General features: G+C 37.4%; 217 protein-coding genes, 8 tRNA genes, 3 rRNA genes, 1 other RNA gene, 6 pseudogenes and 2 other annotated features (1 of these 237 only partly in view). Of the genes and pseudogenes, 94 read left to right on the top strand and 141 right to left on the bottom strand.

What is annotated here, in order from left to right:
• Window positions 1-67: 67 nt before the first annotated feature.
• Window positions 68-631: a TetR/AcrR family transcriptional regulator gene (locus BIV20_RS14740; RefSeq protein ID WP_075717331.1), complete on the bottom strand. Its 564-nt coding sequence runs from the start codon at window positions 629-631 to the stop codon at window positions 68-70.
• Window positions 632-812: 181 nt separating this feature from the next.
• On the opposite strand from BIV20_RS14740, the gene BIV20_RS14745 reads away from it, so the two are divergent.
• Window positions 813-1,319 carry an HXXEE domain-containing protein gene (locus tag BIV20_RS14745; RefSeq protein WP_075717333.1) on the top strand — a complete coding sequence of 169 codons (507 nt, stop codon included), beginning with the start codon at window positions 813-815 and terminating at the stop codon, window positions 1,317-1,319.
• A 57-nt stretch (window positions 1,320-1,376) separates the two neighbouring features.
• A tRNA-Ser gene (locus BIV20_RS14750) sits at window positions 1,377-1,465 on the top strand.
• A gap of 77 nt (window positions 1,466-1,542) precedes the next feature.
• On the opposite strand, the gene BIV20_RS14755 is transcribed toward BIV20_RS14750, so the two are convergent.
• Together BIV20_RS14755 and BIV20_RS14760 are read right to left on the bottom strand one after the other, a co-directional pair.
• Window positions 1,543-2,517 (bottom strand): sugar ABC transporter substrate-binding protein, encoded by a 975-nt coding sequence (locus BIV20_RS14755; protein ID WP_075717335.1) that lies wholly within the window; start codon window positions 2,515-2,517, stop codon window positions 1,543-1,545.
• 2 nt (window positions 2,518-2,519) lie between these two features.
• Window positions 2,520-4,523, bottom strand: a complete 2,004-nt coding sequence (locus BIV20_RS14760) for a methyl-accepting chemotaxis protein (protein ID WP_075717337.1) — start codon at window positions 4,521-4,523, stop codon at window positions 2,520-2,522.
• A gap of 225 nt (window positions 4,524-4,748) precedes the next feature.
• Here BIV20_RS14760 and nagB point away from each other — a divergent pair, with 225 nt between their 5' ends.
• The 3 genes from nagB to BIV20_RS14775 all read left to right on the top strand — a co-directional run bounded on the left by nagB (window position 4,749) and on the right by BIV20_RS14775 (window position 7,037).
• Entirely contained in the window at window positions 4,749-5,480 is a 732-nt protein-coding gene (gene nagB, locus BIV20_RS14765) for a glucosamine-6-phosphate deaminase (protein ID WP_334309565.1), read from the top strand.
• Between the two features lie 22 nt (window positions 5,481-5,502).
• The gene (nagA, locus tag BIV20_RS14770) at window positions 5,503-6,624 is read left to right on the top strand and encodes an N-acetylglucosamine-6-phosphate deacetylase (protein ID WP_075722030.1); all 1,122 of its coding nucleotides are present in this window, start codon (window positions 5,503-5,505) and stop codon (window positions 6,622-6,624) included.
• 272 nt (window positions 6,625-6,896) lie between these two features.
• The gene (locus BIV20_RS14775; protein WP_158024957.1) at window positions 6,897-7,037 is read left to right on the top strand and encodes a hypothetical protein; all 141 of its coding nucleotides are present in this window, start codon (window positions 6,897-6,899) and stop codon (window positions 7,035-7,037) included.
• Here BIV20_RS14775 and BIV20_RS14780 read toward each other — a convergent pair.
• The 3 genes from BIV20_RS14780 to BIV20_RS14790 form a co-directional block, all read right to left on the bottom strand.
• The gene (locus BIV20_RS14780) at window positions 7,021-7,722 is read right to left on the bottom strand and encodes a hypothetical protein (RefSeq protein WP_075722031.1); all 702 of its coding nucleotides are present in this window, start codon (window positions 7,720-7,722) and stop codon (window positions 7,021-7,023) included. The genes BIV20_RS14775 and BIV20_RS14780 overlap by 17 nt on opposite strands.
• Before the next feature lie 147 nt (window positions 7,723-7,869).
• Window positions 7,870-9,477: a transposase gene (locus BIV20_RS14785; RefSeq protein WP_075720716.1), complete on the bottom strand. Its 1,608-nt coding sequence runs from the start codon at window positions 9,475-9,477 to the stop codon at window positions 7,870-7,872.
• Between the two features lie 97 nt (window positions 9,478-9,574).
• Complete coding sequence (locus tag BIV20_RS14790) at window positions 9,575-9,799, bottom strand: helix-turn-helix domain-containing protein (protein ID WP_075717340.1); 225 nt, start codon at window positions 9,797-9,799, stop codon at window positions 9,575-9,577.
• Window positions 9,800-9,994: 195 nt separating this feature from the next.
• Here BIV20_RS14790 and BIV20_RS14795 point away from each other — a divergent pair, with 195 nt between their 5' ends.
• Window positions 9,995-10,657, top strand: a complete 663-nt coding sequence (locus BIV20_RS14795; protein WP_075717342.1) for a DUF5105 domain-containing protein — start codon at window positions 9,995-9,997, stop codon at window positions 10,655-10,657.
• Between the two features lie 49 nt (window positions 10,658-10,706).
• Window positions 10,707-11,585 carry a DUF6128 domain-containing protein gene (locus BIV20_RS14800; RefSeq protein ID WP_075717344.1) on the top strand — a complete coding sequence of 293 codons (879 nt, stop codon included), beginning with the start codon at window positions 10,707-10,709 and terminating at the stop codon, window positions 11,583-11,585.
• Here the strand turns inward: BIV20_RS14800 and BIV20_RS14805 are convergent.
• On the bottom strand, window positions 11,580-12,134 hold the full coding sequence (locus tag BIV20_RS14805; protein ID WP_330554339.1) for a GNAT family N-acetyltransferase: 555 nt from the start codon (window positions 12,132-12,134) through the stop codon (window positions 11,580-11,582). The genes BIV20_RS14800 and BIV20_RS14805 overlap by 6 nt on opposite strands.
• Window positions 12,135-12,830, bottom strand: coding sequence for an anaerobic ribonucleoside-triphosphate reductase activating protein (locus tag BIV20_RS14810; protein WP_330554340.1), 696 nt, complete (start codon window positions 12,828-12,830; stop codon window positions 12,135-12,137). It abuts the gene before it with no gap.
• Between the two features lie 67 nt (window positions 12,831-12,897).
• Between BIV20_RS14810 and tadA the strand changes: the two genes are divergently transcribed.
• The 4 genes from tadA to ffs all read left to right on the top strand — a co-directional run bounded on the left by tadA (window position 12,898) and on the right by ffs (window position 15,998).
• Window positions 12,898-13,395, top strand: coding sequence for a tRNA adenosine(34) deaminase TadA (gene tadA, locus BIV20_RS14815; protein ID WP_075717348.1), 498 nt, complete (start codon window positions 12,898-12,900; stop codon window positions 13,393-13,395).
• Between the two features lie 150 nt (window positions 13,396-13,545).
• Window positions 13,546-14,100, top strand: coding sequence for a DMT family transporter (locus BIV20_RS14820; RefSeq protein ID WP_075717346.1), 555 nt, complete (start codon window positions 13,546-13,548; stop codon window positions 14,098-14,100).
• A 73-nt stretch (window positions 14,101-14,173) separates the two neighbouring features.
• Complete coding sequence (locus BIV20_RS14825; protein ID WP_075719895.1) at window positions 14,174-15,496, top strand: transposase family protein; 1,323 nt, start codon at window positions 14,174-14,176, stop codon at window positions 15,494-15,496.
• A gap of 239 nt (window positions 15,497-15,735) precedes the next feature.
• Window positions 15,736-15,998: signal recognition particle sRNA large type (ffs, locus tag BIV20_RS14830), an RNA gene on the top strand.
• 9 nt (window positions 15,999-16,007) lie between these two features.
• Here the strand turns inward: ffs and BIV20_RS14835 are convergent.
• Genes BIV20_RS14835 through BIV20_RS14855 form a run of 5 tightly spaced genes read right to left on the bottom strand, consistent with a single transcriptional unit; the run spans window position 16,008 to window position 18,643 of the window.
• Window positions 16,008-16,697, bottom strand: coding sequence for a hypothetical protein (locus BIV20_RS14835; RefSeq protein ID WP_083655050.1), 690 nt, complete (start codon window positions 16,695-16,697; stop codon window positions 16,008-16,010).
• Window positions 16,698-16,708: 11 nt separating this feature from the next.
• Window positions 16,709-17,014, bottom strand: a complete 306-nt coding sequence (locus BIV20_RS14840) for a DUF805 domain-containing protein (RefSeq protein ID WP_075717354.1) — start codon at window positions 17,012-17,014, stop codon at window positions 16,709-16,711.
• Between the two features lie 18 nt (window positions 17,015-17,032).
• Window positions 17,033-17,542, bottom strand: a complete 510-nt coding sequence (locus BIV20_RS14845; protein ID WP_075717356.1) for a hypothetical protein — start codon at window positions 17,540-17,542, stop codon at window positions 17,033-17,035.
• 57 nt (window positions 17,543-17,599) lie between these two features.
• On the bottom strand, window positions 17,600-18,223 hold the full coding sequence (locus BIV20_RS14850; RefSeq protein ID WP_075717358.1) for a hypothetical protein: 624 nt from the start codon (window positions 18,221-18,223) through the stop codon (window positions 17,600-17,602).
• Between the two features lie 36 nt (window positions 18,224-18,259).
• The gene (locus BIV20_RS14855) at window positions 18,260-18,643 is read right to left on the bottom strand and encodes a hypothetical protein (RefSeq protein WP_075717360.1); all 384 of its coding nucleotides are present in this window, start codon (window positions 18,641-18,643) and stop codon (window positions 18,260-18,262) included.
• Between the two features lie 172 nt (window positions 18,644-18,815).
• Between BIV20_RS14855 and BIV20_RS14860 the strand changes: the two are divergent.
• Window positions 18,816-20,211, top strand: a pseudogene (locus BIV20_RS14860) (transposase).
• 173 nt (window positions 20,212-20,384) lie between these two features.
• Here the strand turns inward: BIV20_RS14860 and BIV20_RS14865 are convergent.
• Genes BIV20_RS14865 through BIV20_RS14885 form a run of 5 tightly spaced genes read right to left on the bottom strand, consistent with a single transcriptional unit; the run spans window position 20,385 to window position 23,900 of the window.
• Window positions 20,385-22,127 carry a pre-toxin TG domain-containing protein gene (locus tag BIV20_RS14865; RefSeq protein ID WP_075717364.1) on the bottom strand — a complete coding sequence of 581 codons (1,743 nt, stop codon included), beginning with the start codon at window positions 22,125-22,127 and terminating at the stop codon, window positions 20,385-20,387.
• Window positions 22,128-22,130: 3 nt separating this feature from the next.
• A complete protein-coding gene (locus BIV20_RS14870) occupies window positions 22,131-22,484 on the bottom strand; it encodes a hypothetical protein (RefSeq protein WP_075717366.1) in 354 nt (117 codons plus the stop codon).
• A complete protein-coding gene (locus BIV20_RS14875) occupies window positions 22,468-23,118 on the bottom strand; it encodes a DUF5081 family protein (protein ID WP_075717368.1) in 651 nt (216 codons plus the stop codon). The genes BIV20_RS14870 and BIV20_RS14875 overlap by 17 nt, the downstream gene beginning before the upstream one ends.
• On the bottom strand, window positions 23,115-23,438 hold the full coding sequence (locus BIV20_RS14880) for a type VII secretion protein EsxB (RefSeq protein ID WP_075717370.1): 324 nt from the start codon (window positions 23,436-23,438) through the stop codon (window positions 23,115-23,117). The genes BIV20_RS14875 and BIV20_RS14880 overlap by 4 nt, the downstream gene beginning before the upstream one ends.
• Before the next feature lie 12 nt (window positions 23,439-23,450).
• Entirely contained in the window at window positions 23,451-23,900 is a 450-nt protein-coding gene (locus BIV20_RS14885) for a hypothetical protein (RefSeq protein WP_192848855.1), read from the bottom strand.
• A 313-nt stretch (window positions 23,901-24,213) separates the two neighbouring features.
• Between BIV20_RS14885 and BIV20_RS14890 the strand changes: the two genes are divergently transcribed.
• Window positions 24,214-24,594, top strand: coding sequence for a Fur family transcriptional regulator (locus BIV20_RS14890; protein ID WP_075717372.1), 381 nt, complete (start codon window positions 24,214-24,216; stop codon window positions 24,592-24,594).
• Window positions 24,595-24,702: 108 nt separating this feature from the next.
• The gene (locus BIV20_RS14895; protein ID WP_075717374.1) at window positions 24,703-25,245 is read left to right on the top strand and encodes an NADH peroxidase; all 543 of its coding nucleotides are present in this window, start codon (window positions 24,703-24,705) and stop codon (window positions 25,243-25,245) included.
• A 306-nt stretch (window positions 25,246-25,551) separates the two neighbouring features.
• On the opposite strand, the gene BIV20_RS14900 is transcribed toward BIV20_RS14895, so the two are convergent.
• The 13 genes and pseudogenes from BIV20_RS14900 to BIV20_RS14960 all read right to left on the bottom strand — a co-directional run bounded on the left by BIV20_RS14900 (window position 25,552) and on the right by BIV20_RS14960 (window position 38,372).
• Entirely contained in the window at window positions 25,552-26,193 is a 642-nt protein-coding gene (locus BIV20_RS14900) for a DUF5680 domain-containing protein (protein ID WP_330554342.1), read from the bottom strand.
• A 98-nt stretch (window positions 26,194-26,291) separates the two neighbouring features.
• Window positions 26,292-26,945 carry a DUF998 domain-containing protein gene (locus tag BIV20_RS14905; protein ID WP_075717376.1) on the bottom strand — a complete coding sequence of 218 codons (654 nt, stop codon included), beginning with the start codon at window positions 26,943-26,945 and terminating at the stop codon, window positions 26,292-26,294.
• A gap of 33 nt (window positions 26,946-26,978) precedes the next feature.
• Entirely contained in the window at window positions 26,979-27,158 is a 180-nt protein-coding gene (locus BIV20_RS14910) for a DUF3784 domain-containing protein (RefSeq protein WP_075717378.1), read from the bottom strand.
• Between the two features lie 224 nt (window positions 27,159-27,382).
• Window positions 27,383-27,559 (bottom strand): annotated as a pseudogene (locus BIV20_RS14915) (helix-turn-helix domain-containing protein); the annotation flags it as partial.
• A 245-nt stretch (window positions 27,560-27,804) separates the two neighbouring features.
• A complete protein-coding gene (locus tag BIV20_RS14920; RefSeq protein ID WP_075717380.1) occupies window positions 27,805-28,386 on the bottom strand; it encodes a hypothetical protein in 582 nt (193 codons plus the stop codon).
• A gap of 25 nt (window positions 28,387-28,411) precedes the next feature.
• Entirely contained in the window at window positions 28,412-29,980 is a 1,569-nt protein-coding gene (locus BIV20_RS14925; RefSeq protein WP_075717382.1) for a DHH family phosphoesterase, read from the bottom strand.
• A 21-nt stretch (window positions 29,981-30,001) separates the two neighbouring features.
• Window positions 30,002-33,007 carry a toll/interleukin-1 receptor domain-containing protein gene (locus tag BIV20_RS14930; protein ID WP_075717384.1) on the bottom strand — a complete coding sequence of 1,002 codons (3,006 nt, stop codon included), beginning with the start codon at window positions 33,005-33,007 and terminating at the stop codon, window positions 30,002-30,004.
• Between the two features lie 51 nt (window positions 33,008-33,058).
• Complete coding sequence (locus BIV20_RS14935; protein WP_075717386.1) at window positions 33,059-33,541, bottom strand: GNAT family N-acetyltransferase; 483 nt, start codon at window positions 33,539-33,541, stop codon at window positions 33,059-33,061.
• The gene (locus BIV20_RS14940) at window positions 33,534-33,980 is read right to left on the bottom strand and encodes a MarR family winged helix-turn-helix transcriptional regulator (RefSeq protein WP_075717388.1); all 447 of its coding nucleotides are present in this window, start codon (window positions 33,978-33,980) and stop codon (window positions 33,534-33,536) included. Before BIV20_RS14940 ends, BIV20_RS14935 begins: the two co-directional genes overlap by 8 nt.
• A gap of 119 nt (window positions 33,981-34,099) precedes the next feature.
• A pseudogene (locus tag BIV20_RS14945) lies at window positions 34,100-34,345 on the bottom strand (thioredoxin family protein); the annotation flags it as partial.
• Window positions 34,346-34,404: 59 nt separating this feature from the next.
• Window positions 34,405-35,014 (bottom strand): annotated as a pseudogene (locus BIV20_RS14950) (permease); the annotation flags it as partial.
• Between the two features lie 43 nt (window positions 35,015-35,057).
• A complete protein-coding gene (locus BIV20_RS14955; RefSeq protein ID WP_075717390.1) occupies window positions 35,058-37,007 on the bottom strand; it encodes an alpha-amylase family glycosyl hydrolase in 1,950 nt (649 codons plus the stop codon).
• A 351-nt stretch (window positions 37,008-37,358) separates the two neighbouring features.
• Entirely contained in the window at window positions 37,359-38,372 is a 1,014-nt protein-coding gene (locus tag BIV20_RS14960; RefSeq protein ID WP_075717392.1) for a hypothetical protein, read from the bottom strand.
• A gap of 240 nt (window positions 38,373-38,612) precedes the next feature.
• Here BIV20_RS14960 and BIV20_RS14965 point away from each other — a divergent pair, with 240 nt between their 5' ends.
• Window positions 38,613-40,349 (top strand): IS1634 family transposase, encoded by a 1,737-nt coding sequence (locus BIV20_RS14965; protein WP_075717394.1) that lies wholly within the window; start codon window positions 38,613-38,615, stop codon window positions 40,347-40,349.
• A 266-nt stretch (window positions 40,350-40,615) separates the two neighbouring features.
• Entirely contained in the window at window positions 40,616-41,113 is a 498-nt protein-coding gene (locus BIV20_RS14970; RefSeq protein WP_075717396.1) for a chemotaxis protein CheW, read from the top strand.
• A gap of 63 nt (window positions 41,114-41,176) precedes the next feature.
• Here BIV20_RS14970 and BIV20_RS14975 read toward each other — a convergent pair whose 3' ends face one another.
• Window positions 41,177-42,766 carry a DEAD/DEAH box helicase gene (locus tag BIV20_RS14975; protein WP_075717398.1) on the bottom strand — a complete coding sequence of 530 codons (1,590 nt, stop codon included), beginning with the start codon at window positions 42,764-42,766 and terminating at the stop codon, window positions 41,177-41,179.
• Between the two features lie 208 nt (window positions 42,767-42,974).
• Between BIV20_RS14975 and trhA the strand changes: the two genes are divergently transcribed.
• Window positions 42,975-43,640, top strand: coding sequence for a PAQR family membrane homeostasis protein TrhA (gene trhA, locus BIV20_RS14980; protein ID WP_075717400.1), 666 nt, complete (start codon window positions 42,975-42,977; stop codon window positions 43,638-43,640).
• Here trhA and BIV20_RS14985 read toward each other — a convergent pair.
• The 3 genes from BIV20_RS14985 to BIV20_RS14995 all read right to left on the bottom strand — a co-directional run bounded on the left by BIV20_RS14985 (window position 43,635) and on the right by BIV20_RS14995 (window position 46,298).
• A complete protein-coding gene (locus BIV20_RS14985; RefSeq protein ID WP_075717402.1) occupies window positions 43,635-43,907 on the bottom strand; it encodes a GIY-YIG nuclease family protein in 273 nt (90 codons plus the stop codon). The genes trhA and BIV20_RS14985 overlap by 6 nt on opposite strands.
• A 243-nt stretch (window positions 43,908-44,150) precedes the next feature.
• The gene (locus BIV20_RS14990; protein ID WP_075717404.1) at window positions 44,151-44,906 is read right to left on the bottom strand and encodes a M23 family metallopeptidase; all 756 of its coding nucleotides are present in this window, start codon (window positions 44,904-44,906) and stop codon (window positions 44,151-44,153) included.
• A 492-nt stretch (window positions 44,907-45,398) separates the two neighbouring features.
• Window positions 45,399-46,298: a SpoIID/LytB domain-containing protein gene (locus tag BIV20_RS14995; protein WP_075717406.1), complete on the bottom strand. Its 900-nt coding sequence runs from the start codon at window positions 46,296-46,298 to the stop codon at window positions 45,399-45,401.
• A gap of 222 nt (window positions 46,299-46,520) precedes the next feature.
• Between BIV20_RS14995 and BIV20_RS15000 the strand changes: the two genes are divergently transcribed.
• The 3 genes from BIV20_RS15000 to BIV20_RS15010 all read left to right on the top strand — a co-directional run bounded on the left by BIV20_RS15000 (window position 46,521) and on the right by BIV20_RS15010 (window position 49,653).
• Window positions 46,521-47,282, top strand: a complete 762-nt coding sequence (locus tag BIV20_RS15000; protein WP_075717408.1) for an alpha/beta fold hydrolase — start codon at window positions 46,521-46,523, stop codon at window positions 47,280-47,282.
• Window positions 47,283-47,488: 206 nt separating this feature from the next.
• Entirely contained in the window at window positions 47,489-48,841 is a 1,353-nt protein-coding gene (locus BIV20_RS15005) for a putative DNA modification/repair radical SAM protein (protein ID WP_075717410.1), read from the top strand.
• A gap of 11 nt (window positions 48,842-48,852) precedes the next feature.
• Window positions 48,853-49,653, top strand: coding sequence for a TIGR03915 family putative DNA repair protein (locus tag BIV20_RS15010; protein ID WP_075717412.1), 801 nt, complete (start codon window positions 48,853-48,855; stop codon window positions 49,651-49,653).
• Here the strand turns inward: BIV20_RS15010 and BIV20_RS15015 are convergent.
• From BIV20_RS15015 to BIV20_RS15050, 8 genes are all read right to left on the bottom strand, one after another.
• Window positions 49,644-51,731 (bottom strand): methyl-accepting chemotaxis protein, encoded by a 2,088-nt coding sequence (locus BIV20_RS15015; RefSeq protein ID WP_075717414.1) that lies wholly within the window; start codon window positions 51,729-51,731, stop codon window positions 49,644-49,646. The two genes, BIV20_RS15010 and BIV20_RS15015, sit on opposite strands and share 10 nt — an antisense overlap.
• Before the next feature lie 73 nt (window positions 51,732-51,804).
• Entirely contained in the window at window positions 51,805-52,674 is an 870-nt protein-coding gene (gene rsmA / locus BIV20_RS15020) for a 16S rRNA (adenine(1518)-N(6)/adenine(1519)-N(6))-dimethyltransferase RsmA (protein WP_075717416.1), read from the bottom strand.
• 19 nt (window positions 52,675-52,693) lie between these two features.
• Window positions 52,694-53,473, bottom strand: coding sequence for a TatD family hydrolase (locus BIV20_RS15025; RefSeq protein WP_075717418.1), 780 nt, complete (start codon window positions 53,471-53,473; stop codon window positions 52,694-52,696).
• The gene (locus BIV20_RS15030; protein ID WP_075717420.1) at window positions 53,463-55,124 is read right to left on the bottom strand and encodes a diguanylate cyclase; all 1,662 of its coding nucleotides are present in this window, start codon (window positions 55,122-55,124) and stop codon (window positions 53,463-53,465) included. Before BIV20_RS15030 ends, BIV20_RS15025 begins: the two co-directional genes overlap by 11 nt.
• 94 nt (window positions 55,125-55,218) lie before the next feature.
• Window positions 55,219-57,189: a methionine--tRNA ligase gene (gene metG, locus BIV20_RS15035; RefSeq protein WP_075717422.1), complete on the bottom strand. Its 1,971-nt coding sequence runs from the start codon at window positions 57,187-57,189 to the stop codon at window positions 55,219-55,221.
• Between the two features lie 43 nt (window positions 57,190-57,232).
• Window positions 57,233-57,472 (bottom strand) — a binding site (T-box leader).
• A 57-nt stretch (window positions 57,473-57,529) separates the two neighbouring features.
• Complete coding sequence (locus BIV20_RS15040; RefSeq protein WP_075717424.1) at window positions 57,530-57,916, bottom strand: zinc ribbon domain-containing protein; 387 nt, start codon at window positions 57,914-57,916, stop codon at window positions 57,530-57,532.
• A gap of 15 nt (window positions 57,917-57,931) precedes the next feature.
• The gene (locus tag BIV20_RS15045) at window positions 57,932-58,858 is read right to left on the bottom strand and encodes a calcium/sodium antiporter (protein WP_075717426.1); all 927 of its coding nucleotides are present in this window, start codon (window positions 58,856-58,858) and stop codon (window positions 57,932-57,934) included.
• Between the two features lie 41 nt (window positions 58,859-58,899).
• Complete coding sequence (locus tag BIV20_RS15050) at window positions 58,900-59,475, bottom strand: manganese efflux pump MntP (RefSeq protein WP_075717428.1); 576 nt, start codon at window positions 59,473-59,475, stop codon at window positions 58,900-58,902.
• Window positions 59,476-59,637: 162 nt separating this feature from the next.
• On the opposite strand from BIV20_RS15050, the gene BIV20_RS15055 reads away from it, so the two are divergent.
• Window positions 59,638-61,068, top strand: a complete 1,431-nt coding sequence (locus BIV20_RS15055) for a transposase (protein WP_075717430.1) — start codon at window positions 59,638-59,640, stop codon at window positions 61,066-61,068.
• Window positions 61,069-61,428: 360 nt separating this feature from the next.
• Here BIV20_RS15055 and BIV20_RS15060 read toward each other — a convergent pair whose 3' ends face one another.
• The 4 genes from BIV20_RS15060 to BIV20_RS15075 all read right to left on the bottom strand — a co-directional run bounded on the left by BIV20_RS15060 (window position 61,429) and on the right by BIV20_RS15075 (window position 66,513).
• Window positions 61,429-62,745 (bottom strand): sensor histidine kinase, encoded by a 1,317-nt coding sequence (locus BIV20_RS15060; RefSeq protein ID WP_075717432.1) that lies wholly within the window; start codon window positions 62,743-62,745, stop codon window positions 61,429-61,431.
• Window positions 62,746-62,758: 13 nt separating this feature from the next.
• A complete protein-coding gene (locus tag BIV20_RS15065) occupies window positions 62,759-63,436 on the bottom strand; it encodes a response regulator transcription factor (RefSeq protein ID WP_075717434.1) in 678 nt (225 codons plus the stop codon).
• Window positions 63,437-63,462: 26 nt separating this feature from the next.
• Window positions 63,463-65,232, bottom strand: a complete 1,770-nt coding sequence (locus tag BIV20_RS15070; RefSeq protein ID WP_075717436.1) for a Na/Pi cotransporter family protein — start codon at window positions 65,230-65,232, stop codon at window positions 63,463-63,465.
• A 132-nt stretch (window positions 65,233-65,364) separates the two neighbouring features.
• Window positions 65,365-66,513 carry an AI-2E family transporter gene (locus BIV20_RS15075; protein ID WP_075717702.1) on the bottom strand — a complete coding sequence of 383 codons (1,149 nt, stop codon included), beginning with the start codon at window positions 66,511-66,513 and terminating at the stop codon, window positions 65,365-65,367.
• 184 nt (window positions 66,514-66,697) lie between these two features.
• Window positions 66,698-66,945 (top strand) — a binding site (T-box leader).
• Window positions 66,946-67,112: 167 nt separating this feature from the next.
• On the opposite strand from BIV20_RS15075, the gene tyrS reads away from it, so the two are divergent.
• The gene (gene tyrS, locus BIV20_RS15080; RefSeq protein ID WP_075717438.1) at window positions 67,113-68,330 is read left to right on the top strand and encodes a tyrosine--tRNA ligase; all 1,218 of its coding nucleotides are present in this window, start codon (window positions 67,113-67,115) and stop codon (window positions 68,328-68,330) included.
• Between the two features lie 74 nt (window positions 68,331-68,404).
• Here the strand turns inward: tyrS and glgB are convergent, their stop codons facing one another.
• From glgB to BIV20_RS15120, 8 genes are all read right to left on the bottom strand, one after another.
• Window positions 68,405-70,297 (bottom strand): 1,4-alpha-glucan branching protein GlgB, encoded by a 1,893-nt coding sequence (gene glgB, locus BIV20_RS15085; RefSeq protein WP_075717440.1) that lies wholly within the window; start codon window positions 70,295-70,297, stop codon window positions 68,405-68,407.
• Between the two features lie 20 nt (window positions 70,298-70,317).
• A complete protein-coding gene (locus tag BIV20_RS15090; protein ID WP_075717442.1) occupies window positions 70,318-72,585 on the bottom strand; it encodes a tetratricopeptide repeat protein in 2,268 nt (755 codons plus the stop codon).
• A gap of 191 nt (window positions 72,586-72,776) precedes the next feature.
• On the bottom strand, window positions 72,777-74,108 hold the full coding sequence (locus BIV20_RS15095; RefSeq protein ID WP_075717444.1) for an AI-2E family transporter: 1,332 nt from the start codon (window positions 74,106-74,108) through the stop codon (window positions 72,777-72,779).
• A gap of 49 nt (window positions 74,109-74,157) precedes the next feature.
• Window positions 74,158-76,446, bottom strand: a complete 2,289-nt coding sequence (locus BIV20_RS15100) for a hydratase (protein WP_075717446.1) — start codon at window positions 76,444-76,446, stop codon at window positions 74,158-74,160.
• A 133-nt stretch (window positions 76,447-76,579) separates the two neighbouring features.
• Window positions 76,580-77,314 (bottom strand): hypothetical protein, encoded by a 735-nt coding sequence (locus BIV20_RS15105; RefSeq protein WP_075717448.1) that lies wholly within the window; start codon window positions 77,312-77,314, stop codon window positions 76,580-76,582.
• Window positions 77,315-77,393: 79 nt separating this feature from the next.
• The gene (locus tag BIV20_RS15110; protein ID WP_075717450.1) at window positions 77,394-80,087 is read right to left on the bottom strand and encodes a sensor histidine kinase; all 2,694 of its coding nucleotides are present in this window, start codon (window positions 80,085-80,087) and stop codon (window positions 77,394-77,396) included.
• 12 nt (window positions 80,088-80,099) lie between these two features.
• Window positions 80,100-80,795, bottom strand: coding sequence for a response regulator transcription factor (locus BIV20_RS15115; protein WP_075717452.1), 696 nt, complete (start codon window positions 80,793-80,795; stop codon window positions 80,100-80,102).
• Between the two features lie 115 nt (window positions 80,796-80,910).
• On the bottom strand, window positions 80,911-81,771 hold the full coding sequence (locus BIV20_RS15120) for a hypothetical protein (RefSeq protein ID WP_075717454.1): 861 nt from the start codon (window positions 81,769-81,771) through the stop codon (window positions 80,911-80,913).
• Between the two features lie 186 nt (window positions 81,772-81,957).
• On the opposite strand from BIV20_RS15120, the gene BIV20_RS15125 reads away from it, so the two are divergent.
• Window positions 81,958-82,434 carry a PH domain-containing protein gene (locus tag BIV20_RS15125; protein ID WP_075717456.1) on the top strand — a complete coding sequence of 159 codons (477 nt, stop codon included), beginning with the start codon at window positions 81,958-81,960 and terminating at the stop codon, window positions 82,432-82,434.
• Window positions 82,424-83,923, top strand: a complete 1,500-nt coding sequence (locus BIV20_RS15130; RefSeq protein WP_075717458.1) for a PH domain-containing protein — start codon at window positions 82,424-82,426, stop codon at window positions 83,921-83,923. The genes BIV20_RS15125 and BIV20_RS15130 overlap by 11 nt, the downstream gene beginning before the upstream one ends.
• A 3-nt stretch (window positions 83,924-83,926) precedes the next feature.
• On the opposite strand, the gene BIV20_RS15135 is transcribed toward BIV20_RS15130, so the two are convergent.
• From BIV20_RS15135 to BIV20_RS15155, 5 genes are all read right to left on the bottom strand, one after another.
• Window positions 83,927-85,813 (bottom strand): HD-GYP domain-containing protein, encoded by a 1,887-nt coding sequence (locus tag BIV20_RS15135; protein WP_075717460.1) that lies wholly within the window; start codon window positions 85,811-85,813, stop codon window positions 83,927-83,929.
• Between the two features lie 148 nt (window positions 85,814-85,961).
• Window positions 85,962-87,380, bottom strand: coding sequence for a [FeFe] hydrogenase H-cluster radical SAM maturase HydG (hydG, locus tag BIV20_RS15140; RefSeq protein ID WP_075717462.1), 1,419 nt, complete (start codon window positions 87,378-87,380; stop codon window positions 85,962-85,964).
• Window positions 87,381-87,399: 19 nt separating this feature from the next.
• A complete protein-coding gene (gene hydE, locus BIV20_RS15145; RefSeq protein ID WP_075717464.1) occupies window positions 87,400-88,449 on the bottom strand; it encodes a [FeFe] hydrogenase H-cluster radical SAM maturase HydE in 1,050 nt (349 codons plus the stop codon).
• Between the two features lie 270 nt (window positions 88,450-88,719).
• Window positions 88,720-89,838 carry a DUF362 domain-containing protein gene (locus tag BIV20_RS15150; protein WP_075717466.1) on the bottom strand — a complete coding sequence of 373 codons (1,119 nt, stop codon included), beginning with the start codon at window positions 89,836-89,838 and terminating at the stop codon, window positions 88,720-88,722.
• A gap of 368 nt (window positions 89,839-90,206) precedes the next feature.
• On the bottom strand, window positions 90,207-91,376 hold the full coding sequence (locus BIV20_RS15155; RefSeq protein ID WP_075717468.1) for an amidohydrolase: 1,170 nt from the start codon (window positions 91,374-91,376) through the stop codon (window positions 90,207-90,209).
• A gap of 177 nt (window positions 91,377-91,553) precedes the next feature.
• Between BIV20_RS15155 and BIV20_RS15160 the strand changes: the two genes are divergently transcribed.
• Entirely contained in the window at window positions 91,554-92,207 is a 654-nt protein-coding gene (locus BIV20_RS15160; RefSeq protein ID WP_075717470.1) for a VanZ family protein, read from the top strand.
• Window positions 92,208-92,578: 371 nt separating this feature from the next.
• Here the strand turns inward: BIV20_RS15160 and BIV20_RS15165 are convergent, their stop codons facing one another.
• From BIV20_RS15165 to BIV20_RS15280, 24 genes are all read right to left on the bottom strand, one after another.
• Window positions 92,579-93,898 carry a sensor histidine kinase gene (locus BIV20_RS15165; protein ID WP_075717472.1) on the bottom strand — a complete coding sequence of 440 codons (1,320 nt, stop codon included), beginning with the start codon at window positions 93,896-93,898 and terminating at the stop codon, window positions 92,579-92,581.
• 11 nt (window positions 93,899-93,909) lie between these two features.
• Window positions 93,910-94,608, bottom strand: coding sequence for a LytR/AlgR family response regulator transcription factor (locus BIV20_RS15170; protein ID WP_075717475.1), 699 nt, complete (start codon window positions 94,606-94,608; stop codon window positions 93,910-93,912).
• Between the two features lie 195 nt (window positions 94,609-94,803).
• Window positions 94,804-95,211, bottom strand: coding sequence for an ATP synthase F1 subunit epsilon (gene atpC, locus BIV20_RS15175; RefSeq protein ID WP_075717477.1), 408 nt, complete (start codon window positions 95,209-95,211; stop codon window positions 94,804-94,806).
• A gap of 11 nt (window positions 95,212-95,222) precedes the next feature.
• The gene (atpD, locus tag BIV20_RS15180; protein ID WP_075717479.1) at window positions 95,223-96,614 is read right to left on the bottom strand and encodes a F0F1 ATP synthase subunit beta; all 1,392 of its coding nucleotides are present in this window, start codon (window positions 96,612-96,614) and stop codon (window positions 95,223-95,225) included.
• A gap of 17 nt (window positions 96,615-96,631) precedes the next feature.
• Complete coding sequence (atpG, locus tag BIV20_RS15185) at window positions 96,632-97,489, bottom strand: ATP synthase F1 subunit gamma (protein ID WP_075717481.1); 858 nt, start codon at window positions 97,487-97,489, stop codon at window positions 96,632-96,634.
• Window positions 97,490-97,507: 18 nt separating this feature from the next.
• The gene (gene atpA, locus BIV20_RS15190; RefSeq protein ID WP_075717483.1) at window positions 97,508-99,013 is read right to left on the bottom strand and encodes a F0F1 ATP synthase subunit alpha; all 1,506 of its coding nucleotides are present in this window, start codon (window positions 99,011-99,013) and stop codon (window positions 97,508-97,510) included.
• Entirely contained in the window at window positions 99,010-99,576 is a 567-nt protein-coding gene (atpH, locus tag BIV20_RS15195) for an ATP synthase F1 subunit delta (RefSeq protein WP_075717485.1), read from the bottom strand. Before atpH ends, atpA begins: the two co-directional genes overlap by 4 nt.
• A complete protein-coding gene (gene atpF / locus BIV20_RS15200) occupies window positions 99,564-100,082 on the bottom strand; it encodes a F0F1 ATP synthase subunit B (RefSeq protein WP_075717487.1) in 519 nt (172 codons plus the stop codon). The genes atpH and atpF overlap by 13 nt, the downstream gene beginning before the upstream one ends.
• 22 nt (window positions 100,083-100,104) lie before the next feature.
• The gene (gene atpE, locus BIV20_RS15205) at window positions 100,105-100,362 is read right to left on the bottom strand and encodes an ATP synthase F0 subunit C (RefSeq protein WP_075717489.1); all 258 of its coding nucleotides are present in this window, start codon (window positions 100,360-100,362) and stop codon (window positions 100,105-100,107) included.
• A 39-nt stretch (window positions 100,363-100,401) separates the two neighbouring features.
• Complete coding sequence (atpB, locus tag BIV20_RS15210) at window positions 100,402-101,136, bottom strand: F0F1 ATP synthase subunit A (RefSeq protein WP_083655054.1); 735 nt, start codon at window positions 101,134-101,136, stop codon at window positions 100,402-100,404.
• 33 nt (window positions 101,137-101,169) lie between these two features.
• The gene (locus BIV20_RS15215) at window positions 101,170-101,595 is read right to left on the bottom strand and encodes a hypothetical protein (protein WP_075717493.1); all 426 of its coding nucleotides are present in this window, start codon (window positions 101,593-101,595) and stop codon (window positions 101,170-101,172) included.
• Window positions 101,579-101,827, bottom strand: coding sequence for an AtpZ/AtpI family protein (locus BIV20_RS15220; RefSeq protein ID WP_075717495.1), 249 nt, complete (start codon window positions 101,825-101,827; stop codon window positions 101,579-101,581). Before BIV20_RS15220 ends, BIV20_RS15215 begins: the two co-directional genes overlap by 17 nt.
• A gap of 202 nt (window positions 101,828-102,029) precedes the next feature.
• Window positions 102,030-102,515, bottom strand: coding sequence for a deoxycytidylate deaminase (locus tag BIV20_RS15225; RefSeq protein WP_075717497.1), 486 nt, complete (start codon window positions 102,513-102,515; stop codon window positions 102,030-102,032).
• Window positions 102,499-102,981: an arsenate reductase/protein-tyrosine-phosphatase family protein gene (locus tag BIV20_RS15230; protein ID WP_242939762.1), complete on the bottom strand. Its 483-nt coding sequence runs from the start codon at window positions 102,979-102,981 to the stop codon at window positions 102,499-102,501. The genes BIV20_RS15225 and BIV20_RS15230 overlap by 17 nt, the downstream gene beginning before the upstream one ends.
• A 16-nt stretch (window positions 102,982-102,997) precedes the next feature.
• Window positions 102,998-104,053 carry an L-threonylcarbamoyladenylate synthase gene (locus tag BIV20_RS15235; RefSeq protein WP_075717499.1) on the bottom strand — a complete coding sequence of 352 codons (1,056 nt, stop codon included), beginning with the start codon at window positions 104,051-104,053 and terminating at the stop codon, window positions 102,998-103,000.
• A gap of 57 nt (window positions 104,054-104,110) precedes the next feature.
• Window positions 104,111-105,244, bottom strand: a complete 1,134-nt coding sequence (locus BIV20_RS15240; protein ID WP_083655055.1) for a GGDEF domain-containing protein — start codon at window positions 105,242-105,244, stop codon at window positions 104,111-104,113.
• Between the two features lie 54 nt (window positions 105,245-105,298).
• Complete coding sequence (locus BIV20_RS15245; protein WP_075717501.1) at window positions 105,299-105,994, bottom strand: N-acetylmuramoyl-L-alanine amidase; 696 nt, start codon at window positions 105,992-105,994, stop codon at window positions 105,299-105,301.
• 53 nt (window positions 105,995-106,047) lie between these two features.
• Window positions 106,048-106,713, bottom strand: coding sequence for an FMN-binding protein (locus BIV20_RS15250; RefSeq protein WP_083655056.1), 666 nt, complete (start codon window positions 106,711-106,713; stop codon window positions 106,048-106,050).
• Window positions 106,714-106,716: 3 nt separating this feature from the next.
• On the bottom strand, window positions 106,717-107,286 hold the full coding sequence (locus BIV20_RS15255) for a flavodoxin family protein (RefSeq protein ID WP_075717503.1): 570 nt from the start codon (window positions 107,284-107,286) through the stop codon (window positions 106,717-106,719).
• Window positions 107,279-107,923, bottom strand: coding sequence for a TetR/AcrR family transcriptional regulator (locus BIV20_RS15260; RefSeq protein WP_075717505.1), 645 nt, complete (start codon window positions 107,921-107,923; stop codon window positions 107,279-107,281). Before BIV20_RS15260 ends, BIV20_RS15255 begins: the two co-directional genes overlap by 8 nt.
• A 142-nt stretch (window positions 107,924-108,065) precedes the next feature.
• The gene (locus BIV20_RS15265; protein ID WP_242939763.1) at window positions 108,066-109,892 is read right to left on the bottom strand and encodes a glycosyl hydrolase family 18 protein; all 1,827 of its coding nucleotides are present in this window, start codon (window positions 109,890-109,892) and stop codon (window positions 108,066-108,068) included.
• A 74-nt stretch (window positions 109,893-109,966) separates the two neighbouring features.
• Window positions 109,967-110,767 (bottom strand): adaptor protein MecA, encoded by an 801-nt coding sequence (locus BIV20_RS15270; protein WP_075717507.1) that lies wholly within the window; start codon window positions 110,765-110,767, stop codon window positions 109,967-109,969.
• Between the two features lie 797 nt (window positions 110,768-111,564).
• Window positions 111,565-111,765, bottom strand: coding sequence for a DUF1858 domain-containing protein (locus BIV20_RS15275; RefSeq protein WP_075717509.1), 201 nt, complete (start codon window positions 111,763-111,765; stop codon window positions 111,565-111,567).
• Window positions 111,766-111,857: 92 nt separating this feature from the next.
• Window positions 111,858-112,286: an acyl-CoA thioesterase gene (locus tag BIV20_RS15280; RefSeq protein ID WP_242939764.1), complete on the bottom strand. Its 429-nt coding sequence runs from the start codon at window positions 112,284-112,286 to the stop codon at window positions 111,858-111,860.
• Between the two features lie 167 nt (window positions 112,287-112,453).
• Between BIV20_RS15280 and BIV20_RS15285 the strand changes: the two genes are divergently transcribed.
• Window positions 112,454-112,624, top strand: a complete 171-nt coding sequence (locus BIV20_RS15285) for a DUF362 domain-containing protein (RefSeq protein ID WP_075717511.1) — start codon at window positions 112,454-112,456, stop codon at window positions 112,622-112,624.
• 55 nt (window positions 112,625-112,679) lie between these two features.
• On the opposite strand, the gene BIV20_RS15290 is transcribed toward BIV20_RS15285, so the two are convergent.
• The 14 genes from BIV20_RS15290 to BIV20_RS15355 all read right to left on the bottom strand — a co-directional run bounded on the left by BIV20_RS15290 (window position 112,680) and on the right by BIV20_RS15355 (window position 125,334).
• On the bottom strand, window positions 112,680-113,291 hold the full coding sequence (locus tag BIV20_RS15290) for a MerR family transcriptional regulator (RefSeq protein ID WP_075717714.1): 612 nt from the start codon (window positions 113,289-113,291) through the stop codon (window positions 112,680-112,682).
• Window positions 113,292-113,476: 185 nt separating this feature from the next.
• Window positions 113,477-114,808: a replicative DNA helicase gene (gene dnaB / locus BIV20_RS15295; RefSeq protein ID WP_075717513.1), complete on the bottom strand. Its 1,332-nt coding sequence runs from the start codon at window positions 114,806-114,808 to the stop codon at window positions 113,477-113,479.
• 12 nt (window positions 114,809-114,820) lie between these two features.
• The gene (gene rplI, locus BIV20_RS15300) at window positions 114,821-115,270 is read right to left on the bottom strand and encodes a 50S ribosomal protein L9 (RefSeq protein WP_075717515.1); all 450 of its coding nucleotides are present in this window, start codon (window positions 115,268-115,270) and stop codon (window positions 114,821-114,823) included.
• Window positions 115,267-117,318, bottom strand: coding sequence for a DHH family phosphoesterase (locus BIV20_RS15305; RefSeq protein WP_075717517.1), 2,052 nt, complete (start codon window positions 117,316-117,318; stop codon window positions 115,267-115,269). Before BIV20_RS15305 ends, rplI begins: the two co-directional genes overlap by 4 nt.
• Before the next feature lie 191 nt (window positions 117,319-117,509).
• Window positions 117,510-117,773, bottom strand: a complete 264-nt coding sequence (rpsR, locus tag BIV20_RS15310) for a 30S ribosomal protein S18 (RefSeq protein ID WP_075717519.1) — start codon at window positions 117,771-117,773, stop codon at window positions 117,510-117,512.
• A 17-nt stretch (window positions 117,774-117,790) separates the two neighbouring features.
• Window positions 117,791-118,234, bottom strand: coding sequence for a single-stranded DNA-binding protein (locus BIV20_RS15315; protein WP_075717521.1), 444 nt, complete (start codon window positions 118,232-118,234; stop codon window positions 117,791-117,793).
• Between the two features lie 17 nt (window positions 118,235-118,251).
• Window positions 118,252-118,542, bottom strand: coding sequence for a 30S ribosomal protein S6 (gene rpsF, locus BIV20_RS15320; protein WP_075717523.1), 291 nt, complete (start codon window positions 118,540-118,542; stop codon window positions 118,252-118,254).
• Between the two features lie 111 nt (window positions 118,543-118,653).
• Window positions 118,654-118,842 (bottom strand): DUF951 domain-containing protein, encoded by a 189-nt coding sequence (locus BIV20_RS15325; protein WP_075717525.1) that lies wholly within the window; start codon window positions 118,840-118,842, stop codon window positions 118,654-118,656.
• 31 nt (window positions 118,843-118,873) lie between these two features.
• The gene (locus BIV20_RS15330) at window positions 118,874-119,605 is read right to left on the bottom strand and encodes an NAD-dependent protein deacylase (protein ID WP_075717527.1); all 732 of its coding nucleotides are present in this window, start codon (window positions 119,603-119,605) and stop codon (window positions 118,874-118,876) included.
• 17 nt (window positions 119,606-119,622) lie between these two features.
• Window positions 119,623-120,399: a class B sortase gene (gene srtB, locus BIV20_RS15335; protein ID WP_158024892.1), complete on the bottom strand. Its 777-nt coding sequence runs from the start codon at window positions 120,397-120,399 to the stop codon at window positions 119,623-119,625.
• Between the two features lie 111 nt (window positions 120,400-120,510).
• Complete coding sequence (locus BIV20_RS15340) at window positions 120,511-121,491, bottom strand: aminopeptidase (protein ID WP_075717529.1); 981 nt, start codon at window positions 121,489-121,491, stop codon at window positions 120,511-120,513.
• 224 nt (window positions 121,492-121,715) lie between these two features.
• Complete coding sequence (locus BIV20_RS15345; protein WP_075717531.1) at window positions 121,716-122,951, bottom strand: ABC transporter permease; 1,236 nt, start codon at window positions 122,949-122,951, stop codon at window positions 121,716-121,718.
• A 28-nt stretch (window positions 122,952-122,979) separates the two neighbouring features.
• Complete coding sequence (locus BIV20_RS15350) at window positions 122,980-124,632, bottom strand: efflux RND transporter periplasmic adaptor subunit (RefSeq protein WP_075717533.1); 1,653 nt, start codon at window positions 124,630-124,632, stop codon at window positions 122,980-122,982.
• 3 nt (window positions 124,633-124,635) lie between these two features.
• Complete coding sequence (locus BIV20_RS15355) at window positions 124,636-125,334, bottom strand: ABC transporter ATP-binding protein (protein ID WP_075717535.1); 699 nt, start codon at window positions 125,332-125,334, stop codon at window positions 124,636-124,638.
• A 214-nt stretch (window positions 125,335-125,548) separates the two neighbouring features.
• Between BIV20_RS15355 and BIV20_RS15360 the strand changes: the two genes are divergently transcribed.
• Entirely contained in the window at window positions 125,549-126,508 is a 960-nt protein-coding gene (locus tag BIV20_RS15360; protein WP_075717537.1) for a dipeptidase, read from the top strand.
• A gap of 32 nt (window positions 126,509-126,540) precedes the next feature.
• Window positions 126,541-127,377 (top strand): C40 family peptidase, encoded by an 837-nt coding sequence (locus BIV20_RS15365; protein WP_075717539.1) that lies wholly within the window; start codon window positions 126,541-126,543, stop codon window positions 127,375-127,377.
• On the opposite strand, the gene BIV20_RS15370 is transcribed toward BIV20_RS15365, so the two are convergent.
• The gene (locus BIV20_RS15370) at window positions 127,374-127,550 is read right to left on the bottom strand and encodes a YlcI/YnfO family protein (protein WP_192848856.1); all 177 of its coding nucleotides are present in this window, start codon (window positions 127,548-127,550) and stop codon (window positions 127,374-127,376) included. The genes BIV20_RS15365 and BIV20_RS15370 overlap by 4 nt on opposite strands.
• A 289-nt stretch (window positions 127,551-127,839) precedes the next feature.
• Here BIV20_RS15370 and BIV20_RS15375 point away from each other — a divergent pair, with 289 nt between their 5' ends.
• The gene (locus BIV20_RS15375; protein WP_075717541.1) at window positions 127,840-128,160 is read left to right on the top strand and encodes a hypothetical protein; all 321 of its coding nucleotides are present in this window, start codon (window positions 127,840-127,842) and stop codon (window positions 128,158-128,160) included.
• Between the two features lie 232 nt (window positions 128,161-128,392).
• Window positions 128,393-128,800, top strand: a complete 408-nt coding sequence (locus BIV20_RS15380) for a hypothetical protein (RefSeq protein WP_143524480.1) — start codon at window positions 128,393-128,395, stop codon at window positions 128,798-128,800.
• A 68-nt stretch (window positions 128,801-128,868) separates the two neighbouring features.
• Here BIV20_RS15380 and BIV20_RS15385 read toward each other — a convergent pair whose 3' ends face one another.
• The 3 genes from BIV20_RS15385 to BIV20_RS15395 form a co-directional block, all read right to left on the bottom strand.
• Complete coding sequence (locus BIV20_RS15385) at window positions 128,869-129,699, bottom strand: Rpn family recombination-promoting nuclease/putative transposase (protein ID WP_075717545.1); 831 nt, start codon at window positions 129,697-129,699, stop codon at window positions 128,869-128,871.
• A gap of 138 nt (window positions 129,700-129,837) precedes the next feature.
• Window positions 129,838-129,911, bottom strand: a tRNA-Met gene (locus BIV20_RS15390).
• A gap of 116 nt (window positions 129,912-130,027) precedes the next feature.
• Complete coding sequence (locus tag BIV20_RS15395; protein ID WP_075717547.1) at window positions 130,028-131,440, bottom strand: alanine/glycine:cation symporter family protein; 1,413 nt, start codon at window positions 131,438-131,440, stop codon at window positions 130,028-130,030.
• 69 nt (window positions 131,441-131,509) lie between these two features.
• On the opposite strand from BIV20_RS15395, the gene BIV20_RS15400 reads away from it, so the two are divergent.
• Window positions 131,510-133,033, top strand: a complete 1,524-nt coding sequence (locus BIV20_RS15400; protein ID WP_242939765.1) for an aminotransferase class I/II-fold pyridoxal phosphate-dependent enzyme — start codon at window positions 131,510-131,512, stop codon at window positions 133,031-133,033.
• Here BIV20_RS15400 and BIV20_RS15405 read toward each other — a convergent pair.
• The 4 genes from BIV20_RS15405 to BIV20_RS15420 form a co-directional block, all read right to left on the bottom strand.
• Window positions 133,030-133,764 carry an energy-coupling factor ABC transporter ATP-binding protein gene (locus BIV20_RS15405; protein ID WP_075717551.1) on the bottom strand — a complete coding sequence of 245 codons (735 nt, stop codon included), beginning with the start codon at window positions 133,762-133,764 and terminating at the stop codon, window positions 133,030-133,032. The two genes, BIV20_RS15400 and BIV20_RS15405, sit on opposite strands and share 4 nt — an antisense overlap.
• Before the next feature lies 1 nt (window position 133,765).
• Window positions 133,766-134,569, bottom strand: a complete 804-nt coding sequence (cbiQ, locus tag BIV20_RS15410; protein ID WP_075717553.1) for a cobalt ECF transporter T component CbiQ — start codon at window positions 134,567-134,569, stop codon at window positions 133,766-133,768.
• Window positions 134,566-135,555, bottom strand: coding sequence for an energy-coupling factor ABC transporter permease (locus tag BIV20_RS15415; RefSeq protein WP_075717555.1), 990 nt, complete (start codon window positions 135,553-135,555; stop codon window positions 134,566-134,568). The genes cbiQ and BIV20_RS15415 overlap by 4 nt, the downstream gene beginning before the upstream one ends.
• Window positions 135,556-135,699: 144 nt before the next feature.
• On the bottom strand, window positions 135,700-136,416 hold the full coding sequence (locus tag BIV20_RS15420; protein ID WP_075717557.1) for an HAD family hydrolase: 717 nt from the start codon (window positions 136,414-136,416) through the stop codon (window positions 135,700-135,702).
• A gap of 102 nt (window positions 136,417-136,518) precedes the next feature.
• Between BIV20_RS15420 and BIV20_RS15425 the strand changes: the two genes are divergently transcribed.
• From BIV20_RS15425 to BIV20_RS15445, 5 genes are read left to right on the top strand one after another with little or no spacing between them, the layout of a single operon-like run.
• Window positions 136,519-137,133 carry a guanylate kinase gene (locus BIV20_RS15425; protein ID WP_075717559.1) on the top strand — a complete coding sequence of 205 codons (615 nt, stop codon included), beginning with the start codon at window positions 136,519-136,521 and terminating at the stop codon, window positions 137,131-137,133.
• Window positions 137,134-137,157: 24 nt separating this feature from the next.
• Window positions 137,158-137,598, top strand: a complete 441-nt coding sequence (locus tag BIV20_RS15430) for a YaaR family protein (RefSeq protein ID WP_075717561.1) — start codon at window positions 137,158-137,160, stop codon at window positions 137,596-137,598.
• Window positions 137,599-137,620: 22 nt separating this feature from the next.
• On the top strand, window positions 137,621-138,610 hold the full coding sequence (gene holB, locus BIV20_RS15435) for a DNA polymerase III subunit delta' (RefSeq protein WP_075717563.1): 990 nt from the start codon (window positions 137,621-137,623) through the stop codon (window positions 138,608-138,610).
• 3 nt (window positions 138,611-138,613) lie between these two features.
• A complete protein-coding gene (locus tag BIV20_RS15440; RefSeq protein ID WP_075717565.1) occupies window positions 138,614-139,522 on the top strand; it encodes a PSP1 domain-containing protein in 909 nt (302 codons plus the stop codon).
• Window positions 139,523-139,549: 27 nt separating this feature from the next.
• A complete protein-coding gene (locus BIV20_RS15445; protein ID WP_075717567.1) occupies window positions 139,550-140,287 on the top strand; it encodes a tRNA1(Val) (adenine(37)-N6)-methyltransferase in 738 nt (245 codons plus the stop codon).
• Between the two features lie 8 nt (window positions 140,288-140,295).
• Here BIV20_RS15445 and BIV20_RS15450 read toward each other — a convergent pair whose 3' ends face one another.
• Both BIV20_RS15450 and BIV20_RS15455 read right to left on the bottom strand, forming a co-directional pair.
• Window positions 140,296-140,892 (bottom strand): VanZ family protein, encoded by a 597-nt coding sequence (locus tag BIV20_RS15450; protein WP_075717569.1) that lies wholly within the window; start codon window positions 140,890-140,892, stop codon window positions 140,296-140,298.
• 21 nt (window positions 140,893-140,913) lie between these two features.
• Window positions 140,914-141,288, bottom strand: a complete 375-nt coding sequence (locus tag BIV20_RS15455; protein ID WP_075717571.1) for a hypothetical protein — start codon at window positions 141,286-141,288, stop codon at window positions 140,914-140,916.
• Between the two features lie 168 nt (window positions 141,289-141,456).
• Here BIV20_RS15455 and BIV20_RS15460 point away from each other — a divergent pair, with 168 nt between their 5' ends.
• The 4 genes from BIV20_RS15460 to rsmI are packed head-to-tail and all read left to right on the top strand — an operon-like array spanning window position 141,457 to window position 143,663.
• A complete protein-coding gene (locus tag BIV20_RS15460) occupies window positions 141,457-141,834 on the top strand; it encodes a PadR family transcriptional regulator (protein ID WP_075717573.1) in 378 nt (125 codons plus the stop codon).
• Window positions 141,806-142,225: a hypothetical protein gene (locus BIV20_RS15465; protein ID WP_075717575.1), complete on the top strand. Its 420-nt coding sequence runs from the start codon at window positions 141,806-141,808 to the stop codon at window positions 142,223-142,225. Before BIV20_RS15460 ends, BIV20_RS15465 begins: the two co-directional genes overlap by 29 nt.
• Window positions 142,226-142,280: 55 nt before the next feature.
• Window positions 142,281-142,793: a hypothetical protein gene (locus BIV20_RS15470; RefSeq protein ID WP_075717577.1), complete on the top strand. Its 513-nt coding sequence runs from the start codon at window positions 142,281-142,283 to the stop codon at window positions 142,791-142,793.
• A 27-nt stretch (window positions 142,794-142,820) separates the two neighbouring features.
• Window positions 142,821-143,663 carry a 16S rRNA (cytidine(1402)-2'-O)-methyltransferase gene (gene rsmI, locus BIV20_RS15475; protein WP_075717579.1) on the top strand — a complete coding sequence of 281 codons (843 nt, stop codon included), beginning with the start codon at window positions 142,821-142,823 and terminating at the stop codon, window positions 143,661-143,663.
• Between the two features lie 30 nt (window positions 143,664-143,693).
• Here the strand turns inward: rsmI and BIV20_RS15480 are convergent, their stop codons facing one another.
• From BIV20_RS15480 to BIV20_RS15490, 3 genes are all read right to left on the bottom strand, one after another.
• The gene (locus BIV20_RS15480) at window positions 143,694-144,317 is read right to left on the bottom strand and encodes a GTP pyrophosphokinase (protein WP_242939766.1); all 624 of its coding nucleotides are present in this window, start codon (window positions 144,315-144,317) and stop codon (window positions 143,694-143,696) included.
• A gap of 106 nt (window positions 144,318-144,423) precedes the next feature.
• Window positions 144,424-146,244, bottom strand: a complete 1,821-nt coding sequence (locus tag BIV20_RS15485) for a DUF885 domain-containing protein (protein WP_158024893.1) — start codon at window positions 146,242-146,244, stop codon at window positions 144,424-144,426.
• Between the two features lie 77 nt (window positions 146,245-146,321).
• Complete coding sequence (locus tag BIV20_RS15490) at window positions 146,322-146,762, bottom strand: MarR family winged helix-turn-helix transcriptional regulator (RefSeq protein ID WP_075717581.1); 441 nt, start codon at window positions 146,760-146,762, stop codon at window positions 146,322-146,324.
• A gap of 102 nt (window positions 146,763-146,864) precedes the next feature.
• Here BIV20_RS15490 and BIV20_RS15495 point away from each other — a divergent pair, with 102 nt between their 5' ends.
• A complete protein-coding gene (locus BIV20_RS15495) occupies window positions 146,865-147,464 on the top strand; it encodes a nucleoside recognition domain-containing protein (protein ID WP_075717583.1) in 600 nt (199 codons plus the stop codon).
• Window positions 147,461-147,985 (top strand): spore maturation protein, encoded by a 525-nt coding sequence (locus tag BIV20_RS15500; RefSeq protein WP_075717585.1) that lies wholly within the window; start codon window positions 147,461-147,463, stop codon window positions 147,983-147,985. The genes BIV20_RS15495 and BIV20_RS15500 overlap by 4 nt, the downstream gene beginning before the upstream one ends.
• On the opposite strand, the gene BIV20_RS15505 is transcribed toward BIV20_RS15500, so the two are convergent.
• Window positions 147,980-148,741 carry a hypothetical protein gene (locus BIV20_RS15505; RefSeq protein ID WP_075717587.1) on the bottom strand — a complete coding sequence of 254 codons (762 nt, stop codon included), beginning with the start codon at window positions 148,739-148,741 and terminating at the stop codon, window positions 147,980-147,982. The two genes, BIV20_RS15500 and BIV20_RS15505, sit on opposite strands and share 6 nt — an antisense overlap.
• Window positions 148,741-149,364, bottom strand: coding sequence for a type IV toxin-antitoxin system AbiEi family antitoxin domain-containing protein (locus BIV20_RS15510; protein WP_075717722.1), 624 nt, complete (start codon window positions 149,362-149,364; stop codon window positions 148,741-148,743). The genes BIV20_RS15505 and BIV20_RS15510 overlap by 1 nt, the downstream gene beginning before the upstream one ends.
• Window positions 149,365-149,503: 139 nt before the next feature.
• On the opposite strand from BIV20_RS15510, the gene BIV20_RS15515 reads away from it, so the two are divergent.
• Window positions 149,504-150,013: a hypothetical protein gene (locus BIV20_RS15515; RefSeq protein ID WP_075717589.1), complete on the top strand. Its 510-nt coding sequence runs from the start codon at window positions 149,504-149,506 to the stop codon at window positions 150,011-150,013.
• 139 nt (window positions 150,014-150,152) lie between these two features.
• Here the strand turns inward: BIV20_RS15515 and BIV20_RS15520 are convergent, their stop codons facing one another.
• Window positions 150,153-151,505 carry a D-alanyl-D-alanine carboxypeptidase family protein gene (locus BIV20_RS15520; protein WP_075717591.1) on the bottom strand — a complete coding sequence of 451 codons (1,353 nt, stop codon included), beginning with the start codon at window positions 151,503-151,505 and terminating at the stop codon, window positions 150,153-150,155.
• Between the two features lie 140 nt (window positions 151,506-151,645).
• On the opposite strand from BIV20_RS15520, the gene trmB reads away from it, so the two are divergent.
• Together trmB and BIV20_RS15530 are read left to right on the top strand one after the other, a co-directional pair.
• Window positions 151,646-152,284, top strand: coding sequence for a tRNA (guanosine(46)-N7)-methyltransferase TrmB (gene trmB / locus BIV20_RS15525; RefSeq protein WP_075717593.1), 639 nt, complete (start codon window positions 151,646-151,648; stop codon window positions 152,282-152,284).
• Window positions 152,285-152,355: 71 nt separating this feature from the next.
• Window positions 152,356-152,442: pseudogene (locus BIV20_RS15530) on the top strand (heavy metal-binding domain-containing protein); the annotation flags it as partial.
• Window positions 152,443-152,511: 69 nt separating this feature from the next.
• On the opposite strand, the gene pepT reads toward BIV20_RS15530, so the two are convergent.
• The gene (pepT, locus tag BIV20_RS15535; protein WP_075717595.1) at window positions 152,512-153,732 is read right to left on the bottom strand and encodes a peptidase T; all 1,221 of its coding nucleotides are present in this window, start codon (window positions 153,730-153,732) and stop codon (window positions 152,512-152,514) included.
• A gap of 12 nt (window positions 153,733-153,744) precedes the next feature.
• Window positions 153,745-155,382 carry a hypothetical protein gene (locus BIV20_RS15540; RefSeq protein ID WP_075717597.1) on the bottom strand — a complete coding sequence of 546 codons (1,638 nt, stop codon included), beginning with the start codon at window positions 155,380-155,382 and terminating at the stop codon, window positions 153,745-153,747.
• A gap of 175 nt (window positions 155,383-155,557) precedes the next feature.
• Here BIV20_RS15540 and BIV20_RS15545 point away from each other — a divergent pair.
• A tRNA-Lys gene (locus BIV20_RS15545) sits at window positions 155,558-155,630 on the top strand.
• A 61-nt stretch (window positions 155,631-155,691) separates the two neighbouring features.
• Here BIV20_RS15545 and BIV20_RS15550 read toward each other — a convergent pair.
• A complete protein-coding gene (locus tag BIV20_RS15550) occupies window positions 155,692-155,826 on the bottom strand; it encodes a hypothetical protein (protein WP_278335653.1) in 135 nt (44 codons plus the stop codon).
• A 108-nt stretch (window positions 155,827-155,934) separates the two neighbouring features.
• On the bottom strand, window positions 155,935-157,278 hold the full coding sequence (locus tag BIV20_RS15555; protein ID WP_158024894.1) for a hypothetical protein: 1,344 nt from the start codon (window positions 157,276-157,278) through the stop codon (window positions 155,935-155,937).
• A gap of 437 nt (window positions 157,279-157,715) precedes the next feature.
• Here BIV20_RS15555 and BIV20_RS15560 point away from each other — a divergent pair, with 437 nt between their 5' ends.
• On the top strand, window positions 157,716-158,783 hold the full coding sequence (locus BIV20_RS15560; protein WP_075717599.1) for a hypothetical protein: 1,068 nt from the start codon (window positions 157,716-157,718) through the stop codon (window positions 158,781-158,783).
• A gap of 100 nt (window positions 158,784-158,883) precedes the next feature.
• Here BIV20_RS15560 and BIV20_RS15565 read toward each other — a convergent pair whose 3' ends face one another.
• The 3 genes from BIV20_RS15565 to BIV20_RS15575 all read right to left on the bottom strand — a co-directional run bounded on the left by BIV20_RS15565 (window position 158,884) and on the right by BIV20_RS15575 (window position 161,242).
• Complete coding sequence (locus BIV20_RS15565; RefSeq protein ID WP_075717601.1) at window positions 158,884-159,870, bottom strand: GNAT family N-acetyltransferase; 987 nt, start codon at window positions 159,868-159,870, stop codon at window positions 158,884-158,886.
• 71 nt (window positions 159,871-159,941) lie between these two features.
• On the bottom strand, window positions 159,942-160,631 hold the full coding sequence (locus BIV20_RS15570; protein WP_242939767.1) for a 4Fe-4S double cluster binding domain-containing protein: 690 nt from the start codon (window positions 160,629-160,631) through the stop codon (window positions 159,942-159,944).
• Between the two features lie 17 nt (window positions 160,632-160,648).
• Complete coding sequence (locus tag BIV20_RS15575; RefSeq protein WP_242939768.1) at window positions 160,649-161,242, bottom strand: DinB family protein; 594 nt, start codon at window positions 161,240-161,242, stop codon at window positions 160,649-160,651.
• 124 nt (window positions 161,243-161,366) lie between these two features.
• On the opposite strand from BIV20_RS15575, the gene BIV20_RS15580 reads away from it, so the two are divergent.
• Window positions 161,367-162,257 (top strand): LysR family transcriptional regulator, encoded by an 891-nt coding sequence (locus tag BIV20_RS15580; RefSeq protein WP_075717603.1) that lies wholly within the window; start codon window positions 161,367-161,369, stop codon window positions 162,255-162,257.
• A 72-nt stretch (window positions 162,258-162,329) separates the two neighbouring features.
• On the opposite strand, the gene BIV20_RS15585 is transcribed toward BIV20_RS15580, so the two are convergent.
• From BIV20_RS15585 to BIV20_RS15620, 8 genes are all read right to left on the bottom strand, one after another.
• A tRNA-Arg gene (locus tag BIV20_RS15585) sits at window positions 162,330-162,401 on the bottom strand.
• A 65-nt stretch (window positions 162,402-162,466) separates the two neighbouring features.
• Entirely contained in the window at window positions 162,467-163,342 is an 876-nt protein-coding gene (locus tag BIV20_RS15590; protein ID WP_075717605.1) for a DUF3881 family protein, read from the bottom strand.
• Window positions 163,343-163,423: 81 nt separating this feature from the next.
• Window positions 163,424-164,431, bottom strand: coding sequence for an HD-GYP domain-containing protein (locus BIV20_RS15595; protein ID WP_075717607.1), 1,008 nt, complete (start codon window positions 164,429-164,431; stop codon window positions 163,424-163,426).
• A gap of 13 nt (window positions 164,432-164,444) precedes the next feature.
• Complete coding sequence (locus BIV20_RS15600; RefSeq protein WP_075717609.1) at window positions 164,445-164,969, bottom strand: DUF4446 family protein; 525 nt, start codon at window positions 164,967-164,969, stop codon at window positions 164,445-164,447.
• A gap of 39 nt (window positions 164,970-165,008) precedes the next feature.
• Entirely contained in the window at window positions 165,009-165,917 is a 909-nt protein-coding gene (locus BIV20_RS15605; protein ID WP_075717611.1) for a ParB/RepB/Spo0J family partition protein, read from the bottom strand.
• 2 nt (window positions 165,918-165,919) lie between these two features.
• Complete coding sequence (locus tag BIV20_RS15610) at window positions 165,920-166,687, bottom strand: ParA family protein (RefSeq protein ID WP_075717613.1); 768 nt, start codon at window positions 166,685-166,687, stop codon at window positions 165,920-165,922.
• A gap of 149 nt (window positions 166,688-166,836) precedes the next feature.
• On the bottom strand, window positions 166,837-167,481 hold the full coding sequence (locus tag BIV20_RS15615; RefSeq protein WP_075717615.1) for a response regulator: 645 nt from the start codon (window positions 167,479-167,481) through the stop codon (window positions 166,837-166,839).
• A complete protein-coding gene (locus BIV20_RS15620) occupies window positions 167,482-168,507 on the bottom strand; it encodes a sensor histidine kinase (RefSeq protein ID WP_075717617.1) in 1,026 nt (341 codons plus the stop codon).
• Between the two features lie 171 nt (window positions 168,508-168,678).
• Between BIV20_RS15620 and BIV20_RS15625 the strand changes: the two genes are divergently transcribed.
• Window positions 168,679-169,632, top strand: a complete 954-nt coding sequence (locus BIV20_RS15625) for an alpha/beta fold hydrolase (RefSeq protein ID WP_075717619.1) — start codon at window positions 168,679-168,681, stop codon at window positions 169,630-169,632.
• 44 nt (window positions 169,633-169,676) lie between these two features.
• On the opposite strand, the gene rsmG is transcribed toward BIV20_RS15625, so the two are convergent.
• The 8 genes from rsmG to rpmH form a co-directional block, all read right to left on the bottom strand.
• Window positions 169,677-170,399 carry a 16S rRNA (guanine(527)-N(7))-methyltransferase RsmG gene (gene rsmG / locus BIV20_RS15630; RefSeq protein ID WP_075717621.1) on the bottom strand — a complete coding sequence of 241 codons (723 nt, stop codon included), beginning with the start codon at window positions 170,397-170,399 and terminating at the stop codon, window positions 169,677-169,679.
• 10 nt (window positions 170,400-170,409) lie between these two features.
• Complete coding sequence (mnmG, locus tag BIV20_RS15635) at window positions 170,410-172,305, bottom strand: tRNA uridine-5-carboxymethylaminomethyl(34) synthesis enzyme MnmG (RefSeq protein ID WP_075717623.1); 1,896 nt, start codon at window positions 172,303-172,305, stop codon at window positions 170,410-170,412.
• 75 nt (window positions 172,306-172,380) lie between these two features.
• Window positions 172,381-173,772 (bottom strand): tRNA uridine-5-carboxymethylaminomethyl(34) synthesis GTPase MnmE, encoded by a 1,392-nt coding sequence (mnmE, locus tag BIV20_RS15640; protein WP_075717625.1) that lies wholly within the window; start codon window positions 173,770-173,772, stop codon window positions 172,381-172,383.
• Between the two features lie 101 nt (window positions 173,773-173,873).
• A complete protein-coding gene (jag, locus tag BIV20_RS15645) occupies window positions 173,874-174,497 on the bottom strand; it encodes an RNA-binding cell elongation regulator Jag/EloR (RefSeq protein WP_075717627.1) in 624 nt (207 codons plus the stop codon).
• Window positions 174,498-174,508: 11 nt separating this feature from the next.
• Window positions 174,509-175,771, bottom strand: coding sequence for a YidC/Oxa1 family membrane protein insertase (locus tag BIV20_RS15650; protein WP_075717629.1), 1,263 nt, complete (start codon window positions 175,769-175,771; stop codon window positions 174,509-174,511).
• An 18-nt stretch (window positions 175,772-175,789) separates the two neighbouring features.
• Entirely contained in the window at window positions 175,790-175,999 is a 210-nt protein-coding gene (gene yidD, locus BIV20_RS15655; protein WP_075717631.1) for a membrane protein insertion efficiency factor YidD, read from the bottom strand.
• 31 nt (window positions 176,000-176,030) lie between these two features.
• On the bottom strand, window positions 176,031-176,372 hold the full coding sequence (gene rnpA / locus BIV20_RS15660) for a ribonuclease P protein component (RefSeq protein ID WP_075717633.1): 342 nt from the start codon (window positions 176,370-176,372) through the stop codon (window positions 176,031-176,033).
• A gap of 69 nt (window positions 176,373-176,441) precedes the next feature.
• Window positions 176,442-176,576, bottom strand: coding sequence for a 50S ribosomal protein L34 (gene rpmH / locus BIV20_RS15665; protein WP_075717635.1), 135 nt, complete (start codon window positions 176,574-176,576; stop codon window positions 176,442-176,444).
• Window positions 176,577-177,108: 532 nt separating this feature from the next.
• Here rpmH and dnaA point away from each other — a divergent pair.
• The 8 genes from dnaA (at window position 177,109) to tnpC (ending at window position 189,557) form a co-directional block, all read left to right on the top strand.
• Window positions 177,109-178,458, top strand: coding sequence for a chromosomal replication initiator protein DnaA (gene dnaA / locus BIV20_RS15670; protein WP_075717637.1), 1,350 nt, complete (start codon window positions 177,109-177,111; stop codon window positions 178,456-178,458).
• A 298-nt stretch (window positions 178,459-178,756) separates the two neighbouring features.
• The gene (gene dnaN / locus BIV20_RS15675; RefSeq protein WP_075717639.1) at window positions 178,757-179,869 is read left to right on the top strand and encodes a DNA polymerase III subunit beta; all 1,113 of its coding nucleotides are present in this window, start codon (window positions 178,757-178,759) and stop codon (window positions 179,867-179,869) included.
• Between the two features lie 37 nt (window positions 179,870-179,906).
• Window positions 179,907-180,116, top strand: a complete 210-nt coding sequence (locus tag BIV20_RS15680) for an RNA-binding S4 domain-containing protein (protein ID WP_075717641.1) — start codon at window positions 179,907-179,909, stop codon at window positions 180,114-180,116.
• Entirely contained in the window at window positions 180,113-181,204 is a 1,092-nt protein-coding gene (gene recF, locus BIV20_RS15685) for a DNA replication/repair protein RecF (RefSeq protein ID WP_075717643.1), read from the top strand. Before BIV20_RS15680 ends, recF begins: the two co-directional genes overlap by 4 nt.
• Before the next feature lie 14 nt (window positions 181,205-181,218).
• Window positions 181,219-183,153, top strand: a complete 1,935-nt coding sequence (gene gyrB / locus BIV20_RS15690; protein WP_075717645.1) for a DNA topoisomerase (ATP-hydrolyzing) subunit B — start codon at window positions 181,219-181,221, stop codon at window positions 183,151-183,153.
• A gap of 23 nt (window positions 183,154-183,176) precedes the next feature.
• Window positions 183,177-185,795 (top strand): DNA gyrase subunit A, encoded by a 2,619-nt coding sequence (gyrA, locus tag BIV20_RS15695; protein ID WP_075717647.1) that lies wholly within the window; start codon window positions 183,177-183,179, stop codon window positions 185,793-185,795.
• Window positions 185,796-185,963: 168 nt separating this feature from the next.
• The gene (locus tag BIV20_RS15700; protein ID WP_075717649.1) at window positions 185,964-187,763 is read left to right on the top strand and encodes a helix-turn-helix domain-containing protein; all 1,800 of its coding nucleotides are present in this window, start codon (window positions 185,964-185,966) and stop codon (window positions 187,761-187,763) included.
• Between the two features lie 339 nt (window positions 187,764-188,102).
• Window positions 188,103-189,557 (top strand): IS66 family transposase, encoded by a 1,455-nt coding sequence (tnpC, locus tag BIV20_RS15705; protein ID WP_143524481.1) that lies wholly within the window; start codon window positions 188,103-188,105, stop codon window positions 189,555-189,557.
• 41 nt (window positions 189,558-189,598) lie between these two features.
• On the opposite strand, the gene BIV20_RS15710 is transcribed toward tnpC, so the two are convergent.
• Window positions 189,599-189,745, bottom strand: coding sequence for a hypothetical protein (locus tag BIV20_RS15710; RefSeq protein WP_158024895.1), 147 nt, complete (start codon window positions 189,743-189,745; stop codon window positions 189,599-189,601).
• Window positions 189,746-190,522: 777 nt separating this feature from the next.
• Between BIV20_RS15710 and BIV20_RS15715 the strand changes: the two genes are divergently transcribed.
• Window positions 190,523-191,554 (top strand): hypothetical protein, encoded by a 1,032-nt coding sequence (locus BIV20_RS15715; protein WP_075717655.1) that lies wholly within the window; start codon window positions 190,523-190,525, stop codon window positions 191,552-191,554.
• Between the two features lie 177 nt (window positions 191,555-191,731).
• On the opposite strand, the pseudogene BIV20_RS16725 reads toward BIV20_RS15715, so the two are convergent.
• Window positions 191,732-192,921: pseudogene (locus tag BIV20_RS16725) on the bottom strand (IS110 family transposase).
• A gap of 330 nt (window positions 192,922-193,251) precedes the next feature.
• Here BIV20_RS16725 and BIV20_RS15730 point away from each other — a divergent pair.
• The 19 genes from BIV20_RS15730 to BIV20_RS15820 all read left to right on the top strand — a co-directional run bounded on the left by BIV20_RS15730 (window position 193,252) and on the right by BIV20_RS15820 (window position 213,440).
• Window positions 193,252-194,304: a ThiF family adenylyltransferase gene (locus BIV20_RS15730; RefSeq protein ID WP_075717660.1), complete on the top strand. Its 1,053-nt coding sequence runs from the start codon at window positions 193,252-193,254 to the stop codon at window positions 194,302-194,304.
• A gap of 1 nt (window position 194,305) precedes the next feature.
• The gene (locus BIV20_RS15735; protein WP_075717662.1) at window positions 194,306-195,127 is read left to right on the top strand and encodes a hypothetical protein; all 822 of its coding nucleotides are present in this window, start codon (window positions 194,306-194,308) and stop codon (window positions 195,125-195,127) included.
• A gap of 4 nt (window positions 195,128-195,131) precedes the next feature.
• Window positions 195,132-196,952 (top strand): ATP-binding cassette domain-containing protein, encoded by a 1,821-nt coding sequence (locus tag BIV20_RS15740; RefSeq protein WP_075717664.1) that lies wholly within the window; start codon window positions 195,132-195,134, stop codon window positions 196,950-196,952.
• Entirely contained in the window at window positions 196,942-198,768 is a 1,827-nt protein-coding gene (locus BIV20_RS15745) for an ABC transporter ATP-binding protein (RefSeq protein WP_075717666.1), read from the top strand. Before BIV20_RS15740 ends, BIV20_RS15745 begins: the two co-directional genes overlap by 11 nt.
• Window positions 198,769-198,867: 99 nt before the next feature.
• Window positions 198,868-199,215: a transposase gene (locus tag BIV20_RS15750; RefSeq protein WP_075717668.1), complete on the top strand. Its 348-nt coding sequence runs from the start codon at window positions 198,868-198,870 to the stop codon at window positions 199,213-199,215.
• The gene (locus tag BIV20_RS15755; RefSeq protein ID WP_242939769.1) at window positions 199,100-200,038 is read left to right on the top strand and encodes an IS3 family transposase; all 939 of its coding nucleotides are present in this window, start codon (window positions 199,100-199,102) and stop codon (window positions 200,036-200,038) included. Before BIV20_RS15750 ends, BIV20_RS15755 begins: the two co-directional genes overlap by 116 nt.
• 205 nt (window positions 200,039-200,243) lie before the next feature.
• Window positions 200,244-200,573: a hypothetical protein gene (locus BIV20_RS15760; RefSeq protein ID WP_143524482.1), complete on the top strand. Its 330-nt coding sequence runs from the start codon at window positions 200,244-200,246 to the stop codon at window positions 200,571-200,573.
• A 116-nt stretch (window positions 200,574-200,689) separates the two neighbouring features.
• On the top strand, window positions 200,690-203,665 hold the full coding sequence (locus BIV20_RS15765) for an ABC transporter permease (protein WP_075717674.1): 2,976 nt from the start codon (window positions 200,690-200,692) through the stop codon (window positions 203,663-203,665).
• 3 nt (window positions 203,666-203,668) lie between these two features.
• Window positions 203,669-204,352, top strand: a complete 684-nt coding sequence (locus BIV20_RS15770) for an ABC transporter ATP-binding protein (protein ID WP_075717676.1) — start codon at window positions 203,669-203,671, stop codon at window positions 204,350-204,352.
• An 82-nt stretch (window positions 204,353-204,434) separates the two neighbouring features.
• Complete coding sequence (locus BIV20_RS15775; RefSeq protein WP_075717678.1) at window positions 204,435-205,307, top strand: putative ABC transporter permease; 873 nt, start codon at window positions 204,435-204,437, stop codon at window positions 205,305-205,307.
• A 60-nt stretch (window positions 205,308-205,367) separates the two neighbouring features.
• Window positions 205,368-206,321 (top strand): carbohydrate kinase family protein, encoded by a 954-nt coding sequence (locus BIV20_RS15780; protein WP_075717680.1) that lies wholly within the window; start codon window positions 205,368-205,370, stop codon window positions 206,319-206,321.
• Between the two features lie 262 nt (window positions 206,322-206,583).
• Window positions 206,584-207,954, top strand: a complete 1,371-nt coding sequence (locus BIV20_RS15785; RefSeq protein WP_075717728.1) for an MATE family efflux transporter — start codon at window positions 206,584-206,586, stop codon at window positions 207,952-207,954.
• A gap of 2 nt (window positions 207,955-207,956) precedes the next feature.
• On the top strand, window positions 207,957-208,547 hold the full coding sequence (locus BIV20_RS15790) for a cytidylate kinase-like family protein (RefSeq protein WP_075717682.1): 591 nt from the start codon (window positions 207,957-207,959) through the stop codon (window positions 208,545-208,547).
• A gap of 160 nt (window positions 208,548-208,707) precedes the next feature.
• Window positions 208,708-209,763, top strand: a complete 1,056-nt coding sequence (locus tag BIV20_RS15795; RefSeq protein ID WP_075717684.1) for an ABC transporter substrate-binding protein — start codon at window positions 208,708-208,710, stop codon at window positions 209,761-209,763.
• Window positions 209,764-209,771: 8 nt separating this feature from the next.
• Window positions 209,772-210,512: an ABC transporter permease gene (locus BIV20_RS15800; RefSeq protein ID WP_075717686.1), complete on the top strand. Its 741-nt coding sequence runs from the start codon at window positions 209,772-209,774 to the stop codon at window positions 210,510-210,512.
• Window positions 210,513-210,520: 8 nt separating this feature from the next.
• The gene (locus BIV20_RS15805) at window positions 210,521-211,096 is read left to right on the top strand and encodes an ATP-binding cassette domain-containing protein (RefSeq protein ID WP_075717688.1); all 576 of its coding nucleotides are present in this window, start codon (window positions 210,521-210,523) and stop codon (window positions 211,094-211,096) included.
• A 117-nt stretch (window positions 211,097-211,213) separates the two neighbouring features.
• Window positions 211,214-211,693, top strand: a complete 480-nt coding sequence (locus BIV20_RS15810; RefSeq protein ID WP_075717690.1) for a DUF2975 domain-containing protein — start codon at window positions 211,214-211,216, stop codon at window positions 211,691-211,693.
• Between the two features lie 21 nt (window positions 211,694-211,714).
• Window positions 211,715-211,945, top strand: a complete 231-nt coding sequence (locus BIV20_RS15815; RefSeq protein ID WP_075717692.1) for a helix-turn-helix domain-containing protein — start codon at window positions 211,715-211,717, stop codon at window positions 211,943-211,945.
• Window positions 211,920-213,440 carry a DUF4153 domain-containing protein gene (locus BIV20_RS15820; protein ID WP_075717694.1) on the top strand — a complete coding sequence of 507 codons (1,521 nt, stop codon included), beginning with the start codon at window positions 211,920-211,922 and terminating at the stop codon, window positions 213,438-213,440. The genes BIV20_RS15815 and BIV20_RS15820 overlap by 26 nt, the downstream gene beginning before the upstream one ends.
• A gap of 21 nt (window positions 213,441-213,461) precedes the next feature.
• On the opposite strand, the gene BIV20_RS15825 is transcribed toward BIV20_RS15820, so the two are convergent.
• Both BIV20_RS15825 and BIV20_RS15830 read right to left on the bottom strand, forming a co-directional pair.
• Window positions 213,462-214,229 (bottom strand): MerR family transcriptional regulator, encoded by a 768-nt coding sequence (locus tag BIV20_RS15825; protein ID WP_075717730.1) that lies wholly within the window; start codon window positions 214,227-214,229, stop codon window positions 213,462-213,464.
• Complete coding sequence (locus tag BIV20_RS15830; RefSeq protein ID WP_075717696.1) at window positions 214,204-215,142, bottom strand: DUF2268 domain-containing protein; 939 nt, start codon at window positions 215,140-215,142, stop codon at window positions 214,204-214,206. Before BIV20_RS15830 ends, BIV20_RS15825 begins: the two co-directional genes overlap by 26 nt.
• 153 nt (window positions 215,143-215,295) lie before the next feature.
• Here BIV20_RS15830 and BIV20_RS15835 point away from each other — a divergent pair, with 153 nt between their 5' ends.
• The 17 genes from BIV20_RS15835 to BIV20_RS15915 form a co-directional block, all read left to right on the top strand.
• A complete protein-coding gene (locus BIV20_RS15835; RefSeq protein WP_075717698.1) occupies window positions 215,296-216,141 on the top strand; it encodes a fumarate hydratase in 846 nt (281 codons plus the stop codon).
• Window positions 216,142-216,151: 10 nt separating this feature from the next.
• The gene (locus tag BIV20_RS15840) at window positions 216,152-216,703 is read left to right on the top strand and encodes a Fe-S-containing hydro-lyase (protein WP_075722047.1); all 552 of its coding nucleotides are present in this window, start codon (window positions 216,152-216,154) and stop codon (window positions 216,701-216,703) included.
• A gap of 175 nt (window positions 216,704-216,878) precedes the next feature.
• Window positions 216,879-216,966 (top strand) — tRNA-Ser (locus BIV20_RS15845).
• Between the two features lie 402 nt (window positions 216,967-217,368).
• A 16S ribosomal RNA gene (locus BIV20_RS15850) occupies window positions 217,369-218,901 on the top strand.
• 187 nt (window positions 218,902-219,088) lie between these two features.
• A 5S ribosomal RNA gene (gene rrf, locus BIV20_RS15855) occupies window positions 219,089-219,206 on the top strand.
• 298 nt (window positions 219,207-219,504) lie between these two features.
• Window positions 219,505-222,394 (top strand): 23S ribosomal RNA (locus BIV20_RS15860).
• The 16S, 23S and 5S rRNA genes sit together here with 4 tRNA genes alongside, the layout of an rRNA operon.
• A 49-nt stretch (window positions 222,395-222,443) precedes the next feature.
• Window positions 222,444-222,516, top strand: a tRNA-Asn gene (locus BIV20_RS15865).
• 119 nt (window positions 222,517-222,635) lie between these two features.
• Window positions 222,636-222,707, top strand: a tRNA-Glu gene (locus tag BIV20_RS15870).
• Between the two features lie 56 nt (window positions 222,708-222,763).
• Window positions 222,764-222,834: transfer RNA gene (locus tag BIV20_RS15875), tRNA-Cys, on the top strand.
• 128 nt (window positions 222,835-222,962) lie between these two features.
• Window positions 222,963-223,712 (top strand): SDR family NAD(P)-dependent oxidoreductase, encoded by a 750-nt coding sequence (locus tag BIV20_RS15880; RefSeq protein WP_330554353.1) that lies wholly within the window; start codon window positions 222,963-222,965, stop codon window positions 223,710-223,712.
• Between the two features lie 69 nt (window positions 223,713-223,781).
• A complete protein-coding gene (locus BIV20_RS15885; RefSeq protein WP_075721887.1) occupies window positions 223,782-224,144 on the top strand; it encodes a CidA/LrgA family protein in 363 nt (120 codons plus the stop codon).
• Window positions 224,137-224,829, top strand: a complete 693-nt coding sequence (locus BIV20_RS15890) for an LrgB family protein (RefSeq protein ID WP_075721886.1) — start codon at window positions 224,137-224,139, stop codon at window positions 224,827-224,829. Before BIV20_RS15885 ends, BIV20_RS15890 begins: the two co-directional genes overlap by 8 nt.
• Before the next feature lie 67 nt (window positions 224,830-224,896).
• On the top strand, window positions 224,897-225,478 hold the full coding sequence (locus BIV20_RS15895) for a cytidylate kinase-like family protein (RefSeq protein ID WP_075721885.1): 582 nt from the start codon (window positions 224,897-224,899) through the stop codon (window positions 225,476-225,478).
• A gap of 290 nt (window positions 225,479-225,768) precedes the next feature.
• Complete coding sequence (locus tag BIV20_RS15900; protein WP_330554354.1) at window positions 225,769-227,511, top strand: glycoside hydrolase family 13 protein; 1,743 nt, start codon at window positions 225,769-225,771, stop codon at window positions 227,509-227,511.
• A gap of 195 nt (window positions 227,512-227,706) precedes the next feature.
• Window positions 227,707-228,969: an extracellular solute-binding protein gene (locus BIV20_RS15905; RefSeq protein ID WP_075721868.1), complete on the top strand. Its 1,263-nt coding sequence runs from the start codon at window positions 227,707-227,709 to the stop codon at window positions 228,967-228,969.
• Between the two features lie 118 nt (window positions 228,970-229,087).
• The gene (locus tag BIV20_RS15910; protein ID WP_075721867.1) at window positions 229,088-230,464 is read left to right on the top strand and encodes a carbohydrate ABC transporter permease; all 1,377 of its coding nucleotides are present in this window, start codon (window positions 229,088-229,090) and stop codon (window positions 230,462-230,464) included.
• On the top strand, window positions 230,464-230,686 hold the start of the coding sequence (locus tag BIV20_RS15915) for a sugar ABC transporter permease (protein WP_075721866.1). 650 nt of this gene lie beyond the right edge of the window; 223 of the gene's 873 nt are visible here — the first part of the coding sequence; the start codon lies at window positions 230,464-230,466; its stop codon lies off the right edge, out of view. Before BIV20_RS15910 ends, BIV20_RS15915 begins: the two co-directional genes overlap by 1 nt.

Genomic DNA, 230,686 nt, shown 5'->3' on the forward strand with positions numbered 1-230,686 from the left:
TTATTTTGTATATCTCAAGAATATATTACAGTAATATTTCTTGATGTTTCCTGATAAAATACAATTTTCACACCAAAAACGTTTGAAACGCACTCAACAATTTTGGACTGAAAAAGGAAATCATCTCCTGCATACTTTCCACCCCATGCGTTATACACCACTTTATAGATGTCATGATAATTGCAGAATAAATTTCAGCAACATATTCTGCCTTTTCCACATTCTCTTCCTGTACATACGCTTTCAAGAACTGTTCACTCAGATACACCGACATATCTTCATATAAGTGAATCTCTTCTGTTTGAATTCTCCAAAGTCTGGAATACACCTCGCGTTTCTCATATACATCCTGATATACATTTTCAATACTTTTCACAATCTGTGTTGGTTCTTCTAATGAAAATCTTTTCTGTACCATCTGTTCAAACTCTTGTTGCATCGCCTGACACATACACCTTGCCAAATCATATTTGTCTGTATAATGTGCATAAAATGTAGAACGATTAATCAGCGCCTCCTCTAATATTTCCTGCACTGTAATGGAAGAAAAGTCCTTTTTCCCAAGTAAGTTCAAAAAACTATTTTGAATATTTCTTTTTGTTTTAATAACACGTAAATCTTGTTGATTCATTTTTATCTCCTGGTCTACATCTTTACGTAAATCATTATAGAACTTTTTATATAAATAAGCAACTATTTGTATGTTATCTGTTGCTTATGCATAATATTATCCATTTTCTAATGGTTGATACTTGCTGTTTCTTTTTCTAATATCTACTTGTAATTATCAATATTAAGGAGGATATACTTACATGAATGAACTGATTTGGTTAGCACCGTTATTATTTATTGTACATGATATGGAAGAAATTATATGGGGACTTAGCTGGAAAAACAAGAATAGCTGTCGCAAAAAATATATTAACATTCCATTTACCCCTTTTGGAACCCTATCGGATACATCGGTCTTCGCACTTGCCGTTGGAGAAGAATTGCTCTTATTTCTCTTAGCTTCCAGCATTGGATATTTCTTTCATCGCTATGAACTATGGCTTGGGATTTTATTCGCCAATACTTTCCACTTGGTAGTGATTCATATCATTGGCACACTTCTCATTTACAGAAGCTACGTTCCCGGACTTATCACTTCCATATTAACTTTAATTCCAAATTGTCTTATAATAAAAAAAGCTATAGAAATGCTTGATTATTCCACCGTTCATCTTATTTTATGGCTTGTACTTGGAACCATTATTACTTTCGCAAATCTAAAAGCTGTACATAAATGCGATGGACTGTTTCGCAAATTAATTCCTTAAAAATAGTCATTGCAATCTTAAAAATAATTCGTTATACTATCGTATGTGATATGAAAAGGAGGAGTACCCAAGTGGCTGAAGGGTCTGGCTTCGAACACCAGTAGGTCGGTAGCACCGGCGCGGGGGTTCAAATCCCCCCTCCTCCGTTCCATACAAAAATCCGTATTCATAGATAATATTTTATCTAAAAATACGGATTTTTTAATTTTGATTAATATTTTATCTATTTATACTCAGCTACATTGCTACTATCCACTCTTTCAAATGGTACCCATACATATTTTCCATCCTCAGTAGCTCCCTCTATGCCATCTATAGACTCGCCCTTTGCAAACTTTATAGCCGCTTCTATTGCAGCTTGCCCCTGCCCAACAGCGGACTGATAAACGGTAAATGCCATTTCGCCTTTTTCAATTGCAGCACATCCATCGGCAGTTGCATCCACTCCCAGAATTGGTAATTCGCTTAAATCGATTTTTGCTTCTTTACATGCCTCCACTACTCCAAGTGCCATTCCATCATTATTACAGATAACACAATCCACAGGTACACCTGTTTTTAAAAATATTTCAAACATTTCTTTCGCCTGCTCTGTATCCCAGTTGGCATAATCCTCAAAAACATAATTGATTTTCTTTCCACTTGCTTCTAAAGTCTGTTTTGCGCCGCTAGTTCTTCCATTCGTTGCAGAGTGATTCTTTGGCCCCTTAAGAAGAACCACATTAATCTCATCCTTATCCGCAAATTTATCCAGCACATATTCTGCCTGATACTGACCCGCTACTCCTTCATCCGAACCTACATAAATATATTTTCCTTCTTCCAACCGTCTATCATCCGGACAACTATTAATGAATATAATTGGAGTATCACCTGCATTTGCCTTCAATTCTACTGCTGTATCCGCAGATACCGGTCCACAGATAATAACATCGTATCCTTCCTTCACTGCTGTTTTGATATGGTCTACTTGATTTTCTATGGATTCCTCTGAATCCATCACATCAAACTGACCCCCTTCAGCTGATGCTTTTTCCTGTGCCGCATCTACCAACATCTGTCGAAACGTATCCATTGAATTTAATGTGAGAAGTACCTTTATATTCTTACTACCTGCCGTTCCCTTGCCACCACAGGCGGAGAGGGTCAACATTCCAATCATTGCAACACACAATAATATACCTAGCTTCTTTTTCATTTTTAGCACTCTCCCTTCTCTATCTTAAATATCTCAACCTGATTTGCCAGCTCTTCTGCTGATGCGGTCAGTTCTTTTGCATCACTTGCCACCGCCTGGCTGTTTCCTGTAATGTTGTTTGCCTGTTCTACCATAGTATCTGATGTAGCAAGAATCTCTTCTGAACTTGCTGCCTGTTCTTCTGAAATTGCAGCTACATTACTTGCGACCTCATCTACTTTTTCTACTTTTTCAATCATCCTCTGTACCAAACTACTTACTACATCAATGTTGTCAAAGATGACATCAAATGTTTTTAATGCCTCTCCCACCAATTCGCTACTACTATTGATATTATCTACGCTGTCATCTGCCTGCGTAACTGCATCCTTAACCAGCGCATTAATTTCAAAAATGAGACTCTCGATATTGCGTACAGAATTCGCGCTGTTCTGTGCCAATTGTCCAATCTCTGTAGCAACGACAGCAAAACCTTTTCCTGTTTCTCCAGCTCTTGCTGCTTCTATCGATGCATTTAAGGATAACAGGTTTGTTTCCTCTGCAATACCACTAATAACACTGGTTATATTCGTAATCTCTTCCGATGCTTTTCCTACCTTGTCAATTGCCTGTTGCAATTTCACCACGGATTCATTGATACTCTGCATTGCAACCCCAACATTTTGCATATCTGTTTTTCCTTGACGAGAAACCTCTACCGTTTCCTTCATCTTACCATCAACCTGTTCGCCATCTTCTCTGGTATCTGCTACTACCATTGCTAATGTTGTTGCGTTTTCTGCAATTTCATTAACCGAAAGAGATAACTGTTCTACTGTATTGTTCAATTCCTGCATGGACTGACTCTGCGTTCTGGAGGCATCATACATCTGGTCAGAAACATTATTACTGTTATCTGCCTGTATATGTAGCTTACTAGATACTCCGTGAATCGAAGAAATCATGTCACGCATTGACTCAATGAATTTCTCTACACATTGACTCATAACACCGATTTCATCACCACTTCGAGTTTTTACACTTACTGTAAAGTCACCATCCGTCATAGCTGTAATTACTTTCGTCAGTTCTTTTACCGGTTTGATTGTAATATGTACCACACGACCAATCAAAATAGCCAGCATCAATAACGACACGTTTGCTATTACAACCATAACCAGTCTAACCCTATTAATATCAGAATAAACAACTGATGTCGGAATATAAGACACCAATATCCAGTCTGTTCCCGGTACTTCTTTAAAAGCAGTCATATTACCATCCATCTCTGTCATCTGATAATCACGTTGCTCACGTTTTTCTTCTATATCCCTCATAAAGCTATCCTTGGATTCACTCAGCTTCGTAGAAATGAGACTGTTATCACGATGCGCAAGAATTGTACCATCTGTGGAATTTACAAGGAATGCCTGTGCATCATCCATCTCTACAAAACTGTTTACGATAATACTAATACGCTGAAGAGACAAATCCGCTGATATCACCTTCATCGTTCCAGAATTATCATTTAAAATACCAGATGCACTAAGCACCGCTTCACCATCTGCATTCGTATATGCATCAGTGAATCCCATATTTACTCTTGTCAAACCATCTTTATACCATACCGCTTCCGTCGGATCACTTTCTGTCTTTCCGGAACCTGTTGCCGTTATCAGTTTTCCCTTTTCATCCGCTATATACAGTCCCTCCGGATAGTTATCACTATACCCATAATATTGGTCTAATATAAGTTGAAGTCCTTTTTCATCCGGTTCCGTTCCTTCTATGGTCTGTTTCACACTCTGAAATGCTGCCAGGTTCTCATTTAACCATGCTTCAATCTGATTTGCCTGATTTTCAATAGATGAATTCAAAAGGCTTTCAGAATATCCGGTTATGATATTTTTGGAAATATAATAAGATACTCCTACCAACAGCAATACAATAATGATTACTACCGGAAGTATTGTTCCCAAAAGCTTTGTCTTGATAGAAACCATTTTCTTTTGTTTTTTCTGCTTCATTTTCCTCTACCTCCCTGATTCATATTATATACTTCCATTATAATACCTTTGTGTATTTTGCACAAGACGCTATGGATTTTCTTTCTGCTTTTTTCTGATTTGCACATTCTTTCCCTTTTTTTATCTTATATTTCTTTCTTACTTTAAACTCATTGCGATTTTTGCTTTTTCCTGTTAGCATTATCTTGAAGATTGTCTATCTATGATATGGGGGTGTTTCTTATGATTAAAATTATCAAAGCCAAAGATTACACTGAAATGAGCCGTAAGGCTGCTAATATTATCTCCGCACAAGTTATCATGAAACCCAACTGTGTCCTGGGGCTCGCAACCGGTTCTTCCCCTCTGGGCATCTATACACAGTTAATTGATTGGTATAAAAAAGGAGACCTGGACTTCTCTCATACAAAAAGCGTCAATCTAGATGAATACCGCGGACTGTCTCACGACAACGAACAAAGCTACTATTACTTCATGAACGAAAACTTTTTCAAGCACATCAATATTGCTCCCGCAAACACCTATATTCCGGATGGTATGGAACCGGATGCTGCCAAGGCGTGTGCCGACCATGAAGCTATTATTCAAGAATTGGGAGGTATTGATCTGCAACTTTTGGGACTAGGTAATAATGGCCACATCGGATTCAATGAACCCGGCGTTGCTTTCGAAAAAGAAACCCACTGCGTAAACCTGACAGAAAGTACGATTCAGGCAAATTCCAGATTTTTCAAAAAAATTGAAGATGTTCCAACTCAGGCTTATACCATGGGAATCAAGACTATCATGATGGCAAAAAAAATCTTAATCATTGTAAGTGGTGAAGGCAAAGCCAATATTGTAAACAAAGCCTTCTTTGGTCCTGTTGTACCACAGGTCCCCGCTTCCATCCTTCAAATGCATCCGGACGTTACTCTCGTAGCCGATGCTGCTGCTTTAAGTAAATGTCCACTTTAATAATAGTAGAAGGGAGTTTTCTATGAAAATTATAAATGGTCTTGTTTTCCATGAAAATGAAGGATTTATAAAAGAAACACTATATACAGAAAATGGTCTTTTTTCAGACCACACCACAGATAACGTAGAGGTTGATGCCAATGGATGTTATGTCATTCCCGGATTAATTGATATTCATTTTCATGGTTGTGCAAACCATGACTTCTGCGATGCATCTTTGGCAGGACTTCATGCCATAGCAGAATATGAACTTAGCCAGGGTATTACTTCTATTTGCCCGGCCTCCATGACACTATCAAAAGAAATGCTTATAGATATCTGCCAAAACGCACAGGTATTTGCTGCTGAACCAAACAATACTTCTGAATCACGTTTGATTGGAATTAATTTGGAGGGCCCTTTTATTGCTTATGAAAAACGGGGTGCTCAAAACCCGAATTACATCACGTCTGCCAGCTACGAGGCATTAAAAGACTGGCAGAAAGCTTCCGGCGGACTGATAAAACTTCTGACCCTTGCTCCCGAAACAGATGGTGCCATGGAGTTTATCCCAAAATTGAAATCCTCTCCATTTAAGGATATCTCCATTTCAATCGGACACACCTCCAGTGATTATGCCACTGCTATAGCCGCCTTTCAAGCCGGAGCAAACCATGTGACTCATCTTTTTAATGCCATGTCCGGATTTACCCATCGAGCTCCCGGTGTTATCGGTGCAGCTTTTGATACTCCAAACTGTTTCGTCGAAATAATTTGTGATGGTGTACACATTCATCCATCTGCTATCCGCACTGCTTTTTCTATGTTTACAGACAATCGCATTGTTTTCATCAGCGATAGCATGATGGCAACCGGAATGCCTGATGGTATGTATTCGCTAGGCAATCAAAACGTAATCGTTAACGGTAACCGCGCCACTCTGGCAGATGGCACACTCGCGGGCTCTGTTACCAATCTTGCCGACTGTATGCGCACCGCCGTGACCATGGGAATTCCGTTGGCTAGTGCTGTAAAATGCGCCACTATCAATCCCGCTCGTTCCATTGGCGTAGATGACAAATACGGAAGCCTTACATTCGGAAAAATTGCAGACTTTGTTCTATTAAATCGTGACCTTTCCTTACGCGAAGTACACAAAGCATAATCCCCTGTAGATTTAAGAAGACCCTGCTGATTTTGCAGAGTCTTCTGACACTTTTGCTAGAGCTGATATTCTCTTTTCGGAAATGATTCCGCCCCCCGAGATATTCATACTCTGTGTTTCATTGTAACATACCGCTTTTTATTTACCATGAACTTTGAGGAAAGTTTTCTTTTTTCCAAATTTTCCTCAAAGTTCATGGTCTTTTTTCTACACATGAGTTATTCTTGTCCTGTAATTATTAAATACATAACAGTTATAGGAGGATTTTTACAATGAAAAAATTTTTTAGCGTTTTATGTGCAGCTTTATTACTTTCTTCCGCTTTGATGATGTCATTCGGAAACCCGGTAAATCATTCTGGCGATAGCGGAGCGGCTACTTTAGGATTCCACCTCGCTATAGAAGATCAGTAAAATTCCATTTTTCTTTGAGATAATGAACTAGTCGCTGACATTCTTTTTCATTATCCATAGCTTCCCACATATGATAACCTTTTTGCAGCTGCTTTTGCGCCTGCTCTTCCTCACCCTTTCCCAGCAAGGCAAATCCCTTGTTCACAAGAAAGTACGGAAACAGGCGCAGGCGGTTGTTTTCTTTACTAATTTCTATTCCCAAATCACACAAATCTATGGCTTCATCATATCTTTTTTCATCCACTAAAATATCAGAAAGATTATGAATAATAATTTGATACTTCTTTACTCTCTCATTCCCATCCAGCACATGGTTATCCATATAGTCTTTCAGTGCAAAAAGAATCTTCATTGCCTTATCATTATCGTTTTTCGCATAATTATTTGCTATATTGGTTAAAATCGTTATCTCATTATAAGTCAATAACCCTTTGACCTTAAATCCTTCCTTCATGTATCCGGGCTTTGTCATCTGCAATGCCTCTTCCAATTCTCTAATAACCGTTTCTGCCTGCGCCCCTTTCGCCTGACTTATCATCGCCTTAGTAAAACGGCAATATTGAGAATTCAACACATCTCCTTCCGAAATAGACGCTTCGAATTCTTCTACCAACTCTTCTAAACCATCGAAATCTCTTTCCGCCAACTTTCCTACAATCTTTTCACAAATTTCCACCTGATACATTTCTTCTCTACTGGGATTAGGGTGTCAAAAGACACATTAATTAATATCTGATTTTGTTTGTACCTTGAAAATTTAACACGAATTGAGTTGTAGCTTTGCTTTAGACCTGTTTGCCAGCGATTGTACAGATGACTTTCTTTGTTGTTTTTATGCTGTTTTAGTTTTTGGAGCACAATTATCTAAGTTATTGATATAATCCAATAACTTTTGAAAATTTAATGCTGCTATTTTAAATCCAAAATGAAATCTGGTTCGATTCTTGCCGCGCGTTGGAATCTTATCTACGTTATATCTTCTTCGTAGAAGGGATGGAACTGCCTCCACTCCATTTCGAAAGCGAGAGTACCGGCTGAATTCTTCGGTCTTCATGTATTGCAGCTGTTTTGCTCTTCCTACTGCTTTCCATGAAACTTCCTTACGGACTTTTGTTTTCAGAAAGCGTGGTTGACAACGGTCTTTATACGGGCATGAACTGCATTCCTCTGTTTTGAAGTGGGCAACTGAGCGTTCATTTCCAGAGTCATAGGTACATTCCTCTGGTGTACATCCATTGATACATTCAAGTAAAAAATGTCCATCATCGGAAAATTTAAAGTCAGCATATATTTCATCTGGCTTACGACCGGTAAAATTTGTTGTTACCAGCTTGAGATTATGTGATGCAGCTATCCGCGAATTCGTTTCGCCGCTATAAGCACCATCCGCTACCATGAAGGCTCCTTCATCAAAAGTATCCTGTTGTTCCAGATAATCTTTCATAAACTGATTGTCAGCATATATATTTTTCTCGTACGCGTAGTCAGTTATAAGGCTTCCTTTTTCACCAACGGATTCAACAACATTTCCAACGTAGCCTAAGTTCTTTCCACCGGCTTTGTATCGAAAAGTAGCCTCTGGATCAGATGGGTTTAATAAAACTTCAGATGGATTTTCAACTTCTTCCTTTTTCCGAAGACGTCTGGTTCCGTCATCATCAATGATTGTTCTTTCTTTTAAGAGGCGAATGAGAAGCTGGTATTCACTGGTATCATCAAGATTACCTGTTTTATCGCAAAGCTCAATAAGTTTTTCGGCGTCATGCATCACAACAATTGTTCGCTCTGTAGCATCAAGATTTCTTTGGTGATATATGCAGCGATTATAATCATCTTTTTCGATGTAGTGGTATTGTTCCTCCGGAAGAGTGATTTCACGTTGATTCATTATTTTCGCAAGGTTGGCAACACATGTATAAAACAGTTCTAACAAAGAAAGATTTTTTATATTAGCTGCAATCATTAAGCTGTCCATTCGTTGCATGTTTGGAGATATATTCATAAATTCAGCTATCTCTTTTGCCATCTTCACAATGCATTCATGAATCAGATCAACATCATGCTCTGTCTCATATGCTAATACTCTTGCCCTAAATCTGCTTAATGTACGATCACTGAGAGGCTGTTCTTCAAAGCTTGTTGTATGAAGAGCATACTGATAACGAACATCAAACATAAGTGCTTCCACTAATTCATCATCAGTATCACCAAGAGCTTCTTTCAGAATCAGTGCCCCAACAATTACATTTACAGGTGTATTGGGACGAGAAGCTTTATCGCTATATAGAACAGAAAAAATACTTTCATCAATAGCTGGAAAAACTTTTTCTGCAAAAGTATTTGCCCATGATTTTTCCAAAACCCTTTTTTCTCTTTGCGTGAGATTAAAAGTGCTATCTGTCAGAGTTAGTTGTTGATTATCATTAGTAACAAAAGCCATTTGAATCACCTCGATATTTGATATTTATATTTTATCAGATATCGTTATGATTTGATATATCGTGTTAAGTTTTCAAGGTACAAATATATATCAAAGGTCAGTAACCTTTTGACACCCTAATCCTACTGGAAAATTGCAAAAACACGTCCTCACAGCCAAGTCGTTGCATCAATGCTTCTATGGTCTTTCGATTGGGCATTCGTATTCCATTTTCTATCTTAGACAAATTCCCCGTAGAACATATTCCATAACACAATTCTTCTTGAGAATACCCCCGTTCTACTCTTAAGTCATGTATAAAACTTCCAATTTCGTACACCATATAATCCAGTCCCCTTTTTATGATAATTTCCTAATTATATCTTTCTTCCTTTTGTTTGTCCATGTGTTTCCGTGAAAAAATATCCATTTCTCTCCTTTTCTTCCTTTTTCTTTCCTTGCCTTTTACTTCTTTTGCCTTTATAATATAAACTAATTAATTCACATTTCATTCTATTTTATTTAAGGAGCGTTTCTGATGAAAAAATTTTGTACTGTCATGTTTTGTATCCTTGTATGTTCTGCTTTGCTTACCGCCTGCGGAGAACCGGAAAACAACGCTGCTTCTTCCGTAAAGGCAATTTATGATTTATATATTCTTGGAGATACGGAAGGAATCTCCTCTCTCGGCATGTCAGATGAGGAAATCAAATCAGCGCAAACTACATATGATGATTCTGTGAAAGAAACGATTCGTTCCAACTTTTCTGCCAGCGGACAGGAAATCGATGACAATACTTTAGATGAACTTTGTGCTGCAAGAAAAGAGGCTCTTTCCAAGTTAGAGGCAAGTGCAGAAATCACATCCGAATCCGAGGGAAAAGCCACTGTAGTCCTTCATACTACCTACTTTGACGAATCCCAGTTAGATAAAAATGCCTTTTATAGCGCCAGAGAGGCAGCCAACCAATCCGGCCTTACTTCATTAGAAGAACAGCAGGTATTCCTCATGGAAAAGTACACCCAGAACTTAATTGCTGCCTATAAGGACGTAACGCCATCAGAAGATACTACCGACATTACTGTGGAATGTGTTATTCAGGATAACTCCTGGGTACCCGCTAATATGTCTTCCTTTGGTTCGGACCTCGCTCTTGCTATTACCGGACAGAATCAGGATTCTGACACCTCCGAGGAATAATTTATATGCTTATGGAATAAGATGTAGAAAGCTTGTTGGAGTATATGAAATGTCTGAATTCCATCGTATAGTTACTTACCTTTATTTATATGAAGGTAATCACAAAACCCGTAACGTGGGTTATGCTAAAATCGAAAAGAGAGATGCGCAATGCCGCGTAGAAATACATATGAAGAACACCGGATTAATCAACCATGATATTCCGGTGTATTTCTATACCCAAACGAATGCTGGTTTTCCAGGTGTTTTACTTGGCTCTGTAAACTTTGTGCGAGGCACCGGAGAGTTTAAAGATTTATTCGATTCTACCAGCCTTTCCGGCACCGGCTATTCTATTTCCTGTATCAAAGGAATCTTTCTTCCTATCTCAGAACGGGAAATGATTTTAAGCCAATGGGATGATGATTCCTTTGACCGAACTTCCTTTTTCCCTGCCCAAACTTCTAATCAAGAGAATGTTTCTGTTCCGGAAGAAGCAATCACTCCTGAAAAAAATGTGTCTCCTGACCTAGAAGCAGCAGAGGTAGCCCCCGACCTTTCCTTCGAAACGCCTGAACCGGAATCTCATTCTCTGCGCCGTGATTTTATCATGGAGAACTTCCCTCCCGTATTTCCCTTTTCCCGCGAGGACTCTTTCCAGTGGGTGCAATTGGAGTTAAAAAATCTACATTTACTTCCAAAATCCTACTGGCACCTGGGAAATAACAGTTTTCTGCTTCACGGGTTCTTTAATTATCATCACCTGATTTTGGGCAGAAAAAAAGACGCACAATCCTGTCAATGGTTTTTGGGCGTCCCCGGTGTATTCCAGAATCCAGAACGGGTTATGGCCACTCTTTTTGGATTTCCGGAATTTCATTCTACTTCTGAATCCAATATTAAAACCGGTCAATTCGGCTATTGGATTCGTCCGTTAAAAGAATCATAGCATTTTTTCATTCAACAGACTGTAAACTTCATGGTCACACCATACACCGTGAAGTTTTACATTCTGCCGTTTCACACCTTCCAATTTAAATCCAAGCGCCTTGAGCAGATGTTTCGACGGTTCATTTTCCGGCATTACCAATGCTTCCATTCGATGCATCTCCAGCTCTCCAAACATAATTTCTATTCCTCGTTGAATGCTTTCTCTGGCATATCCCTTCCTCCACACATCCTGATGAAACTTATATCCAAGTTCACAATCCATATATGCCGACTGGCGAATGTTGTGAAAAGAAAAGGTCCCGATAATCCGCTTTGGATTTTCTTTTTCAAATACCCAAAACCTTACCAATTGCAACCGTAGTATAAGGTTATACTCACACCGCAACAATGCTGCCTGATGTGCCTTGGTATAGAAATTTCTTTCCCGATCCAGCTCATACCGTTCAAAAATCTCTTTATTTTCTTCGTAAAAATCTAATACTTTTTCCGCTGCATCTTCTCGCAATATCTTAAGCACCAGTCTCGGTGTCTCATATACCATTTCCATTTATTCCACTCCTCTCACCTGTGCCACAGGTATTTTCTTCTGAACAATTTCGCAGATTTGCTTCAATTGCTCCGGCTCATATCCATGAAAACCTCTTTGCATTACCTGTTCTGAATCCCGATAATTCTGTAAATAGTACGCCCTGGCACCACTAATCCATTGACTAATTTTCTGTAAATCCTCCGGCGTGTGCAGTTCCTTCACTACCGTAGTTCGAAATTCGTAAGGAACCTCTCCACTCATAAGAAAATAGACGGATGCCTGTATCTTATTAAAATCCCACGGTTTTACACCGGTAATCTTCTCATATTGCTCCGGTGTTCCCTTAATATCCATTGCCACATAATCAACCAGATTCTTTTTACACAAATTCATCAATACATCCGGGCAATAGCCATTGGTGTCCAATTTTACCTTAAGTCCCAATTCTTTTACTTTCCGAATAAAATCTTCCAAATCCGGCTGTAACGTTGGCTCTCCGCCTGTAATACAAACACCATCTAAAATCCCCTTCCGCCTCTTCAGATGCGCAAATACCTCTTCTTCCGAAATAAGGGGCATTTCTCCCGAATGCAATACCAAATCTTTATTGTGACAATAAAGACAGCGAAAATTGCACCCACCGCAAAACACTGTAGATGCTACATACCCAGGGAAATCCAATAAAGTCGTCTTTTGAAATCCATGTATCTGCATAACGCTCTCCCCTTTTTGTGAATTATATGATAGTATATATATTATCATATAATTATCAGGAGTGTATATGAATCAGGAAGAAAAATTTATGAAAGCCGCCATTCGGGAAGCGCGAAAAGCAGAAAAATTAGAAGAAGTACCTATTGGCTGCGTTATTGTATATGAAGGAAAAATCATTGCGAGAGGATACAACCGCCGCAATACAGATAAAAACACCTTAGCTCATGCAGAGCTTCTTGCTATAAAAAAAGCCAGCAAAAAGTTAGGCGACTGGAGACTGGAAGGCTGTACCATGTACGTTACTCTGGAGCCTTGCCAGATGTGTGCCGGCGCCATCGTGCAAGCTCGTATGGATAAGGTGGTCATCGGAAGTATGAATCCTAAGGCCGGCTGTGCAGGATCTGTTCTAAACCTGCTGCAAATCAGTGCTTTTAATCATCAGGTAGAACTGGAAAAAGGTGTGTTGGGAGAAGAGTGCTCCACCATGCTTAGCGATTTTTTCCGCACTCTTAGAGCCCAAAAAAGAAAGAATTCAGGAGGACAACACAATGTCGCAAAAGAATAATCAAAAATTGGGATTACCGCCTTTCGCCTGATTGTGTCCGGCATTTTTATTCTGATTTTTTCATTTATAAAAAAAGACCACACTCTTTTCGATGTCTGGAAAAACAAAAAGGATATTCTCTCTCTTTTTATCTTTTCTATCTTTGGAGTTATGGCTTTACAATATGCTTATTTTGTTGCTATTTTATTTGCCTGCCTTGGAATTTTTCTAATTGCTACCCATGGCAATTTACACTCATTGAGCCTCTCAACGGCCGCTTTATTCTGGGGACTGGCTGCTGCCGTCAGCTTTGTATTTTATACCGTTTACCCGCAAAAAACGCTTTTTGAGCGACTTGGCATGGTTCCTATTATGGGATGGTCCTTTCTTATAGGCGGAATAACATTATCTCTCATTACCAGAAGTTATTCCTTTTCGGTCAAATGGTCCGTTACCTCTGTTAATTTGATTCTGACCATTACTTTTTTTGGGACACTAATACCTTTTTTAGCATACGGAATAGGTGTCCGAATATTGGGAAATTTAAGAGCAAGCCTTTTTGTTACTGTCGAACCTATCATTAGTGCTCTTTTAACGGTTCTCCTCACGAAGCAACGTTTTTCCATTGCTGATATTATAGGTTTTCTCTGTATTATTGGTGCGATTGAGCTAATTGCTGTCCGAACATTAAAGGCAGCATTGAAAGGTAAAAATAATTCGCACTAAATCATATGAAATTACTGTGGTTTTCTCTGTAATAAGGTAAAATAGAAGAAAAACTTTATCGCAGAGGTGCAAAATGAGCCGAGAGCAGGAAAGAATCAGAAAGAAACTTGAAAACAATCCCATTGCTGAATGTAATAAGATTCAGAACAGATTTTGTCCGGAACTATTTTCGATGTTCGGCAGAGTAAAAGATCCCCGTAATCAGAGTTACATTGATTATTCTTCAAGAGTCATGCTTGGAACTATGTACTATAAAAGTATTGCAGGGATTTCGAGCATGCAGGAAATGACAAGAACCTTTAATGATGAGAAAATCTGCAGAAATTTATACAGATTCATGGGAGAAGAAGTAAAAGATTATATGCCCCATGGTGTGACAGAAAATGAATTTCTGGAAAGATTAGATCCAAGGGAGTTAGAGAATGTTCAGCAGAATATCGTATATTCCATGATTCGTCGAAAGACCTTTGATAATGCCAAGGTGTTAAAGAAATGGCAGATTATTGTAGATGCAACCGAATTGGACGAAGGATACCAAAAGAAGAATGAGCATTATCTGAGCCGGTGTTACAACAGAGGCTCAGATAAAGAGTACATTAAGTATCACAGAAGCATACTTGAGGCAAAAATATACTTTGGAGAAAATCTTGTATGCAGTATTGCATCAGAAACAATAGAAAATTCGGAGAAATATATAAATCAAAGTGATGAAGCAGTAAAACAGGATTGCGAAAGTAAAGCTTTTGTAAGACTTGCTGCCAAAATCAAACAGAAATTCCCGAGGCTGCCAATTATCATTACGGCAGATGGACTGTATGTTACAAAAACAGTTTTACAGATATGTAAAGATTATCATTGGGATTACATTATCCGATATAAAGAAGGCTGCGCTTCATCAATAGCTAAAGAATACCGTGCACTTCCGGAAAAAGAAACAATTGGAACTGATATAGAGTATCAGAATAAAATCATGTTCAATGACTTTGACGTGAATCTAATCTATTATCGGGAAAGGTGGATTGTAAAAGGTGAAGAGAAAGAAAGAGAGTTTGCCTGGATTACAAGCATCGAGATTACGAAAAGTAATGCAAAAAAAATCGTACGTGCCGGACGTAACAGATGGAAAATAGAAAATCAGGGATTTAACCGCCAGAAGCATTGGCAGGGAGATATAGAGCACGCATGTAGTTGGAATGAGCGGGCACAGAAGAATCACTATCTGATGGAACAGATAGCGGATTTTGTGAAGCAGCTATATGAGTATTTCTATCTTGAAAAAAATGGAATAAAAAAGCTGCAAAAAAATATATCTCCTGAATTGTTAGCCAGCTTTGGACGGCAACTAACAGAAACAGAAGATATACCAGTTCAACTGAATAACTCAGTTCAAAACTGAATTAATTGTAGCAAAGAAGGTGATGCCTGCCAAGAGGAAAATGCAAAATTTATTCACAATTTTTTTTGACAGGAATTTGTGTAAGTATGCAATGTGGATAACTTAAGACATTTTCACACGAAATGTCGAAGATAAGCATTTTACGGAAATGGTAGGCTATAAAACAAATTTACCTTTCAATGCTGCATTAAAGGCAAAATAGGTTGACTTTTATTAGAAAAAACGGTATACTTAAATCTCCGAGCAGCTGGGGTGGTAGCGGTGCCCTGTACCAACAATCCGCTATAGTTGGAGTGATGCTCTGCCCCGGATTTTTCGTCTGTGGGGCTGCCTTTTATAAGTGGTGATGACGTTTGGGTCTTACGCAATGGAAATCTACGAACCGTGTCAGGTTGGGAACAAAGCAGCACTAAGTAGAACCTTTCATGTGCCGTAAGGTCGCCTGGGCCGAGCTAACTGTAGAAGTAACGCTCATGGACCTGATTCAAAGCAGAGCGCTCGGTTTTTAAATTTATTTAAATTCTATCCAATAATTTCTATGTGGTTCAATAATTACTGTCCCGAAAAATTGCTTTATGTTCATAAGCGAAACCTCTGTAATCTCACGTTTTGCACCATTATATTTTTCTGCACTTTCCCTTGTCAGAAAACATTTCACAGACTCATATTCTTCCCCTTTTTCTGTTTTTCGTTTTATCGTTTCAAATCCAAAAGTATCCTCTTGTTTCATCCCTGCAGTAGGCATTGTTCCGATAATATAAATTCTTTTTGTTTTCATCAATTCAAAAGCTTTTTCATTGGTAATCCTGTTTCTTACCGCTGCATACATAATGCAGAAACTATCAATTAAATCTTTGATTGGCATCAAATCTTCTTTCGTAATAATAAACGGAAAAGGCGCCAATCCATAGATAATTAACGCCTCGTATGGTTGCTGCTGAATTACATTATCCACTGCCACCCCCAACAGCAGTTGTATTCCTTGAAATTCTTTGTGTTTTTCTTGTTTTAACTTCTGCAACGTCTGTTCTAATGCCTCTTGCGTAATACACATATGTATTGCTCGATCTATTGCAATATTTTGACCATCGCTTATCACAACAACCGGCCGGTCCAATTGCTCCATAAATCCAAGTTGTTGCACTCCTATATTAGAAATATACTCCTTTTTCTTCTTTCCTACTTTGTCAAATAATCCCATTTTTTTACCTCTTATTCCATTACTCCTTGTTCCGTTTTATTTTCATCATAATAAGAGTCCTCTTCACTCGGCCAACTTCCTATCACAAACATAAAAACAGGAATAATCGTGCACACAAACACCATTGCCATACTTTTTCCAGCATCCTTAAGTCTTAACATTATAGCTCCTATGTACACTGCCAGTAAAGCCAATAGAAAAACAATTCCCATACCTGACATCTCACCGTGTTCATTACGTCCTGTCAAAAAAATTACTACCTCTAAAATCCATACACAAATTATAACACACCAAAAAGGTCCTCTTCTTAACTTCATTTTTCTCCTCCATATTTCTTATTCCATTATATTCTCTGTTTGTTCTTTCCCTTGTACTTTATTGTCATCATTTCCACCATTTATTATCAGCCGCTCAGTATACGTCCCTCGCATCCCCTGAAATATCGCCCAGCCTATGTAACCACTAACAAATAATCCAATCACACTCTCCCATCCACCGTTTATCAAGATTGGTAAACTCGCAAAAAACACAATAATCTGTCCCAAAAAAGAAAATCCCATTAAAATTTTGTATGCCAATCTTCTTCCCGGTGTGTTCTTATAGATAATTCTTGCGATCAACGAAAAAACGAAAATGAGTGCTGCCAGAACTGCTGGAATTATAATCACAAATATCCAAATAAGTCCCCAAAAAACAAAGCCCAATCCGAACAGCATATAGAGAACTGTGTCGTCTCCATCCCAATCGAAATACTTTAACAGTTCTACTCCCCCAAAAACTACCAACAGCAACATCACCACTAATGTTAATGATAATATAAAATTTTTGTTTACTTGTTTTTTCATAACTCGTCCTCTTGCGTTTCTCTGCTATTCCGCATTTCCTTCTAAATACATTTTATATCATAGTGCTTTTATCGTATCTAAAAATTCTTGTGCATCCCATCCTTCTGTAGATGTCACAATAAACGATATCATACATCCATCCACCTCATGAATATAGTATTCTTGAGTCATACCCTCCATCATAATAGAAACAATTGTAAAATCTGCTCCTCCAAGTGTCTTCTCTATAATTTTTTCTTCATTTACCTGAATTCCAGCCTGCGAATATCCAGCCTTCAAATTTCTTAATAACATTTTTGCATATGCTTCTGCATCCATTTTTATTATATTAGTAACGTCTGTATCCTCCAGAAATATCTGAATAGTTGTTGACTGGTCGGGCATTGCTGCCTCCACATCATAAATATATCCCGAAGAACTATTACCGTCTTCCCCCAACTCCTGTGCGAGTTCTTCATCTGAATACATAGTACATCCTTCCGGAAACATCACTTGAATTCCCATGTTCTCATTAGTGTAAACATTTCCATCCAACTTTCCACGTTCTAATACCACTTCTTCATTCTTCTGCTGTTCTATCTTGAATGATTCATTTTTACCAGTGTTATTTTCAACTCCACATGCATTCAACGAAAACGCTAATATCAATGTTACTAACACCGTAATAATTTTTTTCTTCATTTCCTTTTCCCCTTTTATAACAGTTAGGTTTGTAGATTATAACTTCAATTCTTTTTTCTCCTCGATAAGTTCCACTTTCTCTTTCGGAATTTTCCCCTCATAATAATATTTATCACATCGTGATAATCCTAATACCTCTGCAACCTTACAATCTGCTGTACCTACAAAATAGAACTCTTGATTTTCTTTTTCTACGTTAACTCTGCAATTATCTATTATTCCATATGTTTCGTATGTATAAAATTCCTCAAGTTCTTCTTTCTCAACTCTTTTACTATAAACCCCACTTCCATATTTATCTATAAATGTTGAATCAATTATCTTATCATCCTTTGTGAGAATAATCGTGTTTCCTTCATTATCTCTATTTATTTTAAATTCATTACCATGATACTTGCAAAATCTTCCATTTTTTATCATTTACACTATTCTCCTTTTACTTTTACAAAATGTTAGGCGTTTGCGAAACGCCAAAAGCCGCATAAATACAGCATTTTTTTGTTGCCAAAATAAAATATCTCCTCAAGGTTTATGGTAAAATAGAATTGTCGAGAAACTAATCAACCATCCACCTGAAAGGAGATATACTCATATGATAACACATAAGCAGCTCACTTTGGCAGAAGTTTTTGAAGATTGTCAAAATAAATTTGACAATGACAAATATCAGTTTCTAATACTTCTTGATGAAGCCATTAACCTTGATGAAATTGTTCCTGTTTCTTTTGTGTCTCATTTTCACGCTCGTACCGGAAGACCTCGCAAACATCAGCTTTATCCTATGCTCAAAGCTCTTCTGATCCAGCGTATCTTCTCAATCCCGACTGATATGCTTCTGATTGTCTTTCTCAAATACTCTCAGGAATTGCGTGATTTCTGTGGATTTGATGTTGTTCCCGATGCCTCAAAATTCACTCGTTTTAAACAGGATTTCTTACTGGACTTACAATCTATGTTCGACCACTTGGTTGATCTGACCGAACCGATCTGCCAAAAGATTGATTCTGCTCTTGCATCCATGACCATCTTCGATACCTCCGGTATAGAAGCCTGGGTCGCTGAAAATAATCCCAAATATGCTAACCGTATTATCAAACAGCTGAAAGCCTTTAAAAAATCCCATAACCTTGATGATTCTTACGACCCTTATAAGGCTGCCTATGGTTCCATGCCTTCCCATGCTGCTTCTAATCAGGCTATCCAACAAATGTACATTAATGGACATTTCTGTTACGCTTACAAGTTTGGCATTATTACAAATGGGCTTGGCATTGTTCGTGATATCACTTTCTATAACAAAGACTTTCTGAATGCTCATCCTGATATCGTTGTGGAGAAAAAATCGGATTCTCCGGACGAAGATAAGTCACTCGCCGACTCAAAAGCATTACTTCCTGTTTTGATTGATTTCTTCCAGAAACATCCGCTTATTGAGCCAAAGACTTTTCTGGGCGATGCAGCCTTTGATACGATTGAAATCTACAAATCTCTTTTTGAAGAAATCGGATTTCAAAAAGCTTTCATTCCCCTTAGAGTAAAACTCTCCATGGAAGAAAACGGCTGCACATTCAACGAGAACGGCATTCCCTGTTGCCCTCACGATCCTTCACTCCCAATGAAAAGAGAAGGAAGTAAATCTCATTTAAAAAGCAAGATTCCAACCATGAAGTTTGTATGCCCCAAAATGAAATGGGAATACAATCCGGCAGATAAATCCAAACGTCGCGTCTGCCACTGCGATAACCCCTGTACAACTTCTTCCTGCGGACGAATGATCTACATCTATCCGGAGAAAAACCTCCGCGCGTATCCGGGTGTCGAACGCGGTTCCGCCGAATGGGATGAAACTTACAAAATCCGAGTCAATGTAGAGAAATCTATCAATCACTTTAAAGATAGTTTCTGTATTGCCGGACGTAAAACTCAAAATGAGAAAACGCTCCATGCAGATCTTCTTCTCGCCGGTATTACCCAGCTTGTTACTGTGATGGTTGCTGATAAAATACATAAACACCAGTATCTTAGAAGTTTGAAACCTCTCATCGCATAGGGCTTACCAATTCCATAAATCCATGGGATTTATTTCGTGTGCCAAAAAATACCTGGTATCCACTTTTCATACCAAGAATCCTGCATTGCAGGATTCTATCCTTGTATTCAATCAGGATTGCGAACTTGTTTCGCAATTACCTATTACAAAATGTTCACCATCAAATATTGCAACAATAACATCTTGGCCATTAACTACCTTATGCAATTCAGCTCCTTCATTTGGTGTAATTCGTGTATCTAATGTCCATTCTGGTACAACCTCACCATTTCTAGCTGCTGTAAAACCATTCAGTGTGCAAGGCGGACCATCTGTATTCATTCCCCCAAACTTTTCGCCATAAGGAATTGATATCTTATCCGTTTGTTCTGTTGTAAATTTAATATATCCATAGGTATCTCCCCCCTCTGGATATGGTCTTACTCCATCGCCAGTCACATAATCAAGTCGTGATGATTCAACGACATCGTCATATCCTTTTATATGCGATACATCATCATATCTCGCCACATAACCACCAATAGCAGACCATCCATCGTCTCCCAAATATTTCTCAATATCTGATGCCGGTATTGTCTTTTGGATATATGTATTTGCGTCTATTTTAGGAACTGCTTCACGTATTGCCTTTAATTGCGCAATTTGTTCATTAGTCAAATCATTTACATTTGTTAATCTTAATTTATTAAATTCATCCAACGTCAATCCTTGTTCTTTTAACGCAGTAGCAAGCTCCTTGCTTGCAAAACTAGAATCACCGTCTCCAATGGTTTCTCCAACAATCTTCAAAGCGTCATCATCCAGTACCTTGCTACCAATCTCTATCCCATCGGCATTCTTAAACAACAGCCTATTTCCGGAAATACTTACTGTGATTCCCGCTGCCAAACTCAGCATTATAGTTACCGGCACCGGCCAATCAAAGGCTTCTCCTAAGGCACTTACTCCGCACGCTGCCGTATTTCCTGCAAATTCTATCGCTACGGTCTTACCAAAAAATTTTAATCCTTCTTTAAGGCCCAACTCCGAAAACTTAGTGGCTGCTATTGCTCCTCCCAGCGTTACTAGGTCTACTACTGCAAATACTACTTTAAGTCCACGTTCTAAGTCTGTCAAGTCTTCGCCGGTTATTAGATCTTCCCCGGTACATGCCTCAATAATCGGCTTAATGATCGTGATATCCAATACAGAGGATACGAAGTTCAAAAAAGGATTGCTGGAATCATGGGTAAATTCTCCCTGCTTATAGAACTGTTCCAGGAATTCCTGCTGGGTCATTTCATTATCTTCTCCCAACATTCCTGACGCTAACATTGCTTCATACTGTCCGGCAAATATATTTGCAAAATCTTCCACACATCCGTTTGTACTTGTTAAGCATATTCCATCAATTCCCGGTTTTCCGGCAGAAGTTCCCATAAAATCTGCAAAGCTCAATTTATCTTTTTCTCGTTCTCCGCTTGTTCCCGGACTAAGATCATTCCCCGGTATGGTGTAAGTTTCTGTCAATCCAAGTGTATTATCTACCTCAAAATCTTCCAGATGAATCCGGCTAATCGTCTCTGTGGCATTCTTCTTGAAATCTTTACACAGTGGCTGGTCTAATTTCTCATCTACATAATAGTTCAAAGCATCTATGTAAGTACGCAGGGTCCCATGTCCCTCCAACAGTCTTTCTATATCATCCTTTCTGGAAGTATAGCTGATTCCAAGCTCCACTTCACCTAATAATTCATCACACTTTTTCAACGCTTGATCTACTGTTAACATCATATCATAAGTATACATAACATTCAGATAGGATGCTCCCTTTTCACTCCAGTTAAGATATACTTTCTTTGTTTCCGTCTGCATTTTCTATTCCTCCCCCATCTGACTAATCACCCAAGCTACCAGTTGCTGTTCATTATAATACATGGTATTGTAGGCATTATAAATATATGACGCTGCCGCTTGGTACAGAAACACCATCTTCTGCAAATTGCTGGCAAGCGATTGAAAAAAAGCCTCCATCTCTTCCAATGCTTCTCCCTGATAGGTATCCGGATTTTCTATATTTTGTACACACACTTCTGCATAAGTATATGCTTCCTGAATCTTCGCCTGAATCTTTCCCAATTCTGTTATGTAGTCCAGTACCCCTGCACCAATCTTTATTTCTTCCGATGCTCCTCCACCGTCTGAACACACCGTACTAACATGAATAGCCATAATTCTCCACCTCCTCGGTAATTCTGAGCAGTTTTAACAGTTCTCTCCTTACCTGTACTGCATTGACCCCTTTTCTTATTTCTCGATTCAAATCATACTGGTACATCTTTTCTTCCTTCCAGTAATACACCAGCTCTCTTTCTACGACTCCATTCTGGAACTCTCCTATCATAATGTTCCCCTCATATTCCTTTAATTCCTGTAAAAAAGTATCCATATCCATCATTTCCGTCTTAATATCTACTGTTTTCGCTCCTGTCCGTAACACCGGATACTTATCCAATAATAAATGTACTAATGCAACTCTCGGAAGTCTTAACATTTCATACTCCCGATTCTTCAATGGAATAATGACGATTGCCTCCTTTTTTTCAAGTAAGGCTATGTGCAGATAATTTATAATAATATGTACTTTACTTTCCTTATAACATTCTAATGCCCTTGCCGGCAATACTCCCTGCCTGGACAATTCTGTTTCTGACTTCAGAACCCCTTTTTCCATCAGGCCTTTGACGGTTCTCTTTACTTCCTCTTCATGGTTCCCCTCTGGTCGAAACTTAAGCGGAATACCAAATACTTCATTTCCTTTTGTAATGCTATTAAAAAACACCATTTCGTGCTCTGTGAATCTCATTCCATCCCCTCCATATCCTTATATTCCTGAAATCCTGTATAAAAATCATCTACTCGTTCCCCATGTGCCTCCAGTGCATCAATTGCCTGCTGTACCGGATTTTCTCCATTATTGTTTGAAAAACTCTCATGATACTGTTGCATCAACCTCATATACGCCATAAAAGTTGTTTCTTCCTTTCCCTTCCATAGCTTATCGTCTTCGATTCTTGACAAAAGCTGTGATAACAAATCATAAGAATCATCTATATCCTCTTGAATTGATTTCAACTTCGTTAACAAATCATTCATGTTGGTGCCTGACATCTTAAAATCCTGCATTTTCTCTCCTCCTTACGCTCCCTGCTGCTCGGCCGCTTCGCGCCGTATCCGTTCCTCTTCTTCATAATATTGCTGCTGATATATCTTCATTTCCCTATCCTCTCGCTCGGCCTCATCACACCAATATTGATACTCGCCTTTGACATACTCAAATTTTTTCTTTACCTCAGAAATAGTCGTTGTGAAATCTGCTCCTAATGCCTCTATTGCCTGACGATTCTCTCCTTCTTTTGTTACAAATGTTGTACTTAACTTACCCTCTGCCGAATCAGGATTCACTTCCATTGTGTCATAATCTGTCTTCAACTCCTGTAACACAGCCTCCAGATACTCTGTTCTTCCCAGTTGTTCCTCTAATCCCTTAACTACCTTCTTATACTTATCTCTTTGTAGCTCCGCATAAGTCTTTTTTCCGAAAATATCATCAATGATATATTTCAACCTTTCCAATAGACTCGACATACTTTCCCTCCTTGAATATTCATAAAATTTATATAACATCAAAAAGCATAGAAAAACTATACTCTATTTACCACTTGTCATTATGCAATTGTTTTTCTTTGGATTATTTACTGAATTAGCAGTTTATCGAACGATAAACCCTGAATAACTACCCCTAGCCATTCCTTATCTAACTCTTCCCTCAAATCCTCTTTTTTATTGTAAATATTTTTCCTTAAATTGTCAATTTGTTTCTTGACTTTTTCCTTATAGGATTCTATAATTTAATTATAACAGTAATAATTATCGTTATTATAATAGGAGGTGAACTTTTTTGATAAAATACAGTCGACAACGGGAATGTATCAAACAGTTTTTATCTACTCGTTATGACCATCCTACCGCAGAAACTGTTTACCTTAATGTAAAAAAAGAATTTCCTAATATCAGTCTGGGAACTGTATACCGCAATCTTTCCCTTCTAGCTGAATTAGGCGAAATACAAAAAATTTCTACCGGCGTGGGCCCCGACCGATTTGACGGAAATCCCGCCCCCCATTATCACTTTTTCTGTAGCAAATGTGGAAGTGTTATTGATTTGGAAATGGAAGGTATTGACCACATCAACATCCTTGCCAGTAGCCAGTTCGATGGGGAAATTGATGGGCACATTACCTATTTCTACGGGAAGTGCAGTAATTGCCTAAAAAAATAATTTTCCTTATTGACAAATGATTATCACCATGTTATTATCAACTTGTAAATCAGTAATGATTACTATTTTTAAATTTTAAATATTAAAAAAAGAAAGGAAAAGGGTACTATGAAAAAATTTGTATGTAATGTATGCGGTTATGTTTACGAAGGAGAAACAGCTCCAGAAAAATGTCCACAGTGTAATGCTCCAGCTTCTAAATTTACAGAGCAGTCCGGAGAAAAAACTTGGGCATCCGAACATGTTGTAGGAGTAGCACAGGGTGTTCCGGAAGATATTATTGAAGACTTGAGAGCAAACTTCAACGGAGAATGTTCCGAAGTTGGTATGTATCTTGCAATGGCTAGAGTTGCTCACAGAGAAGGATATCCTGAAATCGGTTTATATTGGGAAAAAGCAGCTTACGAAGAAGCTGAGCACGCTGCAAAATTTGCAGAGTTATTAGGGGAAGTTGTTACTGACAGCACTAAGAAAAATCTGGAAATGCGTGTTGAAGCTGAAAACGGTGCTACTGCCGGAAAAACTGACCTGGCAAAACGTGCTAAGGCTCTGAACCTGGATGCAATCCATGATACAGTACATGAAATGGCTAGAGATGAGGCAAGACACGGCAAAGCATTTGAAGGTCTGTTAAAGAGATACTTTGGTTAATTAAAAATCCAGTAAAATCAATGGTTTTAGAGGTTTGAAGAAATTTTCTTCAAACCTCTTTTTTGACTGTTTCAATGAGAATTGAATAGACACTTTTATAGGCTCATGCTAAAATAATCAATGTATAACTACATAGAAAGAGCGGATGCGTTTCCGATGTCGATGCCCTCTAGTCTTACATAAGGAGAGGGTGATGCCCTATGAACACAATGGAAGTTTTAACTTTGTTGCTAGTAATATTTGCGGCTCTATCATTTATTGACAACCAATGTTACTTATTTCATTACACCACCATGAAAATAGCATTCATACACTTTTTTCATTATTACAATATATCTCTTCATATCCTTGGAACCATGTAAAATCACCTGCGACATTACATTTATACAAATACTCTCCAGCCTGATAGTATTCCGGTCCGCGATAAGGCATATCCTTGTCTGCTTTTCTAAGTGCTTCTTTTAAAAAATCTCCGCTAAACTGTTGCCCTAATACACGCCCCATATAATTCATGGCATACTGTGATTTTCCCTCATACCATATTGCTTCTTCACCAGCAAACTGTTCTCCTCCTACATATGTGTCGTGGTACAAATACGGACCACTACTATAAGTGAAATCATGAGAATCAAGTCTGGTTGACTCCGTTTCGTTCATATATGCTGCATATGTATTTACGTTTGCCTCAAGCCGGAATTCAATCAATTTCTCGATATCTGTATTTTCCCTGTTTGCGCATTTCATCATACATTCCTGATCACGCACCAGATAATCCACCGTAACATGAAACAGATTACTAATCTCAATCAAATTTGAAATATCAGGATATACCTGACCCGATTCCCATTTTGCTACCGCTTGTCTTGTTACAGATAATTTTTCTGCAAGTTCCTCTTGTGTTAATCCTTCGTTTTTACGAATAAATCGTAGTTTTTCTGCAAATATCATTACTATCACCTCAAAAATATCATATGATAATTTTGTCCTGAATCCCATAAAATGTAAGTTGCTAATATGCTACTTTTCTTATACAAAACAAAGACATCTTAGGATTTTCTGATTCCAAATATGTTTCTCACCGAAATCACCCCTATCGGCAAATACATAAATAATATATTAAGTCTTTGCCATAGACCTTCTTTTGCTATTATTGTATTACTAAATTCTGGTTTATCTGACATAACAAACAGTGCAAAGAATACAAAAGCAATGATAAATGAGACAACAGCTATTACTCCATTTACCTTATTATCGTTCTTAAATTCAAGAATAGATAATAGCAATGGTACAAACAGAAACACCATAAATCCTACAACCGAGCCAATTCCATGTATTTGGGAAGCCGTTGTGACCACATCTTTGGTTTCGTTAACACTAAAGAAACAAGTAAATATACATGCTCCAACAGCAAATATTGTAATGAAAACAACAACGGTGTTAATAAGTGGTTTTGAGACGCTGTTATAATAATTATATATTGCCGGAATAGCGAATAAAAATAGCAATCCCTCCAATAACATCCACAGGTTAAATACCACTCTAACCGGACTTTGTGGATTTCCTAATGCTGAAATTGTCATCGACATATGACTGTACCCCTGATAAAACGGTGCAAGTATAAATGGAATAAGTATATCTCCCAAAATTGCAATTAACAAAGCATGCCATCCATATTTAACTAAAATATTCTTTGTACTCATCATTTTCCTCCTAAATAATTGCCACTCCAATTCCTACTGTTCTACATAGCTTCTTCTCATTATATTTTGATTTTTTTCTTTCGAGGCTGTATTATACCCCGCTATCAATCCACTTCCTTGCCCTGAAATCAAAACAATAGCAAGTAATAATAACACACCAAAAGCTCCCCACATAATCCATTCAGGTCCAATTATCAAATCTGCTAATTTCATACCATCATACCTCCTCTACCTTTCCCTCGATAATATTCTTTTTTTCAAGTTCTTTATTTTGATAAGACAACCGCTCGTGTACAATACTCCTACTGTCATTATTCCGTAAGAAAGTCCCAGCATAATAGCTGACAATTTACCATTCGTAATGGTATCCGAAATACCCGTATATTTCAAAATGAGATAAATTGTAAATGCAATTACCCCTACAATAAATATTATATTTATTTTTTTGTGAGCCTATTCTTCTCTTCATTGTTATACTCAGCAACTTTCATTACCGTTTCTTCTAATTCTTTATTCATTTTCTCGCTTTTCCTTTCTCCATCAAGCAACTCTCGCAGGTCAACATCATAATAATCAGCCATTTCAATAAGAATATCCAAATCCGGAAGATTACTTCCTGTCTCCCATCTTGAAACTGTTCTTCGAGAGACATTAAACTGTTCTGCAAGTTGTTCCTACGTAAAACCTTTCTCTTTACGAAGTTCCTTAATAAATCCACCCAATTTAACTTGATTCAAACTTTTTAAACCTCCTTACAAGATTAGAATACCTCTTAATATCTCTAATTTATAGGACACAAAGCGAGCAATATCCTATTTTCGATTTGAGACACATCTTGTCTACCGCATTAAATTCCGTTTTATACAATCACAAATCTTATAACACAAGGATTTTCTCCATTACTGTCCAACGGTGAAGAAATGATTTCCAGTGTCTTCAATTTCACCCCTAACATGATTTCATAATGATGCTTGAAATGTCCTGCACAACAGAAGCAGTAATTTTTTGATACACTATAGTCATATTTAAGTCCATTAAAATTAGAGCATGCACATAAATACCTTTCTCCATTCGAATAACTTACCGCATTTACCGTTATGGTTCCGTCTTCATTCCTCAATGGTTCTCCCATATTCGGAATTCCTTTTATTTTCTCCAGTTTTTCATCCACAGAAAGATGTGTATTTTCCTTTGCAAAAGCTTTTGATGCTTTTTCTCTTGCCCCACCTTTACAGCAAGCATTCCACTCAAAAATATCTTGGAGTTTCTGCGCATCCACTTGCTCATTCATAATGTCTATTGCCCGCTTAAAATAAGCGGCCTTTGTTTTCTTAGGTGTTTTATCAACAATATCTTCATATCCTTCATTGATTTGTGATATAACATCCTCACCTATACCAAACTTCTCCAAAGATTTCTTAAATTTTTCCGGACTTGGCATACTTTACACCTCCAAAATTTCAAGTTTATTTATCCACCAGTTCATACGTCCGCTCAAAGATACTACGCTCAATAATGTAAATGTCGTGCATATCATCTTTACGCACTGCCAGATAATCCCCTTCTTTTCCCAACATATACTTGTCTTCGTCCCAAGCGGTAAATACTTTTACACGGTGGTCCAGTTTCTTTACATATATGTACACTTCTCCTGTAGATACGCAGGATTGGGCATAAGGAACCAGCGATACATTTTCTCCCTCTACCACATGTTTTATGACCGGTTCATATTCCCCTTCAAAAACATACGGTGTCTCAACTCTCTTATAACTGCGTTCAAACTTCTCTTTTTTGTTTGGATAAGCCTCTCCTTGGATTCCTATCATAATGTAGATATCTTCCTGAATTTCTACATCTAAGTCTCCTTCCAGGGTTCGAATTGTTATTTCTGTTCCTATCGGGAATACATTACAAGCTTCCACAAATCCCAACGTAAGCTTTTTCTTCTTATACATTTTCATGTCTGTAATATCAATCTCATAGTCTTGGGCATAAATAACCTCTATGTCATCAAAATAGTCATCCATGCGCCACTTTAGAAAACCATTGATTCCTTCTGTATCCGGATGAATTCCATGATTTTTTTCCTGAAATTCCCGTTGCACTGCAACCGACATTTTTTTACAAAACACTTCGTATGCCCGGTCTAACAATTCCATTTGGATAAATCCACCTGCTTTTTCTAAATGTCCTCCGCCGGAACCAATTCCTTCTGTGATAAACTCTGCCAGTTCACTTGCCTTTACTTCCTTCACGCAACTTCGCACAGAGATTTTTACCCCAAATGGCATTACACTGTAGACGAGACAGGTATCTACCGCATCCACCTCCAACATTAAATCACTAATCATACCAAGAATGTTAGGGTCACAGGGTTTTGCTTCTACTACAGCATATCGATATGTTTCATTATAATCATAACCAATGAGTGCCATTCCGGCTATCTCCAGCTCTTTTAAGGACAAATTGGAATTACGAAAACGTACAATCGCGCTACGTTCAAAAGCTGCATCATCGCGCAAATCCTTATCTAAGGGATGAGAAATTTCCGTAAAATTATTGGTATCCGTTAGCAATCCATAATAAAGTGCTGTCGCCAGCTTCTTATCCTCGTTAATATCTATGCCCTCTGCCTGCATCATCTCGCGAACCACTGTTGCACATGCTCCCAGATTACTTCTCACTTCACTTAATTCGGGCAATTCTCTGCATACCTGATGATGGTCAATTACGGCAACCTGTTTGGCTTGGAATGATGTTACATTTCCTTCTCCATACTGACAATCCACCGTAACCAATAGCTCCGGTTGTTCCAAAGTCTCTACATGTTCGATTGGAATGTCCAATTCCGATACCATCAAACGCAAATTACTTTTCTGAATCCTATAGCGCCCTCCGTATACCAGTTTTACTTTTTTTCCCTGATTTTTTAAATAAGTATATACCCCAAATCCACTTGCAATTGCATCTGCATCCGGGTTATCGTGACATTGTACTACAATATCATCATACGCTAACAACTGACTTAATCTCATATTTCTTCCTCTCATCAATTCTTAATCCACGTTAAATTGTGTTCGCTCCAACTCTGTTAATGCTGTATCTCCAAACTGATTTTCCGCCTCTTCTAATAGCATATCCAACGTCATATACGGAAATCGATAAATGGTATCACTAAACCTGCAAAAAACGGCTGACTGTTCCGGCAGATATGCCAATCCATCCTCTATCTCTGCTATCCACTCATAATCCTCTTTATTTAGAATAACAATTCCCAACATTGTTACCAGCGTGACTGTTTCTGATTCTTCATTCACAATGGCCTGTTCTATCTTATAATACTGGTCAACGGATATATGTGTAAATGCCTGCTCTTTTATATTGTACACACGGAAATAATGATCGTCTCCTTGGAGCATTATTTCTGTACCATCCTGGGAAAATTGGACGAATCTACGGCTCACACTGGCAAATGGAATTTCTGCCACAGTTTCCATTTTTTCTGTATTTAAAACCCGAAGCATACCATCTGTACAGGTAACTGCCAACAGTTTTCCATCTGCACTTACTGCAAATGCCTTTTGGTCCTCTGTTCCCTTCGCTACTTTGTAACCATCTACTTCAATTGGTGCAATATCTCCTGTTTCTACCTCTACCTTGCATATCCCTTTTTCCTGAATATTACAATATATCTTTTTTCCATCCTCAGAAATAATCGCTCCATAAATATAGCCCTCGATATCCTGAGAAGATAATATGTCCTGCTGCACCAAATCTACTACTGCAAAAGTGCTTCCACCATAAACAAGCGCCAGCATTCCCTCTTCATTCATATCACAACCTACTGTCACAAACTCTTCGAAAACCTCTATCTTCTCTTCTTTTCCACCTGCTACATCGTAGAAAATAACATTTCCATTGGAGTCAACATACACAAAGTTTGCATCATCCACAAAGCCGGCAGCCTCCCGGTAACTATCTGTTTCTAATGACAGTACATTAACTAGCGAATCATCTGATGTCTTATAAAAATATATTTTCTCATTTGTTGCAATATCTGAAAGTTCCACTGCATAATAGGTCTCATCCTTAGAATAATACATATTATCAACGGATTCTTCATATGTTTCCAATTCACTCTTTCCTGCACCTTCATGATATTTCATGACGGTAAGTGCAGGTGATGCATAAGACTGCATCACAAGAACACTATTTTTTATACTAATATTCGTTAAATATTTTCCCGTTTCAATCGCAGAAGAGGTATAATTCATTCCCGTATTCATATCTACAATATTGATGGTTCCATTACTTTCTGCCAGATAACCCCAACTATTTTCTACCGCTACCAGAAAGGTTCTGATTCCCCCAGTAACTCTTACCTCTGCCACAAGTTCTCCCGTACCGGAATTCCAATTGTAAGCAGCATTATCTATAGACATCAGTACCTGGTCGTATTCTTTTCCTGTTTCATCCTCTGTGTATTTTCTACACTTTATCTGTGCACTTGCTGAATCGACGCCCACCTTCTGATAGACGAACTCATTTTTCCAAAGTGTCGTCTGTTGCCCACAATCAATTTTTTCAATGAAACCGACTCCATTATCGTTCTCGACCTCATAATCCGGTCTCGGACAACTGGCAACGACCAAACTATCATCTGCCGAAAAGGCAATATCCATAGCATAAGCCTCTGACACTGCAAAATCCGTCATAGTTTTAGTTGTAAAATCATATACAGAAACGCAGCCTGCTGTTCCCTCATCTACCAAATGTGCAACTGCAAACTTTTGTTTATCTATACTAAAAGCCATTGGAGAGGTAAAGGCTGCTTCCATCCCATTCTCCATTCTTCCTACTTCATGCCCATCTGTGATATCGTAAAAAATGACATCATCACTAGATACACAAGCCGCTATTCCTGTTTCGCAATCAATGTCACACTGCGTGAAATACCCGTTTTCTTCTGTCCGCCATTCTTCCACACCCGTAAAATCTACGGAACGTAATCCATTTTTATCGCAAATCAGAATATGTTCTCCATTCACAGCCCCTCCAATCGGCGAAATCACATATCCGCTTTCATCCAATTCGGGGGAAATTTTGGCCAACATTTCACCATTATCTACATTCCATACATAGGTATAATCTCCCTGATCTATGGAAAGGATCATCGTTCCTTCTTCATTGAGTAAGAATTCACTTACCGGCAAATCATGCTTTAAGGCCCGATCCATACCAATCACATTTCCCGTATCGTAACAATTTAAGGACTTACTCAATGCATACTGTGCATTTGCCACATATGGACGGTCATTTTCTTCCGTTGGCAATGCTTCCAATGCTACTAACGCAGCGGTCTGGCGGTCTCCCTCTTTCAAAAGTGTCAGTGCTGTATCTGCCAAATATTTTGACTGATTGATTTGTTTTCCTTCATAATTCTTCTGAATCATGGCTGTGTTATAAGCACTATATGCACCAAATGCTACTCCCAGCACTGCTACTGCAGACACCGCTCCTATCATTTTCTTCATGCGACGCTCTCTATGGCGCTGTCTTAAATCATCATAGCTACAATGAAGTAACGGAGCTGCAAGACGCATAATCTCCGTTTTCATTTTCTTATTGATTTCACTTTTGGTAGCACCTCTGACATCTGCCGCCAGCGGTTCTACCGGATTCCCCTCTTCATCCTCTAAAAGCTGCTTTGGAAAAGACTGGTCCGGCTCGCCTTCAATTAAAACTGCCAGAACATTCTCTCTTCCATGCATCTCAATAAATGTATCAATTTCCTCCTGAACCCAGTAAGACTCCGGTGTTCTTGGAGAACATATTACAAGTAAAAATTCAGATTCTGCCAATGCACTTTCAATATTCTCTCCCAAATCACTTCCTATTGGAAGCTCCTCCTGATCTCGGAAAACTCGCTTAATATTCTTTTTTCCTGACTTTTCTGCCACTGCCCGCGGTACTTTGAACGTCTCTAATCCCTTATGAACTTTTTTGGCTATATACATATCCAAATCGGAATGTCGATAGCTGATAAATGCATCGTATTTCATTTTTTTCCTCTTAAGTGTAGTTTTTCTTTCATTATACACTATTTGCAGAGGCTATTTTATATGATTTCTTCTTTCCATCAGTGTGGTATTCTGCCACACTCCAAATCGGTCTTTCGCTATTTTCTCACGATACCCAATTTCTCTGAAACCACATTTTTTATGTAACGCAATGCTGGCTTTGTTGATAGAAAAAATAGCAGAATACAAACTCCAATAACCAGCTTTCTCCGTTTCTTCACACAATTTTTGCAAAAGCTCTGTTCCTATGCCTTTTCCTTGATATGCTTCATCAATGTATATACTTACTTCTACACTTCCTCTATAAACACATCTTCCGGATGTGGGGCTTATTGCTATCCAGCCAACCACCTTTTCATCCGATACATAAACATATCTACACTCTTTTATATGCCCATTATCCCACTCTTCATAAGTAGGACATTCTGTATTAAACGTAGATATCCCGCGTTCCATCCCCTGTTCATAAATTTCTGCGACTCTCTTCCAATCATTTGGCATCATTTCTCTAATCATTTTCTTCTCTCTCCTTTACTTTTGTACATGCAGCAACATATAATTCTAATGCTTCAATAACCTGTTCTTGCTTTTCGTCCGGTATTTCATTTAATATTTCTTGGAATTTCCCATTCATGTCACACTCTATTTTTTCAAAATGTGCTTGCCCTTTGGGTAGTAAATAAAGCATAACCCACCTGCGGTCTTGCTCTGAACTTTTTCGCTCAACATATTCTTTCTGAACTAATTCTTCAATGGCACGACTCACACTACTTTTATCCATATGCAAAATAGACGCAAGCTCTTTTGCCGAAATCCCCGGTTTACGGCCAATTTCAACAATCATAAAACATTGCGCACTACTAATGCCAGCGCAACAACAGTCTCCTTTTCTCATATTTGCGAGATGAAACTCTAATTGTCGTGTATATTCACGAAACGCATATACTTTGTTCATAAAAACTTTCTATCTCCTAACATTATTTGTTCATATATAAAATAAAACAGATAGTTGCGCTTGTCAACTATCTGTTTTGTCAACTATCTGTTTTGTCAACTATTTGTTTTCCAATTTTTTTAGACCTCACCCTTATAAAGTAATTTTTCTATATCTGTCGGTTTTAAAACTTTTCCTACAGATACCACCTTTTCATTTATCACAAGTCCCGGCATACTCATGATTCCGTAAGTCATTACCTTTTCCATATCTGTTACATATTCTACTTCTATATTAATCCCTGCATTTTCAAGTGCCTTTTTTGTATTCTCATACATCTGGTGGCAAGACTTACAGCCTGCACTAAGTACTTTAATACTTTGAATAGATAATCCCATTTTCTTGTCCTCCTAAAATTTTTTTAATTTGACATAAACCAAATGCTCTATATCAATAGATACTGAATAGCATTAAAGAAATATCCCACCATAATAATTCCTATCGTACAAATTGCAACAAAAATTCCCAACAGTTTAGGCTTTACTGCTTTTTTTAGCATAATAATTGACGGTAATGAAAGGGTTGTAACCCCCATCATAAAGGACAGCACAACACCTAAGCTTGCTCCTTTCACAAGCAGTGCTTCTGCAATCGAAATACAGCCAAAAATATCTGCATACATTGGAATACCACAAATTGTTGCCAGTATTACTCCCACCGGATTACCCGTACCTAATACTTTTACAATCCATTTCTCCGGTATCCAATTATGAATAACTGCCCCTATAGCGACACCTATCACTACATACGGTGCTACTTTTTTGGCCGTTGATACAACTTGCTCCCATGAATATTTTAGTCTGTCTCTCTTTGTCAATTTTTCCTGCGGAACATCCATGACTTTACTATTTCGAATAAATTCCTGTACCTGATTTTCCAAGTGCATTTTTTCGATTAAAGTTCCCCCAACAACTGCGATAATCAATCCCACAACAACATAGACGGCAGCTACCTTCCAACCAAAAAATACTCATCAGCAGAATATGCCATCCCAAAGAAAACCCACAAGTACTAACTCGCGGGTTTTCTTTTATCTCTTTACTGTACATCCGACCAACTTTCAATTACATCTTCCTGTACAAAACCATCTTCTTCAAAACTATACTCACGATTCTCTTTCTGAAGAGGTCCTACCAAATCTTGGTGATCTGCGTTCTGCTCTCTGGCATCCCAATTTCCACGATTATACTTGTACTCAATATCAGAATATGCTTCTCCTGTAAGAGTATATTCATAAGTATAATCCCCTACCTTTGTCATAATGTATGGCTCATCCGCCACCTTCCAGTTATCGAAGGTTCCGATAATATAAATCGGTTCATCCGGTGTATTCTCCGGAACGGTAACTCGTATTGTTACAGTATATTCCTGCTGTTCCTCTGCCTGGAAATCATCCTCGTTAATTGGGCATGTATCAGAATCATACTTTAAAATCAAAGAATTATACCCCTCTAAGGTATATTCTCCGGCAGAGACTTCCTCCTCATGATACAAGTCTGTTCCATCTACATTTAAAGTAATGGTCTTAGCATCTTCCCTCTGATTATGAATTACCAGATATTTACTGTTATCTTCGGTAATAGAATATGCATATAATCCACCACCCATTCCCAAGGTCTCATAAGTTCCATTGTAGAATACAGGATTATCATTACGAATCTGAATCAGTTTCTTATAGTGATTCAATACACTATCCTTATCATCATTCTCCTCTTCTACCGAAATTCCATCATTCGGCACTACGTAAGTAAGCGTTGGATTGAAAAATGCATCGGTCATTTTGGTCATGTAATCGCCATCAGCATTTGCATACCAGTCAAATGGTTCACGACGGTTATCATCCGGCTTCTGTCCCAACTGTCCAATTTCTTCTCCGTAATAAATGAATGGTGTCCCCGGTAATGTAAACTGAATTGTTGCTGCAAGCTTTGCCTTTTCCTCAGAATTTACTCTTGTGGCGACACGATCCATATCGTGATTTCCAATCATTACAGAATCTATCATCAATGCGCTGACACCTTTTTCAGATGATGATTTCTCCTCAAAGGATTTATGCATTGTATTCAAATCAGCTACAATATCTGCGTTACGTCCCTTCGCCATTTCAAGTATTTCATCTGTTGCGATAAAGTTAAAGGAAGACGGCATTGACTGATAGAAATTTGCAATCTCTGCATAATTCGTATACCAGTTCTCTCCTACAATAAAAGCATCTTCCTTTTTGCTCATAACTTCCCTGGCAAATTCGTTCCACCAATCCAGCGTTACACTAATGTCATCGTCTATATTATTAGAACCATCTAAGCGAAATCCATCGACATCATGCTCAAGCCAGAAGTCAGCCACTGACTTGATTTCATCCCGAACAGCCTGACTATTATAGTTAAGATCCGGCATAATCTTGTCATAATGCCCATAGTAATACAATCCAGTTTCTTCATCCTGATACCATTCCGCCTCTCCCGGATCTGTATCTTGAATAAAATAAAACTCTCTATATTTACTATTTTCATCAGCTAATGCTTCTCGGAACCATTCATTCTGATAAGAGGTATGATTTACTACAAAATCAATAATAACCTTGATATCATTGTCATGACAGATTTTTACCAGTTCATCAAAGTCCTCCATCGTTCCGTAATCGGATTCTACTGCATAGTAATCTGCCACATCATATCCATGGTAGGTAGTGGATTCCATCATCGGCATGAGCCAAATTGCCCCAACTCCTAACTCCTTGAGATAATCCACATTTTCTGTGATTCCCTTAAAATCACCAATACCATCCCCATTACTGTCTGCAAAACTTCTTACGAAAATCTCATAAAATGTGGTGGTCTCTGCCCATTCCGGATTTAATTTCTCTACCTTCGCCCCAGTATCATTACTTTTTTCCGTATTGCTGTTTTTTCCGGAAGAACATCCTACACACACACAACCTATGAGCATCGCTGCTACTAAAATTGCGCTTAGTATTCTTTTCTTCATATCCTTATCCCTCTCCTTTCATCTCCCATGGTACTATGGTACTATTTTCACGGTATTTTGTCAATCATTTTGCACAACGCTCTACTATTATCCGTTTTTAAAATATGCATTTTGCACAACATTTGGTGTGTGATAAAAAAGGACTTCACATAATCTCCTGATTTTTTCTTGCATACCCTTACCATTATGTGCCAGTATGAAAAATGAAAAAGATTTTATTGACACTGTGCGAATACATCGATTAGGAATATGGCAAAAATAATACCCGTATATCTTAGCGTTACCGCCCAAAATATACGGGTGTTTTGTGATGGGTATATGATGAAACTGTTAACGACACATGAATCTAACTTAACCCACCGGCTCTGTATCTGAATACATGGACTCCTCTTCTTCCGGAGTCATGGCTGATTGTACGATGTAGAAGGTTATATCCGCATTTACGGTAGTGTAAGTCTCGAAACGGTCTGCACCTATCATCTGCGTACCTGCTTCATCTGTTGTAACGATTTCGTCATCATTTACACAGAAATACACTTCTGTTCCCGCAGGCATTTTAATCTGTGTTTGTGCTCCAGACACTTTCTCTACTACCGTTACTGTAATTTCACCATTTTCAAATTCTTCAATAGGTGCTATAGAAATATCTCCACCGGTTGTTAATTCACGAGTACTGTCTACATATCGCGCTGCATTTTGCGGATATGCAAGGGATTCCATCTTTTCTACTACCTTATCCTTATTTGCGTAATAAGTAATTACATTTCCTGTACCGTCACCAAAATCATACGCTTCATAGATTTCATAGCCATCTGCAGTTTCCTTGTAACCGTATTCCATTGCATACTCCACTCCCGTGTAGATACCGTTGACGAAATCCACATCCCAATTTTCAATAAATGAATTAGATGTATAAGTTACCATATAACTATTTCCCTGTGAAGCTTCGTTTTCATCCATCATCTCATATTTGCTATAGGAAACGCTCTGTCCATTTTGATAAGAACGATATCCATCCGAAATGTTCTGGTACTCTATTCCATTCTCACCCATACGATATTGGTCTGTGCTTTTCCCACCATTTGATTTCTTTCCTTTCTCATCCATAAAAATATATTTGCTATCAATCTGAACCGTTCCGTATTTCTCACAAAGGTTCGTTAGGGTATTTGCCTCTTTAAATTCCTCCAATAATGCTTCATCCATTTCTTCACATTCCGGTATATGAATTGCGGTGTTCTGAGTCTGTGCCTCTGTTTTACTCTTATTGTCCTTCTTCTCTGATTCATTTCCTCCGCATCCGATTATCATTGTTCCCACCAATACAGCTGTCATAAGTACTAATAATATTTTTTTGTTACTCATGTTTTTACCCTCCTTATTCTGTTGGCTTATTATAACATGTTCTTTTTCTTCTTCTCAATATTTTTCTCACTAATTAAAATTATCCGGGTCTTTGACACTTGATTTTTTTACATTTTAATACAAATCCTTTATTTAAGCCATTCTGGGCTTATTTTTTTGTCAAATTTTATGATTTTATACGTGCTCTTTTGTACTCTTTGTGGTATAATATAAGAAAAGACATATCGGAGGATAATTCTTATGTATATATGTATTACTGGCAGCAAAAATAACAAAGATGTTTATATCAAACAATCTTACCGCAAAGATAATGGAAAGACTTCTTCCCGCATCTATAAGAAACTCGGAAAATACAACGATCTTTTAGAACAGTTTTCTGGAGACGAAAAAGAAATGATGGCATGGGCTAAAAAGGAAGCCGAAAAAGAAACAAATCTTTTTAATCAGAGAAAAGAGAAAGTGTCCGTTTCTTTTTCACCTCTTTCACGCATTCCATTGGAGGAAGATAGATTTTTTAATGTCGGATATCTGTTTTTACAGCAGCTCTGTAGCGAATTAAGACTGGATAACATCTGCAGAAACATTCGTACCCGCCATAAATTCAACTATGATTTTCATGCCATCCTTACAGATTTGATTTATGCCAGAATTCTTTCCCCATCCAGTAAACTGAGCAGCTATTCTTACTGCCAATCTCTCCTGGAACCACCAAAATATTCTCTTCAAAATCTGTATCGCGCACTCTCTGTTATTGCACAGGAATCCGATTTCATACAAGAAGAGCTCTACAAGAACTCTAACTTCATACATCCAAGAAATCAACGTATCCTCTATTATGACTGCACGAATTACTACTTTGAAATTGAAGAAGAAGACAGCATCAAAAAGTATGGAAAAAGCAAAGAAAACCGTCCAAACCCGATTGTTACTATGGGCTTGTTTATGGATGCAGATGGCATTCCTTTAGCCTTTGACATTTTTCCTGGAAATCAGAATGAGCAGACAACATTAAAACCATTAGAGAAAAAGATTCTTCAGGATTTTAACTGCAGCGATTTTATCTTTTGTTCCGATGCGGGTCTCGGCAGTGCAGACAACCGACGTTTTAACAGCATTGGAAATCGTTCATACATCATCACACACTCTTTGAAAAAAATGAAAAAAGAGGATCGTGATATTGCCATGAATCCAACACAGTTCCGAAAAACAGGAACAACTTCATTTGTTGATCTTCGCACTTTGGATGAAACAGACGAAGAGGTCTTCAACTCTATCTATTACAAGGAAGTTCCCGTTGTTACAGGAGACATGGATGAGACCCTCATTGTCACCTACTCTCCTAAATATAAGGCATATCAGAGAAAAGTACGTGCCCGTCAGATTGAACGTGCCGAAAAGCTTATTGCCTCTCCGGGTTCAAAGCGAAAAGGAAAAAATCAAAACGACCCTATGCGCTTTGTCAAAAAGACATTAGTCACTACTGATGGCGAGATTGCTGAAAATCAGGTCTATGGGCTTGATGAAGATTTGATTCGAAAAGAAGAGCTATATGATGGCTTCTATGCTGTTATCACAAATCTTGAAGGAGATATCAATGAGATTATAAAGATCAACAAACAACGCTGGGAGATTGAAGAAAACTTCCGTATTATGAAGACGGAATTCGAAGCACGGCCTGTGTACGTTAGAAGAGATGACCGTATCAAGGCTCATTTTATGACATGTTATATCAGCCTGCTTCTCTATCGTCTGCTTGAGAAAAAACTTGAATCAGACTTCACCTGCAGCCAGATATTGGAAACCTTAAGAAATATGAATGTGACACTGTTGTCAAAAGACGGTGGATATATACCATCGTATAAACGCACAAAACTTACCGATGCTTTACACAATGCATTCGGATTTAGGACAGACTTTGAATTCCTCTCAAAAGCTTTCATGCGAACCATCATAAAACAAACAAAACAGATTAAATAGCATAATCAAAAAATAGCACATATCGCTACGAACAAAAAAACAGCCGCAACCCTTGAAAATAGTAGGGTTGTGACTGTCTTATTCTTTTCCAAGTGTCAAAGATGGGATTATAACATGTTCTTTTTCTTCTTCTCAATATTTTTCTCACTAATTAAAATTATCCTAAGAATTTCCTTGTGATTTCTTAATGTTTTCTTGTAAATTTTTTCCTTTGTGTGTACAATTATACTATTATAAATAAAACTTTACCATTAAAGGAGCTTATTATGGATGACAAAGAATTAACAATCAATGGTATGTTCAAATATCTTACTTTTTGGGCAAATGGAAATATTTATGCTGTTTCCAGCATCGATGTACTGCAGCTGATTGAAATGCCCTTTATCACTCCAATTCCAGAAATGCCAGACTATGTCAAAGGAATTCTGCATTTACGCGGCGAAAATATTCCTGTTATTGACCTAGGTCTGCGTCTTCAGGAAGCTGCTGTAGAAAAAAGCAATACCGCAAGAATCGTTGTACTTTCTACTAAAGATGGAGATTTGGGATTAATTGTAGAATCTATTGGAGAGATTATCGACTTGGCTTCTAACGATATTTCCACAATTCCCAAAATTGCAGACCCCACCGGAAAACATATTATTTCCAGTGTCGCACTACATAATGGAAGATTGATTCCAGTTTTAGATATTGTGACAATTCTGTCTGACGATGCACTGAAAAACATCGATTTGCAACAGAAAAGCGATATAAAAAATCAGTAATTTTCCCACAAAAAAAAGCTTATCAGAAATTTGCATTCTGATAAGCTTTTTTTCATAGGTTTATTATTTCTGGTTTGCTGGCTCGATGCTGATACTCTTACCTTTTATCTTAGCTCCTGCTAATGCCAAAAGCACTTCTCTTCCATATTCTCTCGGCACTTCTACAAAAGTATATTTATCAAACATATCAATGGCTCCTACCAGTTTTCCCGGCATTCCGGATTCTCCAGCGATGGCTCCTAAAATATCTCCAGGCTTCACTTTCTGTTTCTTTCCTATATTAATGAAAAGACGAACCATTCCTTCTTCTGCTCCGGTATCTCCGAAGTCAAAATTATCCTTTTCCGAACCCTGCTCATCATTTCCACCCATAGCCATTTTCAAAAAGGCTGCTGCAATATCCATAGCGGTATAATCTGACTCATTTACCTGGCTTTCAATCATATCAAGCATTGGTGTCAAATCCTCTTCTTCAACTATGGCAGATACCTTATCCATGATTTTTTCCAGTTTGACTTGAGCTACATCCTCCATGGTTGGAATCTTCTGAGCAAGAATCTTGGTCTTGCAGTACCGCTGAATGTCCTTCAGTTTATATACTTCTTTTCCTTTTACAAAGGTAAAGGAACGCCCTGTTCTTCCTGCACGTCCGGTTCTTCCGATACGGTGTACATAATATTCGTCATCCTGCGGAACGTCAAAATTAAAAACTGCCTCTACATCATCCACATCGATTCCACGAGCTGCTACGTCTGTTGCCACCAAAATCTCTGTCTTTCCATCACGGAAATTCTTCATAACACGATCACGTTGCTGTTGCTTCATATCGCCATGAAGCCCTTCCGCAAAATAGCCTCTTCCCTGCAATGCTGTTACCAATTCCTCTACCATACGCTTGGTATTACAGAATACCAGAGAAAGCTTTGGATTGTATACATCCAAAAGTCGGCTTAGCACCTCTACTTTATCTTTTCGCTTTACATCATAGTAATACTGTTCAATATTCGGAACAGTCAGTTCCTTCTTTACCACTTTAATCGTAGTAGCATTCTTCTGATATTTTCTGGTAATATCCATAATTGCCTTTGGCATAGTTGCCGAGAAAAGTACTACCTGACGGTCTTCCTTCAGATATCCTAACACTGTTTCAATATCTTCACGGAATCCCATGTTGAGCATTTCATCTGCTTCATCCAAAACAATCGTATTAATATAGTCACATTTAATTGTCTTTCTTCTTAAGTGATCCATAACACGACCCGGAGTTCCCACAATAATCTGTGCTCCTCCCTTTAAGGAACGTATTTGCTTGCTGATTTCCTGACCTCCATATACCGGAAGCACTTTTACTCCATGCATATATTTCGCTAACTTGCGAATCTCATCTGCCACTTGAACTGCCAGTTCTCTAGTAGGACACAGAACAATAGACTGTGTCTTCTTATTTTGTGGGTCTGCTTTCATTAATAAAGGGATTCCGAATGCAGCTGTCTTTCCGGTTCCTGTCTGAGCCTGACCGATTACATCGCCTCCTGCAAGCACTACAGGAATCGCCTGACTCTGAATCGGACTAGCCGCTTCAAATCCCATTTCCTGAATTCCTCTCAATATCTGAGGGGATAAATTTAATTCATCAAATCTTACTGTTTCCATATATTTCCTTTCATCGACTGCTTTTAAAGTCTGTTGCTTATCATAACAGAGATTATCGTTATTGTCAAACCACTGATTTTTTTCACAACCTTCTATTGACTTTCACCCTTACAAGTAGTAGTATTTATTTATCGCAGATATAGTTTTAAATACTACTTGTTATATTTTTCAAAACTTTACATATAATATTTCCAAAGGAGATGGTCATATGAAATTCAAATTAAAAGAACCCGGAAGTTCCATTACCCATTTTATCGGTATGCTAATGGCACTATTCGCCGCAACTCCATTGCTAATACGAGCTTCCACCAATCCGGACAAAGTTCATGTTATATCACTTGCTATTTTTATTATCAGCATGGTCCTACTATATGCAGCAAGCGCCACTTATCATGCATTGGATTTATCTGAACACACAAATCGTATTTTACGCAAACTGGATCACATGATGATTTTTGTTTTAATTGCAGGTAGCTATACTCCGGTATGTGTTATCGTACTCGGCGGTAAATTAGGTTATACGCTTCTTGCTTTAGTATGGGGAATTGCCCTTGTAGGAATTCTGATAAAAGGCTTTTGGATTACTTGTCCGAAATGGTTCTCTTCGGTTCTGTATATTGCAATGGGCTGGGTATGTGTACTTGCTTTTACCCAAATTATTAACTCCCTTTCCGCTCAAGCCTTTGGTTGGCTTTTAGCAGGTGGAATTATTTACACGATTGGCGGTGTTATCTACGCATTGAAACTCCCCATTTTCAATGCCAAACATAAAAATTTCGGTTCTCATGAAATCTTTCACTTGTTTGTTATGGGCGGAAGCATTTGCCACTTCATTGTAATGTATTGTTTTGTAGCAAAAATGCCGCTGTTATAAGTTCTCTTTTAACATTGCGGCATATTGCTGTATCAGTTCTTCTTTTTGTATTCTAGGAAGCCTTTTTATAAAGGCTTCCCTTTTCATAGCTTCTTGTTTCGTATTATGAACTTCTAAATATACCAATTTTACCGGTCGTCTGCCTCTGGTGTATTTAGCTCCTTGTCCGCTATTATGCGCTTCTAAACGTTTCTCTATATCATTTGTCCATCCTGTATACAATGTATGATCGCTACATTCCAAAATATACGTTACATTCTGTTTCATGTTCTTTCCTTCTATGTAAAGAGACTGCCTGGCAGTCTCCTATATGCAAAGCAGCCGTCTTCGCGTACTTCACCCAAATTAATACTGACTGTAAATAAATATACGACTGCGGATTTTCCGGTCATATTCTATTCTATGAAGTTTTTCAGGCTTCTGTGCCTGTATTGCCTTCTCTAACACTTTTCTTATTATAATTGGTTTCCACAAAAGTGTAAAGAAATGCTCCACAGCTTTATTGTATATTTATTCCAGATACTCCATTGGGTTTACCGGTGCTCCATCCTTCAATAATTCAAAGTACAAGTTCGCACCTTCGACGGAATAATATTTTGTTGGCTCGCTTACATAACCAATGACTTCACCTGCTGCCACACTGTCTCCTGTATTCCATGCAATCTCTTTGAGCTGTCCGTATACCGCACTGTAACCATCTCCCATATCTACTGTTACAGTTGTTCCTGTTTCCGCATTATTCTCTATAGATATTACTTTTCCAGCTGATACTGCCTCTACCGGAGCATTTATCTCTGCCTGAATGACAATTGCCGGATTATATTTATACTGATCCAATGTTGCAAAATATATGGTCTGATCCATGCTGTAATTCATAATTACATTTCCCTGCAATGGCCAACTCATATTTTCCGTATCAAAGTGAAACTCTACTTCTTGTGCAACGGATTCTTTTTCTATCGTCGCTTCCGGTGCATCCAGAAAATCAGTACTCTGTGGAGGAATAATCCCTGACACTGCTTCTGTCTCCTGCTGTTTTTCTTCCTCTTTTTTTGCCTGCTGCTCCTTTTTCAAAGCTTCTTCTTTCTCTTTCGCTGCTTCCTGTTTTTCCATTTCTTCCTGCTCTTTTGCCAGCTTTGCTTCCTGCTTCTTATTCTGCTGAGAATAGTAGATACCAGTCATACCGAATACCGCTGCCAACATAATTACCGCTGCAATAACATACGATTTTTGCCTCAGTCCTGTCGTTGTTTTTCCATTTCTCATCCTATCACCTTCCTGTTTTTATTTTCCCTGTTAGTTTTGCCGGAAAATACAGGTTTATACAATAGTATGAAAAATTACAAATAAAATCTTTGCGAGACAAGATTGTAGTTGGGCGAAATATATTTCTCCAAGTTCGTTATCTGAGTTTTTTTGTCTTCTGCAAAGAAACTGATACAAAAAAATCCGATTTTCATATGAATCCACACTTCTAGTTCTTCTAGACAGCAGTAACAAGAATGTTCGATAAGGGTATGCCAAAAGAACTCGGACAGATACACATTTAAAACAATGTTTCTCTGTCCTCAAACATCTTTCTGGCATACCCATTCATTCTTTTATACTGTTGTAAGAAGAACACAAAGTGTTCCACATATGAAAATCGAATTTTTGTATTCAGTTTCTGTTGCATGAAGGAAAAAACCGAGTTTCGAATTGGAGAAATTAATATTATGCGCCCAACTACAATATAGAGAACTGCACAATTTGTAATTTTTAATACGTTTTCAGTTCTAATCCTTTATAGTAATAATTCAAAATTTCCTTATAATCTTTTCCCTTTTTTGCCATTTCGTTTGCCCCATATTGGCTAAGTCCCAATCCATGTCCAAGTCCTTTGGTAAGAATACGCACCTGGCCTTCCACCTCTTTTATGTAAAAACATGCAGAGTTCAAGTCCAGATATTGCCGAAACTGCTCTCCCGACAAGGTTACTGTCCCAATCTGTACCTGTGTCACATATCCACTATCATCTCTCGCTATAATCTGGATATTTCCCGGTATTTCGTCCGGATTCAACACCAAAGAATTATCCGCTTTCTGCAGTTTTTCTGCCAACTCTGTTTTTTCCATAAAAATAACCTTCAAATAATTAGGAGAAGAAATATCATATTCACTGTCTACGGCCCCTAAATAAGGAACATCTTCCCTTCCCAAAGTCACCTGGCCATTCCTTGTTACTCCCGCAGAGACTGCATGATATGCCGCTTCAGCAGGTTTTCCCTGCCAAGTCAGAATCTCTCCTTTTGTCGCTGCTACCGCTTCCTCCAACACATTATACTTTTCTTCAAATCCTTTCTGTCCCCATAATTCCAATAGTTTTTGAGTATCCATAGATTCGGGTAGCTCTTTTCCCTCCTCCTGAGCCTTTACAATCATTGTCCTTGCAATAACCGTTTGCGCCTTCAGCGTTTCCGTTTCACTTTCCAGAGAAATCTGTTTTGCCACTACTCCTTTGACATATTCTTCAACATCTATTTCACTTTCCTGTGTCTGTGCCAACGTGCTGTTTTCTGTAATGCTTGTCTCATCGCCCTGAAACAACAACGTAACAATATAAGGAATCGCAATTACTAATACACAAACGGAAAAAAACGTCTTTATTTTTTCTTTCATAGAAATCCCCTTTCTGTGTAGTCTATGTGGGGTGAAAGAAAAAAATACGTAAATTGACATAAGCTTCATTCTATCGTAAAATTTAGATTGTATATATTTCTGATTTTATTCAGAAGGAGGTATCTTTATGGGAATTTGGATGTAACGGCAAGGCCGTTATAAAAATGTATCGGTCTTGCCTGTGTATATAGTAAACAAAATTGTATAAACAGGAGGACTATTATGGCTTATTTTAAATATCACTCACACAACATTTATTTTGAAGAAATTGGCATGGGTACACCCCTTCTTTTCCTACACGGAAATACGGCATCATCCGTAATGTTTTCTGAAATCAAAGAAACGTATGCAAAGGATTACAGAGTAATTCTAATAGATTTCCTTGGTTGCGGAAAATCAGAGCGTATTCAGACATGGGCTGAAGATTTATGGTATGACGAAGCAATGCAGGCGATATGCCTTTTGGACGAAAAGGGATACCAAAATGTAAATATTATCGGCACAAGCGGAGGCGCTCTTGCAGGTATTAATATTGCATTGGAACGTCCAGATCTTGTAAATAAAATAATTGCTGACAGTTTTGAAGGCGAGAAGGCAAATCCTCTCATTACCGAAAACTTACGCATAGGAAGAGAGGCATCCAAAAATGATGTTGGCTCAAAAATGTTTTATGAGATGATGAATGGTTCAGATTGGGAATCTGTGATTGATGCTGATACAAAATCTGTAATTGCACATGCAGAACATATCATTAACTTTTTTCATAAACCAATTAATACTCTAAAGGCAAAAATACTCTTTACCGGAAGCAAAGAAGATCCTTTCTTCCCTGAAGGTTTTTACGAAAATCTGTTTCATGACATGATCGGCAAAGTTGAGCATGGAAAGCAGTTTTTATTTGAACATGGCGGTCATCCCGCAATGATATCAAACCAAGAAGAATTTATATTAATAAGCAAGGCATTTTTTTCAAACCAAGATTAAAACTCAACTTATTTCAATTCAATTTTTTGGATTTATAAAGCAGTCATGCACTATTATAGTGTGCGACTGCTTTTCTGTTTTTCCGACGCTGTAATAAATAATTCATTGTGTTAAATCCACACTATTCCAAACAAATGTTCTTGCTTTTTCCATCCACATATGCTATCCTTATATCAGAACATACGTTTGCTTCAGGAGGGATACACATGAATTTGCAGATGAATATGGATTTGATGGAAAAACTGACGATTTTATCTGATGCCGCTAAATATGACGTTGCCTGTACTTCCAGCGGGGTAGACCGCAAGGGAACCGGGAAGGGAATGGGGAATTCCATTGCCCCGGGAATCTGCCATACTTTTTCTGCTGATGGACGCTGTGTTTCTCTTTTGAAAATCCTCTTTACCAATGAATGTATTTTTAACTGTGCCTATTGTCTAAATAATTGCAACAGTGACGTAAAGCGTGCTGCTTTTACACCGGAAGAAGTCTGCACCATTACTATGGAATTTTACCGCCGTAACTATATTGAAGGATTATTTTTAAGCTCCGGCATTATGATAAGTCCTAACTATACCATGGACCTAATTTATCAAACTGTTTATCAATTAAGAACCATTCACCACTTCAATGGTTATATTCATGTAAAGGCAATTCCGGGAGCAGACCCGGTACTTGTGGAAAAGACCGGCTTCCTTGCAGATCGTATGAGCATAAATTTAGAGCTTCCTACTTCCGATGGTCTGAAACAGCTTGCCCCTTATAAATCACGGAAAACTATTTTAAAGCCAATGCGTCAGATTCAAAATGGCATTGCAGAAAATAAACACGAACTTATGGTATACCATAAAGCTCCCACCTTTGTCCCCGCCGGTCAATCTACACAAATGATTATTGGCGCCACCCCGGAAAATGACTTCCAGATTATGAGCGTAGCAGAAGGGCTTTATAAAAAGTTTTCTTTAAAACGTGTCTTTTATTCTGCTTTTGTAAACGTAAATAATAATTCCAATCTTCCGACCACTGCCGGAGGACCACCACTATTACGGGAACACCGCCTTTATCAGGCAGACTGGTTACTGCGGTACTACAACTTTGAAGTATCGGAATTATTGTCAGAAGACCGACCTGACTTTAATATATTTCTTGACCCTAAATGTGACTGGGCACTACGACATCTGGAATACTTCCCTGTAGAAATTAATCGTGCCAGTTACCAAACTCTGCTACGCGTTCCGGGCATCGGCTACAAATCTGCAGAACGCATTGTAAAGGCGCGCAAAATGAACAAACTTACCTTTGATGATCTTAAAAAAATCGGAGTCGTATTGAAGCGGGCACTTTACTTTATTACCTGTTCCGGCAAGATGATGTATAACACCAAACTAGAAGAAAACTATATCTGTGAGAATCTTTTGCGGGATAAAACACAAATTCCCAGAGAAATCCGCGAAGGTGGCTACCAACAGTTGAGTTTCTTTGACCAGGATATGCGTGCAGACTTTCACCTCACCGATGCACAGATTATTCCACCGGGACAACAAATTACCGCCATATAAGGAGGCTATTTATGTATATTTTTCTTTGCGAGGACAGTGTCGATGGCATCTTCACCGGAGTATATGATGCTTGGGCAAGTCATTATGGCCATCGTAATATATCTCTTACCACACGCACACCGGACAATTACACTTTATTTGACGAATACATTTCCGTCACTCCCGATGCAGAAAAGAGCCACAAAGTTGGAAATACATTACTGCAACGTCTAGGCGCAAATGTTTATTCACAAATTTGCGAGGCTGCATCCGCTCTGGAAGAACCTTCTCGCAAGTCCAACCAACTCTCTAAGGCGGATGCTATCTATCGGACCATTGTACTGGGACTTTCGCTCAAAGATGGTCGCCACGTCTTGGAATACTTGGGAGAACCTTATGTAAACCGAGTATTTCAACTTTCACGTGCTACCAGTAATGAAGCCCACCATCTTCTTGGATTTTTACGATTTCAGGAATTGGAGAATGGAGTTCTTTTTGCCCGTATCCACCCCAAGAACGATGTGCTTCCTTTATTGGGCGACCATTTCTCCGACCGCTTACCGGAAGAAAACTTCATGATTTATGATGAGACACGAAAAAAGGCCGCTCTGCACCGGAAAGGTTCTTACTTTTTCCTTACCGGCACCGAGGGCCTGAATGAAGAAATGTTACATCGTTTTTCTTCGGAAGAACTGGAATATCAACGGCTGTGGTGTGGCTTTTTTGAAAGCATTGCCATTGAAGCCAGACGCAATCCCAAACTACAAAACCAAAATATTCCGAAACGTTTCCAGAAAGACGCAGTGGAATTTTCTTCTAATTCTTATAACTGAAACATATTTACGATATTCTGTAGTCTTGCAATATTCTCTTCGCTGCTATCTACCAAATCATTATTTACCTGTACCACTTGGAACATTTCCTGAGTTCTCTGGGCAATATCTGTAATTCCGGTAGCCGACTCACTTACGGTCTTACTTACATTGTCCACTGCCTCGGCAATTTCCATAATTGCCTTCTGCAGGGCATCAATCTGACCTCCGATTTCACTCATATTGCCTTCAAAGCTCGTGGCATCTTCTGTATATTGTTCTGCGACAGTATTGAAATTACCATAATCGGTTAATACATTTTGCTCCAAGAAATCCGAGCTTTCCTTCAGGCAAAGCGCCATATTTTCCACTGCTGTATTAACCTCTTCAATAATCTCATTGATATCTGTTACCGTATTGGAGGTTTGCTCTGCAAGAGAACCAATTTCTCCTGCAACTACTGCAAATCCTTTTCCGGCTTCTCCTGCTCTTGCCGCTTCTATGGATGCATTCAACGCCAATAAATTGGTCTGACTGGAAATATCCAGAATAGCTTTTGTCAGTTCATTAATTCTTTCCACAGCCTTTGCCTGTTCAATTGCTTGATTTGACCTACGACGTACATTCTCGTACATCTGTGTTGTCTTTTCACTTGCTGTCTGAGTAGCTCCCTTTAACTGACTAGCACGCTCTTTTACCTCTGTAGAAGATTTCTTTCCTTCTTCGGAACGATTCTGAATTACTCCTGCACGCTGACGAATATCCATAATGGTATTATTTACGGTTTCCATGGTAGCTGCTGTCTCTTCCATAGCTGCTGCAAGCTCCTGTGTAACTGCAACATTGCTCTCACCCATTTCACTAACCTGGTCCGTTGTCTTTGTCATTTGCTCTATGGTATTGGTCATATCTTCGTCTGCTACTCGCACATCTTCTACCATCTTACGAAGATTCTTACGCATCTCATGCATGGATTTCGCCATAGTAGCCGTTTCATCTTTTTTCTTATAAAGAATATCGTTTGCCGGATTATGAATAAAGTTAAACTTTGCCGTAGACTCTACAATACCATTAATCTGAGTGATTGGTTTCGTAAGACCTCTACTAAGAATAAGTCCAATCACTCCTGAAATAACTAATGCCAAAATTGCTCCGCAAAGAATTAACTTCGCCACATGCACTGCCTCTTCCTGAAGTTCTGATATCGGAACCGTCATCACAAGAACCATACCATTATTTAAATTGGTATAATACATATTCTTCTTGGCGCCCTTATAGGTATATTCTATAAACTGCTCCGCCTGATTCGAATCTGCTACTGCCTTCTCTACTACGGATAAACTGCTATCTGTTTCAGAAAGCCTTGTTCCGGTCTCTATCCCTTTGTGATACATGACCTTTCCCTCTGTATTTGTCAAGAAACTGTATCCCATACCTTCAGATGATGCATCCTCTAACGTATCCTCAAACTCTGAAAAGTCAATATCCATTCCTATAATACCAATGGATTCCCCATCTACATAAATCGGAACCACATAAGAAATCATATAAACATTGATATTAGAATTTAGGTATGGCTCCATCCAGGTTGCCTGCTTATTTTGCACTGGAATATAATACCATCCCACATGTTCCAAATCACTTTCATCATACATGGAAAAATCTGTAGGTGTAACACTTTCAAATGCTGCATCATCAGAATCTCTGGTAAGAAACAAGCCACTGGTAGGCTCTGTAAATTCAGGATTATAACGAATATAAGCTGTCAGGGCCCCTTCTGTATTCGTAGCAGCTTCTATCAGAACATTCTCCATCTGCTCTGTATAGGCTTCCACATATTCCTCACTCGACTTAAATTCATCCACATCTGTTAGATTTGCTACTGCAATACTGTACACCGTATCAACCGATTGTGAAACACGCTGTAGCATTCCATTGATTTTTTCGCTCTGCTCACGACCGTTAAGAGCCATTATTTTCTTAGAATCTTCATAGGATGTCCTATATGCATTCTGTATACTTAGTACCCCACAGACAAGAACAGAAATTGCAGCACATAAAAGCACCGATAACGTAATTTTGGTTTTTATTGACCTCATAGTAGTCCCCCTTTATCCTTTGTGTTTTATTTCTTTTTCACAAATACTACTATAATTTTACCATATTTTCCGTCTATTTCAACATATTTTCAATGATGTTACTAAGTTTTGCAAACTGTTCCAATGTCAATGCCTCTCCACGAATACTTGGATTCACACCTAGTTGTGCTATCGCCTCTCCTATCTTCTCTTTGGATAACGGAATATCCGGAGCATTATTCAGACCATTTGCCAGTGTTTTTCGACGCTGATTAAAAGATGCACGAATAATACGAAACATTAACTTTTCATCCTCCACCTGTACCGGAACCTCTGTATGACGTGTAAGACGTATTACAGCACTCCCTACATTCGGTCTTGGCATAAAACAATTAGGTGGCACGTTAGCTACAATTTCCGGTTTGGCATAATACTGCACTGCCAGAGAAAGTGCGCCATAATCCTTTGTTCCAGGTCCCACCTGCATTCGGTCTGCTACTTCCTTCTGTACCATAATCGTAATACTATCAATAGGAACATGACTTTCAAACAATCCCATAATAATAGGCGTCGTAATATAATACGGAAGATTAGCCACTACTTTAATGGGCTTTCCTCCATTTCGCTCTTCTGCCAACCGGTTAATATCTACTTTTAAAATATCGTCATTGATTACTTCTACATTATCATAATCACTTAAAGTATCTTCTAATATTGGAATCAAATTCTTATCTATCTCTACTGCCGCTACCGCTCTTGCATTTTCGCAAAGATACTGTGTCATTGTTCCGATTCCCGGTCCAATTTCCAATACAAAGTCCTCTTTCGTCACACCGGCTGCTGCAATAATACGTTCCAACACTCTTGTATCAATCAAAAAATTTTGCCCAAACTTTTTCTGAAAATTAAAATTATATTTTTGTAATACCGCTATGGTATTCTGTGGATTTCCTAATGTTGCCATAATCGCTCCTGTTCTATTCCTATTTTACACTTCCAAAAAAGAGACGCTCCGCATTCCTTTTCGTAACTTCTATCACTTCCTCCGGTGTAATCTCCCGAATTCGTGCAATTTCTGCTGCTACATAAGGTAAATTCAAAGAAGAATTACGACTTCCACGATGCGGTTCCGGTGCAAGATATGGGCAATCAGTTTCTAACAGTATTCGTTCCAATGGTACGTTTGCAGCTACCTCTTTCAATTTCTTTGCATTTTTAAAGGTTACTACTCCACCAATTCCAATATAGTACCCCATTTTCACATATTCTTCCGCCATTTCTCTGGAATAAGAAAAACAGTGTATCACACCCGGAATCTGTTCTGCATGAATCTCTTTCATTAACTTTAATGTATCTTCTGCCGCATCTCTGGAATGAATAATCACCGGAAGGTTCGCTTTCTCCGCCAGCTTCATCTGCCACTCGAACCAATACCGCTGTGCCTTTTGAACTTCTTCCTCTTTATCCCAGTAATAATCCAGTCCAATTTCTCCGATTGCTACCACCTTTTCCAGTGCTGCATTTTCCTCCAGCCACTGGCATGTCTCCTGATTCAAATCACTAATGTCGCTTGGATGAATCCCGATAGCTCCATAAATAAAATCATACTTTTTCGCAAGTTCTACCGTATCCTTCGAACCACGAAAATCAGAACCTACATTTATAATTGTTTCAATTCCATTTTCCTTCATGGATGACAACAGCTGCTCTCTGTCACTATCAAACTGCTTGTCATCATAATGTGCATGACTTTCAAATATCATTTTTTCTCCTACTTGCCAGAACAACCGTATCTATTAAGTCATTTTCCTTCTCATACCTCATACAGACGCTGTTCTTTCTATATTTTTTTGCCTGATATAGCGCTTTGTCTGCAGAATGAAGATACTCCCACACCCCCTTTTGCTCTCTTGGCACGGTATTGTGAATTCCCTGAGATATAGTAACAACCTTTCTCTCCGGAGAGTAATCATGTAAAATTTGCTTCTCTAAAATGCGTTTTCTCAAAAGCACTGCCTGATGCAAAATTTCTTCATCCGATTTTCCATAATAAATAATTACAAACTCATCTCCACCATATCGTGTACAGAAAACATCATTATCATTCTCCATCATCTGACGCAAGGCTTCTCCAATAACCTTTAGACATTCATCCCCCTTTTGATGTCCATATCCATCATTATACTGTTTAAAATAATCCACGTCCAGAATTTCTATTCCAAAAGTATTCTGAGCCTGATAAGCCTTTTCAAAAAGTTCTTCTGCAAACACTTTTAAGCGATACCGATTCGGAAGCTTGGTAAGAGCATCTCGCTCTGCCTTCTCCTGCAGTCTGCTCGTCTCCTTACGAAGCAATTTTTCCTTTCCTATAGCCTCTTCCAGACTAAATCGCAACTCTGCTGAACGACGAAGCATAGCAAGGTTTTCTTTATCCTGTACTTCTCTATACTCATAAAGCTTTGCACATGACTCCAAATATTCCTTTCTGTTTCTCTGCTCCTTAAAATAACGGATTTTTAAACATAAAAACTTTATCTTTAAATTTGTAATCTGGGTCTGTTCCACCATCTCTTCCATTTTCTGAAAAAACTGTTCCAATTCCGTATACTTTTTCAGCCTGAACAAGAATTCTCCAAAGCAAAGAATATCCTCCCACGCCTCTAAAAACGTCTGAACATCTCCCATACTTTTCATAATCATTGCAACATACTGCTCGCATTCCTCGTTTCTTCCCTGCGCATGGCGAAGTTGGGCTTGAAAACTACGAATCAACAGCATATCTACACTTTCCAGCTGTTCTCCCTGCATACGCTTTATCATCTTTTGCTCTGCTTCTTCTGCTTCCGAAATCTTTCCCAATTCCAGATAACAATGCCCTAATATTGTATACAACATAATAAGGTTTTCCCTAGCGTGTGAATTTGTCTGAAATTTCTGAAGCAACTGTTCCGATTCCAAAAGGTAATGTATCGCACGTTCAAATTCTTCCAAGTATACATAAAGTTGTCCCAGATTATTATAAATTATCGCTGTCTCATATTCACAATTATGCCTTTTCGCAACCCTTAATCCTAAGAGATACTGATCCAAAGCAACTGTTACATTCCCTTGATTCGCAGCGCTAACCCCCATAAAATTATAAGACTTTACCAAAATTGACCACTGTGATGCTTCCTTCTGATATTCAATTCCTAACTGCAAACATTCTATAAAATTTTTATCATCATTCAGAGTAAAATAAACATTGGATAGATGGTAATATCCAAACCCTAAGAGATTAATATCATTTTCCTTCTTGCCTTTTTGTATTAATCTTTGACATAGTTCCAGACAAACCTGTGGTTCTGTTACTCCCTGTGTCAATATTTTATCCGTTATCTTTCTAACTTCGCTTGGATAATTGGAAAAATCCATGGGCTACATTCCTTTCTATACAGAAAAACGTATTTAAGAAGGACATACTTCTTTTCCTCTCTTAAATACGTTTTATGTTTTCAATTATCCCTTACTAGCAAATTTCCGCTCCGGAAGGCATATTCTTCTCCGGCACTACCAGAGCAAGCTGTCCATTTTCGTCTTCTGCACAGAGCAACATTCCTTCGGATAAAACTCCCGCTAGCTTTGCCGGTTTCAGATTCACCAGAACCATTACTTTCTTTCCTACCATTTCTTCCGGTGTATAGAACTTACGAATTCCCGATACAATCTGTTTCACCTGACTGCCAATCCGCACCTGAGAGCAAAGCAACTTCTTTGACTTTTCAACCGCTTCACAAGCAATAACTTCTCCTACCTGAAACTGCATTCTCATGAAATCATCATACTCTATTTCAGGCTTAGATTCAATATCTATTCCAATTTCTTCCTGTTTTTCTTTTAATACATCTTCTTTCTGCGGATGTAACTGTGCCACCTTTTCCATCACTTCTTCTACTTTCATACGTTCAAAAAGAATTTCCGGTTCTTCTGTAACCTTTGTTCCACTAACATAATGACCAAAGGTATCTAAGCTTTCGTATGGTACTTCTTTTGCATTTAACTGAGCCAGAATCTTTTCTGCGGTCTGAGGCATAAAGCTCTTTAACAGTGTAGCACCGATAGAAATACTTTCTACCAGATTATACAAAACAGTTGCAAGACGTGGCTTATCTGCTTCTTCTTTTGCCAGAATCCATGGTGTTGTTTCATCAATATATTTATTACAGCGTTTGAAGAGATTAAATATCTCTGTAATAGCATCTGCTACACGAAGTTCTTCCATCTTGGCAGCAACTTTTTCAACAGTTCCGGTTACCACGTTCTTCAAGTCTTCATCAACTGCATCGGTTACACCTGCATCCGTTACTACTCCATCAAAGTACTTGTTACTCATGGAAACAGTTCTGTTTACCAAATTCCCCAGCGTATTCGCTAAATCAGAATTTCTTCGCTCTGTTACTAACTCCCAGGAAATAACGCCATCATTGTCAAATGGCATCTCATGAAGCAGGAAATAACGGATGGCATCTACACCAAACATATCTACCAGTTCATCTGCATACAACACATTTCCCTTGGATTTACTCATTTTACCATCGCCCTGTAACAGCCACGGATGTCCGAATACCTGTTTTGGAAGTGGTAAATCCAATGCCATCAGGAAAATCGGCCAGTAAATCGTATGAAAACGAATAATATCCTTACCTATTAAGTGAAGGTCTGCCGGCCAATTCTTATTGAACAGCTCTGAAGAATTGCCATCTACATCATATCCTATCTTAGTAATATAGTTGGTCAACGCATCCAACCATACATAAACCACATGCTTTGGATCGAAATCTACCGGAATTCCCCAGCTGAATGATGTTCTGGATACACACAAGTCCTGAAGTCCCGGCAATAAGAAGTTATTCATCATCTCATTCTTACGGGACACCGGTTGAATGAAATCCGGATGTGTATTGATATGTTCAATCAAACGATCTGCATATTTACTCATTTTAAAGAAATACGCCTCTTCCTTGGCAGGCTGCACGTCTCTTCCACAGTCCGGACACTTTCCATCCACTAACTGAGACTCTGTCCAGAAGGATTCGCAAGGAGTACAATACAAGCCTTCATAAGAACCTTTGTAAATGTCCCCCTGATCATATAACTTTTTAAAAATTTTAGCTACTTGAGTTTCATGATCTTTATCTGTAGTACGAATGAAATTGTCATAAGACGCTCCCATCAAATCCCAAACTTCTTTTACCTGACCTGCTATATTATCGACATATTCCTTTGGCGTAATTCCTGCTGCCTCTGCCTTTTCCTGAATCTTCTGTCCATGTTCATCTGTTCCTGTCTGGAAATAAACATCATAACCTTCCTGACGCTTATATCTTGCAATCGCATCTGCCAATACGATTTCATAGGTATTACCAATATGCGGTTTGCCTGACGTATAAGCAATTGCTGTTGTCATATAATATTTTCCTTTGTTACATTTTGTACACATAAATTTTTCCTCCTAAAAAACCCGTCCTCTATGATAAACAATCATAGAAGACGGGCTATTATTGTCCGTGATACCACTTCTCTTTATCTGTATCTCACGACACAGACCTCTACAAGTACCTTCATACTCTTCGCTATAACAGGCGATCCCGTCATTATCTAGCCTTCCGGTTCGACAATGCCACTCCAAAGCCATCTTCCACATGCTCTCCTGTATCCCTTTTCAGCTACCGGAACTCTCTTTGCCATTCCTTCATGTGTACTCTCTTCTTCTCAGTGTTTACTTCATTTCTAAAATGTAGCACAGAAATTCTTTTAAGTCAAGTTATACTTTGACTTCTCTACTCTACTTCGCCTTCGTATACCTCTGTTTCCGGCTCCTCATATTTTGCGCCGCATTTCTTACAAAATACATCGTCTATATTCAATGGTGTCCCACAGGACTGACATCTCTTCATCCCTTTCAGCTCTGCAATTTCACCTTTGATGGCCTCCATTTCTTCCATCGCTTCTTTTATCAAAGCAATTTCCCCAAATGCTGACTCTGTATCTTCTTTATGCTGTTCATAATATTGTTTTCCAATTTCCTGGTACTGTCTCAGTATATATTCTTCTTTGGCTCTTAAATCCATATTCAGCTTTGCAAGTCCTGTCAAATCCCTTGCTTTTTTGGAAACATCCTTTCCTGTTGCTGAAATGGTATCTCCTAATTTAGAAAAAAAGTCCATACCGCTTCCTCCTTTTTAACGCATGCATATATATACTACATATGCCGCATATATCAAAATCATTATAATACCGTGTATCCGATTTAGCTTTTTCTTACTCCATGCAAAAATCCATACCAGAATACTTACTACTATTAGAATTATAGCATCTATCAAATTTTCATTCAAGAATACCATCGGACTAACTGCTCCTGCAATTCCAAGTACCAACAAAATATTGAAAATATTAGAACCTATTACATTTCCAAGCGCCATATCCGTCTCACCCTTTTTGGCAGCCACAAGAGAAGTTACCAATTCCGGCAGAGAGGTTCCGAATGCTACAACGGTAAGACCAATTAATGTCTGACTCAATCCAAATGCTTTTGCAATGTTAGAAGCAGAATCTACAACTAAATCACCACCAATTACGATGGCAATAATTCCTCCAATGATATAAATCAAGCACTTCCATCCCGGAAGGGTTTCAATCTCTTCTACTTCTGTATTGTTTCTTGCCTTCATTGCAGCAAGCACCATCCATAACAGAAACGCTGCAAAAACAACCAGTAAGATGACACCTTCTACCCGATTCAGACTCATTCCCAAATATCCCATACCAACCAAAAGAATTGCTGCTAAAATAGATAGTGGAAATTCCTGTTTCAACGTAGACACTTTTACTGCCAAAGGAGCAAATAATGCACATGCTCCACATACAATCATCAAATTAAAAATATTAGAACCTATTACATTACTGATTGCCATGGTATTGCTTCCCTTTACAGATGCAGCAATGCTGACGGCACATTCCGGTGCACTGGTTCCCATAGCCACGATTGTCATTCCGATAATCATCGTAGGCACACGCAATTTTTTTGCAACACTGGCACTTCCGTCTACAAAAAAATCCGCACCCTTAATCAACAATACAAATCCTACTACTAATAAAATGTAATCCATCTCTTTTCCTCTTTTCTTTCGTTATTTTGTATTATTCCCAGTTAAAAGTTCAATATGCCTAAATGTTCCAGCAAAATCTTAAGCCCAATCAATATCAATATGATTCCTCCGGCAAGTTCTGCCTTACTCTTGTACTTGCTTCCAAAAATATTTCCAACAAATACTCCAACAGCAGAAATAGCAAACGTAGTAACTCCTATTATTGCAATGGCCGGAATAATATTAACCTTTAAAAATGCAAAGGTAATTCCCACTGCCAAAGCATCAATACTGGTTGCAATCGCAAGAAGAAAAAGTTCTTTTATGTTGAGCTTACTCTCGCATTGACAGACCTCCTCTTCTTCTTTTTCTCTGGACTCCTTCACCATATTTCCACCAATCAGTGCCAGAAGAATAAACGCAATCCAATGGTCTACTGAGGTGATATACGTTTCAAACTGTTTTCCCAGTACCCATCCAATCAGAGGCATCAATGCCTGAAATCCTCCAAAAAACAGAGCAATAATAACGCAATGGAACTTATTTACCTTTTTCATATTCAGTCCTTTACAGATAGATACCGCAAATGCATCCATGGATAAGCCAACGCCTATCAGAAGCAGTTCAACAATTCCCATATTTTTTCTCCTTTGCAATAAATAAATTTTAGGCGTTTGATAAACGCCGTAACCCATTGATTTTACTGGGTTTTATTGCTAATTTTATATAAATTTTCTCTCCTCAAGTGATAAAATATAAGTAACAACACAAACACTTTTTCACAAGAGAGGAGAAAATTTATGGCTATTAAGTATCATCAAATTTCTTTAAGTGAAACTTTTTCAGACTGTCAAAACCAGTTCATGGATGACTCTCCATCATTCTTTAATATTCTCGCAGAATACTTTGATCTTGATGACTTCATCCCTCCAGAATTCACATCCGCTTTTTATCTTACCATCGGCAGGAATCGTCTTTATTCTCTTCATGGTTTTCTTACCGCCTATATCCTCCAGAAAATATTTTCTATTCCTACCGATTCCCTGCTTCTTTTATTCTTAAATCTCTGCAAGGAATTACGTGATTTCTGCGGTTTTTCTAAAGTTCCTGACGCTTCCTTAATGTCCAGGTTCAAAAACGAATTCGAGCCTTACATTGAACTCATGTTTCAACGAATGGTTGATTACACAGAGCCCATCTGCCAACTAATTGACTCATCTCTCGCACAGATGCTTACCTTTGATACCTCCGGAATTGAACTTTATGTTACTGAAAACAATCCAAAAACTTTAAATGCTTTAATCAAAAAACTCAAAGCTTTTTACAAAGATAAACCTGATGTCGACCCTTACAAGATGGCTTATGGCCTCATGCCTTCACAGGCTGTTTCCTGTCCTGACGCAAAGCATATGTACATCAATGGTCATTTTTGCTATGCAGACAAATTTGCTATTCTTACCAATGGTTTAGGTATCGTAAGACATATCGCTTTTATCAATGATGACGATTTCAAATCTGCGCATCCAGAACTTCCTGTTGAAAAGAAAACTGCTTCTCCCGATGAAGATAAATCCTTAGGTGACGCTGCAGCACTTGTTCCAGTTCTTAGTGATTTCTTTTCCCTTCATCCAGACTTTCATCCAAATACTTTTCTTGGAGATGCTGCTTTCGACTCTGCTGAATTGTATGGAAAGTTATTCAATGATTTCCATTTTTCCAAAGCTCTAATCCCCTATAATCCAAGAAATGAAAGCCCTCTTAAAAAGGTTGGTTATAATGCTTATGGCTATCCTACTTGCCCTAATGACTCCTCTCTTTCCATGAAATACTGTGGAGTAACAAAGGAAAAAGGTCGTTCAAATCGTATCAAATGGATCTGCCCTAAGATGTCTTATAGCCATGGTTGGCATTGCAACTGTGAAACCCCTTGCAGCACAGCTGCTAAAGGGCGAACAACATATACTTATGAGAACATGGATTTACGTATGTTTCCTGGCATCCAACGTGATTCTGACGAGTGGAATGACACTTATAAAATAAGAGCCATTGTCGAGCGTGTAATCAATCATTTTAAAATCAACATGTGTATTGCTGGAAGGAAAACAAGAAATCACTCCACCACCAAAGCTGATGTCTTTCTTGCCGGTATTGCAAGCCAGTTGACGGTAATCGTTGCATATGCGATGAATTGTCCACAATACATTCGAAGTCTAAAACCTTTAGTTGCCTGAAAAAATATTCAATTGTCATAATACTTATTTGAGCTTATTAAAGTACGCCCCAAATTTGATGCTCTATGTCAATTCAGAAACAATTCTGAATACTGACCGATTTTTTCTCCTTATATAGAGGAGAGTTATCCACAAGAACTGATAAAATCATTTATCAATTACCTAAATAAATAAATTTTCCAGAATAACAAAAAACCCATGTATGCCCCAAAAGGCATACATGAGTCTCATTCTTTAAGATTTGCCAGGTCTTTACGGCTATCGCCTAACCAGGATGTTGACAAATCACGTATTCACGCGAATTACTCCCTCACGAAGTATGTCCATACTATAACAGTTTTTGATAATATTTGTCAACTACTAAAATAAAATTTTTATTTCAGTTCCTTTTCCCTGCTCACTTTCCAATGTAATCTCTGCATTATGCTGAGCTACAATATGCTTTACTATCGCAAGTCCTAGTCCGGTTCCACCACTCTGCTTCGACCGACTCTTATCCACCCGGTAAAATCGTTCAAAAACTCTCTCCTGATGCTCTTTGGGAATCCCGATTCCGGTATCTTTTACAGATAACATAACTTTTCCATTTATCGGCTTCACCGTAACCGTCACACTCCCGCCACGATTATTATAGCGCACTGCATTACTACACAAATTGTATAACAATTCGTCCATTAGATTGCGGTTTGCTACCACAGTACAATGTTCTCCCTTCAGGCTCAGAGTAACGTCCTGCTTACTTGCCTGTACATCCATCATATCCAAACAACTTTGGGCTGCTACATAAAGATCTACCTGTTCAAAATCAAACTCCAAATCCTCGCAATCCAGCTCTGATAGTTTTATAATATCGTTAATAAGAGTCAGCAAGCGGTCTGAACCATGATGTATCTCTTCCGCAAAGCGCTTGGTATCTTTTTCATCTGCCATTCCGCTTCCAATTAGCTCTGCATAGCCGGAAATGGCTGTTAACGGTGTTTTCAATTCATGGGAAACATTAGCAGTAAATTCCTGACGCATTTTTGCACTATTTAAGATATTAATATGCTGCTCCTTAATCGTCTGAATAAAAGGTTTTATTTCATCATAAATGTTATCCTGGTTTACTCCATCCAAATTAGACGCCAGTTTTTCAATGGGCAGCAGTAACCGTTTCGTTAAAACATGCGACAGTAATACACACAGCACCACAATTAACACAGAGAGCACTAATGCGATGGACACTGTATTTATCATAATCCGAAAGATGTTTTCTGAATCCTTTCCCACTCGCAGTATCTGTCCATTTTCTAGTTTTTCTGCATAATATAGCGTATGTAAAGAACTGGTGGAAGACCAACGTACTGAAGTCCCCTCTCCTTCCTCCATTGCCTCTTGAATCTCAGGACGGTTTTTATGATTCTCCATCGTCTCCACATCAACCGCCGTATCATAGACAACTTTTCCATTTTCCGCTATCAACGTAATACGCAGCCCATCCTCTTCCAATCGCTCCCGATTCTCCGGCAAATCCCAGAAACTCTGTTTTAACGGCTGAATTACATGGTCATAGGCCCTAATATCATCAAACACCTGATTTTGAAATATATTATAAAACAATATCATAGAAGTAATGGCGGTGATAATCACCGCCAGTGCTGATACTGCCATAAACTGGATGTTTATTTTCTTCTTCATCTGCCCACTCTTTCTATAGTGAATCTATCATATATCCGACATTTCGAACTGTTTTAATGGCTCCTCCTGCCGTTCCAAGTTTCTGACGCAATGTTTTTATATGCATATCAACCGTGCGGCTCTCACCTTCATATTCAAAGCCCCATACCTGATCCATAATCTTATCTCTGGTCAATACAATACCACGGTTCAGCAAAAGCATCTTTAATAACTCAAATTCTTTATAAGTCAATTCACAGTTCTGTCCATTTACCGTAACACTTCGTTTATCTGTATCAATTACAATTTCTCCATTGGTAAGTATCGGTACTTCTGCCACATCCTCTGTTCTTCTTAGAAGTGCCTTTACCCTGGAAATCAATTCCATAATACCAAAAGGCTTTGTCATGTAATCATCGGCTCCCAAATCCAGCCCCTTTACCTTATCCAATTCCGTAGTTTTTGCGGTTACCATGATAATTGGTACTTTCTTGGTTGTCTTCTTACTTCTCAACTCTGTCAAAATATCAAGTCCATCTTCATTTGGTAGCATAATATCCAGTAAAATAAGACTCGGCACATGCTTTTCTATTGCTTTATACAACTCTTTTCCACACTCGAATTCCTGCACTTCGAATCCACTGTTTTTCAACGCATAACGCTCAATTTCCCGGATGTTTACATCATCCTCCACAATGTATATTAATGGCACGGATATTCCTCCTCCCGCTTCTCACACTAGGAAAGCTGATATTTTTCCCGGTATGTCTCCTGCATTTGTTCAAATTGTTCTCTAATTTCTTCTGTAAGTGTATTAACATATTCATGCGCTTCAATGGAACTATCCTCCATCTGAATCATGTATACCGCAAGATTGGAACAATGATCTGCCACTCTTTCATAATTAGCAGCAACATCTGCCAGTACCAATCCCAAATCGATGGTACATTTACCCTTTCTAAGACGCTTGATATGACGTTTCTTCACTTCTTTGTTCAAATCATCAATTACTTCTTCCAACGGTTCTACCGTCAGAGCAAGTTCCATATCGCTTTCTACAAAAGCACGTACGGAACGGTCTAAAATATCCTCTACCGCATTTCCGAAAATTTCCATCTCTCTCTGTGCCTTCGCAGAAAATTCTATCTCCTTCTTGTTCATCTTCCGGATAATCTCCATAAGATTTACTGCATGGTCTGCAATACGCTCAAAATCATTGATGCTGTGCATCAGTGTAGACACCATCTGACTGTCACGATAAGACAGATTCTGACTATTCAACTGTGTCAGGTATGCACTCAGTTTATCATCATATTTATCAATCAGGTTTTCCTGCTTCTCCACCTTCTCTGCTGCTTCTTCTGAATACTCCGTAAAAAGATTCTTCGCAGTGACTAAAGTGTCCCTGGTAAGCTCTGCCATCTGCTTTGTCACAGTCACACACTGCTCAATAGCAAAATTCGGTGTTGCCAAAAAACGACTGTCCAATATTTTGAATTCCTCTTCCTCTCCTTTTCGGGATAGTTCTGACTCGTCCACAGGAATGGTAAGGTAAGCCAACTTTTCCAATCCTTTAGTAAATGGCAACAACAGCAACGTTGCAAATACATTAAAAATACTGTGAATCGCTGCAATTCCTGCAACGCCCACCGTTTCGTCTGCAAAACTAAAATGAAACACTGCATTCAGCACCATATATAACGCTAAAAACAAAACGGAACCAATGATATTAAAATACAAATGTACACAAGCTGTTCGCTTCGCACCTTTGTTCGCACCAACTGCTGATAATATAGCAGTGACACAAGTTCCAATATTCTGTCCCATAATAATTGGTATAACAGAACCATAAGTAAATGCCCCTGTCACTGACAGTGCCTGTAAAATACCTACAGAAGCTGACGAGCTCTGAATCACTGCTGTTAATACAGCACCGGCCAAAACGCCTAATAACGGATTACTGAACTTTGTAAGGATTCCTGTAAATTCCGGTACATCCGCAAGGGGTTTTACCGCACTGCTCATAGTCTCCATACCAAACATCAGCACAGCAAATCCTATCAGAATCTCACCAACATCTTTTCTCCGGTCACTCTTTTTGCTCATAATCATAATAACTCCGATTACTGCAAGAATCGGTGAAAACGATGTAGGCTTTAACATACTGATAAAAAAGTTGTCGCTTTCGATTCCGGTAAGACTTAATAACCATGAAGTAGCTGTGGTACCAATGTTAGCACCCATAATAATACCAATTGCCTGTGACAACTTCATAATTCCCGAATTCACGAATCCTACCAGCATAACTGTCGTAGCTGATGATGACTGTATCACTGCAGTCACTCCGGCTCCCAATAATACTGCTTTTAATGGATTTGAAGTAAGCCTCTCAAGAATACGCTCCAGTTTTCCACCGGACACCTTTTCCAAGCCGCCGCCCATTACGTTCATTCCGTACAAAAACAAGGCCAACCCGCCAAGTAATGACAGAAATCCAAAAATATTCATTTTTCATCCTCCTAAGTGATTCCTTTATCTTTTATCCCAACTGCTACGGGCAGAATCTTCCCTTTAGCCTATTTATTGTATACTTTTTCTGTAAACCCAATACATAATCTATGTAAAGTCTGTGTAAAATCTTTACGCTTTCTTTACAAATATTCTGTAATTAATCCACTCTCGTAATAAAGCATATAAAACAGAAAACAGCGGAATAAATACAAGCATTCCCATAACGCCCATGAGCTTACCGCCTACTGTTACTGCAAACAATACCCAAATAGATGGTAAACCAACCGAATTACCTACTACATGAGGGTAAACCAAATTCCCCTCTACCTGCTGTAAAATCAAGAACAATATAACAAAAAATACTGCCTGCATAGGATTTACCATTAATATCAAAAGTGCTCCCACAAAGCATCCGATAAACGCTCCCACAATAGGTATTAGTGCCGTAAATGCAATCAATACCCCCACCAAAAGGGCATAAGGCAAACGAAAAATGCTCATAGTTACAAAAAACATAGCTCCCAGAATCATTGCCTCTAAACACTGTCCCGTAATAAACCTTGAAAAAGTTTTATAGGAAAGACTACATACAGAAAGTATCTTTTCCACAATTTTTTGTGAAAAAACAGCTGTTATCAATTTTCTACTTTGTCTTCCCAAATTTTCCTTCTGACTTAAAATATACAATGCAAAAATAAATGCTATAAAAAATGACATTACACCATTTACTACCATCATAGTCGCTGACATAGTATAAGAAAGCACACTTCCGGCACCATTCCATGCAAAATCTTTTATGGTATTTAACCAGTTCTTCCAGTCAAAATCAAGATTTTTAATATATTTCACAATTTCTTCCTGATCCTGAAAAGTCTGCTCCAGCCATATCTGAATCTTCGGAAGTGATTTTGTCATGCTCTCTCCAATACTATTAATAGTCTGCCCCAGCTGTGGAACCACTACTCCAATGACAATTCCAATAATAAGAAATACCAATAAAATTGCCAATACCATACTCACAGGTCGCACAACGCGATTCCGAATTTTTTCTCCACGTTTTGTTTTTATCTGTATCTTCTGAAATTGCTTTTCAATGGCAGACATAGGAATATTCAAAATGAATGCTATGGCCCCGCCAACCACAAACGGAAGTACAATCCCCCATAAAAACATCAAATAATTTCCCACTGCACTAAAATTCAACAACACTGCCATGAGAATCAATGTAAACGTGATAATTCCCAATATTTTTTTCACATTATTCTTGTTTAAGTCCATCTCTTTTTCCTTTCTTTTAAAATTTTCTGAAATCATAATATTATTATTTTAACATAAATGATATTCCTATACTAGTCTGAAGAAACCGGCTTAAAACAATAAAAAGGATTTAAAGCAAGTATTATACTGTTTCTCTCTTGACAATCTTTCTGTCTTTTGTTTATAATGGGCATAGTTTCAATAAGCAAAAGCATTGATTGGAAGAAGTAACAATTGGGAAATCCAACAGAAAGCAGCCGGCAGATGAGAGGCGCAGGAAGAACTTTTTGTGAATACATCCAGGAGCTTCACACCGAACAGAATCTAAGTAGGCTGTGACGGAATTGCAACCGTTAATATGCAGGAGTGCTGACAGGCACTTACCAAGACAGGCAATGTGAGTTGTCTGTGAATAAAGGTGGTAACACGTAAGTTTTGGCTTTCGTCCTTTAATAGGACGGGAGCCTTTTGCGCGTTAAGGCAGAGGAAGGTAATAGGAAAGATGCTGGTTGCTCGCTACCATGGAACTTTCCTATTATCTGACGAGCTACGCGAACCTGGATTGCGAAGCAATTCAGGTCTGCCTTAATGCACCCAAACAAATATCAGGAGGAAACACAATGACAGTATATGATGAATTAGTTGCCAGAGGTCTAATTGCCCAGGTAACAGATGAAGAAGAAATTAAGGAACTTGTAAATAATGGAAAGGCTGTATTTTACATTGGTTTTGACCCAACCGCAGATAGCCTTCATGTAGGTCACTTTATGGCTTTATGCTTAATGAAACGTTTACAGATAGCCGGAAATAAACCGATTGCTTTAATTGGTGGCGGTACTGCCATGATTGGTGACCCAACCGGAAGAACCGATATGCGCCAGATGCTGACACCGGAAACCATTCAGCACAATGTTGAATGCATTAAAAAACAAATGAGCCGATTTATTGATTTTTCGGATGACAAAGCATTACTGGTAAATAACGCTGACTGGCTGATGGATTTGAACTATGTGGAAGTATTGCGCGAAGTTGGACCACACTTTTCCGTAAACAGAATGCTGACACATGAATGTTACAAGCAGAGAATGGAACGAGGCCTTACTTTCCTGGAATTCAACTACATGATTATGCAAAGCTATGACTTCTATGAATTATTCCAGAAATACGGATGTAATATGCAGTTTGGTGGTGACGACCAGTGGGCAAACATGTTGGGCGGTACAGAACTGATTCGTCGTAAGCTTGGAAAAGATGCCTATGCAATGACCATTACTCTGCTTTTAAATTCCGAAGGAAAGAAAATGGGAAAAACCCAGTCCGGTGCCGTATGGCTTGACCCAAATAAGACTTCACCATTCGATTTCTACCAGTACTGGAGAAATGTTGCAGACAGCGACGTCCTAAAATGCATCCGCATGTTGACGTTCCTTCCATTAGAGGAAATTGACAAAATGAACGATTGGGAGGGTGCACAGTTAAATACAGCCAAGGAAATCCTTGCCTTTGAATTAACCAAATTAGTTCACGGGGAAGAAGAAGCTAAGAAAGCACAGGAGGGTGCAAGAGCTCTGTTTTCCAGCGGAAATGCAGCTAACATGCCAACTGCCACTCTTGCAGAGACCGATTTCAAAGATGGTTCTATTGATATATTAGGACTTCTTGTTGCCTCTGGTCTTGCTGCTTCCCGTTCCGAAGCTCGCCGCGCCGTTGAGCAGGGTGGAGTTTCTGTAGACGGTGAAAAAATAACCGATACGTTTGCTTCCTTTACACCGGATGATTTCAAAGAAGCAAAGGTTGTGAAAAAAGGAAAGAAGAACTTTAGAAAAGTAGAAATGTAAAAATTTTTCTCATAGAAAAGTCCATGACAACAATCATATATCTGTTGTCATGGACTTTTTACTTCACTAATTTACTAATACTCAAATACCGCTACTCCAAATCCCTGCAACGGATATGCAAAGGAATATGGCTGATTATCACATTCCTTCTTTACTGCTCGATAGGTAAGAGGATGTTTCTCTCCTGTTCCGCCGTACTTTTTCTCATCACTGCTAAAAATCAGCTTATACTGCTTCCTCTTCGGCACTCCCACCCGGTAATCTTCACGCGCCACCGGAGTAAAGTTACATACAAACAGCAAATTTTTCTTACCATTCTTACTCTTTCTTACAAAGCTGAAAATACTGCGATATGCGTCATCCGCATTTATCCACTCAAAATTTTCTCCATCCGCATCAGCTTCGTACATTGCCGGATATTTTGTGTAAATATGTAACAAATCCTTTACAAATGTCTGAAGTTGCTTGTGACTATCCTCTTCTAACAAGAACCAATCCAGTTCTCGTTCTTCACTCCATTCACGAAGCTGACCAAATTCCTGCCCCATAAACAACAATTTTTTACCTGGATGTCCCATCATAAATGCATATCCAGCCTTCAAATTAGAAAACTTATCTTCTCCCTCTCCAGGCATTTTGTTAATCATGGAGCATTTTAAATGTACCACTTCATCATGAGATAATACCAGAATATAATTCTCACTTCCGTTATAACTCATAGCAAAGGTCATCTTATTATGATTGTATTGCCTAAAATACGGATCCAACTTCATATAATCCAGAAAATCATGCATCCATCCCATGTTCCACTTGAAGCTAAAGTTCAGTCCATCTTCCTCTGCGGAACCAGTCACCTTCGGCCACGCGGTAGATTCTTCCGCAATCATGACAGTTCCGGGATTTCTTCCAAGAATCAGCGTATTAATATGCTTAAAGAACTCAATAGCTTCCAGATTCTTATTTCCACCATATTTATTCGCAACCCACTGGCCGTCCTGTTTTCCGTAATCAAGATACAACATAGATGCTACTGCATCCACTCGCAACCCATCTATATGATAATGCTCAATCCACATGAGTGCACTACCAATTAGGAAGTTTTTTACCTCATTTCTTCCATAGTCAAAAATCTTGGTTCCCCAATCCGGATGCTCTCCCTTCTTCGGATCTGCGTACTCATACAAACATGTACCGTCAAATTCAGCAAGTCCATGGGCATCTTTTGGAAAATGGGCCGGTACCCAGTCCAAAATGACACCAATATTATTCTTATGAAGATAATCTACTAAGTAAGCGAAATCCTCCGGTGTCCCATATCGTGAAGTAGGTGCATAATATCCGGTCACCTGATATCCCCAAGAACCATCATAAGGATATTCTGATATTCCCATCAATTCTACATGAGTATATCCCATTTCTTTTACATAGTCCGTTAACTGTTTTGCCAGTTCCCGATATGTATAAAATCCATCATCCTCTTTGTCCGGGTGACGCATCCATGAACCAGGATGCACCTCATAGATTGCCATTGGCTGACTATGCACATTCTCCATTTTTCTGCGTTTTTCCATCCATTTCGTATCTGTCCATTTGAAATGATCAATATCTGCTACGATAGACGCAGTACCCGGGCGAAGCTCCGCGTAATTAGCATATGGATCTGCCTTATAGAGTCTTCTTCCATCACGCGTCTCTATGTAGAACTTATACATATCTCCCACTGACGCCTCTGGTATAAAAGTCTCATAAACTCCCATGGGCTCCTGACGCTCCATCTCATTGACATCTTCCTGCCAATTATTAAAACTTCCAATGACACTTACCTTCGCTGCATTCGGTGCCCATACTGCAAAATATACTCCCTTTTTTCCCTTCTCTTCTGTAGGATGTGCCCCTAACTTGTGGTAAATCTCATAATGTGTTGCCTGCCCAAAATAATACATATCAAGTTCTGAAAATCTGCCCATAGTACCCACTCCTGTCCTTCTTAATTTTGAAAATCCTTCTCACGCAAATACAAATAACCCTCTGGGCTGTATTTCTTACCACCAAACAGTTTTTTCAATCCTCCGCGTTCTGCATGGTCTATTGCTATATCTACGATTTCTTTCACCTCTGTCAAAGTAGTTGCTTCATCTAGCTTCTGAATATTACTGATGCAGTTATACAGTGCCAGAATTCCCATATCATCAATCTCACATTCCTGTTCCATTGCATATGACTTAGCAAACTGTACTAATTCATCGCTGGTAAATACCGGTATCTTTATCCGCTCTGTAAACTTCCGCGTAAAGTTTGCATCCCTTGCCAACACCTTATCAATACCCACTCTGGTGTCTTCCATAATAATCATAAGTCCCTGCGTATCCTGTTCCATTAACAACGATAATTTTGTCACAGTCTCCTGAGACAGGTCCCCTGCCTTTTCAATAATCAGATAACCCCCTGCAACCTTTTTCAACAATTTAGATAAATCCTTCTGATTCAATGACGATGCGGCAATTTTCCCAATCTTTCCACCGGCATGTTTTCCACTCTTTTGAATTGCCTTAATAATATCTGTAGCCAATACGGTCTTTCCGCTTCCTCGGCCACCCATAATAACAATATTTCCGGCAACAGACGTATTGTCATTTTCTCTCCTATGAAGGGTTCCTTCCAATACCTGACACAACTGTTGCTCCATTCCGGTAACCGGAACAAAATAGGAAAAGATTTCTTTCTGCTCTTCATTCAATTTTGTAATTGGTTCTTCTTCCATTTTCGCAAGTTCAATCTCTTCTTTTGGAAGCTCTACTTCATTCTTCAACAAACTTTCTAAATATTCTTCAGAAGAGGATTCTTCTTTTTCCTCTTTCTCTACTTCCTGCAAAGTCTCCTGCTCTAATGCCTGCTGCACTTCACCCAAGTTAATGGTAGGTTCCGGCACTTCTTCCTGCTCAATCGGAAGTTCTTCCTCTACATTTTCTTTCTGCAATAAATCCTCTGGCAATTCTATTTTTGGCAATTCTCCGGTACCTTGCAAATACTTCTCCGCCATGAGTTCTTGCGGTGAGACTCCTGCATCCAATTTAGGCATAACATCTGTTAAACGTTCCATAATGCCTTCTGCTTTCTGAAGAGCCTTAGCCTTGGCAGACTCCAGTTTTCGCTTCCTTGCTGTTTCCATAGCCGCCTCGGCTGCCCGCTTGGTTCTCTCCCATTCTGACAGTACATCTTCAATGCTCATCTGTCCTGTTACCTGTGGTTCCCTGTTTCCACCGTCCGGTACAAACAGGCTAATCTGCCCATCTCTATCCTCTGCCAAAATTTCTTTAAAGTTTATCTTTAAGGAACCATCTATTTCTTCATCACTTTCAATGTGTCCGTATTTCTCTTCCTCGTCCTCTTCCTTTTCTGTAGGCATCTGCAAATACGGAATCTCTTCTACCATTTTCTTAATATTATCCATGGTATCTGTTACTGTTTCCTGGGAACTTGCATCCATAATCTGTTGCATACTCTTTGCCAGTTCTGCCTGCAGATTCACTGTATTGAACTTTCCTGTATTAGCTGTTACCTTCGGAATCTGAACCGGCTCACGAACAATCTCTCCCGATTCAAGCATATCCGTAGGACGAACTTCTACAATGCCTTCCTTTCGTAGCTTAAACTGTCGATACTTATCCTCTTGAAGCTTATTCAGTGGCTGATACAGCATCTTTAATTCCAATGCCTTTTCTACATATTTTCCATCTCCGAACCACAAAATCAGTTCATCACAAACTGCTACACATCGCTCGCTGTTTCCCGCCCGATGATATAAATATGCCAGTTCAAACGCCCATTCCTCTGTATATTCCCGTTCCTTAAACTCCTCCAGAATATCAATTAATTCTCCAATAGAAGCCCCGCCTACCTTAGCAATCTCGTAACGCAGTACATATCGTAAATTATCGTAAGGCGCAATCTCCAGAAATTCATCATAGTATTCTTTTGCCTCTTCCACATTTCCCATTTTCAATGCCACCAGAGCTAAACGGTAAATAATATTTCTTCCTACGGAAGAACGGTCATATGCCATCAAAAGAATCTCTCTGCTATCCTCATAGCGTTTATTCCGATCATATATTTCACCTACCATACAAAGGGTAGATGCACTCTTTACTTTACGCCAATTAATGGTATCTGCTATTTCTACTGCTGTTTTGTAATCCTTCTCAGCTACAAGATTTTTTAATTGTTCTAGTTTTAATTTGTATTCGTATTTGTCCACCTTAATGTCACCTCAAACTCTATGAAAGGTCTAGATCTCCTAATTATCATTCTATTAGATTTAGTGTAACATATGAACCATGCATATGTCAAAATTTATCCAAAAAAATAGTATCCTGCAAACTACCATATCTTTGTATGGTTTGATTTGCAAGATACTATATTTTGTTAAATTGCGGTTATCAACTTCTACTATTTTCCAGACTCTTCGCTATCTTCCTCCGGCTTTGATTCCACTTTTGCCTTTGTCATCTTTTCCCAGTGCTCCAACTCATGTTTTTCTATATTCAGTCGCCGCACATCGATATAGTCCTTTGTCTCCTTTGGAAGCTTTTTCCGCTCCAACACATGATTTATCATGTTTCGAATAATATAATAAATCACCGCAAAGACAGGAACTCCCATAATCATTCCCGGAACGCCGAACAATCCGCCGCCTGCCAGAATCGCAAATACTACCCAGAAGGACGTCAATCCCGTAGAGTCTCCCAGAATCTTCGGTCCAATAATATTTCCATCTATCTGTTGCAACACCAGAATGAAAATAACAAAGTATAATCCGTATAACGGACTAGATAAGGCAATCAGAATCGCACTTGGCACTGCCCCCAGATACGGTCCGAAAAACGGAATAATATTTGTCACGCCTACGATAACGCTAACCAACAATGTATATGGCATTTTTAAAATAGAAAGTCCTATAAAGCAAATTATCCCAATAATCAAAGAATCCAGAATCTTTCCAGAAATAAATCCACCAAAAATTTTATTACTCTTGTGAACGGTATGGACAATTACATTTGCCTGTTTTGCAGGGAACAATGCATATACCAGCTTCTTCGCCTGCCCAACAAAAGTCTCTTTACTCATTAACACATATACCGAAATAATGATTCCAATCACCACATTGAACAAAACCTTTACCACACTGATGACTCCCGTGGTAAGGGATGTAATTATGTTCTTGGTCTGAGGAAGAAACTCTGTCTTTGCCCAGTCTTCGAAGAATGTGATTCCCTGTTGGAGCCCCTGCTCTAAATACTTTGCCAGTTTACTATCTTCATCAATGTAACTTTCTGCCCAGTCCATAAAACTGTTTACCTGCTTTGGCAAATCCACAATCATTTTTTCTATACTGCGATATAACTCCGGAATTACCATCTGCAGTAAAACACCAATAATCAGTCCTACAAACACCAATGCTCCCAGAATACTTGCACCGCGGCTTAGTTTTTCAGCTCTTTTTGGATTCTTGATTTTCTTTTTCAACAAAGGAAGCAGATACTTCTCTTCGAACTTTACAATCGGATTCACCAAATATGCTATAATCAATCCTATCGTTATCGGCTGCAAGATACCTAGCAACTTATTCCATAACTCTGTCAGTCCGGTATAGCGATATATCAGAAAAAACACGGATATACACGCCACAATTACTATAAAGGCGGTAAGCCCCATTGCTAAATAGGGCTTAATATTCCAATTTGCCTTTTGATTCTCTGATTTTTTATTGTTTTCTTCCAAAATGATTCCTCTTTTCTTTTCATTTTGAAATGCTCTAATCTAAGAATGTCTATCCTCTGTAGTAATTAATCAGGCATCCCTTCAAAATAATGGTACGTTCATCTTCTGTCAGTTCTCCCATTTTCAGAGTGAACTCCTTGAGACTATTATCCTTTACTACATATGCTGTAAATTCTGTCTTACGTTCTTCTACTGCCTTACGCACTTCCGGAATAAAAATATAATCTCCATTTGCGAATGGAAGTTCTCCCTCCGGAATCAGGAATGGAAGCATTCCCCAGTTAATAAGGTTAGAACGATAACGCTTGGTTGCATATTCGTTGGCAATGTTTGCCCATCCACCTAATACTTTCTGACAAGAAGCTGCCTGCTCTCTTGCAGAACCATCACCTGGTTTTACTGCAAAGATAGTACTTCCGAATCCAATATTTCCTTTTCCTGCCTCTGGGAACTTCTCATTTACCGTTGCCATAACATCCTTTAATTCCGGTACTGCATCGATTGGACACTCTCCAGCTTCTACTGCCTTCTGTGCCTTCTGAATCTCCTTTGCACGTCCTACATATGCAGGATCTTTTCTGGACAGAGTAAATTCTGCCAGTCCCAACGGGTTAGAACGATAAGAAGATGTTTCTCCGGAAGGAATCAATTCATCGGTTGTGGTAACAGGGTCATGAATCTCAGAAACAACTTTTAATACCATGTTCTGTGGCAATGCACTCATTGCCGGCCAGTCTTTGATATTTGGACCAAATTTAATTTCCTGTTCCGGATCTGCAACACCTTTGCTGTCAAATACACGATTTGCGTAAATATTGCTGTCAAAATGATATTTTGGCTTACCATAGTTTACATCCATATCTGTTGCAGGTGTTAAGTAACCCTTATTTGCTGCAGTTGCTGCAATAGAACGAGCATCCATTAATGCTACAGATGCAATCTGTCCACTCTGAAGCTTGGAACCTTCACGGTTCGGGAAGTTTCTAGTGGAGTGACGAATAGAGAATCCGTTGTTGCTTGGAGTATCTCCGGCACCAAAACATGGTCCACAGAATGCAGTCTTTAAAATAGCTCCTGTTTCCATCAAAGTTGCTGCTGCTCCGTTCTTTACCAGTTCCATATAAACAGGCATACTTGCCGGATATACACTTAAGGTAAATTCATCAGAACCGATGCTTGCACCCTTTAAGATGTCTGCTGCATCACAGATATTTTCGAATCCACCACCAGCACATCCTGCTATGATTCCCTGGTCAACATAGAGTTTTCCGTTTCTTACTTTATCTTTCAGTGTAAAATCTACTGCACCATCTAAGCTTACTAATGCCTTCTTCTCACAATCATCCAAAATATCCATAAGGTTTGCATTTAATTCTTCAATGGTATAGGTATTGCTTGGATGGAATGGCATTGCAATCATTGGTTTTACTTTACTTAAATCTACTTCAATCATTCCGTCGTAGTAGGTTACCTGTCCCGGATTTAATTCTTTATAATCTTCTGTTCTGCCATGAATGTCATAGAATTCACGAATCGTATCATCTGTTCTCCAAATAGAAGACAGACAAGTTGTTTCTGTTGTCATAACGTCCACACCGATACGGAAATCTGCACTTAAGTTAGATACACCAGGTCCTACGAATTCCATTACTTTATTATTTACGTAGCCATTTGCAAATACTGCTCCGATAATAGCAAGTGCCACGTCCTGAGGTCCTACGCCCTTCTCCGGCTTTCCTGTCATGTATACACCTACTACCTTTGGCATATTGATATCATAAGTCTTATTTAATAACTGTTTTACCAGCTCCGGTCCACCTTCACCCATTGCCATGGTTCCTAATGCACCATAACGTGTATGAGAGTCAGATCCTAAAATCATCTTTCCACCACCTGCAAGCATTTCTCTTGCATACTGATGAATAACTGCCTGATGAGGTGGTACATACACTCCACCGTACTTCTTAGCACAAGTTAGACCAAACATGTGGTCATCTTCATTGATGGTTCCACCTACAGCACAAAGAGAATTATGACAGTTTGTCAATACATATGGCACTGGGAATTTTTCTAATCCTGATGCTCTTGCTGTCTGAATAATTCCAACAAATGTAATATCATGAGATGTCAATTTATCGAACTTAATTTTCAGTTTGTCCATGTTTCCAGACGTATTGTGGTCTGCAAGGATACCATATGCAATGGTGTTTTTCGCTGCTTCTTCCTTTGTGATATTCTTCCCAACAGCTGCATTAATCGCCGCTGCTGCCTGTGCATTATCTTCCACCAGAGTGGTTCCATTTACCAGATATGCACCGCCATCATGCAATTTTATCATAATATGTCCTCCTGTTTGGTATGATTACTTTAAGTGTCAAAAAGCCGATGGGAATCCCCATCGGCTTTGCTTTTCCCTATTAACGTATTATACTGGTCTCCCGCAAGAATTGCAAGGTAAAATACGCTTTTTACTAAATTGCTGTTATAGAATCAAAGAACTGCTGTATGGACTCTGGTTCTGTTTCTGTATATGTTGCTGCAAATGATACCATATAACCATCTATCTCAGTAATATAATATTCCTGTGTCACTCCGGCAAAAGTAACATAAACTCGCTGACAATCCAGCCCATTCTTATTTTCTTCTGTAATACTGGAAGCTTCTACTTCAATACCATTTGCTTCATACGTTGTTTTTAGATTTTTTTCTAAAATTTTGGCATATTGTTCCACACTTACTTTCATGCCAGCTGATACTTCCGTGTTCTCGATAACAATTTGAACGTTAGATCCATCCGCAGCTGATGCCATTACTTCATAAAGTGTTCCGCCTTCCTCCAATGCATCTACATCATAGTCCGCAGCTTCCATCATTTCTGTTCCGACTCCCAACACTTCCTGAATCTGTTCATCGGTATACAGAACAAATCCTTCCGGAATCGTCGCCTGAATCCCCAAACTTTCATTGGTATAAACATTTCCATCAACAGTTCCTTGTTCTACAGTTACTGTTTCTTCTTCGGAATCCTCATCTAATTCTTCCTCGTCAAAATCTTCATCGACTACTTCTTCGTCGTCTTTCTCTTCTTGCTGCTCCGTCTTAGAAGTCTCTTTTGTGTCATTGTCATTGTTGTTCTCATTTCCGCATGCCGTCAATGCAAATACCATTGTCAACGCCAACATACATGTAATTACTTTTTTCTTCATTTTTTTCTTCCCCTTTTGCTATTTTTTTGTTCCTTTTTTAGGTGGAACCGTTATATTGTATCCTTCTTCACTCTCCATGTCAATCTTCAGACATATTTTCCCGTGCCGGCTCTCGTTTAAATCCAATGGTAACCTTAAACAAGTCACCATCCAAATAAATTTCAAATTCTCCCCCCATAAGTTTAGTAAGATTCTTTGCAATAGATAGACCAAGGCCGCTTCCTTCGGTACTTCTTGACACATCTCCTCGAATGAAACGCTCCGTCAGTTCATCCGCCTGGATATTCAACGCATTCTGCGAAATATTCTTAATGGAAAGACTCACCCATTCCTCATCTACTTCCATATCCACATATACGCGAGTATTTGCCATAGCATATTTTGCCACGTTATTGTAAAGATTTTCTACAACACGCCAGATTCTTCTGCCATCTGCCATAATAACTACCGGTTCTCTCGGAAGCTTGGTAACCGCAGTCAATCCCTTCGCTTCAAACTTTTCATTAAATTCTCCACCGGTCTGATATACCAGTTCTACGAAATTGATACGTTCCATTTGAAGAGTGATATTTCCGGAACTTATCTTAGATGCTTCTAGCAAGTCTTCTGTCAACTGCTTCAACCTCTGAGACTTCTGTTCTAATACTGCAATATAATTCTGTGCCCGTTCATTTGGAATATCCTCTCTTTTCAACAAATCCACATAGTTAACAATGGAAGTAAGAGGGGTCTTAATGTCATGTGAAACATTGGTAATTAAATCTGCCTTTAGACGCTCATTTTTCATGCTGTCATCTACTGCATGAAACAATCCATCACCAATCTTATTTACTGCCTCTGCAAACTTCTTATTATCTCCCTTTAACTCCTGTGTATCTATCTTAAACTCTAGGTCTCCTTCGGAAATATTTTTGATTCCTTCTAACACCTTATTGCGTTGAATACCCTCTCTTACAATAAATACACCTTCCGCCAGGCTCATAACAATAAAGCAACATAGCCCAAACATCTGATACGGACTGTTCCACTCCATTATTAGCGGAATCACAATAAAACATCCCAAAAAATGTATTCCAAAGCAAATCAGCAACTTGGTCACCGGTCTACGCGCCTGAAATATACTTCCAATTGCTCGCACAATCCAATGCGTGATACTTTGATTCCATAATACTCCTGCACGAATTCTCCTTACGAAACTTAAGTAAAACAACATAAATAACGCCGAACTAACGAAAGCAAGTACACCGGACATAATCAAAAGACCGGCCAGTTCAGATGCGGTAAATCGATAAAACACCTCACCATACGTAAAAATCGTTACTATAACAGAAACAAATGATGCAATAAATACCAACTCTGTAGGAATCTTATCAAACCAACACAACTGATTCTCCTCACCATTTTCTCCGCCCTTTCCGGCAACCGTACTTAAATAAATAAAACAAATGAGATAACCTAGTGCGCTGATTACTATGGCGCTGGTTCCAATATAAATCCATGGATACATGCGATTATATTCCTGTTTTGCCTCATAAAAACTATCTTCCTGCGGAAAAGACGTGTTTACACAAACAAAAAGAACATTCCCTTTTCCACCATATATCTGCTCAATTCCATTGTAGAAAACATCTTCCATGCCCTTTACATCTGTCTCCAAACGCATATCAGACTCTCTATAGAAGAAGTATTTCCCCATCTGCTTTCCATAGGCTATCAAATCATCCACATCTTTGTCTTCCAGATTTGTGTATACCCTGTCTTCATTACCTCTTTTTATCCAATAACCAACATTGCTTCCTTCTTTTCCCAGATTGTAGCGGTTTAAACATTTCTTGTAAGTATTTACTTCTTGTCCTATATTTTCCAGCGTATATTCCAATGCCTCATACGCCTTTTGCATCTGAACCTCGGTACATTTTCCCTGAATATAATCATTCCAGATACCTTTTCCTTCTACAGAAAAATATGACTCATCCACAAAATTATAATCAGAAACATGGCTCCCCTGTTCCATGCCCATATCCTGCAAAAGCATACTCAACTCATTGCTGTCCAATTCATACAATCCACCATTAATTACCTTTTGTACAATATCTGGGAGATAGTTTTCATCCGTATTTTCTGCGGTATCTTCTATTGATGTTATGGAAGATGACGCACTACTGCCTTCCTCCATCCCAGTCACTTTATAAGAACCGCCATAGTAATGCTCTACATTAGAAACAATGAGCTCCTGAAGTTCTACACTCATATCTCCCAAGGTTGCAATTACCTTTTCCTGATTATAAATCGGCGCTCCCTCTCTGGTCACGATTTGCTTCTGATGTATCCCATCACCGATATAGTAACTGGAATTAAATTCATACTCTGACATAGTATAGCTTCTTGCCCATTCTACCAGTTCTCCCAAATAATAGTATCTGGCTTGTCCATCGCCTTCCGCAAACTTATCGTCCGAAATATCCCCGGCTCTTCCCTGACTACTATAATATTTTTGGATATCAATCCTTTTCTCCGTATCATAATTTCCTTCGGTCTCAAACTTCTTCCGAAGCTCTACAAAATTAAAAATATCTTCCGCCGATTCCTGAAATAGCGCCGAAAAGTATGCCGAAGTTGGGAATGACTTATTTCTGATTTCACTAAAATCCAAAATATTTTTCTGGAAAAGAGTTGTTACCAACAGTATCGATATAATCAATACAACAAACAGAATCTGTTGAATAACCACCATGGTTGCTTTTAATCCGGTAGAATATCGAAGCTTTTTCATTGCGCCACTCCTTTATTTTGATTTTTCTATTTTATATCCTACTCCCCATACCACTTTCAGATATCTTGGTTCCTTTGGATTGATTTCTATCTTCTCTCGAATATGGCGAATATGCACTGCTACCGTATTATCTGCTCCGATTGCATCTTCGTTCCATATACTTTCATATATCTGATTAATGGAAAATACTTTTCCCTGATTCTTCACCAATAACAACAAAATATTATATTCAATCGGAGTCAGTTTCACCAGTTCATCATCTACCGTCACTTCTTTTAGGTCATCATTAATAATCAGACCACCCACCTGATAAATTCTCTGGCTGCTTTCTGCCGCATTGCCAAGCTGTGTATATCGCCGCAACTGAGATTTTACTCGTGCAACTAACTCCAATGGATTAAATGGCTTTGTCACATAATCATCTGCCCCAATATTAAGCCCTAATATCTTATCTGCATCCTCAGATTTTGCAGATAAAATAATAATCGGGATACTACTTTCTTCTCGAATCTTCAACGTGGCACGAATTCCATCCAACTTCGGCATCATCACATCAATAATCAAAAGATGAACCTCTTGCTCTCTCAACACTTCCAATGCCTGTTCACCATCATATGCCTTTAGGATATGATATCCCTCCTGCTGCAAATATATCTCTATTGCATCTACAATTTCTTTGTCATCATCACATACTAAAATATTTTTCATATTCCTTCACCTCATAAGTTAGGGACATCCGCCATATCTTCTGACGTATGCCCCTATTCTATCAATTGTTTTTTAAATTACTGACAGGAAATTTATTAAGATTTCCGAAAGGTCGCTATTTTTTGCTAAAGGGGAAGCGCCTGTCTTTGCCCTCTGTCTGTTTTTTCTTAAAATATGCAGCATCCAGATTCACCTTTACCTCGGGAACTGCATGCGCTACCGGCTGTTCTTCTTGTTCCTCTTGGAAACCACTCATTGCAGCTCTTCTCCGCAGACTTTCTGCAAATTCCTTTCCCGTTACTTTGGAAAGACTTTCCGTTACCTCATCCGGATCGTCCAAGCTACCATTTTCATTATAATGCTTTCCAACCTGGTCAAAGTACGCCTTGTTTATTTTTATTTCCGGCTGAATCGCTGAATAGGATTTTCCTTCATTCGGAATCCGTTTTCCCTTAGACTTTTCTATCTTCTCCCGCAGTTCCTTCTCTCTCTGCTGATTATTTTCATCAATTACTTTGAGATATTTCTGCGTATCGGCAAAGTCCTGTAATTGTTCCTTTAATTCAAACTGATTCTGTCGGACTTTCTCCTTCTCATTATTCAGTTCTGTATTCATCTTACGAAAAATCCGTTGCACTGACTTATTGGCATCCTCCATAATATACTGAATTCTACTCAATGCATCATCCGTATAAATAATAGACGCCGCATAAATATCATCTGCATGCCGATTTGCTTTTCCTATAATCTCCTCTCCCCGTTTCTGGCTACGTCGCTCAGACAGCTCATGCTTCTGTCTGGTAACCTCATATTCATCCATTACCTCATAAACTGCCATATTCAGTTGCTCTAACAAGTCAAACACCTTCTGCTTCTCTACCACAATCATAGCATCATTTTGCTCATAGGTCTGACTCTGTGAAAACAATACATGTATCTCTTTTAAAATACGTTCTATCTTATCTTGTACACTCATATTCCGGTTCCCCTATCCGTTTCTTATTCTCATTTATTATAGGGGATTTATTTTTATGTTGCAACAGGTTTTCATTCTCGACTAAATTAATGTTACGTTAAGAAAAACAGATATAATTTTTAAGAATGTTATGTTATTTTATTACTTATAATAATTATTTTAATCTGTTCAGGGAGGCGTATTTTCATGGAATTTAAACAATTACACAAAAAAGCTTTGTACTGCATGTATGTTTCAACCTTTATTACCACGCTTATTACACTTGCTGTTTTAACTGCAATACTACACTTCACATCCTTATTTTCCAAACCCTTTGTTCCGATTGCTTTTGTAATCATTTTAGCACTGTCCACCATAAATTGTCTTATTAGCCCATTTTTCCGCTACCGCCGTTACCGCTATGCCATTGACGAGGAGTGCATCTACATTAGGGAAGGCTTTTTATGGATTACAGAGACTATTGTTCCGTTGGAAAGACTTCATAAAATTGCCATGTCTCAAGGCCCCATCGACCGTTTCTTCGGCCTTACTAAAGTCGTTGTTACCACAGCCGGAGGAGATGCTGACATAAGTTTTCTGGGATACGAAACCGGCCAGTCCATTACGGATTCCCTAAAGAAAAAGATAAACACAATTGCCTTGGAGGAAAATTATGGAGAATAACAAAATGCGCTGTCATTTCAGCATTATATTTGAAAAGGCCGGAAGCTTTCTTGTCTTCTGGCTCATTCTTGTGGCAAATAAAATAGATGATATCATTGAGGTTATTACCGCACCGGATTTCAGCATAAAATCCATACCTTACATTCTGCCAGTCTGTTTGGGACTTACACTCTTACTTTTGATTATCCTTGGATATCAGTTTCTGGTATGGCGAAAGACTTTTATCTATCTGGACGGAGACACATTTGTAGTAGAGCGAAATACCTTAAATCGCCAAAAAAGTACTTTTGCCATTTCCAGCCTTGCAAATATCAATCTGGAGCAAAACCTCCTGGAACGCCTAATAGGAACTTATCGTTTGAAGCTGGATACCGATAGTTTTTCCACCGCAGATTCTACTGATGTCTCTATCGTGCTTTCTGCTTCAAATGCAACTGCCCTAAAAGAGGAGTTATTGACACTCATGAAAAAGGAACCTCTATCCGAAACTGTCACAGTTTCCGGGGAAACGGAAAACGCTTCTCCAGAAACTATAACCTATGCCTCTACCAAAGAAGTGCTTTCCCATTGTTTTTTCAGTATCCCCACCAGGCTCCTCTTTCTTACTTTTGCTGTTATCATTGGAGTTCCGCTTTACTTATATTTAAATAATATTTCTATACGACATTTTATAATAGATGATATTGCTGGTTCTTCCGGAAATCTTCTTGCTGTTTTTTTGTTGGTAATTACTTATGGATATTCTTTTGCCAAACAACTATTATCATTCTATCATTTCCGCTGCTTTCGCCAGGGAAATGACATTCGAATTCAGTATGGTTTCCTAAAAAATCAGGACTTTACCATTCCCTTGAAGCGTATCAATGCAATTCAGATATCTCAACCGCCACTCTCCCGCCTTACCGGACGGATGCAGGCACAGCTTATTTGTATTGGTGTAGGCGACTCCGAGACTGAAAAGCCACAGCTTACTCTTTGCATGAAAAAAGAAAAATTTTATACACATATGCAAGAATTATTGCCGGAGTTTTCCACAGAAGCGATTCAAGAAATCCACAAATTGCCGAAGGGTTCCGCAACTTCCTACTTCATTTCCTGCCTATCTTTGCTCTTACTATTTAGCGTAGGATATTGGGGGGGAACCGCTTTATTTGGAACCAAAGTTCCTGGCAAAATGCCTCTTTGCATTTGTTACGGAATTACTGTTTTCCTCATTATCCTATATCAATTCCTTCACTATTTTAGTCTTGGAACAGAAATAGAGGAAAAACAACTTGTCATTCACAGTGGTTCCTTTCGGAAGGAAATCTGGCTGATTCCCTACCATAAAATTCAGTATGTAGACCTTCAGCAGAATCCGGTATCACGCTTATTTCAGATTGCAAAGGGAAAAGTACACATTCTGGCATCATTAGGCAATAGCACAGTATCACTTCCCTTTACTTCTCTATCTAAAATTAATGAATTAAAAGAAGAGCTGTTGAATTAAACTTTAATTCAACAACTCTTCCTTTCCTTGATTTTTCTCACTGGCAAATCGATGATACAATTGATAATATGCTTCTTCCCTTTCTTCTGTCACAATATATTCCAGACTTTCTATCAGATTCTCATCTGCCCAGATAAAATCTACAATTTCAGGGGAATATCTTACTCCCTTTTCCTCATTCATCTCCTCCAAAACCATACGAACTGTTTTATCACTCATATAATTTCTTCCAAGGCTGTCTGTAGCCGCATCAATACAGTCACATATCGTTATCAAGTCTATTGCAAACTTGTCCTTACATTTCCGATTATCAAACTCTACAGGATATCCTCCCTCTCCATTATAATACTTATGGTGCCCCAGAATAATATTATAGTACTGTTTCAGACTTTCATAGGAATCTCCACCATTCAAACCATATTGTGGATGTTTCTTTATAGTTTCAAATTCCTGGTCTGTCAGCTTTCGAAGTTGCATATTAATCGTAGTACTAATCAGTAATTTTCCTCTATCATGATGCAATGCTCCGAGTCGAAAGAAGGAAAGAATCTCTCTTTTTCGTCTTTTTACCTCTTCCGGGGTCTTACATCCTAATACCCCTACCACATATTCCGGCTTTCTATCAATAATCTTTCCTGCAACCTCTACCGCCAGCTTCGCCACTCCCCGCACATGAATTTCTGTACTTCCTTGTCTTATCAACAATACTCTTTCATACAATTCCATAGCTTCCTTCTGCTCATAATGCGGTAGCAACTCCATGATTTCGTATACAATAAGCCTATCTACATATGCTTTGTTTCCATCAATCGGGAAACTGGTATAGTACCAAGTTACATCATCTTTCAACTTCTCGTTCCAAGGGAACTGATACTTTTCTCCCCCTTCAAATAACTCCGGCAAAAACAACGGCATCATCCGCACCATATTATTATCGTTATACTGATACCCCTCTCCTCGTTTTATCTCTTGCCACGGCTCTTCTCTATAATATTCATATAGCTTCTCATAGTATTCTTTTTCTGTTATTTTCCCCTGTTTTCTTTCATGTTTCCAGTAATTATAGTACTCACTGGCCCCAAGCCGTTCCTTCTTCTCCCGCAGTTTTTGATAATATTTCTCCTCTATGTCGCGTACTTTTCCAACAACATTTTCACTTCCGGGTTTCAAAAGTTCTGTACATATTTCATCTACTAAAATTGCCTGCATAGATGCAATATCAAAATTCTGATTAAACCGCCCTTTATTTTTTTCCGCTTCATAAAACTCATACGCTTCCATTAAATGAGACATATGAATGGCATTATAATCCTTGTCATCCTCAGTATCCCAATTTGTCCGGTTAAACAGGGAAGCCAAGATTGCTCTTCTCACTACAGGGTCTTTTATCTCTCCATACTGATTCCGATAAGATACCACCTTCTGATAGCATTGATATACTTCCTGACGTATCTGGGGATCATTGATAAATCCTCCAAAATATCCCAGACAAAAATAGCTTAAAATCTGCTTTTCTATATTACTCTTCTGTGTATAATATGGAATAAGCTTTTTTAACACCTCTACCGTAAGGAGACTGTCAAAGGTGACCTCATATGCCATCTTCATAATTTCATCCAAAAAAGTATCTGCTATTTCATCTGTAAATTCCCTGTGTCCTTCTCCCTCTTGCACAAAAGGCAAAATCACTTCCCGGATACATACATTATTTTTCTGAAAAGCTTCTCGCTGAAAGGCTGATTTTTCCTTTAAAAGACAAAACCATTTTTCCTTTTGTTCCGGCTTCATATACAGAAAATACAGGATACTTTCATAATGATCCTGTCTGCGCAAACTTTCTTTATACATTTTGTAAAACTGACGTATCTTTTCTGCTCCGATTTCCTGCATAATAAAGAAGCCCCTTTTCTCAATTACTACATTTCATATATTATAACAGTATTTCCCTTTTGTAAATTATTATTCCGCAAAAAGAAGACAGCTATTCACTGTCTCCTTTGCTCCATTCATACTACCATGAAATCCCACTCATTTTCAATTAGAATCTGAAATCTCTTTCTCCGTTATGAATATTTGCCAGATATTCTATTACCTTTTCCTTTACCTTTGGATTGGTAATGACATCTAATTCCTTTTCAATCAACTTATCCCCTACTGCCTTTGTTTCCGGTGATGCATAGTCTTCCAGATATTCTTTTAAGGTCATCAACGCATTCGGATGACAGCAGTTTACAATCTGACCACTCTTTAGCAATGTCATAAAACGGTCTCCCGTTCTGCCTTCCCGGTAACATGCCGTACAGAAACTCGGAACATAATCCATCTCCATTAACCATTTTACCACTTCGTCTAAAGTACGATTGTCGCTGACATCAAACTGTGCGGAATTCTCTTCCTCCGGTTCCGGTTCTGCATATCCTCCAACACTTGTCTTAGAACCTCCACTAATCTGGGACACGCCAAGATGAAGCACTTTTTCACGACAGGCCTGAGACTCCCGCGTAGAAATAATCATTCCGGTATACGGTACTGCAATTCGAATACATGCTACAATCTTCTGGAAAGTTTCGTCTGAAATACCATTATCAAATACATCCGGATCGATATCGTCTGCGCGACGTACTCTTGGAACACTGATGGTATGCGGCCCTACGCCCTTGTATACTTCTAAGTGCTCTGCATGCATAAGAATTCCCACAAAATCATAACGATAGTTATTTAACCCAAACAAAACTCCCAATCCTACATCATCTATACCACCTTCCATGGCACGGTCCATAGCTTCCGTATGATATGCATAATCATGCTTTGGTCCGGTTGGATGAAGTTTTTCATAAGACTCTTTATTGTAGGTCTCTTGGAATAAAATATAAGTTCCAATTCCTGCTTCCTTCAGTTTCCGATAATTCTCTACTGTAGTTGCTGCAATATTTACGTTTACACGACGGATTGCTCCGTTCTTGTGCTTAATACCATAAATGGTATGGATACACTCTAATATGTACTCAATCGGATTATTTACCGGATCTTCTCCGGCTTCCAATGCCAGACGTTTATGTCCCATATCCTGTAGTGCAGTAACTTCTTTTACAATTTCCTCCTGAGTCAATTTCTTACGAGCAATGTGTTTGTTTTTCGCATGATATGGACAGTACTCACAACCATTGATACAGTAATTAGATAAATACAATGGCGCAAACATAACAATACGGTTACCGTAAAAGTCTTTTTTAATCTGTTCTGCCAGCGCATAGATTTCTTGATTCTTGTCCTCTAATTCACAATCCAGAAGCACCATTGCTTCCTTATGGGACAGTCCTTTTCTTTTTTTGGCCTTTTCTAAAATCTGGTCAATCAATTCCCTATTGTTCTTATTTTTCTCGGCATACTCCAGGGAATCCAAAATTTCCTGATTGTCAATAAATTCTTCTGCCTTTGGTGACATTACATTGTACATAACTTTTCCTCCACTTTTTCTAACTATCTTCATCCGGGTAATCGCCCCGGTCTGTTACCAACTCATATCCTATACTTTCCATCCGTCGATTGAGGCACATACGACATTCTGCCGCTTCATCTCCGGTACAGATTTTATTATCATAAAGTTCATATTTTTTCCGTACCGACGTAGGTGACAAATTCGGCATTACGACATTCGCTCCTGCCTGAATTCCTTTTTCTCTTCCCAATGGATCAATGGTTCCAAGTGCTGTCGTGGACGGCAATAACAATTTCGGCTGCATTAATCGCAACAAACCAATCATAAATAACGTTAATTCTACCGTTCCACCTACCTCTTCTGCAAAAGGTGTTTCATGGTGCGGCACAAATGGTCCAATCCCCACCATATGAGGCTGTAATTCATGAATAAACATCATATCTTCTGCCAGCTGCTCTGGTGTCTGTCCGGGGCTTCCTACCATGAATCCCGTTCCGGTCTGATAACCAATTTCCTTTAAGTTTCTAAGGCACTGTTTTCGATTTTCCGATGATAATTCCGGCGGATGCAATTTTCGATAATGGACATCCTCCGCTGTTTCATGGCGCAATAGGTATCGGTCTGCTCCCGCCTCAAAAAGACGCTGATAACTCTCAAAACTACGTTCTCCCACAGACAATGTCAATGCGCAATCCGGGAAACTTTCTTTTATCGTTCTTACAATATCCTCCAGCTTCTCTTGGGTAAACCATCCATCCTCACCACCCTGAAGCACAAAGGTTCGAAAACCAAGCTCATATCCGGTGGCACAGCATTCCAAAATTTGTTCCTTCGTCAGTCGATAACGTTCTGCTTTTCCATTACTTCTACGGATACCACAATAATAACAGTCGTTTTTGCAGTAATTCGTAAACTCAATCAATCCTCTGGTGTAAACCTTGTTGCCAAAATACTTATGCTGCCAATAACGTGCCTTTTCAAAAAGATATGCAGCCGCTTCTTCATTTCGTCCGGCAATCAACATAGTCCACTCTTCTTTGGCAAGACAATGCTGCTGCTCCAACTTATCAATTAATTCTAATATCATAAAAGCCCTGTACCGAAAGGGTACAGGGCTTACATACACACTACACCGCCAGAACTTCTGCCGGTTTTCCTTTTATGTCTGCACCTTTCCCCTCAGGTATTCCTTTCTGGTCTGGTCTGCTTCTTATTTTATAAGTACATTTCTTTTGAAATAGTGGTTTGTGGTAAGAGTCATTCTATCCACGCACCTTGGTTATCGTAACATGGTTTTCCACAAAATACAACCATTGCACGGAAACAAGTGCACAATTTTGCTTAATTGCAAGTTATTCTAAATCTCAATCAGTTCATATTCCCTGCTGCCAAGGCCAATTTTTTCTGCATGCTCCACGCAGGACTTCCAGTTGGTATCCGGATGGGTCACATGAAAATGATCATGATGTTCATCATGGGTCTTCTCTTTATTGTCACTCAAAACACTTCCTGCAATCACAGGCTGACGGTTGCAAGCATCTGCACACGCCATATCCAACGCTACCGGATCAAAGGATGCAAACATTCCTACATCCGGAATAATCGGAATATCATTTTCTGCATGACAATCGCAGTTTGGTGACACATCGCATATAATCGAAATATGAAAATGCGGTCTTCCATCACATACTGCCTTGCTGTACTCTGCAATCTTGTAATTCAGCACATCATTAGAACTGCTGGAGCCCGGCTGTACCGCATCCTTCGGACAGACTCCGATACATCTTCCACATCCTACACATTTACTATGGTCAATGGATGCTTTCTTATTTGTAACAGTAACCCCTGTGTGGGCACAAACCTTCGTACAAGCTCCACATCCTACACATTTGTCCTGGTTTACATAAGGCTTTCCATCACTGTGCATTTCCATTTTTCCAGCTCTGGAACCACATCCCATACCGATATTTTTCAGCGCACCACCAAATCCTGTCGCTTCATGTCCCTTGAAATGAGTAAGGGAGATAAAAATATCTGCATCCATAACAGCCTGTCCTATTTTTGCTTCTTTTATGTATTCTCCGCCTTCCACCGGTACCAGTGCTTCATCGGTTCCTTTTAATCCGTCTGCTATGATAACATGACATCCCGTAGAAAAAGGCGAGAATCCATTTTCATACGCAGTATCCAGATGATCCAGCGCATTTTTTCTACTTCCTACATACAGCGTATTACAATCTGTCAAAAATGCTTTTCCGCCCAGTTCCTTTACAATATCCACTACTACTTTCGCATAGTTCGGTCGCAGGAACGCAAGATTTCCCAATTCTCCGAAATGTATTTTGATTGCTGCATAGTGGTCTTTAAAATCAATATCTTTGATTCCTGCTGTCAAGATTAGCCTTCTTAGCTTATCCGGAATATTTTCCGTATATGATGTCTTAAAATTTGTAAAATATACTTTTGATTTTTCCACGTAAAAAACTCCTTTCCATTTAAAAACAAGCTTCTGATATCCCTAGTATATCATTTTTCTCACAATTTCTTTACTATTTCTTCATAATTTCTTTTGACTTTTTTATTTTTCTTTTAGAAATTGTCCACACTTTGCACACATTTCTTTTTTATACTAAATACATCAAATGAAGTTGATGACAAAACAGCGCGCACCGTTGTCGACTTCGACAAAAAATAATTGTAACTGTTTTATTGCAACAGTTGCAAATTATCCTATAGATAGTTGGTGCCACCGCCCAAGATGTGGCACCCCATGAAACATTTCATAAATTTACTCCCCCCAAAGCGTTGTCACAAGACAACGCTTTCCTTCCTTTTAAGGGCCTTTTATTCTCCTGTATATCTTATGACTCCGTCAATAACAACAAATTTAAGTTTTGTATCAGAAACCATGGGATTTCCTTTTGCAATTACAAAGTCTGCATCCTTTCCAATCTCAATGGAACCGACTCGGTCTGATACCCCGATATGCTTTGCCGCATTAATCGTGATTGCCTTTAATGCATCGAATTCACTCATACCATCTTTTACCGCAAGCCCTGCGCACAATGGCAAGTATTGTTGTGGAATCACCGGCGAATCCGTAATGATTGATACCTGACATCCTGCTTTTGCTAAAATCCCCGGTGTGGTAAAGCTCTTATTTTTCAATTCAAACTTGGTCGCATGTCCCAAGGACGGTCCTACCGCTACCGGAAATCCTTCTTTTGCCAAATCATCTGCTATCAATGCTCCATCCGTACAGTGATCTATCGTAAGCCCTAAGTGATATTCCTTCGCAATACGAATAGCAGTATAAATATCATTTGCCTGATGTGCGTGTGCCTTTAATGGCATTTTTCCCTCTATAACCGGAATCAATGCCTCCAACTTAGCATCATAGGCAGGCTGTTTTAACACATCGTCTCCTGCTGCTTCTTTTTTCTTCTTATACTCAATGGTTTTATCCAACATAATCCGCAACTTAGAAGCCGTACTCATTCTGGAATAATTATCTTTGTCCTTATAGCATCTTTTGGGGTTCTCCCCAAATGCACACTTCATTGCCACCTTTTCTCGAATTACCATATCATCGATTCGTTTCCCTGTGGTCTTATATGCCGTAAAGGTTCCACCCAACACATTGGAACTTCCCGGTCCTGCCGCCACGCAGGTCACACCACCTTCCATCGCCAGATGTATACTTTCATCCTGTGGATTAAGTCCATCTATTGCAGATAACTGCGGTGTAAGAGAATCGGTCATTTCGTTGTAATCCGCTCCTTCAAATCCGATTGCATATCCGTCTAGTCCCAAATGGCAGTGCGCCTCTACAAATCCCGGATATACATTCAATTCCGATGCATCCAATATCTGGGCTTCATTTATAATTTTTCCTTCTAACACCGGTGCAATCTGTATGATTTTTCCTTTTTCTACTAAAATATCCGCCACATACGGTTCTTCATGTACTGCATCATAAATGGTGCCCTGCTTTATTAATAACATTTCACTCATTTTGCAAGTCTCCTTCATCTGCTTCTTTTTCATATAGTATACCACAAATTCGAATATAACTTACAGATTTGTAAGTTTTAAAACGGATTTGTAAGGCGAATCGATGGTTGCCTCTCCTTGTTCTTGCTATACTTGTCTTATCAAGAAACGAAACAACAACCAAATGGAGGTAGTCTTATGGAACAATATATATTAGCTATAAAAATGGGAGTGGCACATTTTCCGGTTATCGCCACATTTCTCATCATTCCAATCCTGCTTTTTCAGGTGATTTCAACCAAAAAATTAAATCTTGTCCGCGTTGGAATGTGTTTTCTATTTCTATTTTATATGATGTGCACCTATGCATTGATTATTTTTCCATTGCCGGATGCAGCAACCGCAGAAACGCTTTCTTCTCACAATATACAACTTATTCCGTTTCACTTCATTGCTGACATCGTGAGAGAAACTCCTTTTGAAATTAGTAATATTCACACCTATTTACCGGCACTTTTTCATAGAACAATATTACAGGTAGTCCTCAACGTTGTAATGGTAATTCCTTTCGGTATGTTTTTAGCTTATTATTTTAACTTCAATACCAGAAAAGTTGCTCTTTCCTCCTTCTTGTTAAGTTGCTTTTTTGAACTGAGCCAGCTCACCGGTTTGTTCTTTATGTTCTCCGGTTCATATCGCCTGTGTGATGTAGATGACTTAATGGCAAATACTTTAGGCGGAATCATCGGATGCCTGCTGGTACAGCTTTGCAGCAAATGGCTGCCAAATCTGAGACGCTTTGATATTGATATACTAAAACCTTTACGTAGCTTAAAGCACCGCCCGGTATAGTTTCTATATTATAAAAAATGTGTCCTGCTATAAAATTCTCACTTTATAACAAGACACATTCTTCTTACCCTATATCCTTTATTCTAAAGTCTCCCGCTACCTTCCCATACCTCATGCTTCTCCTGCACATATTTTAAAATATCCCCTCTGCATGCAATTATTTCCTTTACTGCTTATTACAAAATAGCACAATACATGAGGCTCTTCAAGGATAACCCCGTAAACGTCGACTTAACCCCGTGAACGTTGACAATCTTTGTCAATTACCACCAAATAATCTTTTTATGAAATCAATCCACCAACTAGTTCCAGTTAACAACATGATATCATCCTCCTTTTTATCTATAAGATACTACAAAAATAACTTATTTTCAACAATTACACTTTAAAGGTAATGTTACCACTGTCCTAAAGCAGGAATCTTCCACTCCCCATTGAAAAGTCCCATGATTTTTTTCCACCGTTTCCTTTACGTTTCTTAATCCAATTCCATGATTCTTTTTGTCCTTCTTGGTGGTTTTTGGCAAGTCTCCTTTTATTTCTTCCGTCTGCTTTGAAATACTATTGGAAATCTCCATCTGGAACGCCTGCTGACCGGAGTTTACCTTTATCTTCAGATACTTTCCGCTCTCACTCGGTTTCTTTAATTCCTCTACACTATTCTTAATCAGATTGGAAAAAATGGTACACAACTCTACATCACTGATAGAAAGCTCCTTGGTCAAACAACCTGTAACCTTTACTTCCACCTCTTCATCCAACATTTGTACATAATAATTTAAAAAAGAATCTATGATGGTATTTCCAACACTGTAACATTTCTGCTGAATTTTTACAATATTTCCCTGCATCTCCTCCACATAATCTGCAACCGGCTCCACTTGCCCCTTCTTCGTCAACTCTCCCAGTGCAATTAAATGATTCATTACATCATGACGAAATCTTCTGGTATCTTCCTCCTTTGCCAACATCGCCTCATAATAATTTTTCTGTGTATCTTTTAATGTCTTTTCCATTTCCAGATACTTTTTCATCTTTTTATTCATATCATTGACATAAATAATAAACACGGCAAGCGCTATCATACTAAAAAGAAAAATAACAGTTAATATCTGCACCTTCTTGGTAAGTATAGGGTCATTTATTCCCTCCGCAAAATAGGCCAGTCCACTTACCGTCGCTGGTAAAGCTATCATCATAACCGCAATACAAAGATATAACATTGCCTTTGTTATCAACTGAAATATTCTATTATCTTTCATCCATCTTTTTTTCTTTACCCCACAAATCGCTAATAATATAGAAATAGATATCAGATTATTGATAATCCAATTTATTTCTTGAGGCACTTTTTCAAGAAACATCCTGTCCTCTAATATTTCTAACACCATTCCAATAGCAGAATCCGCAGTAATTAGTATGACCCATATTGCCAGTATATGTAAGATTCTTCTTTTTATCGGCTCATTCGCAACAACCACCAATGTAATAATGATACCAGGTATCAAGTTATAAGATAACGCAATTAAATCTTCCGTCTGTTGAATCCCTGTCATTAACACAATCAACCACAAACCAAATGCAACTCCCACAAACCATTTTCTGCGTAATTTTGTTTCAAACAAAACATATAATAGTAACGAATATTTTACCAGTTCCAATACGAAATCAAATGCTAAGACCAGCTTCATCATATGTCTCCTTATCTATAGTTTACATCAAACATAATGTAAGCTTTTTCAAATTCCTTTTTCTTTCTTACGGAAACCCTTATTTCTACTGCTCCAATCTGAATGACTCCGTTTTTATATGTATCAATATATCTCATATTTACAATACACTGCTTATTTACCCGAAAAAACAGCCTGTCATCCAATGCTGTTTCCAATTCCTTCAGCGAGGTTTCCTTGCGAAATACACCTTCCTTCAAGATAAATTCAACAGAACTGTCCATAGCCTCCACATACAGAATCTCGTTCTGACAAAAAGTATATGCCACCCGTTCCCGATATACTTCTATCTTTTCCATTCCAACCCGTGTCTGGAGCGCATCCTCTAACGCCTCTCGAACTTCATTCTTTTGAAAGGGCTTGGTCACAAAGCGAAATGCATTTATCTTAAATGCTTCTTTAAAGCGGTCCTGTCTGCTTGTCGCCATAATAATCTTGCAGTCTAAATTCTGCTTTTGAATTCTGTTTCCAATTTCAATTCCATCCAACCCCGGCATCTCGATATCAAGAAATAGGACATCCAAACTCTCTACTTCTTCCAATAGCTTTTCACCGCAATCAAAGGTTGCAATCTGTCCCTCTTCTTCTAATTCGTCCAGACATTGTTCTACTAATGTTCCCAATACGCTTAATACAATCTTTTCATCATCACAAATCCCAATTTTTATCATATGCGATATTCTCTCCGATTTCTTCCCCTCGAAGCACAATAATTTTAATTATATATTATATTGCAAAAACTGGGTTTTGTACATGGTATTGGGTGAAAATTTTTTATAAGGTTAGAACAAAGAGTGCTTTGCACTCTTTGCGCGCTTAAATTAAAAAGAAGCTTCTTCCCATCTGGGATAGAAGCTTCTTCTCTTTTATCTCTTAATATCAATTCGAACCAATGCCTTCTTCAATGCAATCTCTGCACGGGCAACATCAATTTCTGCCGCATGATTATGAAGTCTCTCTTCCGCACGGGAGCGAGATGCTTCTGCACGCGCAACATCGATTTCTTCGGGCCATTCTGCAATTTCTGCCAAAAAGGTTACCTTGTCCGGTAAAATTTCCACAAATCCTGCATGAATTGCCGCTTCTTTCTTTCCTTCTGCCTCTGTAATGGTTACGATTCCCGGAGCCAGTACAGCGGTCAGAGGGATGTGGTGCTTATAGACACCCATTTCCCCCTCGGTAGATGTGAACTCTACCATGGAGGCTTCTCCTTCGTAAAACTTACGGTCAGGAGTTATAATTTCCAACCGGAAAAATTTGTTTTCCTCTGCCATTTGTCCACCCCCTATTTCATACGGGCACGGACTTCATCGATAGAACCTGCATTTAAGAAATAGCTTTCCGGTACGTCATCATGCTTTCCTTCCAGAATTTCCTTGAATCCACGGATGGTTTCTGTAATAGGTACATACTTTCCATCCAGTCCGGTAAACTGGGTTGCTACGAAGAATGGCTGAGATAAGAATCTCTGCACCTTTCTTGCACGGTTTACAACCAGCTTATCATCTTCTGAAAGTTCATCCATACCAAGGATTGCAATGATATCCTGTAATTCTTTATACTTCTGCAAAATTTCCTGTACACCACGAGCCACTTCAAAGTGTTCCTGACCTACGATACGAGGGTCCAGAATACGAGAAGTAGAACCAAGTGGGTCTACTGCCGGATAAATACCAAGTTCTACGATAGAACGGTCTAATACGGTAGTTGCATCCAGATGGGCAAATGTAGTTGCAGGAGCCGGGTCTGTTAAGTCATCCGCCGGTACATATACTGCCTGTACGGAAGTAATAGAACCATTCTTTGTGGATGTGATACGTTCCTGCAAAGCACCCATTTCTGTCTGTAAGGTTGGCTGATAACCTACCGCAGATGGCATACGTCCTAATAACGCAGACACCTCGGAACCAGCCTGTGTGAAACGGAAGATATTGTCAATGAATAACAATACGTCCTTTCCACCTTTATCACGGAAATACTCTGCCATGGTAAGTCCTGTTAAACCTACACGCATACGCGCTCCAGGTGGCTCGTTCATCTGTCCGAACACCATACAGGTCTTATCAATAACTCCGGATTCTTTCATTTCATAGTAAAGGTCATTTCCTTCACGAGTTCTTTCACCTACACCGGTAAATACAGAATATCCACCATGCTCTGTTGCGATGTTGTGAATTAATTCCTGAATCAATACGGTCTTACCTACACCGGCACCACCGAACAGACCGATTTTTCCACCCTTCTGATATGGGCAAAGTAAGTCAACGACCTTAATACCGGTTTCCAACATTTCTGTAGAAGTTGCCTGCTCTTCAAAAGCCGGAGCTTTTCTATGAATTGGCATATATTCTACATCTGTTGGAGCTTCTACTTCGTCAATGGGCTCTCCCAAAACATTGAACATACGTCCCAATGTCTTTTCACCTACCGGAATAGAAATTGGCGCGCCGGTTGCTTCTGCATCCATTCCGCGGACAAGACCATCCGTAGGACCCATGGCAATACATCTTACCGTATCATCACCCAGATGCTGGGAAACTTCAACTACTAATCTCTTTCCGTCTTTTAAGGAAACATTGATTGCTTCGTTGATTTCCGGCAGCTTTCCTTCGGAGAACTTCACGTCAAGAACGGCTCCGACAATCTGAGTGATTTTACCTATATTCTTTTCTGCCATATTTTCACTCCTTATGTTTAACTTATCGCTTCTGCGCCTGCTATAATTTCTGTCAGCTCCTGTGTAATGGAGCCCTGACGGGCGCGATTATATTTCAGTGTCAAATCACTAATCATTTCATCTGCATTGCTTGTTGCGGAATCCATTGCCTGCATTCTGGCACCATTTTCACTGGCAACTGATTCTACCAGCGCTCCATAGAACAGGCTTGTCATATACTTTGGTATAATCAAATTCAATGCCTCTTCTTCATTGGGTTCATAATTCATCAGCACATTCTGGTCTACCTCTGCCATCTGGGTTTCATCAAATTCCACCGGAAGAAGTTTTATCAGAGTAGGTTCATGGCTTACCGTATTTTTGAAATGAGTATATGCCAGATAAATCTCTCCAATTTCTCCCTCTGTAAATGCTCTTAAGACTTCCTTACAAATTGCTGCTGCATCTTCATAAGTTGGCCCTTCTATTACATCGGAATAATCTTCCTTGATACTGTAGCCCTTTCGCACAAAGGTCTCTTTTGCCTTACGTCCGATCATGTAAATCTCTACATCTTCTTTTTTCATATCGCTTTCTGTTACCAGCTTTACGATATTAGAGTTATATCCTCCGGCAAGTCCACGGTTAGAAGCAATGGCAATCACTGCCTTTTTATCGGAATCTCCTGCCTTCAAATACGGATGATTGATGTTACCGGAACGTGCCAGCATAGAAGTCACCGTATTGTACATGTGATTAAAATATGGATTCGACTGCTCTGCATGATTTCTCGCTTTCTGCAGTTTTACAGTAGAAACAAGCTTCATGGCTTTTGTGATTTGCTGCGTACTTTGTATGCTGCCTTTTCTTCTTTTAATATCTCTCATGGAAGCCATATCTTTTCACCACCTGTTCTACTTAAATTGTGCTTTGCACTCCTCGATTGCTTTAATCAATTTGCTTTCCGTTTCTTCTTTCATCTCTTTATCGTTACGGATTGCTTCCGGAATCTCCGGATACTTGGTATCGATAAATTCAAAAAGTTCGGATTCAAATCTTAAAATATCTTCTACTGCAATATCTAACAGATACTTCTGGGTTGCAGCATAGATAATGATTACCTGATATTCTACCGGCATCGGCTTATACTGTGGCTGTTTCAGCATCTCTTTAATTCTTTCACCCTGAGCCAGCTTTTCTGCTGTATCAGCATCCAGTTCGGAACCAAACTGTGCAAATGCTGCCAATTCACGGTACTGTGCCAATTCCACACGAATTGGTGCTGCAATCTTTTTCATCGCCTTAATCTGAGCAGAACCACCTACACGGGATACGGATAAACCTGCATTTACCGCTGGGCGGAAACCTGCGTTGAACATTTCTGTTTCCAGATAAATCTGACCGTCTGTAATAGAGATTACGTTGGTCGGAATGTATGCAGAAACATCACCAGCCTGAGTTTCGATAATTGGCAATGCAGTTAAGGAACCACCGCCTAATTTGTCAGATAATCTCGCTGCACGCTCTAACAGTCTGGAATGTAAGTAGAATACATCACCAGGGTATGCTTCACGTCCTGGTGGACGACGGAGCAGTAAGGAAAGGGTACGGTAAGCGGTAGCATGCTTGCTTAAGTCATCATATACTACCAATACGTCTTCACCGTTCTCCATCCATTCTTCACCAATAGCACATCCTGCGTATGGTGCAATATACTGTAATGGTGCCAATTCACTTGCAGTAGATGCAACTACTGTGGTGTAATCCATAGCACCGAATTCTTCCAATGTCTTCACAATGGTCGCAACCGTAGATGCTTTCTGGCCAATTGCAACGTAAATACATTTTACGCCCTGACCCTTCTGGTTGATAATAGTATCTACAGCAATCGCTGTTTTACCTGTCTGACGGTCACCAATGATTAACTCACGCTGACCACGTCCGATTGGTACCATGGAGTCAATCGCTTTGATACCTGTCTGTAATGGTGTATCTACAGATTTTCTAGAGATAACACCGGATGCTACTCTTTCTATTTGACGGAACTTTGTAGTTTCGATAGGACCTTTTCCATCAATCGGCTGTCCTAATGCATTTACAACACGTCCCAGCATAGCATCACCAACCGGAACTTCAACTACTCTTCCCGTAGTCTTAACAGTATCCCCTTCATTGATATTCTTTTGATCACCTAATAATACGGCACCAACGTTATCTTCTTCAAGGTTCAACACCATTCCATAGACTTCTCCGGGAAATTCCAATAATTCGCCCTGCATGGCATTTTCAAGCCCGTGAATACGCGCAATACCGTCTGCTACCTGGATAACTGTACCTACGTCAGACACTTCCAGTTCTGCGGCATACCGTTTCACCTGCTCTTTAATGACTGAACTTATTTCCTCTGGTCTTAAATTCATGGAGCGCATTCACCTACTTTCAACTGTATTTTTGATAATTCTCTGGTAAGCTGTGACAACTTATTCTTTACACTGCTGTCTACCACGCGGTCACCAATGCGGATTACCATACCGCCTATTAAACTCTTATCCACTTCATAATGCATTTCAAACTCCACATAATGAGTGGTCTGCAATAATTTTGCTACTAATTTTTCTTGTTGAACTGCATTAAGCTCCATGGGAGTCTTAACATAAGCAGTACCAATATTCTTGTATTCCTTTATCTGGTCAATGAAATATGTGAACACAGATTCCATTTCTTTATAGTGACCTTTGGAAACAAGCATACACATAATTCCTGTCAATTCATCCCGTACTTTGCCCTTAAATACATTTTCCAGGATCTGAATCTTCTCTTCTTTTACGATTTTTGGGTGATTCATCAGTTTGGAAAGCTCGTTGTTTTCATGAAGAATGTTGAGGATTCCTCTTGCTTCTTCCAACATCCCATCCATCTGACCAGATTCCACAGCAAGCTCAAACAATGCATCCCCATATGTTTTGGATACTAGCTTTGCCATGTACTCTCACCTATTTCCTTTAATGTCTCTTCTACCAAAGCATCCTGTACCGATGTGTCAATGGAAGCTGATACAACTTTTCCTGCCATCATGGATGCAATAGAAATCATTTCCTGCTTTGCCTCATCCATAACACGCTTCTTCTCCAACACTGCTTCTTCGTTGGCGCGCTTTATGATACGGGCTGCCTCTTCCTTCGCTTCGTCTATAATTCTTGCTTCGTTTTTCAAAGCCTTCTGACGAGCCTCACTTAAAATTTCCTCGGCCTCTTTTTCCACACCTTTGAGCTTTGCATCATATTCTTCCTTTAATGCAGTTGCATCTTTTCTGTCCTTATTGGCCATGTCAATATCGTTCTTAATACGTTCCTGTCTGTCTTTTAACATCTTACGTGCCGGATTAAACAGCAGATAAGACATCATGGTAAACAGAAACAGAACTGCCAATGCCAAAAGTATGGTGTCATGTAAAAGCTGAGGATCTAAGCCAAATATTCTTGGTTCCAAGGCTTGTCCTCCTTTCCGTTGCTTATACTAATGGTTTTACGAACAGTAACAGGATGGCTACCAACAAACCGTACAGACCTGTGGTTTCTGCTACCGCCTGTCCTAAAAGCATGGTTGAGGTAATCTCAGACTTTGCACCCGGGTTACGTCCTACAGCAGATGCTGCATGTCCTGCTGCAATACCCTGTCCAATACCAGGTCCGATACCTGCGATAACTGCTAAACCTGCTCCGATTGCAGAGCATGCTAAAATTAAATCTGTTCCTGTAATGTTTTCCATAAAAATTTCCTCCTTGGGTTCTTATTTTGTTTTTAATTTTTACTCTTCTTCTCCCATCTGATTGCTGATATAAGTCATAGTCAGCATACAGAATACGTAGGTTTGGATACAGCCGGAAAAAACATCAAAATATGCATGCAGTACTCCCGGCCAGAAGTACGCAAACTTAGCTAACAACGCATAGACCAATGCCATGATAATGGTCCCGGACAAAACGTTTGCAAACAAACGCAATGATAATGAAATCGGCACTGCAACCTCACTAATCAAATTGATTGGAAACCATATCGGCAGCCAGGGCGGCAATGGAGAACACATATCCTTCCATATCTCCTTCGGCTTGTTATACTTAAACTGCACGAAGTGGATAATACAGAAGGTCATCAATGCCAGCGGCAATGTTACGCCATAATCTGCTGTTGGCGGTCTTAGACCAAACAGACCTGAAATATTGCTGAGCAGAATAAATATAAAAACGGTTCCCACGTAATTGACAAAATTGTTGCCTTTTTTGCCCATAACACCTCGAACCATACCGTCCAGTTTTTCCACAACAAGTTCTACTACATTCTGAAATCCCGTCGGTACTTCAGATGCATGCTTCATTGCTCTGTTCGCTGCAAAAGCAAATCCCAGCATAATTAGCATAACAATCAGAACACATACATGAGTTGTCGTAATCCAAAAGGTATGTCCGAATAATTTGTAGGAAAATAAACCTTCAATATAAATATCTACATCCGCACCAGCTGCCAGCAAAATTGAACTATTCACGCTCTCACCTCCTTTAATTCGCTTGATTAATCACTACCCGATTTTGTCCGCAGACAATTCTCCTTTTCTCCTCGCGTATTTTGTGATGAATTTATGTGTAAAAGGCTGTAGATAGGCTGCTACCTTCAGTCCCATTACTCCGATGAACATGGTAATCAGATTACCTAAATCAAAAATACCTGTAACTGCAAATGCAACTACGACACCAATATATCGTATCGCTGAAAACAGGGCACTCTTTCTGGATGCCCCCTTTTCCGATGCCAATTCTACAGTATCTAAAATCACAACCGCCATATTGACAGCCATAAGACCTGCTACTACTATTCCAAACCACAAACCTGTGCTATAACGCAATCTGTCTTCCACAAACCACACACCCGTAAACTGTATTACCAATCCATACAGAACCAGCTCCAGTATCAGTTCCGGCAATACCGGATTAATCCTTTTTAACATGATTCTGCTTCCTTTCCTCTTTTTGCTGATATATCTTTTTGGCCATTTTGTGTACATTCTGGAATCCTGCCAATGCACCCATGAAAAATAATGGTATTACAATCCAATCCATGTCAAAACGCTTCCCGATATATACACCGGCCAACGAACACATAAAAATAGGCACCAACATGTTAATTCCAAATTGCGTAATTAGAACCAGAGACTGATATACGCTTCTTTTGTATTTCACATGCGGCACCTCCTATTACTTTTATATTATTTATTATATCTACTTTTCGACAAAATGTCCATTCCTTCCGGCAACTTTCCGAAAAATGTTTTTAGTCAATTTTTTCCATTTGCAACCAAAGTGCACAACTACTGCTGTTTCCGCAAAAAAGAGTAACCAAATATTTTTCTCTTCTGGTTACTCTTTCCATTCCACACTATTATTATACTGTTATTTTAATTTCTTTTCCAGTCCGCTCATATCGATAAAACTTCACTCCAGCAGCCTTAAACATTCGCTTGGACGCAATCACGGATGGCGCATCTTTATACTTATCATCATCATATATAACGGTTTTTATTCCCGCCTGAATAATTGCCTTGGCACACTCATTACACGGAAACAAGGACACATACATTTTGGCACCTTCCAGACTTCCGCCCCGATAGTTCAATATCGCATTCAACTCACTGTGGGTCGTATAAAAATATTTATTCTGCAAAGGTTCTCCTTCTCTCGCCCATGGAAATTCATCATCGGAACACCCTATTGGAAACCCATTATATCCCATAGATAAAATCTTATTATCGGGACTTACAATACATGCTCCCACTTGGGTATTGGGGTCTTTAGAACGCATTCCCGACAAAAGGGCAACCCCCATAAAATATTCATCCCAGGAAATATAATCCTCACGCTTCTGACTCATTCTCTTCCTCGTTTCCTTCATTAATCAAACTTACCAATTTCTTAATCGTCTTATTGAGTGTTTCATAGCATAGTCCATAAGACTGCAACGGCCCTCCATACGGATTGATAATTTCTAATTCATCTCCGGTAAGCTCTGTCAAAACCTCAAGTTCCATTCCTTCCGGCAATTCATAAGATTCTATAATCTTTTGCTTTTGTGCCTCTCCCATGGCTATAATCAGATTCTCCGGCTCCAAATCTTCTTGTTCCAGTTGTCGCGACATCTGATTCTCCCCATTAATTCCATTACTAATCAATACAGCCTCCGCTTTTTGATTTAAAGGCTCCGGAAAAAGAACTACCAGTCCTCTGCTTTCAATCTCCAGCGGGTATTTTATCATATACTCTTTCATAATTGCTTCTGCCATAGGTGCTCGTGCAGTTCCGCTGTCACATACAAAAATAATTTTCTTGTATTTTTTCATTCTGCTTCCTTCCATTCTACACTTCAATTACCTGATGTCCTGCTGCTTTTAACATGCGGTTCATGATAGCTTGTCCTATTCTGGGTGTGGAAAAGCTTTCCGAATAAATCATGTCCACATTCAAATCATCAAATTCCCGTAAAATCCCATATAAATGACGGGCAATGGCGTCTTCATCTTCTCTGCTGCCAATGCTCTTTACAACTCCAGCCTGATACAGACCACATGTCTCATCCGTTCCGATAACCCCTGTTTTCTTCCCGGATTTTTCCGCTTCGCAGACCAGGTCATTGATTTTTTCTACTACCTTCTCCTGCACTCCATCCACCAGAATTAAATCTGCCTTAGGAGCATAATGCTTGTACTTCATCCCCGGTGCTTTGGGATGAACTGTGGGATCATCTAGCACAAGTCCCGGATCCATCCGGACTTCTCCGATTATCTCACGAATCATCTCCGGCGTAATATACCCCGGTCGTAAAATCATTGGGATGGTTGTGGAAAAATCTACAATCGTTGATTCTATACCAATCCCTACCGCACCTCCATCTAGGATCATAGGAATTCTTCCATCCATATCCAACGCAACATGCTCTGCCTTCGTTGGACTTGGCTTTCCTGACGTATTGGCACTCGGTGCTGCAATATATCCGCCCCCAGCATCAATCAGCGCCAACGCAATGGGATGGTTCGGCATACGAACCGCAACAGTATTAAGCCCACCGGTTGTTTCCAATGGAACCTGTTCACTCTTTGGAAAAATCATAGTCAGCGGTCCCGGCCAGAAATGCTTTGCCAGTTTTCTAGCCTTTTCCGGTATATCTGATGTGATTTTCTCCAACGCTCCCATATTAGAAATATGCACAATTAGCGGATTATCTGACGGGCGCCCCTTAGCCGCATAAATCTTTTTAGACGCTTCCGGATTCAGCGCATCTGCCCCTAATCCATATACCGTTTCTGTAGGAAATGCCACCAGACCGCCATCCTTTAAAATCCGCCCTGCTTCTTCTATTTTTTTCCTATCTTCCTCTGTTAAAAGGTTTGTTATTTTCTCTACTTCCGTCTTCATGTTTCACTATCCCATTTTACATACTATTTACTAAGTATATCACTTTCTGGGATTTTATCAACTTTTTCCTTCTTTTTGCTGTTTTTTCTGTTCATGTTTTTTCAAATACATTTTCTGATCCGCTTCTTTTATAATAGCATCTATATCTCCCCCATTTCCCGAAGCGCAACCGATAGCAATCGAAAGTTCCATATTAATAGACGAAGATTTCTGTTTTATCTTTCTCTCCCATTTAAAAAGTAATTCCTCTACTTCTCCTTCACTCGGATTTTCAACTATCATAACGAATTCATCGCCGCCTGTACGGTATGCCTTCCTATCCGTATCCGTTAATGCCATAATTACTTGTGCTACTTCACAAATGACAAAATCTCCCTTGTCGTGTCCCAGATTATCATTCACATCTTTCAGATTATTTACATCCCAGAATATTGCACTAACCCGTTCTACCTTTGGATATTCTTCCTTTACCATTCGCAAAAACTTGTTCCTATTATATAGTCCGGTCATTTCATCTCTTTCACTGCGACGTTTCATACGCCCTGCATAAGCTGCATATTCTAAAATATTCTCTGAAATATTTTGAACAACAGGCAGCATCAAAAGAAGGATTACGCATCGCGGTACTACATAATATACAATCAGTGTATACCACGGATTGGAATTACTGATTTGAATACGAAGTTCTCCTGTAGCATGGTTCCTATAATAAGCGGTCGGCTCTGTTGTCAGCGTCAACATATTTGCATCACACAGTCCAAAAAAATAGCCGCCCGTAACAATTACAAATACACTTACAATAGAAAGTATATATGTATAGATTATCATTTTCTTGTTACTATATTGTGCTGCTATCAGCAACGGAAACACACTAATCAGAACAGTATGATAGGTCAAAGTAACTCCAAGTATTGTAATCGCCACTATTGTATTAAAAACAAGGATATACTTCACCCATGGCTTATGTAAATCTACACATTTGCCAAACAGAAACGTAATAAGAACAATAACACACCCACAAAAGATTCCTTCTGATAACAGTTCCATATTTACAATGAAAATCTGGGCTACATTTGCCAACCATATAGCAATCATTCCTATAAAGGTAACCACAAGACACTTGAGGGTGTATTTGTTTACTCTATAATCAATTTTTGATTGTTCATATTCACTATAAGTATTCTTCGTCATTGCACACCTCCTTTTCCTAAGGCATTTTTTCTTAAGTATATCATTTTCTTAGATTTATTCAACACTTTCTTTCCCTAAATATTCTATGATTCCGCTATGTACTGCATCTGCTACTTTTTTCTGATACTCTTTTGTTACCAGAAGAGATGCTTCTTCTGAATTACTTAAAAATCCACATTCTACAATTACGGTTGGACTAGATGTTTTTTTCAGTAAATAATAGCTTTCATTTGCCTTTGCCTGCCGGTGATTTGCAGGGTCTAACTGCTCAATCAAAACTTTTTGCAAAATTTCCGCCAGTTTCTTTCCCTCTGCCGATTCCCCATAATAAAACACCTGGGCTCCTTTTACATATTCCTCCGGGTAGCTGTTCTGATGAATACTTACCGTAAACATTGGTTTTGCCTCATCAATAATTTCGCAACGTTTACGCATATCTTCTACTTTTTTGTTGGTGGAGTTTTCTCTATACAATCCGTTTTCATCGGTACGGGTCATAACTACTTCAATATCATCTGCCTCCAATAACTTTTTTAAGTATTTCGCAATTTTTAAGTTGATGTCTTTTTCTTCTGCTTTATTGATTCCCACTTTACCCGGATCCGCTCCTCCATGTCCTGCGTCTACTACAATACAGATTTTTCCTTCTTCTGCTTTTCGACTTTCTACGATATGTGCACCTTCTTTAGCTAAAAAATAGGCTCCCACCAATACGATGACAGCCATAATAAGTTCCAATCTTTTCTTCATATCCTCACCTGAAAATCCTGTTATTAAAGAATATGAAAGTTTCGAAAAAATATTCAGTTTTGCAGTGCCTCTTCCACCGCCTTTTTAATAACATTGCTGGAATTTGTTGCTCCCGATACCGCGTCAACATCCGTGTTTTGTTCCTTTATTATTTTATCCACTATCTTTTCAGCCGGTTCTCCTTTCTCATTTTTATGCTCTATCAGCTCAATATCTACAATCTTTCCACTCTTTACCGTTACTTCTACTTTCGCATAAATATATCCCACATCATAGCTTCCGACATATGTTCCATCTGCTAATTCATGCGCGTCAATTCCAGATATTTGAATTGCACTCATTTGATCTTGATATTTCACAAAACCGATACTACATATCACTATATGCAAAATAATCACAACCAGCAGTCCCGCTGACAGTATTCGATGCCAACGCAATCTCACAGTTTTTTCTTTTATAACATAACAAAACAGAATTATCCCTGCAATAATGACAACAGCTACGATTCCTGTCACTAAGACATAGACACTACGTCCCCATAGCACCGGAAAGACAAATATCATATGAAGAACACAACATATTACTGCTATAACGCAGACCTTTTTGTGCATTTTCATTAAAATCTTATCTGCTCTTTTTAAGTGCAATTTTCGCGTCAATACTTTTGCAAACAATATGCAAAAACAAACCAGCAATATATATCCTAAAACAATTCCCATATTTTACCCAAATCTCCTTTGTATTTTTTTCTTCAATACACTTGACAGTTCTTTGCTTTTCCCTGTGTTTGCACATACAACTGTTCCACCATATTTCATTCCTGCTGTCTTAAAAAATTCCTTTACAACTCGAATAGCTCCCCTGCTCTGTCCAAAAATCCAGGAAAAAGGAGATGCTGTATTGCAAGCAGTAAGGAAGAAATATTTTTTCCCCGGGAGCCTTCCTTTCGGAAATGTTTTGGTCTCTTCCATTGCCACCCCCAACAGTCGGTCAAACATATTTTTCACAACAGCAGGTACATTTGCCCAGTAAACCGGCGCTGCCAGTACCACCGCATCACATTTTCGCAATAGTTCTGCTATCTGCTGAATGTCATCCTTCCTCACACATTCCCGTGTGTCAAGACACACGCGACAGCCCCCACAAAAAGCAATCTTCTTCTCATAAAGGTCTATCTTATCCACTTCCCAACCAGCCGCTTCTGCTGCATCTATGGCACAGTCCAGCATTTTAGCTACTACGCCTTTTTTATTGGGACTTCCCAAAATGGCAAGCATTCTTTTATTACTCATACCTTCCCTCCTTAGCAATTACACAATACAAATGATCAAATCCATTTTTTAAAAATTCTTGTTTAGACAGTTTCATTTCCCGCACAATATACTCTTCTTTGTTGACTGCCAGCTGTATCAAACCGGATAACATTCCCCAAAAGGAAAATATAGTGGATATACTGTCTATTTCCTTCCGAAATTCTCCTGCTACAATTCCTTCTTCTATAAATTGTTTTAAAGCCAGATTGATTTTTTCTCCTATACGAAAGGTCTCTTTTTCCTCGGGCAAGCACTTAGAATGCTCGAAATCAATATTGATACCCTCTAAAACCGTTTTAAAATAAAATGGATATTCCTCTTGATATCGCATCAGTGCCTTGCAAATAAGATAATACCGTTCCTTTACACTTTCCTTTTCTTCTATTGCAGTTACAATATAGTCATACAACTTTTTCATACTTTCCAAAACGAGTACGCCAACAATTTCCTCTTTGTTCCGAAAATACACATACAATGTGGCTTTGCTATAACCTGCTTTTTTTGCAATATCATCCATAGAGGTGGACTCTATTCCCTTTTCCTCAAACAGCTCCTGTGCCGCTGAAGCGATGTTGTGCCTGTGTACCTCTTTTGGTTCTTTTTTCCGACGTGCCATCTATGTCATCTCCTTTAATTAAACCGACAGTTTAATTATAAACACGATATTGGTTTTTGTCAATTTCTTTTCAAATTAAAATACGTCTATCTCCCTCTACCATTAGGGAAATAGACGTATTTCATATACTCTATTAAAATTCTTAATTATTCACATACTTAATTATCGTATCCCATGCTGAGTTACGCTCAAAACCTATCTTCCAGTACGCGGCTCCTGCCAAGGAATTTTCTTTCATAACTTTTAATTTTTCTTCCAGAGATGCCTCATTTTCTATCCAGATTTTATAGGTTTTTCCACCATTTTCGTATTCCACATAATACTGACCTGCAGATTCATCCCAAGTTGCTTGTGCTCCATTTACAGTATAGCGATTCTCTACGGTCTGCATACCTTCTTCGCTGCAAGTAAAGGTGTATGGCAAATAATCTTCTGATGCAGATTCTACATCTTCTCCAGCATCTTCCTTCGGTGTCAGCTCCCACACTCTGGTATAAAATGGCATTCCAAGAATGGTCTGCTCTGCCGGAACTTCTTTTAATGTATTTTCTACGCCTTCTTTTACAAATCCTATCGACGCAACCGGTCCTATATCCTCCGATACTCTGGTATGTTCATCATATGCCATAATAATCACATAATCAGCAAACAATGCTTGTTCACTTCGATTATAAAATGCAGTATAGGCAGATGGAACATAATTGTCTACTGATAATACAATATTATTGTTCTCACATTTAATGGACAGTTCTCTGATAAACTGAATATATGCATCCCCCACTTCTGACTCCAATGCTTCAAAGTCCAGGTTAATACCATCCAGATTATATTCGATCGCTGCTGCAATAATCTGATTTACCAGATAATCTCTGGTAGAAGTATGTGTCAGTACATAGGTCGTATCTACATCCGGATTCTCCAGATTACTAATCAATGCCCACACTTCTACTCCCTGCTGGTGACAATAATCCACATAACTGCGATTTGCCAGAGAATAAATATTTCCGTTATTGTCATTCAGATAGAACCACGTTGGCGAAAGTACATTAATTCCTTTTGTGGACTGCAGTACATTTGCCACTCGATTATTCCCCTCCTGATTTGTCACCTGATGCCATCCCAGACTGATTGTTTTATTCTTCAGCAAATGGTTAAACACAGGCTTTTCTCCCTTAGCCTCAACTTTCTTTTCTTGTGTTTCACCCATCTTGCTGTTTTTCATATAGCCAATCATTCCATCCCGAGTGCAAACTTTACTCCAATTATCTCCGCTTTCCAGAATCGTTACTTCACTACCCTTTTCCACATCAGCTACAATCGGGCTCTTAATCCCACCTTTTTGGCGTATTTCCGTATCACGTTTTGCCTCTGCAACCTCTACTTTTCCGCCCTTGTTTTCAATTTTGACACGATTTGGTTTCTCATATACCATATAGCTAATCGCCGGATATTCTGTACATTTCTGTACGAAATCCAACGCAATATACATCTGTTCTCCATCTACTTTTACAATGGTATAATCTGTATTTTCGCTGGTCTTTGTTACGGTATAACTCTGTTCTCCAACGTTTGCTGAAATTACATCTGTCGGTGTGACATATCTTAAAATATTTTCATTCGCATCCCAGTAAAAACGCTGGTTCAAATAATCATGCACCGTCTGATATTCCAAATACACATGACCTTCCCAATACTTTGCTACGTCTTCTAACCGCTCATTATTTACAATGATTGCCATATCGTCTTCATTTTGTATATTATAGTAAGCATTTACATCTACTCGTTCCTTGCTTGGACTATATTTCTTAACAAGCATGCTAATCCCTGCAATCAATATAACTACTACAATAAAAACTGCTGCAACAATTACAGAATTGTTATTTTTCTGCTGCTTTTTGCTCCTTATCGGTCTTCTGTTTGGAACTCTGCCCGGATTCTGTCCAGGTCTTCGTCTGTCCATTTCTGTCATGATGTCCTCCTATGTACTCCCTTTTTCAACTGCAAACCCCCTCATGCATGAGCACAAGGGGGCTGCTTTCCATACTATATCTCGCTCAATATCTGCAATGCATTTTCCTTCAATATGATATCATAATGCTCTTCAAAATATGCTCTGATTGCATTGGAATATTTTTCCTGATGTGCATATTCCGACAAAATATTGCATACCTTGTTAAATTCTTCCGGGCTGTGCTGACTTTTACTGATTACCAAATAGTACTTCCTGTTTAGTTTGTTCTTATACAATACGTTACAGCCGTTATAAAATCCTTTCAGCACATGGGCCAAACGATTCACTTCATCAAATCCGTCAAACACAAACAGTTTCGTAATATCTACTACTACCGTCTCCTGCGGTTGCTGTTGTGCCGGCTTCTCTCCGTTAATTGCCTTTTCCAATGGAACAAACTGACTCTCTTTCCGCAAACTTTCTGCCTTATTGTGTTCTGCCTGAATCTTACGGAACAAGTCTAATATATCATCCGCTCCGGCTGCCTCATAAATCTTCTCGCCCTCTTCATTTTCAAAGGCTTCTTCTGCCTCTTCCAACGAATCTCCCGGTGCAAACTGAGAAAATCTGGTGTCCAGCTCTTCCGGATATTCTACCTTAGTAATAATCAAAATTATTGTATCTGCTGACAACGGAATTGCTTCAATCATCAGTGGTATATCTTCTGCTTCAAATCCACATTCATATGCTGCCTGCTGCATCATGTCCCGAAATAGTGCCTTCGCCTTCTCCGTTCCATATGCCAATTCACTTAACTTAATCTGGCGATCTGCCAAATCTTCCTTCGTAAGGGTGCATCGAATCTGATTCTCACTTACTTTTTCAATTTTCATATAATCACTTCCTTCTTTTATGTTGCCACATCAGGAATTAATATACTTTTGAGTATACAAAGTATATTACATATTGTAACCTTTCGTCAAGTTGAACTCCCCCCGATTTTATTAAAAAACTATTAAATTTCTAAAAATTCTGCAAAAAATATTGTTTTTTTTGACATTTTTGTGTATAAAGAGACAAGAGATGTTTTTCTGACTCAGACAGAAAGGAGTCAAACACACAATATAACGTCAGACCATTGGTCTTTTCTTTCTCATCCCTTCGGATGAGTCTTATGGTTTTTCCAGAGAATCATATTTTCCCCTATTTTATATTATGCATACGAATGCAAAAATTATTTTATACAGTCTGTGTCAGATATTTCTATTTTCATCTCTGTCTGGTTTTCTTTTCCGGTATTTCTTTCGCAGCATTGGAAATGTTGCCTTTACGTCCATTATTATTAAAAATTGAATAAGTAAAAAAACACTCTTTTCATACCGGATGTTCATTCCATAATTACTTTTCAAAAATAAAATTATTGCTGTGCTGGCAATACGGGAATCATTTTGGAATGTCTGAAAACCAAAGCATTTTATCGCAAGATAATCTGGATATCTTACGACAATCTAATATATCACGAAATCCAACAAGGAAGGAGGACCGTTCGGAACTTTAAACAATTTGAGATGGGAAAATCTTATTCACGAAACAGATTTCTTATCAAGATACAAAAACAGATAAAAAGATAATAAATGGCTGCCACTTCTGTACAGACAGGAGTGACAGCCATTCTCGCATCATATGTCTATTATTTTGCTAAAAAGTCATTAATTTTATTTACTAATGCATCTGGTTCAATACCATGTACCATTGCTGCTTCTGCAATTGTTTCCATCTGAGAAGATGGGCATCCAAGGCAGTGCATTCCAATCTCTAACAGAATTGGTGCAACATTTTCATCAATCTGAAGCAATTCGCCAATCATTGTGTCTTTGGTTACCTGTGCCATTTCGTTACCTCCTTAACTTTTAACATGTTCCTTATTATAATACCATTCTGTCCATTATGCAATCTTTTATTAAAAAATTGATATTGCCGCTCTCAATTCAGACAAGCGGAAAATTTCTCATAGATATCCGGTGCCACTTTTTTCAATCGAATAGGCCGAAACTGTGCATCTAAAAAGCAGTGTTCCGTAGTCCCCTCTGCATGAAGAACGGTACGGCTCTCATCATAGACCTTATAGGCAACCGAAAACTTCAATCCGTTAAAACTGGTAATCTCCGTATCAATCCATACACTTTCTCCAAACTTTACAGCTTGACGATATTGACAGGATGCTCCCAATACCGGAATCATAATCTGTCGTCTTTCAATCTCATCATACGGAAGACCAATCTGCTCCAAATAATCCAATCTCGCTTCTTCAAACCACCGGATATAATTGGAATGATGCACTATTGCCATTGCATCAGTTTCATAATATTGTACTTTGTGTTTATAAGATTTTAATTTTTCCATGTAAACCATTTTAACACTTCTCCTCCCGAAATTCAATTTTTCTCACACTCTGTACACAAAAAAATACCAAAACCCCCATCAATTCCCCTTGTAATCACTACCTATTTGTATTAAAATAGAAGAAAGCTACCATTTGTAGCTCAAATGAATATTCATTTTTAAAGGAGGAAAATAGTATGGCATACGTAATTACTGACGCTTGTGTAAGCTGTGGTACATGTGAAGGAGAATGTCCAGTAGGCGCTATCTCCGCTGGTGATGGCAAATTCGAAATCAACGCTGATTCTTGCGTAGATTGTGGTACATGCGCTGGTGCTTGTCCTACAGGAGCTATTGAGCAGGGCTAATTTCACAATAAGAGAAGTAATAGGAGCTGTAAAATCAGCTCCTATTTTTATGTCCTTATGTTGTTAAATTTGGATTCAATTTTTTCTTTACAAACAATTTTTTCTCCGTTTTTTCTTTTCGGAACCGTTTTCCCTTCTGATGATTCCGAATCGCTTCATCCAGTTTTCGAAACCGTTCTTCCTCTGCCTCATCCTGCTCTCTCATAAGATAATTCATTTCTTTTAAGACCCTGTCTCCTACCTGGATTCCAACCTCCTTTCCCAACGCCTGATTGTTGGCTTCAACTGCCTGCTTCACAATCCCTATCATCATATTTTGAAATTGTTCCAGCTTGACAGTGTTTAAAGCGGAATTATTATGATGTTTATTAGAAACTATCGGCTGCTGCATACTGGAAATCACCTGATTTTCTTCAAAATCTTGCGCTTTTTCCATTGTTGTTTCTCCATTATGTATCATCATTCGGATTGCCTTTAGCTGATATCCTTTTTCCTTCCACTCTTTTATCTTTTGAAACTGCGCTATATTCTCTTCTGTATAATAGCGGTGCCCCATCTCATTTCTGGGAATTTGAAGTTCTAGTTCTTCTTCCCAATATCGTAAGACGTGAGACTCTACATTCACTATATTTGCCGCGTCTGAAATCATATAGCGTAATTTTTCCACAATTCTACCTCCTTTAGGAATATGCATGTCCATTTCCTTTACTTACTATTCTAACGATTTCACAGACAGGTTACAATCATTTTTCATCGTGAAATAATGACACAAAAAAACAGATACTTTTCTTTTTAGAAAAATATCTGTTTCCTTTTACAACAAATACACATTTTTGCATATTAAATCTAAAATTAATTTTTCTCCATATTCGCAAACTTGGTGTACTGCGGAAGCCAAACCAGATTAACTGTACCAATAGGACCGTTTCTTTGTTTTGCTATAATGATTTCTGCAATGTTCTTATCCGGTGTATCCTTATTATAATAATCATCACGATAGATGAACATTACCACGTCGGCGTCCTGCTCGATAGCTCCGGACTCACGAAGGTCCGAAAGCATTGGGCGATGGTCCGGTCGCTGCTCCACCTGACGACTTAACTGGGACAATGCAATTACCGGTACATTGAGCTCTCTGGCAAGACTTTTCAGCGAACGGGAAATATCAGAGATTTCCTGCTGTCTGGAATCACTCTTTCCATTCCCGGACATCAACTGCAAATAGTCGATAATAATCAGTTTCAAATCATGTTCTAACTTATACTTACGACACTTAGAACGCAACTCAGAAATCGAAATACCCGGCGTATCATCAATAATCAATTTGGAACGTCCAATGGTACCCGCTCCCTCTATCAGCTTTTCCCAATCAGAGTCCGCAAGATTACCGGAACGAAGTAACTGCGCATCCACTCTGGATTCAAGGGAGAACAGACGGTTTACCAACTGCTCCTTTGACATTTCCAGACTGAAGATAGCCGTACATAAATCACTGTGGAACGCCACATACTGCGCTATATTTAAGACGAACGCCGTTTTTCCCATAGAAGGACGTGCTGCAACAAGAATCAGGTCAGATGGTTGAAGCCCGGACATCCGGTAATCCAAATCCACAAATCCGGTTGCAATTCCCGTAACGCTTCCTTTCGTCTTAGATGCCTGTTCAATTTTCTCCAGTGCATTAATTACTACCGTCTTAATCGGTACATAATCCCCGCCACTTTTATTTTGCAAAAGATTAAATATCTTCTTTTCTGTATCCGCCATAATGTCATCTACACTCTCGTTCTGAAGATAACATTCATTTGCAATCTCTTCATTTACCTTGATAAGCTTACGCAGGGTTGCTTTTTCCTTGACAATATTGGCATAATATTTAATATTTGCAGAAGTTGGCACAGCCGTTACCAGCTCTCCCACAAATTCCATACTACTCAGTTCCGCCGGAACATCCTTTTCACGCAAACGATTCTGTAAAGTAACCACATCCACCGGCTGTTCTTCATTGTACAACTCAATCATGGCTTCAAACAAAATTCCATACTGCTGATGATAAAAATCTTCCTTTATCAAAGTTTCAGAGGCAATAACAATTGCCTCCTTGTCCATAATCATGGAACCGATAACCGACTGCTCTGCTTCGAGACTATTTGGCATAATCCGTTTGATAAGAGCTTCCTCCATAACCGGGTCCTCCTATTCCTCTGTTACTTTCACCTTCAAGGTTGCCGTTACCTTTGGATGAAGTTTAATGGTTACTTCATGTACACCCAAAGTTTTTAATCCCCCATCCTCTAACTGCATTTTCTTTTTATCCAATTCCAGATTCAACTGCTGCTTTGCTGCGGCTGAAATTTCTTTACTAGAAACAGAACCGAAAGTCTTTCCGCCTTCTCCTGTCTTAATCTTAACCGTTACCTGCTTTGTAGCAATTTCTTCTGCCAGTGCCTTTGCAGCCTCCAGATTCTCTTTTGCCACCTTGTCTGCATGCTGGTTTTGGAGTTTTAAATCATTCATATTCTTACTGGTTGCTTCTACTCCAAGTTTTTTCGGTAAAATCATATTTCTTGCATAACCGTCACTGACGTTTACAATGTCACCTTTTTTTCCCAACGACTTCACATCTTCTAATAATATTACTTTCATATTTCTATATCTCCTTCTTCAATCATTTCATCCAACGTTTCCATCAACTGTTCTTCTGCCTCATCCAGTGTGCAGTTTATCAGCTGCGCTCCTGCCATATTTAAATGGCCGCCTCCGCCCATTCTTTCCATAATAATCTGTACATTGATTTCGTCGATAGAACGAGAGCTGATATATATTTTATCATTATATTCTGTCAGCACGAAGGAGGCTTTGATTCCTACAATATTTAACAACTCATTTGCCGCCTGTGCTCCCACAATGGTTGGACTCTCAATATTCTCACCCGGACAAACAGAAATGGCAAAAGAGCCGCGGTATACCTTGGCATGGCGCACTGCTTCTGCCCGCGCTTTATAAGCTGTCATGTCATCACGCAATAATTTCCGCACACGCGTCACCTCTGCTCCACAGCGGCGTAGATATGCAGCTGCTTCAAAAGTACGCACGCCTGTCTTGGTCATGAAATTATTGGTATCAATCAGAATACCTGCATAAATACAATCTGCTTCTGCTGGTTTCAGATGAATATTTTCATTAAAATACTGTAACACTTCTGCTACCATTTCACAAGTAGAGGACGCATAAGTCTCGATATAAGATAGCACCGCATTATCAATCACTTCACTACTCTGTCTGTGATGGTCAAATACCACTATCGTTCTGGTTCGATTTAACAAATCCGGACATTCCACTAAATTTGGGCGGTTGGTATCTACTACTACAACTGCAGTATTATAATCCACCAGTTCCATCGCCTTTTCACTTCTTACAAACATATCCACCGGATAACCTTTTTCCTCGGAAAAACATTCCTTTACCGGACGTAATGACGAAGTCACTTCATCAATGACAATATGTGCCTTTTTCCCCAACACCTGTGCTGCACAGTAAACTCCCACTGCTGCTCCAAATGAATCCATATCGCTGATTCTATGTCCCATAATCAGAACCTGATCCTTGGTCTCCATAATTTCCCGAAGAGCATGCGCCTTGACACGGGCCTTGACACGGGTCATTTTTTCCACCTGTCTAGACTTTCCACCAAAATAGGAAATCTTCTCGCCATCTTTCACTACGACCTGATCTCCACCACGACCTAATGCAAGGTCAATCGCCATACGGGAATACTCGTACTTCTGATTGTAATTGGAAGCATTCACACCCACACCTATACTCAGCGTTACTGCCATTTCATTTCCCACTTTAATGGTCTTTACTTCTTCCAGAATACTAAACTTATCTTGAATCAGTTCCTCCAGATATTTATGTTTGAACACTACAAAATATTTGTCTTTTTCAATCTTTTTTATAATACTGTCTCGCTCTGAAAAGTATTTGCTTACTTTTCTGTCTACCAATGCCACCAGCAAAGAACGTTTTACTTCTTCAATACTTTCCAACGCCTCTTCGTAATTATCGATATACACTAGTGCTGATACCAACTGCTGTTCTTGATTTTCCTGAATATAATGGTGAAGTTCTGTCTCATCAAACAAGTACATTGCTGTCAAATACTGTTCATTATTTTCCAGTTCTATAACGCCACTGTCTTCTGTTACTTCATCAAAATAAATCCGGCTCATACTTGCACGGTAAATCTTTTCTTCATAGGTTATCTGCACATTACTTCCATCACCTTCTTTTTCCAATAATTCTCTGGTGATAGTCGGAAAAATAGTCGTAACGGACTTATGATATTTCTTGTCTTTTCCAGTAATTTTCATAAATGCTTCATTCATCCACAAAATCTTACTGTTATAATCCAATAGTGCATAAGGTATCTCGAATTCATTCAACAAATGCTTCTGTACCGTAGCGTATTGGGTTGCAAAATTGATAACCTCATTGAGCATTGCCGGCTTATTAAAAAAATACGCCACCAATACAACAATAAAATATAATACGGTAAAAATAGAAACACAGATACCTGCATTCGTATTCATATAATATACCGGTATATTCATCAATACTACCAATATAGTAAGCATCAATGGCCAGTACATATAACTTTTTAGGTGTCCTTTCAGACGAATCTTTCTTTTCATTTACTCTCTCCTGCATATACATGCTTAACATTTCCGCAGTGCTCATTGCCTAATACGCACATTATACCATTTTCGGACGGCAAGTTAAAGGGGTTTTTTCTTTGCTTGTATCGCGAACGGTTTCAAAATAGTATATGCAAAAAACGCCACCTCCGACTGAAACTCAGCCAGAAGCAGCGCTTCTAAATTACTTAGTCTGTTACATATGGCATTAAAGCAATATGTCTTGCTCTCTTGATTGCTACAGTGAGAGCTCTCTGATGTTTTGCACAGTTTCCTGTGATTCTTCTAGGAAGAATTTTTCCTCTTTCAGAGATGTATCTTTTTAATTTGTTTGTATCTTTGTAATCGATCACATTATCTTTTCCACAGAATACGCAAACTTTTTTTCTTCTACGCATTCCGCCTCTTCTCTTCATTGGAGAATCGCTTTTTTCGGTTTTATTGTAAGCCATTGCCTTTACCTCCTGTTCTAATTAAAGGGTAATTCTTCATCAATTCCATCTGGAATGTTCATGAAACCATCTCCAGCGGCTGCACTAGGTTCCGGTCTGCCAGCTGGCTGAAAACCGCCACCCTGACCTTCACTTGCTGCCTTGCTCTCTGCAAATTCCTGATCTTCTACGACAACGTCAGTTGTGTAAACCTTCTGTCCCTCCTGGTTTGTATAGCTTCCAGTCTGGATTCTTCCGGTTACAACAACCTTCATTCCTTTATGGAAATATTTTTCTGCAAATTCACCGCTTCTTCCGAATGCAACACAGTTGATAAAATCTGCTGTCTGCTGGTCTCCGTCACGTCTGAATCTTCTATCTACTGCCAGAGTATATCTTGCAATTGCCATAGCCTGCTCGCCTTGTGAATAGCGAACCTCAGGATCTCTGGTTAATCTACCCATCAGTATAACCTTATTCATGTTATCTCCTCTTTCTATTACGCCTCGTCCTGTCTAACGCATAAGAAACGAAGTACATTGTCCATAATACGTACACGAGATTCTACTTCTGCCGGACAATCTGCTTCCGCATCGAACTGAATAAAGTAGTAGTAACCTTCTCTCATCTTCTGGATTTCGTAAGCTAATCTCTTCTTACCCCAGTCATCTACGTTGGTTACTGTTCCACCGAAACGAGTAATAATCTCTTTTGCCTTTTCTACGGTTTCGGTTCTTACATCATCCTCGACTTTTGCATTAACAACGAGTGCTAATTCATATTTGTTCATGCTTGTCTTACCTCCTTTTGGTCTTTTGGCCCCCTGCATCTGCAAGGAGCAAGGATAAATTAATAACTAATATATCACGGACTAATATATTACCATACCTATCCAGATTTTTCAAGTATTTTTCCGAATTCCCTTTGTATTTTTTTCTACCAGCTTTCTGGCTATCATAATCTGATGTCCGCACCCTAAACACTTCAAGCGAAAATCTGCTCCTACGCGAAGCACTTCCCACTCCTGACTTCCACAAGGATGCTGTTTTTTTAGTTTTACAATATCTCCTACTTCATATTGTATCGGCATGTTATGTCCTCCTTTTGAATTCTCAATTGCATTAGACACGAATCTTTGCAAACAGCTCTCCAATTGCCACCGGAAGCACTAAATTCGCACTATTATCTTTAGATGTTTCCGATTTATTAATCAACACCAATTTATTTCCCTGATAATAATCCACAAGTCCCGCTGCCGGATATACCGCAAGAGAAGTTCCTCCAATAATCAACATGTCCGCCTGACTGATATAATAGATAGCCTCCTGAATAGTTTGATTATCCAGTCCTTCCTCGTACAGCACCACATCCGGCTTAATATCGCCACCACACACTTCACACTTTGGTACACCTTCGCTATGCAAAATATACTCTGCATCGTAAAATGCATGACAAGATTCACAGTAATTTCGATGTACACTTCCATGAAGCTCCAAAACTTTTTTGCTACCTGCTTTCTGGTGAAGCCCATCAATATTCTGAGTAATGACAGCTCTTACCTTTCCTGCCCGTTCTAATTCTGCAATTTTTTTATGAGCCATGTTGGGTTCCGCATCCAAACAAAGCATTTTATTCCGATAAAAACGATAAAATTCCTCTGGTTTTTGCCTATAAAAACTATGACTCAATATCATTTCCGGCGGATAATCGTATTCTTGATGATACAAACCATCTACACTTCGAAAATCCGGTATTCCACTTTCTGTAGAAACTCCTGCTCCACCAAAAAACACAATATTATCACTTTCTTCTACCATTTTCAAAAACTGCTGCACTTTTGCTGATTCTTCCATATTTCTCCCTGCCTTTCTTATTCCGTCTTTCGCTCTATCACTTCCACCAATGTCCCATGCACCAAAAAACGATAGTTCTCTCCATCCGGTGTACACGTCATCAATGTTACCGTCTTTTGTTCCTGTGTCGGTGTAATTCCCGTATCATAATTACTTTTTTCCTTTACGTTTTGGAGCCACTCTCCATATGATTCTTCACTTCCAAATTGATATGTAAAAGAATCCCAGCTCACATCTGCTACATAACAGGAAAAAATATTATATCGATAAACGGCATCTTCTGTATAAATCAAAAACTCTGGATTTTCTCGATAAATCTGCTCATCTTTAAACTGATTAAGTTTGGCAAACATGGACTTATCCTTCATATTATGTCCATATATAAAGGTATTATCATCGCTAAAATCCGCCGCATTTTCCGCCTCCACAAAAATGCTTCCGCACTTTATTTCCTGTTTATCAAAAGTATGTGTCAGATAATACTCGTTGTCAGTTCCATGTACAACCGGATAACTAATATCCATATTTTCAAAGCGAATCCATCCCACAATATCCGGATTTATCTTTTTTAATGCTTCAAAATCTACCGAAAAATCTTCCGGTACTACATCGGAGCTATCTTCAGCTTCTACGGTATTGGTAAACTCTTCTAATCTATCGTAACTCTTCTGCCCCTTTGTATACTCCCAGAAAATCAAACAAAGACGAACCAACGCATAAATAAAAACAAAAAGTGCAATGACCAAAACTATGGTACTTTTTATATCCTTTTTTCCTTTTTGCATTTTTTCCATAAAAAAAGCCTCCCAGTCATACATCTAGCTATTTACTAGTATAATGTATTTCCGGGAAACTTTCAATTTATTATTAATTTCGCTGCTTTCGTTGCTTTTGCCATAGAAATTTTATTCTACAATTCCTGTTGCAACAAAATCATAATGAATAGGACACACATTTTTGCCACCAAAAAGATGGTTCATGCCGATTGCAATATGGAACGTTCCAATCACGTTTTCATCCAAAACAGAATCTCCTAATACTCCTGTTACGTTCGGATTCATTCCAATTCCAAGTTCTGCAACAACACCCCCATTTTCCGGAAGTTCTTTTAAAAATGCATTAAATTCTTCATTGGTTGAAGAAATCAAATGTCCGTTTTCAATGGTAACTGTAACATCATGGAATACTCCCACCTCTTCTACTGATAATGTCTCAAAATAAACTTTTCCATTACTCTTTTCTTCCACAGGTGCAATGTAAACTTCCCCACATGGAAGTGCTCCATCTCCGGCATCTGCAATCCATTCGCGCCCGGTTGTATCTAAGGTCAGTACACAATCTTTTCCGGTTCGAATCGTTCGTACATTTCCGGTAAAACTGTCGATTTTTGCCTGGCAATCAGTCTTCATCTTTGCATAATCAATATCAAGAGCCTTCATGATTCTTTCCTTATATGCTTCCGGTTCCATTCCTACACATTTTGCATTTGTATCAGAAGGCATTGTAACCTGAATCATTTTTTTCTTCTTGCTGAATGCCCCAAACAATTTTTGCAAATATGTACCAAATACCGGATATTTCTCTTTAGATAAGTCTGCTGGCGGAAGCCCTGCCGGCTTTTCTATAATATCAATTACCGTATCTACGATAGCAAACTGCTCCATCCATTTTTCCGGAACTTCTCCATTCATATTTTCTACCAATTCCCGTTCATACTGATTGGTATGAAGAAGTGTCATCGGCATTGCCCCTTCTGCTGCTACTGCTCCCACAAAATCATACAGATCCTGTATCTCAGTATCCTCCCCCCAAAAGTTTAACAATACGACTTCCCCTTTTTGTAACTCCATTGCCTTCACTAATTTACATACTAAATTTTTTTCCATTACTTGTATCCTCCTTTTACATTGATACTCATCTAATCAAATTCCTTAATCATTTATAACATGTCTTTGTTTTGTTGTCAATATTTATTTTTATATCTATCTAATTGCTTTTCATTCATTTTAATTGATCCCCACCTTGCATTCTCCTACAGAGAAATCAAAAGCCGCCCCGTCATGCCAATAGCTTCAACTATTAGCATGACTGAGCGGCTTTCAATTTAGCATTAATTTCTTCGCAATGCTTCAATCGGACTTAACTTCGCTGCTTTTTTTGCCGGGTAAATACCAAAGAAGATTCCAATCGCACAAGAAAACAATGTTGCACCTATAATAGTACTTGCCTTGATTCCCGGGCTGATTGCACTTGCCATGACACTACTCATAATTCCACAAATTCCTAATGCTCCAAGAAATCCTAACAATATACCCAAAATTCCTCCTACAATTGTGAGGATTGCAGCCTCTGCCAAAAACTGCATTAGTATAGATGATGTTTTCGCTCCTAAGGACTTACGAATTCCTATTTCTCTTGTTCGTTCTGTTACAGATACTAACATAATATTCATAACACCAATTCCACCTACAAACAGAGATATCGCTGCTACACATGAAATAAATGTTGTTACAATAGCTAACATGCCATTCATTTGTGAAATCGTATCTTGAAAGCTCTGTATCTGATAGTAATCCTCACCTGAACTTTGATGTCTGGAATCCAACAAATGAATCAAATCTTTCGTCACTTGTTTTGCATCTGCCCCATCTGCGGTGAACACATAGAAAGAATAGAATCCATCACTTTCCCATCCAAACGATTCAAAAGATGTATATGGTACATTTAATGTTACCGGCATTCCTTCATAAGTATAGCTAACAAAGCTTCCATTTTCCTTTTGCTGCGTAACTCCTATAATACGATAACTTTGGCTAATACCATTTACATTTACGTCAATATCCATTCCCACTACATCATCCGAACCAAACAGTCTCTTAGCATCTTCATTTGTAAGTACGCAAACCCTGTTTCCTTCCTGTACATCTACCTCTGTATAATAATTGCCACGCTTCATATTGTAATTCAAAGATTTCCAGGAGTCCTCTGTTCCACCGCTAAGTGTTAAGGAAAACTCTCCTTTTCCTGTGATTGTTGTCCCGCTGGCGCCATCATTCGGGCTGACCCCTTCTACACCATCTACTTTATTTTTAACAGCTGCCATATCCTCCGATGTAATCCACTCTTCCGCATTCACGGCATCATCGCTACAGCGTACATAAATCTGTCCGGTACCAAGGTCTTCTACTTCCGCATTCATAGCATTTGCTGTTCCATCTCCAACTGCCATAACCATAATAACCGAAGCAATTCCGATGATAATACCTAACATGGTCAGAAAAGAACGTCCTTTATTAGCAGTAATGTTCTTTAACGCCATTTTTATATATTCTAATATCTTTCCCATTTAAGTACCTCTTTTCCGCTCTGCTCCACTATTCTGCTTCTGCACCGGAGGTCCCAACTGTAATCTGGTCACCCTCTTCATAATTTCCCGGATCCGGAATTACCTCTTCTCCAACTTCCAATCCTGTGGTAATTTCGATACAATCATCCGATGTTGTACCGGTTTCTATGATACGTTTTGTCAATATACCATCTTCGCATACCCAGCAGAAGCTACCATCTTTTCCAATATTTACAGCCTCTGTCGGTAAAATTACCACATCCTTTGCCTCTGCTGCCTGAATGGATACCTTTGCTTCTACGCCAAGAAAAATCTTGTCATCCGGATTATCAATATGAACAGTTGCTGTAATTGCAGTAGAAGTTGCTGCCTGATTACTTCCACTCATACCACTGGTTGCAATACGACTGATTCTGGTAACCGTTCCTCCATAGGTCTGACCTGCAAAAGTAATCGTCGCCTTCTGTCCCTCCTGTACCTTTTCATATACGTTTTTCGACAATGTAACATCAACATTTACATCATCTATACTCTGAAGCGTAAACATCTGCATTCCCTGCGCTACAGTTGCACCTTCCACTACCTGTCTATCCGAAATAACTCCGTTAAATTCTGCGCTGATTCCTTTTTTACCTTCTTCAATCAGCTCTGCTAAGGACTTCTGCTCTAACTCTGCCAGATTATTATTGGTCTGCATCTGTGCCTTTGCTTCTTTACTAAGAGCTGCTGTATCTCCTTCTGCAATTGCTTTCTGTGTCTCTAGCTGAGCCTGCAAATCTGCCAGTTCAGACTGTGCTGTCGTAAGTTTCTTCTGCAATTCTGCATTTCCGCTTTCTCCAGTTCCGATAGACATAGATGCCTGCAATGTTGTAATCTGAGTATTAACATTATCTAACTGGGATTTCTTGGTATCATAATCATTCTTTGCTGTACTTAATGCTGCATTTGCTGCTTTTAAAGCTTCAGAAGCTGTTGCTATGTCTGTTGCATTTCCTGTTGCCGTTGCTGCATCAAAATTGACCTGTGCATTCTGCTGTACATTCTGAGCTGCATTATAGGCTGCCTGTGCCTGTTCTACCGTTACTGCCAACTCTCCCTGCTGTTGCTGTAAGGTTGCTATTTGAGCGTTAATACTGTCATTTGCCTGCTGCTGCGCTGCCGCCTGTGCCTGAGCATCTCCTGCAACAGCCGCCGTAAGATTTGCCACTTCCTGCTTCTTAGCATCTACCTGCTGTTGTAATGTTGCTGCTTTATTCTTCGCTTCCGCCTGCTTTTGCGCCGCTTCTGCTGACTTATTTATCGTATCCTGATATCCAAGACTATTGGCTTTTACTGTAAGTTCTGCCTTCTGGTTCTGAGCTTCTAAATCATCCAAATTGAACTCTACCAACTTATCCCCTGCCTTTACCAAATCTCCCACTTGGAAATCTGCCGTTTTTACAGTTGCATTTACCGGTGAAAAGAAAACTTTCTGCTGACCGCTTACCACAGTTCCGCTGGTCTCTACCGTTTCCTTTACATCTCCCTTTTCCACCTTTATCGTTTCTACTGCCATTGATTGTGCCATGGCTTCTCCTGCACTTGCAATGTTCTTCGCAACGACAGCCCCTAAAACAACCACTACCCCCACAATCGGAATTACAATTTTCAACACTTTTTTACTGGTTTTATTCTTTTTCATCTTCTATTCTTTCTCCTGTTCGTTATAATAATCTTCTACTATTTTTCCATCTAAAATTCGAACAACTCGCTTTGCCTGGTCCGCAATATCATTGTCATGGGTAATCAAAATCACACTTCTTCCGGTATTATGCAATTCTTTTAAGATTCCCATAATCTCTTTGGTAGATGCAGAGTCCAAGTTTCCCGTTGGCTCATCTGCCAAAATCACCGGTGGCTTTGCCGCTATTGCCCTTGCAATGGCAACTCTTTGCTGTTGTCCTCCTGACATTTCCGACGGTTTGTGATGAATACGTTTTTCCAGGCCCACCATTTTCAATGCTTCTAATGCCAGTTTGTGACGTTCACTGCGCCCAATTCCACGATATATCAGCGGCAATTCTACGTTTTCTATAGCCGTCAGATTTGCAATCAGATTAAATCCCTGAAAAATAAATCCTATCTCTTCATTTCGAATTTCTGAAAGCTGATTATCCCTCATTTGAGACACATCTTTCCCATTCAGATAATATTCTCCCGAGGTTGGCACATCCAAACAACCTAACATGTTCATCAAAGTAGACTTTCCTGAGCCGGAATGACCGATGATTGCTACAAACTCACCCTTTTGAATCTCCAGGCTCACATGATCCAACGCCCGTACTTCATTTTCACCGGGATTATAAATCTTACACATATCCCTTACTCTTATCAGTGCTTCCAACGTTTTCCCTTCCTTCCCTTTACTTTTTCCATTTTCTGTTTATTATGATAGTATAAGTTTCTTAAGAAAAATGTTGCTTTTTCTTAACTTAACCTAAAAATCATTTTGTTACTCTAGTTATATAACGAAATAAAATCCATTATGTCTTCAGGAATTTTTTCCCTGTAAAGTACATAACATGGATAGAAACGCTTTTACAAAGGAAGGAAATACGATGAAAATTGTTGATATGCACTGTGACACCATTTCCAGAATATATAAACATCCCGGCTCTGCCCTTTTAAAAAATAATTTCCAATTGGACCTTCAGAAAATGAAATCTGCCGGATACCTCTTACAGAACTTTGCCATGTTTATAAATTTGGATGAGACTGATTCCCCGTATGACACCTGTAAGAAACAGATTGCTATTTTTCAAAGGGAAATGGAAGAAAACCGGGACTTGATTCGCCCTGTTACTACCTATGAGGAAATTGTAGAAAACGAAAAACAAGGAAAAATGTCTGCCTTAATGACCATCGAAGAAGGTCAGGTATGTAAAGGAGATTTAAAAATACTAAAGGAGTTCTACGATGCCGGTGCTCGTATGATGACCTTTACCTGGAATCATAAAAATACATTAGGTTTTCCGGCTGAACCTGCTCACGGCACTGAAAAAGGCGGGCTTACCCACCTTGGAATTGCATTTTTAGATGCCATGGAACAACTGGGCATTATCCCGGATGTTTCCCATTTATCAGACCGGGGAATTATGGATGTGTGTCAGCTTGCCAAAAAGCCTTTTGTAGCAAGTCATTCTAACGCACGGACACTTTGCGGCAGAGGTCGAAATCTCCCGGATGAATTGATACAAAAAATTTCCCAAAAAGGCGGCGTAATTGGTGCCAATTTTTACGGTCCATTTCTTACCCCTGTCCCAGATGACACCGGTTGCTATTATAGCTATGTAAAGGATATTGCAAAACATATTCGCCATATGGTAAATGTGGGTGGCATCTCCTGTGTCGGACTTGGCTCTGATTTTGATGGTATTGATAATAATATAGAAATGAAAAATTGCAGTCATATAGAAATGCTGGAAGCAGAACTTCGAAAAAACGGATTCCACGAAAGTGAAATAGAACGTATTTTTTATAAAAATGTACTTGATTTATATAAAGAATTACTGGTTTAATTCAATTATTCTATATATGGAGAGGATTTTATATGTATACAGGAATTGTAATTGTTCCCAAAGCAACACTTTATGAAAATCCTACCAAAGAAACAGTCTCTGACGAATTGCTGTCCGGCTGGCTCGTTACTGTCGTGCAGGAACTGGGCAGATTCTTAAAAATCGTTACTGACTATGGCTATTCAGGTTGGCTGGAAAGACCTACAATATGCAAAATATCTCCGAAATCATTGAAACGCTGGCGGGAAGCTCCTACTGCAGCGCTTTTATGTAGAAAAGCAACCGACCTACTAAAAACGCCAAAGGTTCAGGCTCCTATTTTATCTACTCTTTTTATGGGTAGTCGGGTGATGCTATGCGGCAATGCATTAGATGGTTGGCAAAAAATACGAACGGCTGACGGATGCTGTGGCTATGTTCCAGCCATCTCGCTTTTATCCTCTACTTGTCAGGAACCTGGTTCCTTTGACTCCCAGCATAATGATGAATGGAATATCCGCTCCTGTATTCTAAACTATGCCATGTCATTTTTAGGCACGCAGTATCGCTGGGGCGGAAAAACTGCCATGGGGCTCGACTGTTCCGGCCTTACTTTTATGAGTTACTATATGTGCGGCATTGTGATTTATCGGGATGCGATAATAAAGGAAGGTTTTCCGGTACATGAAATTCCATTTTCCTCTATAAAACCTGCTGACCTGTTATATTTTCCCGGTCATGTGGCTCTTTATCTTGGAAATGGAAAGTATATTCACTGTACCGGAAACCTCAGTAGCTTTGGCTGTGTCATTAACAGCCTGCGCCCGGAAGATAATGATTACCGGGCTGATTTGGCAGAGAGTTTAGTGGCTGTGGGGAGTGTGTTTTAGTTTTCCGTTGTTTCTAAATTCTCCAACGCATACTCACACGCCTGAATTACAAATCCCGAAAAGGTTACATCATTTTCTTGTATCACATCATTGATTCTCTCTACCAATGGCAGAGGGAATCTTATTGTTTTATTCTCTGTTTCTTTTTTATCTGATTTGATTTGAAACGCCATTTCCTGCACCTCCTTCTACCTTACAATACTAATTCTCATTTTCTTTGTTTTATGCATTGCATATTGCATTGCATTTGTATTGCTTTCGTGGTAAAATGCAGTTTAAAAAGACACGGAGGATAATTCAATGTAAAAAACTTTACAAAATGGATTAAAAATAATTTGCAACATATTAGACAACGAACAAAAAGAAATTTTCCAATTATTAAATGCACGTCTTTCCCCTAATCAAAAATCAACTCTTAAATGCAATACTTTACAACTAAGACAGGGTTGCAAGAATGCCTATGTGGATTACTCGGCTTATTTCTGGATAACTATTGCAGGTGCTCATTCCACCTATCGGATTACACTGTTTTATACTGATGCAAATACAGAAAACGGTAACTTCCGTACACAGCTTGGAAAAATCCAATTTTGGAAAGATATCCACTATACCGACGAAGATTCTATCGGTTCCCCAAATTACAAATCCCCTGATGGTCATTGGTCACTTTATTCCGAAAACAGCCATGACCCTCATTTAAAAATTGATGAAAATGGCTATTCTGCACAGGCAGTAATAGATAAATTTATGGCTTTCCTTAAGGAAAACAACGAAACCATATAGAAACTCTACACTTTTTAATACAAAAGGCGATAAAAAAGGAGCACACAAATTATGAAGGAAAAATTTAGGAACTTAAACAAGAAGCAACAAGTCTCAAATTGAAGCTATTGTATTATCAGAAGAGATAAAAGAAAACAAAGACGAATTAAGCAAATTAAAAGAACAGTTAAATACTATTTTAACTAGTTTAAATGAAAATAAAGATAATATCGAGGAAGAACATTACACTGAATTGACTGAAATGGTAAATAATAAAATTACTGAAATTGATACTTTAATTGCTGCTATCGAGCAAAAAGAAACGGAGGAATTAGCAAACGATGACTTTGAAGTTCCAACTCTTCCTACACCTACAGAACCTTGGCCGGCATATTTGGAAGTAAGGTTCGGAGCTGATCCAGGAAAAGTAAATGGTATTGGCTGGTATCATGGCTCTTTACATTATATTTGGACATGTACGGATACTATGACAGGTGAATATAGATGGTTCAATGATTCAATGCAGCCACCTGCTTTCTTATCTCAGAGTGAAATAAATACAATAAGAGATATTGTTTATAGTTATCCTGGACCAAGTGGTGAAGGAACTCCTGGAGAAGAAAGAACTATTGATTATTGGGTTTGGGGCGCAAATTATTAATATTTTAAAGAGGTCTTTGCGACCTCTTTTTTCTCTAAAATTGCATTCCAAAATGACCTATTTTCCCATTACTTCCAGTATTTCTTCACATAATCCTCAGCTTCCTCTTCACCTAGAGAAAACTTTTCTTTTATCTTTTGCAACGTATCCTCTTGTGAAATCTGTAGCTCACAAAATGATTCTACTAATGCCTGTATTCCTTGTTCTTTCCCCTTTTCAATACCTATTTCAAGAATGTTCATCTGTATCGCCTCCCATTCTTCGGATTCCTTTACTTCCGACACAATATTGTCAAGTTCTAAAATGCGCTTATCCTTTACTAGTATATTCGGATTCTCTAACGTTGTTTCTTTCATATATTGTAACAAACTTACCAATTCTTTGGAACCCTTTTTACTGGACATATTCAAGAAAATCTTGGTAGTTCCATCTTCCAAGTGCAATCCTTCCACTTCTTCACACTGCTCTGTAAATGTATATTTTGCCAAATCCTTCTTAAAAATATCCTCTTGGGTAATAAAAATAATTACAGTAGACGGTAACTCTTTGTATTTTGTTTCTTTCCCCGATTTTAATATCGGCGTATCCAACATCCCCTGATAATAGCGAGAACGTTTAGGAATATTATCACTGCTGCTATCATTTTGCATTTCCATATTAAATTGCCGATTATTTTTGTCCTTTGCCCAGGCATCCAGGCGAATAGCTCGTTTCCCTGAACGATTCAGTATCACCTGCTCCACCTTTACTTCTTCCAGTTCCAGATTTTCTTCCTCCAGAATAATACTGAGTGTACATTCATACGCACGCTTGTTCTTCATGACAGATAGAAACAAAGCAAAATCACTCAGATTAAACTGATACTCTGTTGGAAATACATTTTTTGTGTCTTTCTCCATAGATTGTCCTCCTGATATAAAATTTGAATTGTGATAAATATGAAATTTGCGGGATATTACCGCTTTGACAAGCCATTGCTTGCTAGAAATGAATTTCTTATGTAAAAAGCATTACCAATAACGGTAATGCTTTTCGAGTTGCGGGGACAGGATTTGAACCTGTGACCTTCGGGTTATGAGCCCGACGAGCTTCCAGACTGCTCCACCCCGCGTCAACGTTACATATTATAGTCCTTTTTTCTTCTTTTGTCAAATTTTGGTTTTTTCTTTTCAATTTTCCTTTCTTCTTTACTAAGTATATGCCATTTTAGCCGGATTATTCATAATATTATAAATGTTTTTTCTTCTCAAAGAATTCTTTCGTTTCCTTCACTACCACTCCACTCAATGCAAAAATAGCAATCATATTAGGTAACGCCATCATTCCGTTAAAAATATCCGCTAACGTCCACACTGCTTTTATAGTCATATAAGGTCCAATAAATACTGCCAGAATATATAACCACCTGAATACTCCTACAACCTTTTTCCTTCCTCCTGACAGATACTCCAGACACCGTTCGGAATAATAATCCCATCCTAAAATAGTAGTAAATGCAAAAAAGACAAGACATAGCATCAATAGGAAAGACGCAACTTCTGCCGGTATAGGCAATCCCTTTCCAAATGCATATGCAGTTACTTCCACTCCTTCTAACCCATCTACTTTCCAAGCTCCGGTAAGTACAATAGCAAGTCCGGTCATAGTACAGATTAATATGGTATCAATAAAAGTTCCTGTCATAGATACCAAGCCCTGACGCACCGGTTCTTTCGTCTGTGCTGCTGCAGCTGCAATCGGTGCTGAACCAAGCCCTGCTTCGTTAGAAAAGATTCCTCTGGCAACTCCCTTTTGCATTGCAACAAATATACTTCCCACAATACCGCCCGTCACTGCTGATGGTTGAAATGCTCCCTTTACAACAGTCACGATTGCCTGTGGTATTTCCCTAATATTACAAATAATCAATGTTACACAAAATAGAATATAAATCACTGCCATAAATGGAACAACAACCTGTGACACACTGGCAATACGCTTAATTCCCCCAATTAATATCAAAGCTACGAAAATACTTAATACCAGTGAAGCAATTACTACGGTCCAGGAATATGTTCCAATCCCCGGAATCGTAACTGTCCACAACTGATTCGGATCAAAAACATTATTAACTGCCGAAGAAATACCATTAACCTGCGAAAAAGTTCCAATTCCTAATAATCCTACGCAAACGCCAAAAAAAGCAAATATCTTTGCCAACCACTTCCATTTTACTCCCATTCCACGTTCTATATAATAGAAAGGACCTCCCAAAACATGATTTTCTTCATCTACCACACGATATTTTACAGCCAACAAACCTTCTGCATATTTTGTGGCCATTCCAAAAAGCGCCGCTACTTCCATCCAAAAAAGAGCTCCCGGACCGCCTGCGGCAATAGCCGTTGCCACACCCACGATATTTCCGGTTCCGATTGTAGCTGACAACGCTGTACACAAAGCACCAAAAGAGCTGACTTCCCCGTCACCTTCTTCTTCATTTTTTATCATCCATTTCAGCGCCAACGGAAGTCGTCGTATCTGCAATACTCCCAAACGCACCGTAAGCATAATGCCTCCAACTAGTATTAATACCATAAGGGGCACGCCCCAAACAAAATTATCTACTATTCCTAATATCTCATTGATTGTATTCCACATATCCGCCGCCCCGTTTCCTTCGTAAATATGGGATAAAATACCATATTTTATGGTAAAAGTCAATTTTGTATGACATTGTTTCTAACTCGTGATATAATGAGCGCAAGCAATGACCGAACATTGAAAGGAACCATCATGAATCATAACTTTGAACAAGACATTTACTTAGATAAAAAATTAGCAACCCTTGAGAACTCAGATTACTACCCGTTTCATATGCCGGGACACAAACGGCAAAGCATTGATTTTCCCAATCCCTACAAAATTGACATTACGGAAATTGACAGTTTTGACAATCTCCATCACGCAGAAGGAATCTTACAGGAGGCCCAGAAACGTGCTTCTGACCTCTATCATACAAAGGAAACCTTTTACCTGATTAACGGAAGTACCTGCGGTATTCTAAGTGCTATCAGCGCTGCCTTACCAAGAGGTGGTACTCTTCTTATGGGAAGAAACTGCCACAAGGCAGCATATCACGCCGCTTTTCTGCGTCAGCTAAAAACCATTTACCTAATGCCTGCCATGACGGATTTTGGTATTATGGGCTCTATTCGCCCTCAGGACATTGCTGATGCATTAGAAAAAAATCCGGATATTCATGGAGTATTTCTTACCTCACCTACCTATGATGGTGTGGTATCCGATATCCGTACCATTGCAGAAATTGTGCATGCACATAACCTCCCTCTGATTGTAGACGAGGCACACGGTGCTCACTTTAGATTCGCTGAGGAATTTCCTATCTCTGCACTAGAATGTGGTGCAGACATTGTTATCCACAGTGTACACAAAACGTTACCTTGTTTTACACAAACAGCACTGCTGCATGTGAATTCCGACCGTGTTCCCTTAAACTCTATCAAAAGTTTTCTAGGAATCTATGAAACAAGTTCTCCGTCTTATTTACTAATGGCTTCGATAGAACAGGGACTTCGCACTATGGCAGAACAGGGCGCCGAACTTATGGGAAACTTTACCCGATTACTGACAGACTTTTATACTCAGGGAAAAAAACTAAAGCACCTTTCTGTCTTTACCAGTGACTTTTGTAATCAGAATACTTGCTTTGACTGGGATTTTTCTAAAATTTTGATTTCTACTGAAAACACCAACTTAAATGGGCAGAAACTTTATGACATATTAAGAGAAAAATATCATATACAGTTGGAAATGGCTTCCGGTCATTATGTGACCGCTCTTACCAGCGTTATGGATACTGCCGAGGGATTTGAACGATTGATTGAGGCTTTGTTGGAAATTGACCGTGATATTGACTGTAACAGTAACGGAAAAACTTCATCAGAGAACGCTGTCCTGACTTGTCAAGAACTCTATCGTATTCCTCTGCAAAAGCTTACTCTAAATGATGCTATAGAAAAAGCCTACGACACCATTTTGCTAAAAGATGCCGCAGGCTGTATCAGCCGGGAATATATTTATCTGTATCCTCCGGGAATTCCACTCATCACTCCCGGTGAGATTATTACTACAGAACTTATTGAAAATATAGCGTTATGCAAAATGCAAGGATTGTCTGTAGAAGGACTAGCCGATATGCAAGGTGAAAAAATTCAGGTGGTAAGAGATTAGCGCCGCTGCATCCCCAGCGGCAGCTCCAACCCATTTTCTTCCAACAATTTTTGATTTGACAATATCTCTTCTGTCTTTCCATCTGCTACAATTTTTCCATCTGCCAACAGGATGGTCCTCTCACAGGTATCCAATATCATATCCAAATCATGACTTGTAATGATTTTCAAATGAGAAAATTCATTCAAAATCCGAATTAGATTTCGTCTATTTCTTGGGTCTAATGCAATAGACGGTTCATCCATCAAAATAATATCCGGGGTCATGGAAAGAACCGTTGCAATGGACACCAGCTTTTTCTCTCCTCCGGACAACTTATAAATCTGCCGTTCCTTCAAATGTTCAATATGAATCCGGGAAAGTGCATGCTCCACTCTTCGCTGAACTTCCTCTTCCGGCAACCCATAGTTACGAGGCGCAAAGGCAATATCTTCATAAGCCGTTGACATAAATAACTGGCTATCCGAATCTTGAAATACATACCCGATTTTTTCCCGCACCTTTGCCAATGTTTCCTTCTGAACCGGAATCTCTTCTACCCGAATACTTCCATCATATCCTGTATTTAATCCTACCAGCAATTTTAATAAGGTAGATTTTCCAGCACCATTGGCACCAATGAGTCCGATAGATTCCTGCTCCGTTGCTGTAAATGTGATATTTTCTAATATGTTTTTCCCTTTTTCATATCCAAAGGAAACACCTTCTAATTCTACTTTAATATGACTCATCTTAGCCAGTCACCATCCTTCCTACTACTGTCATCACCGGTACTACCCGAAGAAAACTTAAAATTATCAACCATATAATCAGATACAAGTAGTCTTTTCCACATGCCTTCCTTCTACCCGGATAATAAAATTCTCCTTGATACCCTCGCAAACACATACTCTCATATATCTCTCCGGCGCGGTCCATGCTGCGTAGCAGAAGCTGTCCTGCCAAGGAGCCCCATACCTTATAGTGAACTCCCTTCTGATTCGGTGCCCGTAAGGAATATGCCTGAGTCATGCGATTTACTTCACCCAGTAAAACCGTGATATAGCGGTAGGTCAAAAGTATCTGCGTTACCAGAATTGCAGGAATATGTAATAGCCGCATGGCATAACAAATTTTCTCAATGTTGGTAGTAGCTATGAGAATATAAGAGGCCAATACACTGAAAATCCCCTTCATCATCAGGGTAATCATAGATATCATTCCTGTGGTGACGGTAAAAGCCCCTACCTCAAAGAGTGGTGTCTTATCAAAAAACGGATTAAAAATTCCCACAAAGCACACTAACGGCAGAATAATTCTAAGCCGTTTGAGACTATCCCGAAAAGATAGTTCCGTTATGTTAAATAAAACAATTGGATAAATCACCATTCCCGCAAGCCCGATGATGTTATATTTATCAAAGGATACTACCAGCACGATATAATAAATCGTAAGAACGAATTTAACCAGTGGATGAACTCGGTTCACCCACTGGTCTCTTTCCGCTAGTTGATCCATCGTATGAATTTCATAAATTGCACTGTCTATTTTACTCATGATACCTTTCTCTTTCGGAAAAATCGAAATGCATAACATGCACCTACACAAACCGCGATTACTACTACTCCTCCCACAATACCGGAAAATGTGGTTCCAAGTGTACTGTCTGAATTCTTGAATGCATAGTCCGGTAAAAGTGCTGTTTTCTCTTGAATATCTGCCGCACTATCATAGACATCGCTATCCGCTTCTAACTCTGTAGAACCGGTTATCTTTTCAATGGACCACTCCAATCCATCCGGATGAGAAGAAGCAAACAAAGATACGCCTCCTCCGATAACAACTGCTGCTACAAATAATGCTACAATCGTTCCCTTTAAAGACATGCGACTTTTCTTTTCCTGCGAACTCTGTAAAAGTTCCGGTCTTGCCTCATATACAAAGAGAAGTACCGCTGCTGTAATCAATCCCTCTACCAATCCGATTGCCAGATGAATTGGCTGCATCGTTGCCACAAATGTAGTAAATGGAAGTTCTGTAATACCGGAAACCAACGTTTCTAATGTCACACTGAATGCACCAAACTGCAAACTCAACATACATCCAATGACGGATGCCACTATGATTTTTGCTCTGGACATTCCCTTCTTCATCATCGGACGCCAAATGAGAAACGCTCCCAGAAAGCACCCGTAAAATGCCATATTCCAGATATTGCATCCAAGTGCCAGCAATCCTCCGTCTGCAAATAAGAGACATTGTATCAACAACACTCCTATCATCGTAAGGAAAGCCGCATACGGTCCTAATAATGCAGTGAGCAACATACCGCCACACAAATGTCCGCTAGAACCGGTCCCCGGTATGGTAAAGTTAATCATTTGAGTTGCAAACACAAACGCCCCCATCACACCCATTACCGGAATCTTCTTTGGGTCATCGTCTTCTCTTACTTTCTTAATAGAATAAGCTGCTGCCGCTGCCGAACAGGCATACATGGTTCCTGCTACTGCCGGAGCAACTAAAGCATCTGCCATATGCATACTCATAACCTCCTCTTTTGTTCCATTTTTCTCCCAAAAAACAAATAGCGTCATCTTGATTTTTCTAAGATAACGCTACTATAGCACATGAATTTTTACAATTTAAGCCCCTTGGGGGGTTATTTTTTTATTTCTTATAAATATTTATAACATCTCCATGAGCTTTTTCATATCCATCTCTTCCAAGAAATAGGTACTATCCGGCTCTCCCTTCAATTCCGGTGACAAATTAGAATGAATATAAAGAGAATCCATTCCTAATTCTTTTGCTCCTGCAATGTCGGTCGTATTATCATTTCCAATCATCAGACATTCCTCGATATTAAGCTGATGTTTATCTATCAGCATCTGATAAAACTTTGTATCCGGCTTCTTACACTGACAACTGGAAGAAATAAAAATATCATCAAAGTATGGTGTCAATCCAAGATACCGCAGTTCATAAGAAGTAAATATGTCCTGTGCATTAGACAACAGATATACTTTTTTTCCTTTTTTATGTAACAGTTCTAACATTTCCTTGGTACCATCATATACCTTTACATACTCCATAGAAAGGATTCGGAAAAACTGTCCCGCATGTACCGCCAGCTCCATATCTGCCTTTACGCCCTTTTTCTCAAATAGTTTCTGGAATACATATTCCAACTCAATCTCCGGATATGCCTCTTGTGCATAATTATTTTCCTCTTGTGCTACCATTGCAGAATAGCTCTCTTTCAATTCCTCCGGTTCATACATTGCACCGTAGAATCCATAAAAAAATGATAATTTTTCCCACAATTCTGCTGTCCACTCGTCCGTATGAATATCTACCAGGGTTCCATACAAATCAAAAATGTAATTTTTATAGTCTTTCATACTTCTCGCTCCTTGTAAAATTGTAATTCTTATATTATACTAGTAAAGTGTATTATACCACAATTACGAAATATGTATATACTAATTATTTAAGGAACAAATATGGGAAAAATATTTTGTTTAATCGGAAAAAGTTCCTGCGGGAAAGACACTTTATATAAACGTATTTTATCAGAAGGAAACCTCCCCTTAAAAACTTTGGTTTCCTACACTACACGCCCCATCCGAAGCGGTGAAACAAATGGTGTGGAATATTACTTTTTATCAGAAGATGAATTAGCGATTCTGGAGCAAGAGGATAAAATCATTGAGCTGCGTGCTTACCACACAATACACGGCATCTGGAAATATTTCACAGTAAATGACCACCAGATTGACCTGGCAAAAAATGATTATCTGGTCATCGGTACACTGGAATCCTTTCAAAAACTTCAGGAATACTTTGGCAGCGACCATCTGGTCCCGCTCTACATCGAGGTAGATTCCGGCGAACGCCTACAACGTGCATTGACCCGGGAACGCCTTCAACAGGAACCGAAATACGCTGAACTATGTCGCCGTTTTCTGGCAGATGAGTCTGACTTTTCTCCGGAAAAACTTGCACAGGCAGGAATCACAGATATTTTTCACAATGATGATTTAGATGAATGTCTGTCAGAACTGATTTCCTATATTCGAAAAAGACTTTGTTTTTCAGATAAAAAAGCCGATATATAAATCATAAGAAAGGCAGGTGACTCCATGGATATCAAAGTAAATCAGGTAAATACCACCACTCAGGTAGATACTTCTCAGACCGTAGAAAAAAGCGACGGTACCTTTAAGTTTACACTTGCAAGTCACATTGAAGAAGCTGAGTTACAGGAAAAACTCAACGGATTGATGGAAGACATCACCACGCAGGGAGAAAAACTAGCGGAACATATGGATATCCGCGATATGAAGAAATACCGCGAACTGGTAAAAGACTTTTTAAATGAAGTAGTAAACCGTTCACATAAGTTTTCCAGAGAGAACTTTTTGGACCGCCGTGGACGCCATCGTGTCTATGGCATCGTAAAACTGGTAGATAAGAATCTGGATGACCTGGCCAGCGAGCTGGTAAAGGACGAAAAGGATCATCTTACCATTTTAAGCAAAGTCGGAGAGATTCGTGGACTTCTTCTGGATGTTTCCACCTAACCCAATAGAGAGAGGGATTAATATGGCAGGATTTTCAAGCATTATCGGACACCAACAGATAATTGAACATTTACAGAATGCTATTTCCATGGATAAGGTAAGCCATGCATATATTTTTAACGGACCGGAAAAGTCCGGCAAAATGATGCTGGCAAAGAGTTTTGCCATGGCACTTCAATGTGAAAAACACGGCACTGACGGATGTATGGAATGTCATTCCTGCAAGCAGGCACTTTCCAACAATCACCCGGATATCATTTATCTTCATCATGAAAAGCCTAACACCATTTCTGTAGATGACATTCGTACACAGATTAATAATGATGTAGATATAAAGCCTTATGCTTCTCCGTATAAGGTCTATATTATTGATGAAGCAGAAAAAATGAACCCACAGGCACAAAATGCTCTTTTAAAAACCATTGAAGAGCCGCCTGCATACGTTATTATCCTGCTTCTTACCACCAATGCAGATTCTTTTCTGCCAACCATTCTTTCCAGATGCATCACGCTGAACCTGAAGGTGGTTCCGGATGATGTAATCCGAGAATTTTTAATGAAAGACTGTCAGGTCCCGGACTACAAAGCTGATATTTGTACTGCTTTTGCCCAAGGTAATGTTGGAAAAGCAATTCAGCTGGCAAATTCTGAGGATTTTAATGAGATAAAAGCTTCTGCGATTCAGTTATTGAAGCGAATTAAGGACATTGAACTTTATGAAATGATGGAAGCTGTAAAACAAATCGGTGAATACAAGCTTTCTATCAATGATTATTTTGACATCATGACCATCTGGTTTCGTGATGTGTTGCTATACAAAGCAACTTCAGATGTAAACTCCCTTATTTTTAAGGATGAGGTTTATGATATAAAATTGCAAGCAAGTAAAAGTTCCTACGGAGGAATCGAGACCATTATCGAGACTCTGGATAAGGCAAAGCGCCGACTCAATGCCAACGTTAATTTTGACCTGGTAATGGAATTATTACTGCTGACTATAAAGGAGAATTAAAACATGATAAAAGTAGTTGGAGTCAGATTCCGTACTGCCGGAAAAATCTATTATTTTGACCCACAGAAATTTGACCTGACCACCGGAAGCCACGTTATTGTGGAAACCGCCCGCGGGGTGGAGTTCGGAACAGTCATTATTGCTCCAAGAGATGTAGATGAAGAACATGTCATCCAGCCTTTGAAGCCGGTCATCCGTATTGCAACACTGGAAGATGAAAAAATAGAAGCAAAAAATCGCGAAAAAGAAAAGGATGCTTTTAAAATCTGTCTGGAAAAAATCCAGAAGCACCAGTTGGAGATGAAACTGGTAGATGCAGAATATACCTTTGATAACAACAAATTATTATTTTACTTTACCGCAGATGGACGTATTGACTTTCGTGAACTGGTAAAAGATTTGGCTGCGGTATTCCGCACTCGTATTGAATTACGCCAGATTGGTGTCAGAGATGAAACTAAGATTTTAGGTGGCATCGGCATCTGCGGACGCCCATTATGCTGCAATACCTTTTTATCTGAATTTGCACCGGTTTCCATTAAAATGGCGAAGGAACAGAACCTTTCCCTGAATCCCGCCAAAATTTCCGGTGTATGTGGCAGACTGATGTGCTGTCTTAAAAATGAAGAAGAGACTTATGAATACTTAAATAGTCGCCTTCCAAGTGTAGGAGACTATGTTACCACCGATGACCATCTGAAAGGCGAAGTGCAGAGTGTTAGTGTTTTACGCCAGACAGTTAAGGTTATTGTAGAATTAGATGATGAAAAAGAAATCCGTGAATATAAGGTAGATCAGCTTCGTTTCAAACCAAAGCGTAAACGTGACAATGTAAAGCTGTCACAGGAAGAATTGAAAGAGTTGGCAGCTTTAGAAGATAAAGGCGGTTCTAAACTTGACGATACCAAGTAAAGTACTTCACATAAATAAGGAGTTATTATGTCAGTCACCTTATTAGAACAGGAACGGTTGGACGAGCTTCACCGTAATGGCTACCGTATTATTCAGAATCCTGCTAAGTTCTGTTTTGGCATGGATGCAGTTTTACTTTCCGGATTTGCCAATGTAAAACCGGGAGAAACTGCCATTGACCTTGGAACCGGAACCGGAATTATTCCTATTTTATTGGAAGCAAAGACCAAGGGAGAACACTTTACCGGATTGGAGATTCAACCGGAAAGCGCAGATATGGCAAGACGCAGTGTAGCCTACAACCATCTGGAAGATAAGATTAACATTGAAATTGGAAATATCAAAGATGCTTCAGCACAGTTTGGAGCATCTTCTTTTCATGTGGTAACCACCAATCCCCCCTATATGACCGGACAGCATGGACTTACCAATCCCAATGAAGCCAAAGCCATTGCCCGTCATGAGATTCTTTGTAATCTGGAGGATGTGATTCGTGAAAGCGCAAGACTTCTGAAGCCCAACGGACGTTTTTACATGGTACACCGCCCGTTTCGTCTGGCAGAAATTATGAGTCTGATGCACCAGTATGGACTGGAGCCAAAACGTATGCGGTTGGTCTATCCTTTTGTGGATAAAGAGCCGAATATGGTACTGATTGAGGGACTCCGTGGTGGGAAACCACGAATTACGGTGGAAAAACCCCTTATTGTGTATAAAGAACCAGGGGTATATACAGATGAGATTTTTGAGATTTATGGGTATTAGCATACTACTTACACACTTTTTGACGCCCCAAATATTCCACGTAACTTTTCAGGAAATATGGTAAATTTCTTTTCTATTATTCTACAAACTACAAGACATAATATGCCCCCTACTACATTAAAGATAATATCATTAATATCTGCTACATGCGATGGGCATAATGTAATACGATTTATGATATACTGCGTTACCTCTATTCCTATACTAATAAAAAAAATTCCCAGAATAATTTTTTTATTTGAGTACCTCTTTTTTGAAAACCACACCAACATAACAACTATCGGTGTAAGTAGGATAATATTTCCCACCAACTGAACAATTCCCCAAAAAGAATAAAAGTACTGCTCGATTCTTGAAAATGGAATATACTGTATTACTAACGCCGTTTTGGAAAACTCCTCTTTTAATTGCTCCGAGGTACTATTATTCCATATACAAATTGGTAAAATTGTGACTTTTATCAACAATAAATAATAAAGTTCTGATAACATCCAATAGAAAAAAGTATGAAATTTTTGTCTTTTTCTATAAATAATATAAGAAATTATTAGAACTATAGCATACAATACTATAAATGTTGGTAAATGCAAGTCAATTATTTTCATCACTATACTCCTCTTCCATAATTAATCCCAAGTAAATGATACATTTCCTTTCCACCTTGTCCCAGCAAAATTTCTTAACCATACTTTTCGTTTTTCTGAACTATTAAAAGATACCTCACTTTCTTTTACAGAAGACGTCGATTCCATTGGTCCATCCCATCCATACCAATACTTTTTTGCCCATATAACACCCATACTACAATCTGGTGTCCCTTGTGTTGGGGTAATGTGAACGGTAACTATAGATTTTGGTTGTATATACCTTGAGAAGACCCCTCCTGTCATATCATATGTAGATGAATAACTACCTGATGCCGCAAAAACCGACATTGGAATTACAAAAATACAAAATCCTCCTATAATTGTCGTTACAATACGTTTTTTAATTCTTTTCATTACTCATTTCCTCCTACTCTTTTTTGTGCTAAAACTTCATCCCTTAATAATTACGTAATCTATTTGCATTATCACATACTTATATATCTTTGTCAATAATATATTTTTATTCTAGGTATTGATTTATAAATACTTTCAGCGCATAATATCACCGTATGAGGTGCTATTATGAAAACATCAAATTTGATATCAAATTACAAAAAAGCAACAATTGAAATGATGCTGTTAAAGCTTTTATCTGAACAAGACATGTATGGCTATCAGCTTTCACAAGAATTAAAAAAACGCAGTAATCAGAATTACACCATATTGGAGGGCTCCATGTATCCCATTTTGTATCGTCTAACAGATGAACAATATATTTCTTTTTATGAGAAAAAAGTCGGTGTTCGGCAGACGCGTGTTTATTATCATTTAGAGGATAGCGGACGTACTTACTATGACGGACTACTTCAATCTTACCGTGATTTTTCTGAACTGATTCAATTTTTACTAGATTCTACCGAGGGGGATATTTATGAAAAAGAAATTAACATCAAAGCTTAAACGATACTATAAACAAATTAACTCTTATATTCCCAAAAACTATCCTCATAGACAGGAAATTATTTCTTCCATTCATCAGGATATTACTTCTTATGTATCAGAACATCCTGATATTTCCTATGAGGGCATTATTGAACATTTTGGAACAGCGGAGGAAATGACTCTTTCTTTTGCAGAATCACTTTCTCTGGAAGATATTGTTTTAACTTCACGCAAGCAACACAGAATTCATGTTATTTTTCTTTCTATAGCACTTGTTTTTTTATGTGTCTTTACTGCTCTAATTACCTATTACTATTTAGCAATAAAAACTGATCCTGTCAGCATAGATGAAACAATTATCATTTATGAAGAAACAGAAGTAGATGAAGAAGATTCTGTTCTTAAGTAATTCACAATTGTTGAATTTTATACTCAAAACTAATATTTATATGAAGGAGGTTTCTATGAAACGTACATTCACATTACTTTTCTCGTTTTGTTTACTTTTTAATACCTATCTTCCATTGGAAGCAAAAACCCCTGACACTTCTACTGTCACTTCTACATATACTGAATATATCAATGATGACCTATATGCAGAAGTAGAACTATGCATTACTTCTGAAAATGATAATACATTTTCTACCTATGGTTATTCAAGAACAACTGCTTCAGTATACGCTTCTACCAAACAGCGGACTGCTTCCAAAACATACAATATAAAAAACAGTTCCGGTACAACAATTGGTTCTTATACATTAACCGGAACCTTCCAATACAATGGTTCTTCCTCAGCCTGCACAAAAGCTTCTTGTTCTACTTCAGTTTCTAACTCTAATTACTATTTCAGCAGTAAATCTGCTAGTAAATCAGGAAATACTGCAACAGGTTCCTTTACTTTTGTCAACCCCCTTACTGGAACAAAAACTATAAAAACACTGACGCTAAAGTGCAACGCTGACGGAACTATTCAATAATAGTGAAACGCAAGGAGAACACACACCATGCAGGGAAAATTATACTTATGCGCAACACCTATCGGAAACTTAGAAGACATTACCTTAAGGGTGCTACGAACCTTAGAAGAAGTTGATTTGATTGCGGCAGAGGACACCAGAAATTCCATTAAGCTGTTAAATCATTTTGAAATAAAGACACCCATGACCAGCTATCATGAGTTCAATAAAATAGAAAAAGCCTACCAATTGGTAGACAAAATGAAGTCCGGGCTTAACGTGGCACTCATTACGGATGCCGGAACTCCGGGAATTTCGGACCCTGGTGAAGACTTGGTGCGTATCTGCTATGAATCCGGCATTGAAGTTACTTCTCTTCCGGGAGCGGCTGCATGTATTACAGCACTGACACTTTCCGGTCTTCCTACCAGACGTTTTGCCTTTGAGGCATTTCTGCCAAGGGAGAAAAAGGAACGTCAGACCATTCTGGCTTCTCTGGAAAAAGAAACACGCACCATTATCCTCTATGAAGCGCCTCATCATCTGAAGAAAACACTGGAGGAACTTCATGAAGTTCTGGGAGACCGCCCACTTACGCTTTGTCGTGAACTGACAAAACGCTATGAAACCGCTTTTCAGACTACCCTTTCCGGTGCCATTTCCTATTATCAGGAAAATGAACCGAAGGGAGAATTCGTTCTTGTCATTCAGGGAAAACTTCAGGAAGAGCTTATACAGGAAGAACGGGAAGCTTGGGAAGAACTTTCCCTAGAAGAACACATGGCTCACTATGAGAAGCAGGGGATTTCCAGAAAAGAAGCTATGAAGCTGGTGGCAAAGGACAGGGGAATTTCTAAGAGAGAGGTATATGCGGCATTGCTGTCTGAATAAGAGTTATTTAAATAGAGGCTACCTGAAAACTCAGATAGCCTCTATTCTTTTCCTTAATTCCAACACTTTCCTATCAATTTCCTCAATAGCATTGGCGTATTCTTTTAATTCTTCCCCGATGCGTCGTGCCTCTTTATTTTCCTTTTTATACTGAAGCTGGTAATCCAGTCCCGCCCAGTAATCCATTGCCGCAGTACGCAACTGCAACTCCATTTTCACCCATTGGGTTTCTCCCTGAAGAGAGATGGGGATTTCCAGAATCAGATGCAGACTTCGGTACCCCGACTTTTTCGGATTCTTGATATAATCCTTTTCCTTAATTACTTTTACATCTTCCTGGGCATACAACATTTTTACGATCTCGTACAAATCGTCTGTATAAGTACACACAGCTCTTACCCCTACTAAATCATTTATCTTTTCCTGTACGGTTGCTATATCTTCCGACAATTCCTTCCGTTTTAATTTTGCCTTAATACTGTCATAAGACTTGATTCTGTTGGTCTTACTGTGAATCACCTTACGATGATACCGCATTCCCAAGTCTGCATCTATGATTTTCAATTTCGTATTTAATAAACTAATGGCGCATTCGCTTTTTACGATAAAATCTTCATTTTGCAGATACTCCTGCAATGACATCTTTTCTTTCAAATTTTAATCCCTTCCCAACCATTTATTTTCCTCTTTCACTTTATCCTTTCCCTTTGTATTTTACTATCACAATTTGTAAACTAGCGGTAAATATCCCGTAAAACAGTTAGTTCTCCCAATATTTTGACAAGTATTCCCTTAAAATAGGAAACGGTGCATTTCCCATTTTCATCAATGCCTGATGAAACTTATAGTTGCTGTAATTTTCCCCGTAGGTTTCCATAGCATATTCTTTTAAATTTAAAAACTCCAGATATCCAATATAATATTTCAAATAGTGTGCCGGCTCTTCTACTATCAACTGATATATCTTTGTGATGGCTTCTTTATCTGTAATCTTATAGGTTCCGAAAAAATCAATAGTATCCGCCAGACTCCATCCCTCATAATGAATTCCCATGTCTGTGGTAGCATACAGGCTTAACAGCGCAGATTGATTTTTTTGCAAAAACGCTGCCAAATCCTTATCAATGTCGGCATAATAATAAGACATCATCTCCACATAAGTTGCCCATCCTTCCGCATAACCGTTACTTCCAAACAGACTCCGTATAGGTTCCAGACCACAGCTTCTTTCCATTACATTTTGGTAAAGATGTCCGGGAAATCCTTCATGAGCAAGCGTTGTATATAACTGCATTTTCTCATAATGATTAGAGCCATTGATGTAAATAGAGTTTTGTGAAATATCATCAATGGGCGGTGTCAGATAAAATGCCGGTGCTGTATATTTCTCCAGTGACGGATGAACGAACTTTATGGTAAAGGAAGTGTCTGGTGTTGCCGGAAAGTCCTGTTGCATTTTTCCTTGAATATCCTCAAGAATTTTGGTAGGATCTTCTGTGGGAATACTATAATCAGCAGATTTTTTTGCAATACCCGGATTTTTCTTTAATAGCTCTGCCAATTCTGACATATCCTTTGAACGCTGTTTTTCTGTCTGCTTCTGCATCTCTTCTACGGACATGTCAGAACCCGTGGTACAGGCTACCAGATATGTATAATAATCCTTTCCATTTTCCAGATAACAAAGTCCCTGACTGTTTTTTCCGGTATCTTTTAGTGCTTCTATTTCATCCGCCAGCTTATTATATGCAGGTATTATCTGTTGGGTTACCAGTTCTCGATTCTGAATCTTATATTCTTCTGCCATTTCCGGACTAATTTCCTCCATAGCATCCACTCTGTCATCAAAGGTAGAAAGCATATAATTATCTTCCGGATTTTCCGTAAAATTCCGACACTGAGTAATTACATCTTCTGCTGCAAACTCTGACATGAATAATCCTTTCTGTGCCTTCTTTTTTTCAAAATTCACAATACCGGAAAAATAATCCGGGGTACAACCAAGAAGTTCTAAATAATCCTTTACATCTTGTTCATCATAAAAAGTATACTCTGCCAACAATACCGGAAGCTGCGATTGAATTCCTGTGGTAGGCTTCAATGGTTCTTGATAATAATTGTACTTTTCCGCAGATACTTCCTCCTCAATAAAGTCCATCATGATATCATATGTCATCTGCTGAGGTATGGTTAATTCTTCTTTTTCGAAGTTCTTCAGATTATATTTCCAATTTTCCAGAATAGCAGATGCCTCCACGGTCTGTTCTGAAGTGGCTTGACCATAGGTAATTTGATATTCTGTAATACCATAATTCTCCGGATGTGCCAAAGTATAATGCATATTTAAGGTACTAGAAACAATTTCTGCCTGAAATACCTGTTCCAGATAATCCGAAAAAGCTTGCTGTACTGCTGTCTTGGATTCCTCTTTTTCCTGCTGCGGCTGATTTCCATTGCTTTGACTCTTCTGTATTTGGTCACTTTCTAAAAAATCACATGCTGCTGTTAACGAAAAAGAGACTGCCAGTAAAAATACCAGCAGTCTTTTTATTGTTTCTGTTAATTTATTTCTTTTCTTCATAATAATATCCATTTCAGCTCTTTCTACCTATTTTATGCATGGTTTTTTATACCTATGCCTAGAACTGAAATGCATTTTTATTTCCCATATTCCTTAAAAAACTTACTTAAGTTCTGCAATGCTCTTACCAGCACCTGCGTCTCTTCCCCATTTAAGTCCTGTAAGGTTGCCTCTACCATTTCCTCATGAAATCTTTTGTGATGGTCAAATGCCTTCTCTCCTTTTTCTGATAAGGAAATCAATACCACTCGACGGTCCTCTTCGCTGCGAACACGATTCACATATCCTTTTTTTACCAGGTTATTGATAGCTATCGTCAAGGTTCCTACGGTTACAGACAATCTTTTTGCAATGGCAGACATATTCTTCGGCTCTTCTTTCCCAATTGCCTCAATAATATGCATATCATTATTGGAAATATCCTTAAACTCTTCCGTAATAATTGCCTTTTCTTCAATATCCATAATTTCATTAAATAACTTTACTAGTACTTCATATATGGTATTATAACTATCCACAAGAATACCTCCTGCCAGCTAAATTATCTTTATTATACAATACTTATTCACATTTTGCAAAAACTGCATATAATAAAATAACTACATATTGCGGAGTACACAATGCTTAATTACTTATGGGGCTTTATGATTTTAATTGGTATTATATATGCTGCTCTTACCGGAAACCTGACTTCTGTTACAGATGCAGCTCTGGATTCTGCCAGAGAAGCTGTTACTTTATGTATTACTATGGTAGGAGTCATGTCCTTCTGGGTAGGACTCATGCGGATTGCAGAAAATTCCGGTATTATTTCCGGGGCTGCAAAAAAACTAGATCCTTTTTTGCGCTTTCTTTTTCCCGGAATTCCAAAAGGACATAAAGCAAATGAATATATCTCTACCAACATGATTGCAAATATCTTCGGTTTGGGATGGGCTGCCACCCCGGCAGGTCTAAAGGCAATGGAGGAACTTGGCAAATTAAATCACCACAGAAAAACAGCCAGCAAGGATATGTGTACCTTTCTTATTATAAACATTTCTTCTCTACAGCTGATTCCGGTAAACATGATTGCCTACCGAAGTCAATATGGTTCAGCGAATCCTACCCGTATTGTAGGACCTGCCATTATTGCTACTTTACTCTCTACCTTTGCCGGTATTTTATTTGCAAAACTCATGCTTACTTTACCAGAAAAAAAAGGAGGTTCCCTCAAATGAACTTTCTCCTTTTTCTCTCTGATGCTATTATTCCGCTGTTAATTTTTTGTATTGTAGGATACGGTCTTTTCAATAAACACAACATCTATGATGACTTTATCAAAGGTGCCAAGGACGGCTTCGAAACAGTCATTGGCATTATGCCAACCTTAATCGGACTTATGATTGGCGTAGGCATTCTACGAGCCTCCGGTTTTTTGGACTTTCTCGCCTCACTCCTTGGACACATTACGGAACCTTTGCGTTTTCCGGCTGCACTGGTTCCCGTTTCCATTGTAAAAATGTTTTCTTCTTCTGCTGCCACCGGACTGGTGTTGGATATTTTCAAAGAATACGGTCCCGATTCCTACTACGGTACCATTACCTCTATTATGATGAGCTGCACCGAAACCATTTTTTATACTATGAGCGTTTATTTTATGAGTGCAAAAGTACAAAAAACTCGTTACACGCTGGTCGGTGCTCTTTTTACCACTTTGATAGGAACCATTGCAAGTGTCATTCTTGCCGGATTTCTATAAATATCTGCCCAACTGAGGCATCCAATCTTCAAAGAAGATTTCATCCCGAATGATTGCATCGAATATGGGAGAGAAAAAAGTAACAAGAAGAGAAACTACCTCATTCCATTCCGGAAATTCCCCGCTTTGACGTTTCTTTTCATTCTTCCATTTCTTTTTCATATAACCATAATTCTCGTAACTCTTTATGGTATCTAACCGTTTTTCCAGGGATGGAATCTTCTTAGATTCTAACAGTTTTCCAAAACAATCCCGTACCCTTCTTCCATCTACCGCCTCCACTAAAATAATGTCATATATCTCTTTATACCAAGACAAATTATTTAACAGTTCAAGTTTATTCAAAATCTCATAAAATCCTTGAGCTATATACTCTTCCGTCGGAAACCGAAAATATTTCAGCTTTTCAAATTCTTCCTCAGCCGGATACATATCCACTTTTTTATACGGCTGCACTTCTATAAAAAAGGGAATTCGATATTTCTCTTTTTCAAATTCCAATGGAATCCGGTTCTTGATTTCTACGGAAATAGGAAGCTGCTTTGTTTCCATTACTTCTTTTTGAAAAAGATTTCGTAGATTTTCTAACATTTCCTGTTGATTATCTTTCGCAGGATAAAAGATAAAATGCGACTCTATCTTATCTTTCTCTATTTTTTTCTTCATCCAAAGCTTTTCCTGATAACCAGCTTTCAGTATTCGTTCCAATACCAAGTGACGCACCTGTCCTGTCAGAACTTCTATCTGTTCTTTCATTACAGCCACACCCCAATTCTATTCTGCACCTTCTGGGTAACCTTCCGTTCTCTTGCATATTCCATTAACCGTTGAATATCTTTTTCCGGTTCCCTAAGATACATCAAAATTGCCTGCTGCATGACACTGCGCTCCAGCTTTTCTTCAAACTTCAAGCAATCACAAATCATTCTTTCTTTATTATATATCCACATTTCTTTGCTTCCGACAGATACTTTTTCCACACCCAGTTTAAGCACCTCCGGTTCTGCATAATAGGGCTGTACCAATGGATACTCCATTTTAAACCGAGACTTGGATGTATTTTTATCCACAGCAATATGCCAATAAGCAGGGCGCACTGTAATGTAGCCCTGATAATAAAGTGCGCTTTCCATACACAGTACACCATCCGAAAATAATTCTGCTACCATATCCTCTTCCGGCTGATTGGAAAATCCCATTCCATAACAACCGTTTTTTACACGTTCTAAAATTCCTTCTTCTACAAACTTTTGTATTTTGCGGTAGTCCATATCCAATTCATAAAGTTGGGATGTTCGTAACAATCCCCCATTACGTTCCATTTCCGCCTGAATTTTTTCAATCAAAGCGTTCCTTTTTTCTTGTTGTCCTTCTCCCATATTTTTTCCGCTCCATTCCTCTTTATGTGGTAATTTTATTATATTATTCCATTTCTTTCCTGTCAATTCTCTTTTCCTTGAAAACTTCCCATCCTTGTTTTATAATCAAAATCAGAAACCACAGAAAAGAGAAAATTCTATGAGTGAAAAAAACAAATCAAGTAAAAATCCTTCTAGAGAAACTTGTGAAAATATCATTCGTCGTATTCTAATGACGGAGGTTTTGGAAAAAGGAACGAATGCCCATTTTCGTCAGGCATCAGACTTCATAAGCTATTTTGAATCTCTTTACCCAGCCTCTGACGCCCTTACCAAGCAGGTACAACGCGCTATAAAATCTATGGATATGCCCAAGGATGAACAGGGTTTTTTTATTATAAATAAAACACGGGAACAACTGGCACAGGAAGCTGAACTAAAACATCTTATCAAACAGAATAACTTCCATTTGAATTCCATGGAACAATGCGAAACTGTTTTTATAGAAGCTCCTGTGGAATGTCTCGATTATCTGATTCACCAATTATGCAACTGGGAATTACTGAAAAACAAATACATTACTATGACAAAAACCTGTAACGGTATTATCATTTATACAGAAGACAAATCAAGACTTCTCTCTATTATTAACAGTATTATAGATAATTAATTTGAATTTTTCTGATATTTTACAATATATTTTTCGATGTCCTATAAAATCCAAAAAGACAATACATTTTTCATGTATTGTCTTTTTTAATTATATTATTCTTTTTTATATGTCTTTTTTATCTTTTCAGACATTAAAATCATCTTTTTTTTCGTCTTCGCTTTCTTTGCTTTATTTCCTTAAACCCTTTTTGCCGTTTTGACATCAATTTGTACCGAATGAGATAAAAGTTGTCTGCAAAATGGTAAATTCCAAATCCAATTCCTACCAGCAATATTACAACTAAAATTCCAATTAAAATATATTTCGTATTAATGTGCACAACTTTTTTCTCGTTATCAGAAGCATCTTCCTTTTCAAACGGGAACTGTGATACCTTAGCTCCGTTGATTTTAATATCTGCACCACCAACATTTCGATCTGCATAAGTATACTGAATGGTTCCCACTTTATCCTCAGCCTTGGTATCCTCTTTTATTTCCGGAACTGCATCTGTAAAGCCTGCCGCCTTTGGAAGTACAACAAATCCTTGTGGATCTATAGAAAGAAAGGATTCTTCATTGGCAAAAATCTTATTTTCTGTTTTGTCCGATGTATAATTATTTTCATTCTCTGCCACATTCCAAAGTTGAAAGTTTTCAAAGCAGTAATTCAAAAGATTCGTAGTATCCACATAATGATTTGGTGACTCTTCATTCATTACCACACAAATTAATGTCATTCCGTCTCTTTCTGCAAAAGTAACTAAAGTACTGTTTGCGGCAGTAGTATAACCCGTTTTTCCTCCAATACATCCCTCATAAAGATAACTCGAATCACCTTTCCAGTTATTTAACATTTTATGATGATTACTTAAGTATGTCTCTTCTGCATGCTTATTTGTTGCAGGAATGGTATATCTCTTTGTACTGGTAATCAGGCGAAACGTCTCATTCTGCAATGCAGCTCTTGAAATCAATGCCATATCATAAGCACTGGTATGATGGCTTTCATCCGGTAACCCATGTGGATTATTAAAATGTGTATTCTGACATCCTAATTCAGTTGCTTTATCATTCATCATCTGAACAAACGTATCATAGTTACCACCCACGTGCTCTGCAATTGCATATGCACATTCATTTGCTGATTCCAACATTAATGCATACAAGCATTCCTTCATGGTCATGACTTCGTCTACATCACGCCAAATACCGGAACCTTCTGTCTTATAAACTGCATTTGCAGAAAAAGTAACCTGCTCATCTAAACTACTATTTTCAACTGCCAAAAGAGCTGTCATAATCTTCGTAATACTTGCCGGATATAGTTCCTGATGTGAATTTTTCTCATATAATACGGTTCCTGTAGAAGCCTCCATAACAATAGCAGAATCTCCTGCAATTGTTGGTCCTTCCGGCCAGTAGGCTTCTGCCTGTACCGGCAATATATTTATCTGAAAAAGACTTACTGCACCAAGCAGCAAACCAATCCATTTCTTGCTTTTTTTCATTGATTCCCAATCCTTCCTAATTTCTACAATACTTATAGTATAATATTAGAAATCTTTTTTATCAATATTTTTTTATACAGGGTTTTTTTCACCTGGTTTTTATAGTAAAATAAGTGGTATCGAATATATTGGAGGTACTTATGAGATTAAGAAATATACCAGGTTCTCGAGAAGTCATTGCAGAAAATAAATGGTGTATCCAAGAACCGGAACAACAAAAGGGACATTGGCATGAAGCTTTTGGGAATGACCATCCTATCTATATCGAAATCGGTATGGGAAAAGGACAATTTTTGACAACTCTTGCCAAACAAAATCCTAACATTAATTATGTAGGTATTGAAAAATACTCTAGCGTACTTTTACGTGGACTTCAGAAAATGGAAGAAGAACCATTGGAAAATGTTCGTTTTATCCGCATGGATGCAGAAACTATTTGTGACGTTTTTGATAAAGATGAAGTATCTAAAATTTACCTGAACTTTTCCGATCCTTGGCCAAAAGACCGTCATGCAAAGCGTCGTCTGACTTCCCGTCAGTTCTTCGCCCGCTATGATAAGATTTTGAAAAAAGATGGTGTAGTAGAATTTAAAACAGATAATGTAGATTTGTTTGATTTTTCTTTAGAAGAAATAAAAGAGGCCAACTGGAATCTTGATGCTTTTACTCGCGATCTTCATCATGATTCTGCTATGAACGAAGGTAATGTTATGACAGAATATGAAGAAAGATTTTCTTCTATGGGAAATCCAATTCACAAACTGATAGCATCCCGATAATCAGAACTATTTCAACTTACTTAACCTTTTATTATTCTTATCATAAAATATTGAACTCCCCTTGCATAAATATTGTAAATGTTCGCTATGCTTCTTCTCCAATTATGCAGGGAGCTGCTGAAGTTATTGCATATGGCACAGCTGTAAAATTTCAATAATTTTTAACGAAAAAGAGTATTTCACCATTCCTGAAATACTCTTTTTTCCACTTATTTTTTCATATTTTATTACTTATCCACAGGATTCTTAATAATTTCCTTGATAATCTTAACAACTGTTTCCATTCCTTCTACTGTCACATGCTCTTTTGGTCCATGGAATGCATATCCACCTGTTCCAAGATTCGGACAAGGCAACCCCATGAAGCTTAATCTTGCTCCATCTGTTCCTCCTCTTACCGGAAGTGAAATTGGTTCCAATCCGACTGCCTGTATTGCTTTCTTTGCATTTTCCACTACAAAAAAGTTCTTCTCAATTACTTCTAACATATTACGATAGCTTTCTGTTAACTTCAGCGTTACCGTACCTGCACCATATTTTTGATTCATTTTTCCCTCGATTTTTCGAAGAACCTGCTGACGTTTTTCAAACATTTCACTGTCATGGTCTCTTACAATATAGTCAAGATGCGCTTCATTTACATCTCCATGCATTTCATCCAAATGATAGAATCCTTCCCGTCCTTCTGTATGCTCCGGTGTTTCCTGTTCCGGAAGCAGACTCTGTATCTCACAAGCAATGGATGCCGCATTTACCATAATATCTTTCGCAGATCCCGGATGCACATTGACTCCCCGAATGGTAAAATGTGCAGAAGCTGCATTAAAGTTCTCGTAAGCAACTTCTCCCTCATAATCACCATCCACAGTATATGCATATTCTGCTTTAAAATAATCCAAATCAAATAAATCCGCTCCGGCACCTACTTCTTCATCCGGTGTAAATCCAATCCAGATATCTCCATGTGGAACCTTTTCTGCAATCACTTCTTCTACCGCTGTTAAAATATCCGCAATTCCTGCCTTATCGTCTGCACCCAGAAGTGTTGTTCCATCCGTAGTAATCAGTGTTCTTCCCTTTAAAGAAGTAAGATGCGGAAAATCAGATACCTTTATCACATCACCGTTTCCGGGTAATACCACATCCTTACCATCATAGTTTTCTATTATCTGTGGCTTAATATCCTTCCCGGAAAAAGAAGGTGCGGTATCCATATGTGCAATAAATCCCATTGCCTTTTTGTTTTCATATCCCTTGGTAGCCGGAAGTAATCCATAAACATAGCAATGCTCATCACGTTTCACCTGTTCCAGCCCCAGTTCCTTTAATTCTTCTGCCAGCACATCTGCCAACACAAACTGTCTGTCTGTACTTGGAATTACATCCTTATTATCTTCTGATGTAGTCCAATATGATACATATTTTAAAAGTCTTTCTTGTACTTTCATATGATGCCTCCATTATTTTATCTCTGTTACTTTTGCCGGAGTTTCCCCTTCCATATAAGAAAATTTTATGTTATCTCCGACTTTATATTTTATTATATCAAGTAATTCAGAATTAGAAAGGTCTATATCAAAAACCTCTTCTTTTCCCTCAATCGCCATATAAATATGTGAATTTCCTTCCAACGTCACTGACAGTAAATTCTTAATTATTCCGGATACCTGTTTACTGTCTTCACTTATGGCAGCGGAAATACCGTTATTTTTCAACAACTGTTTATAAGACTTCTCACATTCTTTAATAGAATCTCCGGTAGCTACCCACTGGTATTTTTGAATATTTACCATGGCATACATTTTTACTAATCCTGCGTCATCTTTTAATGCCATGAAATAGGTTGGTTCTCCCGATATATTTAATAATAATGGGAACGTTGCTGTATAACCCAAGTTCTGTACCTGTCCTTCTGCTGAAGACATGGCTGAACTTTCTGTTGCTCCCTCTACCTTGTAAAAACGGGTTTCCATGGTTCGCTGATTCATTAAAACAAATCCTACATTTGACTGGTCTCCGCTGACACTGGTAACACCAGAATATACCCACACATCATCATCCAACGCAATGTAATTATATCCGTCCGTAGTCTGAAGACAATCCTTCTGTCCTAAAATACTGTTAAAATATCCATGCTTTAAGGTTCCGCTATAATCGTATAAATCCATCAACATTTCTGCCTGATATACCTTATCAATCCATTGTGGTACATCTTCAATATCATAGCTGGTGCAGTCTCCGGTCTGTGCATTACATACCACTACTTTTCCTATGGTTTCGCCTCCAAATAAACCAATATTAAATTTCTTTACCGGGCAAATCCAATACGGTGTTCCTTCGTCATCAATTTCAAAGAAAATTTGTTCACTAAAGATATACGTCGGATATTTAAATCTCAAATGACGATAAATATTTCGATTAAAATGCTCTGATTTAGAATATTTAATTGGTTTATCCAATTTTACACATTCCGTATCCTGTGTTGCCATATCAATCTTGATATAAGCCGGAATACCGTCACTCTGATTGGTAAGCCATTTAATTGGACTTGCATATACCAGAGGGGTAACTCGTACCGGACGATTATTTACATTAATCTGAGTATAATCATCAGATACTTCAAACTGAGATACCATATCTACCATACTTCCCATTTTTCTATCTCCCAAAAGTGCTGCAGAATCCTTATCTAAAATAGGAATGGTGCTATAGTCCACTTGAGAAATATCTCCTGTAAAATTCCCCTCTTCTACCACCATTAATTCCTGATATTTTTTTGCATTTACAATTGGAGAAGATAGTATACTTCCAATTACAAGAATAATCAATAAAACTCCTACAATTCCAAAACCAATTTTTGCAATACCACTTGCCTTAATGTCAATATTTATACTTCCTTTTTTTCCTTCTATTCTCCAATGATCTTTGATTGCCTTTCTTATCATTGCAAAAATACTTAATAATACAATCCCACCAATTACAAACATCCATGTTCCAATGGAATGTATGTTAATTGCCGGAAGAGTAATATAATAATAAATAAATGCCGCTAGTAATACTATTATTGTTATTAAAATATTTCTTGCTATTTTCTTCATTGATTCTCTCCTTTTGTATTATTTAGATAGTACAATTCTACTCTCTTCCATATCATGTGTCAAGGTTGCAAACATTATATAAACTTTTCTTAATTTTTTTTAAAAAAGTTCTTGCATTTCTTACTAGTTTATTATATAATAATCCTTGCGTTGATGAGTACGCAATAAAAAATAAGCGCTTCTAGCTCAGTTGGTAGAGCACCTGACTCTTAATCAGGGTGTCCAGGGTTCGAACCCCTGGAGGCGCATTACAAAAGCACTGTTTTCGATGACGAAATGAGCTCGGGGGCGGTGTTTTTTTTCGTTCTTTTATTGTTTTTTCCCATTTAATACATTATCCACTTCCTTGATACATTTTTGAAGATGTATCATTTTTTTCTGTAAAGATTGCTTTTCGTAAGCTACTTCTGTTATTTTTTGTTTTACACTTTTTTTTCGTTTCATAACAAAATACCCGCATACAGTTTCTTTATTATATGCAAACAGACTATTTTATATGACAAAAAAATCCTTATGAGAAATCTTAAACTGATAACTCATAAGGACTACATATTACATATTTGCAATTAAAGCTGCGATATCTTCCGGACTCATCTTCTTATTCGGATCTGATAAATCCGGCATAGATGGTTCCACTGATGCTTCTTCTTTTGGCTCTTCTACTTCCGCTTCTTCCATTGTTTCCGGAAGTGCTTCTTCCTCTCCACCAGCAATCAATGCAGCAATCTCTTCCGGTGTCATTATCTTATTTGTATCCATTACAGGAGTCGGCGCTTCTGATATTGGTTCCGGTTCTATTTCTGTCTCTAGTTCTTCATTCATTGGCTCCGGTTCTATTTCTGTCTCTAGTTCTTCCAATATTGGCTCTGGTTCTATTTCTATCTCTGATTCTTCTAATATTGGATCAATCTCAGTTTCTTCCTCTACTAGTTCTTCCAGTATTGGTTCTTCTTCTAATATTGGTTCCTCTTCTAGTATTGGAGTCTCTTCTATTTCTGTCTCTAGTTCTTCCAATATTGGCTCAATCTCAGTTTCTTCCTCTACCAGTTCTTCCAGTATTGGTTCTTCTTCCAGTATTGGTTCCTCTTCTAGTATTGGTTCTTCTTTCAATATTAGTTCTTCTTCCAGCATTGGTTCTGGTTCTATTTCATCCACTTTCGATTCTTCCGCTACCTGTCTGGATGCTTCTATCCTGATTTCAGACTTTAATTCTTCCATCATTTCTCTTTCCATATTTGGCATTTCCTGAACCTTATCTGCCAACACATCCATCTGGCTCTTTAAAGAATCTTCCAACTGTTGCATCTTTGCTAACAGCTCCTGCTGTCCTTCTTCTATTTTAACAAATTGCTCTGCATGATTCTCTTCTGTTCCATTTCCATTCTGTTCCATTATCTGATTAACAGTTTCCTGAACTTTAATCATCTCTTCCAATACCTTATCATTGGAATTCATCATAGCATTAGCATTTTCCTTACTTCTACTTAAAGTAAGCTTTGCTACTTTCTTCTGATCCTCCATAAGAGCACTTAAAAGTTCGCCAATTTTCTTATAATTTGCATCATTACTAACTGTGAGAGGGGCAATCTTTTCATCCAACGCATTTATTTTTCCACTTGTCTCACGAAAATTTTTACGCGCTTGTAAATAGCATGCCTTTTGAGAAGTCATAAGATTATGATATTGCTCTTCTGCCTTCTGACTACTCAAATCTCGTAATTGCAGTTTTCCACTTATAACCAAATATACTGCTACCAGAAGAATCAAACTTACGATTGCCAGTAATACATAGTTATTTGGTGCATTCACAATAACATAAATGTTCACCATTGCTGCTACCACTGCTACTAATGAAGCAATTAAAACCTTAATCCTTTGTAAATTCCCATTTCCCATACTTTTTTCCTCCACCTTTGTGAATTTTTAGGAAACGTTCCCGAGGTAATTCGCCCCCGACCTACCGCTTAAAAGCTTTAGTCAGCGATGTCCCCCTGTCAAAGAACGTTCATCTAATTCAAGGAAAGTCTTGATTTTTTCTAACTTTCCTGTTATTTACTATCAAAATAATGCAAATTTTTCTGAGTAAAACACACTCTGTTAGCAAATTGTTAGAATTACAAACAAACCCTATTAGATTACCTATATTATAACGTGTATGAAGTCGGATGTCGATGTTTTTTTGACTATCATTGATTTATTTTTTAGATATTTTCTTATATTGTAAAAGCTAGGAAAAAAAATTTGATCTTTCTCATTTTTTCTGTTACTATCAAAAAGCATGTCACATCATTTCAAATTTTTTAACAAAAGATTATGTGGAGGTTATAAGTAATATGAGGAAAAACAAATTATTAAGAACTGTAACTACCGGAATGATAGCCGGTGTATTGTTATGTGGTTGTGCCAACACAACTAATAACACCCCAGATGCAACTGTATCAGATACCAAAGAACAGAAAATTTCAGAAACTACAAATAATGAAGAAGGAACTTGGGATAAGACTGTAATCCTAAATGGCGAAAAATACCAGATAGGTGATCCTGTTAGTACATTAAGCTGGGCTGCCGAAAGTGGTCTTAACAGTTGGCCATCCGATGTCCCTTACCTACCTGTCGATTTGGGAGAAGACGGTAATACATACATTGAACTAAATTGTGGTCTTACTACATTTGTAACTAATATTCAAGAAAAAGCATGCCGACCTGATGAATGTGCAATTTCAATGTTATCTTTAATGGGAGATTCAGCGAAAGACGCTTTTCCTGATTTTACAGATATGAATAAGGCTGATGAATTCTTTGGTGGTAAATATCGTACTGAATATGAAGTTGAGAATGGTGAATATGATTTAAAATATGAATATGCGGATTTCTATATTTATGTACACGGTACGGATGAAGACGGGTTAGATGACTTTAGTATGTCATATGGTACGGTTGAAGATTCTTCAGTTGCCCCATTACACCCATCTGATTTAAAAGAACATAACTCATTTAATGAATTTGAAATGGGATTAAGTAATTTCAAATTCAATAGTTTAGATAAAGTATCTAATCTTACAGGCGAATTTATCAAAAACAGCGACTATGCAACAGACATCTCTTTCGACTATAACTTTAATGGAAAAGATTATTCCATAGAAATGTATGAAATATCAAGTACAGGATTTCATCTTTCAGGTCTTGATCTCCGTGGCAAAAACAACAGATCTATTACAGTCGCAGAAAATACATATGAGATTTCTGATGGTGATTGTGAATATGATACCATGTACTGCAGATATAAAGGGAATGTTGATATAAGAATTAATGGCCCTGACCTTACAGAGGCAGACCTCTCCGCATTATTAGAAGACTTTGAAAATTTCATTACAGTATCTGACCGGGAAGATTTGCAGTAACAATATTTTTTATCTGCAATATGTACAAGGAGCTACGCATTAATTAGTGCGTAGCTCCTGTTCAAGTCCATGTAGAAAACACAAATTATTATCTGTAAATCTAAGTCAAGGAATACCTTTCTAAGATTCTTTCATCTAATCTTCGTATGTACGAATATGTATATGGTGCAAAATATTTCGTCCAAAAACGCAATGCAGTTGGATTAATTGTTTCATAATCAGTCCCCAAATAGGTATATCCCTGCTTTGCAACATGCTCAACCACTTCATCCAACAATGCTTTTGCAATTCCCATATGTCGAAATTCTGGTTTTACATAACAACCACAAATACTTCTCACATTATCATACTCGGACAAATAAGTTTCTCCACCATGAGTCAATGTCATATATCCTACAATGTCATTTTCAATATATGCAGCAATAACCTCTTTTTCATTGTCACTTACTAAATTTTCCAAATCGGTATCTTTTGAAATGAAACAGCAGGGACTTGCTAATAAATGTTTCGTTAATGCTTGATCCAACTCTTGAATTTCCAATCGTCTTTTCCCATTAAGAATCTCAAAACGAATCACCTTGTTACCTTTATTATCAGATTCATATTTGTAATTCTCCACCAACATTATCGCATCTGAACATCGCATTCCAAAACTACTTAAATTCAAAATTCTTCCTACTTCATCATCATTGGCATATCTTGATAATGCCATATGTGTTATACCATTTTTATAAAGTTCTTCTATACAATATTCTATTAGAATAGATGCAATTTTTTCACGATTCGATGAACCGAATGCACTATATCCGAGTGGTGAAAATGCACCTTTACAATTTCCAAAAAAATTATCTTTTGGTCCGAAAAATGCGAGAAAGCCAGCTAATTTACCATTTAATAATATTGCTTTCCCAATTGTATTATTTATTACATTATCCAGAATTATTGAAAACTGTCTTTCTTCCTGTTTAATGTTTCTAGATAAAATATATTGAGAATTTTTTATCTCATTTTCCAGTTCAAGAATCATTATTTTAAGTGCATCTTCACGATTTATATTCTCTAATTCAATTATTTCTATTTTATCCATATATCTCACCATTCTCTTCATGTAACTTTTGTCCAACCATCTTATCATACCGATAAACCGGAAGTTTCACATTAGATAAACTTATTCTCTGTACCTAAATTATAGGGACAAATGTCTCGGCACTTATGGCACGAAATAACCCATGTCTTAGTTGCTTCATCATCGCCAAAAGCATTATCCCAACACACTGACTGATTTATCTCTTCATTTTCCAGTGCATTAGCAGGACATACTTGTACACATCTGTTGCAATGGATATATATATCCTCTATCATCTCATCTGGTTCGATTTCTGCCTCACACAAAACACTTCCTAACCATACCATGCTACCAAATTGTTTGGTAATTAGTAATGAATGTCTTCCTATTCTTCCTATTCCAGCCGCTTGTGCTACGTGCTTCTGTGAAATAATTGAACGCCATCTATTTGTCTTCTCATCCCACAAACTTTCATTTGTTGGAATAGGCACTGACACTATTCCTCTTTTCTCAAGTTCAATGCATAAATTCAATGCTATTGCATCCATTTTAGGTGTGAGTGAATTTCGTATACGAGTATATGGAACTGGTGTCTCACATTTAAGTGCTCCTACAGGAAAATGAACAGCAAACGATATTACAGATTTACAACTTGGCAATACATCTAATGGATGAAATCCCTTTGGTGCATTGTTAAATCTCTCTATGCAGGCAACACCACACAAATCAGCACCTAAAGAATATACAATTTCTTTTATTTCATAATTACCGATATTTATCATCTGTTCCTTTCTCTGCACTAACTTCCGATTTGTACTTTCTCTAATATCTTATCACATAATTTTCGTATAGTATAGATATCATTTTTTTTAGGTTTGTAATTTCTATATCGATATCGACCAAAGAATTTGCCATCGTCAACGTATTGATTTGTTTCAGATATCCACATAGGAAATTCACCAGTTACAATGGCAGTCTGTCCATTCAGCATTCCTGTATGGAATGACAAATGTCTAAATTGACGAAGTACAAGTTCCATACGTGTATATGGGCAGTTATCTGGTTTTTCGTATAGCATATCATCTGTGAGTGTATCCAGATAATTAAGTGTTCTGTTTTCTATTTTTTCAAGGTATTCTAGCAATTGCTCATCTGAAAGTACAACAGAACTAGGATTATCAGGATTATCCATACCATCTTCATGAAACTCAGGTTCATTGTAGTCAAAAGGATTTATGAACCATTTATCAGCTGAATGAAGTGCGTGATAAGCCCATCTCCAACAAGGACGACCACAACAAAGATCATCACGGTTATATGTTTGAATAGATGTTCTAATATTAATAAAATTAGGCTTTACAGCATCTTTAATTATCATACATAGTTCATTCATAAATTTTTCCCTTCATTAGTAATTGAATTTAATAGTCTCTACGTGTATAATATCATTGAATAAACCATTAGTAAAATTGATAAATTTGAATTAATAATTCAATTTAGTTGAAAAGGTGGTTTCTATGACAATAATTCAATTAAAAACATTTCTTGAAATAGCTAGTTTGGGAAATTTTACCTTAGCGGCAGAATCTCTCGGATATGCACAATCAACAGTCACTATGCAGATAAAGCAATTGGAAGAGGAACTAGGTGTTGAGCTATTCGACAGATTGGGGAAGTCTGTAGTATTAACAGTTTCAGGAACGAGACTGATAGAATATGCAGAAAAAATAAAACAGTTGGAGCGTGAAATTCTACTAGATGTCCCTATAAGTGATGAACCTAATGGAACTTTGAAAATAGGAGTATCAGAAACACTTTGTTATAACTTGTTTCCACAGTATTTACTAGCATATAAAAAGAAATATCCTAAGGTTGAAATTCAGCTTATGTTTGTCACACATGATACTTTTCCAGAAATGTTAAAAAAAGGGACTTTAGATATTGTATATACTTTAAATCCACTTATTGTAAGGGATGATTTATTATTGCTTTATAACAAACCCGAGAATCTAAGTTTTTTTGCAAGTCCGAAAAATATTCTTGCTTCTAAAAATGAAATTGCGGAGAAGGATTTAGACAGCATTCCATTATTATTAACTCCGAATAATTGCAATTTTCATAACATGCTAATTACAGATTTGAAGAAACATGATATTACTCCCAAAATTGAATTGGAGACAAGCAGTAAGGAAATATTAAAACAATTTGCGATAAATGATTTAGGGGTTACATTTATTCCGGATATGTCAGCAATAGATGAGATGAAAAGCGGAAAACTGGTAAAACTAAATTGGTCAGGTTGCTCGTTCCCAATTTATTCGCAGATACTAATACATAAGGATAAAAATGTGAATAATGCTATGAAAGAATTTGTGAATATTATTGATAGTAGTGTATATAGAGAATAAGATATATTCTTGAAATAGCACTTGCGTGAAAAAAGCAGCAATGATTTCATCGTCATTACTGCTTAAAAAGAATGTTCCCAGCGGGAATCGAACCCACAACTAGCGCTTAGGAGGCGCTTGTTATATCCATTTAACTATGAGAACGAATGCCGTATTTTCATACTTTTTAAGCTGTTTGGCAACGGCAGCCATATCTATGAATCATAAAATTATATATGGTAATTAATCCGGCCTTGCATCCAAATAGTTCCCTTGAATCTGCGTCCAATTGCAGGTTCTCCTAACAAATCTTCCTGATTGATGCACACATCAAAAACCAGATTATTACTTTCTATTGTCATAACATAACTTTTCTCTGAAGTCATGTTATTCTCGACCGTATAGAAATTCAAAATTTCTCCCATAATACTATACTGGTCGCTTTCAATTCCATAAGGCATAAAGTAGGTATCTACAATAGACAGAATATCCTCTTTCATAACTCTTCTGGAAATCATAGAATAGGTATCAATGTCTTCTAATGTCAGACTTTCTATTGCTTCCTCATCTCCATCTCTTGCAGCTGCAATCAGATGACTTCTCTTCTGATTATAATTTTGGCCACTTTTTATCTGAGACTCATTCTTATAGATAGGAAAAACAATCTTTCCACTAGTAGACAATGCAGACAAAGTTGTATTCACCGGAATCTTTCTTGCAATACTTCCGGTTTCCTGTAAATATTCAATTACATTCTGCAAATAAAAAATCAAAGTAACCCCTATTCGCAATTCATCACAAATTCCGGCATAGGCTTCTCTGTCAGAACGTCTTTCTATCTCTACCTTTTCCTCGGTAGTAATTCCGCTTCCTATAAAATAGGGATAGTAGTAATCCATTTGAAATTCATCTTCGATATATTCACCACGGACTGCAATTCCAATAAATTCACCATATTCCTTACTTAATTCTGCAAAAACATTTCCTTTTGCATCTTCAGTAATCAATTTGTTATCCGGGTTTTTAATAATATCATCTATTAAAATATCCAGTTCTTTTTTCTTTGCTAAATTCTTAAATCCAATACTTCTCAAATAATTGTGCATACTATCACTCCCTTCATGGGAAACTTCTCTTTTTATTATATAATACAAAATATTCTTTTTCCACACTATTTTAAATATTTTTTAAAATATGTGGATTACATTTTCTGTCAATAATTTAGGGTGGATATCCTTTTCCTCTAATTCTATTATTTCCGGTTGAAAAGGATTTTCCGTCTGTGAAACAACTATTGCTTTTTTCCCGCTTTCTAACTGTAATTGTGTCCCCACCGGATATCTGGCAATTTTGGCTTTTAAAATTCCTACTATTTCCTCATCATATTTCTGGCTATCGCTTATTTCTTCCAACGCTTTTTCCACAGAAACTTTTTGCCGTTCCATACCACACAAACTACCATCCATGGCATCGCATATTTGTATGATTTTACATTCCAGTTCCTGATTTTTCTGTTTTAAGGGATAACCACTTCCATCGATTTTTTCGTGATGTGATAAAATCATCTTTTTGGAAATTTCCGGAATCCATGTCTCTTGCTCTAGGGCGGTATATGCCAAAATGGTATGTTTCTTTAACTCAAAAATTTCCAAAGGTGTCATTTCTTCCATATGACAATCCCGATAGTTTACATTTATATAACATAATCCCAAATCATGTAAAAGTCCACCTAAAGCAAGATGTGCTGACTGTTCTTTCGCAAATCCATATTCCTTTGCGAGAATAAGACTCCACATAGTTGTAAATATAATATGTTCATAAAGATTTCCACTATGTTCTACCACATCAATTAGTTTTTTATTTTCTACCTGGAAGATCTCTTCTGCTATCTCTTCTGCAAGAGTTTTTAATCTTTTTAATTTTTTATTTTCTTTATACACGTGATGAGATAATATCTCTTCTAATTGTTTCTGAAAATTTATTATTTTTTCCCGTTCCAGATAAAAATTCGGTCTTTCATATTTTTCATATGGACCCTGAACAAAAACATCCTGTATATTCAGTGCAATCAAAGATTCTTTATAGGATTCATCTAAACTGATTCCTTTTTCTAATAAAAGCTGACCATTTTCCAAATACACAGATTTGGCGAGTATCTCATTTCCAGCCAATTCTGATACACGGTATTTTTTCATCTTATACTCCCAATTATTCCGGCTTCTTTTCACTTACTCCCATTGCGATATTCAATGCTTCTTTTTCTTCTTCTGCTAAAACAATAACAGAATTTCCATCAATAATTTCTTTGATATAAGTATAACAGCCTTCTCTACTATGCATTGCATTGATAATGAATCCATCATTTTTCTGATCTAATAACGCCAAAGAAAAACTAAGTTTTCCCCCCATTTCATTAAAAGCATCATATTTTACCATTCCAACCTTCTGGAAGGTAAACTTCAAATTATTAAATATTTTTTCAATATTTTCTTCGTTTCTTTTTTCAGATACTAACAAATCTTCTACCTGGTGAATTCTTTTTATAAGATTTTCTTCTAATGATTTTGCATCTTTTCCTACCATAAAAGATTCATACTTTTTCTTTATCTTACTTGTCTTTACCATGTTGACAATTACTAAAATAAGTAATATCAACATGACACCCGCCATAATCGCAAAAGTAAGTAAAAAATCATCTGCTGTAAATTCTAAATGTAAAAATTCTGATATCATAAGTACCTCCATCGTATAGAACATATGTTTGTTTTCTTTTTATTCATGTATTGACTGAAATAATTCCATAATTCTTTCTAATTCATCTGTAGAATAATAATCTATTTCTATCTTTCCCTTTTGATTATTCTTCTGGTGAATTGCAACTTTCGTTCCCATAATAGCCTTTAATTTCTGTTCCATATCTTCATAGAATACTGCCATACTATTATCCACTGCCGGCTTTGGTGCTTCCGTTTTTTGTTTTTGCAATTTTTTCACCAATTTTTCTGTTTCACGAACACTAAGTTTTTCATCAAAAATCTGTTGTGCAAGTGCATACTGCTGCTCACCATCAGCAATTCCTAACAATGCTCTTGCATGGCCTGTAGAAATCAAATCATCAATCACCATTTGTTGAACACGCTCATCTAATTTTAATAAACGCATAGAGTTGGTAACTGCTGTTCTAGATTTCGAAACTCTTTCTGCCACTTCATCCTGTTTCAAATTAAATTCATTTAATAATCTTTTATATGCCAACGCTTCTTCAATTGGATTCAAGTTTTCTCTTTGTATATTTTCAATTAAAGAAATCTCTACAATTTCCTGTTCTGTAAGATTCTTAATAATTACAGGAACTTCTTTTAAACCAGCAAGCTTGGCTGCACGCCATCTTCTCTCTCCTGCAATAATTTCATAATAATCTTTTTTATCCTGTACCAATAATGGTTGTAATACTCCATACTGTTTTACTGATTCCGATAATTCCAACAAAGCATCTTCATCAAAATTCTTTCTTGGCTGTTCTCTATTTGGTTCTACCTTTCCAATTTTCACAAAAGTAACATCTTTATCCGGCTCTGCCTTTTTCGTGTTTGTAGTTTCTACTGTTGTATTTCCACTTCCAACTTTATCAGTAATAAGACTATCTAGTCCTTTTCCTAATCCACCTCTTTTTGCTGCCATCTTTATACATCCTTTCTTTCTATTACTTCTTTTGCCAACAAACGATAACTTTCTGCTCCAGCAGATTTCGAATCATATAAATTAATGGGAAGACCATGACTAGGGGCTTCTGCTAAACGAATATTTCTTGGAATAATTGTTTTATATATCGTAGTATTTAAATTATTTTTTACATTTTCTACAACCTGCAAAGATAAATTTGTTCTTGCATCATACATAGTAAATACCACTCCTTCCATATGAAGGCTCGGATTTAATCTTTGTTGTACAAGATTAATCGTATGTATCAGCTGACTTAATCCTTCCAATGCATAGTACTCACATTGTATTGGAACTAATACTGTGTTTGCAGTAGTCATAGCATTTATCGTAAGCATATTTAAAGAAGGAGGACAATCAATAATAATAAAATCAAAATCATCCTGTATATAATCTACTTCATTTTTTAAAATGTATTCCTTTTCATTAATACCAAGTAATTCTATTTCAGCACCAGCAAGATTTACATTTGACGGAATTAATTGCAATCCTTCAATTTCTGTTTTTATCATACTTTCTCTAACCGTACATTCACCAAGCATCAGTTCATATACTGTATTTTCTAATTCTTCTTTTTCGATACCTAGTCCGCTGGTAGTATTTCCTTGAGGATCCAAATCAATAGTTAATACTTTTTTTCCAGTTTCGGCAAGACATGCTGATAAATTAATTGCAGTAGTAGTCTTACCAACTCCACCTTTTTGGTTTGCAATAGCAATAATTCTTCCCATGACGTTTTCCTTTCTTTCTATACTTTCCCTATTATATCACTTTTCGACATGTAATTCTAGATTTATTTCAATGTTTCACGTGAAACATTGTGTTTTTTATCATATTATTTCAAAGGAGATGTTTCACGTGAAACATCTCCTTCTACTTATCAAAATATATTAATCAAATTATTTTTAATTGCAAATATTGCAGCTTGTGTTCTATCCGAAACTTCTATTTTCTTAAAGATGCTAGAAATATGATTTTTAACAGTACGCTCACTTATATTAAGTTTTTCCCCGATTTCTTTATTATATGAGCCAACTGCCATAAGTTTTAATACATCAACTTCTCTTTTTGTTAAAAGATTTAATTTTTCTTTTTCAACATCTCTTTCTATCATCTTAGAATTCAAAATTGGAATTAAACTTGGCTGTATATAACTTTCTCCCTGAATCACACTCAAAATTGCTTTTTTTAATTCATTTGAATCAGAATCTTTCAACATATAACCATCAATTCCTATTTCTACTGCTTTTAATAAATATTCCACCTCATTATGGACTGTAAGTATAATTACCTTTGTGTCTATTTTCTTTTCTTTTATTCTTTCTAGTACTTCCAATCCATTCATATTTGGCATGTTAATGTCTAATAAAAGAACTTGTGGAAGACTCTCTTCCAGTAATTTCAAACATTCTACTCCATCACTCGCTTCGCCGGTTATTAGAATATCCCCATCTAATTCTAATAACTGTTTTAACCCCTCCCGTACCATGGAATGATCATCTGCTATCATTACCTCTATTGCCATTTAATTTTCCTCCTTATCAATAGGAAATTCCACAGAAATTTTAGTACCTTCTCCTATGATTGATTCTATATTTATTTTCCCAGATAATAAATATACTCTTTCCTTCATTATTGATATTCCAAACCCTGAACCATCATCCCTCTGCAAATGTTCTATACTTTCTACTTCAAACCCACAACCATCATCTGCAATCTCAACTTTTACTTTTTCTTTTTCATAAGAAAGTATTATTTTAATATTTTTTGCTCCGGAATGTTTTATAGTATTATTACATGCTTCTTGCACAATCCTTAAAACAGTAAGAGATGTAAGAGGTGGTAATTTTTTTATTATTCCCTCTGTTTGATAGTCCACTAAAACTTTTCCGGTATTTCTCCACTTAGCTGCTTCACGTTCTAATGTGACATCCAAACCAATATCATCTAGAGACATTGGACGCAAATCATATATTACTTGCCTCATATCCTCAATAATTCTTTTTACCATCTTTGACATTGTCTGAAGTTCTAACTTACATCTTACGGTATCCATATCCATTAATTTTGTACAAAATTCTATCTTATGTACTATACTGGTAAGATTCTGCACAATGGAATCATGTAATTCACGAGCAATTCTTTGACGTTCCATTTCCTGTGTTTCCAGTATTTTTTTTCGAAAAAACTCATCATCTTCTAATAAGACTTCTTTTTCTTCTATTGCCTTTGTATTTTCGCGAACAACTTTTAATACATGTTCCAGTTCTGCCAAATGATCATTTAAATCAGAAATCTTTATTCTTAATATTTCTTCCTGTTTCTCAATTTGGGATTTTTCTTCTTTCAAATTTTCTATTTTCTCATAGCTTTCATGGTTAATATCTCTTGGAGAAAAAGATTCATAATTCCTGTCTAAAGAATTTTCCAATGTATATATAAATTGAATATTTTCTTTTAATAAAAGTTCATTCTTTTTATAATCACGTTCAAGAGAAACTTTCTGTTCATACATTTCCGCATATATTTTTTCCAAGTATTCTATTATCATATTTCTCCTTCAGAACATATGTTCTTATTTATAATTTCAAACTATAACACTTTAATTTTATATCATTTTAAATTATATTTAAAGATTAATTTTGATTTTTTATTTGTATATCTGTATCAATTCGTCTATAATAATAGAAAGAGAAAAAATGTTGAGGGAGGATGGCTCTAGATGAAAAAACAAATTCGTAATTTTTTACTTCTTACAACGATGACCACCATAAGCATTTATGGTATTAATAAAGCTATTAGTGTTTCTTCTGTCATGAAGAACTTATTAAAAACCGACAATGGAAAATTTTTTACCTGGAGATATGGCGAAATTTTTTATACTAAACAAGGAAAAGGAAGTCCTGTACTTTTAGTTCATGATTTGAATCCGGCTTCTTCTTCTTATGAATGGGAAAAATGCGTAAAACGATTGGCAAAAAATCACACTGTTTATACTATTGATCTTTTGGGCTGTGGCCGTAGTGATAAACCAAATATGACCTACAGTAATTATCTCTTTGTTCAGCTCATTACTGATTTTATTAAAAATGTAATTGGAGAAAAAACAGATGTAGTAGTAACCGGAGAATCTTCTTCTTTTACTTTGATGGCATGCAATATGAATCCGGAACAATTCAATAAAATTATTGTAATTAATCCTACCAATCTGGTAGAACTGTGTGCTACACCAAATAAAGAAAAGAATGCTTTAAAGTTCCTTATTGATATGCCAATTATAGGTACTCTAATTTATAACATTGTGTTCCATAGCAAAAATATTTCAAAACTTTTCGAAGAAAAATATTACTATAAAGGACATATGGTACCTACAAAAGTCCTGGACACTTATTACGAATCAGCTCACTTACAAAATGGAAAAGGGAAATATTTGTTGTCCAGTATTAAGGCAAGTTACACTAACATCAATATCGTTCATGCTCTCAAGAAAATAAATAACAGCATTTATTTAATTGGAAGTCGAGAACAGAATGGCATTACAGAAGTTATGAATTCCTATGTGGCTTACAATTCTTCCATCGAAGCCTCCTATGTGGATAATTCTAAATATCTTCCTCAATTGGAAGTTCCGGAAAAATTGATGGACGTATTAAACCTTTATCTGGAATCAAACTAAGCATACTAAAAAAGATAGGAATAATCTTCCTATCTTTTTCATTTCTATTGAATTGGGTTTTTAGAAGGAGTTCCCGCTTTTCTGGGATAAGTTTTTGGTGTTTTCTTTACCTTTTGTATCTGGATAAAGGAACGTTCCGCGTCCGTTTCTACTAAGCGGAATTTTTTTACATCTTTTATTTTTCCACCTAAAAGAAAAACTGCCTTCTTAGACTGCTCTACTTCCGCTTCGACTTCTCCTGACTTGTAAGAAATAAAATTTCCTCCTACTATTACAAAAGGTAAACAATATTCATTTAAGGATGCAAGATTAGCAACTGCCCTAGAAACACATAAATCAAACTGTTCTCTATACTCTGGCTTTCTTGCCATCTCTTCTGCTCTTCCATGGACTGCTGTAATATGTTCCAACTTCAATGCATCAATCACTTCATTTAAAAAATTAATTCTCTTATTCAAAGAATCCATCAATACAATTTCTAATTCCGGAAATGCAATTTTTAATGGAATTCCCGGAAATCCCGCACCGGTTCCTAAATCCAATACCTTAAGATTCTGATGCAACTCTATCTGCTGAATCAAACTTAATGAATCTAAAAAATGCTTTTCCACCACATCTTCAAATTCTGTAATAGCAGTAAGATTCATGACTTTATTTTTTTCCACCAACATCTCATAATAAGTAAGAAATTGTTGTATTTGCTGCTCTGAAAGTTCAATTTTTAATTTGTTTAATCCTGATTTAAATTTTTCTAAATTATATTCCATAATCACTCCACTAGTTTTCTTTCTTCTGATTATGATACATTTGCTCCAAATATACCAGCAATACAGAAATATCTGCCGGAGAAACTCCTGAGATTCTGGAAGCCTGTCCCACACTCACTGGTTGATACAGATTTAGTTTCTGTTTTGCTTCAATACGCAAACTCTTTACCTGCTCATAATCAAAATGCTCCGGCAACTTCTTATTTTCCAGCTTCTTAAATTCCTTTACCTGTTTCATCTGGCGCTTGATATATCCATCATATTTAATACTGATATTCACCTGTTCTATTACATCATATTTCAATTCTGGACGTTCCGGATCAATTTCTGCCAAATCTTCATAAGATAATTCCGGTCTACGAATCAACTCTGCTAATGTTGTTCCATTTTTTAATGGCGTACTATTATGTTCTTCCAGTACTTTTTGTGTCTTTGCATTAGCACCAATATTTACATGTTCTACTCTTTCTACTTCTTCCTGAATGAGTCTTTCTTTTTCTATCACCCAGTCATAACGTTCTTTACTTATCAATCCTACCCGATATCCTTTTTTAGAAAGGCGTAAATCCGCATTATCCTGACGCAAAAGTAAGCGATATTCCGCTCTTGAAGTCATCATGCGGTAAGGTTCTTTATTATCTTTTGTTACCAAATCATCAATTAAAACACCAATATATGACTCAGAACGATCTAATACTAAAGGTTCTTTTCCTAATACAGACATAGCAGCATTGATTCCTGCTACTAATCCTTGTCCGGCTGCCTCTTCATATCCGGAACTTCCATTGAACTGACCTCCGGAAAATAATCCTTTAATCTTTTTAAATTCCAAAGTAGGATTTAACTGTCTCGGATTGATGCAATCATATTCAATAGCATATGCATTTTTTACAATCTTAGCATTTTCCAATCCCGGAACAGTATGATACATTTCATATTGTACATCTTCCGGAAGAGAACTGGACATTCCTCCAATATACATTTCGTTGGTATATTTTCCTTCCGGTTCAATAAAGACCTGATGTCTTTCTTTATCTGCGAACCTTACTACTTTATCCTCAATGGATGGACAGTATCTTGGTCCGGTTCCTTCAATAACACCGGCATAAATTGGAGAACGGTCTAGATTATTTTTAATAATCTCATGTGTCTTTAAATTTGTATAAGTAAGCCAACAAGATTCCTGTTCAATCTGAACATCTTCCGGATTCGTAGTAAAGGAAAATGGAACTACTCTCTCATCACCCTTTTGTTCCTGCATTTTCGAAAAATCAACAGAACGTTTATCTATTCTTGCCGGAGTTCCAGTCTTAAAGCGGAACATTTCTACACCATTTGCTTTCAACGAATCTGTAAGATGGTTTGCCGGCTGTAATCCATTTGGTCCTGTATAATTGATAACTTCACCATAAAGACATCTTGCCTTCAAATATGTACCGGTACAAAGTACAACGGCTTTACTATGATAAGTTGCACCTGAAAAAGTTTTTACACCTTTTACTACACCATCTTCTACTATTAACTCTGACACTTCAGACTGCCGAATGGTAAGATGATCTGTATTTTCCATAGTCATTCGCATCGTTCGACTATATTCTGCCTTATCTGCCTGGGCACGAAGAGAATGAACTGCCGGCCCCTTGGAAACATTCAACATTTTCGACTGAATAAATGTTTTATCTATATTTTTTCCCATTTCTCCGCCAAGGGCATCAATCTCTCTTACCAAATGTCCCTTAGAACTTCCACCAATATTCGGATTACATGGCATCAATGCAATACTTTCTACGCTTACCGTAAACACTATGGTTTCCAACCCCAGTCTTGCACAGGCAAGTGCTGCTTCACATCCTGCATGACCAGCTCCTACTACTACCACATCATAATTTTCTTCTACATAAGGCATTTTTTATCCTTCTTTCTATCTCAAGTTTCTTTATTTACATTAAATTACCGCTTTGAAATTCATTGATAGGTAAAATTATTTACCCATACAGAACTTGCTGAAGATTTCATTGACCAAGTCTTCACCTACTGCTTCTCCAATAATACTTCCCAAATCTTCGTAAGCACTCATCAAATCAATGGAATAAAAATCTTCTGGCATTCCATCTTCAATACTTTTTTTCACCAGTTGAAAACTACTAAGTGCAGACTGTAATGCAGTTCTCTGACGCACATTCGTAATATATATTTCATCATTAAAAGAAAGTTCTCCCTGAAAAAACATTTCCTTTATGATATTCTCTAACTTATCTATTCCGGTTTGCTCTTTTGCAGAAATAGAAATTACCGGCTTTTCTATATTCTTTTCTTTTAATACTTTCTGCAATACATCTTGAGAAGTAACCTGTGACAAATCTGATTTATTCAAAAGAATGATTGCTTTTTTATCAGAAAGCATAGAAATGATTTCTTCATCATTCTCATCCAATCCTGTTGATGAATCCACCACATATATTATTAAATTAGCATTTAATAAATATTCTTTTGCTTTATCAACACCAATTTTTTCTACAATATCTTCGGTATCCCGAATTCCTGCTGTATCTACAATATTCAATGTAATACCATTTAAGTTAATCTGTTCTTCCAATGCATCCCTGGTAGTTCCGGCAATATCCGTTACAATTGCCCTCTCTCTTCCAAGTAACACATTCATCAAAGAAGATTTTCCTGCGTTTGGTTTTCCTATAATTGCCGTATTGATTCCTTCTTTTAATAATTCACCATTTTCAGAAGATGCTAACAAACTCTTTACTTCATCAGAAACTTCATTCATAATACCCATCAATTTTTCCCCATACCCGTCTATAGAAAAATGCTCCGGGTCATCCAGGGCTGATTCAATAAAAGCAATTTCATGAATAACCTTTCCTCGAATCTCTTTTATTTTATCTTTTATTCTACCTTGAAGTTGATTAATAGAAGATTCTAATGCAAAATCATTCTTTGCATTAATGACATCAATTACTGACTCTGCCTGAGATAAATCTATCCTTCCATTTAAAAATGCTCTCTTTGTAAATTCACCAGGTTCTGCCGGTCTTGCCCCATATTTAATGACCGTTTCCAGAATTCGTTTCATTACAAGAGTTCCACCATGGCAATCTATCTCAACGGTATCTTCTGTTGTATAACTATTGGGAGCTTTCATAATCAATACCATAACTTCATCAATTACTTTTTCACCATCACAAATATAGCCATAATGAACGGTATGACTTTTTTCCTGAGATAACTTTTTTTCTCCTTTTTTAGAACGATATATCTTATCTATTACTGAAAAGGCTTCCTCTCCACTAATTCTTACAATACCAATTCCAGAGTTTGTCATGGCTGTTGCAATTGCTGCAATCGTATCTGTTTTCATAAAAACTCCTTTCTAAATTGCTACTTTCTCAAAAATTTCAAAAGGCTTTCTCATTATAACATACTGTCATAGTTTGAGAAAGCCTTTCGTAAATAAACAAATTATCTTTTCAACGTAACTACCACATGTCTATAAGGTTCTTCTCCCTCGCTGTGTGTACTTACATAACGATCATTCTGCAATGCAGAGTGAATTATTCTTCTTTCAAATGGATTCATTGGTTCTAAGGAAACAGGACGTTTTGTTCTTTTTACCTTATAAGCAATATTTCTCGCAAGATTTTCCAGAGTTTCTTTTCTTCTCTTTCTATAATCTTCCGTATCTAATTTTACTTTAACATATTCATTTACCTGTTTTCCAACTGCAAGATTTGTTAAATACTGAAGAGAATCTAAGGTTTGTCCACGTTTTCCAATCAAAACTCCCATTTCATTTCCTTTTAATTCTACATCAATATTTTTACCATCTTCGCTCTTTTCAATCGTAATCTCTACTTCCATATCCATTGCACGGAATACATCTTTCAAAAAATCACGAATAAAATCTTCTACATCAGATTTCTTACGAACTCTGATTTTTGCCATTTTACTTCCAATTCCAAGGAAACCATTGCTTCCTTTTTCAATTACTTCATATTCAATTTTATCACTAGTAGTTCCAAGCTTTACCAAACTTTCAGTAATAGCATCGTCTACTGTCTTTGCTGTTACTTCTATAAATTCCATGACCATTCCCCCTACTTGTTGTTACGTTCATTGAATTCTTTTACCATATTTGCCTTTTCTAAAAGGCTTCCTTTTTTCGCTGTTTTTGCATATTCTGCAGTCTGCTGAATCTTTGCATCCTTTTCTTTTGCACTCATTGGTTCCTGGATATTTCTAGTATTCATTTTTGCTGCATTTGCAATCTGGTTCTGATAAATTCCTCTTTTTTCTTTCTTTTTCTTAGCCTTTTCTTTATTCTGTTCAATAATAACGTCCAGGTCAAGATTTTCCATACGTTTATTAATAATCAACTGCTGGATACAACGAATCATAGAACCTGCAATCCAGTAAAGACCAAGACCTACAGGAACACTGAAACACATAAATAATGAGAATAAAGGCATCATTGTGTTCATAGTCTTCATCTGTCTTGCCATTGCATCATTATCACCTGCTCCGGAAGAAGTAGGCATTAATTTAATGTTAATTACCTGTGTCAAATAGGAAACCAACGGTACAGCTAATGCTGCAATGATTAAAATAAAATCTTTTTCACTCCAGCCATTTTTCACCATGGAAAATGGTGTGTTTGCAATATTAATTCCTAAAAAATTATTTAAATGAGCTACCTGATCTGCTGTACTGCTAATAATATCTGATAATCCGGTAAAACTATCCTTTAATAATTCCCAACCATGACTTGGAAGCGCATACAATACATCAATAATAGAATTAGATGTAGATGTTGCTGTTTCAAAATTCAAGCCATACATTGGTCTAACTTTAGCAGTTTCAACGAACTTTTCTATAATATCCTGAAAACCTGATACATTCGTTATCTTATCTACCAATGGAGTATATACTTCCTTTACACTACTTACATAAGCAGGTACATTATATACTACACGGTACATTGCAAAAAGTATTGGCATCTGGATTAACATCTGAACACAGCTCCCCGTTGGAGATACGCCATATTTTTCATAAACGGCCTGTGTTTCCTCATTCATCTTCATCATAGAAGCCTGATCTTTTTTGCCTTGATATTTTTTCTGAATCTCTTTTATCTCCGGTTGCATCTTCTGAGATAATTTTGAAAATTTCTGCTGCTTATAAGTCAATGGAATCATTAACATATAAATAATAAATGTAAATAATATAATACAGATACCTATGTTTTGGATTCCAAATACATTATCCAAAAACATATACAGATAATTCATGATATAACCGATTAATCGTGCAATAGGTCCGATAATTTTACCGGAATACTGGGTCAAAATAATCTGTGTCACTGTAAAAAACCTCCTATATTATGGAACTGGATCATATCCGCCTTTTGAAAAGGGATTACATCTTAATATTCTCCACCCAGCTAACATAGAACCTTTTACAGCCCCATATTTTTCAATTGCCTGTAACCCATAAGTCGAACAGGTTGGATAATAAGGGCATTTGGTAGTTTTTAAAGGTGATAAATATTTTCTATAAAACTTTATTATCGCAATTAATATTCTTTTCAAAATATTCCATCTTCTTTTCTAAATAAATTTACTATTGTTTTCTTAAGATGTGATGAAGATTTCCAAGGTGTAGCAAAGCACTCTCTGTTTCATGATAAGTCACATTCTTTGCTGAAACCCTTGCGATGACTACAATGTCCAAACCACTATTGAACATCTCTTCCTGTAGTCTGTATGCTTCTCTTACCAATCTTGTAATATGATGTCTTATAACACTATTTCCTACTTTTTTACTAACTGATATTCCTAGTCTATTTCTATCCAAATTATTTTCCATAACATACATAACAAAAAAACGGTTCGCATAAGACTTACCATTTCGATAGACTTTCTGGAAGTAACTGTTTTTCTTCAATGATTCTGAGAATTTCATACAAATATTCCTCATTCTTACTAAATATAAAATTTATACTAGTAAGAAGAAAGACCACAATGTTGTGGCCTAAGCTGATAATTTTTTTCTTCCTTTTAATCTTCTTGCAGCCAATACTTTTCTTCCGCCTGCTGTACTCATTCTAGCTCTAAATCCGTGAACCTTGGATCTTGATCTCTTTTTTGGTTGAAATGTCATTTTCATGGATATCCACCTCCTCTACGTTAAAAAACATCACTTTTGATTATAACAAAAAATCCCCTTAAGTCAAGCCATTTCGCAACTTTTTTATTTTCGAAAAAAATCCACCACTATATATATTAATAAGAAATCTTTTTTATCAACATCTAGTTTTTCATAGATTTCTCTCTCAAAATACTTTTCCACAAAATTAACATGCTCTATTATTAATAAGGAAGAAACTAATTCCATCCACAAATTATACACATTTTTAGCGTTTACATAAAGTTATCCATAATTTGTGGATAACTTGTGGAAAACTTTTTGATATCATGTTTATATAAAACTCTTCTGTTCATTAATCACCGAAAAAATCAGCGCTTTTTCCTCTGTAGATATGTTTATAATACATTTTTGGATAAAATAAGCGTATTTTCATTAATTTAACTATCCCCTATACCTTTCAAATTTTTTAATTGATTATTTAAGCCATTTGCGGTATTATAGACTGTGGAAGACTATGAATATATAAATAGAAAGAAGCTTGGAGAACTATATGGAACTTATTTTAGAAAAATGGGAACAGATTTTACGCACTGTCAAGGAAGAATATGAAATTTCCGACATTGCTTTCGATACTTTCTTAAAACCATTAAGTATTTACAGTATTGAAGATATGAAACTCTACATACTGGTACCTTCTGAACAAATTGGTGTAAACTATATTTCCAAAAGATATACCCTACCAATTAAGGTTGCAGTTGCAGAGATTACCGGAATTGAATATGAGATTGAATTTATTCTTCCTGAACAGACAAAATCTATAAAGTCTTTTCGGAGTAAGAGTCCTGAATTCATTCCAGATTCAGATAGAACCAACCTGAACCCTAACTATACGTTTGACACTTTTGTGGTTGGTGAAAATAACAAATTTGCCCACGCGGCATCTCTTGCCGTAGCCGAATGTCCGGGTCAGGTATACAATCCTCTCTATATATATGGGGGACCGGGACTGGGTAAAACTCACTTAATGCAGTCCATCGGACATTTCATTTTAAAACAGCAACCGGATAAAAAGATTCTTTATGTTACTTCAGAAGAATTTACAAATGAAGTAATTGATTCTATCCGTAATGGTAATGCATCTGCTATGACAAAACTTCGTGACAAGTATCGTACTGTAGATGTATTAATGATTGACGACGTTCAGTTTATTATAGGAAAGGAAAGTACACAGGAAGAATTCTTCCATACCTTTAATGTACTTCATTCTGCCGGAAAGCAGATTATTCTTTCTTCCGATAAACCTCCTAAAGAAATGGAAACTTTGGAAGAACGTATCCGTTCCCGTTTCGAATGGGGACTTCTTGCAGATGTCGGTTATCCTGACTATGAAACACGTATGGCAATTCTTCGAAGAAAAGAAGAAGTCGATGGTTTCCAGTTAGATGATCAGATTCTGGATTATATTGCAACCAATATTAAATCCAACATTCGTGAGTTGGAAGGTGCTTTAAATAAACTTCTTGCTTTTTCCAATTTGGAACACACCGATATCACAATGGAAATTGCAGTTCGTGAATTACAAAATATCATTTCTCCGGACAAGCCAAGAGAGATTACTCCACAGCTTGTTATTGAAATTGTTTCCGAACACTTCAATATTTCTACGGACCAAATGATATCTAAAAATCGTAGTAATGAAATTGCCCGACCACGTCAGATTGCCATGTATCTGTGTAAAAATATGACAGATACTCCGCTTGAAACGATTGGCGCATTATTAGGAGGCCGAGATCATTCTACTATTATTCATGGTATTAAGAAGATAACACAGGAATATGAAACAAATGAGAACTCTCATAATCTAATTGAAACGATTAAGAAGAAGATTAACCCGAATTAATTCTTCCTTCAACAATTGTGGACAACTTATTCACACCCTATGTTGAAATGCCTTGATAAGCTCATATTTATGCCCTATTTTCGATTTTTGAGATTTTTTTGAAAATAAAGTGCTAAATCTTATTCACAGCTTATCCAAGCGATTTCAAGGTGTAATTCACAAAGTTATACCTTAAGTTCAAGTCCCTAAAATAAAGGGATTGAACCACTTATACACTTATTCACATACCCTAAGATGAAGAATACGAATCTTTAATTATAAATATATCTTAAAGCCCAGGAAGGAGTTATACACAAACATGAAAATCATATGTTCCAAATCTAATTTATTACACGGAGTAAATATTGTCTCCAAAGCAGTACCTTCTAGAACCACCATGGCTATTTTAGAATGTATTTTAATTGACGCTTCTACAAATGAAATTAAATTGACCGCTAATGATATGGAATTAGGAATCGAAACAAAGATTGAAGGAGAAATTACTGAACGTGGAGTAATCGCATTAGATGCAAAGATTTTTTCTGAAATTGTAAGAAAGCTTCCTGATAGCGAAGTCACTATAGAAACAGATGCATCTTTTAAAACTACTATTACTTGTGAAAAAGCGAAATTCAATATTATTGGAAAATCAGGAGAAGATTTTTCTTATCTTCCATTCATTGAAAGAAATCAGTCTATCGTTCTTTCTCAGTTTACACTGAAAGAAGTGATTAGACAGACAATTTTTTCCATTGCTGACAGTGATAATAACAAATTAATGACAGGTGAATTATTTGAAATCAAAGAAAATCAGTTAAAAGTTGTATCTTTGGATGGACATCGTATTTCTATACGAAATATTGAACTGAAAGAAAATTATGAGAATCATAAAGTTGTTGTTCCTGGAAAAACATTACAGGAAGTAAGTAAGATTTTACCGGGAGATGTAAACGAAGATGTAAATATGTTCTTCACTGATAATCATATTGTTTTTGAATTTGATAATACGACTGTTGTTTCACGTTTGATTGAAGGAGAATACTTTAAAATTGAACAGATGCTTTCTTCTGACTATGAAACAAAGATTAAAATTAATAAACGTGAACTGTTAAGCTGTATTGATCGTGCGACACTTTTGGTAAAAGAAGGCGATAAGAAGCCAATTATTATGAATGTAACCGATGGAAACATGGAATTAAAAATTAATTCCTTTATTGGTTCTATGAATGAAGATATCGACATCCAGAAAGAAGGAAAAGATATTTTGATTGGATTCAATCCGAAATTCTTTATTGATGCTCTTCGTGTTATTGATGAAGAAGAAGTTACCCTTTATATGGTTAATCCAAAAGCACCATGTTTCATTAAGGATGATGATGAAAAGTTTATTTACCTGATTCTTCCTGTAAACTTTAATGCAGCTACCAACTAATTTAGCATGATGTAATGATTCAGAAATCGAGGAAAATATGGAAGAAATAAAATTAAGAGAGGATTATATCAAATTAGGTCAGGCATTGAAAGCAGCAAATTTGGTGGATTCCGGAGTAATGGCGAAGCTGGTAATTCAGGATGGACAGGTAACTGTCAATGGTGAAGTAGAGTATCAGAGAGGTAAAAAATTAGTAGACGGAGATATTGTTTCTTTTGACGGAGAAACAATTAAAATTATAAAATGATTTTAAAATCCGTTGCGTTAAGCCATTTTCGCAATTATGACGATTTGTATATAGAATTTGATAGAGGCACCAATATTTTATATGGTGATAATGCTCAGGGAAAGACAAATGTTTTGGAATCCATTTATGTGAGTGGAACAACCAAGTCGCATAAGGGTAGTAAAGATCGAGAATTAATTCAGTTTGGACAGGACGAAGCACATATTCGTACTGTTGTAGAAAAGAGCGGTCTGGATTATCAGATTGACATGCATTTAAAGAAAAATAAGTCAAAAGGCATTGCAATTAATAGAATGCCCATAAAAAAAGCGTCTGAATTGTTTGGAATTCTGAATATTGTATTTTTTTCACCGGAGGATTTGAATATTATTAAAAATGGTCCTTCAGAGCGAAGAAGATTCTTGGATGTAGAGCTTTGTCAGTTAGATAAAATTTATCTATATAATCTTACAAAATACAATAAAGTTTTAAATCAGAGAAACCGGTTGTTAAAGGATATTCATTTCAGACCGGAACTGATGGATACATTGGCTGTGTGGGATATGCAGCTTATTGAATACGGCAAGAAGATTATCAATACCAGAAAAAAATTTGTAGAAGAATTAAACGGAATTGTCTATGAGATACATAAGAATATTTCCGGAAACAAAGAGGAATTGGTATTAAAATATGAGCCGGATGTATTAGAAGAAAACATGGAAGTGGAATTGGAAAGATGTAAGGAAAAGGATTTGAAGTTTGGGCAAACTTCAGTGGGACCGCATCGAGATGATCTTTGTTTTATGATAAAGGATATCGACGTAAGGAAATTTGGTTCCCAGGGACAGCAGCGGAGCTGTGCACTGTCCTTAAAACTTTCAGAGATAGAACTGGTAAAAAAATCTATCAAGGAAACGCCAATTCTGATTCTGGATGATGTATTATCAGAACTGGACAGTAATCGTCAAAACTTTTTATTAAACAGTATTCATGATATTCAGACAGTGATTACCTGTACAGGATTGGATGAATTTGTAAGAAACAGATTTGAAATAAATAAAATTTTTAAAGTAGTGAATGGAACGGTAGAGGCGCAAAATAGTCTCTAAGAATTGGAGGAAATATGAGTACAGATACAAACACGAATGTAGAGTACGGAGCGGACCAGATACAGATTCTGGAAGGACTGGAAGCAGTGCGCAAAAGACCTGGTATGTATATTGGAAGTACATCTGTGCGAGGATTACATCATTTGGTGTATGAAATCGTAGATAATGCAGTGGATGAATCACTGGCAGGTTATTGTGATACCATAGAAGTTCGAATTCATGAAGATAATTCCATTACTGTTACTGATAATGGACGAGGTATTCCGGTAGGAATTAACCATAAAGCAGGACTTCCGGCAGTAGAAGTCGTATTTACTGTATTACACGCCGGAGGAAAATTTGGAGGCGGAGGATATAAGGTATCAGGTGGGCTTCACGGTGTAGGTGCATCCGTTGTAAATGCATTGTCTAACTGGCTGGAAGTTCAGATTTTCCATGATGGAAAAATATATCAGCAGCGTTATGAAAAGGGACATACCATGTATCCGTTAAAGGTAGTAGGAGAATGTGAACCGGAAAAAACCGGAACTCGGGTAACTTTTTCTCCGGATGGAAGTATTTTTGAAGAAACCGTATACGATTACGATACCTTAAAACAACGTTTAAGAGAGATGGCATTCCTTACCAAAGGGCTTAAGATTCGTTTGATTGATGAAAGAAGCGGACAGGAGCAGGAAAAGGAATTCCATTATGAAGGTGGTATCAAGGAATTTGTTACTTACTTAAACCGCAGTAAAGAAGCACTTTATCCTGATGTAATCTATTGCGAAGGAGAAAAGAACGGTGTTTATGTAGAAGTAGCAATGCAGCACAATGATTCCTATAATGATGCTACTTACAGTTTTGTAAATAACATTACTACTCCGGAAGGTGGTACTCATCTGGCAGGATTCCGTAATGCATTGACAAAAACTTTTAATGAATATGCAAAATCAAATAAGATTTTAAAGGAAAATGAGGCAGCACTTTCCGGTGACGATATACGAGAAGGTCTGACTGCTATTATTAGTGTAAAGATTTCAGAACCGCAGTTCGAAGGACAGACCAAACAGAAACTTGGAAATAGTGAAGCGCGTGGAGCTGTGGATGGAATTGTAAGTGAACAATTAACCTATTTTTTAGAACAGAATCCTACTGTTGCAAAGTCTATCTGTGAAAAATCTTTGTTAGCACAGCGTGCAAGAGAAGCAGCACGAAAAGCAAGAGATTTGACCAGAAGAAAAACTGCCTTAGAGGGAATGTCTCTTCCGGGGAAACTGGCAGACTGCTCCGATAAAGATCCAAAGAATTGTGAAATTTTTATCGTAGAGGGAGATTCCGCGGGTGGTTCTGCAAAAACAGCAAGAAGCCGTGCAACTCAGGCAATTCTTCCACTGCGTGGTAAGATTTTGAATGTAGAAAAAGCAAGATTGGATAAAATCTATGGAAATGCCGAAATTAAAGCAATGATTACAGCTTTTGGTACAGGTATCCATGATGATTTTGATATTTCAAAATTAAGATATCATAAGATTATTATTATGACCGATGCCGATGTAGACGGTGCTCATATTAGTACGCTGATGCTTACTTTCCTGTATCGCTTTATGCCGGAATTAATCAGACAGGGGCATGTATATCTGGCAAAGCCACCACTTTTTAAGATTGAAAAAAATAAAAAAGTTTGGTACGCCTATGATGAAGTTGAGTTGAATCAGATTTTAACAGAAATCGGTCGTGATGGAAATAACAAGATTCAGCGTTACAAAGGTCTTGGAGAGATGGATCCGGAGCAGCTTTGGGAGACTACCATGGATCCGGAGACCAGAGTATTAGAGAGAGTTACCATTGATGAGGAAAGCTCTTCAGAAGTTGATTTAACTTTTACTACTCTGATGGGAGACAAGGTAGAACCGAGACGTGAATTTATCGAAGCAAATGCAAAATATGTGCAGAACCTCGATATTTAGGGGATTCAAGGAGGAAATATTAAATGGATGACAAAATATTCGATAAGATTGATGACGTTGATTTGAAAAAAACAATGGAAAAATCTTATATAGATTATGCCATGAGTGTTATTGCATCCCGTGCATTGCCGGATGTAAGAGATGGTTTAAAGCCGGTACAGCGTAGAATTCTTTATGCTATGATTGAATTGAACAACGGACCGGACAAGCCTCACCGTAAATGTGCCCGTATCGTTGGTGATACCATGGGTAAATATCACCCTCATGGTGACAGTTCTATTTATGGTGCTTTGGTAAATATGGCACAGGAGTGGTCTACCCGCTATATGCTGGTAGATGGTCATGGAAACTTTGGTTCCGTCGATGGTGACGGTGCTGCGGCAATGCGTTATACCGAAGCACGTTTAAGTAAGATTTCTATGGAAATGTTAGCGGATATCAATAAAGATACCGTTGATTTTGGACCGAACTTTGATGAAACGGAAAAAGAGCCTTTGGTATTACCTTCCCGTTATCCAAATCTTTTGGTAAATGGAACCACCGGTATTGCTGTTGGTATGGCAACTAATATTCCACCTCATAACTTAAGAGAGGTAATTGGTGCTGTTGTAAAAATCATTGATAATCAGGTCGAGGAAGATAGAGAAACAGAAATTGAAGAAATTTTAAAAATCATAAAAGGACCGGATTTTCCAACAGGAGGAATGATTCTCGGAACGGCAGGAATTGATCAGGCATATCGTACCGGAAGAGGAAAAGTAAAGGTTCGTGCTATTACCGATATTGAACCAATGCAGAATGGAAAGAACCGTATTGTCGTTACAGAACTTCCATACATGGTCAATAAAGCAAGATTAATTGAAAAAATTGCTGAAATGGTAAGAGATAAAAAGATTGATGGTATCACAGATTTGCGTGATGAATCTAGCCGTGAAGGTATGCGTATCTGTATTGAATTGCGCCGTGATGTGAATCCAAATGTTATCTTAAACCAGCTTTATAAACATACTCAGTTACAGGATACTTTTGGTGTTATCATGTTGGCATTGGTAAACAATGAACCAAAGGTCATGAACCTAAATGAGATGTTGGGATATTACTTGAAACATCAGGAAGAAGTAGTAACCAGAAGAACAAAGTATGAGTTAAATAAGGCAGAAGAGCGTGCTCATATTTTACAGGGATTATTGATTGCTTTAGATAATATTGATGAAGTAATTAGCATTATTCGTGGTAGTGAAAATGTTCAGCTGGCAAAAACACGTTTAATGGAGCGCTTTGCATTATCTGATGCGCAGGCACAGGCAATTGTAGATATGCGTCTTAGAACTCTGACCGGTTTGGAAAGAGGAAAACTGGAAGCTGAATATAAGGAATTAATGGCAAGAATCGAAGAATTAAGAGCTATTCTTGCAGATAGAAAGAAACTTCTCGGAGTTATCAAAGAAGAAATCATGGTAATTGCTGAGAAATACGGAGATGATAGAAGAACTTCTATTGGATTTGACGAGTACGATATTTCTATGGAAGATCTGATTCCAAGAAGCAATACAGTAATTGCTATGACAAAATTAGGATATATCAAACGTATGAGTGTCGATAATTTCCGCAGTCAGAACCGTGGTGGTAAGGGAATCAAGGGTATGGAAACCATTGATGATGATTACATCGAAGAACTGCTGATGACTACCACACATCATTATCTCATGTTCTTTACTAATACCGGAAAAGTATATCGTATGAAAGCATATGAAATACCGGAAGCAAGTAGAACAGCAAGAGGTACTGCAATTATTAATTTGTTGCAACTTCAACCGGGCGAAAAGATTACAGCAGTAATTCCGTTAAAGGAATATAAGGATGATCATTATCTGTTCATGGCAACAAAGAACGGTATTGTAAAGAAGACTCCGGTAACGGATTATGCAAATGTAAGAAAGAAAGGTCTTGCAGCAATCAACCTTCGTGAAGACGATGAATTGATTGAAGTTAAGTTTACCGATAATACAAAAGATATTGTATTAGTTACTAAGTATGGTCAATGTATCCGATTCCATGAGACAGATGTAAGAAGTACCGGAAGAACCTCTATGGGTGTAATAGGTATGAATCTGTCTGATGAGGATGAAGTAGTAGGAATGCAGTTGAATACCCAGGGTGAATACCTGCTGATTGCTTCTGAAAAAGGTCTTGGAAAACTGACAAAGATGGAAGAATTCAGCCCACAGAACCGTGGTGGTAAGGGTGTGAAGTGTTATAAGATTACTGAAAAGACCGGAAATATCATTGGTGTCAAAGCAGTAAATATGGATAATGAAATTATGATGATTACAACAGAAGGAATCATTATCCGTATGAAGGTAGAAGGTATTTCCGTACTTGGACGTGTCACCTCCGGAGTAAAACTGATGAATCTGTCTGATGATGTTACTGTTGCAAGTGTTGCAAAGGTAAGAGAAGACAAATCCTTAATGGAAAATACAGATGAATCCGAGTTAGTATCTGAAGAGGAAGAAAAGGAAAGCGCAGCGGCAGCAGCCGAAGCAGCAAAAAGAGCTTCCGGACAGGTAACAGAAACAGATGATGAACTGATGCAGGAATTGTTAGAAAGAGCAGAAGCTGATTCTGAGGAAGAAGAATAAAGTAAATAGTAAAAAGTGGAAAAACGGACCGCATTGTGGATAAACTACAGTGCGGTTTGTTTTTTTTGTGAAAAATTATATGATAAAAATTTTCCACAAATATCATGTTAATAGAGGAAAAAGTATGATATATTAAAAAGTAAAATATTATGAAAGAGCTGGTTCTATATGACAAAAGAGGAAGTTGGAAAACTGGTAAGTTATTTGCGAAAAAAGAGAAATATTGAGCTGGAAAAATTATGTCTTGGAGTTTGTTCAAATATTAGTATAACAAGATTTGAAAGAGGAGATAGGTTTCCAAATTATTTTATAATTGAAAGAATTTTAGAGAGATTAGGAAAATCTGTAAATAAACTAGAGTTTTTGCCGGATGAACAGTCTTATGAAATTTATTATCTTAGAGAAGTAATAGAAAAATATTTAGAAGAGGGAGAGTATGAAAAAGCCGAGAGAGGAATTATATATTATGAAAAAATAAAAGTAGCAGATCAGCCATTACATAAACAGTACATTTATAAAATAAAATCTGTATTAGAGGAAGAATGTTATCATAATACTTTAAAAAGTATTGGTTATTTAGAAAATGCAATTAACTTTACTGTTCCAGAGTTTAAGATAGAAAACCTAGATGAATTTTTATTAGGTGAAGAAGAAATGATATTACTTCTAATGTGGATGAATGAAAAAAATAAGCAGGGAAAGATAGAAATTCTGAATTACCGGGAAAAAATATTGAATTATATTCGATATAATTTTAGTGATGAGGAAGTACTTGCAAATATATATGGAAAAGCTGCGTGGATGTTTATGAAGGAATTTATGAAAAGAGGAAGAAAGATAGAAGCAGCAAGTATAGGAATTCATACGATAGATATTCTTACAGAAAATGGTTTATTGCTAAATTTACCACAATTTTTGGAATTATTACTGTTATGTTATAAAGATATAAACGAAGAAAAATATCAGGAATGGAAAAAACAAAGGGATGCTTTGAAATGGGTATATGAAAAATATGGAAAGAAATATGAGGAAAAAAAAGTAAATATCTGGAAAAACTATCATCAGAATGAGATATATCTGATGGCAGAGGTGATAAGTCAAGAACGTAAGTTATTGAAAAAGTCTCAAGAAAAAGTTGCAGATGAACTAAATATGGATCAAAAAACAATATCCAGAATTGAAACAGGAAAGTATAGCCCAAAGAAAGGAACATTTCAGAAGCTAAAAGAATATTTGAATATCAACAGAGATATATGTAGTACTAAATTAGTAGTGGAAGATTTTGAATTATTGGAATTGGAAAGAGATGTATCAAGAGAAATATCTTTTAAGAGGTACGAAAAGGCAGAACAATTATATAAAATATTAAAAGAAAAATTATCTATAAAATATAATGAAAATAAACAGTATATAATGTATAGAGATACTATTTTGGATAAAAGAAAAGGTAAAATTACAGAAAAAGAAACAATTAGAAGATGTTGGGAAGCTTTTAGAATAACTAGAAAAAACTGTAAGATAGAGGATTTGTCAAAGATTGTGTTAACAAAATATGAAACAATGATTATTAATTATATTGCAAGAATGTATAGTGAATTGAACAAAAAGAAAAAATCAATATATATATTAGAGCAAGTATTAAAAGGATTTGAAGAGAGTAGGATAGATCTAAAATATCATTTTGCAAGTGTGAGTATTATATATGAGTCTTTGTCAGGATATTATGAAGAAGATAATCAATTTGAAAAAGCATTGAAATTTTGTGAAAAGGGGATATTGTTTGAACTAAGATGTGAAAGAGGAAATTCAATAGGAAATTATATTATGCAGCAAGCATATACAGAAGAAAGAAAAACAAAAAATAAAGAAGCCTATCAATATTATTATCAACAGGCTTATCAATTATTAAAGTTAATGAAAGTAAAATCCAGTATGAAAGCATTGGAGAATTATTATAAAAATAACTAGTAACTGTTCAGAACCTCGATAAGTTCGTGTGATTTTATTTTGTATAAAACAGAGAATTTTAATTTTTTCTGTTTTGATAAAAATCGCTTTATTGTGGATAAGAGAATTTCTACTTAGAAGTTTTCTTATCTCATGTGGATAGATATATTTTTTCGCTTATATTTTATTTCAAATCCATCGATTTTCGATGATTTTGAATAGATTTAATACCATTTGTGCTCAAAAATTTAATACTTATCCACCGTCATTTTTACCATAAGCGGTTTTCTTAAGATTCGCTTATTTCCTTGAATTTCGTTATAATTATACTATAGAAATCAAGGAAAGAAGGTGGTCTGTTTGCCTATTAATATCACAATGGAATTCGTTCAACAGTTAATGGATCAGAATACTGCTTTGACAAAGCAGGTATCTGAAATGAACGAAACAATTAAAGAGCTTAATCAGACCATCAAAGAACTTAAGGAGCAGCTCAACAAAAACTCCAAGAATAGTTCAAAACCACCTTCAAGCGATGGACTTAAGAAACCACCGGTAAATAAGAATCGTAGTCTGCGTCAAAAGTCTGGTAAGAAGCAGGGAGCTCAGAATGGCCACGATGGAACATGTCTTTCTGTTATCGCTGAACCTGACATTATAGAACCACATATGCATTCTGATTGTGATAATTGCCCTTATCATGATAGCTGTCTTGATAAAGCTTGCATCAAGGAGACTCGTCACGAAATTGATGCTGAAGTAAATGTAAATGTCACAGCACATCAGCTTATTGTAGTAAGAAACTGTCCTCTTCATAACTGCCAGAAGGCAGGTTCTTTTCCTGCTGGCATCAAAGCAACTGTGCAGTATGGTAAAAACTTACAAGCAATGGTAGTCGCTTTTAATACTGTTGGAGCAGTAAGTATTAATCGCACTCATGAAATACTCAGTAGTGTATTCAACATCCCACTATCAACTGGAACCATCAAAAACATGGTGACTCGATGTGCCGATGTTTTAAAGCCAACCTATGAAAAGATTTATTGTATTATGACGAAGCTTGGGCTTATTCATTGCGATGAAACAGGAACTCGTGTTGATGGCAAGACCTGGTGGGTTCATAACGTTTCAGATATGGATTATACCTATCTGAGCATCCAACAGAAACGAGGGCATCTTGGAATGGATGCAATTGGAATCCTTCCATCTTTTCAGGGTATTGCTGTCCATGATTGTTGGGCTTCATACTGGAAGTATCCAGATGTGAAACATGCGGTATGCTGCGCACATCTATTGCGTGAGCTTAACGGGATAATCGAAAACTATCCCGAGCAAAAATGGGCTCTACAATTCAAAGAACTTCTTCTTGATATGAAAAAGGTAAGAGACAAAGCTCTTTTAGGCGAAAAAGATGAAATCAGCTATTATCATCGACATAAGTTTGATAAGAAATATGATGAAATCATCAAAACCGCATATGAAGAAAATCCTCTTCCTGAAGAAACCATAAAAAAGCGTGGTCGCAAGAAAAAGAGCAAGGTATTAAATTTGATTTGCAGACTACAGAATTACAAGGCATCAGTCTGCCTATTTATAAATAACCTCTGTGTACCTTTCGATAACAACCAGGCTGAACGAGATTTAAGAATGATAAAAGTCAAAACTAAAGTATCAGGCTGTTTTCGAAGTGAAGAAGGTGCACAGGAATATTTAACAATTATGAGTTATATCGGAACCGCTCATAAGCATGGAATCAATGCATTCACAGCGATAAAAGAATCATTAAATGGGAATGCAGATATCATCTTTGCTTAAGACGTTCTGAACAGTTACAATAACTATAATAAAAAAAATATTTAAAATTTTTCAATATTATCATCAATTGTTTGAAAATGATTTTTTAAATCAGAAGAAGATATTGTTGAGATGCAATCGGTATAGTTAATAGCTGTGATGATAAATAGTAAAAGCAGAAAAGAAGTAATTTTTTTAATATTTTTCATAATAGAAGTCCTCCTTAGTGAATTATGTAAAAATAATAGCAGAGTTAAAATTAAAAGTTTATACCAAAACTGGAAAATAAAAAAATCCGGTTTTGGTATAATTTTTTTATAATAAATATAGTAATCTAAAAGTATAAAAGTTGTGGTTACAATAATAATCCAAAATTAGTAATAGGTAATTGTAAAAATAGTTAAAAGTCATTAAGTATGTTTAAAATTTTAAATTAAATATAGAAAAAAATTTATTCTTGACACGGATTTTAAAATGAGAGGTTTCAAACTACGAAGGTATCCATGATGATTGATCTTATTTGCAAAGATAGTTAAAAAATGAGATGGGTAATTCCTTACTAGATGTAAGGGATATTAACCATAAATGTAATAGGAAGGAGGAAAAGTTATGTCAAATGAAATTGATATGAAACTTGAAGTTGAAGAAGTAGAATTAAGCGAAGAAGTTGATTTATTACTTTGTTGTTGTGGATGCTCTGATGAACTAGTTGGAGAAACTCATTAGAGCAAATTTGTATATCAAAATCTACTTCGTAAATGGCGTATTTTGTTAATAAGATACGCCATTTATATAATTTACGCGAGTAGGAATAAAAATGGCATGCTTGCATGCAGATTTGGCGAGCACCGCGATAACTCTAGAAATTCGCAGAGCGTGTTTCTAGTAGTTGTAATAATAATGATTAGTAATATATTTTATAAAAAAATGATATATGCGGGAATAAAAAAAATACAAATTATTTTCATGGTTATTGAGGTACGATTATGCAAAAGAGTAATTTATATTTAGGAAAAGGAAAAATGTTAAAATCATATTATACGGTATATGATAAGTGTATTATTGATTGTGAAAAAATGAAAATTTGTGAAAGCGATAATAAAATTCAAGATATATATAATTTTTTTGAAGATTTTCCATATGAACAATTGTACTATAACATGTTTAAAAATTTTTTTGAAAAAAGTGATAAATTATTAGAAGATTGTTTTGAGTGGTTAGAATTACAAGTGGAAGTTTTGAAAAATAAAAATAAGGTGTTTAGAAATAATATTTATATTGGGGGAAATGTTAAAATAGGAGAAAAAAAGAAATCGTCATTTCCGGTAGGAATAATAAAAAATAATGGTAATGAATTATTAGAAAATCTTGTAGAAAAAGCATATTTAATAAAAAAATGGAGTAACAAAGTAGAAAAAATTTATGGAAAAAAATTTTATATAGATCCATATTCAACAAGTATATTATTTCATGAATTAATAGGACATTATTCAGAAGAAAAAAATGATTTAAAATATACAATATTAAATAAATTATATAATATTGAAGTGTATGATGAACCAAAAATGATTGTAGATTATACTATTGATGATTTGGGAAAATACGGAAAAACTGTAGATATAAAAAGAGGATACTTAAATTCTGAATCAGGAAATGTATTTATAGGCAAAGACAATAATAAAATCGTTCGTAAACAAATAAGGCAGAGAAATTTGAATATAGTTAATATAAAGGATGAATGTAACATAAATGGAGATATTCCAAAATTGTTTATTTGCAAAGCAGGGGTAAATATTGAAAAGAAAATAATTGCAATGATTGTAAAAGATGATAAGGATGTAAAACAAATTATAATACCAATTGAAGACATTGAGGCTATTATAGGAAAAAGCGGAGAAATGTTTCAATATACAAATGTTTGTATAAAACAACAAATTCCACATTATATAGGATATAACTCTATATGGTCAATGTTATATTTAAAAAAAGATATAAATTCTTATATGCAATATAAATAATAATAAAAAAGACTAACTATTAAAAATAAAGCCTTAAAATGATATTTTTTGAATAAAATACAGAAATGTATTTTAGATATATTTGAAACTCGGTTGGAGTTCTTTGAACCTTGAAAACTGCATGACAAAAAGAGCATCGTGATAGGTGCTCAAAAAGGAGTATTGAATTAGAAATGATTAAGCTGCTTTGATATATTGCTGGTTTGATTTTTCTAAATGAAAAATGACTCGAACCAGTTTTTTTACAGCATGTGATATCGCAACGTTATAGTGTTTGCCTTGAGCTCGTTTCTTGGTAAGATATTCAGCAAATGTCGGATCCCAGTGACAAACGTACTTGGTTGTATTATATAAAGCATATCGAAGATAACGGGAACCGCGTTTTTCCATATGTGCATATGCACCATCCAGTTGTCCGGATTGATATGTAGATGGTGAGAAACCGGCATAAGCTAAGATTTTATCAGGCGAATCAAAACGATTGAAATCACCAATCTCAGCAATAATCATAGCACCCATACGATAGTTGATTCCTGGGATGCTAAGAATTGGAGAATTGATTTCATCCATGATGATTTTGATTTCATTTTCGATTTCATCAATCTCGGAATTAAGCTCCTGAATTAACTTGATGGTGTGTTTTAGCTCAAGTGATTTGGCTGGCATATTTGATCCGATAGAAGCTTTTGCAGCGTCTCAGAATGTGATGGCTGTTTATTTACCATATCGACCTTTTGATGATTTGATAAGAAGATTTGTAAGTCTGGTAAGATGAGAAGCGGCTACATGTTTAGCCCCAGAAAATTCAGAAAGCATAGCATAAACAGATGCCATATGAAGTGTTGGTACTAACTTTTCTAATTCAGGGAATAAGATACAGACCAGTTTTGAAACGGAAGTTTTTAGTTTGCACGTTCTTTTACTTTATCAAAATGATAACGAGTTAATGACTTTAGATCTTCGTTGTGATAAGATGTGTCTGAGTAGGACTTTAAGTTCACATTAGACATTAGCATAGAAGCAATCGTGCGGGCATCTACTTTATCCGTTTTCGTCTGTCTAAGGCTTAGACTTTTTCTGTACAGATTTGTATGTAACGGATTGATAACATAGGCGGGCAAACCTTTATCAATGAGATATCCTAAAAGATTGTAACTATAATGTCTAGTGGCTTCTAGCCCTACTTTTACTTTTGTTGTGTCTTCCATAACAGATTCAATTTTTTGATAAACTGAGCCACTATAAAGCTCAATGAAACCATCCAGGTTGTTAGCGATGGTAAATGCTTTAAATAGCACTTCTCCATCAGAGTTGGTGATAAAGCAATCATGCTTATCTTTAGCAACATCAATTCCTATGTAAATCATAATAAATCTCCTTTGAAATGTATTTGATACTGTTTTAGAACCACAGGGACTCCTTGTGATTGTAACCTCGTTCAAATAAACCGTCATGCGGTATCTAACTGATTAACAAATGAACAAAGAGACTGTGGTCGGAGCCTTTCTGTAACCATCAAGTGGTAGGAGAAATAAATCAATCCACAGCATCTTATATATCATAGTCGAACCTACAGAAGGGGTAAAGAAAAGACTATGAATTAATAGTTACAAAGACCTTGGAGAGGGTCTCTAAAAACTACTACTATATAATACGAGGAGAAATATGATATTATTTGTATCATTTAGTTAAAAGTTATGATTTTAAAATATGATGTATACATTAAAATTGAAAAAAATATTACAATAATACAATTGATTCCAGATAGAAAAGAATGGACAATAAAAATACCTAAAAATGAAGAAAAAAATATAAAAGAGTATATTCATGCCTTAGAAATTGGACAATTGAATAGTGAATATAATTTAAGGTTAGAAAAAGAATCTCTTTTCATAAAAAAATTAGATAAATTTTTTAGAGAAAAAGGATTAATTTCAGAATATGAAAGTGATAACAATAGTAATTTGTATTCTCATAGACAATTAGAAGTATTTGATTCGTGGAATAGAACTTTAGATAGTCCAAGTGAATTCCAAAAAAGAATAGAAAATAGTAATATTTTAGTTATAGGGGCTGGAGGGGTTGGTACTGCTATTACAAATATATTAATAAGCTGTGGAATAGGAAAAACGTATGTAGCAGATTTTGATGAAATTTCGGTAAGTAATCTTGCAAGGCAGTTTTTATATTGTAAAAAAGATGTTGGAGATTTAAAAGTAAATGTATTGTCAAAAAGATTAAATATGAGAGGTCTTGGAAAAGTTTATGGAATTAATAAATGTATTACTATAAATAATATTGAAAATGTAATTAAATCAATTCCAGACAAAGTTGATATTATTACAGGATTACCATCTCCTAGTAGTAAAGAAATTATAAAATTATATAAAAAAATAATTAGTTTAAATATACCAATAATTTGTGTGGGAGAACACGATGTTGGTCCAATGTTTGTGAATGAAAAAGAAATAGATATATACATGGAAAATGTTAATAAAAAATTTATATTGCAAAAGGAATACAATTTAAAGAGGAATAATCAATTTGTTATAGATAGACATCCAAGCTATTTACCAGAAATAGAAATTATGGCATCCATATGTGCAGATGAAATAATAAGATATATTTCTAAATATGCTAAGGTAAGAACATTGGAGGGATATTATGGATTAAATCCAATAACTTATGAAGTTAAATATAATAGAATAGAGGAAAATAATAGTGAGGATAATAAAATGGAAAGCGAGTAAAATGGAAATAATAGAGAAAAATGAAATATTTTTTTTTAAGGGAATTATTGTTGCATGTTGTGATAATGAAATAGAATATAAAATACCCTATGGAGCATGTGATAGAGAAAAGAAAAAAGCTTATGAAAAAGCAGTATCAGAAATGTGTGAAAGAAGTGTTTGGTTTACAGTATATTCAATGTATCCAAAATTGTTTCCAAATACAAAAGGATTTTCAGCACATATAGATCAAAAGATGGGATGTTTAAATTCTATTAGAGAATATATTGAGAGAAAGTTGTTTGAAAAAATTAAGTTATGTTTAAAAGAAAATAGAATAGAAGATTTGTATAAAATGTTTTCAATAAAAAGAAGAGACAATCAGATTATTTTTTTTTATTATAGTAAAATTTATAATACATATTTTGTCTTTATTTTTATTAAACGCACATATATAAAAGAAAAAATGGAACAAATAGGGTTTGTGGTTGGAATGGGAAAAAGTAGAAAAATTTTTTCAGCATATGAAGGTAGCTTAAATGAAGCTAAACTGGTTGAAAATGTACTTCAAAAAGTAATTGAAAAGGGAAAGGTTTATTCTATAAATAGTGTTCTTAGAAAAGAAGTAAATGAATATCTTGATATTTTTTATAATAAGAAGTTATTTGAAATATTGGATAATAAACATGATGAAATAAAAATAAATGATATTATGGTTTTAAATGATTCTTATAATACTATAGATTTATCAAAATATATGCCGGCATTTTTGAAAAAATTTAATAGAACAGTATATTATACTTCTGAATATGAAATTATAAATGAAATAAAAGAGGTGATATAATATTATGAATAAAATAAAACAAAACTACAATGAATTAAAGTATAATGTAAAACACATGCATTATTATTGGAAAAAATACATAGAAAGTAATAAAATAACTGTAAATATAAATATATATGCTTATATAATACTTTTGGTGATAAATCAAATTCTAAATGTTGCATTGCCAAGCAATATTGTAATGGTATTAACGAATGGTTATGATACAAATAAAATGTTTATAATTTTATGTATTTATTTAATAATTTTATGTGTATTACAATTCATTGTAGGAAGATTGTCTTATGAGTCAGAAAAAAATGCTTTTATCTATAGGTATAATATGATTCCAAAGGTTGGAGAAAAAGTCTTAAAAATGGATTATGAGACACTTGAATCTGAAAGTGGACAACTAAAAATTGATCAAGCATATGAATGTATATATAGTGGAAATGTAGCAGGAGTAGAATTTTTTATAAATCAATATGTTCAATTTATAATTAGTCTTTTAGGATTAGTTACGTTTTTTATTATTTCATGTAAAACTGGGATTGCGGTTAGCGTGCTTATTTTAGTGAGTAATTGTGTTGTTTTATTAATCAGAAATAGTGATGCAGTTTGGATGAAAGAAAATAAAATTAATAAGGACAAGATTGATATAAAGCAAAATTATCTATTAAGACAACTTCAAAAACAAAGTAATGGAAATGAATTTGCTTTATATGATATAAGAATATGGTTTAAAAAAATGTTAGAAAATAACATGGGCAGTTTATTATTATGGAAAAAAAGAAGAGAAACTGCAATTTTTAAATCAGATGTTAAAATTGTTTTCATTAATTTTATTAAGGATATTATACTTTTTGGATATATTGCATACTGTATTTTTATAACAAAAATAAGTGTAGCGGAAATGGTTCTTTATCTAGGAGTCATCAATGGATTAAGTGGTTGGCTGGAAAATATTCAGGAAGCTTACCAGCAAATCAGCAAAAATAATATTTATATGGATAATTTAGAAGAATTCAAAAAGATTCAGGATGAAATTATAGATAATAATAATGTAAATATTGCATTAGATTCCTTAGAATTTAGGAATGTCTCTTATAAACCGGGAAATGCTGAAAAAAATATAGTAGAAAATATTTCATTTAAAGTAAATAGAGGAGATAAGATAGCATTAGTAGGAGAAAATGGTGCGGGAAAATCTACGATTATAAAATTAATATGTGGATTATATACTCCTACAAGTGGGGAGATAATAATTAATAAAAAAAATGCAAAGGATTTTTCAAAAGAAGAACGATACAGTATGTTTTCAACCGTATTTCAGGATAATAGTTTATTCTCTTTTTCTATCGCAGAAAATGTGTCGTGCGTAACAAAGAATGAAATGGATAGAAAAAAAGTGAATACTTGCTTAAGAGAAGTAGAATTGGATGAATTAGTTGATAAATATAAAGATTCCATTGATACTTATATTGGAAATGAATTGGAAAGTGGAATAGATATGTCAGGTGGTGAAAGACAAAGGCTATTTCTTGCCAGAATTTTGTACAATATGAAAGATGGTATTATTTTAGATGAACCGACAGCAGCCATGGATCCTATTAATGAGACAAAGTTATATAGATTATATGAAAAAATTTCAGATGATAGAATAAGTTTTTTTGTTTCTCATCGAATGGGATCTACAACGTTTTGTAACAATATTATGTATGTAGAGAATGGAAAGATATTGGAAAATGGAACACATGACCAATTAATGAAAATGAAATCTAAATATTATAATATGTATAATTGTCAAAAGAAATATTATGTTGAGGAGAATAAGAGTGAAAAATAAATTAAGTGAAATAGGCAAGGCCATATTGTTTATAAATAAAATGGATAAAATGGTTTTAATGATTATACTTATTCAAGCAATTTTAAATTCATTTCAGCCATACATATTTTTAGTAGGAATTGCGGCTGTGATTGATTCTGTAACAATGAATAAATTAGATAACATATCATATGTTATTATAGGTATAATAGTTTTGCAGATGCTTGTGAACTTATTGAGATTTGTCATAAATAGAATTTATCAATATAAGTGTGAAAAAGTGGATGAAAAAATCAAATTGAATTTGCACAAGAATATATTAGATATTCCCTTTGATATATTTAATAAGAAAGAAACACAAGAAAGTATAAAAAAAGCAGAAAATTCTTTTATGTATACGGGAGGATATACACCTCTGTTAAATTATCTGCTTTCTATAATACAGTCAATTATCTCACTAATAGTAGGATTTGGTATTATGCTAAGTCTATGTGAAAAAATAAGAAAATGTATGGAAAATACTAGAGGGGGGAGAGATATAAGCATAGTAATAATAACATTTGTATTTGTATTATTACTTGGATATTACATAATATATAAGATGAATAAAATGCTTTCAGAGAAAAGTGAACAACAGTTATCCATGATAATGGAAGATGAAGGAAAACTGTCTTATTACCTATTTAAAGTCTTTAATGATTATGAAAAAGGAAAGAGTATAAGATTACATTTCATGCAAAAGCTTATAATGAATAAATATTATGAAGTATTTAATAGCTCTATGGCCAAGAATAAAGAATTATTGAAAGTAAATGGAAAAATGAATTATTTGACTTCCTTCATAACAATGATAATGAATTGTATGTTATATGCATTTATTATTTACTTTTCTTTGATTGGGTGTATTTCAATTGGACAGATTACGGTTTTTATTGGTGGAATGAATGAAATTAATATTGCAATTACCCATATTATTCAAGTAAACAGGATGATGCAAAGACAGATTAATCAGTTAAATAAGTATATGTCGATAGAAAAGTTGATAAAAAAAGAGGATGCAGAAATTTGTTGCAATTGGTTACAAAATAATCATACCATACAATTTTTAGATGTGGGATATAAATATGAAAATAGTGAATATTGGGCACTTAGACATTTCAATTATACCTTTACATTTGATAGAACATTGTCAATTGTAGGAGAAAATGGAGCGGGTAAAACAACACTAATTAAGTTATTATTAGGACTTTATAAACCAACAGAAGGAAAAATCTTGCTGGATAATTGTGAATTAAAGAAGGTGAATGAAAAAAGTTATAGAAATCTGTTTAATGTTATTTTTCAAGATTTTAATTTATATGCGTTTTCTATTAAGGATAATATTGTTGCCGGAAAAGAAAAAAATGATGATATGATAAGGGAAGTACTAAAAAAGGTAAATTTGTATGAAAGAGTACAGAAGTTGCCGGAAAAAGAAGGTACACCGTTATTTTCATATGATGAAAATGGTATTAACATGAGTGGAGGAGAACTCCAAAGATTGGCGATTGCAAGAGGTTTGTATAAGAATGCACCAATGTGGATAATGGACGAGCCGACATGTGCATTAGATCCAATTAGCGAAGCAGAGATTTTTGATAATTTAAAAAATATATTAGGCAATAAGCCATGTATTTTTATTTCACATCGATTAAGCAGTTGCCAGATGAGCGATAATATACTGGTTCTTTCAAATGGGAAGATAGAAGAACAGGGAACTCATAAAGAATTATTAAAAAAATCAGGTTTATATGCAACTATGTGGGAAAAGCAGGCAAAATATTTTAAGGAAGGATAACATTAGAGGTATAATGGTATCATAATTTAAGACACTTCCTGAGACAAATCTTAATGAATTTGATATACTTTTATTATCAATCAGAAAGAAGGAAAAATTATGTCTCGTACAAGAAGAAATTTTACAGCTCAGTTCAAAGCAAAACTCGTATTGGAAGTGCTTAAAGGTGAAAAAGATATAAATACAATAGCTACTGAAAACAATATTCAGCCAAACTTACTCCGTAACTGGAAGAAAGAATTCCTAGACAATGCCTCTGTTGTCTTTGATGACAAAAGAGAAGAAAATATCAAGGAAAAGCTTGCATCGGAACGCAAGGAAAAAGCTGAATATGCGAAAAAGGTTGGTCAACTCACCATGCAGGTGGATTGGCTCAAAAAAAAATCTGAAGAATTGCTTGGACCTGACTACGAGAGTAAATTTAGTAAAAAACCATTCGAAGAATAAGGAAAGCAATCTTCCGGTTTCTGTTGTTGCGAAGCTTGCTAGCATTAACAGAACAAGTATTTATTACAAAGGAACACCTATTTCTGATGAAGAACTTGAATGTAAACGAATCATAGATCGGCTTCACACGGATAATCCGACATGGGGTGCCAGACAGATGTCTTCCCAGCTTAAGCAACGTGGATATAAAGTCGGTAGACGCAAAGCACGCAGATACATGGATGAAATGGGTATTAACCCAGTATATCCGAAGCCAAATCTTTCAAAACGTTTGAAACAGGCACAGGTTGTTCCATATTTACTTAGAAATGCCGTCATAGATCGTCCTAATCAGGCATGGTCAATCGACATTACATATATTCCAATGAAGCATGGTTTCTTGTATTTAACAGCCATTATAGACTGGCATAGCCGTTGTATCGTAGGCTGGGAACTGGATGATACTTTGGATACACGTGCCTGCATAGAGGCCTGTGAAAAAGCATTCAAAGTTGCAAAACCAGAAATTCTCAACTCAGATCAAGGCTGCCAATTTACCAGTCAGAAATACAAGGATTTTCTCAAGGCAAACAAAATCAAGCAAAGCATGGATGGAAAAAGCCGTTGGGCTGACAACATCATGATTGAACGCTGGTTCCGTACATTCAAGTACGAAGAAGCATATCTTACCGAATGGAAAAATATCAAAGAGGCACGCCAGGCTATCGCTGCTTATATTCATAAGTACAACTTTGATCGTTGCCATTCTGCAATCGGTAATGTTCCTCCAGCATCCGTATACTATCCAGCTATGCTATATGAAGCCGCTAAGGAGGCTGCTTAATTGTAGAATGTCACTGGGGAGAATCTATCTTCCTCTAACCATGGATATCAGTTCATTATAAAAGTCTTAGATTTTTGTCTTGACAACTGAACCATTATAAGAAGATATATGGTTTGGTGAAGGAATTGCATGTTATGGAGCACTTCAGGTAGAAGAATATTGTGGTGTAGACATTAAAAGTTATAAGGATGTGGATTATTTTTTTGTGTTAGCAAAAATGTTAGAAAGTGCAGATACAGAAGAAACTAAAAAAATTCTGGAATTATATAAAAATGCAGGTGGCTCCATGGAAGAAAAAGAATTTAATCATACCTTGTTTAATGATATTTATGTTCATGAAAATATAGAAAAATATGGATTAGAAATAGCCATTCAAAATTATGATTATCCTTATTATGAATCATTTATCAATTATCTGATAGAAAACTATTCTTTAGAGGATGTGATTGAGGTAGTGACAAAACATCAGACAGTGGAAGAAACTTTCGGTAAAAATTTTGAAGAATTACAGCAGGAGTGGATGAATAGAAAATAGATTTGATTTTGTAAAAGAATTATGAAGAAAAAATTAATCATTATTTTGTGTAATTGAATAATTTAAAAAAGAAATTATAATCGAAATTAAAATACACAACGTAAGGAAGTGACAGAATGAAACTACATATCAAGCAGGGAATAAAAAGTATTTTTAGAACACCAAAAATAGGTGTTTTATTTTGCGTATTTTTTATATTTATGGATATTATTCTGGGAACCAGTTTAGTTTTTATTCATATGATTCAGGAATTTAAAAATCAGTGCAAAGATGAGTATAGCACAATTGGTGTATTTGAGTACGAAAATGAAATAGATAGTAGCTTTGAAGATTACAAAAAGGTTCGTGAAACACTTCAAAGCTTTTTTGATGCAAATCATGAGTATGTAAGAGATTGGGATATAAATTCTCAGAAGCTAGGATATACACCGGAGTTAAATCGAAGAAAAGAAGGAACATATTATGATGGGTATGGAGTAATAGTTATTAAGATAGAGACTTTTTATGATAGTTCTCAGATGGTACAGAATGCAACTGTATTAGATGCTTTATATGATAAAGGAGATCATGAAGGAAAGCGAATTTATTTAGGTGTTCCGGGTGAAAGACTGGAAGAAGGGCACATTTATATTATCAACGGTATATTTTATAAAGGAAAGAGTGGAGTAGATTATTTTGACATAAAAGAATTTTCAAATAAAACGGCAGAAGATGAAGGATTTGATGGTTCTGTAGAGAAAATGTATCTGGATATTACCACAGGGGATGGATATGAGATACCGGAAAGTGCGGATTATTTTCAGAAAATAGCAGATACCTATGAAGTAATTAACAATAGTGTAATAATACAGGAAACGGATAATCTTGAAAACTTATATTCTTTTCATGAAAAACTCAAGGTAATAAATGAAGGAAAATCTTTTGAAGTTGAGGAAAATGAAGAAGATTTGGAATGTGTGATTTCTGATACATTATCAGAACGCTTAAGTAAAAAAGTGGGAGATACCATAGAGCTTTCTATTAGTGAGCCGGAAAATAGTGAGCCAGTAGCAGCTTATTGGAGCGAAAAAGGTTTTCAGAGTCAGGAAACATATAAAATAGTTGGTATTTACCAGGGAGAAGAAGGCGGAGATTATTGTGTTTATGTACCGAAAAAATCAGATTTTTCAGCAGGGGATTCTGTAGGTGATGCTACTTTAGGACAAGTCTGGATTGAAAATGGAAGTGAAGAGGTTTTTCGAAAAGAAATAAAAAGCATATTGCCGGATAATGTTAGTTTAAAGATTTATGATCAGGGATATCATGCGGTAATAGGTCCAATGGATGAAATATTATATATGGCAAAGATATTGTGTATTCTTACTGTAGTTACCGGAATTGCATTAATTTTACTATTTGGATATATCTATGTGTATCGTCAGCAGAGAACCGGAAGAATCATATGGAGTCTTGGAGCCGGAAAATCAGCAGTATACACTTACTTTTTATCAGGAGCAGGTGCTTTAGTAGCGATATCTGTAATGATAGGAAGTATTCTTACCGCTATATTGAATCAGAAAACCGGTTCATTTATTTCTGATGCCGCACAAGCAGCGGGCGGAATCGATTATCGATACAGTAACGGAAATCTTTCTGTAAAAAACAATGTAGCATTTGCAGGAAAAGAAAGTGTATTACCAATATTGTTAGCAGCTCTTGGAATTATTCTGGCAGTGGTTTTTTGCATTTGCTTTTTTGTAAGATTGAGTATGAAGAAAAGAAAGCATAGAAGTCTGTTTGTGAGAAAAGACAGGGGAAGAGTTTCAAAATCATTGGCAGGAGGAGCAAAAAAATATGCCATGATATCTCTGGTACGTAGAAAAGGAAGAAATGTATTATTATTTTTTACAGTGGCATTATCTTCATTTTTCATGTTCCAGTTGTCAGAGAGTCAGGCTTCTTACGGAAAACAGTTACAGGAATTTCAAAAAGATTCCATCATTACCGGAAAGTTCATGGATTATAGAGGAAAGTATGACAGTGGACTTATTATTTATGGAAAAGAAATCAATGATATGATGCGTTCTGGTGATATAGATAAAATGAAGGTTTCAAAAAATATGAAATATGAATTTTTGAAAATAAGCGATAATGAAGATGAATTAGAAGCATGTATGCCAAGAACTACATACGAAAAGGAAAGCGCATGTAATCGACTGATGATAGGTTCCGATTTTCTTGCAACAAATGATATTTCGAATACCGTAGGTGTAAGCGAACAAATTTGGAAGAATATTCAATATGCAGATGGATATGATGAAACCATGTTTGAGAATATGCCGGAAGATAAGTGGCCTTGTATTATTCCAGAAAGTCTCTTAAAGGAAAATGGAATTCAATTTGGAGATAAGATAGGAATTATGGTTTTATATGATGATGGCAGTCTGGCAGGTGTTATTGTGGATGTGGTAGGTACCTATCCGGATAGTGGAATGTCTAACCCGGCAATTTATACTCCTTTGGAATGTTATCTTTCTCCCGAAGTGTTATTTGAGACGGAAGAAGAACCGGCGGAAATATTAAATTATCTTTATTTTGGAAGCGTAGCTTTTGAATTAAAAGATAGTCATAAGCTTGCAGATTTTAAGGATTATTTGAGTGAAAGCGGCTATTCCGGTGTGAATGAAATGAGAGAAAAACGTGAATTTGTGGTACTGAATGATATTGAATATCTGGAAACACAGCAGAATATGACGCAGAAAATGAAATACATGAATGTGTTTTTACCAATCATAGAAGTTCTATTGGAAATTATTGCTTTGGTAATTTCATGTATAATGATAAGAAATAGAAAGAATGAAATTTTGCTGATGCGTAAGCTCGGAACATCCAAGGGCCGAATTTTTTCGAGTATATTGATAGAACAAGTTCTGATAGGATTTGCAGGATGCGTATCAGGCATTCTCGTATGGAGTATCATATTTAGAAGAATAGATTTGACAGGACTTCTTTTGTCATTACTGTTATTGGTGTTATGGTCAGTGGGAAGTATTTTTTCGATAGGAAAGATACTAAGGAAGAGGTTATCGAAAGCGATGCAGGAAGGAGAATAGGTTATGGCAATTTTAGAGTTAAAGGATATATGTTTTTCTTATGAAGATACCAAGGAAAAAAAGCAGGTACTTTATAATATAAATTGTAGTTTTGAACAGGGAAAGGTGTATGCTATTATCGGAAAATCAGGAAGTGGTAAGAGTACAATGGTTTCATTGATGGCGGGATTGTCTCTTCCAACTGAGGGGGATGTCTTTTTTGAAGGAAAATCCACAAAAGATATTAATCCGGAAGAATATAGAAGAACTTGTGCGTCTATGATTTTTCAGGACTTTATGTTATTTCCACTTTTGACAGTTCAGGAAAATATTATGTATCCTATGGAACTGTGTAAAGTGGGAAAAGAAGAGGCTTTTGAAACATCAAAAGTTTTAGCCAAAAAAGCATTTGTACCGGAAGAATTATTACATAAATTTCCGGATCGAATCAGCGGAGGAGAGAGACAGCGTGTAGCAATAGCAAGATCCTTAGCAATGGACAGAAAACTGATTCTTGCTGACGAACCCACCGGAAATCTGGATGAGGAAAATACCCGAGGTGTAGTTGAATTACTAAAAAATCTTGCACATGAAGAAAATCGATGTGTAATTATTGTTACTCATGATTTGGAAGTCATGGAGGAAGCGGATGAAGTATATCATATGTCAAAAGGGCATTTGAGAAAATCAGAGCGATTTTCAAAATAAACTAAAATCATGTACTGGAAAATGCAGGTTACTCTTGTTATAATGAAGAAAATAAAAACTAACGATAGAAAAGAGGAAAAATATGCCGGTATCATTTTATGAAGTAGCTTGGATATTTGTAATTTACGCATTTTTAGGATGGTGTACAGAAGTGGCTTATGCAGCCTTAGACACTGGAAAATTTGTGAATCGTGGATTTCTAAATGGACCGGTGTGTCCGGTTTATGGCTGTGGCGTATTAGTGGTAATTGTGGTGTTAACTCCGTTAAAGGAAAATTTTCTTATCCTGTTTGCGGGATCTTTTCTATTAACCAGTATAATTGAATTTATTACAGGATTTTTGTTAGAAAAACTGTTCCACAACCAATGGTGGGATTATTCCAATGAACATTTCAACATTTGTGGATATGTGTGTTTGAAATTCTCCATTCTGTGGGGAATTGCATGTACCTTAATTATGGATGTGATACATCCTAGCATTTACAAAGTGATAAAAATAGTTCCAAAACTTCCGGGAACGATAATTTTAGTGATATTATGTATTGCCTTTGCAGTAGACTTGATAATTACTGTAAGTACGATACTTAAGTTCAATGCACATCTTAAGATGTTAGATGAGCTTGCTGTAAAACTTAAGGTGGTTTCAGATGAAATCGGGGAAAATATCTATGAAGGTGTTACCACTGTCATAGAAAAAAGCGAGGAATGGAGCGAAAACATTGAACATGTAAGGGCAACGCATGAAGAAAAGAGGGCAGAACGGAAGCAAGAGCGAAGAGAAGAATTTCTTCAGCTTCAGGCAAAATATAAGGAAGCCTTGGAAAAACGTAATATTGGTGAACGTCGTTTGATAAAGGCATTCCCAGCAATGAAAGCCAAAGGACACGAGGAATCCTTTGGCAAGTTAAAAAAATATTTTGAAGAGAAGCGAATAGATAGAAATATTGATAAATGATGGACAGCAGGTTGCGACGACTGCAATCAGTACACAGCGGGAGGAAGATGAAAGAAAAAGATGGACGTTGTAGCTTTAGGTGAATTATTAGTTGATTTTACTGAAAATGGAAGCAGTAATCAGGGAAATAAGATGTTTGAGGCAAATCCAGGAGGAGCACCATGCAATGTACTTGCAATGCTTCAAAAGCTTGGAAAAAAGACAGCATTTATTGGAAAAGTTGGAGATGATTCTTTTGGTCATACATTAGTGTCCGCAGTGAAAGAACAGGGAATTGATGTTCAGGGGCTTTGTTATGATAAACAGATACCGACTACACTGGCATTTGTCCAGACAGCCATAGATGGAGACAGAAGTTTTTCTTTTTATCGAAATCCTGGAGCTGATATGATGCTGAAAAAAGAAGAGGTAGATGAAAAGATTTTGAAAGAAACCCGGATTTTCCATTTTGGAAGTCTTTCTATGACAGATGAACTATGTGAAGCTGCTACAAAATATGCGATTGAAACAGCAAAACAAAATGGGGCGCTCATTTCGTTTGACCCTAATTTGCGGAAACCATTGTGGAGCGATATGAAAAAAGCAAAAGAAAAGATATTATATGGAATCAGCATGTGTGATGTGTTGAAAATTTCAGATGATGAAATTCTATTTTTGACGGATGAAAAAGATATTGATAAAGGTGTGAAAAAGCTAATAGATAAATATCAGATACCATTTGTTTGTGCAACAATGGGCCGAAAAGGAAGTAAAGCTTTTTATGATGGAAAGGTAACAGAGGCAGAACCATTTCTAAGAGATGATACTATTGAAACTACTGGTGCAGGCGATACATTCTGTGCATGTTTATTAAATGATGTCTTAGAAAATGGAATCAAAAGCAGAACGGAAAAAAGTGTTTATGAAATGTTGCGGTTTGCAAATGCAGCTGCATCAATCATCACAACCAGAAAGGGTGCACTCAGAGTGATGCCAGAGAAGGATGAAATTTTGCAACTAATAAAAAAATCTTGACTTTTTCAAAAATAATTTGATAAAATAATGGCGTCGAGTGGCGAAGAGCGTAAATCCAGATATGGATTTGCGCTTTTTTTGCGCGAATAAGCAGAGTCAGATGGAAAAAAGTGACTGGCTACTTGTAGACAAGACACTTTTTGAACATATGACGAGCAACGCGAACCACAGATTGCGTAAGCAATCTGTGGTCTGCTTATGAGCTAGCTGTTCATGAGTTAAACAAAGAGGAGGTCAATAAAAAGTGAAAAAAGAAGACTCAATGAGTAGAATGGGAACAGTCCCGGTAAACAAACTGATGTTATCCATGGGAATTCCTATGATTTTATCTATGGTACTACAGGCAGTTTATAATATTGTAGACAGTGCCTTTGTATCTAACATGCAGACGAATGGAGAGGCAGCACTGAATGCATTGACACTGGCATTTCCGGTGCAGATGCTGATGGTTGCTATTGGAATCGGAACTGGAGTAGGAACTAATGCACTTTTAGCAAAAAGTCTTGGACAAGGTAATAAGGAAAAAGCAAGTAAAGTGGCCGGAAATGCAATCTTTTTAGCATTTATTATCTATATTGTATTCTTGCTATTCGGAGTATTTGGAGTAAAGGCATATATCAATACCCAGACCAAGAATCCATTAATTAAAGATATGGCTGTAGAATATTTGTCTATTTGTTGTATTATTTCTTTTGGTATTGTATTTTTCTCTATATTTGAGAAATTATTACAGGCAACAGGACGTTCTTATCTTTCTACTACCGCACAGATTGGTGGAGCAGTGGCAAATATGATTTTAGATCCAATTTTTATTTATGGATATTTTGGAGTACCGGAATTTGGTGTAAAAGGTGCAGCATATGCTACCGTAATCGGACAGATTATTTCCATGTTACTGGGATTGATTTTCCATTTGAAATATAACAAAGAAATAACCAATGGTATAAAATATATGAAGCCAGATAGAAAAGTTATTAAGGGAATTTATTCCATTGGACTTCCTGCTATTATTGCACAGGCGTTGATGTCTGTTATGACATACGGACTTAATATTATACTGGGTGGTATCTCAGAAGCAGCAGTAACTGCTTATGGATTATATTATAAGATTCAGCAGTTTATTCTGTTTGCGGCATTTGGTTTGAGAGATGCCATTACACCCATTGTTTCATTCAATCATGGAATGCAGAGCAAGTCTCGTGTTTCAGCTGGAATTAAGTATGGTATGATGTATACTCTTGTGATTATGTGTATTGGACTGGCAATCATTGAAATATTTGCAAATCCATTTGCAGCAGTGTTTGGATTATCCGGAGAGACACAAGAACTTTGTATCAGCGCAATGCATGTAATTTCCATCAGTTTCATATTTGCCGGAGCCAATATTGCATATCAGGGAATTTTCCAGGCGCTGGATAGTGGAATAGAATCACTGGTTCTCTCTGTATGTCGACAGTTTTTATTTGTTATCCCAGTAGCATGGGGATTTGCGCAAATTGTAAAACAGAATTCCATGGACATGATTTGGATTGTATGGAGTACATTCCCAATTGCAGAAATTGTAACAGTTATTATTGCATATTTCTTTATGAGAAGAATTCGCAAAAATAAAATTGAAGTATTGGAGGGATAAATATGAGTAAAAGAATTATTACAATTAGTAGAGAGTTTGGTAGCGGCGGAAGATATTTAGGCGAAAAAATCGCAGAACGTCTGGGTATGGATTATTACGACAAAGAAATTCTGGTAAAGGTGGCAGAGAAAACAGGACTTTCTCAGAAATATATTGAAAAGGTAGGAGAAGGCGCACCTATTAAAAATCATTTTGCTTATAGCTTTGTTGGAAGAAACAGTGCCGGGGCGTCTTTGGAAGATTATATGGATTCCATGCAGCGGGAAGTAATTTTAGAATCTGTAGAAAAGGGACCATGTGTCATTGTAGGAAGATGTGCAGATTTTATCTTAAGAGATAGAACAGATGTCCTGAATATTTTTGTTTGCGGAAATGATAAAGAAAAAACAGCCAGAATTATGGAACTGCATAATCTTTCCGAAGCAGAAGCACACAAATTAATGAAAGAAACCAACAAAAAACGTCGGGTGCATTATGAATATTATACCGAACAGCGATGGGGTGAAGCTGGTAATTATAGTATCTGCCTTAATAGCAGTGATATTGGTTATGAGAAATGCATAGAGATTATTTGCGATTTAGCAAGTAGATGAGAAAATTGGGCTGTTGTAATAGACAGCCCAATTTTTTGAAATTTTATTTGTAGACGGTAGACATTTATTTTTATATAATAAAGTCGAACAAGAAAAAAGCTTCTTGGAAAAGAAGTAATTGAAAAAGATAAAAATATTTAATAAAGAAAGGAAATGTAGTATGAAAAAATTTTTATCGATTATATTGACGTTATCAATGGTATCTGCACTTCTTATCGGCTGTACAGGAAATACATCAAAAGAAGACACTTCCAAGAAAGAAGATACAAAAGAGAGTACTTCGCAAGAGGAGAAAACCACTACAGCAAATCCGGTAGATGTAAATATTGCAGCATTAAATGGACCGACAGGTATGGGCATGGTCTACTTTATGTCCCAGGCAGAGTCAGACAAAATAACAGATAATAATTATAATTTTACAATTGCAGCATCTGCTGATGAGATTACACCTTTAATTGTACAGGGGAAGATAGATATTGCAGCTGTTCCGGCAAATCTTGCATCTGTCCTTTATAATAATACGGAAGGTGAGGTTTGTGTACTTGCAATAAATACGCTTGGTGTTTTGTATATTGTTGAAAATGGAGAAACTATCAATTCAGTGGAAGATTTAAGAGGAAAGACCATATACGCAAGCGGTAAGGGATCTACTCCGGAATATGCATTAAATTATATTTTGACCCAAAATGGAATTGACCCAAATACAGATGTTACGATAGAATATAAAAGTGAGCATGCAGAATGCCTTTCTGCTCTGATGGCAGATGAAAATGGAATTGCTATGCTTCCGCAGCCTTTTGTAACAACAGCTATGACAAAAAGTGATACCATAAGAGTAGCGCTTGACCTGACCAGCGAGTGGGAAAAACTTTCCGCAGATGACGAAGAAGGTTCTGCACTTATAACAGGTGTTGTTGTTGCGCGCAAGGCATTTATTGAAGAAAATCCGGATGCCGTAAGTACATTTCTTAAGCACTACGAGGAATCCGTAGAATATGTTAATACAAACATAGATGAAGCTGCTGAGCTTATCGGCAGTTATGGTATTGTAACTACTGAGGTAGCGCAAAAAGCCATTCCTGCCTGCAATATAACCTTTATTGCTGGTGAAGAAATGAAAGAAAAGCTTTCCGGATACTTAAATGTTCTTTTTGAACAGAACAGTGCTTCCGTAGGCGGGCAGCTTCCTGATGATGAATTTTATTTTAGTAATTAGGTAGATGTATGAAATCAGTAAAACCCTGGGCTATTATATTTTGGCTTATAATATGGCAGTTAGCGAGTCTTGCTGTGGGATATGATATATTACTCGTTTCACCAATTCGTGTATTTCTAAGACTGTGCGAGCTTGTTCCTACTGCAGATTTTTGGACTTCCATAGCATTTTCCACCACTCGGATATGCTCTGGATTTCTACTCGGCACTCTTGTGGGCGGGGTGCTTGCCGTTCTTTCAGCAAGATTTAAACATATTTGTGAGCTGATAACACCACTTATGTTGACCATAAAAACGATACCGGTTGCTTCCTTTATTATTCTTGCTTTGATATGGTTCTCATCCAAGAATCTTTCCGTTTTGATATCCTTTTTAATGGTTTTGCCGGTAATGTATACGAATACTTTTAAAGGAATTAATTGTATCACTGTAGAAAGCAGAGAATTTGCAAAGGTCTTTGAACTTCCCATTTCCAGAAAAATGCGATACCTGTATATTCCACAGATTTTTCCATTTTTTACAGCCGGATGTGAGATTGCATTAGGTCTTTGCTGGAAGTCTGGTATTGCTGCCGAGGTCATTGGAATGCCAAATGGTTCTGTTGGAGAAAAGCTTCAGCAGGCAAAAGTATATCTGGCAACTCCGGATCTTTTGTCATGGACATTAGTGATTATTATTGTCAGCACGGTATTTGAAAAAGTATTTTTGCTTTTGTTGAAAAAGATACAGATAAAACTTGAAAAGATGTAGGAAATTTTATGAATGATATTGTCGTTAGAAATTTAACAAAAGAATATGATGGAAACTTGATACTAAATCATTTCAATGCTATTTTTCCACAGGGAAGAATGACCATTATTATGGCGCCTTCTGGAAGGGGGAAGACAACACTCCTTCGAATTCTTATGGGATTGGAAAACTATGACAGTGGAGAGATTATTGGTATCTCTGGTCAGAGAAAAAGTGCAGTTTTCCAAGAAGATCGTCTTTGTGAAAATTTAAATGCCATATCAAATATAAAATTATGTAATCCAAATTTAGATAAAGAAATCATACAAAAGGCGCTTTCTGCTATAGGAATAAATGCACCGCAAGACCAGAGAGTCAGCGAATTTTCTGGTGGAATGAAGCGACGTGTGGCTATCTGCAGGGCACTTCTTGCAGAACACGATATTTTGTTTTTGGATGAGCCATTTAAAGGTCTTGATGAAGAACAAAAGCAGATAACAATGGAATTTATGAAAAATCATATTTTTAATACAACTACCATTTATATTACCCACGACAGTTCAGAAGTAGATTTCTTTCAACCGTGTCAAATAATTGAATTATAAAATCAATATAGAATGTAAGTCAACATATATTTATTGTAAAACAATAAATATATGTTGACTTTTTGTATTTTCAGTAGTATGCTATGGATAAATAAGGAAAAACAAGGGAGGCATTTTATGAGCCAGAAAAGTTTAAGTAAATGGTTAAAAGCAATTATTGGAGGAATGGCAATTTGCGGAGCGCTTATCTATTTATATATCATTCCTATATTGGGAAGAGATTTAGCAGATGCTAGGCCGGAATATACATTATGGTATTTCCCCTGGCTAGCTGTTGTTTTGGTTTCAGCAATCCCGTGCTACTGGGGACTATATTTTGGATGGAAGATTTCCACTGAGATTGGAAAAGATAATTCTTTTTCCATGGAAAATGCAGAGTACCTGAAAAATATTTCTATATTGGCAGCATTGGACAGTTTATATTTTTTTGCAGCTAATGTTGTATTTATGGTAATTAATATGAATCATCCGGGAGTTTTTCTGATATCTCTGATTGTAGTTTTTATCGGAGTTGCAGTAACGGTAGCGGCAGCAGCACTTTCTCATTTAGTGCGAAAAGCGGCAGAGATTCAGCAGGAAAATGAGCTTACCATATAGAAGTAAAAAGAGGTGAAGAGAATGGCAATTATCGTAAATATTGATGTCATGTTGGCAAAGCGTAAAATGAGTGTGACGGAATTATCAGAGAGAGTAGGAATTACCATGGCAAATATTTCTATCCTAAAAAATGGAAAGGCAAAGGCCATTAAAGTAGATACTCTGAATAAAATATGCAAAGCATTGGAATGCCAGCCGGGAGATATTCTGGAATGGAGGGATGACGATGGAGACAATGGAGCAGAAAAATAATCAAATGAAACCACTGTTTGAGACAATGGAACAGAGGTATAGACCGGAAAATGCAGTACTGGAACATAATACAGGATTTTTTCTGATAGCTGCACTAATTTATAGTGTTGGTTTTACAGTGGCATTTTATAAAAATTATGCAAGTCTGACTTTTCCACTTATCACAGTTGGGACATTGATTATTTGTGGATTATTCTTAAAAAAATCAGGGATTCTATGGAAAACAGAAAATTTATATTATATAGTACCAATTGTTTTGCTTGGAATCAGTACTATGCTCACCACAAACTTGTTTACCATATTTTTTAATACGGTGGGAATCCTACTGTTAATCACTGTTTTCATGGTGCAGCAAGTTTATTCGAAAAACGAGTGGAATATGGGAAGGTATATCGGCAACGTACTATTTCTATATTTTTCCATGATACCGGAGATAGCGGCGCCATTTTCCAATCTGGGAAAATATATCCGAAGAAAGCGGGTAACAGAGCAAAAAAATACAAATACGAAATATATTGTTACAGGCGTTTTGATTGGATTTCCTATGTTAATTTTTGTCGTTGTACTATTGAATAGTGCCGATGCTATTTTTTCCGATTATATAGGAAGTGCTTTTCAAGTTCTGTGGGAAAATATAGTGATTTCGCCAAATATAGTTTTGGTTGTAGTATTAATGTTGCTTGGATTCTTTGGAATCTATACCTTCCTATCTGCACTGACCTTGAATAATATGCCGGATTACCAGAAAGAAAGGGAGAAGAAAAATCCTATCATAGCAATTACGTTTACCGTAATGATAACAATAATATATTTGATATTCAGTATCATCCAGGTTGTATTTCTTTTTAGTGGCGGAATGATGCTGCCAGAGGGCTATACTTATGCAGAGTATGCACATCAGGGATTTTTTCAGTTGTTGTTTTTATGCATTTTTAATCTAATATTGGTGCTTTGCTGTATGTCTCTGTTTGAAATGAATCGTTGGTTAAAAACGATACTAATGGTATTTTCAGGTTGCACTTATGTTATGATAGCTTCTAGTGTTTATCGGATGATTCTATATATTTCCTGTTATCATCTGACTTTTTTAAGAATGCTGGTACTTTGGTTTTTGGCACTTTTAGTAGTCTTGTTGGCAGGCGTTATGTGGAGTATCTGGAAGAAAAATTTTCCTATGTTTCGATTTGGGATGGCAGTGGTGACAGTATTCTATTTGGTGCTTTCCTTCAGTCACTTTGATTACTGGATTGCCAGATATAATATTTCCCAGATGGGAGACCAGTTAGAATACGAAGATGTTTCTTATCTATGCAATCTGTCTTTGGATGCAGCTCCGGCACTTGCAGAAGTTGATTTTGAGTCTGACTACAATAATGGGCGGTATGTTGAAGGATATCTGAAGGAAATAGAAGAAAATACGGATTTGAATATTAGAACCTTTAACTTCTCAGAATATCAGGCAGTAAAAGTAGCAGAGGAATACCTTGGCAAATAGCCGGGGTATTCCTCTTTCGTATCACTCACAATAAATGTGAATGGCATCTCGGAAAAATTTCGTACATCCCGGTGCGATTTTATCATAATAAGCAGTAAATCTCTCATCTGCAGCATATCCTTCTGCAAGAGCCTTGTGTGCTTCCTTGGAATATGTTCCTTCTTTCCAGAACATACAGAGCCATTGCCGATGCAAGTCACAAGCTTTTTGTGCTAACTCACTGGCAGGGTCTCCCTGTTCAAAAGCTTCTTTTAATGTTTCATTAATCAGTTCACTCAATTCCTGTGTAGTTTGCCACTGTTGCTGATCCATATTCTTTAATTTAGCGTTAGAAGCATCAATAAGCGTATCACCATATTTTTTACGGATTTCTTTTCCGTAAGTTTTTTCATTATCATCAATCAGTTTCTGTTTAAAACCTTCAAATTTTTCTATATCGCTCATAACAGTTTCACCTTTTAGGGTACGGATAGTTTTTCTTACATTGTTAATCAAAAGCTCTATCTGCTCTTTCTGCTGTAATAGTTTTTCTAACTGAGTCTCAAGTTCCTTCTCTTTATCATAGTCAGGTGTGCTCATGATAGCTTTAATTTTCTTAAGAGGCACTTTCAATTCGCGATAAAAAAGTATTTGTTGAAGTTGATCCACTTCTTTTGAACCATATATTCGATATCCGTTTTCTGCAATACGCATTGGATGCAGCAATCCGATTTGGTCATAGTAGTGGAGGGTTCGTACACTTACTCCTGAAATTACTGCAAGTTCATTCACTGTATATTGTTTCTTCATTCCAAAATTCCTCTGTTTCATTTAAAATCTCTTGTGATGAAGTAAGGGTTGCCTCGACAATAGATTTTCCGGTTTTTTTCAAATAGTACTTAATTAAGTAATAGCCGCAAGCATATCCTGCGCAATAAGGAAGACCTACCGGAAAGAAATTTTGCATTTTAGCCAGTTCGTCTCCATACATATAAGCGGAGATATTTTCAAAACCCTGAGCGTTCAGTGCATCTTTCATAAGTGGTTTTATGTATTCATTCAAGGTCTGTTCATCTGTTTTTGCGACCCATGGTCCTAACATTTCTTCTCCGTAAATAGAGGTTGCAAAATTTTCGGCTAATCCTTCTGATATCATATAAGCACCAAGTGTAATATCATTTGTCCATTTTTCAAATTGAAAACGGACATTATGATTGGTTTCATGAGCTAATGCAGCAGGTAAACGGTACATGGTATATTCAGAAGGAACAAGAGAACCAAAAATATACCCCGGGATTCCGCCGTCACCACTGTAATTATTACTCATAATGGAATAAGGGCTTTTAGGGTCAGCTAGTACAATTGTAAATAAATATTCCTTTATAGGCAAATCAAAACCTGCTTCTAAAAAGCAATCGAAAGACTTTTCAATAGAATTTTGACAGCGATTCCAAAAGTCATCATTGCCAAGAAGTGTTATGGATTCTTTAGAAGAAGCATCTATTTTTTGAGGTGGCAGATAACCCAACATTCCGCTTGCCATAACCACATCATATCCATTTGGCTGTTTTGCTTTCAATGGGCAGTGATACACAGCCCATTTCTTCTCAAAAGGTTGCATTAATTCATAGCGGTAGATATCATCCTTTTTTTCGATTGGCGCCTCCATAATTTTTTTATAAATTTTGTCAGAGCGAATAGCTTTTACAACAATTGAATTCATTTTAGTGTACTCCTTTTCTTTTGATAATTGGATTATACACTATGACGTTGCGTCATACTCAATAGTAAAATATATTTTATACCGATTGACCGTTTTTGAAAAGAACTTTATAATAAAGAAAGACATTTGTTTTAACAGAGAAGGAGAAAAATCATGATTCGTACAGTTTCCACTTCAGATATTACAAAGAACATAAAAGAAATGTGTATCGAAGCAAATCATTATCTTTCCAAAGATATGGACGAGGCATTAAAAAAAGCAGTCGATACAGAAAAAGCATCGTTAGGAAAAAAGATTTTAAATCAGCTTCAGGAAAATCTTGAAATTGCAGATAAGGAAATGATTCCAATTTGTCAGGATACCGGAATGGCAGTCATTTTTATAGAAATCGGACAGGACGTTCACTTTGAAGGAGCAGTGTTAGAAGATGCCATTAACGAAGGGGTTCGTCAGGGGTATACAGAAGGATATCTTCGTAAATCCGTAGTGGGAGATCCTATTATTCGGGAAAATACTAAGGACAATACGCCCGCAGTTATTCATTATGAAATGGTGCCGGGGGATAAAGTGAAAATTACGTTGGCTCCAAAAGGATTTGGAAGTGAGAACATGAGCCGCGTTTTTATGTTAAAGCCGGCAGATGGAATTGAAGGTGTCAAAAATGCAATTCTTACAGCAGTAAAAGATGCAGGTCCAAATGCCTGCCCGCCAATGGTAGTCGGAGTGGGCGTGGGTGGAACATTTGAAAAATCAGCACTCTTGGCAAAAAAAGCATTAACTAGACCCGTAAATGAACACTCGAATATACCATATGTAAAAGACTTAGAAGAAGAAATGTTGCAAAAGATTAATAGCCTTGGTATCGGACCGGGAGGGTTAGGAGGAACCACTACGGCTTTGGCAGTAAACATCAATACTTATCCTACACACATCGCGGGACTTCCGGTAGCAATCAATATTTGTTGTCATGTAAACCGTCATGTGGTTCGAGAAGTATAAGGAGGGCATTATGGATAAACACATTACAACACCTATTACAGAAGAAGTAACAAAGGATTTAAAATCGGGAGATTATGTATATATTAATGGAACAATCTATGTAGCAAGAGATGCAGCGCATAAAAGATTAATGGAAGTATTGGATAAGGGAGAAGAACTTCCTTTTCCTATTAAAGATGCAACAATCTATTATATGGGACCATCTCCGGCAAGAGAAGGAAGACCTATCGGTTCCGCAGGACCAACTACAGCAAGCCGTATGGACAAATATGCTCCAAGACTTTTAGACCTGGGGCAGAAGGCAATGATTGGAAAAGGAAAAAGAACCCAGGAAGTGATAGATGCAGTTGTTCGCAATAAGGCAGTTTACTTTGCGGCAGTAGGTGGTGCAGGAGCACTTCTTTCTAAATGTATCAAAAAATCAGAATTGGTTTGCTATGGAGATTTAGGTGCAGAAGCAATTTTGAAATTGGAAGTGGAAGATTTTCCGGTTATCGTGGTAGTGGACAGTGAAGGAAATAACCTTTATGAAACTGCAATAAAAGAATATGCCTCCCTATAACGTAATTGCAGGTATTGCGTATAATATAATATAGAAGAAACATACATAAATAGGAAAGAAATAAAAAACTTGTAAAAAGATTGAAAAATACCGTTGACAAAAGCTATGACTTTTAGTAATATATAGTATGCGTCACGACGCAAGAGACAATTTTATATTAGAAAATGTCTTGTTCGGAGAAATACTCAAGAGGCCGAAGAGGTGCCCCTGCTAAGGGTATAGGTCGGGTGACCGGCGCGAGGGTTCGAATCCCTCTTTCTCCGTTAGAGCTTTCAAAATAATTTTATTTTGAAAGCTTTTTCTATCACTAGGAATGAATAAATAAAAATTCCAAAAAAGTTGTTGACAAGAGAAACAACACGTGATATTATAATCAACGCCGCTAAAAACGGCGGCAAACTTCTAAAAAATATTTTAGAAAAAATAAAAAAGTTGTTGACAAGAGCAGATGACTGTGATAAGATGTAGAAGTTGTCGCTTGAGACAACAAAACAAACAACATTGATAACTGAACAGTGAAACAACCTTGAAAGATTCTAAGAGTTTTCGCCTTTTAGAAGGCGAAAGAGTCAGCAAAGAGTGACAGAATTTTTTGCAGGACAGCATCCAAAAGATGCGACCTTAAAACAGTAAAAGCCAGAAACAATTCTGGTTAGGAAAAACTTTTTTTAGAGAGTTTGATCCTGGCTCAGGATGAACGCTGGCGGCGTGCTTAACACATGCAAGTCGAACGAAGCACTTAACTTGATTTTCTTCGGAATTGATTGTTCTGTGACTGAGTGGCGGACGGGTGAGTAACGCGTGGGTAACCTGCCTCACACAGGGGGACAACAGCTGGAAACGGCTGCTAATACCGCATAAGCGCACAGCTTCGCATGAAGCAGTGTGAAAAACTCCGGTGGTGTGAGATGGACCCGCGTCTGATTAGCTAGTTGGTGAGGTAACGGCCCACCAAGGCGACGATCAGTAGCCGACCTGAGAGGGTGACCGGCCACATTGGGACTGAGACACGGCCCAAACTCCTACGGGAGGCAGCAGTGGGGAATATTGCACAATGGGCGAAAGCCTGATGCAGCGACGCCGCGTGAGCGAAGAAGTATTTCGGTATGTAAAGCTCTATCAGCAGGGAAGAAAATGACGGTACCTGACTAAGAAGCTCCGGCTAAATACGTGCCAGCAGCCGCGGTAATACGTATGGAGCAAGCGTTATCCGGATTTACTGGGTGTAAAGGGAGCGTAGGCGGCAGGGCAAGTCTGATGTGAAAACCCAGGGCTCAACCTTGGGACTGCATTGGAAACTGTTCGGCTGGAGTGTCGGAGAGGCAAGCGGAATTCCTAGTGTAGCGGTGAAATGCGTAGATATTAGGAGGAACACCAGTGGCGAAGGCGGCTTGCTGGACGATTACTGACGCTGAGGCTCGAAAGCGTGGGGAGCAAACAGGATTAGATACCCTGGTAGTCCACGCCGTAAACGATGAATACTAGGTGTCGGGGAGCAAAGCTCTTCGGTGCCGCAGCAAACGCAGTAAGTATTCCACCTGGGGAGTACGTTCGCAAGAATGAAACTCAAAGGAATTGACGGGGACCCGCACAAGCGGTGGAGCATGTGGTTTAATTCGAAGCAACGCGAAGAACCTTACCAAGTCTTGACATCCCAATGACCTAGTATGTAATGTACTATCTCTTCGGAGCATTGGTGACAGGTGGTGCATGGTTGTCGTCAGCTCGTGTCGTGAGATGTTGGGTTAAGTCCCGCAACGAGCGCAACCCTTATCTTTAGTAGCCAGCGGTTCGGCCGGGCACTCTAGAGAGACTGCCAGGGATAACCTGGAGGAAGGTGGGGATGACGTCAAATCATCATGCCCCTTATGACTTGGGCTACACACGTGCTACAATGGCGTAAACAAAGGGAAGCGAAGCCGTGAGGTGGAGCAAATCCCAAAAATAACGTCTCAGTTCGGATTGTAGTCTGCAACTCGACTACATGAAGCTGGAATCGCTAGTAATCGCGAATCAGAATGTCGCGGTGAATACGTTCCCGGGTCTTGTACACACCGCCCGTCACACCATGGGAGTTGGAAATGCCCGAAGTCAGTGACCCAACCGCAAGGAGGGAGCTGCCGAAGGCAGGTTCGATAACTGGGGTGAAGTCGTAACAAGGTAGCCGTATCGGAAGGTGCGGCTGGATCACCTCCTTTCTAAGGAAAATCGAGTAGAAGTTGTTTCACTGTTGAGTTATTAAGTAGAGCACTTGGTGAATCCGAGCAGAAGCGAAGGATGAAGTTAGTGCGAACTTAGTTCGAAGGAACTTAATGAGAACGAGCCTAAGGCGAAGGTCGAATTTAGTGAATCGAACTTCCTTATAAAAACTTAATGACAGGAATTTCTGGTGGTGATGCGCTTAGGGGACACACCCGTTCCCATCCCGAACACGATGGTTAAGACCTAAGCGGCCGATGGTACTATGCTGGAGACGGCATGGGAGAGCAGGTGGCTGCCAGATTAAAAAGAAAATAAGCTGAAAAGCTTTTAATATAGAACGGGCTTTTACGGAAGCCAACCTGAATCAGCAGGGAAGTGCTGTTAAGATAGCTGGTTTTACCAGTGATTAGAGGGTTCAAAGAGATTTGAGTTTTCTAATGACTGATAAAGTTCAGTCAGAAATGTACCTTGAAAAGTTCACATAGAAAAATTGATGATAAGATTCAAGACATCAAACATCCGAGAATAACAAGTATCAAAGATACGAGCATCGAAAGATGCGGACCCGCGATGACAACGCTATGTCAGCGCGTAAAAGAGGTCAAGCAAATAAGAGCGCAGGGTGGATGCCTTGGCACTAAGAGCCGATGAAAGACGTGATAAGCTGCGAAAAGCTTCGGAGAGGAGCAAATATCCTATGACCCGGAGATATCTGAATGGGGAAACCCGGCTGGAGAGACTCCAGTCATCCATACGCCAATCCATAACGTATGGAAGGGAACCCGGTGAACTGAAACATCTAAGTAGCCGGAGGAAGAGAAAGAAACATCGATTTCGTAAGTAGCGGCGAGCGAACGCGAAAGAGCCCAAACCGGAATGCGTGCATTCCGGGGTTCGGACCGCATAATTGATTCAACGAGTTTAGCAGAATGGTTTTGGGAAAGCCAGCCAGAGAGGGTGAAAGCCCCGTAAGCGAAAAATAAGTTGACATGGCGGTATCCAGAGTACATCGAGACACGAGAAACCTTGATGGAATGAGCGGGGACCACCCCGTAAGGCTAAATACTCCTTAGTGACCGATAGCGCATAGTACTGTGAAGGAAAGGTGAAAAGAACCCCGGGAGGGGAGTGAAAGAGAACCTGAAACCCTGTGTTTACAAGCTGTGGAACATCCTTATGTGGTGAACCGCGTACTTTTTGTAGAACGGTCCGGCGAGTTACGTCATCTGGCAAGGTTAAGGACTGAAGGTCTGGAGCCGAAGGGAAACCAAGTCTTAATAGGGCGATTAAGTCAGATGGAGTAGACCCGAAACCGGGTGATCTACCCATGTCCAGGTTGAAGTTGCCGTAAAAGGCAATGGAGGACCGAACGCACATCCGTTGAAAAGGGTGGCGATGAGGTGTGGGTAGGGGAGAAATTCCAATCGAACCCGGAGATAGCTGGTTCTCCTCGAAATAGCTTTAGGGCTAGCCTCATGAGAGTCTGCTGGAGGTAGAGCACTGAATTTCCTAGGGGGCGTCAAAGCTTACCGAAGAATATCAAACTCCGAATGCCAGTCAGATGATTCATGGGAGTCAGACTATACGAGATAAGTTGGATAGTCAAAAGGGAAAGAGCCCAGACCACCGGCTAAGGTCCCAAAGTGCATGTTAAGTGGAAAAGGATGTGGGATTTCGAAGACAACTAGGATGTTGGCTCAGAAGCAGCCATTCATTCAAAGAGTGCGTAACAGCTCACTAGTCGAGAGGTCCTGCGCCGAAAATGTCCGGGGCTAAAACATGACACCGAAGCCGTGGGATGTATTTATACATCGGTAGAGGAGCATTGCTGACGCGACGAAGCAGTACCGAAAGGAGCTGTGGAGTGTCAGGAAGAGAGAATGCCGGAATGAGTAGCGAGAGGAAGGTGAGAATCCTTCCGGCCGAATATCCAAGGTTTCCAGAGTAAAGCTGATCTGCTCTGGGGAAGTCGGGACCTAAGGCGAGGTCGAAAGACGTAGTCGATGGACAACAGGTTGATATTCCTGTACTGCAGTATAACAGAACTGTGGGGACGTATGTGGAAAGCATGAGCCGGGAATGGAAAGACCGGTACAAGCGAGGTAGGAGTTAAGTTGGCAAATCCGCTTAGCAATCCGAAGACGTGATGTGGAGCGAACTAAAGTAGCGAAGCATGTGAGCCATGTACCAAGAAAAGCCGCTATTGTTTATACTGTACCCGTACCGTAAACCGACACAGGTGGATGAGGAGAGAATCCTAAGGCCGACGGGAGAAGCATTGTTAAGGAACTCGGCAAAATGACCCCGTAACTTCGGGAGAAGGGGTGCCCATCTTTGATGGGCCGCAGAGAATAGGCTCAAGCAACTGTTTAGCAAAAACACAGGTCTATGCAAAACCGAAAGGTGAGGTATATGGGCTGACGCCTGCCCGGTGCTGGAAGGTTAAGAGGAGAGGTTAGCGCAAGCGAAGCTTTGAATTTAAGCCCCAGTAAACGGCGGCCGTAACTATAACGGTCCTAAGGTAGCGAAATTCCTTGTCGGGTAAGTTCCGACCCGCACGAAAGGCGTAATGATTTGAGCACTGTCTCGACAATGCACCCGGTGAAATTGAAGTACCAGTGAAGATGCTGGTTACCCGCGCCAGGACGGAAAGACCCCATGGAGCTTTACTCCAGTTTGGTACTGGGATTCGGTACTGCATGTACAGGATAGGTGGGAGGCTTAGAAGTTGGAACGCCAGTTTCAATGGAGCCACTGTTGGGATACCACCCTTGCAGTATTGGATTTCTAACCAGCCGCCGTGATCCGGCGGTGGGACAATGCCAGGCGGGGAGTTTGACTGGGGCGGTCGCCTCCGAAAGGGTATCGGAGGCGCTCAAAGGTTCCCTCAGAATGGTCGGAAACCATTTGTAGAGTGCAAAGGCAGAAGGGAGCTTGACTGCGACACCGACGGGTGGAGCAGGTAGGAAACTAGGACTTAGTGATCCGGTGGTATAAAGTGGGATTGCCATCGCTCAACGGATAAAAGCTACCCTGGGGATAACAGGCTTATCACTCCCAAGAGTTCACATCGACGGAGTGGTTTGGCACCTCGATGTCGGCTCATCGCATCCTGGGGCTGTAGCAGGTCCCAAGGGTTGGGCTGTTCGCCCATTAAAGCGGTACGCGAGCTGGGTTCAGAACGTCGTGAGACAGTTCGGTCCCTATCCGGCGCGGGCGTAGGATATTTGAGAGGAGCTGTCCTTAGTACGAGAGGACCGGGATGGACGGACCACTGGTGTATCTGTTGGCATACCAATGCCATGGCAGAGTAGCCAAGTCCGGAAGGGATAAACGCTGAAGGCATCTAAGCGTGAAGCCCCCCTCAAGATGAGATATCCCATTCTTAGGAAGTAAGACCCCTTGAAGAGTACAAGGTAGATAGGGCAGAGGTGGAAGTGCAGTAATGCATGTAGCTGACTGTTACTAATCGGTCGAGGGCTTGACCAAGAACGGATGAAGATTTCTGTGTGAACTTTTTAAGGTATATAACTATTATTCCTCGATAGCTCAGTCGGTAGAGCACGCGGCTGTTAACCGCGCTGTCGTAGGTTCGAGTCCTACTCGGGGAGTTTTTTTATTATCTAATAATGGGAAACGTCGGCTACTAAGTTCGAAAGAACCTCACTAAGGGCGCCGACATGTATCGCACGTAATCGACCAGAATACGGTCGCTAAGTGCTCATAATAAGGCTCCTTGGTCAAGCGGTTAAGACATCGCCCTTTCACGGCGGTAACACGGGTTCGATTCCCGTAGGAGTCATTTTACTGAAATGTCTTGACGGATAGTTCAGTATTTGTTATAATTTAATAACTTAAGGCGCCGTAGCCAAGTGGTAAGGCAGAGGTCTGCAACACCTTCATCACCAGTTCAAATCTGGTCGGCGCCTTTTAAGAGTTTCAGAAATTAGTTCTGAAACTCTTTTTTGAATAAAAAGAGGTTTATAATATAATCAAGATAAATTTTCATTATAGATTTTGGACTATAATCATATGAAATCTTATACATGGAGAAAAAATGAAAACAGTTCTTATAACAGGAGGTACTAGTGGAATTGGAAAAGCATTAGTACAGCATTTTTTAAAAGAAGACTATCAGGTTGTTCTGGTGGCATCTAATCAGGAAAAATTAGCAAAGACAAAAGATGAACTAGAAGATAGGTATAGAGAAAAAATTTATGTTTATGCGCAGGATTTGGCACAAATAGGAGCAGCACAGGAATTATATAAAAGAATAAAAGAAGATGGATTGGAGATTAATATATTAATAAATAATGCTGGAATCGGTTTAATTGGATCGGCAGAGAATATTGATTTTGGAAAAGAAGAACAAATGATGCAGTTGAATATGATAACAGTTGTACAATTGTGTCGACTTTTTTTAGTGGAGATGTATGAGCGTAAGGAAGGAAAAATTTTAAATGTAGCATCTACTGGAGCGTTTCAGCCAGGCCCATATACGGCATCATATTATGCAACAAAATCTTTTGTACTAAGTTATAGTAGAGCCATTCGCAGGGAAGCTGCAAAAAACGGTGTCCAGGTGTGTACTTTGTGTCCGGGAACGACGGATACGGAATTTTTTCATAGAACGGGAAAAAAAACACCTGCCGGAGCTATGCCGGCAGATAAAGTGGCAGAGTATGCATATAAAAAGCTTATGAAAAATAAAGAAATTATAGTTCCAGGGTTTTTGAACAGATTGCTTAGGGTAGTTCCGGTAAGAATTAAAATGTTTTTTGTTGCGATAATAAAAAATAATGCATAAAATCATATACATGGTTTGACGGATAGAAAAAAAAGGTATAGCATAAAGGAATTGAAAGGAAGTAAGAATATGAAATATTTGAAACAGTTTTTTATCATTATGCTTATATCATTCATAGGTGAAGTTCTAAAATGGTTTATTCCATTACCTATTCCTGCAAGTATTTACGGTTTGATATTAATGCTTACGGCGTTGTGTACGGGAATTATTAAAGTAGAAAAAGTGGAAGAGACAAGCACCTTTTTAATAGAAATCATGCCGGTTATGTTTATTCCTGCATCAGTAGGATTGCTGGATAGTTGGGGTGAATTAAGAGATATTATATTTCCGATAGGTGCAATTATTATTATTACTACTATTGTAGTTATGGGAGTGACTGGAAAAATAACACAAGGAATTATACGGATGGAAAAGAGGGAAAAAAATGAATAGTTTGGTACAGGAGTCCATATTTTTTGGAATGGCAATCAGTCTTTTAGGATATGAAGTAGGAATTTTAATAAAAAAGAAACTAAGGATGGCAATTTTTAATCCTCTTTTAATAGCAGTTGTAGTAGTAATTTTGTTTTTAGTCGTATTTCATGTGGATTATGAAACATATAACAGTGGTGCAAAATATTTGAGCTATCTGCTGACACCAGCAACAGTATGCCTGGCGGTTCCTTTATATCAGCAGCTTCATTTATTAAGAAAAAATGCGAAGGCGGTAATTATAGGAATATCTAGCGGGGTAATCACCAGTCTTACCAGTGTGTTGCTGTTAAGTAAGTTATTCGGGCTGAATCATCAACAATATGTAACCATGCTGCCAAAATCAATTACAACGGCAATTGGCATGGGATTGGCAGATGAAATGGGCGGACTTGTTACCATTACAGTAGCATCTATTATTATTACCGGAATCCTTGGAAATATGATGGCAGAACTGATTTGTAAAATATTCCGTATTACAGAGCCGGTAGCAAAGGGAATTGCAATAGGAACAGCTGCTCATGCCGTTGGAACAGCAAAAGCATTGGAAATGGGAGAGATAGAGGGAGCAATGAGCAGTCTTGCTATTGCGGTAGCAGGTCTTTTAACGGTAATTATGGCTTCTTTTTATGCAAATATAATGTAAAATATAATTTGCAATCTTTTAGGGCAGTGATATAATAAAGATAATAAAACAGACAGGAGTGGGGTTTATGATTATTACAATCGGAAGAGAATTTGGCAGCTATGGACATGTGATTGGAAAAAAGCTTGCAGAGAAGCTGGGAATTAAATATTATGATAAGGAATCTATGGCAACAGAGGCAAAAAAGTCAGATAAGTATGATGAACTAAGAGCATTCTATGAAGAAGAACCGGTAAATAGTCTTTTGTATGTAATTGCATTGGATAGTGGTTCCGGCAGACATGGAGAAGTTCCATTTGAATTCATTCGTCAGCTTGCCGCAAAACAGGATTGTGTTATTGTAGGAAGATGCGGAAATTATATTTTGAAGGATAATCCGGATATGACAAGTGTATTTATTCATGCGCCGGAGGAATATCGTATTCAGAAAACAGCAGAGAGTCGGAATATCAGTATGGCAAAAGCAAAGAAGCTGGTAGAAAAGGAAGATAAGGCAAGAGCTGGATTTCATAAATACTATGCAAATGAAATCTGGAATAATAGTAACGGATATCAGCTTACAATTGACAGCAGTGTAGTTGGAGTTGATGGAGCTGTGGATATTATAATGGAGTTTTTAGATAAAAAGGAACAAATGAAAAAAGCATAAGTAAAAAAGACCATTTGCAATTGAAGCAAGTGGTCTTTTTGTAAAAAGTATTACAGCCACTGACGGGGGTAACGTCGGTGGCTGTAAGCATGTAAAGGGAGATAATTATAAAAAACAGAAATAAAAAATTTCCATACTTATAATAACTTTATATTAAAAAAAATTGAATATAAAATTTTTTGGAAACGTGTTGTAAATTTGTGAAGTCCATTTTTCGCTATTGTGGGAGCTATTTTGGAAGTATAAAATAAGTTTTGGAAATAAGTTTAGTAGTACAAGGAGAAGACAGCATGAATTTTGCAGAAATTTACCATAAGACAGAACCGCCATATTGCTATCCACGGAATGAACGAGAAATGATTGTAAATATCAAGACCGGATATGAAGTGGACCGGGTATGGATTTGCTATGGAGATCCATACAGCAGCGGTATTGCTGGAGGAGCAGAAGGCTGGAGTGGAACAGAAGAAGAAATCATTTACAAAAAGGATTTAAAGTATCAGAGATTTTGGACTACCACAGTCGTTCCGGAATATAAGAGACTAAAATATTATTTTATATTGGAGAGTAATGGAGAACGGTACTATTATTATGAAGATGGTATTATCAATGGGGAACAGCAAAAACTATCCGCTAAAATGTTTCAGTATTTTATATTCCCATGGATGAATCCTTCTGATATTGCCAAAACACCGGATTGGGTCAATCATATGGTGTGGTATCAGATTTTTCCGGATAGGTTCTGTAATGGAAATCCTGCAAGGAATTCTGAACAGGTAAAACCATGGAAGAAGGGGAAGGTAAGGAATGAAGACTTCTATGGTGGAGACTTGGAAGGAATTATTAAAAAGCTGGATTATCTAAAAGACTTAGGGGTAACGGGGATTTATTTGACGCCGATTTTTGAGTCCCCGTCTACTCACAAGTATGATACTAAGAATTATATGGAAATTGATCCCCAGTTTGGAGATAAGGAAGTATTTGGACGTTTGGTAGAAGAAATGCACAAACGCGATATGAAGATTATGCTGGATGGTGTATTCAATCATTGTGGTACCAGTTTTCCGTTTTGGAAGGATGTGGTAGAGAAGGGACCAGAATCACCGTACTTTAATTGGTTTATGGTGCATAAGTGGCCTTTCGATACCACAGTGTGGGATACCCGAGATGGAAAATATGATTCATTTGCTTTTGCAGCGGGAATGCCTAAATTAAACACCAACAATCCAGAGGTGGTGGCATATTTCCAGAAGGTATGTAGTTATTGGGTTGAGAATTTTGATATTGATGGAATAAGATTTGATGTAGGAAATGAGGTCTCTCATCAGTTTTTGAAGACCATAAGAAAAACGGTAAAGAGTATTAAACCGGATATTTATCTTTTGGGTGAGATTTGGAATGATGCTTCTTTATGGCTGGCAGGAGATGAGTATGATTCTGTTATGAACTATCCTCTTACCAGTAGCATTAATGACTTCTGGGTAGATAAGAGCCTGACAAAGATAGATTTTGAGCATACCATTAATCGGTGCTATACTATGTATATGCAACAGAACAACAATGTATTATTTAACTTGTTGGATTCGCATGATACGGACCGGTTGTTTTCCAGGACTGGTGATGAAGACGCTTTTTATCAAGAATTGTGCGTGCTTTTTACTATGCCAGGAAGTCCGTGCATTTTCTATGGAACAGAGATTGCTATGGAGGGTGGACACGATCCGGATTGTCGTCGATGCATGCCTTGGGATGAAATTGAGGCTGGTGTATATGAGGAAAGAATACAGCAGATGAAAAAGTTGATTGCGTTACGAAAAAGTCAGGAGATTTTCCGCAGTCTTCATTTTCATTTCCCAAATGAAATTCCAAATCCAAGAGTAATTGAATACATAAAATTAGATTGGGATTATAAACTGTTTGTTTATATGAACTGCTCCGATAAAACAGAGGAAATACCGGAAAAAGAAATACTGTTTTCAAGAAAGTATGAGAACGGGAAATTGCTCCCAGGAGGAGTGTTAATTCAGAAATAGATAAAAATGAGCATGTATGCAGAGACATATGTGCTCGTTTTTATATTTATAAAAATTATATAAATTATATAAAAACACAGAAATCTGATATATTTCAAAAAATGCTTATATTTACCTTGAAATTCTTCGAAAGTATAATAAGAGTATCAGATGAGGTATCTGAAACAGAAGAATTTATTATAGGAGGATGTAGTAATGAAAAAGAAACTTGTATCTTTATTATTAGTTTCTGCTATGGCAATCGGAACATTAGCTGGATGCGGAAGCAATAATGCAGGAAATGATGACAAGAAAGAAACAACAAAAGAAGACAACAAGGATGCAGCTAGCGGAGAAACAAAAGATGTTGCTTTGACTGTATGGAGTCCACAGGAAGACCAGGATACAGGCTGGTTAAAACAGCAGTGTGAAGCATTTAATGAAGCTCATCCAGAATGGAACGTTACTTTTGAATATGGAGTATGCCCAGAAGGTGAAGCAAAAGATACAGTAAAGAATGACGTTGAGGGAAGCGCAGATGTATATATGCTGGCTAACGACAACATTCCTGATTTAGTATCCGTAAACGGATTAGCTGAAATTGGTGGAAGTTACTTAGATGATATCAAAGCAAACAACTCTGAATCTATTGTATCTTCTGTAACATACAATGATGCTGTAGTAGCATTCCCATTTACTTCTAATACATGGTTTATGTACTATGATAAGAGTGTGTTCTCTGAAGATGATATTAAGAGCCTTGATACAATGTTAGAAAAAGGAAAAGTTTCTTTCCCATTAACTAACTCTTGGTATATTGCATCATTCTATGCTGCAAACGGATGTACATTATTCGGTGATGGAACTGATGAAGCAGCAGGAATCGATTTCGGTGGAGATAAAGCAGCAGCAGTTACTAACTACTTAGTAGATTTAGCAGCTAATCCAAACTTCATCAATGACGCAGATGGAGCTGGTCTTGCAGGACTTCGTGATGGTTCTGTAAATGCAGTATTCTCCGGAACATGGGATGCAGCTTCTGTAGAAGAAGCACTTGGTGAAAACATGGGTGTTGCAGCATTACCTACAGTTAACTTTGGTGATGCAGAAGGAACTTTAAAATCTTTCATGGGATCTAAAGCAATTGGTGTAAATCCAAATGCAGATGATATGGAAGTAGCTATGGCATTAGCAGCTTATCTTGCAGGTGAAGAATCACAGTTAGCTCATTATGAGACAAGAAACGTTCTTCCTACAAATACAAACATTGATGTTTCTAGTGATGCAATTGCACAGGCAGTAGCAGATGTTATGAAAAATACATCTATTGTACAGCCGTTAGTATCTAAGATGGGTCAGTACTGGAGCCCAGCAGAAAACATGGGTAAAGCAATCATTGCTGGTGAAGTTACACATGATAATGCAGCTGACAAGACAGAAGAAATGAATACAGCAATGAACACTGATCTTGCAGAATAATCTTATCGAGACACTTGAAAAATAGAATAACGTAGCTAATCGTTAGGAAAACGAAAGACTCCAGGATGCCGAGTTGTGGCACCCTGGAGGCTTTTAGTGATAATAGGAGGCCCGTAAAGTGAAAAAGGCTGAGAAGAAGAATAAAGAGGAATTTAAGAGTCCTTATACCATTATCGGTGCAATAACAAAAGGAAATGTTATTACAAAATTGTCCCTATTAATAATGGGACTTGGAAATATTGCGCATAAACAGATTGTAAAGGGATTAATGTATCTGGCAGTTGAAATCAGCTGGTTAGTTTACATGATTCAGTATGGTTTTTATAGTTTATCTATGCTTCCTTCCTTAGGATGGAGAGAGCAACAAAAAGTTTGGAATAAAGAGAAGAGTATTTTTGAGTATGAGGCTGGAGATCAGTCGAATTTGATTTTATTATTTGGTGTAGCAACATTGTTTGTTACTGCCATGTTTATTATTGTATGGCGTGATGCTGTGAAAAGTTCTTATAAGGCAGAACTTTTAGCAAAAGAAGGAAGTCATATAAACACATTTAAAGAAGACTTCAAGAGTTTGTTTAATCAAAATTTACATAAATTGTTATTGGGAGCCCCAATCATGGGCGTTTTGGTATTTACCATATTACCATTGATATATAATATCACAATGGCATTTACGAATTACAGTAAGTTGAATGACAAGATGGTATTATTTGATTGGGTGGGAATTGATAACTTTAAGAAGATTCTGAATATCAGAGATGGTATCGGAGGACAGTTCTATTCTGTATTAGGATGGACATTAATTTGGGCAGTATTTGCAACAGTATTGAACTATATTTTCGGTATGATACTGGCAATTGTAATTAACCGTAAAGAAACGAAGGCAAAGGGATTTTGGCGTTTTTGTTTTGTTCTTTCCATTGCGGTACCGCAGTTCGTATCTTTGTTAATTATGAGAAGTATGTTACAGCCGACAGGTATTGTTAATACCTTATTATTGAAGTATGGAATTATAGATACAGCACTTCCATTCTTTTCTAGTCCAATGTGGGCAAGAGTAACCGTTATTGTTATTAATATCTGGGTAGGTATTCCGTATACCTTGCTTCAGGTAACGGGTATTTTGCAGAATATTCCGGCAGAACTTTATGAAGCTGCTAAGATTGACGGTGCAAATACGGTACAGATTTTCTTTAAAATCACATTACCATATATGTTGTTTGTTATGACACCATATTTGATTACACAGTTTACAGGAAATATCAACAACTTCAATGTTATCTTCTTGCTGTCAGGCGGAAATCCTACCGGAGTTGGAGATACAGCGGGAAGCACGGACCTTTTGGTTACCTGGCTGTATAAGTTAACGGTTGATAAGAGTTACTACAACTTGGGTGCTGTAATTGGTATTATGACATTCATTGTATTGGCAATTGTTTCGTTAATAACTTATCGAAATACCGCATCCTATAAAGATGAGGAGGGATTCATGTAATGAGTAATACAGCTATAAGAGCAGGAAAAGCCCGTAAGACAGTTAAAAATATCTTTGTACATGTGATTTTGGCTATTTTAGCCTTTATCTGGGTGCTCCCAATATTTTGGGTAGTAGTGACTAGTTTCCGTGGAGAAAAAGGTTCTTATGTAACGACTTTCTTGCCGAAGACATATACCTTTAATAATTATATTAAATTATTTACAGATACTAGTATTCTGA

It is taken from the genome of Roseburia sp. 499, assembly GCF_001940225.2.
GTDB lineage: Bacteria > Bacillota > Clostridia > Lachnospirales > Lachnospiraceae > Petralouisia.

What these genes read in the sequence shown, in the direction of transcription:
- BIV20_RS15370 (WP_192848856.1), bottom strand. Translation starts at nt 127,550, where the DNA reads ATGGCGTTTCAAATCAAATCAGATAAAAAAGAAACAGAGAATAAAACA.
- BIV20_RS15070 (WP_075717436.1), bottom strand. Translation starts at nt 65,232, where the DNA reads ATGAATATTTTTGGATTTCTGTCATTACTTGGCGGGTTGGCCTTGTTT.
- BIV20_RS15565 (WP_075717601.1), bottom strand. Translation starts at nt 159,870, where the DNA reads ATGGATAAAATAGAAATAATTGAATTAGAGAATATAAATCGTGAAGAT.
- BIV20_RS14845 (WP_075717356.1), bottom strand. Translation starts at nt 17,542, where the DNA reads ATGAAAAAACAAGTAAACAAAAATTTTATATTATCATTAACATTAGTG.
- BIV20_RS15100 (WP_075717446.1), bottom strand. Translation starts at nt 76,446, where the DNA reads ATGATAAAATTGCATGATGGCGGTGCATATCTGGTAAATGGAACCACT.
- recF (WP_075717643.1), top strand. Translation starts at nt 180,113, where the DNA reads ATGATTTTAAAATCCGTTGCGTTAAGCCATTTTCGCAATTATGACGAT.
- BIV20_RS14800 (WP_075717344.1), top strand. Translation starts at nt 10,707, where the DNA reads ATGTCTGAATTCCATCGTATAGTTACTTACCTTTATTTATATGAAGGT.
- BIV20_RS15340 (WP_075717529.1), bottom strand. Translation starts at nt 121,491, where the DNA reads ATGGAAAAAAATTTAGTATGTAAATTAGTGAAGGCAATGGAGTTACAA.
- BIV20_RS15400 (WP_242939765.1), top strand. Translation starts at nt 131,510, where the DNA reads ATGACATTGTTTCTAACTCGTGATATAATGAGCGCAAGCAATGACCGA.
- BIV20_RS15740 (WP_075717664.1), top strand. Translation starts at nt 195,132, where the DNA reads ATGAATAAAATAAAACAAAACTACAATGAATTAAAGTATAATGTAAAA.
- BIV20_RS15800 (WP_075717686.1), top strand. Translation starts at nt 209,772, where the DNA reads ATGAAATCAGTAAAACCCTGGGCTATTATATTTTGGCTTATAATATGG.
- BIV20_RS14955 (WP_075717390.1), bottom strand. Translation starts at nt 37,007, where the DNA reads ATGAAGAAAAGAATACTAAGCGCAATTTTAGTAGCAGCGATGCTCATA.
- BIV20_RS14970 (WP_075717396.1), top strand. Translation starts at nt 40,616, where the DNA reads ATGGATGACAAAGAATTAACAATCAATGGTATGTTCAAATATCTTACT.
- BIV20_RS15460 (WP_075717573.1), top strand. Translation starts at nt 141,457, where the DNA reads ATGAAAACATCAAATTTGATATCAAATTACAAAAAAGCAACAATTGAA.
- BIV20_RS15575 (WP_242939768.1), bottom strand. Translation starts at nt 161,242, where the DNA reads ATGAATGAACTATGTATGATAATTAAAGATGCTGTAAAGCCTAATTTT.
- holB (WP_075717563.1), top strand. Translation starts at nt 137,621, where the DNA reads ATGGCAGGATTTTCAAGCATTATCGGACACCAACAGATAATTGAACAT.
- BIV20_RS15395 (WP_075717547.1), bottom strand. Translation starts at nt 131,440, where the DNA reads ATGTGGAATACAATCAATGAGATATTAGGAATAGTAGATAATTTTGTT.
- BIV20_RS15880 (WP_330554353.1), top strand. Translation starts at nt 222,963, where the DNA reads ATGAAAACAGTTCTTATAACAGGAGGTACTAGTGGAATTGGAAAAGCA.
- BIV20_RS15795 (WP_075717684.1), top strand. Translation starts at nt 208,708, where the DNA reads ATGAAAAAATTTTTATCGATTATATTGACGTTATCAATGGTATCTGCA.
- BIV20_RS14865 (WP_075717364.1), bottom strand. Translation starts at nt 22,127, where the DNA reads ATGCAGACGGAAACAAAGAAAGTATATCTTAACTGGAGTGAAAAGGGA.
- BIV20_RS15305 (WP_075717517.1), bottom strand. Translation starts at nt 117,318, where the DNA reads ATGAAAAGAAAGATTCGTCTGAAAGGACACCTAAAAAGTTATATGTAC.
- BIV20_RS15330 (WP_075717527.1), bottom strand. Translation starts at nt 119,605, where the DNA reads ATGGAAGAATCAGCAAAAGTGCAGCAGTTTTTGAAAATGGTAGAAGAA.
- BIV20_RS14840 (WP_075717354.1), bottom strand. Translation starts at nt 17,014, where the DNA reads ATGAAGTTAAGAAGAGGACCTTTTTGGTGTGTTATAATTTGTGTATGG.
- BIV20_RS15895 (WP_075721885.1), top strand. Translation starts at nt 224,897, where the DNA reads ATGATTATTACAATCGGAAGAGAATTTGGCAGCTATGGACATGTGATT.
- BIV20_RS14965 (WP_075717394.1), top strand. Translation starts at nt 38,613, where the DNA reads ATGTATATATGTATTACTGGCAGCAAAAATAACAAAGATGTTTATATC.
- BIV20_RS15270 (WP_075717507.1), bottom strand. Translation starts at nt 110,767, where the DNA reads ATGAAAATTGAAAAAGTAAGTGAGAATCAGATTCGATGCACCCTTACG.
- BIV20_RS15130 (WP_075717458.1), top strand. Translation starts at nt 82,424, where the DNA reads ATGGAGAATAACAAAATGCGCTGTCATTTCAGCATTATATTTGAAAAG.
- rsmI (WP_075717579.1), top strand. Translation starts at nt 142,821, where the DNA reads ATGCAGGGAAAATTATACTTATGCGCAACACCTATCGGAAACTTAGAA.
- BIV20_RS15555 (WP_158024894.1), bottom strand. Translation starts at nt 157,278, where the DNA reads ATGGGAAATGGGAATTTACAAAGGATTAAGGTTTTAATTGCTTCATTA.
- BIV20_RS15580 (WP_075717603.1), top strand. Translation starts at nt 161,367, where the DNA reads ATGACAATAATTCAATTAAAAACATTTCTTGAAATAGCTAGTTTGGGA.
- rsmG (WP_075717621.1), bottom strand. Translation starts at nt 170,399, where the DNA reads ATGGAATATAATTTAGAAAAATTTAAATCAGGATTAAACAAATTAAAA.
- BIV20_RS15245 (WP_075717501.1), bottom strand. Translation starts at nt 105,994, where the DNA reads ATGAAGAAAAGATTGGAACTTATTATGGCTGTCATCGTATTGGTGGGA.
- BIV20_RS14975 (WP_075717398.1), bottom strand. Translation starts at nt 42,766, where the DNA reads ATGGAAACAGTAAGATTTGATGAATTAAATTTATCCCCTCAGATATTG.
- BIV20_RS15780 (WP_075717680.1), top strand. Translation starts at nt 205,368, where the DNA reads ATGGACGTTGTAGCTTTAGGTGAATTATTAGTTGATTTTACTGAAAAT.
- BIV20_RS15755 (WP_242939769.1), top strand. Translation starts at nt 199,100, where the DNA reads ATGCGAAAAAGGTTGGTCAACTCACCATGCAGGTGGATTGGCTCAAAA.
- BIV20_RS14805 (WP_330554339.1), bottom strand. Translation starts at nt 12,134, where the DNA reads ATGGAAATGGTATATGAGACACCGAGACTGGTGCTTAAGATATTGCGA.
- BIV20_RS15045 (WP_075717426.1), bottom strand. Translation starts at nt 58,858, where the DNA reads ATGGATTACATTTTATTAGTAGTAGGATTTGTATTGTTGATTAAGGGT.
- BIV20_RS15170 (WP_075717475.1), bottom strand. Translation starts at nt 94,608, where the DNA reads ATGATAAAAATTGGGATTTGTGATGATGAAAAGATTGTATTAAGCGTA.
- cbiQ (WP_075717553.1), bottom strand. Translation starts at nt 134,569, where the DNA reads ATGAGTAAAATAGACAGTGCAATTTATGAAATTCATACGATGGATCAA.
- BIV20_RS15440 (WP_075717565.1), top strand. Translation starts at nt 138,614, where the DNA reads ATGATAAAAGTAGTTGGAGTCAGATTCCGTACTGCCGGAAAAATCTAT.
- BIV20_RS15890 (WP_075721886.1), top strand. Translation starts at nt 224,137, where the DNA reads ATGAATAGTTTGGTACAGGAGTCCATATTTTTTGGAATGGCAATCAGT.
- BIV20_RS14825 (WP_075719895.1), top strand. Translation starts at nt 14,174, where the DNA reads ATGAGCCGAGAGCAGGAAAGAATCAGAAAGAAACTTGAAAACAATCCC.
- trmB (WP_075717593.1), top strand. Translation starts at nt 151,646, where the DNA reads ATGAGATTAAGAAATATACCAGGTTCTCGAGAAGTCATTGCAGAAAAT.
- BIV20_RS15625 (WP_075717619.1), top strand. Translation starts at nt 168,679, where the DNA reads ATGAAAAAACAAATTCGTAATTTTTTACTTCTTACAACGATGACCACC.
- BIV20_RS15240 (WP_083655055.1), bottom strand. Translation starts at nt 105,244, where the DNA reads ATGACGAAGAATACTTATAGTGAATATGAACAATCAAAAATTGATTAT.
- BIV20_RS14810 (WP_330554340.1), bottom strand. Translation starts at nt 12,830, where the DNA reads ATGCAGATACATGGATTTCAAAAGACGACTTTATTGGATTTCCCTGGG.
- BIV20_RS15275 (WP_075717509.1), bottom strand. Translation starts at nt 111,765, where the DNA reads ATGGCACAGGTAACCAAAGACACAATGATTGGCGAATTGCTTCAGATT.
- BIV20_RS15030 (WP_075717420.1), bottom strand. Translation starts at nt 55,124, where the DNA reads ATGGATTTTTCCAATTATCCAAGCGAAGTTAGAAAGATAACGGATAAA.
- BIV20_RS15765 (WP_075717674.1), top strand. Translation starts at nt 200,690, where the DNA reads ATGAAACTACATATCAAGCAGGGAATAAAAAGTATTTTTAGAACACCA.
- BIV20_RS15620 (WP_075717617.1), bottom strand. Translation starts at nt 168,507, where the DNA reads ATGATAATAGAATACTTGGAAAAAATATATGCGGAAATGTATGAACAG.
- glgB (WP_075717440.1), bottom strand. Translation starts at nt 70,297, where the DNA reads ATGGGCAGATTTTCAGAACTTGATATGTATTATTTTGGGCAGGCAACA.
- BIV20_RS14740 (WP_075717331.1), bottom strand. Translation starts at nt 631, where the DNA reads ATGAATCAACAAGATTTACGTGTTATTAAAACAAAAAGAAATATTCAA.
- BIV20_RS14835 (WP_083655050.1), bottom strand. Translation starts at nt 16,697, where the DNA reads ATGGGATTATTTGACAAAGTAGGAAAGAAGAAAAAGGAGTATATTTCT.
- BIV20_RS15540 (WP_075717597.1), bottom strand. Translation starts at nt 155,382, where the DNA reads ATGAAGAAAATAGCAAGAAATATTTTAATAACAATAATAGTATTACTA.
- BIV20_RS15025 (WP_075717418.1), bottom strand. Translation starts at nt 53,473, where the DNA reads ATGATATTTGAAAGTCATGCACATTATGATGACAAGCAGTTTGATAGT.
- BIV20_RS15590 (WP_075717605.1), bottom strand. Translation starts at nt 163,342, where the DNA reads ATGCACAATTATTTGAGAAGTATTGGATTTAAGAATTTAGCAAAGAAA.
- BIV20_RS15715 (WP_075717655.1), top strand. Translation starts at nt 190,523, where the DNA reads ATGCAAAAGAGTAATTTATATTTAGGAAAAGGAAAAATGTTAAAATCA.
- trhA (WP_075717400.1), top strand. Translation starts at nt 42,975, where the DNA reads ATGAAATTCAAATTAAAAGAACCCGGAAGTTCCATTACCCATTTTATC.
- metG (WP_075717422.1), bottom strand. Translation starts at nt 57,189, where the DNA reads ATGTGTACAAAATGTAACAAAGGAAAATATTATATGACAACAGCAATT.
- BIV20_RS15215 (WP_075717493.1), bottom strand. Translation starts at nt 101,595, where the DNA reads ATGTTAAAAAGGATTAATCCGGTATTGCCGGAACTGATACTGGAGCTG.
- BIV20_RS14790 (WP_075717340.1), bottom strand. Translation starts at nt 9,799, where the DNA reads ATGGTGTACGAAATTGGAAGTTTTATACATGACTTAAGAGTAGAACGG.
- BIV20_RS15815 (WP_075717692.1), top strand. Translation starts at nt 211,715, where the DNA reads ATGGCAATTATCGTAAATATTGATGTCATGTTGGCAAAGCGTAAAATG.
- BIV20_RS15060 (WP_075717432.1), bottom strand. Translation starts at nt 62,745, where the DNA reads ATGAAGAAGAAAATAAACATCCAGTTTATGGCAGTATCAGCACTGGCG.
- BIV20_RS15560 (WP_075717599.1), top strand. Translation starts at nt 157,716, where the DNA reads ATGAGGAAAAACAAATTATTAAGAACTGTAACTACCGGAATGATAGCC.
- BIV20_RS15360 (WP_075717537.1), top strand. Translation starts at nt 125,549, where the DNA reads ATGAAAATTGTTGATATGCACTGTGACACCATTTCCAGAATATATAAA.
- BIV20_RS15005 (WP_075717410.1), top strand. Translation starts at nt 47,489, where the DNA reads ATGAATTTGCAGATGAATATGGATTTGATGGAAAAACTGACGATTTTA.
- BIV20_RS15040 (WP_075717424.1), bottom strand. Translation starts at nt 57,916, where the DNA reads ATGGACTTTTTTTCTAAATTAGGAGATACCATTTCAGCAACAGGAAAG.
- BIV20_RS15710 (WP_158024895.1), bottom strand. Translation starts at nt 189,745, where the DNA reads ATGAAAAATATTAAAAAAATTACTTCTTTTCTGCTTTTACTATTTATC.
- BIV20_RS15830 (WP_075717696.1), bottom strand. Translation starts at nt 215,142, where the DNA reads ATGAATTCAATTGTTGTAAAAGCTATTCGCTCTGACAAAATTTATAAA.
- BIV20_RS15285 (WP_075717511.1), top strand. Translation starts at nt 112,454, where the DNA reads ATGGCATACGTAATTACTGACGCTTGTGTAAGCTGTGGTACATGTGAA.
- BIV20_RS14855 (WP_075717360.1), bottom strand. Translation starts at nt 18,643, where the DNA reads ATGATAAAAAATGGAAGATTTTGCAAGTATCATGGTAATGAATTTAAA.
- BIV20_RS15000 (WP_075717408.1), top strand. Translation starts at nt 46,521, where the DNA reads ATGGCTTATTTTAAATATCACTCACACAACATTTATTTTGAAGAAATT.
- jag (WP_075717627.1), bottom strand. Translation starts at nt 174,497, where the DNA reads ATGGAATTTATAGAAGTAACAGCAAAGACAGTAGACGATGCTATTACT.
- dnaA (WP_075717637.1), top strand. Translation starts at nt 177,109, where the DNA reads ATGGAACTTATTTTAGAAAAATGGGAACAGATTTTACGCACTGTCAAG.
- BIV20_RS14920 (WP_075717380.1), bottom strand. Translation starts at nt 28,386, where the DNA reads ATGCCAAGTCCGGAAAAATTTAAGAAATCTTTGGAGAAGTTTGGTATA.
- rpmH (WP_075717635.1), bottom strand. Translation starts at nt 176,576, where the DNA reads ATGAAAATGACATTTCAACCAAAAAAGAGATCAAGATCCAAGGTTCAC.
- BIV20_RS15550 (WP_278335653.1), bottom strand. Translation starts at nt 155,826, where the DNA reads ATGAAACGAAAAAAAAGTGTAAAACAAAAAATAACAGAAGTAGCTTAC.
- BIV20_RS15700 (WP_075717649.1), top strand. Translation starts at nt 185,964, where the DNA reads ATGACAAAAGAGGAAGTTGGAAAACTGGTAAGTTATTTGCGAAAAAAG.
- BIV20_RS15225 (WP_075717497.1), bottom strand. Translation starts at nt 102,515, where the DNA reads ATGAGTCAGAAGCGTGAGGATTATATTTCCTGGGATGAATATTTTATG.
- BIV20_RS15900 (WP_330554354.1), top strand. Translation starts at nt 225,769, where the DNA reads ATGAATTTTGCAGAAATTTACCATAAGACAGAACCGCCATATTGCTAT.
- BIV20_RS14925 (WP_075717382.1), bottom strand. Translation starts at nt 29,980, where the DNA reads ATGAGATTAAGTCAGTTGTTAGCGTATGATGATATTGTAGTACAATGT.
- BIV20_RS14870 (WP_075717366.1), bottom strand. Translation starts at nt 22,484, where the DNA reads ATGGCTATTCATGTTAGTACGGTGTGTTCAGACGGTGGAGGAGCATCG.
- srtB (WP_158024892.1), bottom strand. Translation starts at nt 120,399, where the DNA reads ATGGAAAAAATGCAAAAAGGAAAAAAGGATATAAAAAGTACCATAGTT.
- BIV20_RS14910 (WP_075717378.1), bottom strand. Translation starts at nt 27,158, where the DNA reads ATGAAATTAGCAGATTTGATAATTGGACCTGAATGGATTATGTGGGGA.
- BIV20_RS15075 (WP_075717702.1), bottom strand. Translation starts at nt 66,513, where the DNA reads ATGGACTTAAACAAGAATAATGTGAAAAAAATATTGGGAATTATCACG.
- BIV20_RS15615 (WP_075717615.1), bottom strand. Translation starts at nt 167,481, where the DNA reads ATGGCAATAGAGGTAATGATAGCAGATGATCATTCCATGGTACGGGAG.
- BIV20_RS15840 (WP_075722047.1), top strand. Translation starts at nt 216,152, where the DNA reads ATGGATAAACACATTACAACACCTATTACAGAAGAAGTAACAAAGGAT.
- BIV20_RS15250 (WP_083655056.1), bottom strand. Translation starts at nt 106,713, where the DNA reads ATGGGAATTGTTTTAGGATATATATTGCTGGTTTGTTTTTGCATATTG.
- BIV20_RS14760 (WP_075717337.1), bottom strand. Translation starts at nt 4,523, where the DNA reads ATGAAGCAGAAAAAACAAAAGAAAATGGTTTCTATCAAGACAAAGCTT.
- gyrB (WP_075717645.1), top strand. Translation starts at nt 181,219, where the DNA reads ATGAGTACAGATACAAACACGAATGTAGAGTACGGAGCGGACCAGATA.
- BIV20_RS15790 (WP_075717682.1), top strand. Translation starts at nt 207,957, where the DNA reads ATGAGTAAAAGAATTATTACAATTAGTAGAGAGTTTGGTAGCGGCGGA.
- BIV20_RS15750 (WP_075717668.1), top strand. Translation starts at nt 198,868, where the DNA reads ATGTCTCGTACAAGAAGAAATTTTACAGCTCAGTTCAAAGCAAAACTC.
- atpA (WP_075717483.1), bottom strand. Translation starts at nt 99,013, where the DNA reads ATGAATTTAAGACCAGAGGAAATAAGTTCAGTCATTAAAGAGCAGGTG.
- BIV20_RS15680 (WP_075717641.1), top strand. Translation starts at nt 179,907, where the DNA reads ATGGAAGAAATAAAATTAAGAGAGGATTATATCAAATTAGGTCAGGCA.
- BIV20_RS14780 (WP_075722031.1), bottom strand. Translation starts at nt 7,722, where the DNA reads ATGTATCAGGTGGAAATTTGTGAAAAGATTGTAGGAAAGTTGGCGGAA.
- BIV20_RS15835 (WP_075717698.1), top strand. Translation starts at nt 215,296, where the DNA reads ATGATTCGTACAGTTTCCACTTCAGATATTACAAAGAACATAAAAGAA.
- BIV20_RS15110 (WP_075717450.1), bottom strand. Translation starts at nt 80,087, where the DNA reads ATGAAAAAGCTTCGATATTCTACCGGATTAAAAGCAACCATGGTGGTT.
- BIV20_RS15430 (WP_075717561.1), top strand. Translation starts at nt 137,158, where the DNA reads ATGGATATCAAAGTAAATCAGGTAAATACCACCACTCAGGTAGATACT.
- mnmG (WP_075717623.1), bottom strand. Translation starts at nt 172,305, where the DNA reads ATGCCTTATGTAGAAGAAAATTATGATGTGGTAGTAGTAGGAGCTGGT.
- hydE (WP_075717464.1), bottom strand. Translation starts at nt 88,449, where the DNA reads ATGATATTAGAATTAATTGATAAGTTGGAGCAGCAGCATTGTCTTGCC.
- BIV20_RS15120 (WP_075717454.1), bottom strand. Translation starts at nt 81,771, where the DNA reads ATGAGTGTACAAGATAAGATAGAACGTATTTTAAAAGAGATACATGTA.
- BIV20_RS15010 (WP_075717412.1), top strand. Translation starts at nt 48,853, where the DNA reads ATGTATATTTTTCTTTGCGAGGACAGTGTCGATGGCATCTTCACCGGA.
- rsmA (WP_075717416.1), bottom strand. Translation starts at nt 52,674, where the DNA reads ATGGCAACATTAGGAAATCCACAGAATACCATAGCGGTATTACAAAAA.
- BIV20_RS15515 (WP_075717589.1), top strand. Translation starts at nt 149,504, where the DNA reads ATGAGTGAAAAAAACAAATCAAGTAAAAATCCTTCTAGAGAAACTTGT.
- BIV20_RS15500 (WP_075717585.1), top strand. Translation starts at nt 147,461, where the DNA reads ATGAACTTTCTCCTTTTTCTCTCTGATGCTATTATTCCGCTGTTAATT.
- BIV20_RS14960 (WP_075717392.1), bottom strand. Translation starts at nt 38,372, where the DNA reads ATGAGTAACAAAAAAATATTATTAGTACTTATGACAGCTGTATTGGTG.
- BIV20_RS15730 (WP_075717660.1), top strand. Translation starts at nt 193,252, where the DNA reads ATGATTTTAAAATATGATGTATACATTAAAATTGAAAAAAATATTACA.
- BIV20_RS15570 (WP_242939767.1), bottom strand. Translation starts at nt 160,631, where the DNA reads ATGATAAATATCGGTAATTATGAAATAAAAGAAATTGTATATTCTTTA.
- BIV20_RS15260 (WP_075717505.1), bottom strand. Translation starts at nt 107,923, where the DNA reads ATGGCACGTCGGAAAAAAGAACCAAAAGAGGTACACAGGCACAACATC.
- BIV20_RS15735 (WP_075717662.1), top strand. Translation starts at nt 194,306, where the DNA reads ATGGAAATAATAGAGAAAAATGAAATATTTTTTTTTAAGGGAATTATT.
- BIV20_RS14775 (WP_158024957.1), top strand. Translation starts at nt 6,897, where the DNA reads ATGAAAAAATTTTTTAGCGTTTTATGTGCAGCTTTATTACTTTCTTCC.
- BIV20_RS15455 (WP_075717571.1), bottom strand. Translation starts at nt 141,288, where the DNA reads ATGAAAAGAATTAAAAAACGTATTGTAACGACAATTATAGGAGGATTT.
- atpC (WP_075717477.1), bottom strand. Translation starts at nt 95,211, where the DNA reads ATGGCAGAGGAAAACAAATTTTTCCGGTTGGAAATTATAACTCCTGAC.
- hydG (WP_075717462.1), bottom strand. Translation starts at nt 87,380, where the DNA reads ATGTACAATGTAATGTCACCAAAGGCAGAAGAATTTATTGACAATCAG.
- BIV20_RS15115 (WP_075717452.1), bottom strand. Translation starts at nt 80,795, where the DNA reads ATGAAAAATATTTTAGTATGTGATGATGACAAAGAAATTGTAGATGCA.
- BIV20_RS14885 (WP_192848855.1), bottom strand. Translation starts at nt 23,900, where the DNA reads ATGTCGAGTCTATTGGAAAGGTTGAAATATATCATTGATGATATTTTC.
- BIV20_RS14795 (WP_075717342.1), top strand. Translation starts at nt 9,995, where the DNA reads ATGAAAAAATTTTGTACTGTCATGTTTTGTATCCTTGTATGTTCTGCT.
- BIV20_RS15450 (WP_075717569.1), bottom strand. Translation starts at nt 140,892, where the DNA reads ATGAAAATAATTGACTTGCATTTACCAACATTTATAGTATTGTATGCT.
- atpE (WP_075717489.1), bottom strand. Translation starts at nt 100,362, where the DNA reads ATGGAAAACATTACAGGAACAGATTTAATTTTAGCATGCTCTGCAATC.
- BIV20_RS14755 (WP_075717335.1), bottom strand. Translation starts at nt 2,517, where the DNA reads ATGAAAAAGAAGCTAGGTATATTATTGTGTGTTGCAATGATTGGAATG.
- BIV20_RS15325 (WP_075717525.1), bottom strand. Translation starts at nt 118,842, where the DNA reads ATGCCGATACAATATGAAGTAGGAGATATTGTAAAACTAAAAAAACAG.
- BIV20_RS15495 (WP_075717583.1), top strand. Translation starts at nt 146,865, where the DNA reads ATGCTTAATTACTTATGGGGCTTTATGATTTTAATTGGTATTATATAT.
- dnaB (WP_075717513.1), bottom strand. Translation starts at nt 114,808, where the DNA reads ATGGAGGAAGCTCTTATCAAACGGATTATGCCAAATAGTCTCGAAGCA.
- BIV20_RS15155 (WP_075717468.1), bottom strand. Translation starts at nt 91,376, where the DNA reads ATGAGTGAAATGTTATTAATAAAGCAGGGCACCATTTATGATGCAGTA.
- BIV20_RS14895 (WP_075717374.1), top strand. Translation starts at nt 24,703, where the DNA reads ATGAAAAAATTTGTATGTAATGTATGCGGTTATGTTTACGAAGGAGAA.
- BIV20_RS15050 (WP_075717428.1), bottom strand. Translation starts at nt 59,475, where the DNA reads ATGGGAATTGTTGAACTGCTTCTGATAGGCGTTGGCTTATCCATGGAT.
- BIV20_RS15415 (WP_075717555.1), bottom strand. Translation starts at nt 135,555, where the DNA reads ATGCATATGGCAGATGCTTTAGTTGCTCCGGCAGTAGCAGGAACCATG.
- BIV20_RS15350 (WP_075717533.1), bottom strand. Translation starts at nt 124,632, where the DNA reads ATGAAAAAGAATAAAACCAGTAAAAAAGTGTTGAAAATTGTAATTCCG.
- pepT (WP_075717595.1), bottom strand. Translation starts at nt 153,732, where the DNA reads ATGAAAGTACAAGAAAGACTTTTAAAATATGTATCATATTGGACTACA.
- BIV20_RS15905 (WP_075721868.1), top strand. Translation starts at nt 227,707, where the DNA reads ATGAAAAAGAAACTTGTATCTTTATTATTAGTTTCTGCTATGGCAATC.
- BIV20_RS15265 (WP_242939763.1), bottom strand. Translation starts at nt 109,892, where the DNA reads ATGACAGAAATGGACAGACGAAGACCTGGACAGAATCCGGGCAGAGTT.
- BIV20_RS15785 (WP_075717728.1), top strand. Translation starts at nt 206,584, where the DNA reads ATGAGTAGAATGGGAACAGTCCCGGTAAACAAACTGATGTTATCCATG.
- BIV20_RS14985 (WP_075717402.1), bottom strand. Translation starts at nt 43,907, where the DNA reads ATGAAACAGAATGTAACGTATATTTTGGAATGTAGCGATCATACATTG.
- BIV20_RS14990 (WP_075717404.1), bottom strand. Translation starts at nt 44,906, where the DNA reads ATGAGAAATGGAAAAACAACGACAGGACTGAGGCAAAAATCGTATGTT.
- BIV20_RS15810 (WP_075717690.1), top strand. Translation starts at nt 211,214, where the DNA reads ATGAGCCAGAAAAGTTTAAGTAAATGGTTAAAAGCAATTATTGGAGGA.
- BIV20_RS15600 (WP_075717609.1), bottom strand. Translation starts at nt 164,969, where the DNA reads ATGATATCAGAATTTTTACATTTAGAATTTACAGCAGATGATTTTTTA.
- rnpA (WP_075717633.1), bottom strand. Translation starts at nt 176,372, where the DNA reads ATGAAATTCTCAGAATCATTGAAGAAAAACAGTTACTTCCAGAAAGTC.
- BIV20_RS15280 (WP_242939764.1), bottom strand. Translation starts at nt 112,286, where the DNA reads ATGGTTTACATGGAAAAATTAAAATCTTATAAACACAAAGTACAATAT.
- BIV20_RS15160 (WP_075717470.1), top strand. Translation starts at nt 91,554, where the DNA reads ATGGAACAATATATATTAGCTATAAAAATGGGAGTGGCACATTTTCCG.
- mnmE (WP_075717625.1), bottom strand. Translation starts at nt 173,772, where the DNA reads ATGAAAACAGATACGATTGCAGCAATTGCAACAGCCATGACAAACTCT.
- BIV20_RS15510 (WP_075717722.1), bottom strand. Translation starts at nt 149,364, where the DNA reads ATGGGAGAAGGACAACAAGAAAAAAGGAACGCTTTGATTGAAAAAATT.
- tyrS (WP_075717438.1), top strand. Translation starts at nt 67,113, where the DNA reads ATGACAGTATATGATGAATTAGTTGCCAGAGGTCTAATTGCCCAGGTA.
- rplI (WP_075717515.1), bottom strand. Translation starts at nt 115,270, where the DNA reads ATGAAAGTAATATTATTAGAAGATGTGAAGTCGTTGGGAAAAAAAGGT.
- BIV20_RS15015 (WP_075717414.1), bottom strand. Translation starts at nt 51,731, where the DNA reads ATGAGGTCAATAAAAACCAAAATTACGTTATCGGTGCTTTTATGTGCT.
- BIV20_RS15470 (WP_075717577.1), top strand. Translation starts at nt 142,281, where the DNA reads ATGAAACGTACATTCACATTACTTTTCTCGTTTTGTTTACTTTTTAAT.
- BIV20_RS15605 (WP_075717611.1), bottom strand. Translation starts at nt 165,917, where the DNA reads ATGGCAGCAAAAAGAGGTGGATTAGGAAAAGGACTAGATAGTCTTATT.
- BIV20_RS14880 (WP_075717370.1), bottom strand. Translation starts at nt 23,438, where the DNA reads ATGCAGGATTTTAAGATGTCAGGCACCAACATGAATGATTTGTTAACG.
- atpD (WP_075717479.1), bottom strand. Translation starts at nt 96,614, where the DNA reads ATGGCAGAAAAGAATATAGGTAAAATCACTCAGATTGTCGGAGCCGTT.
- BIV20_RS15405 (WP_075717551.1), bottom strand. Translation starts at nt 133,764, where the DNA reads ATGAGTCATATTAAAGTAGAATTAGAAGGTGTTTCCTTTGGATATGAA.
- atpH (WP_075717485.1), bottom strand. Translation starts at nt 99,576, where the DNA reads ATGGCAAAGCTAGTATCCAAAACATATGGGGATGCATTGTTTGAGCTT.
- BIV20_RS15825 (WP_075717730.1), bottom strand. Translation starts at nt 214,229, where the DNA reads ATGAAGAAACAATATACAGTGAATGAACTTGCAGTAATTTCAGGAGTA.
- BIV20_RS15820 (WP_075717694.1), top strand. Translation starts at nt 211,920, where the DNA reads ATGGAGACAATGGAGCAGAAAAATAATCAAATGAAACCACTGTTTGAG.
- BIV20_RS15165 (WP_075717472.1), bottom strand. Translation starts at nt 93,898, where the DNA reads ATGAAGCTGGTCTTAGCATTTGATTTCGTATTGGAACTGGTAAAATAT.
- BIV20_RS14745 (WP_075717333.1), top strand. Translation starts at nt 813, where the DNA reads ATGAATGAACTGATTTGGTTAGCACCGTTATTATTTATTGTACATGAT.
- BIV20_RS15055 (WP_075717430.1), top strand. Translation starts at nt 59,638, where the DNA reads ATGGCTATTAAGTATCATCAAATTTCTTTAAGTGAAACTTTTTCAGAC.
- BIV20_RS15485 (WP_158024893.1), bottom strand. Translation starts at nt 146,244, where the DNA reads ATGAAGAAAAGAAATAAATTAACAGAAACAATAAAAAGACTGCTGGTA.
- BIV20_RS15125 (WP_075717456.1), top strand. Translation starts at nt 81,958, where the DNA reads ATGGAATTTAAACAATTACACAAAAAAGCTTTGTACTGCATGTATGTT.
- BIV20_RS15885 (WP_075721887.1), top strand. Translation starts at nt 223,782, where the DNA reads ATGAAATATTTGAAACAGTTTTTTATCATTATGCTTATATCATTCATA.
- BIV20_RS15315 (WP_075717521.1), bottom strand. Translation starts at nt 118,234, where the DNA reads ATGAATAAGGTTATACTGATGGGTAGATTAACCAGAGATCCTGAGGTT.
- BIV20_RS15465 (WP_075717575.1), top strand. Translation starts at nt 141,806, where the DNA reads ATGAAAAAGAAATTAACATCAAAGCTTAAACGATACTATAAACAAATT.
- rpsR (WP_075717519.1), bottom strand. Translation starts at nt 117,773, where the DNA reads ATGGCTTACAATAAAACCGAAAAAAGCGATTCTCCAATGAAGAGAAGA.
- BIV20_RS14850 (WP_075717358.1), bottom strand. Translation starts at nt 18,223, where the DNA reads ATGAAGAAAAAAATTATTACGGTGTTAGTAACATTGATATTAGCGTTT.
- BIV20_RS15445 (WP_075717567.1), top strand. Translation starts at nt 139,550, where the DNA reads ATGTCAGTCACCTTATTAGAACAGGAACGGTTGGACGAGCTTCACCGT.
- BIV20_RS15385 (WP_075717545.1), bottom strand. Translation starts at nt 129,699, where the DNA reads ATGGAGAAAGACACAAAAAATGTATTTCCAACAGAGTATCAGTTTAAT.
- gyrA (WP_075717647.1), top strand. Translation starts at nt 183,177, where the DNA reads ATGGATGACAAAATATTCGATAAGATTGATGACGTTGATTTGAAAAAA.
- atpG (WP_075717481.1), bottom strand. Translation starts at nt 97,489, where the DNA reads ATGGCTTCCATGAGAGATATTAAAAGAAGAAAAGGCAGCATACAAAGT.
- BIV20_RS15230 (WP_242939762.1), bottom strand. Translation starts at nt 102,981, where the DNA reads ATGAAAAAATACAAGAAAATTATTTTTGTATGTGACAGCGGAACTGCA.
- BIV20_RS15805 (WP_075717688.1), top strand. Translation starts at nt 210,521, where the DNA reads ATGAATGATATTGTCGTTAGAAATTTAACAAAAGAATATGATGGAAAC.
- BIV20_RS14820 (WP_075717346.1), top strand. Translation starts at nt 13,546, where the DNA reads ATGGCTTTACAATATGCTTATTTTGTTGCTATTTTATTTGCCTGCCTT.
- BIV20_RS14875 (WP_075717368.1), bottom strand. Translation starts at nt 23,118, where the DNA reads ATGAGATTCACAGAGCACGAAATGGTGTTTTTTAATAGCATTACAAAA.
- BIV20_RS15105 (WP_075717448.1), bottom strand. Translation starts at nt 77,314, where the DNA reads ATGAAGAAAAAAGTAATTACATGTATGTTGGCGTTGACAATGGTATTT.
- BIV20_RS15770 (WP_075717676.1), top strand. Translation starts at nt 203,669, where the DNA reads ATGGCAATTTTAGAGTTAAAGGATATATGTTTTTCTTATGAAGATACC.
- nagA (WP_075722030.1), top strand. Translation starts at nt 5,503, where the DNA reads ATGAAAATTATAAATGGTCTTGTTTTCCATGAAAATGAAGGATTTATA.
- BIV20_RS15420 (WP_075717557.1), bottom strand. Translation starts at nt 136,416, where the DNA reads ATGAAAGACTATAAAAATTACATTTTTGATTTGTATGGAACCCTGGTA.
- BIV20_RS15255 (WP_075717503.1), bottom strand. Translation starts at nt 107,286, where the DNA reads ATGAGTAATAAAAGAATGCTTGCCATTTTGGGAAGTCCCAATAAAAAA.
- BIV20_RS15345 (WP_075717531.1), bottom strand. Translation starts at nt 122,951, where the DNA reads ATGGGAAAGATATTAGAATATATAAAAATGGCGTTAAAGAACATTACT.
- tadA (WP_075717348.1), top strand. Translation starts at nt 12,898, where the DNA reads ATGAATCAGGAAGAAAAATTTATGAAAGCCGCCATTCGGGAAGCGCGA.
- BIV20_RS15595 (WP_075717607.1), bottom strand. Translation starts at nt 164,431, where the DNA reads ATGAAAAAATACCGTGTATCAGAATTGGCTGGAAATGAGATACTCGCC.
- BIV20_RS15520 (WP_075717591.1), bottom strand. Translation starts at nt 151,505, where the DNA reads ATGAAAAAAAGCAAGAAATGGATTGGTTTGCTGCTTGGTGCAGTAAGT.
- BIV20_RS15610 (WP_075717613.1), bottom strand. Translation starts at nt 166,687, where the DNA reads ATGGGAAGAATTATTGCTATTGCAAACCAAAAAGGTGGAGTTGGTAAG.
- BIV20_RS15775 (WP_075717678.1), top strand. Translation starts at nt 204,435, where the DNA reads ATGCCGGTATCATTTTATGAAGTAGCTTGGATATTTGTAATTTACGCA.
- BIV20_RS14940 (WP_075717388.1), bottom strand. Translation starts at nt 33,980, where the DNA reads ATGAACAAAGTATATGCGTTTCGTGAATATACACGACAATTAGAGTTT.
- BIV20_RS14785 (WP_075720716.1), bottom strand. Translation starts at nt 9,477, where the DNA reads ATGGCTTTTGTTACTAATGATAATCAACAACTAACTCTGACAGATAGC.
- BIV20_RS14900 (WP_330554342.1), bottom strand. Translation starts at nt 26,193, where the DNA reads ATGATATTTGCAGAAAAACTACGATTTATTCGTAAAAACGAAGGATTA.
- BIV20_RS15135 (WP_075717460.1), bottom strand. Translation starts at nt 85,813, where the DNA reads ATGCAGGAAATCGGAGCAGAAAAGATACGTCAGTTTTACAAAATGTAT.
- rpsF (WP_075717523.1), bottom strand. Translation starts at nt 118,542, where the DNA reads ATGAACAAATATGAATTAGCACTCGTTGTTAATGCAAAAGTCGAGGAT.
- BIV20_RS15365 (WP_075717539.1), top strand. Translation starts at nt 126,541, where the DNA reads ATGTATACAGGAATTGTAATTGTTCCCAAAGCAACACTTTATGAAAAT.
- BIV20_RS15425 (WP_075717559.1), top strand. Translation starts at nt 136,519, where the DNA reads ATGGGAAAAATATTTTGTTTAATCGGAAAAAGTTCCTGCGGGAAAGAC.
- BIV20_RS14995 (WP_075717406.1), bottom strand. Translation starts at nt 46,298, where the DNA reads ATGAAAGAAAAAATAAAGACGTTTTTTTCCGTTTGTGTATTAGTAATT.
- dnaN (WP_075717639.1), top strand. Translation starts at nt 178,757, where the DNA reads ATGAAAATCATATGTTCCAAATCTAATTTATTACACGGAGTAAATATT.
- BIV20_RS14935 (WP_075717386.1), bottom strand. Translation starts at nt 33,541, where the DNA reads ATGATTAGAGAAATGATGCCAAATGATTGGAAGAGAGTCGCAGAAATT.
- BIV20_RS14905 (WP_075717376.1), bottom strand. Translation starts at nt 26,945, where the DNA reads ATGAGTACAAAGAATATTTTAGTTAAATATGGATGGCATGCTTTGTTA.
- BIV20_RS15235 (WP_075717499.1), bottom strand. Translation starts at nt 104,053, where the DNA reads ATGAAGACGGAAGTAGAGAAAATAACAAACCTTTTAACAGAGGAAGAT.
- BIV20_RS14930 (WP_075717384.1), bottom strand. Translation starts at nt 33,007, where the DNA reads ATGAAATACGATGCATTTATCAGCTATCGACATTCCGATTTGGATATG.
- BIV20_RS15505 (WP_075717587.1), bottom strand. Translation starts at nt 148,741, where the DNA reads ATGAAAGAACAGATAGAAGTTCTGACAGGACAGGTGCGTCACTTGGTA.